Annotated in this window: 184 protein-coding genes and 1 pseudogene (2 of these 185 cut by a window edge); 95 read left to right on the top strand and 90 right to left on the bottom strand. The window is 49.7% G+C overall.

Going from position 1 to position 230,686, the window contains the following annotated elements; genetic code table 11:
* Positions 1 to 1,059, top strand: partial view of a hypothetical protein gene (locus GA520_RS20740; RefSeq protein ID WP_163337492.1) — the 3' portion only. It extends 495 nt beyond the left edge of the window; only the last 1,059 of its 1,554 coding nucleotides appear in the window; the start codon falls outside the window, past its left edge; it ends in the stop codon at positions 1,057 to 1,059.
* Between the two features lie 59 nt (positions 1,060 to 1,118).
* Here the strand turns inward: GA520_RS20740 and GA520_RS20735 are convergent, their stop codons facing one another.
* Positions 1,119 to 3,761, bottom strand: coding sequence for a response regulator (locus tag GA520_RS20735; protein WP_163337491.1), 2,643 nt, complete (start codon positions 3,759 to 3,761; stop codon positions 1,119 to 1,121).
* Between the two features lie 322 nt (positions 3,762 to 4,083).
* On the opposite strand from GA520_RS20735, the gene GA520_RS20730 reads away from it, so the two are divergent.
* Entirely contained in the window at positions 4,084 to 5,589 is a 1,506-nt protein-coding gene (locus tag GA520_RS20730; RefSeq protein ID WP_163337490.1) for a methylenetetrahydrofolate reductase C-terminal domain-containing protein, read from the top strand.
* 48 nt (positions 5,590 to 5,637) lie between these two features.
* Here the strand turns inward: GA520_RS20730 and GA520_RS20725 are convergent, their stop codons facing one another.
* Positions 5,638 to 7,347, bottom strand: coding sequence for a Na+/H+ antiporter (locus GA520_RS20725; RefSeq protein ID WP_163337489.1), 1,710 nt, complete (start codon positions 7,345 to 7,347; stop codon positions 5,638 to 5,640).
* Positions 7,348 to 7,599: 252 nt separating this feature from the next.
* Here GA520_RS20725 and GA520_RS20720 point away from each other — a divergent pair, with 252 nt between their 5' ends.
* The 4 genes from GA520_RS20720 to extKL all read left to right on the top strand — a co-directional run bounded on the left by GA520_RS20720 (position 7,600) and on the right by extKL (position 10,487).
* The gene (locus GA520_RS20720) at positions 7,600 to 8,001 is read left to right on the top strand and encodes a PadR family transcriptional regulator (protein ID WP_163337488.1); all 402 of its coding nucleotides are present in this window, start codon (positions 7,600 to 7,602) and stop codon (positions 7,999 to 8,001) included.
* Between the two features lie 68 nt (positions 8,002 to 8,069).
* A complete protein-coding gene (locus GA520_RS20715) occupies positions 8,070 to 8,309 on the top strand; it encodes a DUF5320 domain-containing protein (RefSeq protein WP_163337487.1) in 240 nt (79 codons plus the stop codon).
* A 96-nt stretch (positions 8,310 to 8,405) separates the two neighbouring features.
* On the top strand, positions 8,406 to 9,017 hold the full coding sequence (locus tag GA520_RS20710; protein ID WP_163337486.1) for a hypothetical protein: 612 nt from the start codon (positions 8,406 to 8,408) through the stop codon (positions 9,015 to 9,017).
* Positions 9,018 to 9,284: 267 nt separating this feature from the next.
* A complete protein-coding gene (gene extKL, locus GA520_RS20705) occupies positions 9,285 to 10,487 on the top strand; it encodes a multiheme c-type cytochrome (seleno)protein ExtKL (RefSeq protein ID WP_304511347.1) in 1,203 nt (400 codons plus the stop codon).
* Positions 10,488 to 10,550: 63 nt separating this feature from the next.
* On the opposite strand, the gene GA520_RS20700 is transcribed toward extKL, so the two are convergent.
* Complete coding sequence (locus tag GA520_RS20700; RefSeq protein ID WP_163337483.1) at positions 10,551 to 11,180, bottom strand: PA14 domain-containing protein; 630 nt, start codon at positions 11,178 to 11,180, stop codon at positions 10,551 to 10,553.
* Positions 11,181 to 11,436: 256 nt separating this feature from the next.
* On the opposite strand from GA520_RS20700, the gene GA520_RS20695 reads away from it, so the two are divergent.
* Both GA520_RS20695 and GA520_RS20690 read left to right on the top strand, forming a co-directional pair.
* Complete coding sequence (locus GA520_RS20695; protein WP_163337482.1) at positions 11,437 to 12,492, top strand: glycosyltransferase family 10 domain-containing protein; 1,056 nt, start codon at positions 11,437 to 11,439, stop codon at positions 12,490 to 12,492.
* Positions 12,493 to 12,510: 18 nt separating this feature from the next.
* Positions 12,511 to 13,554: a Gfo/Idh/MocA family oxidoreductase gene (locus tag GA520_RS20690; protein WP_163337481.1), complete on the top strand. Its 1,044-nt coding sequence runs from the start codon at positions 12,511 to 12,513 to the stop codon at positions 13,552 to 13,554.
* 14 nt (positions 13,555 to 13,568) lie between these two features.
* Here GA520_RS20690 and GA520_RS20685 read toward each other — a convergent pair whose 3' ends face one another.
* Positions 13,569 to 13,955, bottom strand: coding sequence for a hypothetical protein (locus GA520_RS20685; RefSeq protein WP_163337480.1), 387 nt, complete (start codon positions 13,953 to 13,955; stop codon positions 13,569 to 13,571).
* A 194-nt stretch (positions 13,956 to 14,149) separates the two neighbouring features.
* Here GA520_RS20685 and GA520_RS20680 point away from each other — a divergent pair, with 194 nt between their 5' ends.
* On the top strand, positions 14,150 to 14,704 hold the full coding sequence (locus GA520_RS20680; protein WP_163337594.1) for a zf-TFIIB domain-containing protein: 555 nt from the start codon (positions 14,150 to 14,152) through the stop codon (positions 14,702 to 14,704).
* A gap of 9 nt (positions 14,705 to 14,713) precedes the next feature.
* Here the strand turns inward: GA520_RS20680 and GA520_RS20675 are convergent, their stop codons facing one another.
* The 10 genes from GA520_RS20675 to nifH all read right to left on the bottom strand — a co-directional run bounded on the left by GA520_RS20675 (position 14,714) and on the right by nifH (position 22,237).
* Entirely contained in the window at positions 14,714 to 15,022 is a 309-nt protein-coding gene (locus GA520_RS20675; RefSeq protein WP_163337479.1) for a hypothetical protein, read from the bottom strand.
* A gap of 17 nt (positions 15,023 to 15,039) precedes the next feature.
* Positions 15,040 to 15,477, bottom strand: a complete 438-nt coding sequence (locus tag GA520_RS20670) for a HEPN domain-containing protein (protein ID WP_163337478.1) — start codon at positions 15,475 to 15,477, stop codon at positions 15,040 to 15,042.
* 9 nt (positions 15,478 to 15,486) lie between these two features.
* Positions 15,487 to 15,981: a GNAT family N-acetyltransferase gene (locus GA520_RS20665; RefSeq protein WP_163337477.1), complete on the bottom strand. Its 495-nt coding sequence runs from the start codon at positions 15,979 to 15,981 to the stop codon at positions 15,487 to 15,489.
* The gene (locus GA520_RS20660) at positions 15,947 to 16,249 is read right to left on the bottom strand and encodes a ferredoxin (RefSeq protein ID WP_163337476.1); all 303 of its coding nucleotides are present in this window, start codon (positions 16,247 to 16,249) and stop codon (positions 15,947 to 15,949) included. Before GA520_RS20660 ends, GA520_RS20665 begins: the two co-directional genes overlap by 35 nt.
* 16 nt (positions 16,250 to 16,265) lie before the next feature.
* Positions 16,266 to 17,426, bottom strand: a complete 1,161-nt coding sequence (locus GA520_RS20655; RefSeq protein WP_163337475.1) for a NifB/NifX family molybdenum-iron cluster-binding protein — start codon at positions 17,424 to 17,426, stop codon at positions 16,266 to 16,268.
* A 113-nt stretch (positions 17,427 to 17,539) separates the two neighbouring features.
* Positions 17,540 to 18,913 carry a nitrogenase molybdenum-iron protein subunit beta gene (gene nifK, locus GA520_RS20650; protein ID WP_163337474.1) on the bottom strand — a complete coding sequence of 458 codons (1,374 nt, stop codon included), beginning with the start codon at positions 18,911 to 18,913 and terminating at the stop codon, positions 17,540 to 17,542.
* Positions 18,914 to 18,939: 26 nt separating this feature from the next.
* Positions 18,940 to 20,574 carry a nitrogenase molybdenum-iron protein alpha chain gene (nifD, locus tag GA520_RS20645; protein ID WP_163337473.1) on the bottom strand — a complete coding sequence of 545 codons (1,635 nt, stop codon included), beginning with the start codon at positions 20,572 to 20,574 and terminating at the stop codon, positions 18,940 to 18,942.
* 90 nt (positions 20,575 to 20,664) lie between these two features.
* Positions 20,665 to 21,039, bottom strand: a complete 375-nt coding sequence (locus GA520_RS20640) for a P-II family nitrogen regulator (RefSeq protein ID WP_163337472.1) — start codon at positions 21,037 to 21,039, stop codon at positions 20,665 to 20,667.
* Entirely contained in the window at positions 21,036 to 21,383 is a 348-nt protein-coding gene (locus GA520_RS20635; protein ID WP_163337471.1) for a P-II family nitrogen regulator, read from the bottom strand. The genes GA520_RS20640 and GA520_RS20635 overlap by 4 nt, the downstream gene beginning before the upstream one ends.
* 26 nt (positions 21,384 to 21,409) lie before the next feature.
* Entirely contained in the window at positions 21,410 to 22,237 is an 828-nt protein-coding gene (nifH, locus tag GA520_RS20630) for a nitrogenase iron protein (RefSeq protein ID WP_163337470.1), read from the bottom strand.
* A 572-nt stretch (positions 22,238 to 22,809) separates the two neighbouring features.
* Here nifH and nifA point away from each other — a divergent pair.
* The 3 genes from nifA to GA520_RS20615 all read left to right on the top strand — a co-directional run bounded on the left by nifA (position 22,810) and on the right by GA520_RS20615 (position 26,608).
* On the top strand, positions 22,810 to 24,426 hold the full coding sequence (gene nifA / locus GA520_RS20625) for a nif-specific transcriptional activator NifA (protein WP_240910113.1): 1,617 nt from the start codon (positions 22,810 to 22,812) through the stop codon (positions 24,424 to 24,426).
* A 643-nt stretch (positions 24,427 to 25,069) separates the two neighbouring features.
* The gene (locus tag GA520_RS20620) at positions 25,070 to 26,254 is read left to right on the top strand and encodes an ammonium transporter (protein ID WP_370362809.1); all 1,185 of its coding nucleotides are present in this window, start codon (positions 25,070 to 25,072) and stop codon (positions 26,252 to 26,254) included.
* 15 nt (positions 26,255 to 26,269) lie between these two features.
* Complete coding sequence (locus GA520_RS20615; RefSeq protein WP_163337469.1) at positions 26,270 to 26,608, top strand: P-II family nitrogen regulator; 339 nt, start codon at positions 26,270 to 26,272, stop codon at positions 26,606 to 26,608.
* A gap of 116 nt (positions 26,609 to 26,724) precedes the next feature.
* On the opposite strand, the gene GA520_RS20610 is transcribed toward GA520_RS20615, so the two are convergent.
* Together GA520_RS20610 and GA520_RS20605 are read right to left on the bottom strand one after the other, a co-directional pair.
* Positions 26,725 to 27,360, bottom strand: a complete 636-nt coding sequence (locus GA520_RS20610) for a PocR ligand-binding domain-containing protein (RefSeq protein WP_163337468.1) — start codon at positions 27,358 to 27,360, stop codon at positions 26,725 to 26,727.
* Positions 27,361 to 27,423: 63 nt separating this feature from the next.
* A complete protein-coding gene (locus GA520_RS20605; protein ID WP_163337467.1) occupies positions 27,424 to 28,473 on the bottom strand; it encodes a hypothetical protein in 1,050 nt (349 codons plus the stop codon).
* A gap of 351 nt (positions 28,474 to 28,824) precedes the next feature.
* Here GA520_RS20605 and GA520_RS20600 point away from each other — a divergent pair, with 351 nt between their 5' ends.
* Positions 28,825 to 30,042, top strand: coding sequence for an ATP-binding protein (locus tag GA520_RS20600; RefSeq protein WP_163337466.1), 1,218 nt, complete (start codon positions 28,825 to 28,827; stop codon positions 30,040 to 30,042).
* Between the two features lie 5 nt (positions 30,043 to 30,047).
* On the opposite strand, the gene GA520_RS20595 is transcribed toward GA520_RS20600, so the two are convergent.
* Positions 30,048 to 30,206 (bottom strand): hypothetical protein, encoded by a 159-nt coding sequence (locus tag GA520_RS20595; RefSeq protein WP_163337465.1) that lies wholly within the window; start codon positions 30,204 to 30,206, stop codon positions 30,048 to 30,050.
* A 109-nt stretch (positions 30,207 to 30,315) separates the two neighbouring features.
* Here GA520_RS20595 and GA520_RS20590 point away from each other — a divergent pair, with 109 nt between their 5' ends.
* On the top strand, positions 30,316 to 30,519 hold the full coding sequence (locus GA520_RS20590; protein ID WP_163337464.1) for a hypothetical protein: 204 nt from the start codon (positions 30,316 to 30,318) through the stop codon (positions 30,517 to 30,519).
* A gap of 209 nt (positions 30,520 to 30,728) precedes the next feature.
* Here GA520_RS20590 and GA520_RS20585 read toward each other — a convergent pair whose 3' ends face one another.
* Positions 30,729 to 33,485: a PAS domain-containing sensor histidine kinase gene (locus tag GA520_RS20585; RefSeq protein ID WP_163337463.1), complete on the bottom strand. Its 2,757-nt coding sequence runs from the start codon at positions 33,483 to 33,485 to the stop codon at positions 30,729 to 30,731.
* A gap of 372 nt (positions 33,486 to 33,857) precedes the next feature.
* Entirely contained in the window at positions 33,858 to 34,316 is a 459-nt protein-coding gene (locus GA520_RS20580; protein WP_163337462.1) for a DUF1499 domain-containing protein, read from the bottom strand.
* Positions 34,317 to 34,694: 378 nt separating this feature from the next.
* Here GA520_RS20580 and GA520_RS20575 point away from each other — a divergent pair, with 378 nt between their 5' ends.
* Entirely contained in the window at positions 34,695 to 35,111 is a 417-nt protein-coding gene (locus tag GA520_RS20575) for a hypothetical protein (RefSeq protein WP_163337461.1), read from the top strand.
* Between the two features lie 112 nt (positions 35,112 to 35,223).
* Here the strand turns inward: GA520_RS20575 and GA520_RS20570 are convergent, their stop codons facing one another.
* From GA520_RS20570 to GA520_RS20550, 5 genes are all read right to left on the bottom strand, one after another.
* Entirely contained in the window at positions 35,224 to 36,573 is a 1,350-nt protein-coding gene (locus GA520_RS20570) for a sodium-dependent transporter (protein WP_163337460.1), read from the bottom strand.
* Between the two features lie 236 nt (positions 36,574 to 36,809).
* Positions 36,810 to 37,571 carry an ABC transporter substrate-binding protein gene (locus tag GA520_RS20565; RefSeq protein WP_163337459.1) on the bottom strand — a complete coding sequence of 254 codons (762 nt, stop codon included), beginning with the start codon at positions 37,569 to 37,571 and terminating at the stop codon, positions 36,810 to 36,812.
* Between the two features lie 248 nt (positions 37,572 to 37,819).
* Positions 37,820 to 38,434: a pentapeptide repeat-containing protein gene (locus tag GA520_RS20560; protein ID WP_205749235.1), complete on the bottom strand. Its 615-nt coding sequence runs from the start codon at positions 38,432 to 38,434 to the stop codon at positions 37,820 to 37,822.
* Positions 38,435 to 38,772: 338 nt separating this feature from the next.
* The gene (locus GA520_RS20555) at positions 38,773 to 40,233 is read right to left on the bottom strand and encodes a DUF3360 family protein (RefSeq protein ID WP_163337458.1); all 1,461 of its coding nucleotides are present in this window, start codon (positions 40,231 to 40,233) and stop codon (positions 38,773 to 38,775) included.
* A 681-nt stretch (positions 40,234 to 40,914) separates the two neighbouring features.
* On the bottom strand, positions 40,915 to 41,466 hold the full coding sequence (locus GA520_RS20550; RefSeq protein WP_163337457.1) for a cysteine hydrolase family protein: 552 nt from the start codon (positions 41,464 to 41,466) through the stop codon (positions 40,915 to 40,917).
* A 217-nt stretch (positions 41,467 to 41,683) separates the two neighbouring features.
* On the opposite strand from GA520_RS20550, the gene GA520_RS20545 reads away from it, so the two are divergent.
* Together GA520_RS20545 and GA520_RS20540 are read left to right on the top strand one after the other, a co-directional pair.
* Positions 41,684 to 42,655, top strand: a complete 972-nt coding sequence (locus GA520_RS20545) for a GlxA family transcriptional regulator (RefSeq protein ID WP_163337456.1) — start codon at positions 41,684 to 41,686, stop codon at positions 42,653 to 42,655.
* Between the two features lie 127 nt (positions 42,656 to 42,782).
* Positions 42,783 to 43,637, top strand: coding sequence for a DUF3108 domain-containing protein (locus tag GA520_RS20540; protein WP_163337455.1), 855 nt, complete (start codon positions 42,783 to 42,785; stop codon positions 43,635 to 43,637).
* An 83-nt stretch (positions 43,638 to 43,720) separates the two neighbouring features.
* Here the strand turns inward: GA520_RS20540 and GA520_RS20535 are convergent, their stop codons facing one another.
* Entirely contained in the window at positions 43,721 to 43,900 is a 180-nt protein-coding gene (locus GA520_RS20535) for a hypothetical protein (RefSeq protein ID WP_163337454.1), read from the bottom strand.
* Between the two features lie 764 nt (positions 43,901 to 44,664).
* Here GA520_RS20535 and GA520_RS20530 point away from each other — a divergent pair.
* Positions 44,665 to 44,859 carry a hypothetical protein gene (locus tag GA520_RS20530; RefSeq protein WP_163337303.1) on the top strand — a complete coding sequence of 65 codons (195 nt, stop codon included), beginning with the start codon at positions 44,665 to 44,667 and terminating at the stop codon, positions 44,857 to 44,859.
* Positions 44,860 to 45,045: 186 nt separating this feature from the next.
* Here the strand turns inward: GA520_RS20530 and GA520_RS20525 are convergent, their stop codons facing one another.
* Positions 45,046 to 45,936 carry a LysR family transcriptional regulator ArgP gene (locus tag GA520_RS20525; protein WP_163337453.1) on the bottom strand — a complete coding sequence of 297 codons (891 nt, stop codon included), beginning with the start codon at positions 45,934 to 45,936 and terminating at the stop codon, positions 45,046 to 45,048.
* 812 nt (positions 45,937 to 46,748) lie between these two features.
* Between GA520_RS20525 and GA520_RS20520 the strand changes: the two genes are divergently transcribed.
* The 5 genes and pseudogenes from GA520_RS20520 to GA520_RS20505 all read left to right on the top strand — a co-directional run bounded on the left by GA520_RS20520 (position 46,749) and on the right by GA520_RS20505 (position 51,780).
* Positions 46,749 to 49,310, top strand: coding sequence for a molybdopterin-dependent oxidoreductase (locus tag GA520_RS20520; protein WP_163337452.1), 2,562 nt, complete (start codon positions 46,749 to 46,751; stop codon positions 49,308 to 49,310).
* 19 nt (positions 49,311 to 49,329) lie between these two features.
* Positions 49,330 to 50,094, top strand: coding sequence for a 4Fe-4S dicluster domain-containing protein (locus tag GA520_RS20515; protein ID WP_163337451.1), 765 nt, complete (start codon positions 49,330 to 49,332; stop codon positions 50,092 to 50,094).
* An 88-nt stretch (positions 50,095 to 50,182) separates the two neighbouring features.
* Positions 50,183 to 50,827, top strand: a complete 645-nt coding sequence (locus tag GA520_RS20510; RefSeq protein WP_163337450.1) for a molecular chaperone — start codon at positions 50,183 to 50,185, stop codon at positions 50,825 to 50,827.
* 11 nt (positions 50,828 to 50,838) lie between these two features.
* Positions 50,839 to 51,042: pseudogene (locus GA520_RS27280) on the top strand (hypothetical protein); the annotation flags it as partial.
* A 24-nt stretch (positions 51,043 to 51,066) separates the two neighbouring features.
* Positions 51,067 to 51,780, top strand: a complete 714-nt coding sequence (locus GA520_RS20505) for an NADH-quinone oxidoreductase subunit I (protein WP_240910112.1) — start codon at positions 51,067 to 51,069, stop codon at positions 51,778 to 51,780.
* 130 nt (positions 51,781 to 51,910) lie between these two features.
* Here the strand turns inward: GA520_RS20505 and nhaA are convergent, their stop codons facing one another.
* Positions 51,911 to 53,296 carry a Na+/H+ antiporter NhaA gene (gene nhaA / locus GA520_RS20500; RefSeq protein ID WP_163337449.1) on the bottom strand — a complete coding sequence of 462 codons (1,386 nt, stop codon included), beginning with the start codon at positions 53,294 to 53,296 and terminating at the stop codon, positions 51,911 to 51,913.
* A gap of 405 nt (positions 53,297 to 53,701) precedes the next feature.
* Between nhaA and GA520_RS20495 the strand changes: the two genes are divergently transcribed.
* The 3 genes from GA520_RS20495 to cydB are packed head-to-tail and all read left to right on the top strand — an operon-like array spanning position 53,702 to position 56,612.
* The gene (locus GA520_RS20495) at positions 53,702 to 53,932 is read left to right on the top strand and encodes a DUF4492 domain-containing protein (RefSeq protein ID WP_163337448.1); all 231 of its coding nucleotides are present in this window, start codon (positions 53,702 to 53,704) and stop codon (positions 53,930 to 53,932) included.
* Positions 53,933 to 53,944: 12 nt separating this feature from the next.
* Positions 53,945 to 55,477: a cytochrome ubiquinol oxidase subunit I gene (locus GA520_RS20490; RefSeq protein ID WP_163337447.1), complete on the top strand. Its 1,533-nt coding sequence runs from the start codon at positions 53,945 to 53,947 to the stop codon at positions 55,475 to 55,477.
* A gap of 1 nt (position 55,478) precedes the next feature.
* On the top strand, positions 55,479 to 56,612 hold the full coding sequence (gene cydB / locus GA520_RS20485; RefSeq protein ID WP_163337446.1) for a cytochrome d ubiquinol oxidase subunit II: 1,134 nt from the start codon (positions 55,479 to 55,481) through the stop codon (positions 56,610 to 56,612).
* A 257-nt stretch (positions 56,613 to 56,869) separates the two neighbouring features.
* On the opposite strand, the gene GA520_RS20480 is transcribed toward cydB, so the two are convergent.
* The 3 genes from GA520_RS20480 to hutH form a co-directional block, all read right to left on the bottom strand.
* Positions 56,870 to 57,850, bottom strand: a complete 981-nt coding sequence (locus GA520_RS20480) for a hypothetical protein (protein ID WP_163337445.1) — start codon at positions 57,848 to 57,850, stop codon at positions 56,870 to 56,872.
* 208 nt (positions 57,851 to 58,058) lie between these two features.
* Positions 58,059 to 58,802 carry a histidine utilization repressor gene (gene hutC, locus GA520_RS20475; protein ID WP_163337444.1) on the bottom strand — a complete coding sequence of 248 codons (744 nt, stop codon included), beginning with the start codon at positions 58,800 to 58,802 and terminating at the stop codon, positions 58,059 to 58,061.
* A 6-nt stretch (positions 58,803 to 58,808) separates the two neighbouring features.
* Complete coding sequence (gene hutH / locus GA520_RS20470; protein ID WP_163337443.1) at positions 58,809 to 60,338, bottom strand: histidine ammonia-lyase; 1,530 nt, start codon at positions 60,336 to 60,338, stop codon at positions 58,809 to 58,811.
* A gap of 194 nt (positions 60,339 to 60,532) precedes the next feature.
* Here hutH and GA520_RS20465 point away from each other — a divergent pair, with 194 nt between their 5' ends.
* The 4 genes from GA520_RS20465 (at position 60,533) to GA520_RS20450 (ending at position 66,610) form a co-directional block, all read left to right on the top strand.
* The gene (locus GA520_RS20465; RefSeq protein ID WP_163337442.1) at positions 60,533 to 62,560 is read left to right on the top strand and encodes a urocanate hydratase; all 2,028 of its coding nucleotides are present in this window, start codon (positions 60,533 to 60,535) and stop codon (positions 62,558 to 62,560) included.
* A 21-nt stretch (positions 62,561 to 62,581) separates the two neighbouring features.
* Positions 62,582 to 63,862: an imidazolonepropionase gene (gene hutI / locus GA520_RS20460; protein ID WP_163337441.1), complete on the top strand. Its 1,281-nt coding sequence runs from the start codon at positions 62,582 to 62,584 to the stop codon at positions 63,860 to 63,862.
* On the top strand, positions 63,859 to 65,475 hold the full coding sequence (gene ftcD, locus GA520_RS20455) for a glutamate formimidoyltransferase (RefSeq protein WP_163337440.1): 1,617 nt from the start codon (positions 63,859 to 63,861) through the stop codon (positions 65,473 to 65,475). Before hutI ends, ftcD begins: the two co-directional genes overlap by 4 nt.
* Before the next feature lie 154 nt (positions 65,476 to 65,629).
* Positions 65,630 to 66,610 (top strand): cyclic nucleotide-binding domain-containing protein, encoded by a 981-nt coding sequence (locus GA520_RS20450; protein ID WP_163337439.1) that lies wholly within the window; start codon positions 65,630 to 65,632, stop codon positions 66,608 to 66,610.
* Positions 66,611 to 66,667: 57 nt separating this feature from the next.
* Here GA520_RS20450 and GA520_RS20445 read toward each other — a convergent pair whose 3' ends face one another.
* Positions 66,668 to 66,883 carry a hypothetical protein gene (locus GA520_RS20445; RefSeq protein WP_163337438.1) on the bottom strand — a complete coding sequence of 72 codons (216 nt, stop codon included), beginning with the start codon at positions 66,881 to 66,883 and terminating at the stop codon, positions 66,668 to 66,670.
* A 183-nt stretch (positions 66,884 to 67,066) separates the two neighbouring features.
* On the opposite strand from GA520_RS20445, the gene GA520_RS20440 reads away from it, so the two are divergent.
* Positions 67,067 to 68,257, top strand: a complete 1,191-nt coding sequence (locus tag GA520_RS20440; RefSeq protein ID WP_163337437.1) for a diguanylate cyclase — start codon at positions 67,067 to 67,069, stop codon at positions 68,255 to 68,257.
* Between the two features lie 94 nt (positions 68,258 to 68,351).
* On the opposite strand, the gene GA520_RS20435 is transcribed toward GA520_RS20440, so the two are convergent.
* The 3 genes from GA520_RS20435 to GA520_RS20425 all read right to left on the bottom strand — a co-directional run bounded on the left by GA520_RS20435 (position 68,352) and on the right by GA520_RS20425 (position 72,375).
* Positions 68,352 to 69,551: a sugar ABC transporter permease gene (locus GA520_RS20435; protein WP_163337436.1), complete on the bottom strand. Its 1,200-nt coding sequence runs from the start codon at positions 69,549 to 69,551 to the stop codon at positions 68,352 to 68,354.
* A gap of 25 nt (positions 69,552 to 69,576) precedes the next feature.
* Positions 69,577 to 71,100 (bottom strand): sugar ABC transporter ATP-binding protein, encoded by a 1,524-nt coding sequence (locus GA520_RS20430; protein WP_163337435.1) that lies wholly within the window; start codon positions 71,098 to 71,100, stop codon positions 69,577 to 69,579.
* Between the two features lie 213 nt (positions 71,101 to 71,313).
* The gene (locus GA520_RS20425) at positions 71,314 to 72,375 is read right to left on the bottom strand and encodes a substrate-binding domain-containing protein (protein WP_163337434.1); all 1,062 of its coding nucleotides are present in this window, start codon (positions 72,373 to 72,375) and stop codon (positions 71,314 to 71,316) included.
* A 381-nt stretch (positions 72,376 to 72,756) separates the two neighbouring features.
* Between GA520_RS20425 and GA520_RS20420 the strand changes: the two genes are divergently transcribed.
* The 4 genes from GA520_RS20420 to GA520_RS20405 all read left to right on the top strand — a co-directional run bounded on the left by GA520_RS20420 (position 72,757) and on the right by GA520_RS20405 (position 77,840).
* Complete coding sequence (locus tag GA520_RS20420; protein WP_163337433.1) at positions 72,757 to 73,983, top strand: ROK family transcriptional regulator; 1,227 nt, start codon at positions 72,757 to 72,759, stop codon at positions 73,981 to 73,983.
* Positions 73,984 to 74,004: 21 nt separating this feature from the next.
* Positions 74,005 to 75,318 (top strand): xylose isomerase, encoded by a 1,314-nt coding sequence (gene xylA, locus GA520_RS20415; protein WP_163337432.1) that lies wholly within the window; start codon positions 74,005 to 74,007, stop codon positions 75,316 to 75,318.
* A 14-nt stretch (positions 75,319 to 75,332) separates the two neighbouring features.
* Complete coding sequence (gene xylB, locus GA520_RS20410) at positions 75,333 to 76,835, top strand: xylulokinase (RefSeq protein WP_163337431.1); 1,503 nt, start codon at positions 75,333 to 75,335, stop codon at positions 76,833 to 76,835.
* A gap of 123 nt (positions 76,836 to 76,958) precedes the next feature.
* Positions 76,959 to 77,840 carry a PAS domain-containing protein gene (locus tag GA520_RS20405; protein ID WP_163337430.1) on the top strand — a complete coding sequence of 294 codons (882 nt, stop codon included), beginning with the start codon at positions 76,959 to 76,961 and terminating at the stop codon, positions 77,838 to 77,840.
* Here the strand turns inward: GA520_RS20405 and GA520_RS20400 are convergent.
* The 16 genes from GA520_RS20400 to def form a co-directional block, all read right to left on the bottom strand.
* Positions 77,837 to 78,514, bottom strand: a complete 678-nt coding sequence (locus GA520_RS20400; RefSeq protein ID WP_163337429.1) for a nitroreductase — start codon at positions 78,512 to 78,514, stop codon at positions 77,837 to 77,839. The genes GA520_RS20405 and GA520_RS20400 overlap by 4 nt on opposite strands.
* A gap of 28 nt (positions 78,515 to 78,542) precedes the next feature.
* Complete coding sequence (locus GA520_RS20395) at positions 78,543 to 79,886, bottom strand: nicotinate phosphoribosyltransferase (protein WP_163337428.1); 1,344 nt, start codon at positions 79,884 to 79,886, stop codon at positions 78,543 to 78,545.
* Positions 79,883 to 80,467, bottom strand: coding sequence for a nicotinamidase (locus tag GA520_RS20390; protein WP_163337427.1), 585 nt, complete (start codon positions 80,465 to 80,467; stop codon positions 79,883 to 79,885). Before GA520_RS20390 ends, GA520_RS20395 begins: the two co-directional genes overlap by 4 nt.
* Before the next feature lie 157 nt (positions 80,468 to 80,624).
* Positions 80,625 to 82,205 carry a 5'-nucleotidase C-terminal domain-containing protein gene (locus tag GA520_RS20385; RefSeq protein ID WP_205749234.1) on the bottom strand — a complete coding sequence of 527 codons (1,581 nt, stop codon included), beginning with the start codon at positions 82,203 to 82,205 and terminating at the stop codon, positions 80,625 to 80,627.
* 194 nt (positions 82,206 to 82,399) lie between these two features.
* Positions 82,400 to 83,590 (bottom strand): M20 family metallopeptidase, encoded by a 1,191-nt coding sequence (locus tag GA520_RS20380; RefSeq protein ID WP_163337426.1) that lies wholly within the window; start codon positions 83,588 to 83,590, stop codon positions 82,400 to 82,402.
* Positions 83,591 to 83,600: 10 nt separating this feature from the next.
* Entirely contained in the window at positions 83,601 to 85,178 is a 1,578-nt protein-coding gene (locus GA520_RS20375; RefSeq protein ID WP_163337425.1) for a KamA family radical SAM protein, read from the bottom strand.
* An 8-nt stretch (positions 85,179 to 85,186) separates the two neighbouring features.
* Entirely contained in the window at positions 85,187 to 86,644 is a 1,458-nt protein-coding gene (locus tag GA520_RS20370; RefSeq protein ID WP_163337424.1) for an ATP-grasp domain-containing protein, read from the bottom strand.
* 99 nt (positions 86,645 to 86,743) lie between these two features.
* The gene (locus GA520_RS20365; protein ID WP_163337423.1) at positions 86,744 to 87,391 is read right to left on the bottom strand and encodes a GntR family transcriptional regulator; all 648 of its coding nucleotides are present in this window, start codon (positions 87,389 to 87,391) and stop codon (positions 86,744 to 86,746) included.
* A 232-nt stretch (positions 87,392 to 87,623) separates the two neighbouring features.
* Positions 87,624 to 89,273, bottom strand: a complete 1,650-nt coding sequence (locus tag GA520_RS20360) for a fatty acid--CoA ligase (RefSeq protein WP_163337422.1) — start codon at positions 89,271 to 89,273, stop codon at positions 87,624 to 87,626.
* A 204-nt stretch (positions 89,274 to 89,477) separates the two neighbouring features.
* Complete coding sequence (locus GA520_RS20355) at positions 89,478 to 89,903, bottom strand: GNAT family acetyltransferase (RefSeq protein ID WP_163337421.1); 426 nt, start codon at positions 89,901 to 89,903, stop codon at positions 89,478 to 89,480.
* A 51-nt stretch (positions 89,904 to 89,954) separates the two neighbouring features.
* Positions 89,955 to 90,089 (bottom strand): hypothetical protein, encoded by a 135-nt coding sequence (locus tag GA520_RS20350; protein ID WP_255494335.1) that lies wholly within the window; start codon positions 90,087 to 90,089, stop codon positions 89,955 to 89,957.
* 207 nt (positions 90,090 to 90,296) lie between these two features.
* Complete coding sequence (locus GA520_RS20345; RefSeq protein WP_163337420.1) at positions 90,297 to 91,634, bottom strand: NAD-binding protein; 1,338 nt, start codon at positions 91,632 to 91,634, stop codon at positions 90,297 to 90,299.
* Positions 91,635 to 91,864: 230 nt separating this feature from the next.
* Complete coding sequence (locus GA520_RS20340) at positions 91,865 to 92,311, bottom strand: phosphatidylglycerophosphatase A (RefSeq protein WP_240910111.1); 447 nt, start codon at positions 92,309 to 92,311, stop codon at positions 91,865 to 91,867.
* 11 nt (positions 92,312 to 92,322) lie between these two features.
* Entirely contained in the window at positions 92,323 to 93,501 is a 1,179-nt protein-coding gene (larC, locus tag GA520_RS20335) for a nickel pincer cofactor biosynthesis protein LarC (RefSeq protein ID WP_163337418.1), read from the bottom strand.
* A gap of 14 nt (positions 93,502 to 93,515) precedes the next feature.
* Positions 93,516 to 94,478 carry a methionyl-tRNA formyltransferase gene (fmt, locus tag GA520_RS20330; protein WP_163337417.1) on the bottom strand — a complete coding sequence of 321 codons (963 nt, stop codon included), beginning with the start codon at positions 94,476 to 94,478 and terminating at the stop codon, positions 93,516 to 93,518.
* A 10-nt stretch (positions 94,479 to 94,488) separates the two neighbouring features.
* Positions 94,489 to 94,998, bottom strand: a complete 510-nt coding sequence (def, locus tag GA520_RS20325; protein WP_163337416.1) for a peptide deformylase — start codon at positions 94,996 to 94,998, stop codon at positions 94,489 to 94,491.
* A 399-nt stretch (positions 94,999 to 95,397) separates the two neighbouring features.
* On the opposite strand from def, the gene GA520_RS20320 reads away from it, so the two are divergent.
* The gene (locus GA520_RS20320) at positions 95,398 to 96,381 is read left to right on the top strand and encodes a TAXI family TRAP transporter solute-binding subunit (RefSeq protein WP_163337415.1); all 984 of its coding nucleotides are present in this window, start codon (positions 95,398 to 95,400) and stop codon (positions 96,379 to 96,381) included.
* Between the two features lie 20 nt (positions 96,382 to 96,401).
* Here GA520_RS20320 and GA520_RS20315 read toward each other — a convergent pair whose 3' ends face one another.
* Positions 96,402 to 96,641, bottom strand: a complete 240-nt coding sequence (locus GA520_RS20315; RefSeq protein WP_163337414.1) for a hypothetical protein — start codon at positions 96,639 to 96,641, stop codon at positions 96,402 to 96,404.
* Positions 96,642 to 96,741: 100 nt separating this feature from the next.
* Here GA520_RS20315 and GA520_RS20310 point away from each other — a divergent pair, with 100 nt between their 5' ends.
* Both GA520_RS20310 and GA520_RS20305 read left to right on the top strand, forming a co-directional pair.
* A complete protein-coding gene (locus tag GA520_RS20310) occupies positions 96,742 to 99,318 on the top strand; it encodes a TRAP transporter permease (protein ID WP_163337413.1) in 2,577 nt (858 codons plus the stop codon).
* Between the two features lie 33 nt (positions 99,319 to 99,351).
* A complete protein-coding gene (locus tag GA520_RS20305) occupies positions 99,352 to 99,855 on the top strand; it encodes a universal stress protein (RefSeq protein WP_163337412.1) in 504 nt (167 codons plus the stop codon).
* 82 nt (positions 99,856 to 99,937) lie between these two features.
* On the opposite strand, the gene GA520_RS20300 is transcribed toward GA520_RS20305, so the two are convergent.
* Positions 99,938 to 101,038: an HD domain-containing phosphohydrolase gene (locus tag GA520_RS20300; protein WP_205749233.1), complete on the bottom strand. Its 1,101-nt coding sequence runs from the start codon at positions 101,036 to 101,038 to the stop codon at positions 99,938 to 99,940.
* 283 nt (positions 101,039 to 101,321) lie between these two features.
* Here GA520_RS20300 and plsY point away from each other — a divergent pair, with 283 nt between their 5' ends.
* A complete protein-coding gene (gene plsY / locus GA520_RS20295; protein ID WP_205749232.1) occupies positions 101,322 to 101,921 on the top strand; it encodes a glycerol-3-phosphate 1-O-acyltransferase PlsY in 600 nt (199 codons plus the stop codon).
* Between the two features lies 1 nt (position 101,922).
* On the opposite strand, the gene GA520_RS20290 is transcribed toward plsY, so the two are convergent.
* Positions 101,923 to 102,069, bottom strand: a complete 147-nt coding sequence (locus GA520_RS20290; RefSeq protein WP_167528812.1) for a hypothetical protein — start codon at positions 102,067 to 102,069, stop codon at positions 101,923 to 101,925.
* Between the two features lie 138 nt (positions 102,070 to 102,207).
* On the opposite strand from GA520_RS20290, the gene GA520_RS20285 reads away from it, so the two are divergent.
* From GA520_RS20285 to GA520_RS20270, 4 genes are all read left to right on the top strand, one after another.
* Positions 102,208 to 103,158, top strand: a complete 951-nt coding sequence (locus GA520_RS20285; RefSeq protein WP_163337411.1) for an NADPH:quinone reductase — start codon at positions 102,208 to 102,210, stop codon at positions 103,156 to 103,158.
* Positions 103,159 to 103,406: 248 nt separating this feature from the next.
* On the top strand, positions 103,407 to 104,747 hold the full coding sequence (locus tag GA520_RS20280) for a TolC family outer membrane protein (RefSeq protein WP_163337410.1): 1,341 nt from the start codon (positions 103,407 to 103,409) through the stop codon (positions 104,745 to 104,747).
* A 97-nt stretch (positions 104,748 to 104,844) separates the two neighbouring features.
* Positions 104,845 to 105,519 carry a transglutaminase-like cysteine peptidase gene (locus GA520_RS20275; protein ID WP_163337409.1) on the top strand — a complete coding sequence of 225 codons (675 nt, stop codon included), beginning with the start codon at positions 104,845 to 104,847 and terminating at the stop codon, positions 105,517 to 105,519.
* Positions 105,520 to 105,537: 18 nt separating this feature from the next.
* Positions 105,538 to 107,499: an EAL domain-containing protein gene (locus tag GA520_RS20270; RefSeq protein WP_163337408.1), complete on the top strand. Its 1,962-nt coding sequence runs from the start codon at positions 105,538 to 105,540 to the stop codon at positions 107,497 to 107,499.
* 20 nt (positions 107,500 to 107,519) lie between these two features.
* Here GA520_RS20270 and GA520_RS20265 read toward each other — a convergent pair whose 3' ends face one another.
* Positions 107,520 to 107,846: a hypothetical protein gene (locus GA520_RS20265; protein ID WP_163337407.1), complete on the bottom strand. Its 327-nt coding sequence runs from the start codon at positions 107,844 to 107,846 to the stop codon at positions 107,520 to 107,522.
* A gap of 212 nt (positions 107,847 to 108,058) precedes the next feature.
* Between GA520_RS20265 and GA520_RS20260 the strand changes: the two genes are divergently transcribed.
* The 3 genes from GA520_RS20260 to GA520_RS20250 are packed head-to-tail and all read left to right on the top strand — an operon-like array spanning position 108,059 to position 112,278.
* Positions 108,059 to 110,230, top strand: a complete 2,172-nt coding sequence (locus GA520_RS20260; protein ID WP_163337406.1) for a type I secretion system permease/ATPase — start codon at positions 108,059 to 108,061, stop codon at positions 110,228 to 110,230.
* Positions 110,231 to 110,241: 11 nt separating this feature from the next.
* On the top strand, positions 110,242 to 111,636 hold the full coding sequence (locus GA520_RS20255) for an HlyD family type I secretion periplasmic adaptor subunit (RefSeq protein WP_163337405.1): 1,395 nt from the start codon (positions 110,242 to 110,244) through the stop codon (positions 111,634 to 111,636).
* Positions 111,637 to 111,639: 3 nt separating this feature from the next.
* Positions 111,640 to 112,278 (top strand): response regulator transcription factor, encoded by a 639-nt coding sequence (locus GA520_RS20250; RefSeq protein ID WP_163337404.1) that lies wholly within the window; start codon positions 111,640 to 111,642, stop codon positions 112,276 to 112,278.
* An 89-nt stretch (positions 112,279 to 112,367) separates the two neighbouring features.
* On the opposite strand, the gene GA520_RS20245 is transcribed toward GA520_RS20250, so the two are convergent.
* A complete protein-coding gene (locus tag GA520_RS20245) occupies positions 112,368 to 118,775 on the bottom strand; it encodes a retention module-containing protein (protein ID WP_163337403.1) in 6,408 nt (2,135 codons plus the stop codon).
* A 271-nt stretch (positions 118,776 to 119,046) separates the two neighbouring features.
* Positions 119,047 to 129,210, bottom strand: coding sequence for a retention module-containing protein (locus GA520_RS20240; protein WP_163337402.1), 10,164 nt, complete (start codon positions 129,208 to 129,210; stop codon positions 119,047 to 119,049).
* Positions 129,211 to 129,527: 317 nt separating this feature from the next.
* Here GA520_RS20240 and rbr point away from each other — a divergent pair, with 317 nt between their 5' ends.
* The 3 genes from rbr (at position 129,528) to GA520_RS20225 (ending at position 131,030) form a co-directional block, all read left to right on the top strand.
* On the top strand, positions 129,528 to 130,103 hold the full coding sequence (gene rbr, locus GA520_RS20235) for a rubrerythrin (RefSeq protein WP_163337401.1): 576 nt from the start codon (positions 129,528 to 129,530) through the stop codon (positions 130,101 to 130,103).
* 97 nt (positions 130,104 to 130,200) lie between these two features.
* A complete protein-coding gene (locus GA520_RS20230; RefSeq protein ID WP_163337400.1) occupies positions 130,201 to 130,386 on the top strand; it encodes a hypothetical protein in 186 nt (61 codons plus the stop codon).
* Positions 130,386 to 131,030: an isoprenylcysteine carboxylmethyltransferase family protein gene (locus GA520_RS20225; protein ID WP_163337399.1), complete on the top strand. Its 645-nt coding sequence runs from the start codon at positions 130,386 to 130,388 to the stop codon at positions 131,028 to 131,030. Before GA520_RS20230 ends, GA520_RS20225 begins: the two co-directional genes overlap by 1 nt.
* 51 nt (positions 131,031 to 131,081) lie before the next feature.
* Here GA520_RS20225 and GA520_RS20220 read toward each other — a convergent pair whose 3' ends face one another.
* The 4 genes from GA520_RS20220 to GA520_RS20205 all read right to left on the bottom strand — a co-directional run bounded on the left by GA520_RS20220 (position 131,082) and on the right by GA520_RS20205 (position 137,253).
* Positions 131,082 to 132,362: a (Fe-S)-binding protein gene (locus GA520_RS20220; protein WP_163337398.1), complete on the bottom strand. Its 1,281-nt coding sequence runs from the start codon at positions 132,360 to 132,362 to the stop codon at positions 131,082 to 131,084.
* A gap of 13 nt (positions 132,363 to 132,375) precedes the next feature.
* The gene (glpB, locus tag GA520_RS20215; RefSeq protein WP_163337397.1) at positions 132,376 to 133,668 is read right to left on the bottom strand and encodes a glycerol-3-phosphate dehydrogenase subunit GlpB; all 1,293 of its coding nucleotides are present in this window, start codon (positions 133,666 to 133,668) and stop codon (positions 132,376 to 132,378) included.
* A gap of 10 nt (positions 133,669 to 133,678) precedes the next feature.
* A complete protein-coding gene (gene glpA, locus GA520_RS20210; protein WP_163337396.1) occupies positions 133,679 to 135,295 on the bottom strand; it encodes an anaerobic glycerol-3-phosphate dehydrogenase subunit A in 1,617 nt (538 codons plus the stop codon).
* 263 nt (positions 135,296 to 135,558) lie between these two features.
* Positions 135,559 to 137,253 (bottom strand): L-lactate permease, encoded by a 1,695-nt coding sequence (locus GA520_RS20205; RefSeq protein ID WP_163337395.1) that lies wholly within the window; start codon positions 137,251 to 137,253, stop codon positions 135,559 to 135,561.
* 895 nt (positions 137,254 to 138,148) lie between these two features.
* Here GA520_RS20205 and GA520_RS20200 point away from each other — a divergent pair.
* Positions 138,149 to 138,565 carry an OsmC family protein gene (locus tag GA520_RS20200; RefSeq protein ID WP_163337394.1) on the top strand — a complete coding sequence of 139 codons (417 nt, stop codon included), beginning with the start codon at positions 138,149 to 138,151 and terminating at the stop codon, positions 138,563 to 138,565.
* Between the two features lie 326 nt (positions 138,566 to 138,891).
* On the opposite strand, the gene glpK is transcribed toward GA520_RS20200, so the two are convergent.
* From glpK to GA520_RS20155, 9 genes are all read right to left on the bottom strand, one after another.
* A complete protein-coding gene (glpK, locus tag GA520_RS20195; protein ID WP_163337393.1) occupies positions 138,892 to 140,379 on the bottom strand; it encodes a glycerol kinase GlpK in 1,488 nt (495 codons plus the stop codon).
* 152 nt (positions 140,380 to 140,531) lie between these two features.
* Complete coding sequence (locus GA520_RS20190) at positions 140,532 to 142,247, bottom strand: ABC transporter substrate-binding protein (protein WP_163337392.1); 1,716 nt, start codon at positions 142,245 to 142,247, stop codon at positions 140,532 to 140,534.
* A 96-nt stretch (positions 142,248 to 142,343) separates the two neighbouring features.
* On the bottom strand, positions 142,344 to 142,625 hold the full coding sequence (locus GA520_RS20185; protein WP_163337391.1) for a DUF2160 domain-containing protein: 282 nt from the start codon (positions 142,623 to 142,625) through the stop codon (positions 142,344 to 142,346).
* A gap of 14 nt (positions 142,626 to 142,639) precedes the next feature.
* Positions 142,640 to 143,437 carry a carbohydrate ABC transporter permease gene (locus GA520_RS20180; protein WP_163337390.1) on the bottom strand — a complete coding sequence of 266 codons (798 nt, stop codon included), beginning with the start codon at positions 143,435 to 143,437 and terminating at the stop codon, positions 142,640 to 142,642.
* A 1-nt stretch (position 143,438) separates the two neighbouring features.
* Entirely contained in the window at positions 143,439 to 144,284 is an 846-nt protein-coding gene (locus GA520_RS20175) for a carbohydrate ABC transporter permease (RefSeq protein WP_370362808.1), read from the bottom strand.
* A 32-nt stretch (positions 144,285 to 144,316) separates the two neighbouring features.
* Positions 144,317 to 145,402, bottom strand: coding sequence for an ABC transporter ATP-binding protein (locus tag GA520_RS20170; protein ID WP_163337389.1), 1,086 nt, complete (start codon positions 145,400 to 145,402; stop codon positions 144,317 to 144,319).
* Positions 145,403 to 145,414: 12 nt separating this feature from the next.
* Positions 145,415 to 146,503, bottom strand: a complete 1,089-nt coding sequence (locus GA520_RS20165) for an ABC transporter ATP-binding protein (RefSeq protein WP_163337388.1) — start codon at positions 146,501 to 146,503, stop codon at positions 145,415 to 145,417.
* A 25-nt stretch (positions 146,504 to 146,528) separates the two neighbouring features.
* The gene (glpD, locus tag GA520_RS20160) at positions 146,529 to 148,028 is read right to left on the bottom strand and encodes a glycerol-3-phosphate dehydrogenase (RefSeq protein ID WP_163337387.1); all 1,500 of its coding nucleotides are present in this window, start codon (positions 148,026 to 148,028) and stop codon (positions 146,529 to 146,531) included.
* Between the two features lie 313 nt (positions 148,029 to 148,341).
* The gene (locus GA520_RS20155) at positions 148,342 to 149,109 is read right to left on the bottom strand and encodes a DeoR/GlpR family DNA-binding transcription regulator (RefSeq protein WP_163337386.1); all 768 of its coding nucleotides are present in this window, start codon (positions 149,107 to 149,109) and stop codon (positions 148,342 to 148,344) included.
* Positions 149,110 to 149,402: 293 nt separating this feature from the next.
* Between GA520_RS20155 and GA520_RS20150 the strand changes: the two genes are divergently transcribed.
* The 12 genes from GA520_RS20150 to GA520_RS20095 all read left to right on the top strand — a co-directional run bounded on the left by GA520_RS20150 (position 149,403) and on the right by GA520_RS20095 (position 163,221).
* The gene (locus GA520_RS20150; protein ID WP_163337385.1) at positions 149,403 to 150,305 is read left to right on the top strand and encodes a DMT family transporter; all 903 of its coding nucleotides are present in this window, start codon (positions 149,403 to 149,405) and stop codon (positions 150,303 to 150,305) included.
* 236 nt (positions 150,306 to 150,541) lie between these two features.
* Positions 150,542 to 151,168: a uracil phosphoribosyltransferase gene (gene upp, locus GA520_RS20145; protein WP_163337384.1), complete on the top strand. Its 627-nt coding sequence runs from the start codon at positions 150,542 to 150,544 to the stop codon at positions 151,166 to 151,168.
* Between the two features lie 124 nt (positions 151,169 to 151,292).
* Positions 151,293 to 152,609, top strand: coding sequence for a uracil-xanthine permease family protein (locus GA520_RS20140; protein ID WP_163337383.1), 1,317 nt, complete (start codon positions 151,293 to 151,295; stop codon positions 152,607 to 152,609).
* Positions 152,610 to 152,910: 301 nt separating this feature from the next.
* Positions 152,911 to 154,509, top strand: coding sequence for an ABC transporter substrate-binding protein (locus GA520_RS20135; protein ID WP_163337382.1), 1,599 nt, complete (start codon positions 152,911 to 152,913; stop codon positions 154,507 to 154,509).
* Positions 154,510 to 154,617: 108 nt separating this feature from the next.
* Positions 154,618 to 155,628: an ABC transporter permease subunit gene (locus tag GA520_RS20130; protein WP_163337381.1), complete on the top strand. Its 1,011-nt coding sequence runs from the start codon at positions 154,618 to 154,620 to the stop codon at positions 155,626 to 155,628.
* Positions 155,629 to 155,630: 2 nt separating this feature from the next.
* A complete protein-coding gene (locus GA520_RS20125) occupies positions 155,631 to 156,542 on the top strand; it encodes an ABC transporter permease subunit (protein ID WP_163337380.1) in 912 nt (303 codons plus the stop codon).
* 4 nt (positions 156,543 to 156,546) lie between these two features.
* Positions 156,547 to 157,542, top strand: coding sequence for an ABC transporter ATP-binding protein (locus GA520_RS20120; RefSeq protein WP_163337379.1), 996 nt, complete (start codon positions 156,547 to 156,549; stop codon positions 157,540 to 157,542).
* A 3-nt stretch (positions 157,543 to 157,545) separates the two neighbouring features.
* Positions 157,546 to 158,511 carry a dipeptide ABC transporter ATP-binding protein gene (locus GA520_RS20115; protein WP_163337378.1) on the top strand — a complete coding sequence of 322 codons (966 nt, stop codon included), beginning with the start codon at positions 157,546 to 157,548 and terminating at the stop codon, positions 158,509 to 158,511.
* Between the two features lie 422 nt (positions 158,512 to 158,933).
* The gene (locus GA520_RS20110) at positions 158,934 to 159,707 is read left to right on the top strand and encodes an IclR family transcriptional regulator (RefSeq protein ID WP_163337377.1); all 774 of its coding nucleotides are present in this window, start codon (positions 158,934 to 158,936) and stop codon (positions 159,705 to 159,707) included.
* Between the two features lie 111 nt (positions 159,708 to 159,818).
* A complete protein-coding gene (locus GA520_RS20105) occupies positions 159,819 to 161,708 on the top strand; it encodes a transketolase C-terminal domain-containing protein (RefSeq protein ID WP_163337376.1) in 1,890 nt (629 codons plus the stop codon).
* 75 nt (positions 161,709 to 161,783) lie between these two features.
* Positions 161,784 to 162,410: a LysE family translocator gene (locus GA520_RS20100; protein WP_163337375.1), complete on the top strand. Its 627-nt coding sequence runs from the start codon at positions 161,784 to 161,786 to the stop codon at positions 162,408 to 162,410.
* A gap of 121 nt (positions 162,411 to 162,531) precedes the next feature.
* Complete coding sequence (locus GA520_RS20095) at positions 162,532 to 163,221, top strand: GDSL-type esterase/lipase family protein (RefSeq protein ID WP_163337374.1); 690 nt, start codon at positions 162,532 to 162,534, stop codon at positions 163,219 to 163,221.
* 52 nt (positions 163,222 to 163,273) lie between these two features.
* Here the strand turns inward: GA520_RS20095 and GA520_RS20090 are convergent, their stop codons facing one another.
* The 5 genes from GA520_RS20090 to GA520_RS20070 all read right to left on the bottom strand — a co-directional run bounded on the left by GA520_RS20090 (position 163,274) and on the right by GA520_RS20070 (position 166,710).
* Positions 163,274 to 163,831 (bottom strand): DJ-1 family glyoxalase III, encoded by a 558-nt coding sequence (locus tag GA520_RS20090; RefSeq protein ID WP_163337373.1) that lies wholly within the window; start codon positions 163,829 to 163,831, stop codon positions 163,274 to 163,276.
* Between the two features lie 19 nt (positions 163,832 to 163,850).
* Positions 163,851 to 164,819 (bottom strand): DUF2860 family protein, encoded by a 969-nt coding sequence (locus tag GA520_RS20085; protein WP_163337372.1) that lies wholly within the window; start codon positions 164,817 to 164,819, stop codon positions 163,851 to 163,853.
* Between the two features lie 39 nt (positions 164,820 to 164,858).
* Positions 164,859 to 165,491, bottom strand: coding sequence for a TetR/AcrR family transcriptional regulator (locus GA520_RS20080; RefSeq protein ID WP_163337371.1), 633 nt, complete (start codon positions 165,489 to 165,491; stop codon positions 164,859 to 164,861).
* Positions 165,476 to 165,679 (bottom strand): helix-turn-helix domain-containing protein, encoded by a 204-nt coding sequence (locus GA520_RS20075; RefSeq protein WP_163337370.1) that lies wholly within the window; start codon positions 165,677 to 165,679, stop codon positions 165,476 to 165,478. Before GA520_RS20075 ends, GA520_RS20080 begins: the two co-directional genes overlap by 16 nt.
* Positions 165,680 to 165,798: 119 nt before the next feature.
* The gene (locus GA520_RS20070; protein ID WP_163337369.1) at positions 165,799 to 166,710 is read right to left on the bottom strand and encodes a TIGR01212 family radical SAM protein; all 912 of its coding nucleotides are present in this window, start codon (positions 166,708 to 166,710) and stop codon (positions 165,799 to 165,801) included.
* A 384-nt stretch (positions 166,711 to 167,094) separates the two neighbouring features.
* On the opposite strand from GA520_RS20070, the gene GA520_RS20065 reads away from it, so the two are divergent.
* The 7 genes from GA520_RS20065 (at position 167,095) to GA520_RS20035 (ending at position 178,546) form a co-directional block, all read left to right on the top strand.
* Entirely contained in the window at positions 167,095 to 168,036 is a 942-nt protein-coding gene (locus tag GA520_RS20065) for an SPFH domain-containing protein (RefSeq protein WP_163337368.1), read from the top strand.
* Positions 168,037 to 168,054: 18 nt separating this feature from the next.
* On the top strand, positions 168,055 to 171,465 hold the full coding sequence (locus GA520_RS20060) for an AAA family ATPase (protein ID WP_163337367.1): 3,411 nt from the start codon (positions 168,055 to 168,057) through the stop codon (positions 171,463 to 171,465).
* Positions 171,466 to 171,561: 96 nt separating this feature from the next.
* A complete protein-coding gene (locus GA520_RS20055; RefSeq protein ID WP_163337366.1) occupies positions 171,562 to 174,201 on the top strand; it encodes an SNF2-related protein in 2,640 nt (879 codons plus the stop codon).
* A 16-nt stretch (positions 174,202 to 174,217) separates the two neighbouring features.
* A complete protein-coding gene (locus GA520_RS20050; protein ID WP_163337365.1) occupies positions 174,218 to 175,237 on the top strand; it encodes a tetratricopeptide repeat protein in 1,020 nt (339 codons plus the stop codon).
* Positions 175,238 to 175,513: 276 nt separating this feature from the next.
* Positions 175,514 to 176,053, top strand: coding sequence for an RNA polymerase sigma factor (locus GA520_RS20045; RefSeq protein WP_163337364.1), 540 nt, complete (start codon positions 175,514 to 175,516; stop codon positions 176,051 to 176,053).
* Between the two features lies 1 nt (position 176,054).
* Positions 176,055 to 177,245: a tetratricopeptide repeat protein gene (locus tag GA520_RS20040; protein WP_163337363.1), complete on the top strand. Its 1,191-nt coding sequence runs from the start codon at positions 176,055 to 176,057 to the stop codon at positions 177,243 to 177,245.
* 2 nt (positions 177,246 to 177,247) lie between these two features.
* Entirely contained in the window at positions 177,248 to 178,546 is a 1,299-nt protein-coding gene (locus GA520_RS20035; RefSeq protein ID WP_163337362.1) for a hypothetical protein, read from the top strand.
* A 298-nt stretch (positions 178,547 to 178,844) separates the two neighbouring features.
* Here the strand turns inward: GA520_RS20035 and GA520_RS20030 are convergent, their stop codons facing one another.
* The 3 genes from GA520_RS20030 to GA520_RS20020 form a co-directional block, all read right to left on the bottom strand.
* Positions 178,845 to 179,993, bottom strand: coding sequence for a PQQ-dependent sugar dehydrogenase (locus tag GA520_RS20030; protein ID WP_163337361.1), 1,149 nt, complete (start codon positions 179,991 to 179,993; stop codon positions 178,845 to 178,847).
* A gap of 299 nt (positions 179,994 to 180,292) precedes the next feature.
* The gene (locus GA520_RS20025; RefSeq protein ID WP_163337360.1) at positions 180,293 to 180,889 is read right to left on the bottom strand and encodes a YceI family protein; all 597 of its coding nucleotides are present in this window, start codon (positions 180,887 to 180,889) and stop codon (positions 180,293 to 180,295) included.
* Positions 180,890 to 180,960: 71 nt separating this feature from the next.
* Positions 180,961 to 181,602, bottom strand: a complete 642-nt coding sequence (locus GA520_RS20020) for a ferric reductase-like transmembrane domain-containing protein (RefSeq protein WP_163337359.1) — start codon at positions 181,600 to 181,602, stop codon at positions 180,961 to 180,963.
* A gap of 317 nt (positions 181,603 to 181,919) precedes the next feature.
* Between GA520_RS20020 and tpx the strand changes: the two genes are divergently transcribed.
* Positions 181,920 to 182,546 (top strand): thiol peroxidase, encoded by a 627-nt coding sequence (tpx, locus tag GA520_RS20015; RefSeq protein ID WP_163337358.1) that lies wholly within the window; start codon positions 181,920 to 181,922, stop codon positions 182,544 to 182,546.
* 25 nt (positions 182,547 to 182,571) lie between these two features.
* Here tpx and GA520_RS20010 read toward each other — a convergent pair whose 3' ends face one another.
* Together GA520_RS20010 and GA520_RS20005 are read right to left on the bottom strand one after the other, a co-directional pair.
* Complete coding sequence (locus tag GA520_RS20010; protein ID WP_163337357.1) at positions 182,572 to 183,594, bottom strand: DUF1214 domain-containing protein; 1,023 nt, start codon at positions 183,592 to 183,594, stop codon at positions 182,572 to 182,574.
* A 172-nt stretch (positions 183,595 to 183,766) separates the two neighbouring features.
* On the bottom strand, positions 183,767 to 184,831 hold the full coding sequence (locus tag GA520_RS20005) for an AI-2E family transporter (RefSeq protein ID WP_163337356.1): 1,065 nt from the start codon (positions 184,829 to 184,831) through the stop codon (positions 183,767 to 183,769).
* 953 nt (positions 184,832 to 185,784) lie between these two features.
* Between GA520_RS20005 and GA520_RS20000 the strand changes: the two genes are divergently transcribed.
* Together GA520_RS20000 and GA520_RS19995 are read left to right on the top strand one after the other, a co-directional pair.
* Positions 185,785 to 186,237 (top strand): YaiI/YqxD family protein, encoded by a 453-nt coding sequence (locus GA520_RS20000; RefSeq protein ID WP_163337355.1) that lies wholly within the window; start codon positions 185,785 to 185,787, stop codon positions 186,235 to 186,237.
* A 529-nt stretch (positions 186,238 to 186,766) separates the two neighbouring features.
* Positions 186,767 to 187,498 (top strand): ABC transporter substrate-binding protein, encoded by a 732-nt coding sequence (locus tag GA520_RS19995; RefSeq protein ID WP_163337354.1) that lies wholly within the window; start codon positions 186,767 to 186,769, stop codon positions 187,496 to 187,498.
* A 7-nt stretch (positions 187,499 to 187,505) separates the two neighbouring features.
* Here the strand turns inward: GA520_RS19995 and GA520_RS19990 are convergent, their stop codons facing one another.
* From GA520_RS19990 to GA520_RS19980, 3 genes are all read right to left on the bottom strand, one after another.
* Entirely contained in the window at positions 187,506 to 188,063 is a 558-nt protein-coding gene (locus GA520_RS19990) for a GNAT family N-acetyltransferase (RefSeq protein ID WP_163337353.1), read from the bottom strand.
* Positions 188,060 to 188,650, bottom strand: a complete 591-nt coding sequence (locus tag GA520_RS19985) for a DUF3786 domain-containing protein (protein ID WP_163337352.1) — start codon at positions 188,648 to 188,650, stop codon at positions 188,060 to 188,062. The genes GA520_RS19990 and GA520_RS19985 overlap by 4 nt, the downstream gene beginning before the upstream one ends.
* Before the next feature lie 134 nt (positions 188,651 to 188,784).
* Positions 188,785 to 189,786: a DMT family transporter gene (locus GA520_RS19980; RefSeq protein WP_163337351.1), complete on the bottom strand. Its 1,002-nt coding sequence runs from the start codon at positions 189,784 to 189,786 to the stop codon at positions 188,785 to 188,787.
* A gap of 242 nt (positions 189,787 to 190,028) precedes the next feature.
* Here GA520_RS19980 and GA520_RS19975 point away from each other — a divergent pair, with 242 nt between their 5' ends.
* The 12 genes from GA520_RS19975 to acs all read left to right on the top strand — a co-directional run bounded on the left by GA520_RS19975 (position 190,029) and on the right by acs (position 202,819).
* Entirely contained in the window at positions 190,029 to 190,826 is a 798-nt protein-coding gene (locus GA520_RS19975; RefSeq protein WP_163337350.1) for a transporter substrate-binding domain-containing protein, read from the top strand.
* A 78-nt stretch (positions 190,827 to 190,904) separates the two neighbouring features.
* Complete coding sequence (locus GA520_RS19970; protein WP_163337585.1) at positions 190,905 to 191,804, top strand: amino acid ABC transporter permease; 900 nt, start codon at positions 190,905 to 190,907, stop codon at positions 191,802 to 191,804.
* Positions 191,788 to 192,531: an amino acid ABC transporter ATP-binding protein gene (locus tag GA520_RS19965; protein ID WP_370362729.1), complete on the top strand. Its 744-nt coding sequence runs from the start codon at positions 191,788 to 191,790 to the stop codon at positions 192,529 to 192,531. Before GA520_RS19970 ends, GA520_RS19965 begins: the two co-directional genes overlap by 17 nt.
* 53 nt (positions 192,532 to 192,584) lie before the next feature.
* A complete protein-coding gene (locus tag GA520_RS19960) occupies positions 192,585 to 193,646 on the top strand; it encodes a BMP family ABC transporter substrate-binding protein (RefSeq protein WP_163337348.1) in 1,062 nt (353 codons plus the stop codon).
* A gap of 95 nt (positions 193,647 to 193,741) precedes the next feature.
* Positions 193,742 to 194,809, top strand: coding sequence for an ABC transporter permease (locus GA520_RS19955; RefSeq protein ID WP_163337347.1), 1,068 nt, complete (start codon positions 193,742 to 193,744; stop codon positions 194,807 to 194,809).
* The gene (locus tag GA520_RS19950) at positions 194,806 to 195,723 is read left to right on the top strand and encodes an ABC transporter permease (protein ID WP_163337346.1); all 918 of its coding nucleotides are present in this window, start codon (positions 194,806 to 194,808) and stop codon (positions 195,721 to 195,723) included. Before GA520_RS19955 ends, GA520_RS19950 begins: the two co-directional genes overlap by 4 nt.
* A gap of 56 nt (positions 195,724 to 195,779) precedes the next feature.
* Positions 195,780 to 196,259 carry a xanthine phosphoribosyltransferase gene (gpt, locus tag GA520_RS19945; RefSeq protein ID WP_163337584.1) on the top strand — a complete coding sequence of 160 codons (480 nt, stop codon included), beginning with the start codon at positions 195,780 to 195,782 and terminating at the stop codon, positions 196,257 to 196,259.
* Between the two features lies 1 nt (position 196,260).
* Positions 196,261 to 197,754 carry an ABC transporter ATP-binding protein gene (locus GA520_RS19940; protein WP_163337345.1) on the top strand — a complete coding sequence of 498 codons (1,494 nt, stop codon included), beginning with the start codon at positions 196,261 to 196,263 and terminating at the stop codon, positions 197,752 to 197,754.
* 56 nt (positions 197,755 to 197,810) lie between these two features.
* Positions 197,811 to 198,428 (top strand): HPP family protein, encoded by a 618-nt coding sequence (locus GA520_RS19935; RefSeq protein WP_163337344.1) that lies wholly within the window; start codon positions 197,811 to 197,813, stop codon positions 198,426 to 198,428.
* Positions 198,429 to 199,173: 745 nt separating this feature from the next.
* A complete protein-coding gene (locus GA520_RS19930) occupies positions 199,174 to 199,383 on the top strand; it encodes a hypothetical protein (RefSeq protein ID WP_163337343.1) in 210 nt (69 codons plus the stop codon).
* The gene (locus GA520_RS19925; RefSeq protein ID WP_163337342.1) at positions 199,376 to 200,713 is read left to right on the top strand and encodes an OFA family MFS transporter; all 1,338 of its coding nucleotides are present in this window, start codon (positions 199,376 to 199,378) and stop codon (positions 200,711 to 200,713) included. The genes GA520_RS19930 and GA520_RS19925 overlap by 8 nt, the downstream gene beginning before the upstream one ends.
* A 69-nt stretch (positions 200,714 to 200,782) precedes the next feature.
* Positions 200,783 to 202,819 carry an acetate--CoA ligase gene (gene acs, locus GA520_RS19920; RefSeq protein ID WP_163337341.1) on the top strand — a complete coding sequence of 679 codons (2,037 nt, stop codon included), beginning with the start codon at positions 200,783 to 200,785 and terminating at the stop codon, positions 202,817 to 202,819.
* A gap of 189 nt (positions 202,820 to 203,008) precedes the next feature.
* On the opposite strand, the gene GA520_RS19915 is transcribed toward acs, so the two are convergent.
* The 3 genes from GA520_RS19915 to GA520_RS19905 form a co-directional block, all read right to left on the bottom strand.
* Complete coding sequence (locus GA520_RS19915; RefSeq protein WP_163337340.1) at positions 203,009 to 204,313, bottom strand: (Fe-S)-binding protein; 1,305 nt, start codon at positions 204,311 to 204,313, stop codon at positions 203,009 to 203,011.
* Between the two features lie 20 nt (positions 204,314 to 204,333).
* Positions 204,334 to 205,725 carry an FAD-binding oxidoreductase gene (locus tag GA520_RS19910; RefSeq protein ID WP_163337339.1) on the bottom strand — a complete coding sequence of 464 codons (1,392 nt, stop codon included), beginning with the start codon at positions 205,723 to 205,725 and terminating at the stop codon, positions 204,334 to 204,336.
* A 460-nt stretch (positions 205,726 to 206,185) separates the two neighbouring features.
* Positions 206,186 to 207,046 carry a hypothetical protein gene (locus tag GA520_RS19905; RefSeq protein ID WP_163337338.1) on the bottom strand — a complete coding sequence of 287 codons (861 nt, stop codon included), beginning with the start codon at positions 207,044 to 207,046 and terminating at the stop codon, positions 206,186 to 206,188.
* A gap of 353 nt (positions 207,047 to 207,399) precedes the next feature.
* Between GA520_RS19905 and GA520_RS19900 the strand changes: the two genes are divergently transcribed.
* A complete protein-coding gene (locus tag GA520_RS19900; RefSeq protein ID WP_163337337.1) occupies positions 207,400 to 209,859 on the top strand; it encodes a bacteriohemerythrin in 2,460 nt (819 codons plus the stop codon).
* Between the two features lie 58 nt (positions 209,860 to 209,917).
* Here GA520_RS19900 and GA520_RS19895 read toward each other — a convergent pair whose 3' ends face one another.
* Entirely contained in the window at positions 209,918 to 210,472 is a 555-nt protein-coding gene (locus GA520_RS19895) for a hypothetical protein (protein WP_163337336.1), read from the bottom strand.
* A 142-nt stretch (positions 210,473 to 210,614) separates the two neighbouring features.
* On the opposite strand from GA520_RS19895, the gene GA520_RS19890 reads away from it, so the two are divergent.
* Together GA520_RS19890 and GA520_RS19885 are read left to right on the top strand one after the other, a co-directional pair.
* Complete coding sequence (locus GA520_RS19890; RefSeq protein WP_163337335.1) at positions 210,615 to 211,037, top strand: 4Fe-4S binding protein; 423 nt, start codon at positions 210,615 to 210,617, stop codon at positions 211,035 to 211,037.
* Positions 211,034 to 212,776 carry an aldehyde ferredoxin oxidoreductase C-terminal domain-containing protein gene (locus tag GA520_RS19885; protein ID WP_163337334.1) on the top strand — a complete coding sequence of 581 codons (1,743 nt, stop codon included), beginning with the start codon at positions 211,034 to 211,036 and terminating at the stop codon, positions 212,774 to 212,776. The genes GA520_RS19890 and GA520_RS19885 overlap by 4 nt, the downstream gene beginning before the upstream one ends.
* 78 nt (positions 212,777 to 212,854) lie before the next feature.
* Here GA520_RS19885 and GA520_RS19880 read toward each other — a convergent pair whose 3' ends face one another.
* Both GA520_RS19880 and GA520_RS19875 read right to left on the bottom strand, forming a co-directional pair.
* Positions 212,855 to 213,832, bottom strand: coding sequence for a malate dehydrogenase (locus GA520_RS19880; protein ID WP_163337333.1), 978 nt, complete (start codon positions 213,830 to 213,832; stop codon positions 212,855 to 212,857).
* Positions 213,833 to 214,164: 332 nt separating this feature from the next.
* Positions 214,165 to 217,782: a hydantoinase B/oxoprolinase family protein gene (locus GA520_RS19875; RefSeq protein ID WP_163337332.1), complete on the bottom strand. Its 3,618-nt coding sequence runs from the start codon at positions 217,780 to 217,782 to the stop codon at positions 214,165 to 214,167.
* Between the two features lie 276 nt (positions 217,783 to 218,058).
* Between GA520_RS19875 and GA520_RS19870 the strand changes: the two genes are divergently transcribed.
* From GA520_RS19870 to GA520_RS19855, 4 genes are all read left to right on the top strand, one after another.
* On the top strand, positions 218,059 to 219,030 hold the full coding sequence (locus GA520_RS19870; protein WP_370362807.1) for a TRAP transporter substrate-binding protein: 972 nt from the start codon (positions 218,059 to 218,061) through the stop codon (positions 219,028 to 219,030).
* A 17-nt stretch (positions 219,031 to 219,047) separates the two neighbouring features.
* A complete protein-coding gene (locus GA520_RS19865; protein ID WP_163337330.1) occupies positions 219,048 to 219,629 on the top strand; it encodes a TRAP transporter small permease in 582 nt (193 codons plus the stop codon).
* Positions 219,622 to 220,923 carry a TRAP transporter large permease gene (locus GA520_RS19860; protein ID WP_163337329.1) on the top strand — a complete coding sequence of 434 codons (1,302 nt, stop codon included), beginning with the start codon at positions 219,622 to 219,624 and terminating at the stop codon, positions 220,921 to 220,923. The genes GA520_RS19865 and GA520_RS19860 overlap by 8 nt, the downstream gene beginning before the upstream one ends.
* Before the next feature lie 151 nt (positions 220,924 to 221,074).
* Positions 221,075 to 224,224 (top strand): fibronectin type III domain-containing protein, encoded by a 3,150-nt coding sequence (locus GA520_RS19855; RefSeq protein WP_163337328.1) that lies wholly within the window; start codon positions 221,075 to 221,077, stop codon positions 224,222 to 224,224.
* Positions 224,225 to 224,271: 47 nt separating this feature from the next.
* On the opposite strand, the gene GA520_RS19850 is transcribed toward GA520_RS19855, so the two are convergent.
* Positions 224,272 to 224,799, bottom strand: coding sequence for a winged helix DNA-binding protein (locus GA520_RS19850; protein WP_163337327.1), 528 nt, complete (start codon positions 224,797 to 224,799; stop codon positions 224,272 to 224,274).
* Between the two features lie 21 nt (positions 224,800 to 224,820).
* Positions 224,821 to 226,416 (bottom strand): citramalate synthase, encoded by a 1,596-nt coding sequence (gene cimA, locus GA520_RS19845; RefSeq protein WP_163337326.1) that lies wholly within the window; start codon positions 226,414 to 226,416, stop codon positions 224,821 to 224,823.
* Positions 226,417 to 226,909: 493 nt separating this feature from the next.
* On the opposite strand from cimA, the gene GA520_RS19840 reads away from it, so the two are divergent.
* From GA520_RS19840 to GA520_RS19825, 4 genes are all read left to right on the top strand, one after another.
* The gene (locus tag GA520_RS19840) at positions 226,910 to 227,611 is read left to right on the top strand and encodes a FadR/GntR family transcriptional regulator (protein WP_163337325.1); all 702 of its coding nucleotides are present in this window, start codon (positions 226,910 to 226,912) and stop codon (positions 227,609 to 227,611) included.
* Between the two features lie 284 nt (positions 227,612 to 227,895).
* Positions 227,896 to 228,969, top strand: a complete 1,074-nt coding sequence (locus GA520_RS19835; RefSeq protein ID WP_163337324.1) for a TRAP transporter substrate-binding protein — start codon at positions 227,896 to 227,898, stop codon at positions 228,967 to 228,969.
* Positions 228,970 to 229,168: 199 nt separating this feature from the next.
* On the top strand, positions 229,169 to 229,717 hold the full coding sequence (locus GA520_RS19830; RefSeq protein WP_163337323.1) for a TRAP transporter small permease subunit: 549 nt from the start codon (positions 229,169 to 229,171) through the stop codon (positions 229,715 to 229,717).
* On the top strand, positions 229,717 to 230,686 hold the 5' portion of the coding sequence (locus GA520_RS19825; RefSeq protein WP_163337322.1) for a TRAP transporter large permease subunit. Its footprint extends 362 nt past the window's final position; 970 of the gene's 1,332 nt are visible here — the first part of the coding sequence; its start codon is at positions 229,717 to 229,719; the stop codon falls past the right edge of the window. The genes GA520_RS19830 and GA520_RS19825 overlap by 1 nt, the downstream gene beginning before the upstream one ends.

Below are 230,686 nucleotides of genomic sequence, written 5' to 3'. Positions count from 1 at the left end.
GGAAAACAAAAGTGGGTGATGGAGATCTTTCCCACCTATCTTGGCCAGAAGCTCCTGAAGGGGAAAATCAAGGAGCTGTTTGTTATTTCTGCAACTTCCGCGTCGCCTGATTTTTCAAGGCGTGAGGATGTGCTGTTTGGGACGGGTGAGCACCTGCTGTTTTCCAGGAATGTGCGGACCAATGCTATCAAGTCGCTGAGCCCGATGCGGTATTTCAATCATTTCCCGACCAACGTCAAGGTTATCCCGGATGGGGAGGGGAACTGGGTGCAGCTCATTTCCCTGGCCAGGTACCGGGGGCTTTTCTTTCCGCATATCGAATTTGCCGGTGTTCATATTATTCATCAGACCTCCTCAAAAGATACGGGTTTTCTCGCCACCTTGAAACGGGTGACGCTGGGCGTCGGAGAGTTTGTTCCGCGTAATGAGATCGGGCGGTATGATTACCTCAAGGGACAAAATCTCATCCCCTATCTTTCCTCTAGAAAGGTGGCGGAATCCTTTAAGTTTCAAAAAGGATTCCTGAGTCCCATACGGACCTATCATGAAGGTGATATCCGCATTCCGAAAATGGAGGGTAACAATAACGAAATGCCTTATGTACTCCTGTTTGATGGAGTCGGAGGCAAGAAGGGGTTGTACCATTATTTTGGGCTGGAACCGTTTGATGAGAAGAAGCATGGCCTATCCCTCTCTCTCTTCATCCCCGGCGATGGTATGGACCGCAACGTCTATATATATGATCATTCCAGTAAAAAAGAGAGCCTTACCGGTGCTTCTGCCATTGCAACCAAGGTGATGGAGAGCAAGAAAAACTACGACTGGTCCAAGAATCAACCGGTTGAAAACCGTCCGTACATAAAGGATGTGGCAGGAGAACGACGCTTTTTCTGGCTCACTACTGTGGCTACAGTCAATGACGAGGGCGGGCTTGCAGGCAGCATTCCGGAGATTGTGGTAACGGATGCCGCAACGAATTTCCCTACCTGGGTGGACAGTAAAAACCCACAGGGGTGGCTTGAGGTGATAACAGAGCAGATTAAGTATATTGGGGAATAGTATCGGCCGAGAGAGCTTCGTCGTGGACAAAGATGTTCCCGACTATCGTTTAGCTGTGTTTATTGAAGTGCTTCGTAAACAGCTTCACTGAGCAGGATGCTCCTGTAGGGTTTGCGGATAAAACTGTTCAGCCCTCTTTCTTTCATCTCCTTGAGATCCTGCTCCCTGGTAAAACCGGAAGAGAGAATGACCCGAACAGCCGGGTTGACGGTCTTGAGCGCGATAAAACAGTCCTTGCCGTTCATGACGGGCATGATCATGTCGAGGAGGACCAGGCTGAAACGTTCCGGATCCTGTTGGTAGATGTTTAACGCCCTTTCCCCGTTCTCTGCAAGCACGACTTCGTAACCGAGGTCTTCAAGGATTGCTTTTGCAGTGATACGCATGACCTCTTCGTCATCCACTACCAGGATGGTTCCCTCACCCTTCTGTAAAGTTTTTCCTTTTGGGGAGACTTGATGTTCCGTATCGGTGAGAGGCAACAGAATATTGAAGGTGGTTGCACTACCTGATTCACTATAGACGGAAATGGCACCGTCATGTTGCTTGATCGATCCGTAGGCCGCAGCCAACCCAAGTCCGGTCCCTTTATCAGGGTCCTTGGTCGTGAAAAATGGTTCGAAGATCTTGGTCAGGTTTTCTTTGGGAATACCGGTACCGGTATCGCGTACCTCGATCTCAATATATGGTCCTGGATTGAGGTCAAAAGTGGAGAGTTCGCAGAACATCTCATCAAGCTCGGTGTTGCGAGTAGAAATAGAAAGGTTCCCACCGTTCGGCATTGCATGTGACCCATTGATGCCGAGGTTTAAAATAACACTTTGCAATTGAGCATGGTCACCGACAACCCTGCTGTTTTCTGCGCCGAAATCGACTTCTACCGTGATGCGGCGATCAATGGTGTTCTCCAGAATAGTTGCCGACTCAGCTATGATTTCATGGAGGTCGACAGCTGATGATGCCTTGTTCGAGCTGCGGGAGAAGGTCAGGAGTTTACTGGTAAGATTGGCAGCCCGGTTTGCGGATTGGACGATAATCTGCTGTAACTGTCGAGCCTTGGGCTCGTCTGGTAAATGAAAAGAGAGTAGCTCGCTGGCCCCGAGTATGCCGCCTAGCATGTTGTTGAAGTCGTGCGCAATGCCACCTGCAAGCTGGCCGATGGCATCCATCTTTTGGGCTTGGTTAAGCTGGGAAAGCAATTCGCTTTTTTCTTTTTCTGCTGCTTTGATGGGGGTCAGGTCGATATCCATATTGAATATTTCTCTGCCAGCCTCCGTGACCTGCATCACATGGGAGGAGAAAACCGATACATTCTCCCCTGATTTGCTTGTCATCAGCATTTCCCTGGAGGGTATCCTGACTCCTTCTTCCAGCCATCTCGTTTGCAGGATTTTCTGTTCCCTTTGTTGGTCTTTGGGGACGATAAGGTCATCGATAGAAGCCCCTATCGCCTCCTCCTTGGTATAGCCGTACAATTCTTCACTCGCCGGGTTCCAGAAAGTAACGATCCTCTGCTCATTAAAGCTACAGATGGCTATGGCGGAGACATCTTCAATGAGTTCCCGGAATCGTTGTTCGCTTGTGCCGAGCCTTTTTAAGGCATCGTTTCGCTCATCCTCTCTTTGTCGAATGATGGTGACCATGTTGTCAAAAGCGCGGGCCAGCTCGCCGATTTCACCATCCTTGTAATCGATATCGGATGATACTTCCTTTTCTCCCCTGCTGAATCGAGTTGTTACACGGGACAGCTTGCCGATTCGACCGGCTATGCTTTTGTTGCCGAGAAACCAGGCGATGCCGAGGGCTAAAGTCAGTGATAGAAAAGAAATTATAAGGAGTCTGTAGAGGATCGCCTGTCCCTCTGCCTTAAGCAACTGATAATCGAATCCCATAAACATGTAGATGTACGGTGAAGCACCTTCCTTGAGCCTGATCGGCTCGAAAAGGATTACCCGTTCCCGGCCGTCGGAGGACTTCGTATGAATTGATCCCTTTTCCCCTTTATCAAGAGCCGTCTGGAAGACATCCGGTTTGATTGATAAACCTATTGGAGTCTTTTTGGAAGCCGGGTGACGGAAAAGTCTCGTACCATTGTGATCACAGAGCCCGATAAAGGTATCCTGCGGATAGTTGCCCTCCTCAAAAAGTTTGCCATAGTGGGCAAGGCTGACACCGATAATGAGAGCCCCGGCCGACGCGCCGTATTCATTAAGTACCGGCATGCCAAAAGGGAAGATCGGTTTCTGTGATGATTTTCCGATGGCGAATTCTCCTGACGAGAATTCTCTTTTCGAGATGGCATCCAGGAACTGCTTTCTGTCACCAAAATTAAACGATTTGGTCTTGTCGTTGTTTTTCCCGGCGGCAATGACGTCTCCACTATTATTTACCAGGATGACATTGGTATATATCGGATTTGTTTCAAGCAGGGTAGAGAGGACGATTCGTGATTGTTCCTCATCCATGTTGCGGATAGCGGGCATGGAAGCAACAGTCCGCAATAGTGTTTCAGTGGAGTTGGTGATTCTGTTTTGAAGTTCGGCAAAGCCGTTCAGGTAAAGGGCTGTATCTTTTTTGGCGAATGCCAGCTGCTGCTGGCTGCTTCTGAATTCTGTACCCAGGAGGACGAGAAACACCGGTAAGGTCGCAACAAAGACAAGTGCCACCAGCTTTTTGCGAATTGAACCGTGAAAAAATTTCATAAGGAATCTGCCCGAAGGCGTGATCGTGTTTTTAACTGTAACGACAATACGTGCAGCTCCAGACCGGAAGGGTAGTCTGCTGGACTGGTCATTGATTTGGTTTAAAAGGTTGTGGGGAGAATCCTATCAGGAAAATTCCAAGGGTACAACTCCTACCGATTTATTTAGTGAACAAAGAATATATAATCAGTTGGCTACGTTTGTTGCTTGACAAAGAGTAAAAGAAAAAACATGCAAAAAGTACCACGATGTGGTATGTGGAGTTCGTGTGTTTGGTGAAAATCAGAGAGTTGTTGCAGGTGTCTTTTAGAGGAGATGTGCGGTGAATCGTAATTTTAATGATGATATTTCAACCCCCGACAAGTTTGTCGTAACCCTCGAGCTGGTTCCCGGAAGGGATGTACACGGGACAGCAATTGACCAGTTAGTGGGTATCTCCCGGGATGCCTATGATGATGGGCGAATCACAGCGGTCTCTATAACGGATAACCCCGGGGGGAATCCGGCGCTCAGCCCTGATGCCCTCGGCAGTGAGCTTCTCGAATACGGGTTGGATGTCATTGTTCATTTCACCTGCAGGGATACGAATCGGGTCGGTATGGAGAGTCGGGCCCTGCAACTGGCGCGTATGGGCATGAAAAACATTCTGGCTCTGACGGGAGACTATTCCGGTACAGGGTTTGGCGGTCGGGGCACCCCGGTGTTTGATTTTGACTCGGTTGTGCTCACCTCAATGCTGAACGATCTGAACAGGCGTTTTCTTCGTACCAGTCATACCGATATTTTTGTTACCGGCTGTGCTGTATCACCTTTTAAGTATACTGAAGCCGAGACCTGGGTTCAGTATCGTAAGCTCCAGCTCAAAAGAGACGCCGGTGCTACTTTTGCCATTACCCAGCTCGGTTACGATATAGACAAGTATGAAGAACTTCTTTTGCATAACCGCGAGAACGGGATCGAAATGCCTGTCCTGGCCTCTCTTTACCACCTTACCAAAGGGGCGGCCGGCGTCATGCATAAAGGCCGGGTGCCCGGAGTGTACGTCCCCCGGCAGCTCTACAAGAATATAGTTGAAGAGTATGAGGTGCAAAAAAACGGTCCTGCCGCTGCAGAGGAACGTACAGCGCGACTCGGCGCAATCCTGAAGGGTATCGGCTATAACGGGATTCATCTGGGTGGTATCCACAAAAGCTTTGATACGGTTGGCAGAATTCTCGACAGGATTGAAGAGATCGGTGATGACTGGCGTCAATATGTCGAGGATTTTAAGGTGCGGGAGCCGAAAGATTTTTACCTCTATGGCAATAAGGAAAAAGAGCAACAGCCGAAACCGTCCAAAGAGGAGCTGAAGATCAGGTTTACCGAAGATTTTCACTATGTGTTCCTACGTACTGCCCATGACCTGTTTTTCGATAAGTCCGCATCTCTTGCGCCGTTTTATAAGAAAATTTCCACTTCACTCGATAAGAATAATGTCTCATGGATGTTGAAGTCTTTTCTGGAGGACCCATTCAAGAAGCTGTTGCTGTCCTGTCAAGGGTGCGGTGATTGCGGAATACAGCATGTTGGCTTTCTCTGTCCTGAATCCGGTTGTCCGAAACATACCAGGAACGGTGCCTGCGGTGGGAGCAGGCATGGTTACTGCGAGGTAAACACCGATAAATACTGCGTCTGGGTGCGGGCGTTCTACCGGATGAAAAAACATAATGAAGATGAAAAGCTCTCAGCAGAGTTCGTCCCCCCGCGTCTCTGGGAGTTGAAAAATACCTCTTCCTGGATCAATTTCCATCTTGATCGGGATCACCAGAGAAACCAGAAAGCGGCTTGACGCCTGCTGGTTTTCCCTTCCTTCTCCTGTCCCCCAGGCTCCATTCCGCTATCCGCCCTGGAAGGCGGATGGGGCTTCCTGTTCTGGAAAATGTTCGTTCTCATCAGTTCTGGCTCCATAGATACGTTCGAAAGCCTCCTGTAATTGTTCCTCACCGTCCTGTGCGGCGCTTTCGAGCTCATCCATCCTCTGATTGATGTCATTGAGCAACTCTGCGCAGGTCGTCGATGAAATCATCTCGGTAGACAGGGCATGGGAGAGGGCCTCCCGTTCTGTCATGGCCAGGGATTTGGCAGCATCCAGCAATTGTTTCGGCATTGCCAGGGTTTCACCGTATTCGGCAATCTCGGTGAGAGCCTTCTCGCGGGCGTCACTGTAATAGCTGAGCACTTTGCGGTAGCTTGTTTCATTAGGGATTCCGCGATCTATTTTTTTCTGTGCTTCATGGATTACTTCCCGGTAGGAGAGTGAGCGGGCACGAGCCAGCTCGTAATCCTTGTTCGTACTTCGTAAGTCAGGTGCCAGGCCGAGCCGTTTCATGAGCGGAGCCATGGTGAGCCCTTGCAGGAAAAGGGATACGGATACCACGCCGAAAACCAGATTGATAAGAAAGGATCGACCGGTAAAATCGGCAGGAAGACCAAGGATGAGTACCATCGAGAGCGATCCGCGCAGGCCGCCCCAGACCAGTATGTGCCTCCATGTACTTGGCAATGGGGTGGTGAAAAAATCAACAATCGGGATACCCGTATAGACAACAATTGCCCGGGCCAGGACAACAACCAGGAAAGCAAGCAGCACGGCAGGCAGGTTGCGGAGAAAGGCAGCCGGGTCAAGTTCAAGACCCACCAGTAGAAAAATAAAGGAGTTGGAGAGAAATCCCATGTACTGCCAGAAATCCTGAACGGCTACACGGGTGGAGGCGCTCATGCCGAAATTTTTACCGAACGATCCCATCAGGACTCCTGCTGTTACGGTCGACAGTACACCAGAGACGTGTAACTCCTCGGCTATCAGGAATGATCCCCAGGCCACAAGGGTGGTGAGTGTGATCTCTATCAGGTGGTCGTCCACCTGGCGGGTCATAAAGCTGGCAAGTCCGCCGATGCCGGCACCAACCAGAATGCCGCCGAGTGCTGTCTTGATAAAGGTGACACAGGCAAATGCCACTGTTTCCTGGAGGCCGTTTAATGGGGTTGCCGGCCCATGATTAGAGGGCAGGCCAACAACAGCGATAACAATGGCAAAGATGACAACAGCGACACCGTCGTTGATGAGTGATTCGCCTTCAACCACCTGGTAGAGACGTTTTGGGGCCCCCATTTCCTTAAACAGGGCAAGAACGCTGATCGGGTCTGTTGCCGAGACGACAGCTGCAAACAGGAAAGCATGAGCCCAGTTGAAGCTGCTGAAGAGGCCCAGGGTGTGAAAGACACCGAACGAACCGACGGCGGTGAGTGTGGTTGCGATGAGCACTCCTGCCAGGGCCAGGAACAGGATGTGCGCCCTGTTTTTCTTAAAATCCTCGAACGGGAGATGGTAAGCTGCCTCGAACAAAAGTGGCGGCAGGAACAGCAGCATCAACAGATCTGCTGTCAGGTTGACGCCACTGAGGGCCTCGAGTTTAACAAAGCTGAGCGCCAGACCCGCAAGGACTAACGCCAGGGTATACGGCAATCGTATCCGTTGGGCAAATATGCCGACCAGCGAGGCGATAAGAAGCAGGATGAGAACCTGTACTTCAACGTGGTGAATCATGTGAAACTCCAATATATTGTCGGCCTTTCCAAGGGCGTATGGCCTGTTTTCAGAGCGTTAATCTTCAGGAGGGTATATTCAACTGTCCGGTATGATTTGTGAATATTGCAATCGTACCCTGCTGTCATTATTACGTCAATAGAGCGGTGAGAGAAAGGGCACTTTGAATGATGAATTAGTGATATGATGACTATTGACATAGTATCTATAGATGACTAATCTGGAATTAAACAGGATCAAATGGGAGGTCTAATGCGAGGAAAAGGTTTAGCGCCTGGGCGAGGTCGCGGACGAGGTGGTCGAGGCAAAGGGAAAAGGAGAAGGATGTTAGGCTTCCTGCAGCCATGTATCTTGCTGCAGCTCAATGACCAGGATAAGCATGGTTATGAGTTGCTTCTGGGTCTGGGGCAATTTATGGAGGATGCGGAGGAGTATGACCCAAGTATAATCTACAGGTTGATGAAAGATATGGAAGTAAACGGCTTTGTCAATTCCTATGAGGGAGATACAAGCCGTGGTCCGAGACGGAAGATGTATCACCTGACAGAAGAAGGGCGGCTGCAGCTGGAGCGTTGGGTTGTGGATCTCAAACGCTCCAGGGAAGAGATCGACCGGCTTCTGGCGGCACATGACAAGCAGTCTCGGCAAAGATGACGCCTGGCAGTGAGGTACCAGCGCCGGACGGATAATTTAACAATCCCGAGTGGGATAAGGAGGCCGCAATGCCGAATCAAGACAAAACAGGACCCCAGGGACAAGGACCCGTAAAGGGAAGGGGTATGGGAAGGTGCGGACGAGATAGTCAGGAACGTGACGGAACCGAGACATCCACACCTTTACCGGACAGTATCGACCGGGGCCAAGGCCAGGGAAGGGGCTTACGCAGAGGTCAGGGAGCAAATGATGGGCGCTGTCGTGGCGGACGAGGTGGTCGAGGCGGAGGTGGCCGGGATAAGAGATAAGTGAAGGGGGAAACAAGGCGGGGTTGATATCAGGTACTACAGAATGTATTGTGGAAAGCACTGGCTTGAATACTTTTGTTTCCTGAGGATAAAATTATGAACCATCAACCCCGCCGTTTTTCTCTTTTTCTGTGCTTTTTATTTTGTCTCTTACTGCTGGCCGGGTGTGCCTCGAATCGTCTGGTCTCTTCATGGTCCGATCCTGCGGCAGGTACTGTCCAGGGGGATGTCCTGGTGGTCGCTGTCACCCATCAGGATACCGTCAGAAGGCTGTTTGAGGATTCGTATGTCACCCTGCTGCAAGGCGAAGGTTTGACAGCTGTTCCCGGATATACCGTGACTGAAGGTGGGAAGCCGGTAAGCTATGACGATGTTATCGCCGCCATAGGACTAACCGGTTCGAAAGCCCTGCTGGTGACCCGCTTGTCGGATGTCTCGGTAAAAACTTTCGAGCAGCTGGCGACAGGACGCAAATATGACACCCTGGATGTCCTTGAGGCGGATCCGATCTTTTTTAATCCTGTACTGAAACAGTCAACCACAAACACAACCAGGATGAAACTGGTTTCCTGGTTGTATGATGTGCAATCCGGAAAGCTTCTCTGGTCTGCCGTGACAGAATCGAAAGACCCTGTCATGACACGAGACTACATTAATAAGCTTGTCAGGATGATTGTTGCAGATATGAAGAAAAAGCAGCTCATGTAAAGTAACTCTCCACCACCTTCTGTGCTCTCAGGAGGTGGTCTCTTTGTTTTCAGGCGTTGTTCTCTGCTGGTATCGGTATTTCCTTTGAATTAACTTCTATTGGCCAGTTCGGTTGTGATACAATGTAACATTGGTTCTTCCCGGTATGCTATATTGCGTGTGGTGACAGGCTGTGTGCCTTCAAGGTGGATGGGTATGCAGAAAGATCAGTGTAACATTACAGACGGAGGGGATATGAAACGAAACAGGTTTATTGTGCCGTTGCTGATGGTACTGCTGTTCTCCGTGCCATTACAACTGTCGGCAGAGGAGAAGATGGCCGATTCCATTGATGAGCTGTTGACCATGTTCGATGAGTCCAGCTGTATGGAGTGTCATGAAGAGATCCACGCCCAGTGGGCCGATTCCTGGCACGCTAAATCAGTCGTTTCCTCATTGAAGGGGATGCACAACTTTATCGAAATCGGGCTGAAAAAAGAGTGGGAGACCCCCCTTACAAAAGGGCAGGTCTTGAAGTGTCTTGATTGCCATGCCCCGGTTGTCAACTATGCCTCGGAAAAACTTGCGGTTGAGATCGGTGAGATGATCGTTACAGCCTTCAAGGAGAAGGGGACGGCAGAGGGTGAGGCGGCCCAAGAGGAGCTTGGTAAGCTGAAGATTGGCTGTATAAGTTGTCACAACCTGAAGGCTGGTACGGTTGCTGATGGGTTCAATGGTCCTCCGGAAAAAGGCATGATGTATGGGCCAAACGGCGAAGATGCCGGGGATGCCCACGAGACACTGGAGCTGGCCGATATTACCCGGTCATCATTTTGCATGCAGTGTCATGGAATTTATAATGCACCTGACGGAGAGATGATTCAGTGTAATACCCTGTCAGGAAGCTACCAGAACAGCTATGTCGCCCAGGGCGGTGCGAAAACCTGTCAGGAGTGTCACATGAAAAAGGGGCATCTCTTCCCGGGCGGGCATGATCTTGAGACCGTGAAAGAAGGGCTTGGCTTTAACGTGGAAATTTCCGGTTATGGTCACTTGCCAGGCCAGCTTGAAGGCAAGAAAGATCCTTCAAAATGGGTACCCAGTGCTGTGGTAACTGCCTTTATTGAAAACAAGACGGGTCACCGTGTGCCGGATGGCTGACTGTGGTCAGGCAAAGTGGTCCTGGAAGTGACCGCCATTAATCCGGACGAGAAGGATGCTGAGAAACAAGTGCTTTTTACCACCAGGAAAAACTACTGGGAGATCGGTAAGGATCTCCAGCAGAGGATGCGCTATGGGGCCTGGCAGATCAAGGAGATCGTCGATCTGACCCTGCAGCCCTTGCAGACCCGGAAGGAACAGTACCTGATTCACTTTGATACCGATGTGGAGAAGGTGGAGATTGAGGCCACCCTCTCCTACTTTATCAGCGGCGGCAAGGGGGATGTGGTGTATTCGACCACAAAAATGCTCGAATACGAACTTGACTAGATTGAAGCGGCAACCGGGGTTGTCTTCCGGTCGCATGTATATCATGCGACCGGATGCACCCTCTTATTGGTGACCATAGGCTTTTGCGGGGACCGGTACCTGCTTGCCGTCGACCGGTGTTTGCCAGAACAGTTTCAGGGCTGCGGTGCCTTTACGCTGGAAATATTCCAGCTTCATTTTGTACCATCCTTCCTGGTCGATGGTGACATAGCCGACATTGGACATCCTGTCCGCATGCTGCTCCGGATCACTGATAACCAGCTTATCGTCTATGTAGAGGAATACCCCGTCATTGGAGAGGGCCTGCATTTCATAGACGCCTGTTGCATCAAAACGTATGAAACCCGTAAGGCGCATGCCCACACCCCGGTTGTAACCACTGTCGAACACCACCTTTTTGTCAAATTGATGATTGATCTGCAGGATCGGTTTACCCGGTTTGCCCGGCTCGCTCTCGGGCGGCAGGTGTCTGAGGTGCCGTTTAAAGAAGTCGAGATAATAAGTGGCGGCAAGTCCCGGCTGTAGTGTTGAACTGTCAACCGGTGCAGGAGTAAGCTCTTTTACGTAGACGGGAGCAAATTCAACAGGTGCCGAGAAGCCGGTTTTGGGCGACTGCTGGGTTGAACAACCCGCCAATAGCAGGGCGAACAGTATGGAAAGAAGAGTGTATGTATGTTTCATTCGGGGTTGCATGATGGCTCCTCAATAAGGGGAATAAGCTTTTCTTTCAAGCTTGCAGTAAATCTGGCGTCCTGTGAAGTCACCTTCATTGATGTAGGAAGCGGAGTAGTAATCATAACGTGTGTATCATAATAGTATACACGTGAAGAAAAAATGGGCAATTTCGTTTCCTGTTCTGTTGTTTCTTTTTTGGATTACGTGCTAGTATGTCCCTTTTGAAATGGGTTTGAGCAAGTCGCACTGAAGCAGTGCATTAAGACAATGGAGCGTGAGTGAAGTGAGCCATCAGGCAATTACGGTAAAATTTATGTCACGGGGGTTGCCGAAAGGGCGCGAACCCCACCTCTTCCTGCGTCAATTTCCCGGTTTACAGCCGAAGTGGGGGAATTGTCGTTTTGTCTTTGATGTGGATTGCCGTGATTACGACTGGCTTGTGGTGTACCACGATATTCCCAAAGACGGAAAATTCAGGGTTCAGCAACATCTGGATTGTCCGCGTCAGAAAACCATGCTGATCACCACGGAGCCTTCAACGGTTACCGTATACGGTTCTGATTACCTTCGTCAGTTCGGCACCATTGTTACCTTCCAGGAGCCGTGGGCAATGCCGCACCGAAATGTGGTGTTCAGGCCCCCGGGCCTGGTCTGGTATTACGGTTATGATTTCGAGCGGGCCTTGTACCGCAGCTATGACGAGATTGCGGCCGAATCTATCGAGAAAACTGATGATATTTCTACAGTTTGCTCAAGCAAGAAGGGCCGTATGACGCTTCATTCGCAACGGGTCGGTTTTACCATGCAATTAAAAGAAGATCTGCCGGAGATGGCGGTTTTCGGGCGTGGCGTACGTGAAATGGTGGATAAGGCAGAGTCGCTGCAACCCTATCGTTATCACGTGATCGTAGAAAACCATGTTGCACCGCATCACATAACCGAAAAACTTCCCGATGCCTTCCTTGGCTATACCCTGCCTTTTTATCATGGAGCACCGAACGCCGCGGATTATTATCCGAAAGAGAGCTTCGTGCCGATCGACATTAACGATTATGATGCAACTCTTGATATAATACGAAGTATACGGGCCAATAACGAATTTGAGGATCGCTTGCCGTACATTAAGGAAGCACGTCGACGCGTACTTGAAGAACATAATCTGTTTGCTGTTATTGACCGGGAGATAACCAGGCAGGATGAATTACTTCCGGCTGCGGCAGCAGGAGGAGTTGTCCTGAACCGCAGGACAATGCGCCTGGTCCGGCCGTTAGCCGGGCTGCGCAACGTTGCCGAACGAATTTATGTGAAAGGGCGTCATCTGTTACAGTGAACAGGACAGGAGAGTTCCATGACACAAATTAAAGCTGCGATACTCGGGTTCGGTCTTTCGGGTGCCATTTTCCATGCACCTTTTCTGGAAGCCGCAGACCGGTTTGAACTGGCTGTTATCCTGCAGAGAAAGGGGGAGAGTGCAGCCAGGGCCTACCCCCGGGCGCGGATTGCCGGAAACCTTGAGTCGGTGCTTGGCGATAAATCCATAGAACTGGTTGTTGTCGGGACCCCGAATGCACTGCATTTTGAGATGGCACGTCAGGCATTGCTGGCAGGAAAACATGTGATTGTCGATAAACCTTTTACCCCGACAGTTGCGGAGGCCCAAGAGTTGATTGGCCTCGCCCGGAAAAAGGGTCTGCACCTTTTTGTCTTTCATAACAGGCGGTGGGACGGTGACTTCATGACCCTCCGGATGATAATTGAAGAAGGTAAACTGGGAGAGATTGTCAGCTACGATGCATCGTATGATCGCTATGCACCTTCCCTGAACAGCAAGCCTTGGAAGGAAACTGCGGGACCGGGCATCTCGATCCTGCATGATCTCGGGACCCATATCATCGACCAGGCTGTATGCCTGTTTGGCAGGCCGGAGGCCGTTACCGGGCATCTGGTGACTCAACGCGAGGGCAGTTCCGTTAGTGATGGTTTTACGGTGCGACTCCACTATTCGGGATTGCACGCCACACTCCGGTCATCGCTTCTGGTCCTGGAAGAGGGACCGCGATACGTAATCCATGGACGCAACGGGTCGTTTGTGAAATATGGAGTAGACCCGCAAGAAGACGATATGCAGGCGGGGTGCCGCCCGCTTGATTCGGGTTGGGGGGAGGATGCAGAAGAGAAATGGGGAGTGCTGCACACCCGTGTTAATTCGGTGAGTAAGCGTGAGACGGTCCCGACCCTGCCCGGCAACTATATGCATTTTTACGATAACGTTGCTGCGGTAATCCGTGATGGTGCCCCAATAGCCATGACCGCTGAAGAGGCTCTCGTGACCGTTCGGATTATTGAAGCGGTACAGGAGAGCCACCGGGAAGGCAGAACGATTAAAATATAACCGTCTTGGAGAGTTTACCTCCAGGCTTCCCTGTCAACCTTGGCCAGGAAGACCTTGGTGCAGATCTCTACGTTGCGCGGTGTGTCGCCCGCCTGAATCCGCAGGAGGCCTTCGCGGATAATTATTTTTTTCAGTAACTCCCGTCCGTTGGATTCATTATAATAAATGTCAGAATCGAGGACGTCACGTACGTTATCTGCTTCCACTCTGTCGATAATCAGCTGCAGACCAAGATTCAGGAACGGATCCTCAAGATTTGATAATTCATTTTCAAGGGTCAGTAATCCCGATTTGGTCGCGACTTCTGCGAGTTCCTTGAGTTTCCTGACAATGGGGATTAGTGTTGCCTGATCTTCCTTGCTGCAGGCAGATTTTGCTGCCAGTGACAGGTCGCGTATCATTGTTTCTCCATGATATTGTTGTTATTTAGAATAGTCGAAGCTGATAGATCTGTGTTGGTAGAAGCGTCAGTTTCCCATATCGGCAGTAAAAATACCAGAAAAAGTGTTGAGGATCCTGAATCCTTCAGCCATTTGACCCAAGTTTTAACTGATGGGTCTTTGCAAATCATATCAATAGTGATGGGAGTGGAGCCATGTATTGTCCGAAATGCAAGGGTGTTGAACTGAGGCAAAATGATGAGAATTTACCTTTTACATGTCCCAAATGCGGCGGGTTGTGGCTTGAATCGCACGCTTTACCCAGGATGCAGGAGTTGGCAGACTTTTCTTCGGGAGGTCATCAAAACCCTGACCATGATCATAAAACCGGGCTTTGCCCTGGTGGACACGGGGTTCTGACTCGCACAAAAATTGAAGTGGAGCAGCCCTTTTACCTGGAAAAATGTGTTCAGTGTAATGGTATCTGGTTTGACAAAGGGGAGTGGCAGAAAGTATCAGAAAGCCAATTTGAAACCAACCTGCTGCAATTGTGGTCACGAGCATGGCAACGAGAGAAGCGCCGGGAGCATCAGGAGCAGGAGATTACCAGGTTGGATAAAGAGGCTCTGGGTGAAGAGCTGTATTATGAAATAATACAGCTGGCCGGGAAAATCAGTGCCCATCCCTGTAGATCCCGCGCAGTCGGGTTGTTTCAGGAGGAGCTGGCTAAAATGATGTCCCAGGTCCGCCGCCCAACCCATGCCGTGTAAGGATGACTCTTATTCCAGGAATTCGATCTGGAAGTTCTCTTCCCCTTCCTCATGGCTCAACCGAAAGAGTCCCTGCTCACTGATGACCAGGTTGAGTGGTGAAGCTGCGCGGGCAAGGCGTCCGATCAGTTCGGTTCGGGCCTGAGGGTTGGATTCGGTATTGAATCGTACGCCGACATCCTCGCCTTGTTCTCCCATCTGCAAAAGGAACGCATTGTGCTGTATAAAGACAAGGTCCTCATACACGTAGGTGACTTCAAGACCGATGGTATCGATCATCTCCTTGATAAGGCCAAGTGGTCTGTAGGGTATTGTCATGGTATTGCCGGTTGGTGTTATTCGTCGATAAGAAAGGGGGTGAGCAGGGCCTGTACCTCCTGCCCGGTATCGATGATTTTCCGGATCTCCTCTTTGGTAGGAATGGTGCACTGGTATTGATCCATATCACAGATTTCCTGGAAGGAGCCGAGGAACTCAAGCTTTTGCTCCAACTCTGCCGGCATGACCTTGAGATGGCGCTTCAGGGCTGCTGCCAGGTCGATCATGGTATGGTTCTCTGCCAGGTCCCCGTTTCTCATGAGAAAGGCCATGATGAATTTTTCAATGGCCATCGCTGTGATGTTATACAGGGACTCCTCGCTAAAAGCTTTTTTGCCTTTTTCAAAAGCGGAGGCTGCTGTCTTCAGAAATTTCTCACCGTCGTGCAGGTAGTCCTGCCAGTCGTCGATGGGGATGATGTTTTCTCTTGGCTGTATCTGGAGAGGGGGTATCATGGCATCAGTTTACAATAAGGTTTTCAGGCAGATAAGTTTGGTTGTGCCCCAATGGCGGCGCTGGTAGAAATCAAGAGCCTTTTTGTTGGTCTCGTCCGCCAGGAGTTGCATTCGTTTACACCCCTGGTTGCGTGCCCATCCGGCAAGGTTGTTGAGCAGGGCCGTGCCGATTCCCATGCCCTGTTCTTGAGCGTTAACAACCACGTCTTCGACCAATAAGGATTTCCCTCCCATGGCGGTTGAGACGTTTTGCTGGCCGCTGCACATGGCAATGACACGGTTCTCACGCACCGCCACAAGGACCCGGCTATTATCATCTTCAATCAGTATCTCCAGTCCCTTGTGGCAATGTTCCGGAATGAAATGAAAGTCGTCTTCATGGCTGAAGAGATACTGGAGCAGCCGGATCATCTCGTCGATGTCGCCCTTCCGGGCGACTCGTATAGAAAAATCGTTAGCTGACACTTGTTTATGAGAGCAGGTAGTCTGCGGCTGGCTCTCCATCTTCCAACCCGTCAAGTATGGCATCGATGGCTTCTTCGCTGTCTACGCCCTTGAACCACAAGTTTTCCGGCTGGATCACCATAACGGGGCCTTGTTCACATTGCTTGAGACAGCCGGTAGCTACAACCTGCATGTCCAGCCCGCGATCAAGGATCTCCTCTTCAATATATTGCAGAAAACCATCGGTCTGCTTGTGACAAATGCCTTTAGGATCTCCTTTCAGCCTGAAACTCTGACAAACGAGTATCTGTTTTTCTGGTGTTGCCATGTGCTTTTCCTCTTATTTAAACTGATGGCTGCTTTTGTTTACCGCAACCTTTTCCTTTTTTTCCACCACCGTAGAGTGCGTCTACGGTGCCTTCAATGTTATCATTGCTGATGATGACCTGAATATTGTGGTCACTCAGTATTTTCTTCGGTCTCTCGCCAGCGCTGGCAGTGAGCAGGGCGAAACAGTCCTGTATACGACTGGCGAGCAGGTCCCATCGCTCGCTCCCGGTACCCGGTTCCGGTGCCGGTCGACATTCCAGCAGACAGGCGAGGCCGTCTTCTCTTGGCCCATACACCAGTATCTGTGGAGCCTGACCGAGATGCAGGTCAATGTCCATTCCATTGGTGCTGACCACCGCCACATTCGGCCTGGCACTGCTCGGTTTAGGCATGGTATTGATGCCCCCTGAGGCAAGTGGTCCGATGGCAATGGGCCGTCCTTTGGTGGTTGGCAAAATGGTGTTCATTGATGCAACCAGTTTGTCCAGCTGTTCATTTTCCGGTGCAGGCAGAACGATATCTGCGCCTTCTTCCGGGCTATAAGGGTTGAGGACGATTTCGTCAGCTCCCAGTTCGGCCGCCCTTTTGGCGAGAATGACAAGGTGGTCGTCGTTAACAGTCGGGTAGAGGGTGGTGATAAGGCGAACTCGCAATCCGGCATCCTTAAAAGCCTGGATAGCCTTCATTTGTTCGCTGTGAAGAACCGCAACTCCTTCAGCGAGCTGCAGAGTCTTGAAACCGGGACGAACCCAGGCGTAAATCTTCTCCTGGATTGAGGTGTCCACACCATTAAGGATAAGTTCGATTTCCTTAATGCCAGCCTTCTGTAGCTTGTCTGTGTGTTTTAACCCATTGACCCCTAAAGTGCGTACGATGATGCCAAGTTCTGGGAAGCGTGCCTGTAACAGTTGAACCGTTTCAAGCGTTGAATCTATATCGGCGAGCGGGTCACCGGGGCCGTAAAGCAGGACAGTGTCGGTGGTGGAGCCGTGTGTGACAAGTTCTTCCACTTTTCTGACAGCCTCTGCCGGGAAAATATGCTGTTCTTTCTTTTCCGTCAGTGGTGCAAACCTGATTCGGTGGTTGACCCGGGGAGCGATCGGCAACCGGATCATGCCAGGATGATGGTCAGGGCCAATACAGCTGGTTTGGGTAGTGTTGCTGGATGTCTCCATATTGTTTTCGCTCCAGTCGATATTCAGAAAAACCCGGAATGGTAGCCGGGTTGCGGTCATGCCCTCTAGGATCTTGCGGGATGGCGGCAACCCGGATGTTTTACGATGCGGGTTTAGAAAACGAGTTCAAACTTCTCTTCCGGGTTATCCCGGTCAAGCCGATCAAGCAGGGCTGAGAGAATTTTCTCCAGCATTCTGAGTCCGCCCCTGTAACCGGTGGTTGAGAAATACTGGTGTCCCTGCCTGTCAAGAATCGGGAAGCCCCAGCGGATAAAGGGGATGTCTTCGTCACGGGCGATATACTTGCCGTAGCTGTTGCCGATCAACAGGTCTACCGGCTCGTTCTTGATCCACTGGTGCAGCAGGAACATGTCTCCCTTGGCTTTGACATTCACTTCGTAGGGTACGTCCGCTGTGATCTCCTTAATGCGTTTCTCAAATTTCTTACCAGGTGTTCCCGTGATAATATGCACAGGGCACATGTCAATGGAGACCAGGAATTCCGTCATGGCAATAAGCTGGTCAGGGTCACCGTAGATAGCTACTTTCTTGTGGTAGAAATATTGGTGCATGTCGGAGATGAGGTCGACAAGCTGGCCTCTCTCCAGGGACAGTTCATCGGAAACGGAGGTTCCTGCAACATGGCGCAGGGCATCAATAAATCTGTCCGTTGCCTGCAGGCCGAATGGCATGTCAAGGATGGAGCATGGTACCTTGCATTTGGTATCCAGCAAGCGGGCTGCATCTGCCGAACACCATTCACCGAGGGCCAGTGTGCCTATGGCATCACCACTGGCTTTGATATCGTCGATGGAGGTGCCGGCGTCCGGAAACATCTTGTATTCGCCGGTCAGGGGTCCGTTCAGGACACCCGAGGTGTCAGGGTACATGGTGATATTAACCCCCATCATGGCAGCGATGCGTTTAATCTCCTCCATATCCGAAGGCTCTACCCAGCCAGGGATGATGTTGACCTTGCCATTCTTGGTGCCGGTCTTTTCCGCCAGGGCAGCCATCGCCTTCACCATGTTGGAAAAACCGGTAACGTGGGAGCCTACATAGCTTGGAGTATTGGCACCGAGAACGGTTTTTCCCTCCGGTACTTTCTTGTCCTTTATCGCCTTGTCAAAGATCTGAGGCAGGTCATCGCCAATGGTCTCAGACAGGCAGGTGGTATGTACTGCTATTACCTCCGGCTCGTAGACCGTGAAGATGTTGTTAATGGCCTGGAGCAGGTTGGCCTGCCCGCCGAAAACGGAGGCTCCCTCTGTAAATGAACTGGTAGCTGCTGAAACCGGTTCCTTGTAATGCCGGGTAAGGGCGGATCTGTGGTAGGCACAACACCCCTGGGAACCATGGCTGTGAGGCAGACATCCTTTGATACCGAGGGCGGCGTACATGGCCCCGATCGGCTGGCAGGTCTTTGCCGGGTTGATCATCAGAGCTTTTCGCTCTGTTATTTCTGTTGGTGTATGTTTTAATAACATTTCGATACCTTTTGCGCAGAGTTAACTTATTCCCAGACGTAGGTTGCTGAAAGTTCAGGATTTTCCTGCCACGGTGCTTTCATGTAGCTCCACACCTTGCTATTGACCAGCCTGTCGATCTCTTGATAAAAATTGATGGCGCCCTGGAAACCTGCATAAGGGCCACCTGAGTCGTAACTGTGAAGCTGTTTCATCGGTACACCCAATTTCTGGATGGAAAACTTCTCCTTGATGCCGGCACAGAACAGGTCCGGTTTCATCAGTTCTACAAGTTTTTCCGCTTCGTACTGGTTAAGGTCGTCGATGATCAGGGTGTCCTTTTCCATCTGTGGGATCAGGCCGTCATAGTCCTTGAACGGGAATCCTGCTTCTTCAAGGGCCTTCATCTCTTCAACCGTTTTTCGGGGCTTGTAAAGATCCGGATCTGCTGTGACATCTATTTCCTCAATGTTCCGACTATCCGCGTCAACTTTGAGGTTGGGAATGACGTGGCGTCCTTCGTAGTCGTCGCGATGAGCAAATTCATATCCTGCAGACAGGGTCTTCATGCCCAGTTCCTGGAAGAGGTCCTGGTAATGATGGGCGCGGGAGCCGCCGACAAACAGCATAGCGGTTTTGCCCTCTGTTCGTGGGAGGACATCCTTAATCGCCGTTTCGACAGCAGGCATTTCTTCTGCTATAACCTCTTCAACCTTGTCGATAAGTTCCTGATCGCCGAAATAACTGGCGATTTTGCGTAACGATTTTGCTGTAGATTCGGCACCAATGAAGTTTACTTTGATCCAGGGAATGCCGTATTTTGTTTCCAGCATGTCCGCAACATAGTTGATGGAGCGGTGGCACATTACACAACTGAGATCAGCCTGGTTGGCTGAGGCAAACTGATCGTAGGTGGAGTTTCCTGAAAAGGTTGCGATGTTGCTGATTCCGCATTTCTTGAGTATGCGGTCAATTTCAAAACCGTCACCACCTATATTATATTCGCCCAGCAGGTTAATTTTGTATTTCTGGGTTTTTTCGGTTCCATTACCTACAAGATGCGTGAAAACCTGGTTGTTGGCGATATGGTGACCTGCCGACTGGGAGACACCTTTATAGCCCTCACAGCTAAATGCAAAAACATTACAGTCACCGAATTTTTCTTTCATCTTCCTGGCGACGGCGTGAATATCGTCACCTATAAGGCCGACCGGACAGGTGGCAAAAACTGCGATTCCTTTGGGGTGAAACAGGTCGTACGCTTCCTGGATGGCCGTTTCAAGTTTTTTCTCTCCGCCGAAGATGATGTCGGAGTCCTGCATGTCGGTGGACATACAGTAGTTGATGAAGTTCTCGTTGTTTTCTCCCTGGCAATCGGACTGGTTACGTCGTGTGAGCCAGGCGTAGAAGCTGCAACCGATAGGGCCGTGAACCAGGTTGACGATATCGCTGGTCGGTCCCATGATAACGCCCTTGCAGCCTGCATACGTACAGCCACGCATGGTGATTATGCCCGGTATGGTACGAACGTTGGCGGTGATCTCCGGGGTCGTGTTTTCCTGTGCCTCATTGATAAGAATCTGCTTTGACCGTTTCCGGGCTATTTTCGGCGGATACTTCTCAAGTAGCTTTTCTTTTATGTCAGTGGGATCCCACTGCACAGTTTTCTGTGCTTTTCCCATGTGTAATTCTCCTCCGGGGGCAGGTTGTAGAGTGCGAGTACCTGTCCCGTGCAAAGTTGTGGTGTGTGATATCGGGTGGTTGTGGCCTGGCTATGAGATAGATTTGACGCCTGTTTCCGCGGTACGGATACGAACCGCATCTCCAACCGGCAGCACAAAAATCTTTCCATCTCCCGGTTTCCCCGTCCGGTTTGCCTTGATTATGGCTTCTACGACATCTTCCACCTGATCATCTTCCATGACGGCTGTGATCATTCTTTTTGGGTAGAGCTTTCCTTTTTCACCAAGCAATGCTGCTGCTTCTTCGTAGCCCTGCTGAGCACCTTCCAGCAGATCGGTGTTTACAAAGCCCAACCCTCTGCCCTGGGCCTCGTGGGCAAAATATGCTGCAACGCCGGCGTCTGAAAGAGCTGCTTTGGTACGGTTCATCATATTCATACGAACAACAGCTATAACTTCTTTCATGCCGCTACCTCCTCGGCTTCTTCCTTTATGCCGGAGCTGATAGTGTAGACATCCTCGACTTCTGTTACAAAAATCTTACCGTCACCAAAAGCCCCCTTGTTTCCTGAGCGGGCAGAATCCATTATTGTCTCAATAACAAAGTCTTTATCCTGCTCCTTCACAACGCTGAGCAGCATGGTCTTGGGGATCTCGTCATAGGTAACTTCGCCGATCTTGATGCCTCGTTGTTTGCCGCGACCGGCAACAGAATATTTCGTCACAGCAGGGAAGCCCGCATCCATCAGTGAGGCGAGGACGTCGTCTGCTTTTTCCGGTCTGACAATGGCCCGAATCATAATCATCATAGTAATTCTCCTGTTTCAATTTTCGATTACGCTTCCATCAGACCGTAGTCGAGGAGCAGTTGTTCAAGTTCTTCAATCTCAAGTGGTTTGGGAATGACAAACATCTCATTATCGTCGATGGCCTTGGCGAGGCCGCGATACTCATTTGCCTGCGGTACTTCGGGGTTCCACTCGATAACGGTCTTCCTGTTAATTTCTGCACGCTGTACATCATTATCTCTAGGGACGAAGTAGATCATCTGGGTTCCCAGCTTAACAGCAAGTTCCTCAATCATTTCTTTTTCGTTATCCACGTTTCTCGAGTTACAGATCAATCCCCCAAGTCGTACACCTCCTGACTGGGCAAACTTCATAATACCTTTACAGATATTGTTAGCCGCATACATGGCCATCATTTCACCGGAACAGACAATGTAGATTTCTTCTGCCTTGCCGTCACGAATCGGCATGGCGAAACCACCGCAGACAACATCGCCGAGTACATCGTAAAAAGCGTAATCGAGGCCTTCACTTTCCTCATAGGCTCCCAGTGACTCAAGCATATTGATAGAGGTGATAATGCCTCGTCCTGCACAGCCAACACCCGGTTCTGGACCACCTGACTCAACGGCCCAGGTACCGGCATAGGCCGCTTTACGGATATCGTCAAGTTCGACGTCTTCACCTTCTTCACGCAGGGTGTCGAGAACAGATTTCTGAGCCAGACCACCAAGTAACAGGCGGGTTGAGTCCGCCTTCGGGTCACAGCCGACGACCATAACCTTGCGTCCCATCTCTGCCAGACCTGCTACGGTGTTCTGGGTTGTAGTTGATTTGCCGATTCCGCCTTTTCCATAAATAGCTACTTTTCTCATGGTTGTTCTCCTTTGAGGTTGTTGTCGAGTTTGCGTTCAATTCAACAATGCCCATGCTCATAGTCTGATGGTTCATATCTGGTATGGGATGTGTAAGCAGACTACATGGTTTCATGTCCAGTGTTTGTTGACTCTATCGCAAGGCCTGTGCCAGTTGGATTAATTCAAAATAAAAGACATAAAAACAGTAACATGCGAGGGTCTTGATGTTTCTGTGAGGTATTGAGATGTGGCGTGGGGGAGGTGCGTTTGCTGTAGCGGGGCTACAAGAATGTAGGGGAGTGACAAGTATGGTGGTTTTTGAAGGGGATGGAAGAATCTTACATGCTTGTCGGTGTTTCGAAAAATATTACGATAATGTCATAAGTGAAAGTATTCAAAGAGCTCTTATTTTTCATATGACAAAACTATATGGCAGTGATTAGGTGTTTTAATAATTTGATAATACAGTATTAAATGTGTTTAGAGGTGAGGCTGCCAAGGTGGTGGAGCGAAAATTGCATATATAGAAGTGTGAGAGTTTTACAATAATTTCAGAAAAGAGAATGCAAATAAAGGGCTTGGTGGATTTTATGGAAAACGGAAGCGGAGTTGTTATGGGCAATCCGGCAACGACACAGGGTATTGAGCTTCTGGCGTTGCACCGGATTACCAAACTAATAGGGAAGGCTGTTGACCTGGATACGACGCTTGCCAGTGTGATGCAGGTGCTCAACGATACGATGCGTATGGAGAGGGCAACTCTGCTTTTGCTTGATAAGGAGACTCAGCGGCTGGCTATCAAGGCGAGTTGTGGGTTGACGGCCGCAGAGGAGTTGCGTGGCATATATAAACCAAATGAAGGGGTCTGCGGAAAGATTTTTCAGACACGTGCACCTTTTGTGGTGCCGGACATACATGATGAGCCCTTGTTCTTAAATCGAACGGGGGCCCGGCCGGCAATGAAAGGGAAATTGTCGTTTATAGGTGTGCCTGTAGTTGTTCGGGGGGAGCCGGTGGGTGTGCTTAGCGTGGACAGGCTTTTCGGGCTGGATGTCTCGTCTGAGGAGGATGTCCGGTTTCTGACCGTTCTGGCAACGCTCATCGCCCAGTTTATCACTCTGCATGAGGAGATAAAACGGAAAGAGGCAAAGCTGCAGGAGGAGAACAGGTCTCTGAAAGCTAAACTGCACAGTCTTCACGACGGTCACTTTATTGTTGGCCATTCAAAACCGATGCGCGAAGTATACTCAATTATCGAGAAGATCGCCCCCAGTTCGGTAACGGTTCTTTTGCTTGGGGAATCCGGTACGGGTAAAGAGCTGGTTGCTCGTGCGGTTCATGATTCCGGCGGTAAAAAGGAGCGTCCATTCGTAAAAGTAAACTGTGCAGCGTTACCTGAAACGTTGCTTGAGAGTGAACTCTTTGGTCATGAGAAGGGGGCTTTTACCGGAGCGCATGCGACGAGGCCTGGCAGGTTTGAGCTGGCTAACCATGGAACCATATTCCTTGATGAAATTGGAGAGATGCCTCTTTCGTTGCAGGCCAAGATGCTCAGGGTGTTGCAGGAGAAGCAGTTTGAGAGGCTTGGCGGGAGCCGGACCTTTGATGTCGACGTGCGCATAGTTGCGGCGACCAATGTTGGGTTGGAGCAGGCCGTTGCCGAAGGTAAATTCAGGGCGGATCTCTATTACAGGCTCAACGTCGTGCCGATTGTGCTGCCGCCTCTCCGGGAGCGGCAGGAAGATATCCCTCTTCTGCTTAATCACTTCCTGAGTATGAGCAATCAGCGGAATAGTAAGGCGTTGATGCTTACGTCTGAGTTGCTCGACTTTTTGCTCGACTACCCCTGGCCCGGCAACGTTCGTGAGATGCAGAATATGGTTGAGCGCATGGTGATTCTTGCTGAAGGTGACCGGTTGACCCTTGCTGATCTTACTCCTGGCGTATTGAGCTGGCGGAGTGCAGAGCAGGGGGATTTGCATATTTCCCGTGAAGATCCGCCCGCTCATTCGGTGGTGCGCCAAAAGGTCGTACCGCTGGCGCGTAAATCGCTGCAGGATATTGAGCGGGATGAAGTCGAGGCGGCCCTGCGTCGACACGGCTGGGTGCAGGTGCGGGCAGCCGAGGAGTTGGGGCTTACCCAGCGCCAGATTGGCTACCGGATTAAGAAGTACGGGTTGTCGCGTATTGATTCATATCGGTTGTAGTTTGTTCCGGCTGCTTGTCGGTTGAAGGAGGGCGGTGCTGTGTGCACCGCCTTTTTTTTTCTTGTTGCCCCTGTTCTTCAGCTCTCTGTCCGGGGCAGTGTCTATCGTTTCAACGGGCCGTCATAAAGCCATCCGTAAGGCGCTTCAGTGCAGCCATCCAGGCTTTGTGAACGGTGAAGCGGGTGGTCCTGTATCGCCGCCGAACAGGAGGTTGGGGTGGAAGGGGAGGGTTCTTGTGTGGCGAGTGGCACGCGCAAAATATTACAAAGATGTAATAAACCATGTAAAAAAATCCCAAATGTGTAATAAAAGTTCTTCAAGCTGTCTGTAGCTTCGTACTGGCTGTTGATTGCTTTACAGTTTGATAATATTAAATAAAAACACAATTAAAAAGGTCTGGCACAACTCTTGTAGTAAACAATACAAATTTGTTGTTTATCTATTCTGCTTTCGAGAGAGCAGGTACTAACCACAAGGAGGAATAGTTGTGAAAATGAAATTGAGAATGAAGAAAAGAACGTACTGGGGAGGGGCAGCATTTCTTGCTTCTCTCGCACTGGCCGGACCCGCCGTTGCTGAGGATGCCAGTGTCAGCGATACCCTGATCCATCTGGCGTATTCGATCGATACGTTTTATTTCCTGATGTCCGGCGCGCTGGTCATGTGGATGGCAGCCGGATTTGCCATGCTCGAGGCCGGTCTGGTTCGGAGTAAGAACACAGTTGAAATTTTAACCAAGAATGTAGCGCTCTACTCGATTGCCTGTATCATGTATATGATCGTTGGGTACAATATTATGTACGGTGACGGTAACGGCGTCATCCCGGGCCTGAAGCTGTTTCTCGGTGCCGATAACACCGTCGATGCGGTGTTAAAGAGTGGCGGTGATACCTATTATTCCGGTATGTCCGACTTCTTCTTCCAGGTTGTGTTTGTGGCAACCGCAATGTCTATCGTTTCCGGTGCTGTAGCCGAACGTATGAAGCTTTGGGCATTCCTCGCCTTTGCAGTTGTTATGACCGGCTTTATCTACCCGGTACAGGGATACTGGAAGTGGGGCGGAGGTTTTCTTGACGGTCTTGGTTTCCTGGATTTCGCAGGTTCCGGTGTGGTTCATCTCTGCGGTGCTTCCGCGGCCCTGGCAGGTGTACTGCTTCTGGGCGCCCGTAAAGGTAAATATGTAAATGGTAAAATCCACGCAATCCCAGGTGCGAACCTGCCGATGGCAACCCTCGGTACGTTTATTCTCTGGCTCGGTTGGTTCGGTTTCAACGGTGGCTCAGAGCTCAAGATCAGTAATATTGAAGAAGCAAATGCAGTATCCATGGTTTTCGTAAACACCAACACCGCAGCAGCTGGTGGTCTCGTCGCAGCACTGCTCTTCTCCAGGGCCTGGTTCGGAAAGGCTGATCTTACCATGGCGCTTAATGGTGCCCTCGCAGGTTTGGTAGCAATTACTGCTGAACCGCTTACCCCCACACCTCTTGTGGCAACCATCGTCGGTGCAATCGGTGGTCTGATAGTGGTCGCAGCCATTGTCTTTATCGACAAGGCCAAGATTGATGATCCTGTTGGTGCCATCTCTGTCCACGGTGTTGTCGGAATATGGGGACTAATCGCTGTGGCCTTCACCAATCCTGAAGGTTCCCTGTTTGCCCAGCTTATCGGTATCGGCGTGATCTTCGCCTGGGTATTTGGTACCAGCTTCGTTGTATGGCTTGCCTTGAAAGCCGTGATGGGAATCCGTGTCTCTGAAGAGGAAGAGCTTGAAGGTTGTGACATCAGCGAGTGCGGTCTTGATGCATATCCGGAATTTACCAAAGATTGATAAGAGGACTGACGAATGAAAAAAATAGAAGCAATCATCAAGCCGTTCAAGCTTGAAAGTGTAAAAGAGGCCCTCACCGACCTCGGTATTACAGGAATGACGGTGTCTGAGGTAAAAGGATACGGGCGCCAGAAAGGTCATAAAGAAGTGTATCGGGGTGCTGAGTACAATGTAGAATTCAACCCCAAGACCAAATTGGAACTGGTCGTAGCTGAAGAGCTGGCCGACAAGATTGTCAATGCCATCCGTGAGTCGGCAAACTCAGGAAAAATTGGTGACGGAAAGATCTTTGTAACACCGGTTGATAATGTAATGCGAATCAGGACCGGCGAGCAAGGAAAGGAAGCAATCTAGCAGTACGCAGTATGTTGTAAAGAAGTAACTCCCCCAACCTTCTGCTGTACCCATAAAGCCCCTGTCTTTCGACAGGGGCTTTATGGCTTTTGTAATCGACAACAGCTGCAGTGTGGCTATTGTGATACTTCTTCTGAGAGTTGGAGAGGCAGGGTTATTCTGAACTCTGTCCCTTTTCCGGGTTCTGAAGTGACGTGTATCGTGCCCCCGTGCCCATCTATTATTGTCGTATAGGCCAAGGCGAGTCCCTGTCCTGTCCCCTTCCCCACAGTCTTGGTGGTGAAGAAAGGTTCAAATATCTTTTCTTTTACCTCTTCATTGACACCGATCTCACGCGAATACGAGCGAATACGTTGTTCGTCAACGCCCCGTACGTGATACTGGCCAATTAGCCAGTTGGCAATGTGTACACCATCAACGATAATGGGTGCTGCCGCATCAGTAATCCCAATGCTGAGACACATCTTGTGGTACGGCTCCATTCTTGCCGCCGCTTCCAGGCCAAGTTGCTTGCCGGAGCGCATGCAATTCTCTCGTCCTTTAGGCGAAGCCCGTATAATGCGGCATACTTCTGAATGGTTGCTGAAGTTGTTTATAGGGACACCGTTAATATCGGTGATGGTGGAAGCGATCTGGTTAGCCTCAGCGAAAGAATCCTGGATTTTTTGCAGTTTCTCAAGACGTACAAGTTCAGTAAGCTGCCACTGAGGGTTTGTTGTCTTTGACTGCATTCCACTGGTTTTATGACCCATAAATCGAGATATCTGTATTTCAATTTTCTGATTTTCTGAAGGCGAGAACCGCACACATTCCTGTCAGCTGTCGCTCTCGTCATCTGGCCCATAGTGCTTCTCAAGGCATGTATCGCAGATGCTATGGCTAAACAACGCTTCGGATCTCTGTTCTATAAATTCTTCAAGCTTATTCCAGGCACCTTTATCATCCCGGATATTCTTACAATGTGAGCATATAGGAATGAAACCGGCAAGTTTCTTGAAGTCACTCTCTACCTGTTTAAGTCTCGTAATGTCCTCAAGAATGATGACTGCTCCGTTGAATTTCCGGCTGACATCGAACATTTCCGAGAGTCTGACAACGAAGGTGTATTCCTTTTTATATATATCAACATGTTTGATAAACCGTGGTGTTTCCAGCTTGTTGGACATGAAAAGCTCCAGTTCCCGGGTGAGCCACGGCAGTATTTCTCCGATGGGCCTTTTCTGTTCAGCTGATTCGTGCGACTCCGTATCCGTTTCCCCGGTCTGCTGCTCGGAATGGCGATAATAATACCCACCGGAGGTAGACTCGGGGTTGAAATAACTGGTCGCCATGAGGTTCATATTGTCCAGAGAACCGTCGCTATTTACAAGAAATGCGGGGCTTGGCAGACTTTCAAATATGGTGAGATACTTGTTCTTCTCATTTGTCATCTGCCTGTTCATGACCTGGAGCTGTCTGAGGTTGGCATCCTCTTTTCGCCCCGACCACTCAACTGTAAAGGCGATTTCAATGATATCAAAGGTGCGATCGAGAAACGCGAGAGATGCATTCTTGTCGAGTTCAGTCGGTGCTTTCTCCAGGATGACATCCCGATAGGCCCGCCGGTAATATTTGAACAGGCTGAGAAACATAGCCAGGTCAATCCCTCTCTCACGATGCCGCTGTGCCTCAACAACCCCAAAGTGGGCAATTGGATTATCTTGAAAGTCAAAGTCCGGCGTAAGCTCAGGAGTTTCTTGAAGGACCTGTTTTGCGAGGACGATAGACGAGGTCAGCCCAGAGATCGATAACCGCCAGGCCTCCTTAAGAGTTGAGGTATATTCTGTAAATCCTGTAGTCCGGGCATAATTCAGAATTCGTCCCATCAACCATTCTTCCTCTGAGAGAAGAAATTCTTCCAATAACACTTGTCCGCTCATGTCGTTCGTTTATTTTTTTTCCATTTTTTCATTTCATTGCCAGAGCAGGCCAATGTTCGGTCCTGTCTTGTGTGTCATAAGGGTTCACAACCAACCCGGCGCCACTTTGTGTGTTCTCTCAGATAAGGAATGTTTACCTCATCCTTAATTGACTTTATCGCTTTGTAGTGCCGGATACAAGATGACTTTCGAAGATGCTCCGGGGGGAGGATTCATGGACTTTACCGTTGGATCAGATTTCCCAGGAAAAAACATCTGATCCAAGCATAATAAAAGTATTGGAGATCAAAGATATAGATGCAGGGCGGAACGTTGGGCTTCCATGACCACCGGTTTGGGCTACTCATTAATTCCCCGTTGCAGGAAATTCTAAACCAAAAAATTGCCAGACCATTTTCTATGCATGAAAAGATCCTGTTCGTTGACGATGAGGTTCATATACTGGACTCAATGAAACGTCAGCTCCGTAAACGTTTCGATGTGGTCACAGCAGAAAGCGGCAAACAGGGGCAGGAGGTTTACCGGGAAATGTGGTCGACCATAGGTAGTGGAAAGGTCTACCGTGGACCCCTTATTAACAGGAGAAAGGATGGGCAGGAATACATTGCAGAGGTAACCATCTCACCGATCTGGAATCAGTATAAGGAGATAACGCACTACGTCAGTGTGCAGCGCGATATAACCCAGGAAAAAGCGATGGAACGAGAGCTGCGACATGCGCAGAAACTCGAGGCCCTCGGCACCCTGGCAGGGGGTATTGCCCATGAAATAAATACCCCGGCCCAGTTCGTTACAAGTAATCTCTCCTTTGTTCATGAATCGTTTGGCGATATCCGTTCATATATTTCCGAGTCCCTGGAGTTGCTAACCTCTACTGACGATACGAAAGGTGTCTCGGTGTCTCGGGTGCGCTCAATTTGTGAGGAACATGATATTGAATACCTGGTCGAAGAGTTTCCCCTGGCGCTCAAGCAGTCAATTGATGGTATAAAGCAGATTACCAATATCGTCCTGTCGATGAAGCAATTTGCCCATCCGGGTGAAGACAAACAGGTTGCCGCAGATATTAATGAGGCCATCAGGAATTCCGTAACCGTCTGCCGGAATGAGTGGAAATATATTGCAGACATCAACTTTGAACTGGATGAGGAACTGCCTCATATAGAATGTCACATTTCGGATATCAACCAGGTCATACTCAACATCATTGTCAATGCAGCCCATGCGCTTGAGTCAGCCGGTTACGGTACGACAGAAAAAGGCTGGATAACTATTCGCTCCCGGCAGAAAAAAGGTGGAATCCTGATTGCCATAGAGGATAATGGTGGGGGAATACCGGAATCGATCAAGGCACGAATATTCGACCCATTTTTCACCACGAAGGAGGTGGGTAAAGGAACCGGCCAGGGGCTGGCTATTGCCTACTCCATCATTACGGAAAAACATGGAGGCAAGTTGTCGTTTACCTCAACGGATCAGGGTACAGTATTTTACATTCAATTGCCTGTCACCTGATAATACTATTGTTCCGTGCCAAACCCCTTGTGTAGCAGCTCAGGAGTACCCTTGTCGAGGGCGGTGCGCACTTGAAAAATGAGTGTCTTTCTGGCTATCGGTTTGTCGAGCAAACCCTGAATACCAATTGCAAGCGTGCCAAGGGATTCCATTTTTTGAGCCATTATGACCTCATAATAAAAAGGTAATATACATCTTTAAACCATAACCGCTTTAGTCTGATACTCAATCCGGTATACATGTTTTTTCGCATGAGTGAGGCTCCGGGGGAAGGTGGGTCGTAAAGTCCATGCCTTCTCCTTCTGGGCTGGTAACGCTTATTCTGCCGTGGTGTTTGCGATAAATGACAGCATGGCCGATGGCCTCCCCAACCCCTATTTCATTGGCTGGGCAGTGTATCTTCTCCAGCCCGCTTCCCGGGTCCAGGTCAACTTCTGCTCCATATTTCCTCTGTTTACATTCCAGGGGATGGGCTGAATTTGGTATACAAGAGAAAGCTTTCGATGATCCGGCGGGTATCTTCAAAAGGCTCGTCAAGGAGCTATCAACCATGTTTTTTATTTCGTGTTGATACCTTCTGTGACACTCTGTACTATTATTTAATTGAGCGGGAACCTTTTGTTGTGGTTTGGCTGTGAGGTTGATCAGGATAAGGTCCAGTACCTCGTGTTCTTCCCTGGCCAGGCCTACTGGGCACCATCCAGCACTGCTCTTACTGTTCGGGCTAAATCTGGTCTTGTAAATGGTTTGTATGTGAGAGCATTTATCTCAATCTGTCGGGCCTTCTCATCATTAATTATACTGCTATATCCAGTACAAAGAATAATTGGGATGTCCGGTCTGATTTTTCGAATTTCGAGAGCGAGTTCATCGCCGGTCATTAACGGCATTGTCACGTCGCTAATAACGATATCGAATGCTTCCGGCATTTCTTTAAACAACTCAAGGGTTTCAATGCTGTTTGTTTTAACCGTCACGTCATACCCCAGACTTTTTAGTATGCGATATCCCATTAGGGTGATTGGTGGTTCATCATCGACGAAAAGTATACGTTCCGTGCCCGAGGCAAGTGGTTCATCGCTCGTTTTTTCCCTTTTCTTTATACTCGTTGCAGAAGGTAACTGAATCGTGAATGCCGTCATTATACCCGGTTCACTTTTCACCTGGATATGACCGCCATAGCTTTCGATAATACCCTTCACCATCGCCAATCCCATGCCTGTACCTTCGCCGATATCCTTCGTAGTGAAATATGGCTCGAAGATCTTCTCAATAATTGTCGAATCGATACCCGGACCATTGTCCGTAATAATGAGTTCAATATACTCTTTGGCGGTATTTTTTCCTGATGCATGATCAGGGTTGTTTTCGAAGCTCCTCTTTTTCAAGTCGATGTGAATGGTTCCACCCTGCTCCTGAAGGGAATGAATGGCATTGGTGCAGAGGTTCATGACTACCTGGTGCAGCTGAGAGGTGTTGCCGATGACGGCAGGAGTCTCCTCAAGGTTGGCAACAATTTCAATGGTGCTCGGTGCTGAAGGACGCAGTAACTTCAGTGTTTGAGTGATAATATCGTTGATGTGAATGGGCTGTGACTTTTGATCAGATTGGCGGGCAAACGCGAGTATCTGCTGGACCAGCTCCTTGGCCCTCAGGCCGGCTGCGAGGACTTCTTCCAGGTCATCTTTCTGGGAGGAACCTTCCCTGGCATCAGCTAAAGCGAGTTCTGTGAAGCCGATTATCGAGGAAAGGATATTGTTAAAGTCATGAGCTATGCCCCCAGCGAGGTTACCGATAGACTCCATTTTTCGAGCCTGAAATAAGTCGTTCTCCAGCTGTCTTTTTTCGGTGATATCTTCACCGGCACTGAGATGGCCGGTTATGGTGTTGTTCGCATCCTTTAAAACAGTATTGTGCCAGGCTATCAGTCTTTCCTCGCCTGTTTTGGTGAGGATAGAGTTTTCTAAGTACTCCGCACCTTCAAGGTCTCCGTTGAGTAGTCGTTTGGATGTATGGATGACGTCTTGTTTGATTCGTTTTGGAATGAACGTTTCAAACCAATTGCCACCGATTATTTCATTCTGCGCATACCCTAGCACTTCGCAACCTTTTTGATTCACCAGGGTGACGACCCCTTTTGAGTTTATCGCCACAAAGATTACGCCTGCAAGGTTGAGGTACTGTTCTATTTTTTCTTTCTGTTTCGTCAGCTCTTTTTCAAACCTTTTTCTTTCAGTGATATCAACATGAGTTCCTACGACTCGTTTCGCTTTTCCTTCAGAATCAAATACAACATTGGCCCGTGATAATATATCAACCCAATGACCATCTTTATGCTGCATTTGGAATTCCAATTCAAACCGGGGCCGTTTACGGTCGATGACCTCATTGAGCATCAGCCATGACACCTTCACATCGTCTGGATGGGTAAGTCGCTCCCAGACAGAGAAATCATTTTCCAACTCGTCAGGCTCATACCCCAGCATTTTTTTCCAGCCGGCAGAGTACCATATTGTACCGTTTTCAAAATCCCAGTCATACAACCCATCATTGGTAAACTGCATCGCGAGGTTAAATCTATTCCGGCTTTCTAATAACTGTTGTTCGGCATGCCATTTTGAGGTGTTATCGGCAAGTGTCACCAACACGTTATCCATGGTTTTCTCATGGCCGGGCAATATCCTGAAACTGACTTGCACATAACGAAGTTCGTCATCAAGGGTTTTAACCACTCCGTCATGACTGTTTTGAGTTGTGCCTTGCCATAAGTCAACAATCTCTTTTCTGAAAACCTTGAAAGATTCATCCGTAAAGGTTTTGTCCAACCCCAGAAATAACTGCTCCTTGCACTCAGCTTTGTGAAGTTCGAGAGCGGCAAGGTTAACATCCTTGATTTGAATGGCTTGAGCGAATTTTTCTAACTGATCAGGGTGTTCATCAAGGTAGCTGTCGAGATCGGTAACACCCCTCTTATGAAGTCGTTCAAAATGTTTCTGTACCTCGGAGAAATCCTCAAGCCAGCAAGACAACGGGTTGTTGTCAAAAAAGGCCCTGAACTCCTCCTCGCTTTCCTGCAAATCCATAAGCCGTCGGTTTTGCTCTTCTTCCTCCATGGGAAGCCACCTTTTGAGCAGTAATACGATAATAATGACTGCAGCGATAACGTTTATGAGCTTTGGGATGATCACCACTTCAGGCTGTGTCAGGAATTCACCGATCTGTATTGATATAAGCCCTGAAAGAGAGGTGTACCAGAGGCCAAAGTAGAAGCTTTCAAAGAGGGTGCGAAAGGCGTCTATTGCAAGAACAAGAACAAGCACATGAAACAGCTGGTTCGTTTTGCTGCCCCACATCCTTTTGATATAAAAATAGAGGATAAAGGACCACAGAATTATCAGGATCCAGTAGGTAATTGGTGTAAGCAGCCGAAAGATTTCGCTCATGTGTGTTTTCTCGTGTACTGCGGTTATATTGAGACAAAATGATCATGCAAGCATTGTTTCACAATAGACCTGGGCAAGTCAAAAACTAAATGAGAAGAAATATTTAAAAATATAGAGGTCGTACAGTGTTGTAATGCTCATCACCTGAGTGTCTCCCAGATAGCCACCTCGTAACAGGGGAATCGATGTTCGCCGAACTCATACTCTGAACTTTTCTCTTCCCCCGACGTTTCTGTGACGATCCTGACCGAGTCAGATGGTCAGGAGAAGGGGCGGTGGAATTATACTTCTGAACATCATCGGCACATATGTACTATCAGGTCTACCTGGTAGTAGAGGTTGACGGTGTGAAGAGAATTATCAGGTAAATTATCATTCTTCGTCTGGTGGGTTTTGAAATTTTTTCCTTATCTTCTCCACTCGCTGTCGATTGGTACCGAAGTCTGAATATCCGATACGGGAGGCGGAACGAACGTGAATTACCTTGTTTCTGTCTTGATCTTCCTGGAAATAAAATTCCGTATCATCAGCAAAGCGGAACAGGGCAGAGGTGAACTGTACTCGAATATACTCCTGTTCTGAAATCATGATACTGGCACGTTTTGCGGATTTAAGGATATGTAAGAGTCTGAGTCGTGCTTCCTCTCGGTTGCCGGTGTAATGGAGAGGGGGAATTGAGTGTTTTTCATCTGTAGCCTGACTGTTTACACAGTTGGGAGTCTTGGGGCATGGATTCAACTGACCATCGTTGACCCCGAGTTCCGGCTTGGTTCCCGAGCATCCGGTGAGCGTAATGACGAATAGGAGAGCGAGGTGGGTTTGTCTGTTCATTATTTAAGGTCGTTAGAGTTCAAGTGCACCGAAAGCAGTAATGGGTCGATAGGTGCTTCCTGCAAAAGTTATACATCTTGGATGTATTGATAAATCCTCGAAAGTAGATTTTGCGTATTTCGAGACATTTTAGAAGATATCTCGCTGTTTCATGCCACATTTGGGGAATAATACCATATACAAGGCATATTGGGGGTATGACAATTGCGTGGATCCTGAATGAGTGGGGATCACTGTCGCTGCTTTTGTATGATGACCCTGGCGCTTAAAAAAGGGGGAGGGGCATGTGGATCATGCCATTTGGGCGAGGTTGGGGTGTGGTAAAGTTTGGTGCGGTTTCCATTGAGTGATCTGCATAAATTTATGAAAAGGAGAACGATGATGTCTTTAGTTAACCGACGATTAGTTCTGGGAGTAGTTCTTTTTATAACCGTTCTCATGGTCGTTGGTCCATGTCAGGCCCAGGATACCGCCTTTCTTTCTCCAGATTATCTGGCAATGCAGGGCCGCTGGGTTCGAACAGATGCACCCTATGTTATAGAGTTGAGATACGGTAAGAGTAACGCGCTGAAGGCGGCATACTTCAATCCACGTCCTATTCATGTCGAGAAGACCGAGACTGCACAAAAAAATGGGCTGCAATATGTAATGATACAATTACAAGACGTGAACTATGAAGGTTCTGTTTACCTGCTGAATTATAATCGAGACCAGGACGCACTCAAGGGGATTTACATTCATGGCCAATCCGGGCAGCGTTTTGAGGTGAGCTTTTCAAGGCAGGGATCTTTGTGACGAGGGAGGTGGTGGACTGTCCTTAAGGGGAGCTGATTATGTATGGTTTCCTGGTATGCAAAGCCAAAATTACGGGCAATACTATTTTTTAGGTATTGCCCGTAATTTGTAATTACGTTTTAATTATGCCAATCTTGGTTAGGAATACAATCAGAACCGCAATGGGTGCAATGTAGCGGATTGTGAAGTACCAGATAGTGAAGATGGTGAGGTAGCCAGCTCCGTTTTCTGTTATCTCCGCCCTGGATATTTTCTTATCCAGGATATGCCCGGTGTAGATCGCGATCAATAAGCCTCCGATCGGCAGCATGAAGTTACTGGTAATGTAATCAAGGGAGTCGAGTATTTCCATGCCTTTGAGCAGTTTTACGTTACCGAGAGTCGAGTAGCAGAGAGCTGATGGAATACCCGCAATGTACACCGCAACGGTCATACATATAGTTGCTTTCTTCCTGTCGTATTTTTTCTCATCTATCATGAATGCAGTGAGCACTTCCAGCAGGGATATGGCTGAAGAAAGTGCTGCAAATGCCAACAGGACAAAAAATAATGCAGAGAGGATATTGCCAAGGGGAATCGTGGCAAACACCTGTGGCAGGGTTTTAAAGATCAGTCCCGGTCCGCCGCCAGGTTCCATGCCAACAGAGAACACGATGGGGAAAATAGCAAGCCCTGCAATGATGGCAACCAGTGTATCAAGGAAAGCGATGCGGATAGCTACCGGATAAATTGCCTCTTTCTTATCCATATAGCTGGCGTATGTTATCATGGCCCCCATGGCCAGGCTCAAGGTGAAAAAAGAGTGGCCGATCGCCTCCAATACTCCGTTAATAGTAAGTTTTGAGAAGTCCGGGTAAAGCATGAACTTCAGCCCTTCCATGGCACCGCCGGTTGTCATGGCATAACCTGCCATAAATATCAGTATGGCAAACAGGGTAGGCATAAGTACCTTGTTCCACCGCTCAATCCCTTCCTTAATCCCACTGATAACCGCAAGTAAGCAAAGGCCCATGAAACCGGTAAGACAAATGAGCTGGCGGGCAGGATCGGTAACAAGGGCCCCAAACATACCGGAGATTTCTTCCGGTGTATGTCCACCAAATGCTCCGCTGAGGGATTTGAACAGATAATCGAGCGTCCAACCGGCAACAACGCCGTAATAGGACAAAATGATGAAAGCGGCTGCCAGATTCAACCAACCGATGCTTTTCCAGAAGCTGGACTGTGGTGTGAGCGCCTGGAAGGAACCAACTACATCTTTTTGGGCATGCCGGCCAATAAGAAATTCTGCCATCAGGATCGGCAGGCCGCAGAATAGAATTGCAACAAGATACACGAGGACGAAAGCACCACCACCGTTCATTCCAGTGATAAAAGGAAACTTCCATATATTTCCAAGTCCTACAGCCGAGCCAACAGCTGCAAGAATAAAACCAAATCTACTACTCCAATGGGTACGCATAAAAATTCTCCTTTTCCTTAAAAAAATACGAAACCCGACAATGTAGATTAAAAACAAACCATGTCAATAAGAATTCACGCAATAATTGCGGTTATTGTAAAAATGTGAGCAATATGTAGAGGTATGGCGCAATTTGTGAAAGTTTGATGAGGTTCACGGGACAAGGCGGTGTACTTTCAGCCCGGCGATGCCATGACCAAAATTCGTCGTCAGCAAATATTTATGTGAAATTCGAGTTAGTAGTGTAAGAACGACTTTTCGATGAGCCGCAGAAGGGAACCATCCTGACGGATGATTTTAAGGCCGGCATTAAAAGAAGCCAGGATTGCCTGAGCGTTAGGGTGGTTTTTGGAAATACAGAGGTAGAGTTGCTTTTGAGCGAGAGGAGGATCTATATAATCTACTTCCCCTGTCCTGTCAGAAAGGTATGTTCTCATAAGGTGAAAAACGACATACCTGTCTGCTACGATAAGGTCTACTCGATTACCAAGAAGCTTTCGCAGGTTTTGCAGATCATCGCTGGCTTCTTCTTTTGTTAGATATGTCGCCTCGTCAAATTCAGGCGTATTGACGTACCCCCTTACAACCCCAATTATGTAGGGGGTTAAGTCCTGCAGGCTGGAGTAGTTGATAGTATCATCCTTTCGTTTGAAGAAGGAGAGCTCTCCTCCCGGGAAAGGGTCGGAAAAAATGAAATCCTTTGCAACTTCTTCAGAATAGTACTCAGGCAAATAGCCGGCATACTCGTTTTCCCGGGCCATTTGAATTGTACGCGCCCACGGGAAAAAGGACAGCTTTACATCATACTCCGAGGTGGCAAAAGCCAGTTTGACGAGTTGAGCAACATATCCTTGTCCCCGGAGCTGTGCACCAATGTATGGCTCCCACTCAAGAGTGGTGAGTTTAAGCGGGGTTTGGCCTATGGAACTGGGTGGCAGGAAAAGGACACATGCTATAAAAACAACTATTCCTGAGAACAGAGAAAAAAAAGGTTTCATAATGCCGTACCGGGTGAGCAAGTTCCTGTCCAAAAACTATCCTGTAGTCCAATCTCAGCGTCGCGACTCAAATTTGTATCCTCAGAATAGCAACTTGTCGGGTGGGCACGTTTATTCAGCTTTGCATCTGATAGAGGTCTGCCTGTTGTCTCCTGATTGCTCAGTCTCCACTGAGAGTATGATAATCATACTCCCTTTGTAATAGAAGAAAAAGAGGAGCTTGAAAAGCAGTTTTCGCTGCCGGGGCCTTAATATATTTTAATATCATACTTGCCCAGGAGGCCAACGAGCCCGAACATGGAGAATTTTCCGTTTTTTATTTTATTTGCTTCGGGGTCAATCGAATAGTTCATTGATGTTCGAAAATCAACTTTTTCAAGGATCGTGTTGAAAAACTGTGCCCCATGGAGATCGCATTCATCAAAAACGGCTGCACTCAGGTTGCATTCTGTGAAATCAACATCCTGTAAGTTGGTCTTTTCGAATCTTGTCTTTCTCATATTTATGCCATAGAAAGACGAGTGTTTGAGGGAGCATCCGGAAAAAGAAACTGACAGAAGCAGGTCCTCACAGTTGTCAAAACGCACCCCGATTATCTTTGAGTTTCTAAAATCAATATCACGCAGGATGGTATTATTCAATGATACCAGACTGAGGTTGCATCCCTCAAACACGGACTCGATGAATGTGATATTGGCAAGATCACTTTTTGAGAAATCACAGTTTTTAAAGGTGCAATATTCGTACACCCCTGTCTTCAATGGTTTCTTCGTGAAGTCTATAGCCTCAAACTCTTTTTCTTCAATAAAGATAGTCGTCATATTCGCTAACGGTCCACCAATACCTGTAAATGAGAATTCCATGTCCATGTTGCCGCTGTGTCTGTGATGTTACGACCAGTGGAGGCTTCTGCTATGCCTGTATTTCTATAGCGACTATTTTGCCTGTCATGAGAAACTGGATTCTCAGCGGGAAAGAACCTTGATACCAACCGAGGGGTGGGTTTGTAAACAATTTGTTACAAACAAAGAAACTGATTACGCCTATATGTCAACCTCTTCTTTAAAGAGAGGCTGGGTTAATCGCAATGACTGTTCTAAACGATATCAAAAGGTGGTCTGGAGATAGTGGGACGGCGTTATGGTAACGAGGTGTGAGCAACCTAAAAGGGGACACGGTAAAACCGTGTCCCCTTTTAGGGTTAGCCGCCAACCATCGCTGGAATTCCTGGTATCATCCCGACAATCGCCATAGCCGAGGTACTGACCAGAAGGGCAAGTCCCGGTATGACGAGTCTGTCACTTAAAGTAAGAGTTGAGGGTCTCTTCTTATCCCCAATCAAACCATTGTTATCAAGAAACATAGTCAATGCCCAGCCAAACACAGGGTTAACAACAGCAGATGAGAAGATACAGATACCGGCGGACTGGGTGTCTTTACTATCCTGGACCATCTCCATACCCGCTTCAAGCAGTGGTAAGTAGACGCCAACCAGCAGGGCAATCCCAAGAACCGGGCGCCACACGGCAATATCCATAGGGAAACCCGCAACAGCAACAAAGATTGAGAGCACACCGGTTGCAATAGCACCTCCCGGAATCGGTCGTTTGGCGATGGCTGCAGGAATCATATATGTTCCCCAGGAAGAAGTGATACAGCCACTGCCGAAAAATGCTGAGGTTACCTGGCGGGCTGAGCAGCCAATCATGGTGTCATCCACATCCATCAGGACGTCTTTTGCACCGCTTGGATAGTTCATTTCCTGGAAAATTCGATGCCCGAGAAAGTCAGGGGACCACATGGCAACCGCCAGGATCGCGAATGGAACAGACGAAATGACGCTGGACATATCGGGCAAACCCAGTTTCCAGCCTGTGTTCTCGCCCCACCAGTACATCGGGTTGAAACTTGGCAAGCCCGGGCCCGTCGTAAACTCAAAAGGTGCACCGAATACGAGCGCAACCACTGCCGCCAGTGCCGAACAAACAGGAATGGCGAGCCATCGTTTTTTCATTCGGGCCAGCAGGGCATAGAGTCCGAGATTAGCAATAAGGACTGCAAAGCCGATATACCCGAGATGTATTCCGCTTGCCCATTTCTGAATCGCACCGACCTGCCCTATAGTACCTATCGCACCGAGATATACGAGAAGACCACCGGCAACACCTTTGTTGGTCATATTTACCAGTCGCGAGCCACTTTTCGTAATAGACATAATGACCCCGAAAATTGCGATGAGCCCGCCCAGTGCAAGTGGGTGTGTCCCGGAAACTGCCATCAGCGGGATAAGTGGCATCATTGGGCCGTGGATGCCGGGAAGGTTGGCCCGGGGATTAAATATCCCGGAAAAGAAGATGACAAAAAGTAGTGAGACAATGAGCATGTCGACGCGCACATTTTCTATCACAAAGGCACTGTCCAGACCGTAGGCTGACGCAAAGGCATTGGTCACGGCGGTGCACATGACGGTCAGTCCAATGGTTCCTGCAATTGCAGGGATGAGATCTTCCCATTCAAAACGAAAATCCCTGCCGGGAAGGTTTATTCCCCACCGTTTGGGCTTCATTGCAATCAACTCATGGTCGAGATACTCGGCACGGGTAGAAAAGCTGGCCCGGCTTTTTCGCCTTTTTTGATACGACTGTGATTCCACATTCTGCATACTCTTGTGCTCCTGAGAAAATGATAATTATACGCCGACAATTTCTGCCCGTTTCTGCACACTGAGGTCAATACAGGCTGACTTGCCAAACACTTGCCAACTATTTTCCAAAAATTATTAATGCCAGCAGATATTCATTTTCACTCAACAAGCATGCTCCCCATGGTGGCAGAGAACATAGTTCTCTGCTGGAGGACGGGGGACTCAAGGGGGGGATACACCCGTTACTCATAATCATTCTGCCAAGCAATTTGTGAATGTAAATATCGTGCTAAAACGAGGGCAATCAAATTTTACGAAGTTACCGATAATGGTGGGCTTCCCGAAGGAATGAAAGGAACTGTCGTACAAAATCACCACATTGTAGGGGTTCGAAAATAGAATATACAGGACAGCATGTCAATGAAAAAAGGAGCAAATGCGATACGATATACGATGTACGCATCTTTTTGAATGGTCTATTTATTAGTTTTCCCTTTCATAATAGACGTCTTGAGCAAGAAGCGTATCATAGTGGAAAGTTATTTTCATAATACTCTGCAGAAAAGGTTAAAAAATCCGGGAACAAGGTTTCAAAACGGACCATACTCACGTGGTGAGTTAGGCGTTGTCCGGTTGACCCTGTCCCGTCTGGTGTGTCAGAAATCTTACCTGTTCAGGTCGTATGATCTGATCAAAAAACTATTTCGTTTGGAGAAACGATGTTGTGTCGGTTACCTCTGCGTAAGTCATATTGAGTGCTGCCAGAAAAGCAGCGTGAACGTGAGCAGCGGGAACTGTTATACCGTTGAATTCTAATGAACGCGCGGCGCAGGCGTCATGGAGGACTGTCACTTCAAATCCGAGATCACTTGCTGCACGAGTAGTTGCGTCAATGCACATGAGTGTCATCATTCCTGTTATTACAACTCTTTCGATACTCTGAGAACGGAGTTCTTTTTCAAGTTCTGTTTCTCGAAAACTGTTTGGAAAATGTTTCAGGATAACTATCTCCCCGTCAACAGGTGCCACTGAACTGTGGATTTCCGCCCCTTGGGTACCCGGCAGGAAAAAACCTGCTCCTTCCTGCAAACTTTCATGGTGGATATGGATAACGGGCAGTGCCTGTTCTCTGAATGCAGTTAGAGCGTTTGATGCTTTTTCAGCAGCGGCATTGGCACCTTCCTGTTCAAAACGTCCGCCGGGGAAATAGTCGTTCTGGATGTCTACAATGATCAGTGCTGTTTTTTTCATGCTCAATCTCCTTTGGCTGAATCATCTGATTTGTTTATCACGCTACTGCTGTTCGTGCCGGCAGTAATGCATGAAACGGTTTTTGTATTTTACAGTCGATTGCGCTATCATCTGTTCTCAGGGTATACGCGAAGAATATATACAGTTCGCTTATGCGTGATAAGTGGCGAGTTGGACATAAAGCGGGCAAAATGCGACACCGGGTGGGAATGAAATAATGATTCAGGTAGGTGTGCTTGCCCTTTCGGGTTGTCTTGCATCAGCGGTGTATGGTGTAATCGAAATACTGGTGCTGGCAAATTCTCTTGCAGAGTCAGAGCTGTTCACGACCAGGGTTTTCACGGTGGACGGAGATCCGGTTGCAAGCTATACGGGTAGCACCATCGCATCGGAAGGTTCGCTTGATGATGCTCAACCGGATATAATGATTCTACCGCCTCTCATGGACTCTCTTGGGGAGGCCCTGAACATGAAGAAGATTGTTGAGTGGTTGGCTGATCACCACGGGTCTGGCGGACAGGTTGCTACTGTTTGTGCGGGTTCGTTTCTGCTTGCAGAGACTGGCATGCTGGATGGGCGAGAGGCTACGACGCACTGGAATCTTGCTGATATGTTCCGGCGTCGTTATCCGGCTGTGAACCTGCAGGTGCAGAGATTGCTCGTCGATTGCGGCGATTATATATGCTGTGGAGGGGTTTCTGCCTGGATGGATCTGGCCCTGTATCTGGTGACCCGCTATGCTGGAAGAGAGGTTTCCAGGACATGTGCAAAGATCCTGTTGATGGACCCCCACCGTGAACATCAGACCCCGTACGGTATGGGCGGGTTTCAGAAAAACCATAATGATACCGCTATACTTAAGGCACAGACAGTTATTGAAGAAAAATACAAGACCTCAATTGTCATTGGAGAAATAGCAAGCGAGGTCGGCCTTGGAGAGCGAACGTTCCAGAGACGTTTTCGTCTGGCAACAGGGACGTCACCAAGCTTATATGTGCAGCAGGTGAGAATGGAAGCAGCTCAAGTCCTGCTCGAAACCACAGACATGAGTGTTGAGTCTGTCGCGGAGAAAGTAGGGTACAATGACTACAGCGCTTTCAGGAAACTCTTTAAGCGGATTATGGGGAACACCCCATCTGCCTACAGGCAGAGGTTTGGCGTCAGAGGGCGACAACTGCAGGAAAGGTGATACTGCTTTCGATATGATTTTTGTTGTTACCACTTGATTTCAAGCCGCGATTACAATGAGGATAGCATAGTACCACCAACCAGAGAGCGCAGACGGAGGAGACATGTGCCACGGAAGAGGATCGACAATGAACACCGGTCAGAGGATATGTGTCCCTTCTGGCTTAAAAGTTGTTTTCTGCTCCTGCCTATTCCTTATTACCCTCATACTCCATTGCCTAGGCATTCCCACACTTGTTCATGCTGACTCTTCCACCAGATCGAGCACCGCAGATCTTTCACTCTTGCCAGAGTTTCAACCGGAACCTGGAGTGTACTACTATGATGTCTTCATTAACGGAATGCGGGTTGGAAAAGTTACTATCAAGACGGTACCTGATGGTGATACGTATACAATTGAAGTAAAAGGTAAAACCCGTAAAGCAATATCCTCCCTGTACAAGGTTCAATACAAGGGAGAGGTGAAAATGCAACCCGATCCTATACGACCACTCTCTGCAACCATTAAGCAACGTTCGGGGACGAAAATCAGGGATGTCTCTATGATGTTTCCCAGTGAGAAAAAAGTTATAGTTTCACAGCAGGATCTCAAAGCAGGTGAAGAGTCTACAGTAAAGGAGTATTCCCTGGAGTCTGACAGTTTCATCCTGGACCCGTTTTCCACGCTGTTTCTGGTTCGGGCCCTCGATTGGGAGGTTGGCATGGCCGAAATCTTCCATGTTTTCACCGGGAAAAAAACATACGAGCTGAAGTTGCTATGCAATGAAACATCCCGCTTGGCAACTGACGGTGTCAAGCGGGATGTGTGGGTTATTCGTCCCCAGGTGACAACGCTGACTGAACCCTTTGAGACAAGATTGGCCGGTTATGAAGTTTTGCTCTCCAGGGATGAGCGGCGGGAAATATTGATGATCAAAGGCAAGGCCAATGTGGGAAAGTTAGTGGCTCGTATGAGAAAATTCACTCCTTTACCCGGCCACTAGCTTTTCAGGTTTTGCGTGATCACTGAATGGCTTCAGTCTTGTCGTTCTTTTTTCGAAATGTTCCGGTCTGGTTACCTGATTGATTATACAATCCATAACGCGGTGACAAAAGCACAGCAAGCCAGCAGGCCGTCTGCCACATAAAAAACAGGTCGTGCCCGCCTGACAATCCTTCTGCTCAAGGCCAGCGTTGCAAAAAGATGTCCCAGCACCAGAATCGCTAATTTCCATTTTTCCACTATTACTTGTAATCGCTGTTTCATGTTTTCCTCCTGCCACCTTTAAGCTTGGATTGTCTGAGACAAGCTCCCCGGCACTTTTATAGAATGAGGGGAGGGGGAGGGAGTGCCGGGGAACCTGATTAAATACTTCATATGATGTGAAGCATTACGGATAAGGTAAATGACAAATGAGCAAGAAAGATGGAATGAATGTGGAAGAACTGTGGATACAAAAAAATATGGAATCTGTCCGGGGGCAGTCACTGCTTCAGAGAAGCGATTAAGGTGCACTGGGGCTTGATAGGTTTTGTCTTTTAACGAGTGAGTAATGGGTATATACTCGGATTAATTGTTAATTGTTCGGAAATTTAATGAATTACGTGCATAAAGTAGTGGGCAGACAGGATCATCCGGAATACGAGGTGATGAAAATAATGAGGGAAACCTCTCTTGCAATCCACTCTTTCAGTCAATATCTCTATGTATGTTTCCTGGGGAACTTGTATCTCAAGAATCAAATCATATAGTTCTATAAACGGAGCGATTAGTGCTTAACCAGTTCCCATCCTAAAACGAGGAGTTTCGCAGTCTACGCTTATCTGGTCAAGATTGAGGCCCGTGAAAGAATTTATTGCAGGCATATAATTGATATCTCGGAGTCTCATTCCTCACGTACCGGAGGATAAAATTTTGAGCATAACGAAGATATTGACCACAAGGACATTTTTAGGATGGGAACGAACCAGGTTTGAGGACTGCAACGGCTGATGTTGATGCTTAAATATCAATACTTAAATGGAGAAATCATGGCCGAAAACACACAGAAAAACGAAACCGTAAATATGGATCCGTTCTGGAAGTGCCTTGAATGCGGGAACACCATACAGGTTCCGAATCCACCCGATATCTGCCCGAGTTGCAAGGAGAAGTGTGCATTCAAGGATGTTTCCTGCTACACCCCGGATTGCGGGGGGCCGGGTAATATTGATCCAAACCTCTAACTGCTTTTTGTCAAAGATACAGAAGGGGCGGGTTGGCACCACCCCTTCCTGCCCCACACTAATCGCTGGTCGTTGATGGAAAAGTTGTAAAATCCAAGTAGTACTCATGACACGCCTCGTTCAAATCAAAGCCAGAAGACACTGTGCTGGTGGGGCAGGGTTGGCAACTCTTTTACAGACCTACGTTTATTCACCAAGTAATATCTTTGCCCGGGAGGTGAGTTGCCGGGTAAATTGGGTAAGCAGTTTTGATTTCAGGCTCCAGCAGTGCCAGTAGAGCTTCACCGGTACATGGCAGTCGGGCCTGAGGTCGATGAGCTGGCCATTGCGTATGAAGGGCGAACGTTGCTGGTCAGGCAGCATGCCGTAGGCAATACCCAGAGCGACAAACTCAGCATATCTCTCAACGGATGGAATAAAGTGACTCGGAAATGAAGCTGGTATTTCTTCAAGGGCTTTCATGAGGAATTTCTGATGCAAGTCATCTTTTCTATCAAAGATAAGAGCCGGGGCGCGGCGGACATTCTCGAGGGTCAGTCCGTCGGGGAACCATTGGGCTGCAAACTCAGGTGACGCCATCATATGGTAATTCATCTGCCCGAGATATTCGACATGGCACCCCTGCATAGGGTGTTCCTGGGTACTGATGCAACCCATAACCTCACCATCCTTCAGGAGGCGATGGGTTTGTTCCTGGTCGTCAACCCGCACATCAAGTAACACCTTGTTATCAAGTAAAAATGGGTGAATTGCATCCAGCAGCCACAGGGCGAGGCTGTCGGCGTTGATTCCAACCGCGATAGACGCAAATTCCTGGTTGTCTGTTCTGCCAACCTCACTTATCAGGTCGTCTTCAAGTCTCTTGACCTGGAGGTAGTGTTTGAGAAGTTTCCGACCTGCTGGTGTTACTCTGGGAGGTGTGGTACGCGCTATCAAGACCTGTCCCATCTGCTCTTCCAGCAATTTAATACGTTGGGAAACCGCAGACTGGGTGATAAATAATGTTTTGGCGGCCTTGTCGAACCTACCCTCCCTGGCAACCATGGCCAAGGCTTCAATGAGTTTGTAATCGAGCATGCTTCTAGTTTAGCAAAACTAATGCAGTATTAAAACGAGCAAATTTACTTCTTTTTGGTTTCACCTTATCTTGTTCTTATCGCTGACATTCTGCGTAAGAGGCGAATAATGATTCCGACACCTCTACAATAAGTAAATGGGGGAGGGGCGTGAGAGCTATCAGGCATTATGTGACTTGAAAAATAACCACCTCAAAAATGTATATATTGTGTCAAAATGTAGTGTAATTGCAGTGGTATGGGTTGATATTGAGGCAAGTGGTAACTTCAACGACAGGAGCCTCATATACGACAGATTGAAAAAGCAATAGATTGGGAAGTCTTTAGACCTATACTTGATAAAGCAAGGTAGAAGCCAAGAAAATCAAATGCTGGAGCGAAAGGTTTCGATGTCGTAATACTGTTCAAGATACTTCTTCTCCCCCTGGTGCTCAGCAATGAATCCGAGACCGTGACCACCCACTTCACGGGACACCATAAACCCGTACCTGGGAGCTTGACCGTGGCCGTCCAGGTTACAGGAACCTGTGAACCTGGCGCTTCCAACCTCTTCTGGCTGGCCAATGAACCTGAGATTCAGGGGGAATCAGGTTGAGTCTGTCTTTACCTCAACTCCTCAAAAAGTTTTGGCCTTTTTTTATATGGTGAGTTTTTGATATAATCCAGGATATCAGCATCATTGGCAAGCGTGCGCCATGGATGCATGATTGATAATGATATATAATATTGGTTCCGGTTATTTTTTGGTGCTATACTACAGCGTGGCAATTGGCTTTTTTATCGTCATTTATACCTTAAACTCATGGAGGGTGTATGAAGATTAAAAGAAGGGAATTTCTGAAATTGTCGGCAGTTGCAGGGGCATCTGTTGCACTAAACGGTTGCGCCAGCACTAAAGATCCAAGTATGAACGGTCTCGCCTCTAAAGCAACGGGCACCAAAATAGGTGAGCATGCTGGGGAGTGGAAACCGTCAACATGCCAGGGATGTACGACGTGGTGTCCTGTCGAGATTTTTGTGCAGGATGGTAGAGCGGTCAAGGTTCGGGGAAACCGTTATTCAAAACAAAACGAAGGCAGCGTCTGTCCCCGTGGTCACCTTTCATTACAGCAACTCTATGATCCGGATCGGATTAAAGTCCCAATGAAACGAACAAACCCCCAAAAGGGCAGGGGCGTTGACCCAAAGTTCGTGCCGATCAGCTGGGATGAAGCCCTGAATACAATTGCCGACAAGATGATGGAAATTCGCGAGGCTGGCGAACCTGAGAAATACTGTCTTATGCGCGGCCGCTATACCTACCTAAGGGATGTCATTTATGATGTTATGCCCAAGGTTTTCGGCTCTCCAAATAACATTTCCCATAGTTCTACTTGTGCGGAAGCAGAAAAATTTGGCGCTTACTATACAGAGGGCTACTGGGATTATAGGGACTACGATCTTGATAAGGCAAGATATATCCTCATCTGGGGCTGTGACCCTGTGGCCAGTAACAGGATGGTTCCGGCAGCTATTCAACGTCTCGGTGATGCCCTTGACCGGGCAACGGTTGCAGCCGTTGATCCCCGTCTTACCACCAGTGCAGCAAAAGCCAATGAGTGGTTACCCTTGCAACCGGGAAGCGATGGTGCTCTTGCTCTTGGGATTGCGCATGTGATCCTTTCTGAAGGGCTCTGGTATAAGGACTTTGTAGGTGATTTTAAGGATGGTGTTAACCGCTTTAAGCCAGGCAGGAAGGTTAGCGAAGCTGAGTTTATGGAGAAGGAGACCCACGGGGTTGTTAAATGGTGGAATGTGGCCGTTAAAGACATGACTCCGGCCCAAGCTGCCAAACTGAGTGGTGTCGATCAGGAGCAGATTGTCCGGGTTGCACGTGGAATGGCAAAAGCTGCCCCGAACGTCTGTGTCTGGATGGGGCCCGGCGCAGCCATGCATGTCCGAGGTGGCTATTCAGCGATGGCTGTACATGCGCTTGGCGGTCTGGTTGGCGGCATTGATAACGAAGGCGGTTCACTGCAGACCGCTAAAATACCCGTCAATAAATTAAACAAAGATATCCTGAAAAAACATCAGGATGATCTCGCCAAAAAACATACAAAGCTAGAGAAGATTGACCAGCGTGGGCGGCTTGAACTTCCTGTCATAGCAAAAGGTAAATCAGGCGGAGGCGTTTCAACCAACAATGCCGCTACCGGTATCCTCAACAAAGACCCCTATGACATAAAAGTGCTGGTCGGCTACATGAATAACTTCGTGTTCTCCTGTAACGGAACTGACCGTTGGGAGAAGGCTCTTGCCAGTGTCCCCTTTACGGTACATTTATCCACAAACGCTTCCGAGTTTTCCATGTTCGCAGATATCGTCCTGCCTTGTACTGTGAATAAATATGAGAGATACGGCTTCGTTAAAACTAAGGCAAATCGATACGCCACCTGTACGCTGCTGCAACCGGTTGTAGATCCGGTCTGGGACGTAATCGTTGATGAAACGGAATTCCCCTTCCTCATTGCTGAGAAGTTAAAGGATCGTGGTTTTTCAAACCTGTACGATTGTCTGGTTGAAATGTACTCCGATCCTGAAACCGGGAAGAAACCTGCTGATAGCAAGGAGTTCACCCTGTTTGCGTTGAAGTACTACACCAGCCCGCTATGGGATGGCAAAAAAGATAGCCATGGAGATAAAATCAATGGTTGGGACGAGATGCTGAAACGCGGGATGTGGAATTCCGAAGCGTATAAGTACAAGTCCCATTGGGGAGGAAAATTTAAAACAGCGAGCAAAAAGTTTGAATTCTATAGCGAAACCTTGAAAAAAGCCCTCAAATCACATGCGAAAAAGCATAATGTTGATGTGAATACGGTGCTTGAAAAGGCAAACTATACAGCAAAAGGAGAGCTGGCCTTTGTTCCTCACTATGAACCACCGCTCCGTCACGGAAGTGTCAAAGAGTATCCTCTTGTCTTTATCGACTATAAATCCAGATTGAATAGGGAAGGACGTAGTGCCAACTGTCCCTGGTATTACGAATTCAAGCATGTTGACCCCGGTGATGTCGGGGGGCAGGACACCCTTCGAATCAATCCACTCGATGCAGCTAAATATGGAATCAAAGATGGAGACAGGGTCCGTCTCTCATCTGTAGCTGCAAGTGGCGAGTGTGTTGCCAGGTTATGGGAAGGGGTACGTCCCGGAACCGTGAGTAAATCCTACGGCCAGGGGCATTGGGCCTATGGCAGAACAGCGACTGTTGATTTTGCCAAAGCTGAGCCTCGAGGCGTTAACAATAACTCCATAATTCCATGGGAACTGGAACGGCTATCCGGATCTAACGCACGAAACGGTGGGCATGCAGCAGTGCGTGTCGAGAAGATATAGCTCATAGGAGGATACAATAATGACGCAATATGCCATGGTAATAGATTTACGAAAATGTGTTGGTTGCGGAGCATGTGGTCTTGCCTGCAAGACGGAGAACAATACCGCCCTCAGGGAAAATGGTCAGACCCACAACTGGGCAGATTTTATTCATGAAACATCAGGTACCTTTCCGAATACGACCTACCGAACGCTGCCGGTTCTGTGTAATCATTGTAGCGATGCCCCGTGTGTTGAGGCCTGTCCGGTTGAGCCAAAGGCCATGTTTAAAACCCCGGAGGGCATCACTATGCATAATGACGAACGTTGTATTGGTTGTCGTGCATGCCAGCAAGCTTGTCCGTACAGTATGGAAGAGGTCCGTACGGACGGTTCTAAAGGGGAATACAGTGTTATCAGCTATAATGAAGAGGGGGAGGCGACTCACCCCTTCTACTCAGATAAAACAGCATTAATAAAAGGGTGTACAACATCTGCAGCCGAACAGGCACAACTTGCCGGTGCCACACCTCCACATGAGACACGCTATTCATATCCGGAGTACGAAAGTGTCAGAAGAGATAACATTGTTGAAAAATGTATTCTCTGTGCCCACCGGCTTGAGGTCAATAAACAACCCTTTTGCGTTGTCTCATGCCCTGCTGGCGCACGGGTCGTTGGGGATGTTGATAATCCTGAAAGTGAAGTGTACAAGCTGCTCAGGAAACATAAGGCCTTTGTCCTGAAAGAAGACGAAGGCACCTCTCCGAATGTTTACTATATTCGAGAGTATGGGGCCCGCTAACCACCATTTCTAGCAGAAGATGCGCTTTCTTTTATCTTGCTTTGACTTAAAAGAAAGCGCATTGTCGCTCATGGGAGAACAATCGGAAATGAAAGAAATTGAAGAAACGGTACAGCGGGGTGATTGCTTTAAGCTCTTGGCGGCCTGTTTTTATGAGCCAGATAAACAACTCTTTCTTGAAGAAGAACTAACGGAAAAGCTCGAGCATCTATTGCAACGACAATCGCCAGACGGTGTTGCAGCGGCCAGAGAAATGCAGAGTTCTCTCAAGACGTTGGGTCAGGAAAAATTGAGCGTTGACCACGCGGTGCTTTTTGTGGGGCCATTTGAGTTAACTGCTGCGCCGTATGGCTCTGTCTATATTGAGAAGAAGCGTACAGTTATGGGAGGCTCGACTATAAATGTGGCTCGGCTTTATCAAGATGCTGGCGTCTCAGTTGACATAAAAGAGCCGCCGGATCATATCGCCATTGAACTTGAATTCATGTATTACCTGTGTGCCAAGGAAGCAGCATCTGCAAGAGAAGGCAAGGATGAAGAGTCCTGCCTGTTTCGGGAGAAGCAGAAAGCTTTTTTCTTTAATGCCTTGATGCCATGGGCGGTAGATTTTTGTGAGGCAATCCGGCAGGGAACCGATAACGGATTCTATATACATTTATCAGCTTGTCTTGAGCAATTCCTTCGATCTTGCAAACAGCTATATAGCAAGGAATATGAAGGGAATCTCGTGTAGGAGAATGTTGTATGGGCCCACTCACATTCCTTAACAACTCTCTTTCAGAACCATCCGCTCAGCCAACATTTTTAGTTAAAAGATGTCTCCGGTCAAGACTCAATTCCAATCAATGCCAAAAGTGTGTGCAGAGTTGCCCCACTGGTGCAATGACTGTCATTGGCGCTAAAATTCATTGTAATGCATCTCAATGTACGGGTTGTATGTCCTGTGTTGCTGTTTGCCCACAGGATGCCCTAGTGGGTGATCATGACATAGAAGAACTGCTTGTGTCACTTCGGGCAGGTAAGGATGTTGTCATTTCCTGCATGCGTCAAAAACAGAGTTGTTCTGATGAAATTACCATTCCCTGTGTTGGCATTGTATCGAAGCAGCTCCTGACAGCTTTTGTTCTCAGCGGGTGTAGATCCATAACCTTTCGGTTGAGTGGCTGTAACGGATGCTGCAATGAAGATGTCTCAAAAGCCTTTAGGATCGAGTGTAAACAGCTTTTAGAAGCCCTTGAAGACCTCCGTCCTTCAGCAGTGATGTTAAGTGAAAAAAAGGAACAATTAGTACATCATGAAATGGATCGAAGGTCTTACCTGAAAAAATTACGGGAAATTGCCGTTGGCATTTCACAAGATACCTTCCCGTTCACTTCTGACCACCTTGGTGATGGACTGAAAAAGAGCCGCAGAATACCTTTTAAAACAGAATTGATACGAAAAATAGTTACCAACCTGGACAGGGATTCTCGGACAAAGATTATTCACTTATTCAGTAGCACGATTTCGCTCACCGAAGAATGCAACTGTTGCCCCTTGTGTAAAGGGATCTGCCCAACAGGGGCCATAAAAATTGAAGGCTCCGGTAAGGGTAAACGACTCAAATTTGAGATGTTGGATTGTAGTGGCTGTGGTTTATGTGTTGAATTTTGCAAGATTAACGCTATTTCGATGAGCCATCTGTAGTTTGAATTTTCCTCAGCTATTTATCTTGAAATCAAGATGATCATGGGATTGTCTTTGCAGGGCATGGAATATTGACCGGCACTGGATTTTCAGTTGCCGGTCGATTTGATAGGATCACTTCATCTCGTTTTCATACCGGCTTTGTTGTTTTCCTCAGCCAGAGATAGCCGCCGATTCCTGCAACAAGTGATGCCATGACAATACCAATCTTGGCGTTCAGGAGCAGTTCGGGTTGGTGGGCAAAGGCCAGTGAGCCGATAAAAATTGACATGGTGAAACCGATACCGGCCAGCATTGAGACACCAGCTACATGTTTGAGCTCCATACCGGCCGGTAGCTTGCTCATGCCGGTTGCCGTGACAGCCCAGGAGAAAAGGAAGATACCGACAGTCTTGCCGCCAATCAATCCCAGCATGATGCCCAGCGTTACCGGATGCTGCAGGATAGATCCTATTTCACCAAAGGCAATCGGGATTCCGGCATTTGCCAGGGCGAATATCGGTACGATCAAAAAAGAGACCCAGATATGGAGTCCTTCCTCCATGCGTTGCAGGGGACTTTCCATCTTGTGGATGGTATCCTCATAGGCGCTCAGGATCAGCTGTTTCTGGGAGTTTCTGAGGATGTTCAGCTCCGGGGTGGCCCTTTCCTCCAGGGAGATCTGGTCTATAAAGTCCCGGGTAAGCATGGTCATCCGTTCTGTGAATACGGTGGCATCACAGGTAGAGCTGGCGGGAATTGCAAGAGCGGTCAGTACACCTGCCAGGGTGGCGTGGACACCTGACTTCATCATGGCAATCCAGAGTAGGAAGCCTACTATTACATAAGGAAGGGGCCTTCGGCTGCCGGACATGTTCAGGGCGATGAGCAAAAAGACGCAGCCACCTGCCGCCATGAGTGCTCCCATATGGATCGTTTCTGTATAAAAAACGGCGATGATAAGCACCGCCCCGAGGTCGTCGACGATGGCTAAGGCGAGTAGAAACGGTATAACCGGTTGAGGTATCCGTTTACCGAGCAAAGCGATAACACCGAGGGCAAAAGCGATATCGGTTGCCATGGGTATCCCCCAACCACGAGCCGCATCCCCTGAGTTGTTCAGCATGAAATAGCAGAGCGCGGGAAGGAGCATTCCTCCTATGGCGGCACTGATCGGCAGCAGTGCCTGTCGAATATCCGAGAGCTCGCCAATGAGGATTTCGCGTTTCACCTCCAGCCCTACCACAAAAAAGAAGAGTACCATGAGCCCGTCATTGATCCAGTGGTGAAGGGAGTGTGACATGGAGAATGAGCCACCGCCGATGGTGACCTCGGTGTGCAGTATCCTGTCGTAGAGTGGAAACAGCGGGCTGTTGGCGATGACGATGGCCGCAACGGCACAGGCCATAAGCAGGATACCCGATGAGGTCTCCTTATGGACGAAGTCCTCGATAGGTGTGACAGCTCTCTTAAATGTCTTGGCGAGTGGATATTTATCGGGATTGATCTGACAACCCGGCTGCAGTTCTGTGCTCATCAAAAATGCTCCTCAAGGTGATACGAGAGTGGTGTGTCTGACTTTTGTATGGAGTGTGAAAGTAAACCTATCGAAAACGAATCGTCGGTGCAATACCTTTTGACACTCTTTATGGGGCTTTGTGGGCTTGTGAATTCACAAAGAACCTCATTTCATGGATATTGATCCTTCCCTTGTTAAAAAATAAACGATAAACTAGGACAAATTCTTTTTAATAACAACTTTGAATGACATCAAATACACGCTTACATGTGAATAATAATTATTATTGACAGAAGATGTGTATCATCCTATACTTGGCCATCCAGTTTGAGGTTGTTATTACCGTTGGGTAACGGTTTGGATCTATTTCGGGTACAAGAACGAGGGCACTGTTAGCAGGTGGTCCCTGACAGGAGGTGGCGTATGCTCCATACATATCCCGTACGAATTTACAGGTTTTATCTCGATGGTTTTAAACGAATGACCCTTGGCAAGACCCTATGGAAAATTATTTTGATTAAACTGTTGGTGATGTTCGGTATCTTCAAGCTGTTTTTTTTCCCGAATTACCTGAATACGAATTTTGAAACAGATGAACAGAGGGCCGATCACGTTATTGAACAGATAACCGGTTCTGCAGCAAACAATAATTAAGGAGGGAGGTTTATGTTTGAGGCTGATTTGGTCATGGTGAATTGGGCACGGGCGCAATTTGCACTGACTGCAATGTATCACTGGATCTTTGTCCCACTGACACTGGGACTTTCGTTTCTCTGTGCCTTTTTTGAGACGCTCTATGTGAAAACAGGCAGGGAAGAGTGGAAATCCATAACAAAATTCTGGATGACACTGTTTGGTATTAACTTTGCGATCGGAGTTGCCACTGGTATCATCCTGGAGTTTGAATTCGGAACCAACTGGTCCAATTACTCATGGATGGTCGGGGATATCTTCGGGGCACCACTGGCAATCGAGGGGATTGTAGCATTTTTTCTTGAAGCGACCTTCTTTGCAGTTATGTTTTTTGGTTGGGATCGTGTCTCGCAGGGTTTTCACCTCTTTTCCACCTGGATGGTTGCCATCGGCTCTAACCTCTCCGCTCTCTGGATTCTTGTTGCCAACGGCTGGATGAATTTCCCCACCGGCATGGCTTTCAATCCGGACAGTGCGCGCTTTGAGATGCAGAACTTCTGGGAAGTGCTTTTCTCGCCCGTGGCGATCTCAAAATTCACCCATGCTACAAGCTCCAGCTTTATGGTCGGCTCCCTTTTTGTCATCACCATCTCGTCGTGGTATCTGCTCAAAAGGCGGCATGTGGATATGGCCCGGAAGTCAATTATCGTGGCCTCCGTATTTGGTTTGCTGTCGACAGTATATGTGGCTTTCAACGGTGATGAATCCGCCTATACCAATGCCCATACCCAGCCGATGAAACTGGCTGCTTATGAGGGGCTGTGGGATGGCGAGAATAACGCCGGTATTGTTGCCTTCGGTGTTCTTAATAAGGATAAAAAACCTGGTGATGATCAGGAGCCGTTTATGTTTGAGTTCAAGATTCCTGGCATGCTCTCCTTGCTTGCCAATCGTTCATTCGGCTCCTTTGTACCTGGTATCAACGACCTGGTCTACGGTAACGAAGAACATGGGATCATGCCCGTAGCAGACAAGATGGAACTCGGCAAGCTTGCAGTGACTGACCTTGCAGCCTATAAAGAGGCAAAAAAGGCGAAGGATGATACTGCTGCTGCAGCTGCTCTTGAAAAATTCAGGATGAACCAGGAATATCTTGGTTACGGTTATCTGGAAAAACCTGAGGATACCGTGCCGCATGTCGGACTCACCTTTTACGCCTTTCATGTCATGGTATTTCTCGGAACCCTTTTTGGTGTGGTCTTTATCCTGAACCTCTACTATGGGATAAAAGGGACGCTTACGGAGAAAAAATGGTTGCTGGTTCTTGGGGTTCCCATGTTTTTCCTCGCTCTTGTTGCCTCCCAGGCTGGTTGGGTGGTTGCCGAGATGGGTCGACAGCCCTGGGCTATCCAGGACCTGCTACCCGTGCATGTTGCGACAACCAATATCGCCGCGAGTAATGTCCAGATCACTTTTTTCATGTTCCTGGCCGTTTTTACCCTGCTGCTGATCGCTGAGATCGGAATTATGCTGAAACAGATCAAAAAAGGACCGGAGGGCGTATAATATGATAGGTAGCCTTGACACTGCAATGTTGCAGCAGATATGGTGGATTCTGGCCTCTGTGGTCGGATCGCTCTTCCTCTTCCTTACCTTTGTCCAGGGTGGACAGACGCTTCTCTGGCAGGTGGCGAAGAACGAAACAGAAAAATCACTGGTCATTAACTCCCTGGGCATGAAATGGGAGCTCACCTTTACGACTTTGGTGCTCTTTGGTGGGGCGTTGTTCGCTGCGTTTCCCAAATTTTATGCCACCAGTTTTGGAGGGGCATACTGGGTATGGATGTTGATTCTTTTTACCTTTATCGTCCAGGCGGTCAGTTATGAATATCGCAAGAAACCGGGTAACTTCCTTGGTGCGCGGACGTACGAACTGTTCATGTTCATTAACGGGTCAGTAGGTATTCTGCTGATTGGTGCGGCGGTGGGAACATTTTTCTCCGGATCGAATTTCACCCTCAACGATTATAATCAGGTATCCTGGACGACACCGTATCGCGGTCTTGAAGCGGCGCTCTCCCTGTTCAATCTTTCCATGGGCCTCTTCCTGGTGTTCAATGCCAGGGTGCTGGGCTCCATGTACCTGATAAATAATGTCGATTTCAGTGGCCTTCCGGAGTTTGAGGCAAGAATGCGTAAGGCGTGTCTCACCAACCTGATCTGTGCCCTGCCATTTCTGCTTTATGTACTTGGAAGCCTGTTGTTGATGGACGGTTTCGGCGTGGATGCAGAAGGTACTGTTTCCATGGTCTCTGGTAAGTACCTGCAGAATTTGCTGGCTATGCCAATCGTGCTTGGTTTTCTGCTTGGCGGGTTGGTCCTTGTTGTGGGTGGTGTCGCACTGACAAGTTTCAAGGAATCGACCAAGGGTATCTGGTTCGGCGGTCTCGGGACCGTGTTGGTTGGACTGGCAGTTTTCTTCCTGGCCGCATTCAACAATACGTCGTTTTACCCGTCCAAGGTTGACCTGCAGTCGAGCCTGACGATCTACAACGCGTCTTCGAGCCATTTCACCCTGACCGTCATGACCTATGTGGCATTTTTTATCCCCCTGGTACTCGCTTACATCGTTTGGGTTTGGTGGGCAATGAATCGCCGTAAGGTGAGTGTTGCGGATGTGACAGGTGGGAAGGCGTACTAATAATTGCTTAAAGAGGTATTTGAAATGATAACATTTTTACTAATAGCATGGGTTGCCGTGATCATCTTTTCCCTGAAGTTCTCGCATAAAGCTCTCGAGAAGGCTGGGGAGTTGTAGGTTTTCCCAAAAAACATAATCAAGCTAAACTTTTAGGGGTTGCCGGCATATGCGGGCAACCCCTTTGCTGTTTGCAAACAACAGTTTAATCGGTGTTGTCTTGGTCAGTGTTTTGTCTGAAAACATGGGTGTACCATCTCTTATCCAGTCTTAATCCCCCATGAAAAAGTCACGCTCTCGCCAGAAGGGATGGTGATAAGCCCTTTCTTGTTGTTCAAGGCATTGGGGGCGCAGGTCATCGGTTCAATGGCGATCGACTTACGATGAGGAGGGGTGTAAACCTGCAGGTAATTGTATTTACCGGGGCCGGTTTCCTGCCAGAGTCTGAGGGTAAGGTTGATTCGGGTATTCTGTAGCAGAACAGTTGCGTGTCTATTCGTATCTTCCAGGAGAAAACAGCTATCGAGTCTTGTGTCGGCAACCGGGACGGGTGAACCAAAATTATCGTAGGGAAAAGTTCTGCCGGTGGGGATATTCACCTCGTTGACTTCCAGTATGTCATGGGCGGGAAAACTAAAGAGAAGTTCGTCTATTCGATCTGCTCCGGCGGTAAAATAGGGATGCCAACCGTGTCCGGCGGGCATGGGTGTTTTAGAGTTATTATTGATTCGGGTTCTACAGCAAAATCCTTCCTGCCAATCAAGGCTGTATTCGTGGCTGAGGGTATAGGAAAATGGAAAACCTTTATCCCTTCCGTTTGCCTCGAAGCTCACTGTGAGAGTGCATCGGCTGTCTTCCTCCTTGGTCTCTGTTACGGTGAACTGTTTGTTATAAACAAGTCCGTGAATAGCGTTGTTTTCATGGTGAAAGTTGACCGGAAGCTGAAGTGCTTGAGTATCCCATGTGTATTGGCCACCTGCAATCCGGTTTGGGAAAGGGAACAGGTTGCTGCCCTTAAACGATGACTCCAGCTTATCCAGTGCCTCTTTAGAAGAGGAATAGCCATCGATTGTTTCCACCAGTGAGGTGCCAGCCTGAACTCGTAGTGAGTTAATGGTTCCCCCTAAGAAAGGGAGGATAGAAACAGATTCCCCGGTTGTTGTATCTGTCAATTCATAACGCAGATGAGCGCCGAATGGGAGGGTGAGAACCTGAAATCTGGATTTGGTGGATCGTGACATGGTGTTAAGGTGTGGTGGAATGAGCGGCATAACCGAAAAAGGTGAAGATTCATTTTCGGTGGAACGTGAAATAGTTCAGCCTTGCACGATACCTGGCCAGGTGTGTGAATACAACATCCTTTTCGTGAATCAAGCCAGGACGTAGCTCCTGTCTGATGACGGTTAGAAAAAACTTCAGGCTTTCAGGAATGGGGGGAAATGCAGTCCATCAGCTTATATTGATCGTTGTCGCGCCCGAAGGGGTGAACCGGCTGCCCAGGGTGTAACGGGAACCCGGATAATAGAAGGTCGAATAGGTGGCGATCACCTCACCAACCCAAGTCTTTCGATAAAGGGCAAGGCATGGCTCGTGATGGTTGGTTTGAAGCAGGTCCCTGATCCACGCTTCCGGGATAAGAGCTTCTACCTCGTGCTCAACAGCCGATACGGGGGCCAGTTGCAGCAGGTAATCGCTTGGTGTTGTGCGGGTGAAATCCTGATTGAGGTAGTCCGGGGCAATGGTGGGATTGATAAATCTTGAGCCGAGCTGGATGGGGGTCCCTCCATCCTTGTGGACGATGACGGAATGAAAAACCGGTTCGTAAGGGGAAAGCCCCAAGAGCGATGCCAGCTCCGGTCGTACCTTTTCCTCTTGCAGCAAGTGGATGCTACAGGAGTAATCTCCGCCGTTGTCCCTTATTTCTTTGGCGATGGACTTGATCTCAAGAAGTGCCGCACGGCTTTTCTTTTCAGCAACAAAAGTGCCGAGTCCCTGCTTACGGGTGAGTCGGCCTTCGGCGGTCAGTTCGCGCAGTGCCCTGTTGACCGTCATCCGCGACGCCCCGGTAGCGGCAACCAGTTCCGCTTCAGAGTCGATTTTCATACCCGGCTGCCAGATCTTACTGTCAACCCGCTCCATGATGTACTGTTTTACTCGTTCATAGAGAGGTGTTCTTTCGCTCTGTTTTGTCATTGTGGCTCAGAAGCTTGGGAGCAATTCCGTGTGAAGCAGGCTGTTGAATACGCCTTGACGGATAATGGTGTAGATCTTTTCTATATCAGGTGCAAAGTAGCGGTCCTGGTCGTAAAAGGGAACCTGTTCCCGCACCAGCTGCTTGGCCTGTTCCAGTTTCGCTGAACTTTTCAGTGGGCTTCTGAAATCGACACCCTGGCAGGCAGCAAGTAACTCAATAGCCAGGATATTACCACTGTTCTCCGCCATATCGAGGAGTCTTCGAGCCGCGAATGTGGCCATGGAGACATGGTCTTCCTGGTTGGCCGAGGTGGGCAGGCTGTCGACGGAAGCGGGGTGTGCCAGGGATTTATTCTCACTGGCAAGGGCGGCGGAGGTGACCTGGGCGATCATGAAGCCGGAGTTGAGGCCTCCTTTTTCGACCAGGAAGGGAGGGAGTTTGCTCATGTGGGTGTCGATCAGAAGTGCCATCCGCCGCTCGGAGAGGGCGCCGATTTCGGCAAGGGCCAGTGCCAGATTGTCTGCAGCCATCGCAACTGGCTCTGCGTGGAAGTTTCCACCTGAGATGATGTCCTGCTCCTCGCTGAAAACCAGCGGGTTGTCAGAAACCGCATTGGCCTCTGTAAGCAAGGTTCGCGCACTATTGCGGATCTGCTCAAGACAGGCACCCATAACCTGCGGCTGGCATCTCAGTGAATATGGATCCTGTACCGCTTCGCAGCCTTTGTGGGAAGCCTCTATTTCGCTGTGGGCGAGCAGTTCGCGGTAGGCTGCTGCAACATCTATCTGGCATTCATGTCCCCGCACTTCGTGGATCAGGGCCTCGAAGGGACGACGGGAGCCCAGCGCTGCTTCTATGCTCAGGCTACCGGATACAATACCTGTAGCAAGAAGATCTTCGGCGGCAAACAGGCCGTTGAGTGCAAAAGCGGTTGAGGCCTGGGTGCCGTTGAGTAATGCCAGCCCTTCCTTGGGGCCGAGGGTGATCGGTTCAAGTCCGGCGAGAGCCAGTCCCTCTTTACCACTCAGTCGCTGTCCATCATGAAATACCTCGCCCTCCCCAAGCAGGACTGTGCTCATATGGGCCAGCGGTGCAAGGTCGCCTGAGGCGCCGACGGAGCCTTTTTGCGGGATACAGGGGTAGACCCGACTGTTGACCAGATCGATGAGGCTGTCGATTACTTCGTAGCGGATACCTGAATAGCCACGAGCCAGGCTGTTGATTTTGAGTACCATCATTAACCGTACCGTTGCCTCGTTCATAAACTCGCCGACACCGGCAGCATGCGAGAGTACGATAGAACGTTGGAGATGCTCAAGCTCCTCGTGGGGGATGACGGTATTGGCCAGCAGTCCGAATCCGGTATTGATCCCATATATGACACGCCCGTTGCCGATCAGTTCCCGAACCGTTTCAACGGAGGTGTCGATCTGTCTCCTGCTCTCTTTCGTGAGTTGGACACGAACATTTGTAGTTGTTATTTCACGAAGTTGTTGGAGTGTCAACTTGCCGGGATCCAAGAGTATCGTTTTCATGTTGTCTCGTAATTATTGTTATGTGATAAAGAATATTTCTTTAAATGTATATACAAGTGAAGCAGATATCAAGAAATATTTTGGTATATGGCGGATAAGAGAGGGTGTATAAGCTACTTGTATATACAAGCGGTAGTTGTTATTATGGTAGAAACGATATTTTTTTGAACCGTATAAAACAAGATGGTGAGAATATGACAACAGCTACTCATGATGATCACGGGATGAGAATTCTTTTAGATGCATACCTGCCCGCAAAAAAGCAATTTGCAGAAGGGATTCGCCGGGCTCCAGATCGGGGATTTCGCTTGACCAAATCACAGAGTGAGAAGGCGCTTCGGAATGCGCTCAGGTATATACCCGGGCAGCATCATGAAATACTGATACCTGAGTTTTTGGATGAACTTGCCACACGGGGCAGGATTTACGGATACCGGTTTCGCCCGGAAGGACGGATTAAGGCGAGACCAATTGAAGAGTACAAGGGGCATTGTCTGGCCGGCAAGGCGTTTCAGCTCATGATAGATAATAACCTGGACTTCGATGTTGCCCTCTATCCTTACGAATTGGTCACGTACGGGGAGACGGGCAGCGTCTGCCAGAACTGGATGCAGTATAACCTCATCAAGAAGTATCTGGAGCAACTGACGGAGGAGCAGACGCTGGTGATGCAGTCCGGACATCCCCTTGGCCTGTTTAAGTCGGACCCGGATCAGCCACGGGTTATTATCACTAATGGCTTGATGGTTGGCCAGTACGACAATCCCGATGACTGGGAGATCGCAGCCCAGATGGGGGTCTCGTCCTATGGCCAAATGACGGCGGGCGGTTGGATGTATATTGGACCGCAGGGCATTGTCCATGGGACCTATAACACCCTGCTTAATGCGGGTCGCAAAGTGTGTGGGGTGGCTCCGGACGGAGACCTTCGCGGACTGCTTTTTGTCTCTTCCGGCCTGGGGGGCATGAGTGGTGCCCAGCCGAAAGCAGCACGAATCGCTGGCGCTGTCTCCATTGTTGCCGAGGTGGACCAATCACGGATCATCACCAGGCATGAGCAGGGTTGGGTCGATAAGGTGTCAGGAGATATTGACGACGTATTATCGATGGCATCTGAGGCAGTTGAGAGAAAGGAGCGATGCTCCATCGCCTATCACGGCAATGTGGTCGACCTTCTTGAGGAGATGGCCAAGAGGAAATACAAGGTGGACCTGTTCTCGGATCAGACCTCCTGCCATGTGGTGTATGACGGTGGGTATTGTCCTGTCGGTATGAGCTTTGAAGAGCGGACCGCGATGCTGGCCGGTGACAGGGCGGAGTTCTGTAAACGGGTTGACGCCAGTTTGGTCCGGCATATTGCGGCTGTTCGGGCATTGAGTGATCAGGGGGCCTATTTTTTCGACTACGGGAATGCTTTTTTAAAAGCAGTGTTTGATGCCGGGGTTACGGACGTGGCCAGGAACGGGGTGGATGATCGGGACGGGTTTGTGTTTCCCTCCTATTTTGAGGATATCATGGGTCCGATCTTCGATTACGGCTATGGTCCTTTTCGCTGGGTATGTTTGAGTGGCAAACCTGAAGACCTGGCAAAGACTGATAAGGCTGCCATGTCCTGTATCGATCCCGGGCGAAGATCAGAGGATCGCGATAATTATGTCTGGATCCGGGATGCGGAAAAAAATCATATGGTTGTCGGCAGTCAGGCCCGTATTCTGTATTCGGATGCCGGAGGTCGAACCGCCATTGCCCTGAAATTCAATGAGATGGTCCGTGCCGGCGAAGTGGGACCGGTCATGCTGGGCCGGGACCATCACGATCCAGGTGGGACCGACTCCCCATTCCGGGAAACTGCAAATATCAAGGATGGCTCAAATGTCTGCGCCGATATGGCCACCCACTGCTTTGCCGGCAATGCAGCCCGGGGCATGTCGCTTGTGGCCCTGCATAACGGAGGCGGGACCGGGATCGGTAAAGCCATCAACGGGGGCTTTGGCATGGTGCTTGACGGCAGTGAGCGGGTGGATCATATCCTGCAATCCGCTATGTCCTGGGATGTTATGGGCGGTGTCGCCCGCCGTAACTGGGCGGGAAACCCCAATGCCATGGAGGTTGCAGCAACGTATAACCGGGATAATAGCAACGGAGATCAGATAACCGTCCCCTTTGGTTCCGATGAAAAGCGGGTTTCAGAGGCCGTTGCAGCCCTTTTTGAAAACAAATAAAGGCCTGTAGAAGGAGAGCTCATGTCGTATACACTTTTTACAAACGCCAATATCTATACTGCCCGGGACTACGGTTCACCGCTGTCCGGGGAGAATCAGGGGCATATCAGCCATATACCAGACGGTGCATTGCTGGTCCATGACGGCAGTATAGTGGCAATCGGTAACAAAGAGGAAGTAGCGCAGCACGTTCCCCACAATATATCACCAGAACTTGTGCAGTGCGGCGGACGATGCGTTATCCCTGGCTTTGTCGATCCCCATACTCACATGTGTTTTGGGGCCCGGCGGGAGTCTGAATTTACTAAACGTCTCCTGGGGACGCCTTATCTGGATATCCTGAAACAAGGCGGAGGAATCCTCTCCTCGGTACGGAGCGTGGCGGCCGCCTCGGAAGAAGACCTGTATGATATGACCCGGCGTCATGTCAGCTCTGCCTTAAAGAGTGGAACAACCAGCCTGGAGATCAAGTCCGGTTACGGGCTGGATACGGAAAACGAGTTGAAGATGCTGAGGGCCATAAGCCGCGTGGCGGATGTTGCCCCGCAGGATGTGGTTGCGACATTCCTCGGGGCCCATGCCATACCGCCGGCATATAAGGAAAATCCGGATGCGTTTATTGAGCTGCTTATAAACGAAATGCTTCCTGCTGTTTGGCAACAAGGTCTGGCCGATCAATGCGATATATTTTGTGAAGAAGGTGTTTTTTCGATCGAGCAAGGGCGTAGACTGCTGCTGGCGGCGAAAAGGCTTGGCATGCGGGTCAAACTTCATGCTGATGAGGTTCACGACCTTGGCGGAGGTGGCCTGGCGGCTGAACTCGGTGCTCTTTCAGCGGACCATCTCCTCGCGGTAAGTGATGAAAATATACAACGAATGGCTGAGGCCGGTGTCGTGGCAAACCTGTTGCCCGTAACCGCCTACAGCCTGAAGAAGCCTTATGCCCGTGCCCGGGACATGATTGCCCAAGGGGTGCCGGTGGCTCTTGCCACGGACTGCAATCCTGGTTCCAGTTACTGTGAATCGATGCCTTTTGTTATCGGCCTCGCTGTCATGAACATGGACATGAGTCCCGAGGAGGCGTTGGTGGGCGCAACCCTTAACAGTTCCTATGCTATTGGTCTGGCTGACAGGGTAGGTAGCCTTGAGGTGGGAAAACAAGCGGATATGCTCATCCTGGATGGGGAATCTCCCGCTATTCTTGCCTACCATGCGGGAGGGGATTCGGTTGCAGAGGTTTACAAGAACGGAAAGCTGGTTGCCAGGGCAGGCCAGGTTATTTACGAGCAGGAAAGGATATGAAGAAGATAATAGAGTGTGTACCTAATTTCTCAGAAGGGCGTGACAAGGCGATCATTGAGGCTATTGGTGAGGCGATCCGTAATACTGAGGGGTGTACGCTCATCGATGTCGACCCCGGCTATTCAACTCATCGAACAGTGTACACCTTCGTGGGGAGTCCGGAGGGTGTCGTCGAGGGTGCCCTGGCCGCTGCCCGTGTGGCCCGTGAGAAAATCGACATGCGTAAACATAGGGGTGAGCATCCGCGCTTCGGGGCTATGGACGTGTGTCCCTTTGTGCCGGTAGCCGGTGTGACCATGGAAGAGTGTGTCGAGGTATCGAAACAGTTTGCCAAGCGGGCCGCAGATGAGCTGAATATTCCTTTTTACCTCTACGAAGAGGCAGCCGACCGCGATTACCGTCGAAAACTTCCCGATATTCGGGAAGGGGAATACGAGGGCCTGGCCAAACGGTTGAAGGACGATAAATGGAGACCGGATTTCGGGCCGGTTGGGTTTGTCCCTGAATGGGGCATAACCGCAACCGGGGCCCGTAATTTCCTGATCGCTTATAACGTCAATATCCTGGGTTCTCCCAACCAGGCCCATCGCATTGCCCTGAATCTGCGTGAAGCTGGCCGCGGGGAAGGCGAGCCTGGTCGTTTGCGGGAAGTAAAAGGTATGGGGTGGTTTGTTGATGAGTACAATATGGCCCAGGTAACGGTCAATCTGACCGATTACCGGGTAACCCCTATCCACACCTTTTTTGAGGAAGTAAAAAAGGAAGCGGCCTTGTTGAACCTGGCCGTTGCCGGATCCGAGGTCGTCGGCGTAGTGCCACTTGCTGCCCTGCTGTTGGCAGCAGAGTATTACATCGAAAAAGAAGGGCTCTTTATTTACCAGGAGGAGCAGAAACTGCGCCTGGCGATCGAGAGAATGGGACTCAATTCCGTCGCACCTTTTAAGCCGGAAGAAAAGGTTATCGAATATATCGTAAAAGAAGAGCCCGATGAGCCGCTTGCTTCGCTGTCAGTCCGCAATTTTATTGAAGAGATTGGCGCGAGAACCTCGGCACCGGGCGGTGGGTCGGCGTCTGCAGCGATCGCCGCAATCGGGACAGGGCTCGGTTCGATGGTCTCTAAACTTACCTGGGGCGTGCGTAAGTTTGAAGAGGTGCAACCACATATGATTGAGGCTATTCCCGTGCTCCATAATCTTACGTCGCAGCTTATTCCAATGATCGATGCCGATACCTCAGCCTTTAATGAGTATATGGAAGGGTTGAGGATGCCGAGGGATTCAGACGAAGAGAAAGCCCTAAGACAAGCCAAGATGCAGAATGGTCTGAAAACGGCTATCAACGTGCCACTCACCACCATGCGCCTTGGTGACCAGGCCTGGGAGAGTCTGCTGATTGTGGCGCAGTATGGTAATCCCGCCTCAAAATCCGATACCCAGGTCGGGGCAATGGCACTCAAGACCGGTATCTGGGGGGCGTACCAGAATGTCCTTATCAATATGGAGGGCATTCACGACGAGCTTTTCAGAAAGGGGGGCCTGGCCGAAGCGGAGGCTATTATGCAAAGAGCAACAGAGAAGTGTGACGAGGTACTTGGTCTTTTGGAGGCGGTGTAGCGGTGTGACTGACTTCTACCCGGCATGGTCGCGGGCTGTTGATTTGCATCGTGTAATCCTATATGATACATTGAAGTGGTGGATTGATGTATGTATTTCATTAAGGAATAAAGAGCTGGTCTGTGGTGTGAGGTAACGAACCGGAGGAGGTAGTATGGCCCCTTCTGAAGTGCAGAAGCCGAAAGATGAGAGCCAGGAGCAGCTGATCGGCCGATTGTTTGATGAGATAACAGTCGCTGCCAAGGCGAAAGATTTCGAGCGGGCGGAAACCCTGCGCGAGGAGCTGCTCACGGTGGCCCCGATGGCACTCAGGGAAGTTATCGGCTCGGCAGAAATTATTGAGCAGGAGAAAACCTCAGGGGTGGACGCGGACCACCTGGCTATCTGGGATCATTTGTATTCGACCTTGACTGAGGAAGAAAAAAACGGCCTGTTCTATTCACTCAGGAAAAGTATTATTCCTCCAAAAAACATTATCCTTGCCCAGGGTGGTTACAATACCAGGCTTTTCTTTATAGATAAGGGCAGGGTTGCCATCTTGTCTCCCAAAAAGGAGAAAGGCAGGATGCTTGCCCAGATGGGCAAAGGAAACTTACTTGGGGAGTACAGTTTTACGTCGATCTCCCTCTGTTCCGCCACCGCTGTCAGTGTGACGGAGGTTGAGATGTATTGTCTCGACAATGCCGCAACCGACAGCTGGTACGAGAAATATCCGGGATTGTATGAGAGGCTGCTCGACTTTTGTGTGAAGCATGGAAATTTGGAGGAGATTTCACGCTGGAAGGCCCTGGAGAAAAAGGATAAGCCGCGCTACCCGGTGACAGGACCCTTAAAAGGTGTGCTGCTCTCAAAAGAGGGGAAAAAGACCAAGACCTACTTCAGGGGGGAGCTGGTGGATATCTCTCTTGAGGGGTGCGCGTTTGAGATTAAAATTTCAAAAAAGGCGACAGCCCGTGCGCTGCTGGCGAGGAACCTGCTGCTTCACTTTTCATTTAAAGTCGGTGATGAGTTGATCGAGTTCAGGCGGGTGGGCAAAATTGTAAAAGTCTCTTTTTACATGCATAATGAGTATTGTCTGCATATCAGGTTGGAGAAAGCAATAAAGAAAGAACTGCTTGAGAAAATATTGGCCTGATTGCCAGCAGTCAGCACTCAGTTTGATTACTCTGCCGGTATTGCTGAAAGAGGCAATTTACGATTTCAGCACCTTGAACTGATCATGCCAGGCGCACTTGTCACAAAATGTTTCAGTCTCCTCATCTACCTTGAGGTGACCCCCTTCAGCCTCTTCGCCGCTATAGATGATTTCTCCCTCTACCAGCTCAAATTCACTGATGTTGTACTGGTCGTCTGGGTCTTTTACATAAAAATGACAGCAACCGCAGTCCGGACATTTTTCGGTTGGCATGGTATCTCTCCTTGTGTGTTTCTGAAGATTTCTTATTCACTTACCACAGTATAGGTGTCGGGTGGCGGTCGGTCAAGTCACTGCATGTGTGCGACAATGTGGTGGCGTATCAGGCTTTTGCATAAATGAGGCAAGATGCTACAATGAAAACATCTATCAAAATAATGCAGGAACCCGCCATCCATGAAAGAATCGACCAAGGTTTTTATCACGACAATTATAATTACCGGGATCGTTGTGTTCCTGACTACAGCAGGTACTGTAATGTTCCTGTATCGGACCGCTGTGGAAGAACAGAAACAACGCCTGCTCGAGTTTGTGAAAAATCAGGCGAACTTCATAAGGGTTATTCATGCAGAGCAAACAACGCATAATAAACAGGAACGCCTGGGAGGGCATCTGGGATGCGGTGACGGATTGATTAATGTGTTCGAAAGGCTTTCCCGGTTACAGGTGACAGAGCAGGAACGATCAGATCAGAAAAATCCGGTCCTCAATCTTCTCATCGCTGAACGGACAGGGGAGCATGTCACTTTTCGTCTTGGCGGGAAGAATCTTACCGGCCAAACGGTTCTTTATGAAGAGTTGGGGCAAAATCCCATGGGGTTGGCACTGAGTGGGCAGACGGCTGTCCTGGAAACGGAGGACCACCTGGGGAACAGGATCTTGTCTGCCTTTACCAATGTGCAACCGTTGAAGTTGGGGCTTGTCGGGAAGATATTTCTCGACGACCTGCGGCGACCGTTTATCCGGATCTCCCTTATCGCTTTTGGTTGTGCCTGTGTGTTGCTGATTTTAAGCGGCCTGATAATGAGAAGGATGGTTTCGCCATTTGTCTCCGAGCTGGCAGAACAGAAAGTGACGCTTACTGAAAAAAATGTGGTTCTGGAGGAGCAGGCAATTACCGATGGCCTGACACAACTCTATAATCGCTCCTATTTCAATGAACAGTTGAACCATGAATTTACCCGCGTTGTTCAGGGAGGAGAAGGTCTTTCCATTATCATGTTTGATATTGATTACTTTAAAAAGGTAAACGACACTCTTGGGCACCTTGCGGGAGACAGTGTATTAAAAGAGTTATCAGAGCTGGTCCGGAAGAACATCCGGCATAATGATATTCTTGCTCGCTGGGGTGGAGAGGAGTTCGCCATTCTGATGTCCGGAACAGACAGGGACGGTGCTGAGGTGATCGCGTTAAAGCTCTGTGCTGCAGTTGCCAAATATCGGTTCAGTATTGGAAAAATGGTGACCTGCAGTTTTGGTGTTGCTGAATATCAGCCAGGAGGGAACACTATGGAACTTGTCAACCGGGCAGACAAGGCTCTTTACAGGGCCAAGGATTTGGGGCGGAATAGGGTCGAGTCGATATGATACATTTTTTGGTGTAATATTGGCAATATAAAGGGCAACCCGCCCCGGATGCAACAGGGCGGGTTGTCGATTCAAGCGGGGTGGGGAATTTTAATCAAACTTTCTTCTTCTTGGAAAGCACATCCACATAAACTGCCAGGATGAGGACCAGGCCGCGAATAATAAATTGCCAGAAGATCGGCATATTCATAACCGACATTCCATTTAATAGGCTGGCCATGATGAGTGAGCCGACAATTGCTCCGAAGATTTTTCCTTCGCCCCCCATCAGGCTCGTTCCGCCGATAACACAGGCGGCAATGGCCTCAAGTTCGTAATTCACCCCGCCCCCGGTAGTGCCGGCGGCAACATAGCCTGTCAGGACGATGCCGGAGACACCACAGAGCGCCCCCATCAGGACAAATATGGTGAAAACATTGCGCCGGATATTAATACCCGAGAGCCGTGTGGCCTCCTTGTTGCCGCCGAGTGCATAGGCATGGCGGCCCAGTTTGGTGTTGTTGGTTATGTAGGTGAAAATAAGTGCGACGACTGCCATGAGCAGAACCGGGTTGGGGATGCCCCGATAGTCATTCATGACCTTTACAAAATAGATCACCAGGCAACTGAAAAAGGTGGCGCGAAGAAAATCGACATACATGGGAGCCTGGTCGAAACCGTATTCCTTACGTTGTCTCCGGTTGTGGAAGATCATGAAAAAGATAACGAGGGCTGTGCCGACCCCAAGAGCCCAGCCAGCGGTGTTGGGAAGATATCCCTGGGCGATAAGCCGAAAAGAATCTTCGACGGGAACGATGGTTTTGCCCTGGGTGACACCAAGCACCCCGCCTCGAAAGATAAGCATGCCGCCAAGGGTTACGATAAAAGCGGGTACACCCAGATAGGCGACAATCCAGCCTTGCCAGACCCCTATAAGGATACCCACCAGTAGGCCGATGACGATGGTAATACCGGTGGAAACCAGACCGCGGACCAAAATATCGGCTCCCGGCAGCATCGATTCAAGCAGCGGCGGCAGCAGTATCGCTTGAAGATATGCGGTGACGGCGCTTACCAGTCCCACTACCGACCCCACAGACAGATCGATATTCCCGGTGACAATGATCAAGACCATGCCGATGGAGAGAAAAGAGACAATGGTCATCTGGCGGAACAGGTTTGACATGTTTCGCGGGGAGAAGAAAATCCAGTCGGTCATATATCCGAAAAACAGCCAGATCAGGGCCAGGGCCAGGATCATGGTGTAGGTTTTCATGTTCTGCCGGATCAGGTCGTTTATCTTTTGTGCAAGCATGATTCGCTTTCCTTGATGAAATCTCTCAATTGAGTCCAGTGGCCATGGCCATTATATTTTCCTGGGTCGCTTCCGATCGATCGATGATGCCGCCCAGCTTCCCTTCATGCATGACCATGATCCTGTCACTCATCCCAAGGATTTCAGGAAGTTCTGAGGAAACCATCAAAATGGAAATCCCCTGCGAAGTCAGGTCGTTCATGAGTTTATAGATCTCGAATTTAGCCCCGACGTCTATGCCCCGGGTCGGTTCATCCAGGATCAGGATTTTGGGGCTGGACATCAGCCATTTGGCAATGACCACCTTCTGCTGATTGCCGCCGGAGAGGCTGCTGACAAGTGCATGCAGGGTTGGTGTCTTGACTGCCATGTCCTTGGCAATCGTCTCACACTCCTGAATTTCGAGGTGTTTATTGATGGATAAAAAGGAGGCAAAACGGTCCAGGTTGGGCAGGGAGATGTTTTTCAGGATAGACTGTTCAACAACGAGTCCCATGCGTTTCCGGTCTTCCGGCACCAGGCTGATGCCATTTTTTATAGCCTCCCGTGCCGACCTGTTCTGAACCTGCCGACCTTCGATGGTGATGGAGCCTTCCCTGTTTTTACCGTATTCCCCGAAGAGGGAAAGGACCAGTTCGCTCCTGCCGGAGCCCATCAGGCCGGCGATGCCTAGTATCTCGCCTTTACGCAGGGAAAAACTTACATTATCCACCGCTTTCCAGCCGTGATGTTCAGTGGAGTCAACCGTCCAGTTGCGGACCTCCATCAGGGTCTCAGAAGGCATCCGGGTCGATGGCGGAAATCGTTCTGTCATCTCCCGTCCCACCATCATGGCAATGATCTTTTCGTTATCCACTTCACTGGTTGGTTTGGAGCCGACCACGGCGCCATCCCGGAAAACAGTAATGTCATCGGCGATCCGGAATACTTCTTCAAGCTTGTGGGAGATATAGATACAGGTTGTGCCCTGATTGCGGAGGTTGTCCAGTATCTCCATCAGAGTGTCAACTTCCGAGTCGGTCAGGGCCGAAGTCGGTTCGTCCAGGATCAGGACCTGGGCGTTTTCCGAAAGTACCTTGGCTATTTCTACCATTTGCTGTTTACCGACGCTCAGGTCTCCTGTAATGGCAGCGAACGGAATGTCGAGATTATGTTTTTCCAGCAGCAGCTTGGTGTCGTTGAAAAGTTTGTTCCAGTTAATGATTCCTTTTACCGCCGGTTCACGACCGAGGTAGATGTTCTCGCCCACGGTGATCTGCGGGATAAGGGCCAGTTCCTGGTGAACAATGGCGATACCTTTCTCGATGGCCTGTTGGATGGAGTCCACGGTAAAGTTGAGTTCTTCGCCATTGTAGTTGATAGAGCCGCTATAGCTCTCATGCGGATAGATGCCGGCCAGGACTTTCATCAGGGTGGATTTTCCCGCACCGTTCTCGCCGCATATGGCGTGTATGGTTCCCCTGCGAACCTTGAAGGATACGTCGTTCAAGGCAAGGACTCCGGGAAACTCCTTGGTGACGTTATTGAACTCCAGGATGTAATCAGACAAAACGAATCTCCACAGATGTGACAGGGACCGGAAACCTCTGCTTGCGGATCGGGCGTTTCCGGTAAAAACTGCGTATGTCTATGAGTAGCTGATGCGAATTGTTCATGAACTTTGTGTCGACTTCAGCATGTTCAGGATATCGCGACTTTGTACATGAGGGGTCAGGCCTGAGGCCTGACCCTTTAATAATAAGAATTTCAGGCTATACGTTTACTATGGACGGGGCGGACGTTTGTCTTCCGGGATGTCCTTGTATATATCGTCATACTTCTGGAAGGAGGATTTGACAATTTCGTCATAAACATTTGTTTTGTCCACGCCGACAACTTTCAGGAATTTGCAAGGTACGTTGCCTTTCAATTTGTCGTCGAGGGTCAGTTCCTTTAAAGAAAAATCTTTCAATCCTTCAACTTTTTCCCCTTGGGCAAGCTTGATAGCCATGTCGATTGCCATGGGGGAGAGCAGGCGTACATCTTTGTAGACGGTCATGGTCAATTCGTCTTCAACGATGGATTTACAGCCGGCAGCAGTAGCGTCCTGGCCTGAAATGGGCACCTTGCCCGCCAGTCCCTGAGCTTTCATGGCTTGCAGTGCACCGAGGGCGGTTCCGTCATTAGAGGCAACAACGGCATCAACCTTGTTTTGCTGTGCGGTCAGAATGTTTTCCATAATTTTGGTGGCGTTGGCAGGTGACCAGTTTTCAACCCACTGGTCGGCAACGATCTTGATCTGGCCTTTGTCCACCAGTGGCTGGATGATTTCCATCTGGCCTTTGCGGAACAGTACGGCGTTGTTGTCGGTGGGGGAGCCGCCGAGCATAACGAAGTTGCCCTTATCGGTCTTGTTCAATACACCGCGTGCCTGGGTGCGGCCAACTTCAACGTTGTCAAAAGAAATATATGCAGCGAGCTTGTCAGATTTTACCAAACGGTCGTAAGCTATGCAGGGGATTCCGTCACGGGCAGCGGATTCAACAGCGGAGGCGGCGGCAGCACCGTCTTCTGCGATAATGATGATAACATCGACCCCTTGCAGAACCATATTCTCAATCTGGTCGTTTTGCAGTTTTGCGTCATGGTTGGCGACCTGGGAGATGAGCTGTGCACCTTGCTCATGGGCCAGCTTGGTCATGATGGCCTGCTCAACCGGCCAGCGCTCAGTTTCAAAGTCGGAAATGGAGAGTCCGATCTTAATCTGTTTTTTTGCCAGTGCCGGGGATGCTGCTACGACGCATGCGGCACAGAGAGCAAGTACAACGGCTGCAATTCTTTTCATGTTCTGGCTCCTCCTTAAGTGAGTGTGGGTGATGGTATCGCCTCCGACCTCCTCATGCCGGCGAGGTGATTCCGTCATGTTGTTTGGTCCCGGTAACCGGGAGTCCCGAATGGTTCAATTCGTGTATTAACCACTTCCGCAACAAATATGCACCATGTCGGTATTAATAATTCAATAATTGAAATATTAGAATTCACTCATCGAATGCCATATATTGAAAAAGCTGTCAAGCAGTTTCTTGTAGTGTCAGAGTCTTTAAATACTGTAATTACGTTGTTGTAGAGTGCCGGCTCAGCTTTGAGTGTGAACAAAAAATGGTTGACATTTTCATTTGATCTCAATTAATTTAGAAACTGAATTAATTGAAAGGATTTTCAGAATATGGCCGAAACTCTCCCGAAAAAATCACCGACTACCCGTAGCTTCCAGCGGGCGATGCACCGCTCTAACATACTCAGCCGGATCCGGACCAGCGGGCTCATCTCCCGGACCGATCTTGCCAAAAAGACGGGTTTGAGCCAGGCTTCGGTCACCGGCATTACGGCTGAACTGATAGCAGAGGGATTGATAGAGGAGAAACAACCTGGTGCATACGAAGGGGGGCGAAGGCCTACCCTGCTTGCAATACGGGCTGATGGGGTGCACGTTATCGGGGTGAACATGGCCCTGGACCAGATCAGGGTGGTCATCGTTAATTTCCAGGCGGAATTGAAGGCATCCCATGTGGTAAAGCTTGAGAAGGAATCGTACGGCCCGGAGGAACTCGTTGACATTATGGCCCAGGCAATCCAGGCGTGTATGTGGGAGGCAAATTTCTCAAAAGATCAGATCTCCGGTGTCGGGGTGGGTATTCCAGGCCCGGTCGACTCGGTGGAGGGCATTATCCGTTTCCTGCCCAACTATGGCTGGGAGGAGGTACCGTTTCGGGAGATGCTGCATGAGAAGATCAACCATCCCGTGTTTATTGACAACAGCTCCAATAATCTGGCCATTGCGGAGTCCTGGTTTGGCAGTGGCAAGGGCGTGGACAATTTTCTGGTTATTACCCTCGAAAACGGTGTTGGGGCCGGTATGGTTATTAATGGTCAGGTGGTTCGCGGAACGCTCGGTATAGCCAGTGAATTCGGTCATCTCTGTGTATCAGAGGACGGACCGTTATGTCGATGTGGTCGTAAGGGGTGTATCGAGGCGTATGTCGGCAATAATGCCCTCATCAGGGATAGCAGGGATCTCGTTCGGAAAGGAATGTGGTCGGAAAAGGGTACCGATCCGGACACTCTCTGCTTTAATGACGTGATAGAGGAACTTGACCGGGGGAACGAAGCCCTTGAGGAGTTGTATCGTAAAGCCGGGGATGTTCTTGGAGTCGGCATTTACAACATGATCACTATGCTCAACCCGGAGTTGGTCATTATTACCGGCAAAGGTGTACGGGCAGGGGACAAACTGTTCGATTCCATGCAGGCGGCGATTGAAAGGCTGAAAAAAGGTAAATTCGGTTATGCCAGAACAGAACTCGTTATCCAGGACTGGACGGATGGTGACTGGGCCCGGGAGTCCGGAACGCTTGTCTTGAGGGAGATTTATAAATCACCTTTTTTTAAATAAATTGCGATGAAGGAGCAGCACATGACTATATATTTTCCCGAAGTTAAAGAGACCGTCATTTATGAAGGGCCGAAATCGAAAAATCCCCTGGCATTTCGATGGTATGATAAAGACAAAATGGTTCTCGGCAAGACCATGGAGGAACATTTGCGTTTTGCCGTTGCTTATTGGCATACCTTTAAAAGCGAAGGCGGTGACCCCTTTGGCAATGCAACAATGAGTCAGGCGTGGAAGACGTATGGTGATCCGATGGACAATGCCTTTGCCACCTGTGATGCCGCTTTTGAATTTTTCACCAAACTTTCCGTTCCCTTCTACTGCTTTCATGACCGGGATCTTGCTCCGGAAGGGGACACTTTCAGTCAATCGTGCAGCAATCTGGAAAAACTTGTTGCCCATGCCGGAAAACTCCAGAAACAAACCGGAGTGAAGCTGTTGTGGGGAACGGCCAACCTGTTTTCCCATCCGCGATACGCACATGGTGCCGGGACCAATCCCGATTTTCATGTTTTTGCCTATGGGGCAGCGCAGGTGAAGCAGGCGATAGCGGCCACCCAGGAGCTTGGTGGCCAGAACTATGTCTTCTGGGGTGGTCGTGAAGGGTATGAGACTCTTCTAAATACCCGCCTTAAGCAGGAGCAGGACCAGATGGCCGCATTCTTCCACATGTGTGTAGAGTATGCTCAAGAGATAGGTTTTACCGGCCAGTTTCTGATTGAGCCGAAACCAAAAGAACCGACCAAGCACCAGTACGATTTTGATACGGCAGCGGTGCTCAACTTCCTCCGTGCCTATGACCTGCTCGATCATTTCAAACTAAATATTGAAGCCAACCATGCAACGCTCGCCGGGCATAGCTTTGAGCATGAACTGGCCACAGCGGCCTCGGCAGGAAGGCTGGGCAGTGTTGATGTCAATCGGGGTGACAGTCTGCTCGGCTGGGATACAGACCAATTCCCAACGGACCTCTATTCAACAACATTTGCCATGCTTGAGATACTGGCTGCCGGTGGAATCGGCTCAGGCGGTCTCAACTTTGATGCCAAGGTTCGGCGTTCCTCTCATGAAACAGTTGACCTCTTTCACGGCCACATTGGCGGTATGGACACCTTTGCAAGAGGCCTGGCCATCGCCGCGGCCATAATTGAGGACGGAGTTTTAGCCGGGTTCAGGGAGAAACGGTATAGTTCATGGAATGAACCTGCCGCCGCAGCGGTCCTCGCAAAGGGCTCAAGCCTTGCTGCTTGTGAGGAGTTTGTCCTGGCCAACGGCGAGCCGACTATGAAGAGCGGTCGTCAGGAATATCTTGAGAATGTGATCAACACCTTCATCTAAGCTGGAGCTGGGACATGACGGATAGATTGTATCTTGGTATTGATAGCGGTACCCAGGGGACTAAATGTGTTGTTGTAAGTGAGAAGAAACAAACGGCCCTTGCTGAGAGTTATTGCGGATATGATCTTATAGAAAACGATCGGGGCGGCCGCGAGCAGCATCCGGCCAGTTGGCTTGATGCCTGCCGCAAGGTACTGAGAGAAGTATTGGCGGATCAGGCTGTTGATCCGTCCCTGGTCCGGGGCATAGGTGTTTCCGGGCAGCAGCATGGTATGGTACCTCTTGATAAAAAAGGAGAAGTCATACGCCCGGCAAAGCTATGGTGCGACACAGAAACGGTTCCGCAGTGTAAGACCATCACCAACAGGGTCGGCGGTGAAGAACAGGTGCTGGAGAAAATCGGCAATCAGGTCGCGGCGGGTTTTACTGCTTCCAAGATCCTCTGGCTGCAGCAAAACGAACCCGCAAACTATGAGCGGCTGGCAACGGTACTGTTGCCCCATGACTATATTAATTACTGGCTGACCGGAGAAAAGAAAACTGAAAGTGGTGATGGTTCCGGGACCGCCTATTTCGATGTGGTTAACCGCTGCTGGTCCAGGCAGCTGTTATCTGCCATCGACCCCTCCGGCAAGTTAGAGTATTGCCTGCCGGAACTCATCCCATCTGAGGCACCCCACGGAGTCGTCACTCCTGCCCGGGCGGCCGAACTCGGTCTTCCGGCAGGAGTGCTCGTTTCATCGGGTGGGGGCGATAATATGATGGCGGCTATCGGTACCGGTAACGTGAGCCCCGGTGTGGTGACAGCAAGTCTCGGCACCTCCGGTACGATTTACGCCTATTCGGATTCTCCCGTGGTTGATGCTCAAGGGGAGTTGGCCGCGTTCTGTTCATCTTCCGGTGGCTGGTTGCCACTTGTCTGTACCATGAACGTGACGGTGACGACCGAACTGATGCGTCAGATGTTTGGCCTTGAGCTTGCAGAAATGAACGACCAGGCAGCCGCAGTGGAGCCCGGTGCCGGTGGCTTGATTCTGCTGCCATATTTTAATGGTGAGAGAACTCCCGCCCTGCCTGATGCCCGTGCCACCCTGACCGGTATGACCAGTAGGAACATGCGGTCCGATATGTTTTGCAGGGCAGCCATGGAAGGCGCTGTTTTTGGGCTGCGCTATGGTCTTGAAGTGCTGAAGAGAAACGGTATTGATCCACAGGAGATCCGTCTCACCGGCGGCGGTGCCAAAAGCCATCTGTGGCGGCAGATTGTCGCCGACATTTTCGGTTGTGAGGTGGTCTGCCTTCAGGAGGAAGAGGCTGGCGCAACCGGTGCGGCCCTGCAGGCTCTCTGGTGCGATGAGAAAGAGCGCGGAGCTGGCAGGTCCCTGCAGGATATTACCTCCTGTTTTGTCCATCTGGATGAGCATAGCCGGGTCTCGCCGATCTTCCCCAATATGATTTCATATGAGACGGTCTATAAAAGCTACCTGCAGCTTAATGGCTGTATGGCAAAGTTCTGATATCTGCCTTGATGACGACACAATCGAGTTGTTGTTCTTTCTGTTCTTGTGATAAGATAGTTTGACTGTAAAAGGAAATGTTGCTTACAGTACATATCAATGGGCAAATAACAACAATCTATTGTGAAAATCCACCTTCCTGTTTTCCTGTTTTCTGTTTTCCTCGGCCTGCTGCTGCTTATGGCGGATGTGGTTGTCGATGAATTCTTTTTAAAGGATTCCCTGGTAACGCTCCCGGTTGTTGGCATGGTCTCTGCCAATGAGCTGGTCATGCGGTTTCTTATCCTCTCCCTCTTTGTCATATTCGGATTACTCTGTGGCAGGTTGCTTTTTCGATATCAAAAAGCCGAGGTTGAAAAGTCAACAACAGCGACTTTTCTTAACCAGTTGCTGGAGGCTGTGCCCATACCTGTTTTTTACAAGGATGCGGACAATGTATATCTGGGTTGTAATGAGAAGTTTGCAGAGTTCCTGAAAATGGATCGCAGTAAGATAATCGGCAAGGGTGTATACGATATAGCCCCTGCCTACCTTGCTGATAAGTACCATCAAATGGATATGGAGCTTTTTGCCAATCCAGGGGTACAGGTCTACGAGGCAGAGGTGGCAGATGAAGATAATAAGATCAGTACGGTACTCTTTCATAAGGCAACCTATTGCGACACGCATGGCCGGGTTGCAGGAATGATCGGCTTGATATTTGATGTCTCGGAGTTGCGACAGGTTGAGCGCGAGAGAGAGCAGGTCGTCAGCGAGTTGCAGGACGCACTGGCCCAGGTGAAAACCCTCGGTGGTTTTTTACCTATTTGTGCATCCTGTAAGAAGATCCGCGATGATTCAGGGTATTGGCAGAAGCTTGAGACGTACCTCAAGAAGAGTACTGATGTGGATTTCAGCCACTCGATATGTCCCTCTTGCTCTGAAAAACTGTTTGAGGAGTATGCAGATGAGAGCAGGGAACAATCTGAAGAAGTCGATGGTGGCTCCCTGCCTTCCGGGAACTAATCATCCAGGAAGAATCGGGTGAAAGAGGTTACCTCCTCTCTTGGCGTCCTGTAGCTGTTGACGGGGGCCTGCTTGTCTTCATATCCAAGTGACATGCCGCAGAGCAGCAGGCAGTTCTCCGGATAATGAAGGAATTCACGGACAAGTTGTGGGTATTCGGCAAGCGCCGCCTGTGGGCAGGTGGCAAGGCCTTCTTCTTCAGCGGCCAGCATAAGCGATTGCAAAAACATTCCGTAATCGAGATAGGATCCGGTGGCAAGACTTTTATCGATAAAAAAAAGCAGCATGACCGGGGCGTCAAAAGCCCTGTAATTGGCTATCCACTGATCCATTCGTCTTTCCCTGTCCTGTCGGTCTATCCCCAGGGCATCATAAAGCTGTTTGCCGCAGGATGTGCGCCTGCCTTTATAGGGCGGCTGCCAGTCCTGGGGGTAGTAATCGTAATCCTTTTCTCCTTTGTTTCCTGCCCTGAAACTCTTTTCCATTAACTCCTGCAGCTGTGCTTTTTTTCTCCCGGCCAATACGGCGACCTGCCATGGTTGTGTATTGGCCCCGGAGGGGGCGTGGCGGGCTGTATCCAGAACCCGGGTAAGAATATCTTTTGCCACTGGTTGATCAGTAAAAGCACGGACTGATTTGCGTCGGCGGATACAGGCTGCAACGGGAGTCGTCATGGGCATATCCTTTGTGGGGCGAAGTTTGTTATCGGTTGCGTTCTTCCAGTTCTTTTGTTACCTGCCTCGCATACTCTTCAAGTTTTTCTGATGGGGTAACCGGATACCGGTATGCGGACCTGTCAATGTCAGCAGGGAGTTGCCGCATCTGTTCCATGGCAAAGGCTCTTGCCTCCTCCAGTGGTGGCAGGGGGGTGATTGTTTTTCCATTTTTCATGTAGTGGTGAATGAGGGATGTGCTGCCATGCTGTTCATCTGTCAGGCCGAGGATGTCCCCCGCAAACTTTGAAAATTTGGAGAAGGAACGAAATACCTGTTTCCTGCCGGGCCATGTGGATTTGCTCTCAGCAAGCTTCCTTCTTCCTCTTCCCTTAAACTCTACCAGTTTATAGGCGCAGTCAAAATAGGGGTGGTCGGCGGAAGTTGTGAGTTTTGAACCTATCCCAAATCCGTCCACGGGGGCATTATTGTCGACAAATTTCTGCAGACTGTACTCATCCATATCGCCGCTGGCGAAAATGAGTATTTCCTGGAGACCGTTTTCATCGAGGACAGTGCGGACTTTTTTGGAGAGTTGCACCATATCGCCGCTGTCGAGTCGTACCCCCTTGATCGTGATATCCTGTTGCTTTAGTTTCCGGCTTAGTGTCACTACCCTCTCAACTGCCCTTTCGGTGTTATAGGTGTCGAGCAGGAGCACGCAGTTTTCAGGATGACTGGTGGCAAAGTCGTAAAATGCCTCCTCTTCCGAGTCGTGTGCCTGGATAAAAGAATGGGCCATGGTTCCGTAGGTGGGAATGTTAAACATTTTGCCCGCCAGTACCGTAGCTGTGCCTGCAAAGCCTCCGCAGTATGCACCTCGGGCGGCCATGACCCCTGCTTCTGCTCCGTGGGATCGACGCAGTCCGTAATCGATCAACAACGTATCCGGGAGCAAACGGGTCATTCGAGCCGCTTTGGAGGCAATCATGGTCTGAAACTGCAGGATGTTGATAAGCCGCGTCTCGACCAGTTGCGCCTGGGGCAACGGTGCCGTCACCCTCAGGATGGGTTCGTGAGAAAAAAAGATGGTTCCCTCGGCCATGGCATGGATATCGCCGGTAAAGGAGAATTCCCGCAGTTGGTTGAGGAACGTGTCGTGAAACCTGCCGTCCCGCCTGAGGTAGTCGATATCCTCATCGCTAAACTGTATACTTTCCAGGTACTGCAGGGCCTGCTGCAAGCCACAGGCAATCAGGAAACGCCTGTTATCCGGGAAGTCGCGAAAGAAGAACTCAAAGACCGCTTCCTCCTGCATACCCTTGTCATAATAGGCCTGCATCATGGTCAGTTGGTAAAGGTCGGTCAGCAGGGGAGAATGTTCTTGTATCATTTTTCCAGTTCTTCCAGGGTCAGTTTAACAGCGCCTTTCGCCAGCATTTCCTTTATAGCTTTGTCACTGTCCCCAGGCGTAAGGTTTACGCCTTTTATGGCATCGACCAGCAGTATGACCTCAAAATCAGCCTGAAGCAGGCCGCGGACTGAGGCCAGTACACAATAATCGGTGGCAAGGCCGCAGACAAAAACCCTTTTGACTTGCTGCTGTTTGAGCTCATTGTTTAATCCGGTTGCTTCAAGGGCCGAGTAGGCGTCGCGATCCTGTTCGGTTGCTTTTGAAATAATCGAGACATCTTCCGGCAGGTTGAGTCCTGCTGCAAAGTCCGCTCCTCTAGTTCCTGCAACGCAGTGGGAGGGCCAACTCCCTCCCTGCTCTGCAAAGGAACAGTGGTCTGCCGGGTGGTAATCGCGGCTGGCAAAAACGTGAAGTTTCGCGTTTGTGAACAGGGAGATGTAGCTGTTGATGACAGGTACAATCTGATCACCCTCCGGTACACCAAGATTGCCGCCGGGCAGGAAATCGTTCTGGACGTCTACAATAAGAAGAGCATCGTTGTCATACAGGGATATTTTCATTATCTTGAACCTGGATCGATAATAGATGGAAGCCTTGCGCAACCATTACCATATCAACCGGGAAAATGCATGATGGAATGAGGTTTGGAGATACTATTGTGGAGACAACATAAAAACCCTTGAGAAGTTGTTTTGCTCCTCAAGGGTCGTATGATTCCTATTTCACGATGGTGATCCGGCCTTCCACTTTCGGGTCGACCTGGTTCCGGTTTTGAATAAATTCCATGGTCGCTTCCGCATCAACATAGCCGGTATCGTACTTCGCCAGAGGCTTGAGCATTTTGTAACCGTCTCCACCGGCGGCAACAAAGTTGTTGGTTACAACCTTGTAAGTCTTCTCCAGATCGATAGGTTGCTTACCGACCATAACCTTTTCTGCTTTTCCTGCCTGTTGGTTATAGGTGACTGTCAGGCCTGAGAGGTGTAGAAACCCGCCACTTTCGACTTGGGTTGCCGCCAGGTCAAGGACTTCAACCACCTGGGCGCCAGTCAACTGCAACTCGACCAGGGTGTTGCCAAAAGGCTGGACGGTGAGCACATCACGATAGGTAATGGTGCCTGGTGCTATCCCGGCCCGGATGCCGCCACCATTTTGCATGGCGATGTCCGCCCCGGTCTTGGCCCGCATACTGTCTGTGATCAGGTTGCCAAGGTTGGTCTCCTGGGAGCGGCTGATACTTTTACCGCCGACCAGTTCGGTCGTAGCGGTACCGACAGGTTTATTAAGTAGCTTGTCCGCACCTTCAAGATACGGTTTCATAGCTTCCAGGATCTCCTGGTCTTCGACAAATCCGGTGCCGACATAGCTGTAATATTTCTTGCCGTTGTATTTGACCCGTTTTTTTCCGTTCACAGGCATCAGCTCGTAGCTGTGTGCCACCAACTGGTCTTTTTCACTATCAACAGTTAGGTTCAGCCGCCCGACTTTTTCAGAATATCCGTCAGCCTGCACAATCAGGGTCGTGCCAACCACAACTGGCTCATCCAGGGTGGTGTGGGTGTGGCCGCCGACAATAACATCGATGCCAGGAACCGCTTCGGCCAGCTGTACATCACCTGTTTTTCCGGATTCCGGCTTGTAGTAGCCGATATGGGTCAGGGCAATGACCAGGTCCGCCTGTTTTTTGAGCTCCGGCACATATTTTCTGGCCGTTTCAATAACATTAAGAAATTGAAGATCCTTGACGTTGTCGGGGAGCACCAGAGTAGGGACTTTTTCGGTAGTGAGTCCCAGAATGGCCACCTTTAATCCATCGATTTCCTTGATGGTATAAGGTTCTACCAGCAATTCACCTGACTCCTTGCTGACGATATTTGCCGACAGGAAGGGAAAGGATGCCCACCCCTTTTGTTTTTGCAGGACCTCCCGGGGATTGTCAAATTCATGATTGCCAAGTGTCATGGCATCATAACCGATCATGTTCATCATCTTGAAATCTGGTTCCGCATCAAGCAGGTCGGATTCCGGTACACCGGTATTTACATCACCGGCCGAGAGCAACAGGACATGGCCACCCGCTTTTTCCACCTCTGCGCGTACGACATTGACCAGCGTTGATTGTGCTGCAAGCCCGCCCACATCCTGTACCGGATAGGGCGCGAATTTCTGGAAGTGACCGTGATGATCATTGGTATGCAGAATGGTGAGCTGGTATTCCTTGGCCAGGGCGACACCATTTGTCAACAACAGTACACAGGCTGCAAGTGCCAGGTTACGAAAGATTCTCAGACGCATCATGAACAACCCTCCAACGGTTATGGTTAAAGAAATGGAAGATATGGAATTGGTGCTTTGGAAACAATAAATTCATACCTCAATTCCTGATAATATGGAATGATTTTTCAGGAGAATAGAGACAAACGGGAAAAAGGGTGAGCCCACATTTTCAGGGTAAAAAACATGGGCTCGGTGGAGAAAGTAAAGAAAACAAGTCAATTTCGAAGGGCAGCTGAAAAGGAGAGGTTGCCTTGCTGGAGCTGTTGCCAGCCAGTTGCAATTACCCGGGCGGCAAGCAGTGTTTTTTCGGGCAGACTGTCACGAATCATGTATTCCCGGTCGCTATGGTCGCAGTCACCTCTCGGGCCCATGCCATCAACGACTGGGAGCCCGGCAGAGGCCATGGTGTTGGCATCTGATACGCCACTTCTCAGTTCAGCAAGGACTTTCTGGCCGAGTCGTTTGGACTCCGCTTCAATGAGTCGGAATAGTATATCATTGCCAGCCGATTGTTCCATGGGGAGTCGGCCACCGGTATATATGAGTTCTCCGGATGTCCCAGGGATGGTACAGTTTGTGGTGATACGGGTGAGAGCTTCTATACATTCCTGTCCATCGAGCTGGCTGAGGAACCGGGTGTCTATACTGGCGGAGGCGCTATCCGGTACCGTATTCGGACCGAGGCCACCTTTAACAGTTCCGACATTGACGACCAGCTGGCGTCGTGAATTGTTCAGTTTTTCGATGGCGATAATCTTATGGGCCATTTCCAGAATGGCACTGGCCTTCTCTACTCCGGAAAAGGCAGCGTGACCGGCGCGTCCGCTTACTGTCAGGTTAAATCCGTTTTTTCCTTTCCGGCCGGTAACGATTTCCCCTGAGAGTCCACCGCACTCAAAGACAAGACCGAAGAGCGCTTTTTGAGCTTCTTTGGTGATCATCTCTTTGGAAGTGGGCGAACCGATCTCTTCGTCTGAATTACAGAGCAGGGTGATGGGGATGGTGTCCAGTAAACCTTGATGGTGTAGTGCCTTGAGGGCGAAGACGGCAGCAACAAGTCCGCCTTTCATATCTATGACACCAGGGCCGAAAACTTTACCGTCCTTTTCCCGGTAGCTGTCAAAGCCACTGTCCCGTGGAAAGACCGTATCCATATGGCCGACCAGCAGGATTGAACCGTGCTGGTTGTCACAGGCGGGGGAGCGAAACAGGAGATGATTACCTGTCTCATCCTGACGGACAACCTCTGTCCGCATTGGCAGCATGTCAAGCTCTTTGGCTATTATTGCTCCGGCATTATCAACATCCTGTTTGCTGCCGGAGTAACTCGGTTGCAGGACCAGCTCGCGTAAAAAACGGAGCTGCTCCTGCTCCTGCCCGGCAAGATATGTTTTGAGTTGATTCATGGGGGAATCATCATCTCCTGAAAGCGAATGCCTCGTTTGCATAAACTTCCGGGTCAACATCCGGATAGCTGACCTCTTCACCGCTCCACGGTTTCCTCAATGTAATCTCAGAGTTGTCCAGGGAGACTACATTGGTACGGTGCAATGGGATCTTTCCGCCTGCGGTAGCAATGTAGCGGGGTATGGCGTCACCCGGGATATTGCCGTACATTGATTCCACCAGGTCCTGGCCAACGTTTATCGGAACCCTGAAATGTTTGAATTGCGGGTTGCGGTAGCTGCAGTTAAACAGGTAATAGGGGCGGACATAGGATTCGTGAACCGTCTCGCACAATTTCCACATTTTCACCCGGGTGTCATTGATGCCCTTCAGCAGCACCGCCTGGTTGAGCACGGTGAAGGTTCTTTTGGATATCTGTCTGAAGGCGTCCTGGGAGACGGGAGTGATTTCCTGCGGGGTATTAATCTGGGTGACGACACGTATCGGTTTCTTGTCATTGCTGGCTTCCAGAATATCGAGCAGTTCATTGTCGATCCGCATCGGGGCAGTAACCGGGATTCGTGTTCCCAATCGCTTGGTCTTTAGGTGGTCGATTGCGTCGAGCTCACCCAACAGCCACTCGAGCAGAGAGTTCGGCAGGACAAAGGCGTCACCACCGGTGATCAGTACGTCGCGCACCCGCTTGTTGTTCCGGATATAATCGAGTGCTTCACCATAGGCATCTTTGGAGTAGACCTTGTCTTTCCTGCCGATATGGGCCAGACGCAGACAATGGGTGCAGTACATGGCGCACATATTGGTTGCTTTTATGGTCAGGACCCGAGGATAAAACTGGTCGATAAGGCGAGCCGGGGAATGGTCTGCTGCCACCGGCGGGATCTCTATACCACCGTTATCGATCATTTCACCGGTGGGTACCGACTGCAGCATCACAGGATCGTTCAGGACACCCGGCATTATAAGACTGGTGTAATAGGGGGTGAGGCGCATCCGGTACGATTTGGTCACATCGGCGATCGACGCAAGGACATCAGCAGGCAGATCGATCAGTTTGGCAAGGGTGTCTACAGAATCGACGGCGTTACGGATCTGCCCGGAAAATGAGTTCCAGTCATCGTCGCTCATTTTCAGTTCGCGCTTGATCCGACTTATGTTTTCCTGTATTTGCTCCCACTGTTCGATGCCACTGGGGGCCTCGGTATCTTTCCTGGCCAGATACTCCTCGACACGCGCGTTGGCGGTGCTTGCTATAGGCAATGCCTGAGAGACCCTGCCTCCTATCGAAACCATGTGTTCGTCGATCTGTTCATGTTTGACAGCCAGTTGAACCAGGTCGTCCCGTGAGATGTTAAAAGCCGCTGGTGTCAGCGATGCTGCCTGCTGTGCTTCCAGCAGTGCCTGATAGAGTGCAACGATCGGACCCGTCAGGGATGATTCCATAGCCTTTGCATGGAGCGTTACGATAGTATCGACGAGGTGTTTGTCATCACTTGTGTCATTGTTGCTGTCTGCAAAAAGTTCGTTCAGGAGATCTTCAGTATAGTTGTCCAGCTTGGTTTCTTCTGTTGTCTGTCGGGGTGCGTTCATGGTTCGCGTTAAGCCTCAGTGATAGTTTGTTTTATAAATCCGACGCCCTGGCAAAGGCCCTCGGAGACGTCTTCAGCACAGCGTGCAACTGATACCACCCGGGCCAGAAAAGTTCCGGGTTGCACCAGGAAATTGGTGCCCAGGTGTTCGAGGATGGCAAAGTCCTTGATGAGCTCCTTATGGGCAATCTTCTTGAAGGTTTCCCGTTCATATGGGTTCTGTGGGATGTAGCCGGTGGTGAGTTGTTTGGAGGTGAGTTTGTAATTGTAGGTACCCCAATGGATGGAACGGTGGTTTCCGTTCATCTCAACGGTATTTGGTGGAAACCTGTTTTCGGTTACAGCGTAATATTCCAATTCCGGCAACATGGGCGATCCCTCGGGCAGGGTTTGTTCCATGGTGAAACAAAACTCCAGGGTAGTCCCCTGTTTGCGGGCATTGATCTCGAGGAACCGGATCTCGCCCTTTTTATCGATCAGGTAGTCACAGCCAAAGATTCCCCTGTATCCTGCCTTACCAAGCTCCTGGCCTACTGCGATTGTGTAGTCGCGAAGTTGCTTTTGTTGCTCTTTGGTGGCGACTGTCGGAAAGGTGGAACCGACGAACCGGTTACCATCCTGAATGACCTGGTCGGCTATCCCGGCGATAAACACTTCGTTTTCGTTAGCGACAACGCCTAGTACGGTCGGGTCGAGATCATGCGGAAGATACTTTGTGACCAGGTAATCACAATATTCGTCGGTGAATTTAGTCTCGACCTCTTGCTGGCAATGGGTGACAGCAGAGTTGGCTCCTCCGGCAGAGTAGGCGCTGCTGACAAAAACGCCGTCTTTCCAGGTGTCCCATAGGGTTGCGGTTGTTTGCAGGAGCTCCTTACGATTTCGGCAGCAGTAGCCCTCAATGAGGGGTACGATGTGAGAGAGGTTGTTTCTCTGAAAAACCTTGTCGTTAAACTGTTTGGCTATATTTTTGTCTGGGCCGAGGACAGATACGCCATCGATAGAATCCAGGGTCATCTCAACCAGGCTTTCGTAGAGGTTGACGTACAACTGGTTCTGGTGTTGGAGGATGGTCTCGATCAGCAGACGTATGGTTTGACTCTTTGAGACAGCGCTCATAAAGGTGGAAGATTTTAACCTGCAGCTCATCCTCGGCGGTGTCGTCAACCCACTGAAGGTGTGGTTAGTGATCATGTCTTCGGTCGCTACCGGATTGATGACAAGAATATTAGCGTAATTGTACTGAACACAGACATCGGGAACGATGGCTATAAACTGCACATTGTTCTTGTTCAGCCTCCTGGCCAGGGTCTCCCGGACAAAGTAGTTCAGGCTGTAATTTTTCAGATCCCCGACATAGAGGAAGTAGTAGGTGTCCGGGTTGTAACTGAAATTGGAATACAGGATATCGCTGGTTTCTTTTGTTGTTACACTTGTGTCCGGTGACAGCAGGGTAGGTATAAACATTTTGTCAAATGTCTCCTGTGGAATGTAGAACGTCTATTGTCGACAATGTGCATTGTGAGTGATTTCCGCTGACAATCATCTTTTCCTTCTATTTCCTCGCTACCCTTTTTGCAGGGCCGCTATTTTGGTTCCGGTTTCGGTGTAGTGTTCGCGGATGACGTTTTCGACCCGAAAGGCATCGCCTGATGTAAGGGCATCAACTATCCGCTGGTGACGGTTACCAATCTCTTCCTGACTGTACAGTTTAGACCAGTGCTTATAAAAGAGAATGTGCAGTTTGAGACTCAATCGTTGGGTGTATTCAATGAGCTGGATGTTATTATTCTTACTGATAAGGAGGCTGTGGAAATCGTCACCAACCTGGACGACCATTTTTCGATTGTCCTTCCGGGCATATTTTTCCATCATCCTGGCCATACCGCTTAGCTCGTCGATCTCTTCCTCATTAAACTGGTCGTGGGTGGTTCCTATCGCATATCCTTCCAGGACTCCGCGGGTAATGTAAGCGTCGACGATTTCTTTTGGGGAGAGCTGGGTGATGAAGTTGCCGACTTGCGGACGGTATTCGATGATTCCATTGCTGATAAGATCTTTGAGGCCTTCACGGATGGGCGCCCTGCTTATGCCCATTTCTGTAGAAAGAGAGCTTTCCTTTACCTGATCACCGGCAGTGAGGGTTCCCTCGAGTATCAGATTGTACAGATATTCAACGACCTGATCCTTATAGGTGCGCTTTACGATGACCATTCTTTTTGTCCTGTTCAAACATTTCGTTCTGCGATCTTAGTCGATTGTCGACATTTACTTCCTGATACATCTTTTACATTTTGAAGGCAAGAAAAAAAATACTTTCCGAATATTTTACAGAACGAGTCATATGCTCGTCGTGGTTGCAGTCAGTCAGGTAGGGCTGGAGATAGCCCTTTGTTCCCTGCTCTTAAGAGAGGGAAAACAAAGGGCCATGGGGGAGAGAATTTGATCAAACAATCAAGTTTTCACGCATTGCCTTTTTGTTGAGTTTGCCCACACTGGTTTTGGGGAGTTCTTTAATGATACGAATTGTATCCGGGACACCATATTTGGGGAAGGCACCATTTGCCGCTTCTTCTTTCATAAATGCGCGTAGACCATCCTCGTCAATACTTCCTTCCTGTTCGGGCTTGAGGGTGACCAGCAGCATGGGTCGTTCTCCCCATTTTGCATCGGGAACGCCGATCGCGGCAGATTCCAGAACGGCGGGGTGACGGCTGATACAGTTTTCCAGGTCCAGTGAAGAGATCCATTCCCCACCGGTTTTTATTACATCCTTGATGCGGTCGGTGACCTGTAGATAGCCGTCCTCGTCAATATGGCCGACGTCACCGCTGTAGAGCCAGCCGTTACGCCATAATTCACGACTCTTATCCGGTGCCTTAAAGTAGTCCATGGTCAACCACGGGGCGCGAAATACGATTTCCCCCACGGACGCCCCGTCATGGGGTTGTGGGTTGCCGTCGGTATCGACAACTTCAAACTCCACCAGAGGAATTGGTAAACCGGTCTTCACAACGAGATTGAGCATATCGTCATCGGAGAGATCGTCCAGCATACTGGTTTTCGGGGTCGCAAGACTGATAACCGGGCAGGTTTCTGACATGCCATAGCCGGTGTAGACTGTAATGCCAAGCTTTTGCGCTGCAGCAGCCAGGCCTGCAGAGAGCTTGGAGCCACCGATGATGACCTTCCAGTTTGACATATCCAGTTCCTTAACCACCGGACTTGTTACCAGCATCTGCAAAATGGTCGGTACGCAGTGTGATGAGGTAACCTTTTCCGTGGTGATGAGCTTGAGCAGCATCGCCGGCTCGTATTTACCTGGATACACCTGTTTGGTGCCAAGCATGGTCGCTACATACGGGATGCCCCAGGCATGGACATGGAACATAGGGGTCAACGGCATATACACATCGTCTGAACGGAAACGGCCAATGGTCTCGTATGCGCCCAGGGCAAGTGCTAGCGACATGGTGTGCAGAACGAGTTGCCGGTGGGTGAAGTGGACACCTTTAGGTTTCCCTGTGGTTCCGGTTGTATAAAATGTGGTGGCCTTGGTGTTTTCGTCCAGGTCTTCAAAAGGATAGCTGTCAGAACTGTCGGCCAGCAATGCCTCATAATCAGCAAGAACCTCAAGTTCAGTTTCAACATTGTCATCACTTTCCTGGATGACAATGATGTTTTCAACCTGGGTGAGTTGCTCACGAATCGGTTCAAGCAGCGGCAGGAAGTCCGAATTTATCAGGATGATTTTTGCATCAGCATGGTTGATGGTGTAGATAATCTGTTCCGAGGAGAGCCGCCAGTTGACCATTTGCATTACAGCACCCATCATGGGAACCGCGAAAAAACATTCAAGAAACCTGTTTGAGTCGTAATCGAATACCGCGACAGTATCACCTTTATCTACTCCCGCAGATTGGAGGCCGGAAGCGAGACGATTGATGCGATGTGCAAGTTCACGATAGGTAAAACGAGCTTTGTCCCGGTATACGATCTCCTGATCCGGGGCCTGGGTTAGTGCAATGTTGAGAATCTTCTTGATTATGAGAGGGTAATTGTAATATTCACCGTTTTGATAGAGCTTTTCTGTCATGTATATCCTCCTCATTGTACGGATGGGTTGTCATCTCGGCTCGCCCGAAGTGTGATAAGTTATAATGAAAGTCCTCGAAATATCTTAGCACTAAAGTATCCCGCGGAGGTCATTTACAACGTATAGTAGCCAAACTCCAAAAACAATACAACGACTTTTACGTAAAGGTGAGGATTGGTCGTTGTTACGGAACCGCTTCATAGGTTAGTCTTTATCAAGTCTCTTGCCGAGACAGAGTACTTCGGAATCAACATACCCGAGCGAAGTATAAAAATTGAGAACAGCAGTATTGGTGGTTCGAACCATCAGGTTCACCTTGGGACAGCCTTTTTGTCTCAAACGTTTCTCGATTTCAAAAACAAGCTGTTTGCCATATCCGCGTTTTCGGAAATCGGGGGCAATTGCCAGATAGTAGATCCAGCCCCGGTGCCCTTCATACCCCCCCATGACGCTACCGATAATTGCAGACTGTGTTTCCAGCACCAGGAAAAGATCGGGGTCAACCAGCAATTTACGGTCAATATCGCGATCCGGGTTGTTCCAGGGGACGGTAATGTTGCAGGTCTGCCAGAGGTTAATGGTGTTTTTACGGTCCCGTTCTTCAAAAGGTCTGATCATTGGTTTGGCCATTGAGGATGTCCTGCTATTTTTTCTTTACATAGAGTTTCTTGATAACTCGTGCTACGGTTTTGTTTTCTGATTCACACTTTTCAGGTGGAAGTCGGTGGCCAGCTTACCGGTACCGGGACGCAGGAATTCAATGGTTGCAGATTGGTCCCATGCCAGGTAATCGGGGTCCAGTAACTGCATATGCATCAGAGCCAGATTGGGGGGCAATCATTGAATATATAGAGCCGTCGAAATGAACTTCCATGGCGTTGCGATTGTACCACCTGAGCTTCATAGAAACCAGTATGAGGTGCCAATCTAGAGCTTTCTCTTCGATTTTTACACCAGCACCGAGGTAGGGGCCATAAATAGTAAGGAGGAATTTGAATATACGGGGTGAAGAGTACATGAAAATTATGAGTGCAGTTGTTTGCTGACGGTATTTACAATTTCCTTGGCCTCGGGACTCTTGATAACCACAGTGTCAACTCCTGAATCTATTGCCTGTTGCCGTGTAACAATATCATCGTGGGAGGTAAAGAGAAAAATCCTGGTTGAATCAAACTGTGGATCCTGGCGCATCCGTACACAGATATCGAGCCCGTTCATGTCCGGCAGTTCATAATCGATGATGGCTCCGTCCGGTTTCTCGGTTAGGATCAGGTTGTATCCTTCATCACCCGTTGCGGCGGTCAGGAGATGGAAACCTGCCTTCTGGAACAGTCGGGTATAAAGTCGTCGAATGACAGGGTTGTCATCTATGAGGACTATTTTCTTGATGTCCGGACCGTGGGACTGTTCAGGGTTTTCTATGTCATGAAGCAAAATGAGCAATTCGTCATCGAGCAGGATGTTTTCATCCTGTGCTGGTAGCAGGAGATCGACGCCATCCCTTCTGATGCCGAGAATCGACCCGTGAAGAAATTCTGCCGCCGTTTCAACGACATGTCCGGCCAGGTCTGAATGTTCGTCAACAGGGAGCAGTTGCGGCTCATGGACAGATGCTTGCCTGGCCGGCTGGATACTTTGGTAAACATCGGTACACATCACTTTTTCAGCCACACTCCTGCCGGCGGTCGCATGGGGCGATATAATGGAGTCGGCTCCGGCTCGTAACATCCTGGACTCGGATGTGGCAACTTCTGTACGGGCAATTATCTGCAGGGTCGGGTTCAGCTCACGGGCGGTCAGGACTGTGAAAAGATTGTCCGGGTCAGAGTCAAGCAAAGCCAGGAGGGCCGATGCTTTCTTGATGCCAGCCGCCTGAAGCATGTGTTCACGAGTGGCATCGCCCTCGAGGAAGGCAAAGCCGGCTGCCTCGAGGGCTTTGATCTGCTCGGGCGCCGATTCTATAACGACAAAGTCCTGGCCAACCGAATTAAAGTGTTCAGCGGTAGCCTCGCCGACCCTGCCATACCCGCAGATGATCACGTGGTTGGCAAGCTGTTGGATTTTTTTCTGCATGGTTTTTTTCCCGATATTTGGGCTTGTTGCCCTTTCAATGATGGCCTCTGTAAAGGAATGGGCCAGGAAACCGATTGCACCAAAGCCGAAAAGAATGAGGAAGATAGTAAAAACCCTGCCTGACTCAGAGAGAGGCATTACTTCCCCAAAGCCGACGGTGGTGATGGTGATGACCGTCATGTAAAAGGCATCGAGTGGGGTATAGTCTTCAATAAAGGTATAACCGAAGGTCCCGATCATCAGGAACAATATGGTTGCGAACAGACCTACAGCTATCTTATTAAGCATAGACGTCCTTCGAGCCGGGTTCGGTGAATTTGCAGGGAAAAAATCAAATCTTTTATATATGTATATCAGAAAGATAGCAGAAAGAAAAGACGATGAGCATGGTAAACCATCTGCCTTCTTTGCCGCAGTCTGCATGGCTGCGGCAAAGAACCTGTGAATGGGTTAATGGCGACCCGTTGAAACGAGTGGTCCTGCTCAGGAGAGGCAGGGCGGGCAGATAAGTATCAGGGCTAGAATAGTTTCCCGACGAAAAACCAGATCAGCTGCAGGGCGCAGAAGGCATAGAGGCCGGCAATGACATCATCCATCATAATGCCGATGCCGCCGTGGATACGCTGATCAAACCAGGAGACGGGGAAAGGCTTGGTGATATCGAAAATACGAAAGAGGATAAAACCGAGAATCCAGGCAACAGGGTGGTTCGGTGCCAGGGTGAGGGTGATGAACATGCCGAGGATCTCATCGATAACGATGGGGCCCGCATCCGGTAAGTCCAGAATTTTTTCGGCAGAACCGGCGGTAAAAAAGCCGAGAATGAAAACCGCCACAAGGATGACCAGATAAATGGGCAGGGATAGGCCCTTGATGGCAAACCAGGGCAGAAAAGCAAAAAGCGACCCCCAGGTGCCGGGGGCTTTGGGCAGCATGCCGACCCAGCAGCCTGTGGCTATACCCATGATAAGTGACCTCACAGCTTTTCCCCCATACCATAAATGATCCTGTAAACCTTATCGAGAGGGATATTCTGCTGATCAGCTATTTTCTTGCACTCTTCATACTCGGGATAGAGGATGTCCCCACCTGGTGCGGAGACCTGTTTTGCCGTGACTGGCCCCCACTCAGTTTCAATTATTACCTGTTTGCGTGGCAGGGTTCTTCTTTTTTCATTTCTGTAGCGAAGGCCGATGGCACTGGTTTCCTGGAAAACAAGATCCTGCAGCGCCACCCGTGCGTGTTCCGGACAGATGATCTGCAAGGTGTATCCGGGACGCCCTTTTTTGCCGTGGCAGGGACAAAGGCTGACATCGAGAGCACCATGTTCCAGGAGGCGTTGGCAGATATGGGGGAAACCTTCTGTGTTCCAGTCGTCCAGGCGGGTTTCGATAACGGTGACGGATTGAGATTCGGTGACTGTTTCCTCTGATCCAACGAAGAACCGTAACAGGTTCGGTTGCTTGTCAGGAAGGGTGTGGCTGCCGCCACCATAGCCGGTGGCATGAATCGTCATCGGAATCATCGGGCCAAAATCGTCGGCCAAAACTTTAATCAGGGCAGCACCGGTTGGCGTGACCAGTTCCAGGGGAATATCGACACCGTAGGTCGGGATATCCCTCAACAACTCACATACAGCAGGAGCCGGCAGGGGTAGTTTACCATGATCGCATTGTACAAAACCCCTGCCAAGGGGAAGCGGTGAGCAGGCGAGCCTGGAAATGCCTAAATGATGCAACCCGGAGACAACACCTACGATATCAGCGATAGTATCCAGCGCACCAATTTCATGAAAGTGAACCCGGTCCGGGCTCATTTCATGGACTTTTGCTTCCGCCTCGGCCAGTGCCTGAAACACCTGGATGCAGGAATGAACAATTGTCGGTTCCAGTCCGGATTCTTCCAGTATGGGCAGGATGACAGGCAGGGTCCTGAGAGGTTGTTGGTTCCCGCCGCTGAAGCGCACCTTCCTGCAACCTATGGATTGAGATTTGGCCTCTTCAATTTCCATATGCAGGTCGGCTATACCGAGTTTAGCAATCTCTGCACGCAGAAAATCCTCCTCTAACCCGGCGTGGACCAGGGCACCGAGCAGCATGTCTCCGCTGACCCCGGAGAAACAATCGAGATAACCTACTGTAGCTGTGGGACTCATGATTTTATAAGAGATTAAGAATGGCCTTGTCTGGAAGCAAAGTCTGCGCCCGGTGAGAGGGTGGATCCGCACAGGAAAGATTCGACACTCATCCTCTTCTTGCCTTCCGGTTGTATTTCCCTGATCAGCAAACAGTCTGTACCTGTTGCAAAGAGCAACCCTCGTTTGTCGGCCTGCAGCAAGGTTCCGGGGCGTTCGTTGTTTTGCCGGTGAACAACTTCAGGCCCAAAGAGCCGCATCCGTTTTCCTTCATAAAAGCAGTAAGCGGTAGGCCAGGGATCAAGTCCCCTGATGAGGCAATGGATTTCCTTGGCACTTTTGTTCCAGTCGATAATCCCGTCCTCCTTTTTCAACATCGGGGCTGAGGTCGCAAGGGATTCATCCTGTCTCTCTGGCTGAAGTTTGCCTTGCCTGAGTAAATCGAGTGCTTCAATGATTGCTTCTCCACCCAGGGCCGCAAGTTTATGGAAAATTGATCCCGCCGTATCTGTATCCTTCAGCGGGATAACTGATTTCAGCAGCATGTCGCCGGTGTCCATCCCCTCGTCCATCTGTATGATGGTGATACCGGTCTCTGTGTCGCCGTTCATCACTGCCCACTGGATGGGGGCGGCGCCCCGGTGCGCGGGCAACAGCGAACCATGAATGTTCAGGCAGCCACAGGGGGCGAGTTCCAGTAGTGATTTGGGCAGGATTCGGCCGTAGGCGGCAACGACCATAACATCAGGTTCATAGGCCAGCAGTTCTTCCCTGAACTCGTCCGTCTTTATTTTGGTCGGTTGCAGAACCGGGATTCCTGCTTCTTCGGCCAACACTTTTACCGGTGGTGGGCTCAGCTTTTTGCCACGCCCCTTTGGGCGGTCCGGTTGAGTGACAACGGCAACGACCTGGTCAGGCCCTGTCAGTAAAGACTTGAGCGCCTCAGCGGCAAAGTCGGGAGTCCCCATGAAAATTATACGTAAGACTGTTTTGGACATGTCGGCTTCCTTACTTGTCGGCCAGCAGTTTCTTTACTTTTTTCTTGTAAAGATTGCGTTTGAGAGAACTGAGATGGTCAATAAAGAGGACGCCGTTGAGATGGTCGATCTCGTGTTGCAATACAACGGCAAATCTGTCTTCTGTTTCCATCTCATGGTGGTTTCCTTCAAGGTCCTGGTAGGCGATGGTGACCTTTCTATATCTCTTCACCTTGGCCGTCAGCTCCGGTACACTCAGGCAGCCTTCCTCATCTATCTGGTTCCCTTCGTGGGCGACGATTTCAGGATTTACCATAGTGAGGAACACTTTTTTTTCCTCCGGGTCTTTCGAGGTGTCGACAACAATCAATTTCAGCGACTTACCAATCTGGGGGGCGGCCAGTCCTATGCCAGGTGCGTCGTACATCGTCTCGGCCATGTCCTGGGCCAGTTCTTTGAGGGGCTCATCGAATGTGTCAACCGGTTTGGTTTCTGCCCGTAATACTTTTTCGGGATATTGATATATTTTTAATATACTCATCTGGTCTTCAAATCATTTGTTTGGGGTAAGAATGAATAAACCGCAAACTTTACCATAAAGTGCGGAAATTAACACACAAGAAGAAGATAAACATCGTCTTGAAAAAAAATAGCTGTAAACAGTACCCATATACATCGGTGCTGACATATCTGTGTTTCAGGGTCGGCCCTGGAAAGTCCTTGAACACACCAAAAGGGCTTGACTTCTGGGGCAAAGTATTGTGAGTTAGTAGGAGCAGTTTTCTTTTTGAAAACCACAGCCTGTGCTGCCTTGGGGGAGAGTATTGCCAGGCTCGCCCTTCCAGGGATGCTCAGGCCGGAAGTAGTGTTTGTCGTTTATCTTCACGGAAAGGTTCATTTCTGTGGGGAAATCAAAAAAAGTAATGAGAGGAGAATTCGAATGAAAAGGAAAGTTTCTTTACTTGCAGCTTTAGCATTTGGTTGTGTCACCACTTTCACTGCAATGACCGGAACCGCAGCAGCCGCTGACCAGCAGTTCGTTACCATCGGAACCGGTGGAGTTACAGGTGTGTATTATCCTACTGGTGGTGCAATTGCCCGTCTTGTCAACAAAGGCAAGAAAGAGCATGGAATTCGTGCCTCTGTAGAGAGTACCGGCGGTTCAATTTATAATCTGAATGCAATTGCTGCCGGTGAGCTTGATATGGGTGTTGCCCAGTCAGATTGGCAGTATCATGCCTATCATGGTACCTCTAAATTCAAGGATGCAGGACCAAACAAAGATCTACGCGCTGTCTTTTCTGTACATCCAGAGCCTTTCACCGTTGTTGCCCGCACTGATTCCGGTATCAAAAACTTCATGGATCTGAAAGACAAGCGAGTAAATATTGGTAACCCGGGTTCCGGGCAACGTGGTACTGTTGAAGTTCTGATGAATGCAATTGGTTGGAAGATGGATGCATTCAAACTTGCTTCCGAGTTGAAAGCTGCCGAACAGTCCAAAGCCCTTTGTGATAACAAGGTTGACGCCATTATTTACACTGTCGGTCATCCAAACGGATCAATTAAAGAAGCGACCACCTCCTGCGATTCGGTGATTGTAACTGTTGACGGACCGGCAGTAGACAAACTGGTTGCCGAGAAAGACTACTATCGTACCGCAGTTATCCCGGGTGGCATGTATCGCGGAACCGATGCAGACACTATGACTTTTGGTGTTGGTGCAACCTTTGTATCTTCTGCCAAGGTACCGGAAGAGGTGATCTATCAAGTTGTTAAAGCGGTATTCGAGAACTTTGATCAGTTCAAGAAGCTGCATCCCGCATTCAACAACCTGAAGAAAGAAGAGATGATCAAAGATGGTCTCTCTGCTCCGTTGCATGACGGCGCTGTCAAGTATTACAAAGAAGCAGGCCTGATGTAAATTAGAGGTTCATGACCGGGTCATTGCCGCTTGTATGGTAAGGACCCGGTCTTTTTTCTGTGCTGTGAATCCGTATATGGCGCAACCGCTGTAAACCCCACCTGCTGTCCTGCATGGGAGAAACGCGGATTATCCTCAATCCGCTCTGCCCTCACCGGGTACCATAATTGCCCGGGTTGTCCGTTTGCCAGCCGGTGTGCTGTTTCTAATGCTGCTTTTGCAATTATGGCCGGGGATTGTTTTCTATCACTAGATTTCATTCCGGCAGTTGCTCTACCCTACACATATTCCAGGCTGATGTACCGTATGTGAGATGGGAAGGTGGTACTCAAATCCATCTGTTGAGGAGGAGTCGTCCGTATGACCAAGCCGACTGAAAAACCGTTATCCGATGACAAGATTCATGATCTGGTTGCCAAGGCGGATACGGGAGCACGAAATCCTGAGGGAGGTATATCGAAAAAGGTCCTGTTTTTTATTCCACTCGCCTGGACCCTTTTTCAATTGTGGTATGCATCTCCGCTACCCTTCATTTTTAATTTATTTGTCATTAATGACACCGAGGCTCGGGCGATTCATCTTGCCTTTGCCATGTTTCTATCCTACACGGCTTTTCCGACACTCAAATCGTCTCCAAAGGATCGGATTCCCATCCAGGATTGGGTGGTTGCCGGAATTGCCGCATTTTGTTCAGCCTATATATACATTTTTTATGCACAGTTAGCCGATCGTCCGGGCAACCCCATAATGATTGACCTGGTTGTTTCTGTTGCCGGTATTATCTTCCTGCTGGAAGCAACACGGCGAGCACTCGGACCTCCTCTGATGGTAGTTGCTTCAGTCTTTATCTTTTACACCTTCGCTGGTCCTTATATGCCGGATGTGATTGCCCATAAAGGGGCATCTATTGTAAAAGGTATGAGTCACTACTGGCTGACTACGGAAGGTGTCTTTGGTGTAGCCCTTGGTGTATCAACCGGCATGGTGTTTATGTTTGTCCTGTTCGGATCACTTCTGGAAACTGCAGGCGCAGGCAACTATTTTATCCGGGCGGCTTTTGCCGGACTCGGCCACATGCGTGGCGGGCCTGCCAAGGCGGCGGTTGTCTCTTCCGCTATGACCGGTTTGGTTTCAGGGTCCTCTATCGCCAACGTCGTGACCACCGGTACCTTCACTATTCCCCTTATGAAAAAGGTTGGATTTCCTGCAGAGAAGGCTGGTGCCGTTGAGGTTGCCTCTTCGACTAACGGCCAGCTTACTCCCCCGGTTATGGGTGCCGCGGCCTTCCTGATGGTTGAATATGTGGGGATTAGTTACATTGAGGTTATTAAACACGCTTTCTTACCAGCGATAATATCCTATATTGCTCTTGTCTATATTGTTCATCTTGAGGCTTGCAAAATGAACCTGGAGGGGTTGCCCAAAAGGCGTACCAAGACTCTGCCGCAATCGATAATCAGCTTTGTTTTTACAGTGCTGAGTCTCATCATTATTGGCGGAGTGACCTATTATGGCCTTGGCTGGATTAAGACGGTTTCCGGTGAGGCGACTATCTGGATCGTCTGTATACTGCTCTTTATCGCTTACGTCTCCCTGTTGTATGTGGCCTGCAAGGTTCCGGAACTGGAGTTAACCCAGGAGATAACCGAATTGCCGGAGCTTGGGTCCACCATTCAGGCTGGGCTCTACTTCCTGTTGCCGATCGTCGTGTTGATGTGGTGCCTGACTGTTGAGAGACTGTCACCTTCGTTGTCTGCTTTCTGGGCGACGGTTCTGCTTATTTTTATCGTTGTAACCCAGCGCCCGCTTAAAGGTCTTTTCAGGAGGGCTACTGGTGCTGATTTTTCAGTTAACAGGGGCTTCGAAGACCTGATCGAAGGTATGGTTGCCGGAGCCAGGAACATGATCGGTATTGGTGTTGCTACCGCTGCTGCGGGTCTTGTTGTCGGTACGGTTACATTAACGGGTATCGGTCTTGTCATGACCGAGTTCGTCGAGTTTATTTCCGGTGGTAATCTGATGCTGATACTGGTGTTTACTGCCGTTATCAGCCTGATTCTCGGAATGGGCTTGCCGACCACCGCAAACTATATCGTTGTTTCGACCCTTATGGCACCGGTTATTGTCAATCTTGGTGCCCAGAACGGTCTCATCGTACCTCTCATTGCCGTCCACCTTTTTGTCTTTTATTTTGGTATATTGGCAGATGATACTCCACCGGTAGGGCTAGCCGCCTTTGCTGCGGCAGGTATTTCGGGTGGCGACCCGATACGCACGGGTATACAAGGGTTTACCTATGATATCCGTACAGCAATTCTCCCCTTTATTTTTATTTTTAATACCGAACTGCTGATGATCGGTATTGGCAGTCCGCTTCACTTTGTGGTGGTGGTTTCGGCGTCTGTTGTGGCAATGCTGGTTTTTGCCGCAGGTACACAAGGGTATTTCCTCACCAAGTGCAAGCTCTGGGAAACTGCAGCGCTCCTGCTTGTAGCATTTACGTTGTTCAGGCCCGGTTTCTTCTGGGATAAGGTGTTCCCTGAATTTACTGAGACTTCACCTGTAAACCTGGTTCAGGTGGTAGAGAAGATGCCGGCTAAATCGCAGCTTGTCATGCGGGTGAAGGGTGAGTCGATAAGTGGAGATGAATATACTTCAACTGTTATGCTGAGTGTGGGCCCGGAGCCAACCGGTCTTGAGAAAATGGCCGCAATTGGTTTTGAGACACGCGAGGATGACGGTAAAATTATAGTTGATAATGTGGCATTTGGTAGTTTGGCTGAAAAAGCGACACTTGATTTCGATCAGGAGATTTTAAGCGTTCAGGAGCTGAACGATCGTCCGCCGAAGCAGTTGATGTTTCTTCCAGCTATGCTGTTACTTTCTTTAATCTGGTTTGGGCAGAAAAAGAGGGTGCAGAAGGAGCAAGCGGTTTAATCTGATATCTCGATTTTAAATCTGGAGCCGAACATGCGAAAAAAAATCCTCGTTCCCATTGCTTTTTCTGAATACTCGCAGGGAATTGTTAGTTACGCTGCATCCATCGCTGAGCCGATGGGAGCGGAAATGTTGATTGTAAATGTTATCAACGAGAGGGATCTTGAGGCCGTCGAGCGTATTTCATCGTTCGGGTACAAGGTGGATGGCGAGCACTATGTACACGTCATCCAGGAGGAACGGCGGGAGGTCTTAAAGGGACTGACCGATAAACTGACTTTGCCGGATGATCAGGTCTCATTTTCTTTTCTTGTGGGCGATCCTGCCAATGAACTTCTCAAGATGGTTGTTGAGGAAGAGATCGATATGGTGGTGATGGGTGTTAAGACAAAAGATATCCGCCATCTTTTTACCGGTTCGGTTGCCGAGAGACTGTTTCGTCGATGCCCGTGCACGGTAATTTCATATCGTGATACCAGGACGCGGGAAAGGTTGAAAAAGAGGGTCGTAAAAAACCTGCATCTTGAGAGAAAATAGCCTGCTGGGGCTAGCTTTCACAAAAAAAAAGCCGGTGAAGTTCTTCTTCACCGGCTCTTTTTTGTTCTATAGCTCTATAAGGTTAGTCCATCCAATTTTTGCGAATATCTTTTATTTGTTCGATCTTATCAAAGAATGCTTCTACGACCTTCGGATCGAAGTGGTTGCCAATTCCTTCGCGTATTATCGCCTGGCATTTTTCTTCGGGGAATGCTTTCTTATATGGTCGTTCACTGCCGAGGGCGTCATATACATCAATGACCGCAACAATCCTGCCAACCAGGGGAATGTCTTCGCCTGAAAGCTGGATAGGGTAGCCGTTTCCTTCCCACTTCTCGTGGTGACAAAGTGTAATAGCCATAGCCATTTCGAGCAGTGCCATCTCTTCACCGGATTGGGCCTTTTTGATGACCTGTTTGTAAAGATCTTCGTTACTTTGTTGTAAGGAAGAGTAATGTCTGAGAATGTCGCAGCCGATCTGGCAGTGTCCCTGCATGAGTGTCCATTCTTCACTGGTCAGTTTGCCGGGTTTTAGTAAGATAGTGTCTGAGATACCTATCTTGCCGATATCATGCAGTGGTGCTGCTTCTTTAAGGGAACGTGCGGCACTTTCTTCCATGCCCATTTCCTGGCCGATCAGCCCACACATCTCTCCGACCCTGATGACATGTCTGCCGGTTTCGTTATCTCTGTATTCCGAGGCCTTGCCAAGGCTGAAAAGCAGTTGGCGCTTGATCTCTTCCAGCTCCATCGTTCGCTTCTCAACCATTATCTCAAGGTTGTGCTGGTAGTTCCGGTTCTGGCGAACGAGCTCGGCTGATTCGAGGGCCTTGTCGATGGTGTTCTTGACCAGCGAGAAGGACTCTATCGGTTTAGTGATGAAATCGTGGGCACCAAGACGTAACGCATCGACAGCGAGGTCGACTGCATCAATACCTGAAACTATTACGATGGGCAGGTCCGGCCAGCGCTGGACTGCCTGTTTGATAAAACCGTGGCCGTCAAGCACCGGCATATTCAAATCCACGGTAACCAGATCAGCAGGCCATTGTTCGAGCATGAAGAGGCCATCCTGACCGTTCACTGCGGTCTTGGTTTCATAACCAAGGCTGTTGAGGAAGCTGGAGAGAAGGTCTCTCAGTTCGGGTTGGTCGTCTATAACAAGGATTTTATTGCCTATCACTATTTCCTGACTCCGTTCATGCTAGACCTGAATCCAGCGGGTACTAAGTAAAGTACAAGTTAGTATACCCCAGCTGTTTGTTGAAATTAAGGAAAAAATTCAAGAGAGTTGTTTTGCCTTGTTGTTGGTTGTTCCTGTAGTCTGGATGAAAGTGGTGTGTAACCGTGAAAACAGTAGGTACCATGACTCCAGTATGTCTTGAATCTCTTGTTTTTGCTTGGGAACTAAAGTAATCTTGCCATGGATTTTGTTTCACTTCAAGACTCTAAGGATGGAGTATGCCATGTTGAGTATTTTTCTTGTTACAGCCAGTTATCTTGTCGGTGCTGTACCGTTTGGTCTTTTGGTCGGTAAAATTGCCGGTGTGGATGTGCGCAATGCGGGCAGCAAGAATATTGGCGCCACCAACGTTAACAGGCTGCTTGGCAAGAAGTTTGGTAGTATCACACTCCTGTGTGACTGTTTGAAGGGATACCTGCCAATGCTCGTTGCTTCGTGGGCTGTCGGTGATAGTGCCGGTGGGAGTGTTGTCGTTTTGGGCTGTGGGGTGAGTGCCGTTGTTGGCCACATGTTCCCGATTTATTTAGGTTTTGATGGTGGGAAAGGGGTCGCAACAGGACTAGGTGTATTTCTCTTTCTCTCGCCGAGTGCCATCCTGATCAGTCTGGTGGTTTTTGTGGTAACAGTTGCAATCAGTGGATTTGTTTCCGCAGGCTCTCTTCTGGCCTCAGGTCTGATCCCGCTCTGGTTGTTTTTTCTCGATGCAACACCGGCAACTGTTACTACCGCCGCCATTGTGGCAGGTCTCATTTGGGTCAAACACCATGAAAACATTGGTCGCCTTTTGAAAGGGCAGGAAAAAAGCTGGAAAACAAAAAAGTAGCTTATTGCTTTTGACCTTCTTTTTCAGATTGCCCTGTTGTGCTGAAATTTTCTCGATATTCGTCTATAAGTTGTTTTCGCTCGGCTGGTGCCAAGGTAAAATAGACCGGGCTTTCCATGAGTATTCGTATTGCCTGTTCCTTTGTCATACTGCCTCCCGGATGGCGCTCTGCGTCCCACCCTTTCTTTTCGTATCGGTATTTTTCGTCCCACCCTTTACCTGATGAACACCCGTACTTAGTCTTTTTATTACGTATTCAAAAATACAAACAAAAAAAGGGGTGAATATGAGAGTAATAGAGGTGTCCTCTTTCGGTGATCCTGAGGTGATGCAGATACAGGACAGGGAAATTCCTGCTGCTTTACCAGGGACGGTTGTTGTTCGATTACATGCCATTGGGGTAAATCCGGTTGAGACATATATCCGGGCGGGGACGTACCCTGTTCTGCCTGACCTGCCTTATATTCCTGGGAGTAATGGTGCTGGCATTGTTCACGATATTGGTGAGGATGTTGATCTGTTCCGGCCTGGACAGCGAGTGTATGTCGCGGCCAGGTCAGGCACCTATGCGGAGTATTGCTGCTGTGCAGTACGTGATATACATCCCTTGCCTGATAATATCTCTTTTGAAGAAGGTGCCGCTCTCGGGGTACCTGCGGCAACCGCCTATCGTGCACTGTTTATGCGGGGCGCCGGACGAAAAGGGGAGAAGGTTCTCATTCACGGGGCAAGTGGTTCTGTAGGACTTTGTGCAATACAACTTGGCGTTGCGGCAGGGATGGAAATTGTTGGTACAGCTGGCAGCGACAAAGGAATGCGACTGGTCCGGGAACATGGGGCATATCCGATAACTCATAATGGACATACTATAAAACAACTGCATGAGGCCGCCCCGGACGGGTATGATCTTATCCTGGAGATGCTGGCAAATAAGAATCTTGAAACTGATCTTGAGGTTATTGCTCCACGTGGGCGCATTGTGATTATCGGGAGTCGGGGTCGTATTGAGATAGACCCCCGTGCAACTATGGGTCGGGAAGTTGATATTCGCGGTCTGGCCCTGGCAAACAGCACCCCTGGTGAATTGCAGCAGATCCATGAAGGGTTGTCCAAGGCGCTGGCTGCAGGATCCCTTAAACCAGTTATCAGTGAGACTATGAGGCTGGAAGAAGCTCCCCGGGCTCACCACAAAGTGATGGCACCGGGTAATTGCGGGAAGATTGTATTGATTCCGTAACCTTTAACTAATAGTGTTACGAGAAATAAGGTCTTTTTCAACGTGTTGAGATAATATGTTTTTTAGGAAATGGGGGGCTGGTGTCAGTGATTATAAATATGAAATCTGCGGTAGATACTGTTTTCCTTGTTTTTTTTTCAACATATTGAGAGAATGGAAGTGGATTATGATCTAATAATCTGACTTATCAAGTGTTATTTTTACCATCCTTGTTTGTAACACAGCAAACATTTAACAGGAGATCACGTATGAAGTGGTTAAAGCGATCAGGTTGTATTGTATTGGGGGGCGCCTACTTGCTTGCCGGAAGCCTTGTTCAGGGTGAAACATTGCCTGAAGCAGTGGGGGAAGTTATTCAATCAAATCCACAAATTCGAAGTCAGGCATATAACAGACTGGCACGGGATGAGGAAGTGACGCAGGCAAAGGCGGCGTATTGGCCAAAACTTGATTTTGTAGCCGGCGCCGGTGTTGAAGATATTCAGAAACCGGAAGATGAGGACTTTGATCCTGTTGAGCTTCGACTTAGTCTGAGGTGGAATTTATTTACTGGTTTCGCTACCATGAATGAGGTTGATCGGCAGAATGCACGAGTACGATCTGCAGCCTACAGGCTACAGGGGATCAGTGAGAATATCGCACTGGAGACAGCTCGTGTCTATCTGGATGTATTACGCCGGGAGGAGCTGAAAAATCTTGCCGAAGAGAACCTCCTGACACATTTGAGGATCTCAGACCAGATTAAACTGCGCAGTGATTCCGGTGTGGGAAGTCAGGCGGATGCAGAGCAGGTTGCCGGCCGTGTGTCGCTTGCCCAGTCAAATGTAGTGGTAACCGAAACCAATCTATTGGATGCTAAAACAAACTATCTTGCTGTTGTTGGGCATATGCCGGGTGACTTGATGAAGCCTGCGGAGCCTAAGGATATGATGCCTGCTTCCATTGATGAGGCGGAGAGCCAGGCTGTGGAGGGTCATCCCACCCTGAAGTCTGCAATGGCCGATCTGGAGGCACGTGAAGAGCAGAATGCGGTTGCAGAGAGCCCTTACTGGCCTAAAGTCGATCTGGAAGTAGACCAGAACTGGGATGAGGATGTCGATGGTGTAGAGGGTGAGCAGGAAAGTACCCTGGCAATGGTCAGGCTGCGTTACAATCTCTTTAATGGTTTCGGCGATGAGGCAAGAAGGGTCGAGACCAAGCAACTGGTTGAGGAGGCCCGGGAAATAAAGAACAATACCCACCGGCAGGTTATTGAGTCGGTTCGGCTATCCTGGATGGCCTACCAGTCTGTACTCGACAGGATCAAATATCTTGAAGACCATGTCGCTTCAAGTACGTCAACTTCTGAATCCTATGTCAAGCAGTTTGATCTCGGTAAGCGTACACTGCTTGATGTGCTTGATACTGAAGCGGAGGTTATCGAGGCAAAGAGGGATCTGATTGAGGCGACCTATGATGGTCTTTTCAGTCAGTACCGGATTCTCGGAGGAATGGGGAAACTGGTTATGTCTCTTGATCAGCAATGGCCGGAAGAAAGTGTTGTTGAAAATGAGAATGAGGAACGTGAAGAGGAGACTACCGGCTCCTGATAACGTTTTATTGTTCAAAACAAAGAGCCGACGACACCTTTCCAGGTGTCGTCGGCTCTTTTTTTGAATATCTGGCGGAGTTACGATATAGTTCTGCATGGTGCGATCATTCACTAAAAAATCATTTTTCCGCAGGATAACCTTTTTCCTGCTGTGTTGTTTTTGTCTGACCGCGGTTGCGGAGACCAAGCGCCCTTTTACTCTTTCTCCCAAGCTCATTACCGCTGTTGAGAAAAAGTATGGTGAATATGCCAAGCGCCGCCTGCTCTCCTGGCAGAAATTAATCCGTGATGAAGCAAAGGGAACCGACGATGAGTTGCTGGAAAAGGTAAATGTATTTTTTAACCGGATGGAGTTTATTGACGATATCATCCATTGGCAGAAGAAAGATTACTGGGCAACCCCGGTTGAATTCCTCATGACCGGCGGCGGTGATTGTGAAGATTTTTCTCTGGCAAAATACTTCACCTTGAAGGCTATGGGAATTGACGAGGAAAAACTCAATCTCACCTATGTCAAGGCGGTCCGGTTGAATCAGGCGCATATGGTTCTGACGTATCACCGAACACCGGAGGCCGAGCCCCTGGTCCTGGACAACCTGATAGCTGATATACGTCCGGCCTCCAAACGAAATGATTTGCTGCCCGTATACAGTTTTAACGGTACCGGCTTATGGCTCGCCAAAGCGCGTGGCAGGGGACAGAAGGTTGGCGGAAGTGATAGGCTGAAACGGTGGCGCGAACTGCTGGCGCGTATGCCGGAAGGGTTATAAGTACACGAGGATGGAATAATGACACTCTATAGACAACTGCTGTTTTCCACATTGGTTCTCTTTGGGCTGCTTTTCGGAGTGGTCTGGTTTGAGAAGCTGCAGTCGACACGCACATTTCTGGTTAACCAACTCGAATCACATGCCCAGGATACAGCCACCTCGCTGGGGCTTTCCCTTTCACCAGCAATGCAGGCAAACGATATTCCTACAGCGGAGACCATGATCAATGCAGTTTTTGACCGTGGTTATTACCGGGTCATCCGGTTAGAAAAAATGGATGGTACAATCCTGGTTGAGAAAATGCTGGAGGTCAAGAGCAGTGGGGTTCCCGGGTGGTTTGTTCAGCTGGTTCCTTTGGAGACACCGGTTTCTGAGTCTTTGGTTATGGCAGGATGGAAACAGGCAGGGCGTCTCTTTGTCGACGCCCATCCTGGATATGCGTATACAACATTGTGGCGGACAGTGGTGCAGATTTCCATCTATTTCCTGTTGACGGGCGCGGCTGTTCTGATGGTTGGAGGTGCTGTTCTCAGCCTGCTGCTCAGGCCGCTTAAACGAGTGGAACAGCAGGCTGAAGCCATTTGTCGGCGTGAGTATCGATTACAGGAGAAATTGCCAAAAACCAGGGAGCTAAGGCAAGTTGTCGAGTCGATGAACCGGATGGTGGGTAAGGTCCGGGAGATGTTCCGTGAACAGTCGCAGCTGGCGGAAAGTCTACGGGCCAATGCGTACATTGATCAACTGACAGGACTTGGAAACAGAAGATACATTACCGGACAGGTCGATGCAGGTCTGGATGTAACCGAGGGTACCGGCAAAGGGGCATTATTACTGCTCCAGGTGAATGATTTGCAACAGATAAATGATGAGCGCGGCTATATAGACGGTGACGAATTGCTTAAACGAGTGGCTGCCGTTGTAAAAAAGGAGGCGGAGGGGGTTGGCAATGCAGCACTTGCCCGATTGACGGGTGGTTCTTTTGTAGTGTACCTGCCGGAAATAAATCCCGACGATGTAGATGATCTGGCGGAACGCCTCAGTACGATGATGGCGCGACTTGCAGTGGAAGATGTGGGTTGTTCTGAAAATATTGCACATATTGGCGGGGTTGTCTACGGTGTCCGCACGACGACCTCAAAACTGTTGGCTGAAGCGGACAATGCCCTCCGGATGGCCCAACAGCAGGGGCCAAACCGTTGGGTTGTCAGTAGCCTCTTTGATGAAGACACAAGTCAGGTAAAGGGTCGGAGTTGGTGGAAGGAGACCCTAGAGCAGGTACTGGATAGAAAGGGTATCATTTTGTATTCCCAGGATATCGTGAGCAGTTCAGATACGAGTACTCTTCTGCATGTTGAGATTTTATCTCGGATCGCTCTTGCACCTGGTGAAATAGTCAGTGCGGGGGTCTTTGTGCCGCTGGCCGAACGTCTTAAGATGATTTCACGGCTGGATCGTATTGTACTCGAAAAGGTTTTTCTCCTTTCGGGAAACCAGACCGAGGCGGAGTCCATTGCGGTGAATGTCAGCCCTTCGTCGCTGAACGATCCCGGGTTTTATGCGTGGGTGATGGATAATTTGCGTGATCTGCCTTCGGAGGGTCCTCGGTTCATTTTTGAGTTTGCAGAGTTTAGTGCTGTCCTGTACATGGATGTGATGCGTCGCTTTTCGGCCGATATTCGAAAGCATGGTCATCACATCGGTCTTGATCATTTCGGTCGGAGTTTTTCCAATTTCGGTTATCTCAAATCGTTACAGCCTGAATATGTAAAGATTGACAGAGCGTATACTACAGAGTTGAAACAGGCGCATGGCGGTGACAGTCACTTCTTTATCGGTGCTCTCTGCGGGGTGGCGCACAGCCTGGATATCCGCGTCGTTGCAGAAGGAGTGGAAACCGAGGAGCAGGCAGAGATGTTCAGGGAACTGAATGTTGATGCGCTACAGGGATTCCTGATCTCGAGACCGCACCGGTTGCAATAGAGAAGCAACGGAGAAGGTGGCTAAAGGATGTCGTCCACCATGAGCTGAATTTCATCCCGCATTTTTTGCCTGATGCGTTTCCTGTCCCCTATTTTCTTGCGGGCATCTTCCGGCAGATCGGTAAAACGGATAATGTTCTTATCCACTAACACATCGATAAGATCGTCCAGAACACGGACGATCCTGGTGTCCATCAGGGTGAGCAGGGTCTGGTATGAGGCGATGTCCCCTGATTGGCTTAAAAAAGCAACAAGCTCATCGTCGGTTAGCTGATCTTGTCCAGGCTCAACGGGGCTGGTACGTATGGCTGTTATTTCTCCTTGTTCGTTACGTTCGGCATACAGCATATTTTCACCTTTTGGGATTGTCTGCTTTCATTTGTCTTTGCAGTACCTATTGTTACATAATATAGAACCTGATTTTCATGTAGCCCTTGCATTGACTTCGTTCTCAATATTATGATTTACTGTATTATAAGTACTGTCAGATAGATAGAGAAGATCACGATCTCCAGGCAGGGAAACGGTAGCTTCTTCGGATATTGTAATACTATTTGTTTATGAAAACAAAGATCACGACTAAAAATAAGGACAACTGGAAACTCAGCGGCGACAGTGATGTCATTGATGACCCGTTAACTGATTGCCTGGTAATACTGGCAAAAATTCAAGATAGACCGGTTTCCAGGACCACTGTTCGGGCCGGTTTGCCTCTTGTCAACAACCGGCTCACGGTCAAGTTGTTTTCCCGTGCGGCTTTGCGGGCAGGGCTGATATCGCGTGTGTTGCAGCGACCACTTTCCAGGATGAATAATCTGGAGCTGCCATGCATCCTGCTGTTACAGGAAAATCGTGCGGTGGTCCTGACAAAGGTAGATAAGGTAAACAAAACAGCGACTATACTTCTGCCGGAAGCGGATGGTGCACGTGAAGTTGTGGATTTGGAGGAACTTTCTCCGGAATACACCGGTTATGCCATCTTTGCTCATCCCGAGTATAGAAAAGAAGAACAGAGTGCGTCGGAGATGGCGGGCCGGAAAAAGCACTGGTTTTGGGGGACGCTTTTTAGTTCGTGGCGAATCTACCGGGACGTGCTGCTTGCCTCCTTTCTGATAAATGTTTTTGGCTTGCTGACGCCTTTTTTTATCCTCAACGTTTATGACAGGGTTATCCCGAATAACGCTTTTGAGACGTTGTGGGTCTTGGCGATAGGTATCGGTATCGTCTATATCTTCTCGCTTCTTATGCGTGGGCTGCGCGGCTATTTTATTGATGAGGCGGGTAAAAAGGCAAGTCTTGAGATATCGTCGGTGATTTTTGAAAAGGTCCTGGGCCTCAAGATGTCCTCGCGCCCTGATTCCATCGGATCGTTTGCCAATAAAATCCAGCAATTCGACAGTGTACGTGACTTTATTACGTCACTCTCCATTACAGCGTTGGTAGACCTGCCTTTTGTATTTCTCGGTCTCTTTGCCATCTGGTATCTGGCAGGAAACGTAGTGGTCATACATGTTTCAGCCATTGTTATTCTGCTTGTTTATGCGCTGTTTATCCAGATGCCCCTCAAAAAATCGGTTGAAGAGACATTTCATGCCTCTGCTCGAAAAAATGCGGTATTGGTTGAGGGGCTTAATGGTTTGGAAACACTTAAAATACTAGGTGCTGAAAGTAAGATTCAGAATACCTGGGAAGAGGCTGTTGGCCATATCTCGACCCATAGCGCCCGGTCCCGTTTTCTCTCCACTTCGGTTAATCATCTGGCCAATTTCGTCCAGAGCCTTACGGTTGTGGCGGTTGTTATTGCCGGAGTGTATGTGATCTCGAAAGGGGAGATGTCCCAGGGTGGGTTGATAGCTATCGTGATTCTTACCCGGCAGGCTATTGCCCCGATTGCCCAGGTAGTTGGGCTGACCACCCGTTATCATCGGGCTAAGACAGCTCTCGAGACCCTGCAGCAGGTGATGGAAATGCCGGTTGAGCGCCCCCTGAACAAAACATTCCTGCACCGTTCAGAACTAAAGGGAGCAATAGAGTTTAAGGATGTTTGCTTCACCTATCCGGATCAGAACGTAAAAGCCTTAAAGGATGTATCGTTGACTATTGGGCCGGGAGAGAGAGTGGGTATTATCGGCACTGTCGGTTCGGGTAAAACCACTATGGGCAAGATGATGCTTGGCCTGTATGAACCGGAGAGTGGAATTGTGGCGATAGATGGAACGGATATTCACCAGATCGATCCTGGAGAACTGCGCCGGTTTATCGGCTGTGTACCTCAGGATGTAACTCTTTTCAGGGGGAGTGTGCGGGACAATATTGTACTTGGTTGCGATTTGGCCCGGGATGCTGATATACTTCGTGCGGCAGAGCTTTCCGGGGTTTCGGAGATTATAAAACGACACCCCATGGGTTTTGACATGCCGGTGGGAGAGCAGGGGAGGGTCCTCTCCGGCGGACAGCGGCAGATCGTGGCTATGGCCCGGGCATTGCTCCTGGATCCCCAGGTCATGATTCTGGATGAACCATCCAGCCATATGGACGCCAAGACCGAAGGGATGTTGCGAGGAAAACTCAGTGAGATACTGCCAGGTAAAACCCTGGTGCTGATCACTCACCGGGCATCGCTTTTAGCCATGGTTGAAAGAGTAATTGTGCTGGATCAGGGAGTTGTCCGTGCCGACGGACCTAAAGAACATATTCTCGAAGCCCTGAAAAACGGGCAGCTTAATATATAACGGGTAGAAACGTGACCGAAAAAAAGAATCAACCACCTGCAGCGCCTAAAGTTACCAGCGAGAATAAGTCGACGCAGCTCTATGCCCACGCCAGGGAGGTGAGGGATCCTGATTTAATCTCAGATGTGCGGACAACTATCCTGATTCAGTCTCCCAAGGGAGGCCGGGCCATCGTCTGGTTGACCTTGCTGTTGTTTATTCTCGTGGTGGCCTGGATGTATACCTCCGAGATTGAGGAAGTAACAAGAGGCATGGGGAAAGTGATCCCGTCGAGCCAGATTCAGGTGGTGCAGAACCTTGAGGGTGGAATACTCGAGGAACTTCATGTGCGGGTCGGCGATATTGTAAAAAAAGGGCAGCTGTTGATGCGGCTGGATGAGACCAGGTTCTCTGCCCCGTATCAGGAATCGAGACTCAAATATCTGGCTTTACAGGCCAGGGCTGCACGTCTTCGTGCGGAGACAGCAGGCAAGGAAATGGAGATTCCCAAGCTCATTTTTGAAAAAAGACCCGAAATTGCCTCACGGGAAATCCAGCTCTATCTTTCTCGTAAGGGGGAGCTTGACGCCACTATTGATGTGCTTGAGGAGCAGGTAATACAGCGGAAACAGGAGCTTACTGAACTAAAAGAAGAAAACCGGGAGTTGAACAGGACATACAGGCTGCTCAAGAGGGAAATTGACCTTACCAAGCCACTGGTGGAGCAGGGGGCAGTCTCCGAAGTTGAGGTGCTGCGTCTTGAGCGGGAAGCGTCTTCCATGCTCGGGGATATTGCGGCAACCAGGCTGGCTATTCCGAGGGTCGAATCAAAACTGAACGAGGCAAAGAAGGTTATCCGCGAGGAGCGGTTAAAGTTCACCAACGCTGCCAAGAGAGAATTGAATGAAGTGGAGGTTGAACTGGAGGCGATGTCTGCAGTGGAGACGGCGTTAGCCGACAGGCTGGATAGAACTGCGGTTCGATCACCAGTATATGGCACGGTCAAACAGGTGTTGGTCAATACGGTGGGAGGCGTAGTGCAGCCAGGTATGAATCTTGTCGAAATTGTGCCGCTGGAAGATACCCTGCTGGTGGAAACACAGATCAAACCTTCTGATATCGCGTTCTTGAGACCCAAGCAAAAGGCCATGGTCAAGTTCACTGCCTATGACTTTACCATCTACGGCGGGTTGGAAGCCGAACTTGAGCAGATCAGTGCCGACTCTATTGCAGACGAGAAGGGGAACAGTTTTTATATTGTCAGGGTCAGGACAAACAAGAATTTTTTGGATGGCAAGGATGGCCCGATGCCGATCATCCCTGGAATGGTCACAACCGTCGACATCCTCACCGGCAAAAAAACAATCTTGTCGTATCTCTTAAAGCCCGTCCTGCGGGCCAGACATATGGCACTTCGTGAGAGATGAGATATGGCAATTCTGTTATGTAGTAGAAACGATACGGTTCGAAATAAGTGGTTTGAGGCCCTCCATCCGGATTGGCAGGTCCACCAGGCTGACTCTGTGGAGCAGATGTACTCGGTTCTGAAACAGTTTCGGGTTGAGATGATCCTCATCCATCGTAACATGATAGATATGGGGCAGCTCAAAGAATTGGCGGGACGTGTCGCTGGCGTGAAGTTGTTTGTGCTGGCAGATCGGCCGGATGATCAGGAGGGGGCCGGCTGTCTTTACCTTGGCTGCGTGGGGTATGCAAATACGTATATTGCGAAACCCCGCCTGCGGGCAGCAGTCGAAGCGGTGGAATCGGGTCTGGCGTGGGTGGGCAGTTCACTGATGCAGTACTTGATAAAAAGTGTTCCTGCCGGAGCAGGGAAGGTGGGAGAAGGTGGAGAGGATATTCAGGACAACCAGGCATTGTCCGGGCTCTCCAAGAGGGAGTATCAGATTGCTGTACTTATCGCGGATGGGCTTTCTAATGGTGAAATAGCGGCTCAGTTAGAAATTACCGAGAGAACCGTGAAATCACACTTAAGTTCTATTTACAGTAAAACTCAGACAAAAGGGCGGCTGAATCTGGCGTTGTTAATGAGAAAGGGAACTGGATAGTACACTGCAAAAGCTCATATAGAATCAGAACGAGCCGTTCCGGGATCTCCCGGAACGGCTCGTTCTTGTTAAAGGTTTAGTTATTGAAATTAGACAATATCAGGTGGGGGAATGAGGGTGTCGATATCAAGATCGTCTTCGACCCCGAAATCGATATCGGTTGATCCAGATGTGTCTGTCGCATCGGCTCCTGCATCTGCTGTTCCGGTGTCAACAGTGTCATCTCCACCGTACACGGTATCATCATCGCCATCATCGATAATGGAGTTACCGGTATCATCGAAAATGATCTCATCGCCTACCAGGTCGTCATTACCCGCATTTCCTTCCAGGGTGTCCTCACCGTATCCGCCTATGAGTTGATCATCACCGCTATCGCCGATGAGTATGTCGTTTCCTTCATCGCCATAAAGTGCGTCACTTCCGGTTCCACCATCGATAATGTCGTTTCCAATGCCACCTTCCAGGTTGTCATTACCTTCGCCACCGCTGATTATATCGTCTCCACCGCCGCCATTGACGGTGTCATCGTAATCCGTCCCAATAATGATATCCGAATCACTGCTGCCGGAGATGACCATGCCCTCTGTGGAGAGGTCGCCATCCGCCATATCCGCTTCCTTTGCGTCGATAGCTCCGGTACCGTCAAAAGTAATGCTGAAAGTGTCTTCGACAGTATCCCCGTCGCCGTCTGTAACCTCAAACGGAATAATTATGGTCTGGTCGAATCCGTCGACATCTTCATTGATTTCAACGGCAACTACACGATAATTACTGCCGGTCTCAAAGCGAATCTCATCAAATTCCAGATTGGGGTTTGATGCATCGGCCACAACATCATCTGAGGAGAATGTTACAGCAAGGTCGATGGACGAACTGCCTCCACCCGTTTTGGCCTCAGTGGTTGTCGGCGAGTAGGAAAGCTCACCGGATACCTGAACACCACTTTTCCAGAGAGAGAAGTATGCCGTATCGTCATATCCGATGTGATCCAGGAGAACCGTGGCGGAAGTGATGGCCATGGTTGTTCCTGTGACGTAATCCCCTTTGTGGCCTGTTTCGACCTCAACTTGAGAGAGGAATTTAAGCGAAAGGATTTCTGAAGGACGACCTGCCTCATCACCGATATCATCGATTTTTGCACCTCCGCCGACACCGATTCCCTGGTTAGAGTAGTTGATAGTTGTATCCTTGTCGGAGTCAGTACCGAAGGTATCCGTTCCACTGTATGGGGTGGCATCTCCACCAAAATCGCCTGCGAGATCCTGCGAGCCTTGCGCCAAAAGGAATATACTGTTGCCATAGGTGACGGTGGTCGCGGTTGTAGCTATTTCATCACCATCACCGAATACAGCGAGATCCGGGTTTCCTCCGTTCAGGTTATCTCCGAAATTGATGATGGTTGTTCCGCCTGTTCCTTCGAGTTCCAGAAATAGTTGGACGGAATAGGTTCCATTGGCTTCATTGACACTCACGGTGAATGCCTTGGCTCCCCAATCGGTTACTGCCGACCATGTGTCAGCACTCTCCTGGTGCCAGATGAGTGCTCCATCCTGCAGAACATGGATTTGCTGCATGTCACCGTCGACCTTGGCCATGACCTTAGCGCCTTCCACCAGATTTAGCTCAATACCGCCCGGTCCATCTGCGCCGTAGTCGACGGAAAGATCCGCTGTAAGCTCATTGATAGGCACGAGGGCATCATTATGGGCTGCGACTGCCAAAGTCGGTACCCCTTGAGGTATCGGCTCGATGAGATAGGTACTTGCCATCACCGAGTCCTGAGGAGTTCCTATTTGCGGACCATCGTCGTTAATGTTGACGATAAAGTCCGTATCTACAAAGTCTCCGTCCTTGTCCGTTGCCGTTATTGCAAAGACATCCTGCACTTGGTCTGCGGCGTACCGATCATAGTCACCATCATGTTTATCTACACTGCCCTTGTCATTATCCGGATGGATGAGGGTATTGTCGATGAGAGTGTATTGCCAGTCTCCGTTCTCCCATATTTCAAGGGTACCCGCGTCACTGTTAATAAGCTGGGAACTACCTTTGAGGCCTCCATTAATGATATCAATTTCAACATTGGTGTCATTAGGATCATTTATGTCAACGAACTCCTCAGGAGTGAATATCCCCTGACTGCTGATATTGAGAGTCAAGGGTTCATCTGCTCCGGTCATGAACTGGATTCCGGCCAGGGATGCGGCAAAGAAGTTGCCGTTTACCACCGTAGTGGAATAAGGATCTTTTTTCGTTCCTCCATCCTCAGGGTTCGAGGTGGTGGTGTCAAGGTGAGATTCACTGACAACCGGGCCTTTCTCAATACGTAAGACCGTGTCGTCGAAATCGTGATCGCCGAAATTCAGGTCCTCTATTCTTACCTCTCCACCATATTCCGGTACTTCATTGATAAACTCGCCTGCATATGGTCCTGGGCCAAAGGTTACCGCCCACTGGTCGGTAAAGTGGTTGAGGTCATCGGGGGCGGGCCCTCGGCCCCAATAGTCGGGAGCAGGAGAATCGAACTCAGCATCCATGAGGTAGACTCCCTGAACATTTGTCAAGGTAGTTACGTCGACCCAAGTTCCGTTTACCAATGATTGGAGTACTCCGTCATCAAACCTGAGTTCTGATTCTCCATCAAGACTGTGGCCTCCATTGGCGACTATGAAAATTTTGGTTCCTCCCTCATACGAACCCAGATCGACTCCCGGGGTGTAGTGGTAAGGTCCGCTATTAGCTTCACCGCTCAGATCAAACGAATAGGGGTTTACCGGTCCGGGATTGTCAAGATCTCCGGTACCTGCCTGTGCCCAGTTAGCTACTGCATTGGTTTGAGGGAGTATGAGTTTGACAAATTCCGGGTTGCCGTCGTCATCCAGCACATATGTGCCAATGGTGTTGTTGTATCCGGCGTATTCTGAAACGTAAAAGTACTGGGCTGTTTCAATAACTTCAGGAACATCATTTTCGACATAAATATTCAGCAGTCCTTCAAAATTAACCGATGCCTTGTCACCATCACCGTCGGTAACTTCATATTCAATGAACTGTCCCAGGTCATCTATGGTTAATGTTGCCTCGTCCCGATCGGCAGGATTAAGGTTTGGGCTATGATCCATCTGGTCATTGAGGTTGAACGTTACCTCACCTGAGGTTGTCGAAAGCTCAGCCGTGAAAATTAAGTTACCTGAAGGATCTGGATCACCAGGGGTACCCGATGTTCTTGCTTCAATTGTATTTCCCACCTTGAAATACCAGATCTGCATATGACTTGAAGTGTGTGTGGAAAGGTACGGGCTACTTTCGTCAATTCCAACAATGCTGAACTGTGAGCTGCCAAAACCGTCGGCACCGTAATCCACGGCACTTGCGGGAACAAGGCTGCCAAGATTGATAGTTGTAGTGTCGGTTTCCTGGCTGGTTCCTGGCGGATCGTCATCGTCAAGGTTTCCTGTTGAACTGTCAGGATCATTATTATTCGCCGGGTTGGCTGTGGTGTTTCCCAGCGCATCTTCCTGAACCTCACCTGAAAGAGGTCGAACTTCCCCGATTTCAATTTTGGGTCCGTCATCAAGGACCTTCACGTCGAAGTCGAGTTTTACGGAGTCACCATCGTAGTCTGTGACCCATATGTTGAAGGAGTCCAACTTGGTATCCGCGTATCCCCTGTCGCCATCACCATCACTACCGATAATCGTATCATCATGTTCGGTAGTATTATCGATAAGTCTGTATTCCCAACTCCCATCGGAGCTTATGGTAAGCTGGCCCGCTTTGCCTGATATATGATCTCCGGCACCGCTGAGATCCCCGTATACAGTGATGGAGCCGGGTGTAGTTGTGCCGAGGAGTAGAGACTCGCCGTTGACCGATATCTCGACGAGGCCGTTAGCAAATTCATCCGAGCCCGCTATGATATTGCCATCAGTAAGAAAGTTTCCTGTGAGGACTGGCCCGATTAGCGGAGCATCTCCGGTCCCTGTATCATCACCGGTAGCCACATCGATTTCTTCAAGTGCCGATTCAGAAACTTCTAGACAACGCGGATCGCAGACTTTTGGAATATCGTCTTCAATTACCAGGACAAACTTGCCTGGAACTGCACCGACGATGGTATCTCCATCAAAGTCTGTGGCGGTAAGGATTGAAGAAAAATCCAGTCCTGAGATTCCTATTGTTTCCTCGGCGTTGTCTCCTACACGCAACATTTTGTTTTCCCAGGCGGCCGCCCATGTCTGATCAACATGGTCCAACTGGTCGTCAAGGTCAAAATACCAACTCCCGTCAGTATGAACTGTCAGGGTGAAGACAACACGATCTTCTGTTCCATTGACGATTTCCTGAGAAACCGTTTCCAGTCCCCCCTCAGCAGGCTCCGGTTCTTCACCGGGCACATAAGCGACAAGGGTATTGCCTACGACTTTATATTCGACCTGTTCACCTTGTGACCAGAGTTGGGGGAGTTCCTCAAGAAGGTCGGGATCGGAACTAATCCCGTATTCTGCTTCAGCAGGTGCCTGTTCGCGCTGTTGGTTAAACTCATCGGCACCCACTTTAAATAATGAAGCTATGGAATTGCCATCCCATATCTCATCTTCAGAATTGTCATCCCATGGACTCTTAGCACCAGTGGAAAGGTCGGGATCAGAGACTAACGGAGGAGAGGTGTCTGGATCCCAATACTGATTACCTTCATCTGATTGTCCCATCTGCATGCCATCTTCTTCGACTTTCCCCCATATACCACCACAGTTATTCGTTGCAACAGGGATATCATCAATAGACTGGATGGTAAAAGATCCCGGTGGGAAGAGTTGGGCGCCATTGAGAAGAAGGTTCTGGGAAAAATCGATCGTATTTACCCAGGAAGTTGGCGGGTCATCTCCGTTATAGATGACCATTTCCAGGTTTTCTTCGGCAAGTGGTGCATCCGGATCCTTCTCAGTTAATATTGTTCCTCCTGGGCCGACATATCCAGGAGAAACATTGTCCAGTTGATCGTACAGGGTAAAGGTGTAGTCACCGCTTGCAACCACTTCAAATGTGAATACAACACGATACCCGGATTCTCCCCCGTCAGTCATGCCATAATCATATGCCCGGGCTTCGATCATGTTCGGATTTGTGCTGTTGGGGAAATATACGATTGGTGTCCCCTGGGATACCAGGTTCGGTAAGGCTCCGGCCATGGTGATAGACCAGGTACCGGTAGCACCCGTCAGGCCGTCATTGAGGTTTCCGGAGACTACGGCAGAATCAGGTTGCAGATCATCAGATATGATATCGTCCTGATCGGGGTTTCCATCAGATACAGATGGAATAGTTCCGGAATTGTATTGATCGGGCATGCTTGTAATATAGCCGCCGTCTGGAATCTGGGTGATTGTGATCTCTCCTGTAATGCGAATTTGATATGGTCCGGTGTCATAGGAACCATCCCAATACTGATCAGCTATTTTCAGCACATACTCACCAGGGTCCAGCACATCCCCAAAAGCGGGATCGGCCCATGATGTAGAGGTGTCTATCCCCCCAGGACCGTATGGGTTCGAGCCGAAGCTGACATTCACAGGGATAGTGAAGCTCCCGGAACCGTCATCTTTCCAGAGGGTGAGGAAGCTGTTGAGATTTTCCTGCCCCGGATCACCATCAAGATGGTCACTGTTCAGATCCTGCCATTCTGACTGCCATGGGAAGCTGTGCTCTGTCAAAATGTTAAACGAAACAGGTTTGCTGCCACCCTCCACAGTAAAAAACCATTCGTCGACGGTTGATTCGCCGGTTCCCTCAATTTCAAAAATTGTTGCGAAATACTGTACTCCTTCATCCATGGCCTCTTCCTCGACAACCCTGTTTATATCAAGGGTGACAACTGGAGGCGGGGGAGGCGGAGGCGGAGGTATTAGCTCCGGAATATCTGGTGTCGGTTCTGCTGGCGGGGCTGCAAACGCAGTTATAATCGGTGTGGGTTCTAGGTCCAGAACAGGTGGGTCTGGATCAAGGAAGTTGTAGCCGATGCCAATGGTTTCGGCTCCTGATTCAGGAGTGACCTCTTCAGCTGTCAGGAAAAATCGAACCGACGAGATGCCGCCACCGTCACTTGCTGCACCAGCAGCAGGACCCGCAGCCGTGGCTTCCAGGTCCTGGGTAGGATCGAACTCACCTTCAAGCAAGGCTTGCTGGATCTGTTCCACCTCCATGGCAGCCTCAGCGATATCTACCGGCATATCTCCCGGGAAGACGTCCTCGTCGATGGTCATGTCGGACATCCTGCCCAGATCGAGCTGGGTCCTGGCTGCATCCCCAAAGACGATGGAGATCATGCCGTCGCTACCGGTGGTTATCCGGTCATTTGGAAAAATAGGACTGTTGGGCTGCAGGGTGCGGGTAATGCCCTGCACTGATTCAGCTTTGACAGTTCCATACACTATCATAGCGGTTCCGATAGGTTGGACTGCGCTGCCTTGGCTGTTCACTTGAGTAGCGACCATGGTTTCCCCCCCCTTGGTTGAGCTGTCGGTGAATGTGTGCCTGCGTGCGAACACAACTTCATGTTATTTTAGAGTATATCCTCTAACATAAAGAAGGCCTATTGTACAGAGGTACCACTATGTGTTTAATATTCAAAGTGGCAGTGTATGGATGTTTTAAGGAGTTGGCGTGAAGAAAAGGAAAAGAAAGCCGGCACAGAATGGGCCGGCTTTTTTTAAAGGATAAAGATGGACAAAGCGAAGATTCTTTTTTGCTCTGTCCGTTAACGCATCATACAGCATCCGGGGGAGGAATCAGGGTGTCTATATCTTCTTCGACAACCTCGACAGTACCGGTAGAAGGATCCCCGACGTTGTCATTATTACCATCGTCGACCTCGTCGTTCAATCCGATGTCTCCCGCAGTATCAGTATCTGCACCACCGATAATGATGTCCTCATCATTGTCCTCAATGATGTCACTATCGGCAAGATCGGTGAAATCCACCATATCCCCTATCAGGATGTCGTCATCTGCGCCACCGTCAAGTTGGTCACTGCCGTCACCACCAATGAGCTGGTCTTCACCAGTGCCACCTTCCAGGGTGTCCTCTCCCGCGTCACCAAAAATGATATCATTGCCGTCACCACCGACAAGGATGTCATTTCCACCTCCGCCCTCGATGATATCAGATCCATCATTACCATAAATGGTATCATCATAATCCGTGCCGGAGATGACGTCACCATCATTGGAACCGGAGATGACCATGCCGCTGGTGGAAACGTCACCGTCAGCAGCATCAGCTTCTTCAGCGTCCAGATCGCCCTGGCCGTCAAAGGTGATGGAAAAGTCGCTCTGATCGCTGTCACCATCCGAATCGGTGATCTCAAACGGGATGACTACGGTCTGATCTTGGCCCTCGACGCTTGAGCCGATATCGACCGAAACGACCCTGTATTCACCTGCGTCGTCGGTAAGATCCGAGCCGCTTTCAAAGCGTATTTCATCAAACGAGCCTGATGTCGTCATCGTTGCGGCGTCGAAGGTAAAGGACACGTCATCACTGGCATTACCGCCGGCAGTGCCAACCTCTATAGCATCGGTTGCATCAGGAGTATTGTTATCCTGAAGTGTCTGGAAAACAATTTCATCACTCACCTGTTTACCGTTCAGCCAGAGACTGAAATAGGCCGTTTCTTCATAGCCAAGATGGTCCATGACTATTGAGGCTGAGGTGACAGCCAGACTGGTTGTGTTGGTTATGGAACGATCAGCCTCGACAGTTGCCTGCGAGACAATTTTCAGGGACAGTATTTCAGAATCTCTGGTGCCGCCGTCACTCCCTTCTCCGGCAATCTTCTGGGCGGTACCAGTACCTATTCCGGCTGCCGAATAATTGACGTCCAGTGGGTTGGTGCCGAAGGTGTCGACATCCGGGGTGGGGTCGGTATTGTCCTTCCACCCGAAAGCATCATCGAGATCATTGGAGCCAGAGGCATAGAGGAACAGGCCGTTGGTGAAAGTCGTGCTGCCATCACCATTATCGGTTTCATCTCCGTTGCCGAACAGTGCCTGAGGCTGCTTGCCGCCGTTCAGCGCATCACCGAAGGATATGGTGGTGTTGGAGCCGGTACCATCCAGAATGCCGTCCTGAACTACAGAGTAGGTGCCATTGTCTTCATCGATACTCACGGTAAAAACACTGTCTCCGCCGGAGGTCACTGCAGACCAACTGCCGTCACCGTTATCCTGCCACTCCAGATCCCCATCATTGCTGGTCATGGTGGTGCCGTCGGTTGTCATGACAGGGGCACCATCGGTCAAGGTGAGTTCGGCCGTGACAGGTTCATCTGAACCGGACTCGAAATCGAGGCTGGCAGTGAGGCTATTACCCTGTTCGTTACCGAGCAGGCTGTCCTGCGGGTTACCTATCACCGGCACGTCATCCTGAACAGAGATTACGAAAGCGCCTTCTGCTGCAGGTATTTGGTCATTGTCAGCATCAGTTGCAAGAATAATGGTTGAGAGGTCAATGCCGCTCACCTCTTCAGTGCCATCAACGCCTGATCGCAGCTCAAAATTCTCGCCGTCTCCGGCAACATGGTCGAGACTGCCATCAAGATCAAACTTCCATGAGCCGTCGGCGAATACCTCGAAAGTGAAAATGGTTTCCCCATCAGCACTTGCAGTCAGTACGTTGCCGTTCACCTCATAGCTGACCGGATTATTTCCAGAATAGAGACTCGGCAGTCCAACCGTAGAGGCAGAAAGGCCAAAAGTTAAAATCTCATCCGCGCCTGCTATGAACAAGTTGCTTATGTTGCTGGCATCGGTAGAGACTGTGGAGCCAATCGCCTCGTCAGCATTTGAAGAACCATCTTCGTTGTCGCCGGTACGGTTGTCGTCATCGGTTCCATCATTTTCATCGAGATCATCTTCCTCTACAGTGGCAGAGATGATTGGAGCGGAGACTTCAAGCAGCTCAGGCAGGATTGCCAACAGCTGGTCGCCGGTGGTGATGTTTACTGCATCGCCGGTGAGGTCCAGAGTGTCAAGCCGGTCGTCCTGATCGTTATTATTATCAACTCCGTCATCAGAGACGTTCAGGCCAATGGCTCGGACGTTATCAGCCCAGTCGCCAATTTGCTCTATTTCGTTGGAACCGTCTGTGCCTGTTAGCTCGCCAAGTGCTGTTGTAGCATTTGAGGTCTGGGCAACAGGTCCACCTGGTTCATCCATATCCGGGTCGTTATACCTGTTCGGGTCGCCGTCGGAGATAAACAGAACCTCGTTTACCAGGTTACCGGTTACATCTGAGTCGGTCAGCGGATCGCTACTGTTGATCCATTGCAAAGCCTGCTGATAGCCTGCTTCATAATTAGTGTATTGATCACCGGCACCAGGAGATGTCATCAAGGCAAGAGAATCAATTGCAGCCTGGGCGGAACCAACATCCCCACCGGTGATGGTAAAGGTGCCAAGGGCCGCGGAGTCCGTATTGTATTCTACCAGATGCACTTGATAGGTAGAGCCGGCAACACTTGTAGTCGCAAGACTGGTAAGCAGTGCAGTCACCGAGGCTTTCAGGGCATCAGCCCGACTGACGGTGCCGCCATTAAAGCTAATGTCATTGCCGTACATCGATCCTGAGTTGTCCAGGATCAGCACCAGGTTCATGGAGCTTGGTACCTGCACAGGGCTTACGGCTTCAGGAATGTCATCGGCAACTTCAATTGTGAGGCCATCCTGATTATCACCGCCAACCACTGGAACATCACCGAAGTTCACAGTATCACCGTCTGCGTCTTCTGCTTCTATTGCAGAGCCGAGGTTCAAAGTCAGGCTATTTTCTACTGCAGTGCCTGGCGCTGGAGGATCATGATCGAGTTGATCAAGAAGCTCAAAGTCATAGTCTCCGGTATCCTCGTCCAGTTGCAGTGTGAAGACTGTTCGGCCATCAGCTTCTGCAATCAGGGTGTTGGTGGTTGTGTCAACTCTGTAAGTTACAGCCGCCTCTTGGGATGTGAGATCCGGGTTGGCGTCTGCAAGTGCTGTCTGGACGTCGTCAACAAAGCTATAGGTTAAGTCTTCATCAGCCCCTGAGCTGACAATGGTGGAAAGTGAACCCGTTGCTGATGTCAGGTTGGGATCACCGTCAAACTCTGTATCGCCAGTTTCATCTTCATTACCTTCTGATCCCTCAACGCCTGGGCCAACGTAACCAGGATCAAAGTTGTGTAAACCTTCTTCTTCCACTTGGTGGCTAATGGGTTGTCCGGTGAGTACCGGAATGTCATCTTGGATTTTGACAATAAAAGAACCGCTTGCTGCAGAGGTTGTATCGGTAGCCTCATCGCTGTCAAAATCCTCGCCGGTAACCGTGGCCTTGAGGATGGAGGAGAAGTCGATTCCGACCACGCCGGTGGTGTCGGTTGGGCTTGTTTTGAGGAAGTATCCTTCCGTATTGCCATCTTCCACATGGTCAAGCTGGTCGTCGAGATCAAAGGACCAGGTCCCGTCTTCCTCAACCTTGAGGGTGAAGACGGTGCCGTTAGAGGTAGTGGCTGTGAGCGTATCACCATCGTCGTTGACATCGTAGCTGACTTGCTCCCCTTTGGAATAGAGATCCGTCAAGCCGGAAGTGTCATCAGCGAGCCAGGTGGTAACCACCGGAGTGGTGCCCTCCTCGTCGGCTCCGATGGGTGCGTAATCTGCGGTAAAGAGGGTGTGCAGGTTGGCGGTTTTGGCATCGCCAGTTTCATCATCGGCGTTGGTGTCGCCGGCCTGCTTGTTGCCTTCAGACTTATCTCCGGCATCACCGGTGGCTTCAGACATCCCGTCTTCCTCGACCATGCCAACGACAGAAGCCTGGGCTTTCGGTTCGATGTCGATAAATGGCACGTCATCCTGTACCTTGACGACAAAGGAACCATCGGCAGCGGTTGTGGTATCGGTCGCCTCATCGCTGTCATAATCCTCGCCGGTAACCGTAGCCTTGAGGATGGATGAGAAGTCGATTCCGACCACGCCCGTGGTGTCGGTTGGGCTTGTTTTGAGGAAGTATCCTTCCGTATCGCCATCCTCGACATGGTCAAGCTGGTCGTCGAGATCAAAGGACCAGGTACCATCTTCCTCAACCTTGAGGGTGAAGACGGTGCCGTTAGAGGTCGTGGCTGTGAGCGTATCACCCTCGTCGTTGACATCGTAGCTGACTTGCTCCCCTTTGGAATAAAGATCCGTCAAGCCGGAAGTGTCATCAGCGAGCCAGGTGGTGACCACCGGAGTGGTGCCCTCCTCGTCGGCTCCGATGGGTGCGTAATCTGCGGTAAAGAGGGTGTGCAGGTTGGCGGTTTTGGCATCGCCAGTTTCATCATCGGCGTTGGTGTCGCCGGCCTGCTTGTTGCCTTCAGACTTATCTCCGGCATCACCGGTGGCTTCAGACATGCCGTCCTCTTCGACCATGCCGATAATTTTCACCTGTGTATTTGGGTTGATCTGAATGTCGGGAGTGTCGTCTTGTATATTTATTAGAAACAAGTCCAGGCTTGCTGTTGCTGTTGCCTCGTCACCATCATAATCTTCACCGGTGACAGTCGCCCGGATGATTGGAGCCAGATCAATTCCGTTAACGCCTGTTGTGTCATCAGGGCTGGTTTTAAGCTGAAAACCTTCCGTATTGCCATCTTCCACATGGTCGAGCTGATCATCGAGATCAAAGCTTAAGCTGCCATCCTGATTGACGACAAATGTGAAAACAGTGCCGTATGAAGTGGATGCGGTCAGCGTGTCGCCGTCATCATTGACATCGTATTGGAGTTTTTCGCCTCTTGAATAGAGGTCTGTCAGGCCAGAGGTGTCATCTGCCAACCAGGTGGTTACGTTGAGAGCATCACCCGGTTCGTCTGCACCAATAGGGTTATAATTTGTAGTGAATAGGCCTGTTAAAGTTCCGGTAGGAGCAGAAACTTCATCTCTTGAGTTAGTGTCTCCAGGCTCCTTGTTACCTTCGGACTTATCGCCATCATCACCGCTGGAAATCGACATTCCATCTTCCTGAACGGAACCAAATACACGATAAATAGAATCGATAGTCACCTCCGGCACGTCATCCTGTACCTTGACCACAAAGGAACCATCAGCAGCGGTCGTCGTATCGGTCGCTGCATCACTGTCAAAGTCTTCACCGGTTACCGTACCCTGCAGTATCGAGGAGAAGTCGATACCTTCAACACCGGTGGTGTCGGTAGGGCTGGTCTTGAGATAGTATCCTTCCGTATTGCCATCTTCCACATGGTCAAGCTGGTCGTCGAGATCAAAGGACCAGGTCCCGTCTTCCTCAACCTTGAGGGTGAAGACGGTGCCGTTAGAGGTAGTGGCTGTGAGCGTATCACCATCGTCGTTGACATCGTAGCTGACTTGCTCCCCTTTGGAATAGAGATCCGTCAAGCCGGAAGTGTCATCAGCGAGCCAGGTGGTGACCACCGGAGTGGTGCCCTCCTCGTCGGCTCCGATGGGTGCGTAATCTGCGGTAAAGAGGGTGTGCAGGTTGGCGGTTTTGGCATCGCCAGTTTCATCATCGGCGTTGGTGTCGCCGGCCTGCTTGTTGCCTTCAGACTTATCTCCGGCATCACCGGTGGCTTCAGACATCCCGTCTTCCTCGACCATGCCAACGACAGAAGCCTGGGCTTTCGGTTCGATGTCGATAAAAGGCACGTCATCCTGTACCTTGACGACAAAGGAGCCATCGGCAGCGGTTGTGGTATCGGTCGCCTCATCGCTGTCATAATCCTCGCCGGTAACCGTAGCCTTGAGGATGGATGAGAAGTCGATTCCGACCACGCCCGTGGTGTCGGTTGGGCTTGTTTTGAGGAAGTATCCTTCCGTATCGCCATCCTCGACATGGTCAAGCTGGTCGTCGAGATCAAAGGACCAGGTACCATCTTCCTCAACCTTGAGGGTGAAGACGGTGCCGTTAGAGGTCGTGGCTGTGAGCGTATCACCCTCGTCGTTGACATCGTAGCTGACTTGCTCCCCTTTGGAATAAAGATCCGTCAAGCCGGAAGTGTCATCAGCGAGCCAGGTGGTGACCACCGGAGTGGTGCCCTCCTCGTCGGCTCCGATGGGTGCGTAATCTGCGGTAAAGAGGGTGTGCAGGTTGGCGGTTTTGGCATCGCCAGTTTCATCATCGGCGTTGGTGTCGCCGGCCTGCTTGTTGCCTTCAGACTTATCTCCGGCATCACCGGTGGCTTCAGACATCCCGTCTTCCTCGACCATGCCAACGACAGAAGCCTGGGCTTTCGGTTCGATGTCGATAAATGGCACGTCATCCTGTACCTTGACGACAAAGGAGCCATCGACAGCGGTTGTGGTGTCGGTCGCCTCATCGCTGTCAAAATCCTCGCCGGTAACCGTGGCCTTGAGGATGGATGAGAAGTCGATTCCGACCACGCCGGTGGTGTCGGTTGGGCTTGTTTTGAGGAAGTATCCTTCCGTATCACCATCTTCCACATGGTCAAGCTGGTCGTCGAGATCAAAGGACCAGGTCCCGTCTTCCTCAACCTTGAGGGTGAAGACGGTGCCGTTAGAGGTAGTGGCTGTGAGCGTATCACCATCGTCGTTGACATCGTAGCTGACTTTCTCGCCTTGTGAGTAGAGATCCGTCAAGCCGGAAGTGTCATCGGCGAGCCAGGTGGTGACCACCGGAGTGGTGCCCTCCTCGTCGGCTCCGATGGGTGCGTAATCTGCGGTAAAGAGGGTGTGCAGGTTGGCGGTTTTGGCATCGCCAGTTTCATCATCGGCGTTGGTGTCGCCGGCCTGCTTGTTGCCTTCAGACTTATCTCCGGCATCACCGGTGGCTTCAGACATCCCATCTTCCTCGACCATACCGACAACAGAAGCCTGGGCTTTCGGTTCGATGTCGATAAATGGCACGTCATCCTGGACTTTGACGACAAAGGAGCCATCGGCCGCCATTGTGGTGTCGGTCGCCTCATCGCTGTCATAATCCTCGCCGGTTACTGTCGCCTTGAGGATGGAGGAAAAGTCAATACCTTCAACACCGGTGGTATCAGTGGGGCTGGTCTTAAGATAGTATCCTTCCGTATCACCATCTTCCACATGGTCAAGCTGGTCGTCGAGATCAAAGGACCAGGTCCCGTCTTCCTCAACCTTGAGGGTGAAGACAGTACCGTTAGAGGTAGTGGCTGTGAGCGTATCACCGTCATCGTTGACATCGTAGCTGACTTTCTCGCCTTGTGAGTAGAGATCCGTTAAGCCGGAAGTGTCATCGGCGAGCCAGGTGGTGACCACCGGAGTGGTGCCCTCCTCGTCGGCTCCGATGGGTGCGTAATCTGCGGTAAAGAGGGTGTGCAGGTTGGCGGTTTTGGTATCGCCAGTTTCATCATCGGCGTTGGTGTCGCCGGCCTGCTTGTTGCCTTCAGACTTATCTCCGGCATCACCGGTGGCTTCAGACATCCCGTCTTCCTCGACCATACCGACAACTTTGGCTTCTACAGCTGGAGTGATTTTTACGTCAGGAATATCATCTTGTACACGTATTACAAAAGAACCTGTTGCTGCACCGGTTGCGGTATCCTGATCATAGTCCGTTACCATCAGCACTGATGACAGATCGATGCCATTTACACCTGTGGTGTCGGTGGGGCTGGTTTTAAGATTGAATCCTTCCGTATTGCCATCTTCTATATGATCAAGCTGGTCATCAAGGTCAAAGGACCAAGTCCCGTCTTCATTGACAGTAAGGGTGAAAACCGTGCCAAAGGACGTTGTTGCAGTCAGGGTCGTCCCATCAGCGCTGACATCGTAAATTACTTTTTCCCCATGGGAGTAAAGATCGGTCAACTTGCTGGTATCTGCAGACACACCAAACTGGAAAGTGCCGTTTTCGAACTCATCTGATCCAACAAACAGGTCGGTGATTGAACCGGTAGTTGTTGGAGAAGTGTCGGAGGCCTCATCGTCCGTCGTCGTCTCCCCGCTCTCTCTATTGCCTTCGGAGTTATCATCCGGGTCTTCGATTGTTTGCCTGGAGAGGCCGTCTTCCTTAACCAGTGAGAGGACAGACTGTGGTCTTAATACAGCAGCTGGAACGTCATCTTCTATTGTGATTTGAAATCCGCTCTCCAGGTCGACAAAATCATTGTCGAAATCCCACGCTCTGAGAAGAGGAGCAAACTCAATGCTGAAAGAATTTTCACCATGACCCGGGTCATGGTCTATCTGGTCGTTGAGGCGAAAATTGTAATTGCCATTTTCAAAGACCTGCAGGGTAAATACTTCCCTGCCGTCTGCAGAGGCAGTGAGGGTGTTGCCAACCACATTATACTCGATTGTATCTCCCTGGGATTTGAGATTCAGGCTGTCAAGGCCGCTGGTTTCATTAAGGAGTTCAAACCGTGCTCCACTCGGAGAGAGAAAGCCTAATCCTTCTGGGAATTCAGGTGAATCATCAAAGTATATCGGGTATTCATCGGCGCCCACATTCACAAGACTTTGCAGGTTCCCGTTTACAGAATCATTGAAAACCGAGCCGTCTTCATCAAATCCCTGGGACAGGTTAGGAGGAATGGTCATGTCATCCTCTTCCACCTTGCCTGATACGGTTTCGTCAGAAAGTTCAGGAACGTCATCAACGACGATGAAGCCAAAGAGGCCGTCCGCAAATGTTATTGTTGTGCCGCCCTGAACAGCTTGCAGAGATCCTGAAAAATCTATTGAGCCAATTGCTCCTGAGTCTGATCGCAGTTCGATGTTCTCATCACTTTGGGGAGGGTCGGTCGTAAGCGGGGTGTGGTCAAGCTGATCGTACTGGATGTAGCGATAGTCCCCGTCGGGTGTGACCTCAAGACTGAAGACAGGTCGCCAAAATTGTTCCACATCACTCTCTTGTTGAGCATCAGCCGCGAATGCTGCGGGGCCAAACGATGGTACGTATGCCAGGATAAACGTTCCATCAGGGGTCGTGCCCAGGTAGTACTGTACCTGTTGGTCCTGAGAGTAGAGCGTTGGCAGGTTGGAGGTGTCTACCAGGCTGAACGTGGCAGGCCCATCAGTGAGAGCTCCGACCAGGCTGCCTCCGTCTGCGTTAGTGATGATCGCAGAGTCAGGTTGAAAACTGTCTTCTGGATTATCGGGGGAAGAGGTGTCGGGGGCATCAATTTCGTCCGGATTCCCATTCGAATAGAAACTTGGGGGATAGGTGCCGGATGCCCAGCCGCCAGGACCAAGTGGCCAGTCGGACTCGTTGCCGAAGAGGAAATTGTTGTTCATTGCCTCTTCTTCTACAACCCTGATAATGGGAGTGGGGGTAAAAGGTGTAGGGGGAGGAGGCGGTGGAGGAATAATTGGTTCATCCACTGGTTCAGGTGCAGGCTCTGCAGTAAAAGTTGCAATGACAGGCTCTGGTGCGGTCGGTTCTTCTTCCAGAACCGGCGGCTCGGGATCAAGGAAATCTCTTTCGATACCCCTTGTCTCAGCACCTGATTCCGGTGTAACCTCCTGTGCTGTTAAATCAAACCTGGCAGCGGAGATACCACCGCCGTCACTGGCTACTGCTGCGGTCGGTCCGGCTGCAGGTGCTTCAAGATCCTGGGTCGGGTCAAATTCACCAGTCAGTAACGCTTCCTGGATCTCTTCAATCTCAGTAGCGACTTCGCTTATGTCGCTGGGGATTTCACCGGGGAAAATATCATCATCAATAAGTGTGTTGGACATCCGGCCGATATCGATCTGGGTATTCGCTGCGTCCCCGAATACAATGGAGATCATGCCATCGGCACCCGTTATTATCCTGTCATTCAGGAAGATCGGGCTATCTTGCTCAATTACGCGTACTGTACCGTCTGCAGCTTGGGCCTGAACCTGCCCGTATACTATAGTCGCACTACCCACCTGTTGGGTGGGTGTTGATTGGGTATTGTCTGTTGTCGCCATAACTTCCTCCTGGGTGTGATTGGTGCCACATTGTAGTAATATAATATGACCACAACAAAGTTAGGGTAACTGTACTTAGGTACTAGTAAATAACATCAATGAGGCCATGCTATATAAGACACTGTAATGTAAGCTTTAAATGTTATGGCTTCGTGACATATTAAATTATGTGAAGATGTATCAGAAAAATTGATAAGTTGATATGGATGGCCTCCTGTGTATACTACATTTTTGACGGTTGATTCTCTGAAGCAGTGTGATACAATGGCTTCGTTGCTGTTATCACATAAAGAACGATCTCAGAGAGGACGGAAATCATGGCGAACCTGAAAGGTACACAGACAGAAAAGAATATCCTCACAGCGTTTATCGGGGAATCACAGGCACGTAACCGTTACACATATTATGCGTCGCAGGCCAAGAAAGACGGGTATGTGCAGATACAGCATGTCTTTGCTGAGACTGCTGAGCAGGAGAAAGAACATGCCAAGCGCCTGTTCAAGCTCCTTGAGGGTGGGGAAGTGGAGGTGGCCGGGACGTTTCCTGCCGGTGTCATTGGAACAACGGCTGAAAATCTTACCGAGGCTGCAACCGGTGAGAATTATGAGCACACCACTATGTATCCTGAATTTGCAGCCACTGCGCGGGAAGAAGGGTTTGGTAATATAGCCGATATCTTCCTGGCAATAGGTGTAGCCGAAAAGCAGCATGAGAAGCGATATAAGGATTTGTTGGCCAATATCGAGGCGGGCAGGGTTTTTAAGAGAGATGAGAAGGTGACATGGCGCTGTCGCAACTGTGGCTATCTGCACGAAGGTGAAGAGGCCCTTGAGGTGTGTCCCGCCTGTGCTCATGGCAAGGCTCATTTTGAGTTGCTGGCTGAAAACTGGTAGGGCTAACCTGGTTGGGCTGAGAAAATTGGCTCAAGAGGAAAAATGACCTTCAGTGGGTATCCAGTTGGAGGTCATTTCTGGGGAGGCACGATCGCTCATGAAGAAATATCCATGTACCACATGCCGTTTTCGGGCAAAGTATGATGCGGCCCCCACATCTCTTCTGGGGCGTATCTGGCGATGGCACGCGGGCTGGTGTCCAGGGTTTAACGGCTATCTCAAGTCACTTCCTGAATCTGAGAGAGAAGAACTTCTTGCCCTGTACAAATTGAAAGGAAGGTAATGGTGGCCGATCCATTACTGCCTGGGGCAGTATTCTACACCGCGAGCTGGTGTTTCCTGCACAGTCTGCTTCTTTCTGACGGTTTTGCCCGTCTCGTGCGGCCTCTTGTCGGTGACAGATGGAGATGGCACAGGATTGTTTATAACCTCGTTGCCGCAGCTACTCTGTTGCCACTCCTCGTCTATCTGCATCTCATCAGTGAACCACCCCTCTTTAAATGGCAGGGCTGGCTCTCCTGTATTCGATATTTCCTTTTGCTAACTGGTATCCTGCTTTTTATCAGTGGGAGCAGGGTCTACGATTTTCAGCGTTTCACAGGCCTGAGCCAACTCCGCTCCGGCGAACACTCTGTCCTGCTTTCAGGGGAAGGGGATACTCCGTTTCAGCAGTATGGCATTCTCGGTGTGACCCGTCATCCATGGTATGGGGGCGGTATCCTGCTTATTTGGTCTATGAGAGCGGAGTATGGTGTATCTGTCTGTATCATTTATACCCTCTTCACCGTTTATCTCATTATTGGCGCGTTTCTTGAAGAGAAGAGACTTGCGGCGGTTTTCAGGGAGGAGTACAGCAGATACAGGGGAGAGGTGTCTATGTTTTTTCCCTTTAAGTGGCTCATGAAATGTTTGTCTGGGAAAAGGTAACGGGTGGTACTTTCAACAGGAGCACCACCCGTATTGTCATATATAAAAGTATTAAAGGCCGAGAGAAGCCAGTTCGGGTCCAAGATAGGTACGCTCATTTTCGCCGAGGATTCCAAGCGAGAGGCAGATCAGTGTCCAGAAATGGACAACATGGTAGTGACCACCATAATATTGACCGACATCCTCCATCTGTGAGTGGCAGTTGTGGCAGGGCGTTAACACGTAGTCAGCCTGGGTGGCCATGATCTGGTCGAACTTTCGCTTACCATAGGCCCTTCGGTGTTCGGTCATTCCCGCCTGCAGGAAACCGCCACCACCACCGCAGCAATAATTTGCGCTGCGGTTGGGCTGCATGTCGATAAAATTGTCTTCACCCACCAGCGTTTTGGCCACAAATCTCAGGTCGTCAGCAATGGAGTCACCGTATGCTTTCCGTACAATCTGGCACGGATCCTGTACCGTGAACTTAATATTCTTGGTGTTCCAGTCAGAGGTGACAGGCAGTTTGCCTTCCCTGATCCATTGAGCGTAGTATGTGACCAGGCTTTCGATTCTGAAGTTGGCTTCCATGCCGAATTTGTGAACAGCGTTCCACATGGTGTAGTAGGAGTGTCCGCATTCGGTGTTGAGCCAGACTTCGCATTCCAGCTCGTTTACCGCGTCCACTCGTTTCTTGATAACTTCATACCACGCTTCCTCGTCGCCGGAAAACATGCAGAAGTTCTCTGCCGCCCAGCCTTTTGAGCTGTAGGTCCAATCTGCACCGACGAGATCAAAAATCTTCCACAACGGCACCATCTCATCGGGCTCACTCATTGGTTCGCGTGAATTCTGGTTCACGAAAAAATGAGCGCCTTTCTTGTCAATGGGAGCGACCATGTCCTTGAATCGTGGCTGTTGTTCGCGAACCTCTTCAAGCACGTCATCCACGACGAAGACAAAGTCATCAGGCGGCAAACCCATGGCGCTGGTGGAGTCGGTGGAGCGTGCCAGCTCGCACGAGCGGGTAATACCTCGTGGTTTCTTGTCATGCGGCCAGTTGGAACGAGCAATAAATACCAGTTGCGAGATATCGATATTCATCGGGCAGACATGTTGGCAACGCTTGCATTGAGTGCAGAGCCACACCCATGGTGAGGTTGAGAGCTCCTCATCCATGCCGAGCATGGCCATACGGATAAATTTGCGTGGGTCCATATTTTCCAGGCCGGAGGCCGGACAACCGGATGAACAGAGACCGCAGGTGAGGCAGGCGTCGAAACTGGCTCCTTCCGGAAGCAATTCGAGCGCTCTTTCCTTGAAGTTGATGATAGGTGTTTTCGTGTCAGACATTTATCGGTCCCTGTTATTTTCGATCTTCGATTACTTTGCGGGCTCCCTGCACTGCCTTGAAGGCTGTGGCAATGGCCACTCCGGCACCACAACGGCCACGGATCCAGTCCTGGTGCGCGAGCACTATTCCGGCTGCGAAAAGTCTGGGATCGACGATGTTGCCATCAGCAGTTAACGGTCGGAACTGATCATCCACCTCAATACCGCTATAATGGATATCGTGACCTCTGGAGTCCATGTACTGTTCTCTGTACCAGTCATTGCGGGTCTCGGGTTGGCTTACATGCAACCCAAGCAAGGGTTCACTTATTCCTTCAATTTTCGCCTCCAGGCCACCGCTTAGGAACCGGCCGCTGGCGAGTATTACCGTCTGGCTCGAGATCCTGATCGGGCCGTAATTGTCGGTAAGGTGCAGCTCGACTGTATCGATATCGAACTCAACCTTTTTCACTTTTTGCTGGGGGATGAGGGTGATACCCTTTTGGGGAAATACCTGTTCGAACATCTCGCGCAGTCGGATGCCGGGTACCGAAGGCGGCATGGTCGGTATCTCAAAGAGCGGTTTCCCAATCAGGGCTGATAACCGGTTCATAACCTCGTCCGGATTATGCATGCCCATGATAGCTGGCATGCCAACGACCTCTGCGTCACCGAGTATCTCTTTGACAGTTTCTGCAAGCCGTTCCTGGACGGCGGGAACCTCAAGAGCCCGGGCCATAACTTCCGGATAAATCTCACCGCTTTCCATGTCGGGAAAGGAAACCCTGGCTGCGCTAAGCGATGGCCAGTCGTTTTGCAGGTTGGCGACAACCTCGCGGCTGCTGAAGCCGCGTAATCCTTTAAAGTCTATGATGATACATTTTGATTTGGACTTAAACGCTTTTACCCCGGCAAGCATGGTTCCTGGAACGGAATAGGTCGGTTTACTGGTTCCGGCCGGGGTGATGGCTGTTTTATTGGTGCCATCCGGTTTTGTGTAGATAATTCCTGCTTTACTTATAAATGAGACAACCTGGTCAAAGGCTTCGGTTACTTCTTCTTTGGAAAGCCGGCAAAGCGGGTTCTGGGGATATTGCTCCTGCAGCTTTTCAATACCCTCCCAGGGGCTGTCCAGTTTTGTAGGCGTTTCTCCCGGCAGGTTGCCGAGGAGGTCGAGGTAGCCGGTGGTGTAGGCTATGGCCCCTGTATTTCCAGTCTGTGCTGTTGAAATACCCTGGTTTAATGCAAAAATAGAGGCGGAACAGCCGGCAAGACCGGAACCGATCACCGTGAGCTCCGAGGTAAAGTGACGTGTCTGTTGCTTCATGCTGGCTCCGTTATTCTTCGTTGTTGTGTTGTGAGGATTTCTCAGCTGGGAGTTGATCCAGTCCGAGCAGGCCGCAGTGCAGAGCTTCTGCCAACTCCATCTGAGCCATCTGCTGACCCCATATAACGGTACGAAGACCTTTGAATCGTTCGTTAAAGAAATCACGCATATGGGTCAGGCCCGTCTGGTCTTTATAATATCCTCGATCATAAAGGTAGGAACCTATGCGGATACCGCAAAAAGATCCCTGGCATGGCCCTTTCCCTGCACGGGATCGGAGAGCAATGGCCTCAAGTGTCATCTCCTTTTCAGCGCCCGGCGCACATTGGACAATCTGGTCTATGGCCGATTGCGGAACCATTTCACATTCGCAAAGGATCATGTCGTCGGCATTGTTTGCCTTGTACCAGTACCGGGGAGAGGCCCCGGGCTCTGTCCAGCGGCAGGCATCTCCGCTGGTTAGTGGTTCTGTTCGAGTCGCGCAGGGGGTGGTATTGCCGAGTCGTTTTGCGACAAGGTCCACTGTTTTTTCCGCCATGAGCCTGAAGGTTGTAAGTTTGCCGCCGGTTATGGTGCAGAAGTTGACCAGTCCCTGATCCTCATGGTCCATGAGGGAAAAGGAACGGGCTACACTGCGGTCGTCACCAGCCTCGCCACTCATCACAAGCGGGCGAACCCTGGAGAATGCCCTTATGTACCGGGCAGTAGCGAGAGAGGGAATCATCGCGATACCCTCTTTAACATTCATATCCACCTCTTCGATGGTCGGCTTGGTATTTTCCAGTATCTCGGTGCGGACAGAAGTTGTTCCAAGCACCGAGACCGTTCCGCCAGGTACCAGGATGTCACCGTCAGAAGGTGGGCGCAGCCGGTTAATAACCATCTTGGTCAGCCGGTCATGGCTGATAAGCAGGGTCCCCTTTGAGTAGAGCAGGTTCACGTCCTGACAGTCAGCCAATCGGGCAATATCCATGGCCCAGGCACCACCGGCATTTATGTACTGCTTGGCTACAATGCGGATTTTCTGGTGTGTCTGGTTGTCGATACAGATAGCTGCTGCAATTGTATCACCGGATTTTTCAAATTCACAGACGGCCGTATGCGGATAATAGACTGAATCATTAATTACCCTTGCGTGGTTTACGTTTTCAAGCGCCAGCCGAAACGGGTCTATAGTTGCATCAGGCACCTTGTAGGCAGCGATCAGTTCTTCAGAGAGGTGAGGTTCCAGCTCCCGGGCCTGTTCAGGATCAATCTGTTCACACTCAATTGCTGCTTTTTTACAGAGCTCGGGAAACTTCTTGATGAAGGATTCATCATCCCCTTTTACAGCCACAAAAAGCCCACCTGTATCTTCAATACATTGGGGGGCGAGTCGTTTAAGTATTGCACCTTCCTCTCGGCATTCAATAGCCGAGTGGGGATCACTTAGGACGTAGCGGGCCCCGGAGTGCAGCAGGCCGTGATTGCCTCCGGAAGCACCTGCGCAGAGATCCTGTTTATCTATAAGGACAGCGTGAATTCCCCGGAGGGCCAGGTCGCGCATGATGCCTGTTCCGGTGGCACCGCCACCTATTACCAGAACATCTGTGGTTACAGTCTGAAGATCGAGGTCGGAAGACGTCATTGTGGATGCCTTTTACCGTTGGAGTGGAGGCCGCCGTAAGATTGTTGTCGCAATAAGAAACAGCAGCCGGTTATTGCGTATTTTTTTTCATATCCGTATTATTTATACTGCTTTCAATCTAAGTTCAAGTGAAATCGGAAATATCGTCAAATGAAACTTCCCTGGGTGGAATGTGAAACATGCTGGCATGAAAAAAGCCCCCTGGGCGCTCAGGCGCCAAGGGGGCTTTTGAAGGATGAACTTCTTTCCCGGACTATGGGTTATCAGCCAGCAACGAGAGGATCAACGATACCCATTGCGTAGATGGCAACCAGTCCGAGTACGCCGGCAAACAGAACGTAGTAGACAGTCGGGATAATGGTCATACGGAGGGTCTTGCCTTCCTGGCCGAGAAGGCCAACGGTTGCAGATGCTGCAACAACGTTATGGATGGCAATCATGTTTCCGGCAGCAGCACCGATTGCCTGAAGGGCTACCATAATGGCACCGGAAATCGCAAGCTGGTTCGCTACTTCAAACTGGAACTGGCTCAGCATCATGTTTGATACGGTGTTTGAACCAGCGATGAATGCACCGAGGGCACCGACGGTCGGGGCAAAAATCGGGTAGATGGAACCAAATGTTTCTGAAACGAAGCTTGCCATCGCAACCGGCATGGAAACCATATCTGCAGCGTTGACACCTGAGTTGATCAGGATACGAACCATCGGTATTGTAAAGACAAGAACGAAACCTGCGCCAATCAGGGTTTTGCCAGCGTCGGTCGCTGCAGACACGAACTGATTTGGTTTCATCTTGTGGAGGAATACTGTAACGATGGAAACAAACAGCAGGATGCCACCAGGCAGGTAGAGGGGCTTGATCATGTAGCCCATGCCGCTCACGCCGAGAATATCCTTTAAGCCAAAGGCAACGCTGGCGAGCATGCCCTTTAAATCAGGAGAGACACGGCTGGCCACAAGAATGGCTGCGACAAGGAGGTACGGGAACCATGCCATTGGCAAGGAAATTTTTTTCTCATCAGCGCTCGGAACTTTCGGTTTGATGGTGCCAAACCAGCCTTTTGGCCACTCTTCTTCGGCCGGGAAATCCCAGGTGGTCTTTGGCAGGAGGAAACCGACTTTGGCAGCGGGTACAACGATAGCCATACCGACCAGTGCACCGACGAGGGACGGGAACTCGGGACCGAGGAAAACACCGGTAAGAGCATAGGGGATGGTGAATGCAGCACCGGTAAACAGGGCAAACGGGAACATGGCGAAGCCTTCAGCCCAACTCTTGTTCTTACCAAAGAAACGGGTCAGCATGATGACCATCAGAAAAGGCATCAGGGTGCCGACAATGGCATGACCGACAGCAACCTCAGAGGTTATAAGTTGGAGAAAAGCTTCCCAGCTGGAACCGAGATCTGTCAGCCGTGCACCGAGGGCCTGGTTGTCGAGACCGTTGGTGACACCGATTACGATCGGGGTGCCGACTGCACCGAATGAGACCGGAGTAGACTGGATCATCATGCCGATCATAACTGCTCCCAGGGCAGGAAAGCCAATGGCGACCATCAGCGGTGCGGCGATAGCGGCAGGTGTGCCGAAGCCAGATGCACCTTCAATAAAGCAACCAAAGAGCCAGGCAATAATCAATGCCTGGACACGGCGGTCGGGGCTGATGTTGACAAATCCTGCGCGGATGGTGGTGATGGCTCCTGAGTTCTGAAGCGTGTTTAATAAGAGAATGGCACCAAAGATAATCCAGAGAACGGCAATGGTGATCAGTACGCCCTGGATGGTTGACGCCATAACGCGGGTGACGCTCATCTCCCAGAAGGCAAGAGCAATGCCGGCTGCGGTTAAATAAACCACAGGCATTGCACGGCGGGCCGGCCAGTTAAGACCGACGAGCAGCACAGCTGCTACGATAATTGGTGTTGCGGCCAGTAAGGCTTGAATCGCTGTTGACATGAAACGACCTCTCTAAAATGGTTGTTGCGAGTGGATGCAAAGTGCACCACCATTTATCGTAGAAATGAAAAGGTCGGATGTGTAGCCTGGTGCAGAGTGACCGTCTGAATCGGATCGTCTATGGAAAAGAAGTGACAGGTAAGGAAAGACAGGGGATTTCAGCTGTTATGCATAGGACATTATCTGCTGAAAGCGTATCTTGGAAACCGGTACACCGTCTTTTAGGCGGATGAGCCGATGCAGAGCCTGCGGAAACGAACCGACAGACATTTCTACATTCTTGAATCCTCAAAACTCTTTTGTGCAGGGGTTGCCTCTGGCATAGCAGCTCGCTGCAACATCAGATCATGCAATAACAACTCAGGTTACATCACAGGGAGCCTTGGTCATTTTATGGTAAGGGAAATGACTTCTGGTTCACTGGTCTGACAAGCGTCCTGATGTTGGGTGGGGGATACTGCAAAACCAACATTCAGGAGTAAAGGTATTATATGAGACCTGTTCTTGTCAAGTAAATTTGTTTTATAGTATTCGCTTAAAAAGCTTGTGAGAAAGAGATTGCATGATTAGCAATGGTCTATCATCTTGATTTTTGTTGCGAAGAAAGATAAAGGTATTACAAAAGTACCAGTAGTCTCTATGTGAAAAATATATCCGGAGTATGGTTTTTCTGGTCTGTTTGTCGGTTGGATAGAAATTCGGTTTCAAAATTGGCAGTAATACTCTTCCCCAGAATAAGGGGAAGACGTGGAATTGTTTACTTGAAAACGTGTCGTTCCCCAAAATATGAAACCATTGTTTCAAGCTTGCGACCGGCTATAAGCAGTCTTACCGTTCATAGGGTACAATGGGTAATAACTACTGAAACCTGAAAAACAAAATTGAGGAGTACAAGATGAAAGCATCGATAGAAACAAGTTGGAAGCAGAATCTGGCTTTTGATTCAATGGTGGGTGAGCATAGTGTCATTACAGATGCGCCCAGTGAGTTTGGTGGTGATGACAGCGGCGCCAGTCCCAAGAAACTGATGATGGCGTCGCTTGCGGGCTGTACCGGTATAGACGTAGTCTCCATCTTGAAAAAGATGAGGGTGGACATCGATGATTTGAGAATCAGGGTTGATGCTGAGCTGACAGATGAAGAGCCGTCGCTCTACTCCTCAATGCACCTTACTTATATGTTCAAAGGTGATAATCTTGATATGGCCAAGTTGGAGAAGGCGGTAAGGCTGTCTGAAGAAAAATACTGTGGTGTCAGTATGATGTACAAGAAGATGATGGATATTACCTGGGAGATCAAGATTCAGGAGTAGCTCTGGCCTGAGTCGTAATACTCTAACCCTGAATTTCCCGTCATTTCAGGCGGGGACGGATTTAGAGTTTTTTGGACGTAGATAATAGCAGGCTATATCTAGTATTAAAATACTGTCGAAGACGGTGCCTTATAGGCTGACCTGTGGTGAACATTGTGTCGATTCAGTAGCTGACAATGCAGTGCTGAATCCCTGGTAATGATTGATTTAAAACAAGATAAACACAGTGGTCATGAGGCAGCCGGGTTAAAGATTTGAGCTTAGAACACCAAGAAGCCCCGAAACGTCTGAAGGTTACGGCGCTTCTTGGTAGTATCGATTTGAGATTATCTGCTGCTCAGGGTGCGCTGTACCGCATCTTTCCAGCCCGCATATTTCCGATCACGCACATCCTCTTCAAGCGTCGGTGCAAAACGGCATTCCCGTCGCCAGCTCTCTGAGAATTTTTTCGGTTCCGGATAGAATCCTTCATAAAGGCCTGCCAGATAAGCGGCCCCAACAGCGGTGGTTTCCAGGATCTCAGGTCTGTCCACAGGTGCATCGAGAATATCTGCCAGGAACTGCATGGTCCAGTTGGAGGCCACCATGCCGCCATCTACTCGAAGGATGGTATCACCCATGGAAGCCCAGTCGCCCCGCATGGCATCCAGTAGGTCTTTGGTCTGGTAGCATACCGATTCAAGAGCTGCCCGCGAGAGTTCTGCAGGCCCAGTAGCTCGGGTAATACCGAAGATTGCGCCTCGTGCGTCGGGGTCCCAGTGTGGGGCGCCAAGACCGGTAAAGGCGGGTACCAGATACACATCCTGGTTTATGTCAGCCTTGCGGGCCAGTTTGCCGGTCTCGTTTGCGGCCTCGATGAGGCCCATGGCATCCCGCATCCACTGAACAGCGGCACCGGCCACAAATATCGAACCTTCAAGAGCGTAGGTGTTTTTCCCATTTAATCGGTAACCGATGGTGGTCAGGAGCCGGTTGTTGGAGGTGACCGCTTCGTCGCCTGTATTGAGAACCACAAAACAACCTGTGCCGTAGGTGGACTTGATCATGCCCGGTTCAAAACAGGCCTGGCCGACGAGTGCCGCCTGCTGGTCCCCGGCTACTCCCCGTAGCGGAATAGCACCACCAAACAGCTCGGCTTCGGTCATGCCGAAATCATCGGAGGAATCCTTGACTTCAGGCAGGATTGAGGCGGGTATGTTTAGCATTTCAAGCAATTCGTCATCCCAGCAGTTATCGTGGATGTTGTACACCATGGTGCGTGAGGCGTTGGTCGCATCGGTTGCGTGAATTTTTCCACCTGTTAGGCGCCAAAGCAGAAAAGTGTCGACGGTACCGAAAGCCAGTTTGCCAGCCTCCGCTTTTTCACGTGCACCTTCGACGTTATCGAGCATCCAGGCTATCTTGGTGCCGGAGAAATAGGCGTCGAGAAGCAAACCGGTTTTCTCAGTTATTATTGAACCGTGGCCGCTATCATCAAGTTTTGAGCAGTAGTCAGCAGTTCGCCGGTCCTGCCAGACGATGGCTTTATGAATCGGTTCACCGGTTTCACGATCCCAGATTATGGTAGTTTCACGCTGGTTCGTGATGCCAATGGCCGTGATTTTCTCTGCAGCGATACAGGTGTCTTTCAATACCTGTCTGCAGGTTGAGAGCGTACTCTGCCAGATATCCTCAGGTTCGTGCTCCACCCAGCCGGACTGGGGAAAGTACTGTTTGAATTCCTGTTGGGCAACACCCACTATTTCAAAGGACTTGTTAAAGATGATTGCACGGCTCGAGGTCGTGCCCTGATCAATTGCGAGTATATAGGCCATGGGATTCTCCTTCGGCAAACGAACTCTGGAAATAAAAGGTTATTGAAACAAAAACAGGCTGAAAGGTCGCAACCTCCAGCCTGTTATTTATAAGACAACATTACAGGTTATGCGTTCTTAAGCAAACCCGATAACCTGTAACTGATAGAGCATTACTTCTTGGCGGCATCTGCCCAGCTTTTTACGAGCTCGTCGTAATCAACTGTCATACCCTGCGGCTTCTCATTGGCCAGTTTGGCTTTCGGGGAACCTGGCAGGTTGAGCCAGTAGGTTGCATCCTGCTTCTTGTTCAGTTTTGGACCGCACTCACCCTGAACGCCTGCCCGCTCCAGACGCTGGAGAACCTTATCCTGCTGGGTTGCGAGGGAATCCATAGCTTCCTGTGGGGTCTTGTCGCCGGTTACTGCATCAGCTACGTTCTGCCACCAGAGTTGGGCCAGTTTCGGGTAATCAGGAACGTTGGTTCCGGTCGGGGTCCACTGTACACGGGCCGGGCTACGGTAGAATTCAACAAGACCACCAAGTTTCGGTGCACGCTCGGTAAAGGACTCATGCCAGATATCACTGTTGCGGATCGGGGTGAGACCTTCGTGTGTTTTTTTCAGGCTGACGGTTTTGGAAATTACAAACTGTGCGTAAAGCCATGCCGCCTTGCGACGGTCAACAGGTGTTGATTGCATCAGGGTCCAGGAACCTGCATCCTGATAACCGAGTTTCATGCCTTCTGTCCAGTAAGGGCCATGTGGGGACGGAGCCATACGCCATTTAGGGTTGTCATTCTCGTCCATAACCGGGGTACCTGGCTTCGCTGCATCAGCGGTGAAGGCGGTATACCAGAAAATCTGCTGAGCAATGGCGCCTTGTGCCGGAACCGGACCGGCTTCGCTGAAAGTCATGCCGGAGGCCTCTGGTGGAGCATATTTTTTCAGCCAGTCAATGTACTTGGTGAGTGCATATACAGCAGGGGGTGCGTTGGTAGCACCACCACGCTCAACACTGGAGCCAACAGGATTGCAACCATCAACCCTGATTCCCCACTCATCTACAGGCAGACCGTTTGGAATACCTTCATCACCTCCACCAGCCATGGAGAACCATGCATCGGTGAAGCGCCAGCCAAGAGACGGGTCTTTCTTGCCGTAATCCATATGGCCGTAGACGCGCTTGCCGTCGATTTCTTTTACTTTATCGGTGAAAAATTCAGCAATATCTTCATAGGCGGACCAGTTTACAGGGACACCAAGCTCATAACCATAGATTTCCTTGAATTTTGCCTGCAGTTCAGGACGTTTGAACCAGTCATAGCGGAACCAGTAGAGGTTGGCGAACTGCTGATCTGGAATCTGATACAGTTTGCCGTCCGGGCCGGTGGTAAAGGAAAGTCCCATGAAGTCATCGAGATCAAGGCCAGGATTTGTTACCTGCTGGCCATCACCTGCCATCCAGTCGGTGAGGTTAACCGCCTGCTGATAACGGAAATGGGTTCCGATAAGGTCGGAGTCATTAATGTATGCATCGTAGATATTCTTGCCGGACTGCATCTGGGTCTGCAGTTTCTCAATAACATCACCCTCACCGATCAGGTCATGGGTGATGTTGATGCCGGTAATCTCGGTAAATGCTTTGGCGAGAGTCTTGGACTCATACTCATGAGTTGTGATGGTCTCGGAGACAACGTTAATCTCCATACCCTTGAATGGTTCGGCGGCCTTGATGAACCATTCCATCTCTTTCATCTGTTCTTCTTTGGACAGGGTTGATGGCTGAAATTCACCATCCACCCATTTCTTTGCCGCGTCCATGTCTGCCGCTGCCGGGCCAGCCAGGAAGGCAACTACTGCTGCTGCTGTCGCAAACTTTTTGATCATTACGATTCTCCTCTATTGTTTTGCAGGTTACCTGCTGCCGTCTCCTCCCGGCAGCAGGACATTCAACAACTTATGTTTTGTACAACAGGGGTACATCTATACAAACATGAAAACACAAAGAGCGTAAATAAGGGCTACACAAAATGCCCCCCAGAGGGTGACGCTTGTTACGGCGATCCACAGGATGTGGATAAAAGCTGAACCGAGCAGCGAAATAAAAAGTCTGTCGCCTCTGGTTGTTTCAAAACCGAATATACCTTTACGGGGTGCTCCACCAGGCTTTCTGATTTCCCAAATAATCATGGTAATAAGGAAGCAGAGTATGGAGATAAAAAATATTGCAGTGGGTTTGGTCCACGCCATCCAGCTGAGATCCATGATAATCGCCTCCTTTAAACTCGCCCAAGGGCGAATCCCTTGGCGATGTGATTACGAACAAACCAGATGACCAATGCACCGGGAACAATTGTCAGGACGCCGGCTGCCGCAAGCACACCCCAGTCAAGGCCGGACGCAGAAACCGTCCTGGTCATGATGGCTGAAATAGGTTTGGCGTTAACGGATGTCAGTGTTCGTGCCAGGAGTAATTCAACCCAGGAGAACATGAAGCAGAAGAACGCTGTAACACCAATTCCGGAAGCGATGTTCGGTATGAAGATCTTAATAAAAAATTTGGGCCATGAGTAGCCATCAATGAAAGCTGTCTCATCTATTTCTTTAGGGATGCCGGACATGAAACCTTCAAGAATCCAGACAGCCAGGGGCAGGTTGAACAAACAGTGGGCCAGGGCTACGGCTATATGGGTGTCGAACAGGCCAACAGAAGAATAGAGCTGGAAGAAGGGCAAGGCAAAAACGGCGGGCGGTGCCATTCTGTTAGTCAACAACCAGAAAAAGAGGTGTTTATCACCCATGAAGCTGTAGCGGGAAAAGGCGTATGCTGCCGGTAGGGCACATGAAACAGAGATGACCACGTTAATTGAGACATAGATCATCGAGTTAATATAGCCGGTATACCAGGACGCATCGTTGAAAATGACGCGATAATTATCAAGCGTCAGGTTTTGTGGCCAGAGACTGAAAATAGAGAGGATTTCCTCATTGGTTTTCAGGCTCATATTGATGAGCCAGTAAATCGGCAACAACAAAAAGATTATGTAGAGTGTTGGTACTATCCACTTGGAGCGCATTTTAGTTTCCTCCCTTGCTTTCTGCGCCGACGTTGCTCATCACGGTGTAGAATACCCATGAAAGGAGCAGGATGACGAGGAAGTAAATTATGGACATAGCAGCCGCAGGTCCGAGATCGAATTGGCCGATAGCCATTTTTACCAGGTCGATGGAGAGAAATGTCGTAGAGTTACCCGGGCCACCACCCGTAATGACGAAGGGCTCGGTATAGATCATGAATGAGTCCATAAAACGAAGGAGTACACCGATCAGGAGAACACGCTGCATCTTCGGCAGCTGGATAAAGCGAAAAACAGCCCAGCGGGAGGCACCGTCAATTTTTGCAGCCTGGTAGTAGGCATCCGGGATGGAACAGAGGCCTGCATAGCAGAGCAGCACCACGAGGGATGTCCAGTGCCAGACGTCCATGACGACGACTGTGATCCATGCAGCAATTGGATCCTGGGTATAGTTGTAGTCAATGCCTAATGACGCCAGAGTGTGTCCCAGTAGGCCAATGTCAACCCTGCCGAAGATCTGCCAGATAGTACCTACAACGTTCCAGGGAATAAGCAGAGGCAGGGACATGGAAACCAGGCAGATGGGTACTCCCCAGCCTTTCTTCGGCATTGCCAGGGCAACACAGATTCCCAGAGGAATTTCGATGGCCAGGATGATTCCGGAAAAACAAATCTGGCGTATAAATGAATCGTGGAATCGCTCCGAGTGAATAATATCCCTGAACCAGTCGACCCCGACCCAGAAGAACTGGTTGTTGCCGAAGGTGTCCTGGAAGGCATAATTGACCATGGTCATTGTTGGGATGATGGCGGAAAACGCGACCAGCACAAAGACCGGCAGGACCATGAACCATGCTTTTTGATTTTCCTGTTTCTGAATCACTTGGCACCTCCTGTCACACGCTTTTCATCAACATATATATTGGTGTGTTCGGGGGCGACGACCAGGGTGGCCTGATCTGCCGTCATCCCTTGCATCTCCGGCATAATGACATTGAGTTCGTGGCCATTCAGGGCCACACGGACCACCTTGTGGCGGCCAATGTCATCCACCCGCAGGATTTTGACCTGCAGTCCGTCTCCACCCGGTGCTGTCAGTGAAAGATGTTCGGGCCGGATGCCCAGTTTGACATTTTTTGATGCCGGGGGGGCGTAGACCTGGTCGAGCTGTATGGGGTGGCTGTGAATGAGGGCCTTATCGCCTTGCAGGTCACACTCGAGCACATTCATGCCCGGTGAACCAATAAAGTAGCCGACAAAGGTGTGCTCCGGTCTTTCGAAGAGAACCTCCGGCGTTCCTACCTGTACGATCTTGCCTTCATACATGACCACAACCTCGTCGGCGAATGTCAGCGCTTCGGTCTGGTCGTGGGTGACATAAATCATGGTAAAGCCGAATTGTTTATGCAGGTGTTTGAGCTGGGAACGCAATTCCCATTTCAGCTGGGGATCTATAACGGTGAGCGGTTCATCAAACAGGATGGCATTGACACTCTGCCGAATCAGTCCGCGCCCAAGCGATATCTTCTGCTTGGCATCGGCTGTGAGATGCTGGGCCTTGGTGCGCAGGTTTTTCTCTAACCCAAGCATTTTTGCCAGTTCAACGACTCTTGGCTCGATCTCCTTTTTAGAGCGGCCCCTGTTTTTCAGTGGGAACGCCAGGTTGTCGAACACTGTCATGGTATCGTAAATAACGGGGAACTGGAATATCTGAGCTATATTTCGCTGCTCGGGAGGTAACCCGGTGACGTCTTGATCATTGAACAGGACCTGGCCCCTGGTGGGGGTGAGCAGGCCGGAGATGATATTCAATAGAGTTGTCTTGCCACAGCCGGAAGAGCCGAGTAGAGCGTAGGCGCCACCGTCGCGCCAGGTAAGATCCAGCCGTTTCAGGGCAAAATCTTCCGGATTATCAGACTCCCCGGTATAGGAGTGGGCGATTTCTTTTAAGGTTATATTGGCCATGTGCTGTTCCTCTTAGGCTGTTTCCAGGGATTCCGGGGTGACGACAAGCTGGTCGGTTTTATCGAAAACGTAGAATTTCGACGGGTCCAGGAATACTTCGATGGTGGTGTCGATGTCGATATTGCGGATGGCGGGGGCGAGGACAACCCAGCGCAAACCGGCGACATCTACATGGATATAGCTCTCGGAACCGGTAATCTCGGTTACCGCCACTTTCGCTTTTACCCCGATGCCTCCGCTTGGCGGCGGCTCCAGGTAGAGGTGGTTCGGCCTGAAGGCGATGGTGTAATCTGCATCGGGCAGATCCGGCAGCTTGCCGATCAGTGGGACGTTGACCTGGCTCTTGAACAGCATGGTGTTGTTGAGCTTGGTTACCGGCAGCAGGTTCATTGGCGGATCTGAAAAGATCTGGGCGGAAATGAGGTTTTCCGGCCGTTTGAAGACATCTATGGTCGGTCCGAACTGGGTAACCATCCCTTCATGCAGAGGGGCGGTTTTGCCGCCGAGCAGTAACGCCTCGGATGGTTCGGTGGTGGCGTAAACAAAAATAGCACCGGTGGCGGCAAAAATCTTCGGGAACTCCTCACGCAGTTCTTCGCGCAGTTTATAATCCAGATTGGCCAGCGGCTCATCAAGAAGTACCAGATCAGCACCTTTTACCAGGGCCCTGGCCAATGCTGTCCTTTGTTGCTGGCCGCCGGATAATTCCTGGGGAGTGCGTTCCAGCATCGGGACGAGTTTAAGCAATTCAGCTATTTCCCTTACCCTCTCCTCAATCTCCCCCTTGGGCCTGCCCGCGATACGTAACGGGGAGGCGATGTTCTCAAAAACGGTCAGGTTCGGGTAGTTAATGAACTGCTGGTAAACCATTGCCGCATTGCGCTTTTGCACCGGGACGGCCGAGACGTCCTGGCCATCGACCAGGACCTTGCCGGAAGTTGGTTTATCTAATCCGATCATGAGCCGCATCAGGGATGTTTTTCCTGATAGTGTCGGTCCAAGCAGGATATTGAGGGTTCCGGCCTCCAGTGTCAGGGAGACGTCACGAATATGAAATTCGTCCCCGACCTTTCTGCAGACGTCTTGTAACTCAAGCTGCATTATTTCTCCTTTTTGGTGTGGGCGGTTATGGTTGTTGCTGATCGAGCCAATCCTGCAGTGACGCAGCTTCTGCATCGCTAACGGTCAGGCCGAGACAGGTCCGGCGCCAGAGAATGTCTTCAGCGCTTCGGGCCCATTCATTTTGTATCAAGTGGCGTACTTCAAACTCATACAGGTCGCTGCCGAAATGTTTACCAAGATCATCGGTTGAGCGGATAGCCGTGCACATTTCGTGGGCAACGGTACCATAGAGTCGTATCAATCTTGTGGCAAGCCCTTCAGGTAGGAGTGGATGGTTTTTCTGCAGCGCTTCTACTTCATCCTCAAAAGCAGTGCAGTCAAAGTCTCCTCCTGGCAGATGGGCGTTGGCAGTCCATTCGCCCCCCATCTTCGGGAGAAAGTCACTGAGTTTCTCCAGTACCGATTCAGAAAGCTTTCTATAAGTGGTGATCTTGCCCCCGTAGATAGAGAGCAGGGGGGCACGGTTACTCTCGTCGAGTTTTAATACATAGTCGCGCGTTGCCGCCTTGGCGTCGCTCTTACCATCATCAAAAAGCGGGCGAATCCCTGAAAAGTTGGCGACAACATCAGCTTTTGTTATCGCCGGTGAGAAGTATTCGCTTGCCGCCTCGCAGAGGTAATCAATTTCGTTCTCAGAGATGGCAACCTCTCCCGGTTCACCGGAAAAGTCCACATCAGTTGTGCCGATCAGGGTAAATTTTGTTTCATAGGGGATGGCGAAAATAATTCTGCCGTCCGCATTTTGAAATATATAAGCTCTGGGATGGTCGAACAGTCTGTTTACAATGATGTGACTGCCCTTCACCATCCTGATATGTTCCTTGCTCTCTTTATGCTCGATGGTCGAGAGGGTGTTGTCGAGCCAGGGGCCACTTGCATTAACGAGTACTTTTGAGTGAATTGTCTCCGTTTCACCGGTGAGGCTGTCTTCTATGACTATATTCCAAATACTGCCTTCTCTCGTGGCCGAGATGCACTTGGAGCGTGTTCTGATTTCGGCTCCACGCTTTTTGGCATCGATGGCATTCAATGCGACCAGCCGTGCATCCATAACCCAGCAGTCAGAGTATTCAAACCCCTTGGTATAATCACCTTTCAGGCATGTGCCTGCCTCATCGGTTCGAAGGTTGACGACGGATGTTCCCGGCAGCAGTTTCCTGCCTCCAAGGTGGTCGTACAGAAAAAGGCCGATCCTGATCAGCCAGCCGGGACGAAGTCCTTTGTGGTGGGGGAGGACAAAGCGCAACGGCCAGATGATGTGCGGTGCAGCCTTTAGAAGGACTTCCCGCTCAGTGAGCGCTTCGCGGACAAGACGGAATTCGTAATATTCGAGATAACGAAGTCCGCCGTGGATGAGTTTTGTCGAAGCCGAAGATGTGCCGCTTGCAAGATCATGCTGTTCGCAAAGGAACACTGAAAGACCACGGCCTGCAGCATCTCTGGCAATGCCGCAACCGTTAATACCGCCACCGATAATGGCGAGATCATAAACGGGAGCTTTCACGTCGTATCCCTCCGCTGATTCGAGCCCGGCAGGTGTGTTGACCGTTCATGGATAGCTGCTGCCTGTGCGTTCTATCCATCCTGTCGGGCTATGGAACTCTCGCTATTGAGAGTGTTTCGTCTTTGACAATTTTAGGTTTCGAATCAAAGCCTATTTGATACTTAATCGAAAATGAATATTCAATCAAGTGAAAATAAGCATCAATAATAATTTTACTGTATCCTTTGACGACATGTTAAAAAGTGCGCATCGTCAACATGATCTGCTCCCATGTGGATGCTGTTTTGTCATGAATTTTTTCTGTGATCTTGGGTCAGGGTTTTGCTATTACAATTTCGACACCATGGTCCTGGCAAACATCCCGGAGTTTCCTGGGCATCTTACCGTCTGTTACTATGGTGTTGATTTGTGAAACATGGCCGAGGCGCACCGGTGCATTGCGTTCAAGTTTTAAAACATCTGCCACCAGAATGACATGGCGGGCATTTTTGATGATCGCCTGGGCCACACGAACCTCACGGAAATCGTAGTCCAGCAGCGAGCCATCCTCATCAATGGCGGAGACACCGATGACCGCGTAGTCCACCTTAAACTGATTGATAAAATCCACCGCCGCCTCACCAACGATACCACCATCAGATCTGCGCACGAGCCCACCTGCTATGATGAGCTCTATACCCAGGAAATTCTTCATTATACCTACAGCGTTCACATTATTGGTGATAACCAGCAGGCCATGGTGTTGTTTCAGGGAATGGGCGACCTGTTCCGTCGTTGTCCCTATATTTATGAGGAGCGAACTGTTGTCCGGGATAAGCTGGGCGGCTGTGGAACCGATGAGTTGTTTGCTTTTCGGAGCCAGCAGGCGTCGCGCCTCGTAGCTGACGTTTTCGATACCTGAGCCGACAATAGCTCCGCCATGAATCCTTTGCAGGATCTGCTTTTCACAAAGATCGTTTAAGTCTTTTCGGATGGTCTGTGGGGAAACCTTGAAGGAACGCGACAATTCATCTACATCAACACGCCCCTGTTCCCGAGCTAAGCTCAGGATTTTGTTCTGTCTGGTGGAAAGATGATCCATGACTTCATTCCCTCTGAAGGATTAGATAAGAAATCTTTATGAGAAGACCATTATGTTGTTATTTCGAAACAATGTCAATTTTAATTTCAAATGAAACCGTAATACGGCTCGAGTGAAGGTCGTTTTCCATGAAGTGATATGCCGAAACATCTGAAACAGGAGGTCCTTTTTTCTCAGTTTGTCTGGTCTTGTAAAAAAAATATGAGAATGTATACTGGCGACCGCACAATGAACGCCCCAAACCATACTGGTCAGAAAGGCGATTGATTATTGTTACATTTTAAGGGGATTCAATGAGTCGTCTTCGAGCAAACCTGGTACTGTTGCTGGCTGCCATGATCTGGGGCAGCGCTTTTGTCGCCCAGCAGACTGGTACGGGTAACCTGGGAACCATCAGTTTCACCGGGGCGAGGTTCCTGGTGGGGGGACTCGTGGTACTCCCCTTTGCCCTGCGCCAGTTCCGTCGTGTCCATCCCAATGAATATCGTTTTCAAAGCACCGATTGGTTACTTCTTGTTCTCACCGGCTCTGTCCTGTTTACCGCAGCCTGCCTGCAGCAATATGGCATTTTACATACCACTGTCACAAATGCGGGTTTTTTAACCGCACTTTATGTACCCATGGTGCCGATCATCGGCCTGCTGCTGCTAAAGCGAAAGGTGCACTGGGTTGTCTGGCCCGCCTCCATTGGTTGTTTTATGGGCACTTATATTATGAGCGGGGCCCATGATGTGCAACTGCAGATGGGCGATCTCTGGGTCATTGGTTCTACCCTGTTCTGGGCTGGCCATGTCCTTTTGGTTGGTTATATCGCTTCACGGACACGGGCGCCGCTGGTGGTTGCAACCTTCCAGTTTTTCGTGTGCGGTCTTCTGGGGCTTGGACTAGGGCTTTTTATCGAAAATCCGTCGATTGCCGATTTTGGCGGGGCACTGTTTGGCATCGGTTATGTCGGTGTCTTCTCGGTGGGTATGGCCTTCACACTGCAAGTTGTTGGCCAGCGATATACACAGGCTGCAGATGCGGCAATCATCCTGAGCTCGGAAACCATCTTTGCGGCGCTGGCCGGCTTTCTCATTTTGGGAGAGCGGGTAACTCTTTTTCAGCTTTCGGGCGGGCTTTTGATCCTGGCAGGAATTATGGCTGTTGAGCTTGTTCCGATAAGCCCGATTGGTAAGCCGAGAACTCTGGGGTAAGCAATGACTCCATCCTGTGAAGACAGGAAAAACCTTGCTTTTTTCCCCTGTTTTTTTATAAGAAGACAGGTATATTCGGGGGCCGTACAAGGGCGAATAACCCGTCCAATTACACGTGAAAATTCCAGTTTCTGACCATTTTTTCTGCAATTTTAAGCAGTTGCTGATGGCGTGTGCCCACAGAATGGACACCTGTTCCATGGGACACATACACAATCAATTTCGGGGAGAAAATTATGACCGTAAATGTAGCGGATCATCCACTCATCAAACATAAACTCGGACTGATGCGTCAGCACGATATTTCTACCAAGGATTTTCGGGATCTTTCATCCGAGGTCGCTCGATTACTGACATATGAGGCTGCCAAGGATCTGCCGACCCAGAAGAAAACAATCCAGGGTTGGGCCGGGGATGTAGAGGTTGAGGAGATCAAAGGGAAGAAAATTACCATTGTGCCGATCCTGAGGGCCGGACTTGGGATGATGAACGGGGTTATCGATCTTATCCCCTCTGCCAAGGTAAGTGTTGTCGGTTATTATCGCAATGAGGAGACGCTGCTTCCTGTTGAATATTACGTGAAGACAACCTCTGAGATGGAAGAGCGGACCGCTCTCATCCTCGACCCCATGCTGGCAACCGGCGGTACGCTGATAGCCACTATCGAGACGCTGAAGAAATCGGGCTGCAAAAGGATTAAAGGGCTGTTCCTTGTAGCCGCACCTGAGGGTATAGAAAAAGTGACGGCCCTGCATCCGGACGTTGAGATATACGTGGCGGCGATAGACGAGAAGCTCAATGAGGTAGGCTACATTTTACCGGGCTTAGGAGACGCCGGGGATAAGATCTTCGGTACAAAGTAACCAGCAAAGTCATTACAGATTCTGTAATGACTTTTTTTTTGTCTGAAAACAGCTGGCAGATATAGTCAGTATTCTGTTTTCAGAATGTCTTTCATGAGTTCAATCTGTAAAGGAGGAGAGGTTTATGGCAAGCGGAGCATCCGGAACCGAATACAGCTTTCGGTTCAGTGACTGTCTTTTAGGGGCCCAGATGTTGTTTGTGGCATTCGGTGCTTTGGTCCTGGTCCCCATTCTGACCGGCCTGGATCCGAACGTGGCCCTGTTTACCGCAGGTGCCGGCACCCTGGTTTTCCAGGTAGTAACGAAAGGTAAGGTTCCTGTCTTCCTGGCCTCTTCGTTTGCCTTTATCGCCCCTATAATATATGGGGTACAGACCTGGGGAATCCCGGCCACTATGTGCGGTCTTACCGCTGCCGGTGTGTTCTATATTATCCTGAGCTTTCTTGTGCGTTTTTTCGGTTCCGGCGTGTTGCACAGATTGCTGCCGCCTGTTGTTACCGGACCGGTCATCATGGTTATCGGCCTGGTACTGGCCCCTGTTGCCGTACATATGGCAATGGGGCGAACCGGCGACGGATCGGGCTGGCTGGTGCCGGAGAAAACGGCTATTATTATAGCAGGTGTCTCTCTTGTAACCACTGTTGTGGTGTCGCTTCTTGCACGAGGCTGGTTGAAACTCATCCCTATTCTTTGCGGTATTATTGCCGGATATGTAACATCGGTTTGTCTCGACATGTTCGGCATAAGCGCAGCTTTGCAGGCCTCGTTTGATCCGGGTGCATTGCCGAACTGGACCAGTGCGCAGCTTATATCGCTGACACCTATTGCTGACAAGGCATGGCTGGCCATGCCCGCCTTTGTGATGCCTGAGTGGAAGTGGGAAGCTATTCTGTTTATTGTACCGGTGGCCATTGCCCCGGCAATTGAACACTTTGGTGATGTGCTGGCGGTGAGTTCGATTACCGGTAAAGATTACATTGAAGAGCCGGGTATCAAGAACACCTTATTGGGTGATGGCTTGGCTACCTCTCTTGCCTCCATGCTCGGTGGTCCCCCGAACACGACCTATTCAGAGGTGAGTGGCGCTGTGGCCCTGACCAGGGCTTTTAATCCGGCCATCATGACCTGGGCGGCGCTCACTGCCATCCTGCTCTCATTTGTCGGGAAGATCGGTGCCCTGCTGGCAACGATCCCGACGCCGGTGATGGGTGGCATTATGATCCTGTTATTTGGTATGATTACTGTTGTCGGCATCAACACTCTGGTTAAGTCTGGTAAGGATCTGACAACACCTAGAAACCTCATTATCGTTGCCGTTATCCTGGTTTGCGGTATCGGTGGTATGAAGTTTTCTGCGGGTGGATTCGCGATCGAGAAAATCGGTCTTGCCGGTATCCTCGGGTTGCTGTTGAATCTGATTCTGCCTGCCGAGGAAGAGTAGGAGTACTGAATTTTAAAATCCGGGATCAGACCTCAGGTCTGATCCCGCCAGTTGCCGAACGGAACTATCTCTTTGTATTATTGCAGAAACAAGCTTTCAAATACGAAACCGGTTCTCGGTGAAATGTTTTTTAAGAGTAAAAAAAGTTATCAATCTACTTGACCTGCACGTGATATACATTATAGCTCTTGTTTGAAGCTGTAATTATGGATACAGGCTGGGTCACACCCGTTTGAAATGTTCGGGGCCATGACCATGCAATGCAAAGAAGTACAAAACCCATCTAGAGGAGAGGACACACATGAGTAGACGATCAAAACTGTTTGCAGCGTTCTGCGGTGTATCACTGTTGACCATGACTGCGTTCGGTGCCCAGGCGAAGACACTTGTCTATTGCTCTGAAGGTAGTCCGGAAGGTTTCAACCCTTCACTGTATACTGCCGGAACAACCTTTGACGCTTCTTCAAGGCAGGTGTTCAACAAGCTTGTTGAATTCGAGCGCGGATCCACCACCATCATTCCCGGGCTGGCTGAAAGCTGGGATATTTCCGAGGACGGTATGAACTACACCTTTCACCTGAGAAAAGGTGTGAAGTTCCATACCACCAAGAAGTTCACCCCGGGCCGTGATTTCAATGCGGATGACGTTGTGTTCAGCTTCATGCGTCAGTATGACAAAGAGCATCCATACCATAAGATATCCGGTGGCTCTTACGAGTATTTTGACGGAATGGGGATGCCTTCTCTGATCAAGGAAATCAAGAAAGTGGACGACTACACTGTCCAGTTTGTCCTGACCAAGCCGGAAGCCCCAATGCTGGCCAACCTGGCTATGGATTTTGCATCTATCGTTTCTGCAGAATATGCCGATCAGATGATGAAAGCAGGAACTCCTGATGCATTTGACCAGGAAATCGTCGGTACCGGACCTTTTCAGTTGGTTGCATACCAGAAGGATGCTGTTATCCGCTACAAGGCTCACCCCGATTACTGGGCTGGAAAAGCAGCAATCGATAACCTCGTTTTTGCCATCACCCCGGATCCTTCTGTTCGTTATCAGAAGCTGAAGGCTGGTGAGTGCCACGTTATGCCGTACCCGAATCCGGCAGATCTCGAAGCAATGTCCAAAGATCCTGCAATCAACCTGATGCAGAAAGAGGGTCTCAACGTTGGCTACCTGGCTTACAACACCAAAATGGCTCCATTCGACAAACCTGAAGTTCGGAAGGCGTTGAATAAGGCGATCAACAAGGAAGCTATCCTGGATGCCGTTTTCCAGGGTGCCGGTAAAGTTGCCAAAAACCCGATTCCTCCAACCATCTGGTCTTATAACGATGCAGTACAGGATGACACCTACGATCCGGCAGCTGCCAAGAAGATGTTGGAAGATGCGGGTGTAAAAGATTTGACCACCAAGATCTGGGCAATGCCTGTACAGCGTCCGTACAACCCGAACGCCCGTCGTATGGCTGAACTGATCCAGGCAGACTGGGCAGCTGTCGGCGTCAAGGCTGATGTTGTTTCCTACGAATGGGGTGAGTACCTTAAGCGCAGCAAGGACGAAAATCGCGATGGTGCCGTATTGCTCGGTTGGACCGGTGATAACGGTGATCCAGATAACTTCCTGGCAGTTCTCCTTGGTTGCGATGCCGTTGGTGGTGCAAACCGCGCCCAGTGGTGCTACAAGCCGTTTGAGGATCTGATCCAGAAAGCAAAAGTGACCTCCGATCCTGCAGAGCGCACCAAGCTCTATGAAGAGGCACAGGTTGTCTTCAAAGAGCAGGCTCCCTGGGGAACCATCGCTCACTCTGTTGTATTTGAGCCGGTTCGCAAGGAAGTTGTCGATTACAAAATCGATCCTTTCGGCGGCCATATCTTTTATGGTGTTGACCTGAAGTAATTGCCTCAGGCTCTTCAGGCCGGATGACCTTATAAGGTCATCCGGCCTTTTTACGTATTTTCACATGTATCCTCTAGTTGGATCTCATCCGAAACGAAGTAAATTCCGATGCTGACATATCTATTACGTAAACTGGGCATACTCCTGCCGACTTTTTTTGGGGTAACGCTGGTGGCGTTCACCTTTATCAGGATGCTGCCCGGTGACCCTGTGTTGCTGATGGCTGGTGAGCGCGGCATGTCTGAGGAACGGCACGCCGAGATGATGAAGCAGTTTGGCTTTGATCGGCCCATATGGGAGCAATACGGCGATTATGTCGTGGATCTTCTCCATGGCGATCTAGGCAATTCCATCATCACAAAGAAACCGGTTGTTGATGAGTTTTTCACTCTCTTCCCGGCAACGATGGAGCTTTCTTTTTGCGCCATTATCATTGCTGTGTTTCTCGGTCTTCCCGCAGGCATGATTGCGGCTACGAGGCGGGGGTCGGTTTTTGATCACACGGTGATGACTGGGGCATTGACAGGGTATTCCATGCCGATCTTCTGGTGGGGGCTTCTGCTTATCATTTTGTTTTCAGGTATCCTGGGGTGGACACCGGTTTCCGGTCGTATCTCCCTGCTCTATTTCTTTGAGCCGGTTACCGGATTCATGTTGATCGACAGCCTGCTGTCCGGTGAAGCGGGGGCTTTCAGGTCCGCACTTTCCCACCTGATCCTGCCATCTGTTGTGCTGGCAACGATTCCGCTTGCTGTTATCGCCCGCCAGACCAGGTCCGCCATGCTTGAGGTATTGAGTGAGGATTATGTCCGGACCGCAAGGGCGAAGGGGCTCGGTACCGGTCGCGTTATCGGTCTGCACGCCCTGCGAAACGCCATGATTCCGGTAATTACCGTTATTGGTCTGCAGGTGGGTGTGTTGTTTGCCGGTGCGATCCTGACCGAGACGATCTTTTCCTGGCCGGGAATCGGCAAGTGGATGGTTGATTCCATCTTCCGGCGCGATTACCCCTCTGTCCAGGGCGGCCTGTTGCTTATTGCCGCGATCGTAATGATTGTCAATCTCCTGGTCGACCTGATGTACGGCCTGATCAACCCACAAATTCGACACACGGATTAGATATGTCAGAAGCATCAATCATTCAGGATATGGATACCAGACAGACTGGCCGTATGGCCCTGCTTACCGAGTTCTGGTACTATTTCAGTGAAAACAGGGGAGCGGTCATTGGTTTGGTATTTTTTGTCTTCATCGTGCTGATTGCGGTGTTTGCCAATGTCATTGCCCCCCATGCCCCGAACGAGCAGTTCCGGGATGCCTTTTTACAACCACCGTTCTGGCAGGACGGTGGATCGACCAAATTCCTGCTCGGTACCGATGCCGTGGGCCGGGATATGTTGTCACGTTTGATTCATGGCTCGAGATACTCCCTCTTTATCGGTTGCATCGTGGTCTCGGTTTCCCTTTTCGTCGGTATCTTTCTCGGTCTCTGTGCTGGTTTTTTTCGTGGCCGGGTCGATACGATTATAATGCGACTCATGGATGTGGTCCTCGCTTTTCCCAGTCTGTTGCTGGCATTGGTGCTGGTGGCTCTATTGGGGCCGAGTCTTATCAATGCCATGATCGCCATCGCTATCGTCCAGCAGCCACATTACGTGCGACTGACCAGAGCGGCGGTCATGGGTGAAATGACAAAAGATTACGTTACGGCGGCACAGGTAATCGGGGTGAGGCGATTACGCCTCATGTTTGTGACGGTGCTGCCAAACTGTATGGCCCCACTGATTGTTCAGGCCGCACTGAGCTTTTCCACAGCAATTCTCGATGCAGCAGCTCTTGGATTCCTGGGTATGGGGGCACAACCTCCGACTCCTGAGTGGGGCACGATGCTTGCCGAGGCCCGGGAATTTATCCTGCGAGCCTGGTGGGTGGTGACTTTCCCAGGTATTTCGATATTGTTGACAGTGCTGGCTATCAACCTGATGGGCGACGGGCTTCGTGATGCCTTGGATCCGAAATTAAAACGGTCGTAATAAGATGTCATTACTAGAAATTGATAATTTGTGCGTAACCTTCCAGACCGGGGGCGGAATGCTGAAGGCCGTGGACGGGGTTACCTTAAATGTTGAACCGGCTGACATTGTTTCCATAGTGGGTGAATCCGGATCCGGGAAATCGGTTGCCATGCTGGCGCTTATGGGTTTGTTGCCATGGACGGCCACCATTACTGCGGATGTGCTCCGGTTCGATAACCGGGACATGCTGACCATGAGTAAAAAGGAACGCCGATCAATCATCGGTTCCGAGATTACCATGATTTTCCAGGAACCGATGACCAGTCTCAATCCCTGCTTTACCGTCGGGTTCCAGCTGACGGAATCATTGAAGGTGCATATGGGAATGGGACGCCGAGAACGGAACCAGCGGGCACTTGAATTGCTGGAGCTGGTGGGCATTCCTGAGCCGAAAAAACGTTTATCCGCATTTCCTCACCAGCTCTCCGGCGGTATGAGCCAGAGGGTCATGATTGCCATGGCCATCAGCTGCAATCCCCGGCTTCTTATCGCCGATGAGCCGACAACGGCACTTGATGTGACAATCCAGGCCCAGATTCTTGATTTGCTCCTTAAACTGCAGCAGGAAAAGGATATGGCGCTTATCCTTATTACCCACGATATGGGTGTTGTGGCAGAGACGGCGGAACGGGTCGTAGTCCAGTACGCGGGGCAGCAGGTGGAAAAACAGGACGTGAAAGGATTGTTTACCAATCCCCATCATCCGTACACCGATGCATTGCTCGCTTCGCTTCCCGAGCGTTCCGGATCGCGCCTGTTACCCTCTATTCCAGGTGTTGTTCCAGGGCAGTTTGACCGGCCCGATGGATGTCTTTTTTCCCCTCGATGCAAGTTTGCGACTTCCCGGTGCAGGGATATAGAGCCACGTCCCGCCTCCATGGATATGGGCAGGGCTCTCTGCCACTATCCTTTACTGCAAGGAAGGCCAACCGGATATCCCGAGGATCAGGAGGTGTAACAGATGAAGCCAGAAATTGTACTCGAAGCAGAAGATTTGACCCGCCACTATGAGGTGAGCCGCGGCACCTTTAAATCCCCGGCGGTGGTAAAGGCGCTTGATGGTGCAACCTTTACTCTCGAAAAAGGGAAGACACTTGCGGTGGTTGGTGAATCCGGTTGCGGCAAGTCAACTTTAGCGCGCCTGGTGACATTGATTGAGGAGCCAACCTCCGGCCTGCTGAAAATTAAGGGACAGGATCTGTCTACCACGGATCACAATATCCGCAGGCAATTTCATTCCAAGGTGCAGATTGTTTTTCAGGATCCGTATGGGTCCCTTAATCCACGGCAGAAAATTGGCCATGCCCTGGAAGAGCCGCTACTGGTGAATACCGACCAGTCAAAGGCCGAGAGGGAAAAAGCGGCCAGGGACATACTTGATCTGGTGGGACTGCGTCCTGAGCATTACGACCGTTATCCGCACATGTTTTCAGGTGGTCAGCGTCAGCGTATTGCAGTTGCCCGTGCACTTATGCTGGAGCCTGAAATACTGGTGCTCGACGAGCCTGTGTCTGCACTCGATGTCTCCATTCAGGCCCAGATTCTCAACCTCCTGGCCGAACTGCAGGAGCGGCTGAACCTGGCCTATCTTTTTATCAGCCACGACCTCTCGGTCGTCCACCATATTGCCGATGAGGTTATGGTTATGTATTTGGGTGTGCCGGTTGAGTCCGGAAGCAGGGATACCCTCTTCAGCACCCCGAGGCACCCATATACCCAGGCGCTGCTCTCTGCCACACCGGTGGCCGATCCCTTTAAGGAAAAACAGCGTATCGTCCTGCGTGGAGAACTTCCCTCCCCGATGAATCCTCCTTCCGGCTGCACTTTTCATCCGCGTTGCCCCTGGGTTATAGATACCTGTAAGCAGACTTCGCCGATGATTCGCCTCATAGGCGAGAGCCATGTTGCTTGTCATGTTGCTCAATAGCAACCGGAGCCGAATCACTTTTTTCCACATTTCCCATACAGTAAATAGGAATAAGAGGTATGGGAAATGTGGGTTAAACACAAAGTAACCTTCTTTTAACTTCGACTTCTCTCTTTTCGGCCCGGGGCGTTTCACCGGAAAAGTGCGTCGTATCGTAAAAAATGGTCGGATTTATATTGACAACCACTATAAGATTGAGCATTTTCTACCCATGGTTTCTTAGCTGAAACCGTTATACTCCTCCTGCAGGGTTGTTCGCATCCATTCTGGTGGCTTACATTCAGTAATAGTGAGTGAGAGGGCACGTCGATATGTGTCTCTCTTGATCGGGTAGGGCTGAACTGCCTCAACTGAAGGGGGAAACCGCAGATGTCACTATCGGTATCCGTGGAACATTCAAAGCAATAATGATGATGTGAGTTATGCCAAAGAAATTTTATGCCGTTTCGGCACTTATTAAAGCAAACGAGATCCTGGAACTCCTCCTGCAGCGAGGCGAGGCTTCGTTTACAGAGATTCACACAACCTTGGGGCATCCCAAGAGCAGTACTTACAAGACGATTTCTACTCTGGAATCCCTCGGTTTTATCCGGGAAATAGGTGATAGTGCCAAATACACCCTGGGCCTGCGATTGATTGAACTTGGCTCGAAGGCTGCGGGCCAGATAGATCTTACCACGGAGGCCCGACCGCTTGTCAAACAGCTCTCCACGGCCACGGAACGTACGGTTCATCTGGGTATTCTGGATGGTTCGGAGGTTATTTATCTCCTCAAGGAAAATGTCCACGGATCGATATCTATTGACACCTGGGCTGGAAAACGTGTGGGAGTTCATTCAACTGCCATGGGTAAGGTCCTCCTTGCATGGAAGAATGATCGCGATATCGATAGCATCCTCAAAAAGGTTGATTTAGTAAAACTGACTCCCAATACCCGTGTTAATCCTGAAGATGTGAAGACAAGCCTCGAAGAGGTACGGAAACGCGGCTGGGCAACTGATGATGAGGAAAACTGGAAAATGGTTCGCTGTGTTGCGGCTCCGGTTCGGGACAATGCGGGTAAGGTGTGTGCGGCCTTAAGTGTTTCAACCCTCACCGATCTTGACTCCTATGAGCAGATGCTTGGCATTACCAATAAGGTAATCGACATGGCCCAGGAGCTTTCCCACAGACTTGGTGCACCCGAAAAGCTATAATAGTCTCAAAATTATTTAATTGATATGAGAGGGTATCGGTATCCCGTAGGGACGATACCCTTATTATTTGTAGTAACTACATAATACCTGCACAATTTTCCGGAGGAAAAAATGCAATTCCCAATTGATCTGAGCGGTTACACCCCGCTGAAGTTTGAACTCAACCAGTCGCAGATGAGTGAAGAACAACGCGACACCTTACAGGAAAACATCAGGATTGTACGAGACAGCCTGGTATTTTTTACGGCGCTGGCCAACGTCAAAGGACTTGGCGGACATACCGGTGGTGCCTACGATATCGTACCGGAGTTGCTGATTGCGGACGGTTTCATGAAGGGGAGTGAAAAGGTTCATCCGGTCTATTTCGATGAGGCAGGGCATCGGGTTGCCATCCAGTATATGATGGCTGTCCTGAACGGTTACCAGCAGGAAGACTCTCTGCTTCATTACCGTGAATTCGGCAAAGGCTACTACGGGCATCCGGAGCGCGAAGATGAGGCAGGGGTGTTTTTCTCATCCGGCCGGCTCGGTCACATGTGGAGTTATGTTAATGGTGTTGCCGAAGCGGATCGGGAGAAAATTGTAGTCATGTTTGGCTCCGACGGTTCCCAGATGGAGGGTGACGATTCCGAAGCTGCCCGTTATGCAGCGGCCAGAAATCTTAATGTGAAGCTCCTTCTTGACGACAATGATGTCACTATCGCCGGACATCCGACTGAGTATATGAAAGGGTATGATCTGGTGAAAACCCTTGAGGGACATGCGATTCCCACCAACAGCGGCGATGGAGAAAACCTTGATGAACTCTTTGGCAGGATACAAAAGGCGTTTGCTGCTGATGGACCTGTTGCACTTGTGAACCGCCGTAAGATGGCTATAGGTGTTCCCGGAATCGAAGGACTGCCCAAAGGACATGACGTTATTCCGGTGGACCTGGCTGTCTCTTACTTAAAAGACAAAGGCTACAAAGAGGCGGTAGAAGTGCTGGAAACCTTCAAGGTCGAGAAAACCAAACCGACCTACCTGGGGTCCACTCCGGAGATGGGGAAATGCCGTGACGATTTTGGCAAGGTGGTCTGTGACATTCTTGATGGAATGCAGGAGAAGGAGAAAAAGGTCCTGGTGGTTGACTCCGACCTGGAAGGTTCCTGCGGCCTGCATCACATCCGTAAGAATCATCCGGAAGTATACGTGACTGCCGGAATAATGGAGCGCAATAATTACTCTGTTGCAGCGGGATTTGGTTCTGAGCCCGGTCGTCAGGGTATTTTTGGTACATTTGCCGCCTTTCAGGAGATGGTGATCTCTGAAGTGACCATGGCCCGCCTCAATAAGGCTAATGTTATTGCGCATTTCTCGCACTCCGGTGTCGATGATATGGCGGACAATACTTGCCATTTTGGTATCAATAATTTCTTTGCCGATAATGCCCTGGCCGAAGGAGACGATACCCGACTCTATTTCCCTGCCGATACGGCTCAACTCAGGGCGATCCTGCACACTGTTTTCAATGATCAGGGATTGCGCTTTGTGTATTCAACTCGTTCTGCCACACCATGGATTCTTGGAACCGATGGTGAGAAGATGTTTGAAGGCGGATACACCTTTATTCCCGGCAAGGATGAAGTCGTTCGTGAAGGGACGGCCGGCTATATCGTAAGTTACGGTGAGATGCTCTATCGTTGTCTTGATGTTGTCGAACAGCTGAAAGCCGAGGGTATTGATGTCGGTCTCATCAATAAGCCGACCTTAAACGTTGTCGATGAGGAGATGATGGCCAGGATCGGTGGTTCACCTTTTGTCCTGACCGTTGAGACCCAGAATTCCAAAACCGGTCTCGGTGTTCGTTTTGGTACCTGGCTGCTCGAGCGTGGTTTTACCCCGAAATTTGGTTTGATGGGTTCCAGCAAACCTGGCCAGGGTGGACTGGGTGAGCAGATTCCTTTCCAAGGTATGGGCGCTGATGATATCAAAGCGAAGGTACGTTCCCTGATTGGCTGAAGGTTCAATTATTGTTTTTGAGATATAAGGCGGCCCGGATGATTCCGTGCCGCCTTTTTTGGTGGAGTATTCGTTATGTTGCCCCTTGACGTCGTCATTCTCTTTTTCACAACATCAATCCTGCTTGCCCTTGCTCCCGGCCCTGATAACCTCTTTGTGTTGGCTCAGTCCGCTCAGCATGGCAGCCGCGCTGGGCTGGTTGTTACTGCAGGTCTTTGCACAGGAGTCATAGTACATACAGCAGCTGTCAGTTTTGGGGTTGCCGCCATTTTTCAGAGCTCGATTGTGGCCTTTACTGTTCTCAAATATATAGGTGCCGCGTATCTTCTTTATCTCGCCTGGATGTCCTTTAAGGCGGGAGGTGAAGCGGGAAGCAGCTCGAAAGTTAACAGGTTGAGCATGGGACAACTCTACAGGCGTGGAGTGATAATGAATGTGACCAACCCGAAAGTATCTATATTCTTCCTTGCCTTCCTGCCCCAGTTTGTTGATCCGGCCAATGGACCCATAATTCCCCAGATGCTGGCACTCGGGTTGATATTTATTGTTTCAGCTGTCCTGATTTTCGGGGCTATCAGCATGCTTGCCGGAACATTTGGAGAGATTCTGGCTAAATCCGAGAAAGCCAGTAAAGTCCTGAACTGTCTTGCCGGAACTGTATTTGCGACCCTTGCGCTGAAACTGGTTATGTCACAAAGATAAGGCGAGGGGACAAAAAAACGAGTGTTGCAACAGAAGTTTTACCCTCGATATTTTTCGGTTGGGCACCAGGTAGGTTCGTCGGTTTCATCCTGACTGATTTGAACGGCAGGAAACGATTTATATGGAGAACAGTACTATCATTTATGCAGTAACTTTTGTTTCTTTTGTTGTCATGACAACCGGGCTTGCTCTTGCTATTTGGAAAATATACCGCTACAGAAAAAGGGTACATGCATCCATTGATAATGAGCGTTGGGAACAAACTCTATCCCGGGAAAAGATCTATAAAGATAATCTGATAGTTTTCTTTGGCGATTCACAAATTGGTTTGTGGCGTATGGCACCATCTTTTGGCCTGCTGCCCATTGTCAATAAAGGGGTCTATGGTGAATTTGCCTCAAAAGCGTTCGACCGTTTTCAACAGGATGTGTTGTCGTTAAACCCCAGGCTGCTTGTCATGCTCATTGGCATAAATGATCTGGGTAGCGGCCAATCCGTTGAAGCAATAGTGAAAAATATTCAGATCATGGCGGATATGGCTTCAAACCGGGATGTCAGTTTGATCCTTTGCAGTTTATTGCCGGTCAGGGGGAAGTATATACATAATCATTCCCTGAAAGATATTGTGCAGATCAATACTAAGTTGAAAATCCTTTCAGACCAATATGATGCGGACTATGTGGATTTTCATTCCCAGTTGATCGACAATCATGGATTGTTTAAATCTGAATTCACCTTTGATGGACTGCATCCCAGCGAAGCAGGGTATGTGAAGATGACAAATATTATTTTTCCCTATCTTGTAAGGTGATCTGGCAATGAAACCAGAGGGTCCCCCCCCTGGTTTCAATGACTAGAGCTTCTCAGGCAGGGTCCATCGCCAGTCCCCTGGCAACTTCCTTTTTCTTTTCCTCGCCCATGACCAAACCCAGCAATTCCAGAGAAAAGTCGATAGCAGTACCTGCTCCACGGCTGGTAACGCAGTTTTGATCGAGCACAACGCTCATGCCGCTGCATTCATCGCTGCTGAGGTCAGCAACGAAAAGAGGATGGCAGGTCGCTTTTTTGCCTTCGAGTAATCCGTGGGGTTCAAGCACGACCGCTGGGGATGCGCAGATAGCACCATACAACTTGTTGGCACTGTTTTGCCTATGCAGTATTTTTATGAGGGTGTCGCAGTTTTTCAAGTTTTCTGCGCCAGGTATGCCGCCTGGTATGGCTACCAGGTCATATTCTTCATCAACACATTCATCGATCAGTTTATCCGCCTCAATTCGAACGTTATGGGATGAGGTGGTTACTTTTTCGCCGACGGAGGCAAGGTCGACGTGGGCGCCGGCCCGTCTGAACACATCGACGATGCTCAGGGCCTCGATCATTTCAGTACCGTCAGCAATGGGAACGAGAATTTTCTTTTCCATGGTTTTTTACCTGTCCGGGTTAGAAGTGGTAGTTGAGAAAGCCACCGACTGTGATTGCCTCGGTGTCGTAGAAGTTAATAGTACTCTCCCCGCGGCTATAACTCAAGAGGCCCATGACGGACCAGTCCTGCAGGTTGAAAGGGGCCATGTAATTAGTCATCAAGCTGATGCCGTAACCGTCGGTTTCCCGTATCCTGTTAAAAATGGGGTGTACTTCATCATATTCTGAGTAGCTGTAATAGGCCCGAGGGATAAGCATTACCTTGCCAAGCATGAGCCGTGCTTCGAGTTCTATTTTATACTTCGTAAACGAGTTGGCGTTACCGTCGTAATCCCCTTTGCGGATACTGACACGGGGGCGTATTTCAACTGTTTTAGAGGGGTAGTACGAGTAGTTCACATTGAGTGAATACACACCTCCGTCCCTGGCCAGTTCCGGTGTGCTTCTGCCTATTACATCGTTGTCCACATCATCGTTCATATAGACGAGGTTGACGCGCAGGCCGCTGCCCATAATCCTGTTCAGGCCGATCTTGACCCCATATTTCGAGGTGTCTGTCTCAACCCGGTCAACTCCTGTTACATATGGATCTTCCCAGACTTCTTCGAAGGGAGTGAAAAAAGCTGCGGTATCAAGATTCCCCACGCCTTCTATAGTATTTGTTGCACCAAGGGTGAAGGCGAACCCTCCAACTTCATCTATAGGTGGTTCTGTCTCGAAATAGAGTTTTACACCACCCTTTTGACCGATATCCCAGGTTGCCATCGGCAGGATTATAGCGATACCCGTTGTTTCACGGTCCGGTTCGGATTGAAGACTTTCCAGGCGCCTTTCTGAGCCATTTGGATTCAGGTTGTTGGCACTGTCGATAACGATGCCGCCAATGCCAACTGTTCCCGTAACTGCCCTGGGTTCTTCGGCGACAGCAGGTGATAAAAGAAACAGGAGCCCGGCTACCGTAATGATTTTTAATGTTTTGGTTTTCATTTTCGCTCTCGTTGGTCTTGTGGGTTGTTGGTATCTGTTCTAAAGTTCAATTTCATGGAGGAAGGAAAATGATCCCTGAGGTGCCTGCAGGAGCGATTCTATAATGGCGGGGAAAGCCTTCCATCTTCTCTGCAGCTGTTCCTGGCTCCAGGAATAGACACCAAGGTCGACGAGAAATTGTACTCCGGCCAGGATGAATTCGGCGCATTCGAGAGGGGAGTCGGTTTGAAATGTTCCTTCCTCAGAACCCTGCACTATCAGCTCTGCATAAAGGGGAGCCTGTATCGTCAATATCTTGGCAAGTAAGCGGATATGCATTCCTGCATTTGATGTCTGGTGCAGATGTTCGATAAGGTCGTGATGTCCGTCACCACCGCTATTCTTGGAACCTTCTATTACCAGATGTTTAAATCTTTCCAGAACCGTTCCTTCAGTTTGTTCGGCTATCAGCTGCAGTCTTTGCCATTCTTCTTCGGCCACCTTGTCGATAACCGCCTCGAGCAGTTCGTCTTTTGAGGCAAAATAATGGTAAATGGTCCCCTTAGCGATATTAAGCCTTACCATCACATCTTTCATGGTGGTGTTGTCATACCCCTTGGTAAAAAAGAGTTCGCCTGCCGCTGCGACGATCTCTTCCTTTCTCTCTTTTGGATCTTTTACAATTCTGACCATACAATTTCTAGTAGTTCATCGAGTGATTTAAAATATGCGCAAAATAAGGAGTCGCTGATGTCCAGCCGATCAACCAGGTCATGAACGGTTGTATTATCGAAACCTTGCGAGTCGAACAACTCTCTTGCGGTCTGTACTATGATACAGCGCAGGTTTGAATTCTTCGGGCTGTCAATTTCTTTCATCATGCCTTTCTCCCCGGGATCCTCCCTTTGACATGAGAAGGCAAGATAATGCAAGACCGACCGTCGGTCAATTCAAAAATTGTTATATTTCTATTTATATTGTCAAGCTGTTGGTGGGGATGTCATTGTTTGATAAAAGTGGAGCCCTGCCAAATATTACGGTTTTTCATTAATTCCTGCAGTTCACGGCTGAGGTGAGTGGCCAGGATGTTCCATTTAGGGGCAACAAGCAGATCAGGGTGTGAAGAGGTCCACAACCTGTGAATAACCACGTCTGGAGGAATAAGTGGCAGGGCTTCAAGGAGGAATTCAAGGTACTTTTCCTTACTGAAAAGGGTAATGGTGCCACGTTTGAAAAGGGTGTGCAGCCTGGTGTCGTGAATCACCTGTAAATGATGAAGCTTAAGGTGTTGGACGCCAAGATCAGTCACGAATTGCAGGGTATCCAGCATATTTTGCCGGTTTTCTCCAGGGATGCCGAAAAGAAGATGCGCTCCCGTTGAAAACACCTTGTATTCCCTGATCCTCTTGATACAGCGAGTGAAATCGTCAACGGTGTGATTGCGGTTAAGAAACTGCAGGCTTGTATCATGGGCCGACTGTAAACCGAGTTCCCAAAGACAGTCCTTGCCACTTTCACGGACAATCCCGGAGATCTCTTTCAGGAGTTCGTTTGCTATTGAGTCGGGCCTCGTTGAGAGAATGAGCCCAACACAATCCTTGTCCTTGAGTACTGTACCTATCCGGTCGAGTAATATAGCCGGTGATGCAGCCGTGCAGGTTTCCTGCTGAAAATAGGCAAAATACAAACGAAACCTGTTTCGTAAAATTCTCTTCTTTCCTTTTTCGATCTGCAGACTGATGTCGTCGTTGCTGGCCAGATAACCGGGGGTGAAACTTGCAGGAAGGCAAAAGATGCAACCGCCTTCTTCCCTGTTCGGACAGGTCACACCGATGTCGAGGGGGATCTTGCCCACCGGTTCCCCGTGTTGTTCCCGGTAATGAGAGCTGAATGTGTGAATTGTCGGTTGCATGTCTTGGTGAATATTTCTTCTGTTGAGTAGGGTCTGAATGTAGCACTGAAAGGAAAGAATGTCGATTGTTCCGTCGAGTAGTTTCCAACCCAAAACTGTAACTTCGCCGTGACCCAGCTCCGGAACCTGTATATTTAGTTTCGAAATATCAGTTCAATGCATGCAGCAAGATGATCGTATGTGCCTTGATCCTGAACGAAATCCCAGACCATTAAATGAAAATTAGATAAATAATATTTAAAATAAACTACAATCATGATGATGATTGACAAGGGTGTTGTTTTTCCTATACTCTTTTTGGAGATACACAGATGTATGACGAAATTTCATGAATAACCATGTTGTCAATCAGATTGATCTCATTTGTCTTTAAGAGGAGTAATTATGTCTGAGAAGCAGGTATCGAGCATGTTTCAGCGATCCTTTGTCATTCGGATCGGCCGTTCCCTCCTCATGCTGATTCTTATTATTGTTGTTGTCTACAGTCTGGTGGCAACATTGTATGCCACCAAGACCATTTTCAAGGTAAAGATGAATTATGCGGTGGTCCTGGAAAAGCTTGGTGGGAAACGGCAGGCGGTCACTGAAGTGGGCTGGCATCTACGTTTGCCTCTGTTTACCCGTATCGAGCAGGAAATGACGTTGATGAACCAGACCATGGATTTAGGGGGCACCAGTGAGCCCATGCGTATTATCACCAGTGAAAATGTAGCACTCTGGACTTCGGCGGCACTCACCTTCAGGATAAGGAGCCTGGATACATGGGCCATTGAGAATCAGAATCCGATGTTGTTATTGCAGGGAGATTATGACGGATTGGTTAAAGACGAGCTGCAGGCTGAAACGGTTGCCAACCTCATCCGGGATCGTCATCTTGTCCGTGAGAAGATCTTCACGACACTCAAGACCCGCCCTATCAATCAGGGGGGCCCTACCCTGGAGGAAAAATACGGTATTGAAGTTATCAGTTTTGTCCTCAAGGAAACTCGTTTTGGTGATAAACTTGTTGCTGCTTCTGAAGAAAAAAAGCGCAGAGAACTCATAGCCGAGGCGGAGAACTACGCAGCAGATCAGGAAGCGAGCCGGATTCGCAAGCTCTATACAGCTTATCTGGATGGTATCAGCAGGTTGCAAGAGGTGGTTGGCAGGGCGGACGGAACGACCGACCGGGCACTGCTTCAGTTCCTTGTCCAGCAAAAATGGGCGTCGGCCTACGAGAAGAACCAGACCGGACAGAACACGGTGGTTATCCAGAATACGGATAAAGTGCCGTCTGTCACCCTGCCCGCACCGGTTGCTTCCCCACCGGCTGCTGAGAACGAATAATAGTTTTCCGGAGAGCTCATGCCCCGTAGACTGACCAAGAAAATTCAGCATATCTGCCTGCCGGAAGAACGCATTCACGAGATTGAGGAAATTGTTGCCTCCTGGACCTTTGAAACCAAGGAGTTCATGAGGGCCCGGCTGAATCAGTATAAACCACCGTCTGATACAATCCGTAAACTCAATAGCAGACTGCGATGGATGTTTTTTGTCGGCAAGAAAGAAACGTTTACTATCCTGAAAGATCCTGAAATTATAACTGATTGGCAGAAAAGATTTGAACTCTCCGGTCAGGCATCGCCGCGCAAGGCCTGGAACGCCATCCTTGAAAAGGAGTTGTCCGGCAGCGATCACGCGTATATGTTGGCGCTCCTTAACCGGGAGATGTCGGGAGTGCATCTGCCGACAGAGTTAGCCGAGATTTTCGAGAAGGTCTACCGCGCCCATATCAGGAAAGAATATATTTCAGATCCGGATGTCCCCCAGGCCCCCCTGATACTTTTTATCGGTACAAGTGGCTCTGGAAAGACAGCGACAGCGGTTAAAGCTATCGAACAGGTTTTTTTCGGCGATGAGGTGCGTCCGGAGATCGACCTGGCAAAGGAAAAGGCGAGGGTGATGGGGAATATTCCGTTCTGGAAATCCCTGGAAGATGTCGCCCCTGGACTGGTGGAGGAAATTGAACGACGGAAGCGGCTGAAATGGTACCAGAGACTGTCGAGGATCCCACTCATCAGTTTCATTTTCAAGAAACGTATAGCACGAAACCTCAACGACCTCGAAGAACAGAGTTTACAGGTCGATTTTGCCAAGATCACCCCGAATGATTTCCAGACATCGCTTGCCGGGGAGCCGGGGAACTATCTTAAGCGCGCCTTCGGCAATCCCATGAAGAGTTCCATTCGTCATCTTGAAGAAGCCCATAGTGCTTTTGCCCGTAAGGAGACAACGGCAGCCGGAGGCGGTGGAGTGGAGCGGCAGCAAGGGACCCTGGTCGATACCTCTAATATTATCCTGGACGAGATCATCAACGGTAGCCGTGATTGCGTTTTGATTGCCACGTCCGATCAGCCTGAGGTGTTCGACACCGCGTTATACCGCCGTTTTGCCGAGAAAGGGTTGATAATCGACGTCTCCGATTATTGGCAAAACAAAACGAACATGGCTGAAATTATCCGTATTGAGTTGATACGGCATAATATCCGGGTTGCTCCGGAGGAGGAGCAGACAGAGCTGCCAAATATCTCCTGGATTACCCAGGAAGACCTGATGATCAGTGTGGGCAAGGTGTATCGGGTATTTGCAGATCGTGCGCTGCACGTTACTCCCGCCTATGTCCGAAAGCTGGTCAGTTATATAGTGGCTATCAAGGGTGGTTTTACTTCGGTTTATATGGATGATGGGTTGTTGGTCCGTAATGCCTTTGAGATGGTGGCCCGCAATGCTTTTGGTGATCTTTTCAAAAAGGTTGTGAACCGTATAGACCGTACCGCCCACTGGGAGGACTATGTTGGTGATATAAAAAATGTGTTTTCAGAGATGGCCAACAACTGCCTCCATTACGGCATCAGCGAGGAGAAAGGTGTTGTATTGAATGGCCCGCCGGGTAGCGGTAAGACCTTTCTGGTGCGAAGCTGGCTCAGTGAAAACAAGAATATCCATGATATCAGTGCCAGCCCTTCAACCCTGCACAACCCCTCGAACCCCATCGACGGTACGGTGGAAAATTTGGTGAAGGTATATGATATTGCCAAGATGATTGCCCCGGCTGTGGTCTTTTTTGACGAAGGTGATGCGCTGGCTCCCAGAAGAAGTGCCACCGGTGGTGCACCGTCTGACAGGTTGACCAACAAGTTCCTCTCAATTATCGATGGAGAGATACCCCTCTCCAAGGTTTTAACGGTGCTCACCACCAACAGGCTCGACCTGCTTGATCCTGCACTTATTCGATCTAAGCGGTTGAAGGTGCTTGAGGTGTCCGGTCAGTTAGGTCAGCGTGATATCAGCGGGATTGTCGATGCCGCCCTGGAAGGGATTCCGGTCGAGAAAGGGCTCTCTTCAAAAGAAGTTATTGATGGAGCCAAGGGGATCTGCCATACTCCGGCAGATTTCTCGGCTTTTGTGGAAAAGGCCCTGTCGCTCAGGGAGACGGAGATGACAGTCTTGAAAAAATTCAGGTCGATTTCATCCCTGTCAAAAGAAGACCAGGAGAATTTCCTCAAATTCAATGTAAAGACGCTCTCCGGAATTTTTCAGGCCCTTGGTGATACCAGCGGGCTCAAGGATATCCTCAAGGAATCCCCCGAGCTGTTCCTGAAAAAATATGACGAGGCAATGGCCAGGTTTGCGGTGATCCATGATGATAAGGATTATCCCCTTTGTCTCTCCCATCTGTGGAATGCGAGATCTGAATTATCCCAGAGCCCGACAAGAAAAGGTAAGGTTGAACTGGATGACTTTCTCGAAGCCGAACTCAGCAGGGAACCTCAGAAGGGTTTCATTGTTGGTGTAGGTGCCAATGAAACGGAAGGCGTACTCCTCCCGATCGCCACCAGTCTCACCTATTCTCTGTCGCCGGAAAAAGTCCTGGTGACGGGGGCTGTTTCCGCCTCCGGCGGTGAAGGCGCGCAGATGGAAATGGCTGTACAAATGACCCAGCAATCAGCGCAGGAGGCGTTGACACTCGTAAAAAACTATTTCCAGGCCCTGTTGCCAGAAGTCAGCATGGTGAAATTGCTTGGGGAATTTCTGGCGAAGTACACCATCCACCACCAGTTGCTGTCGGCATCTTATAACGTGGGGGGGCCGTCTGCCGGGTATGCCCTGGCGCTGAACACGTTGTCGGCCATACTGCATATCCCGATTTATAATGATTTCGGAATTACCGGCGCGCCCTGGACCAAGGGTGTGACCAAAGACGAGATCGGCGGTTCCGTGATAATCGGCGGTCATAAAATGAAAACTGAAAAGGTCCTGCAATACCTGCGCAGGATGTATATGCCCCGGCAGAATTATAAGAGTCTCGAAAACGATTTTCTTATCGGCTACTGGAGTCAGAATAAGGATGTTCTAGGGGTTTCATATTTTGGTGATCTGGTCCCTGAAACCATCTGGCTTGGAGACGAGTACGAGAAAACCCTGCTGGAATTGATCGAGCTGCGTATTTCCTATAAATTGAAAAAATACCAGAACAACGAACGTGATGAGGCCGCCAAGGAAAAGATTATCCGTCACAAGGCATTGCTCAGAAAACGTGCTGAAGACGAGATCATACGAAAACTGGAGGCGGTCCGTCACTATATTTCCAATCCGGACAACGATCCGCTCAGTTCCCTCGATATCATCTTCCAGGATAAAGGGAACCGTGGGGTCAAGAAAGTTCTGACCATTTTTGACCCGATCAAACAGCGGTTCAGGTGGACATCTAAATAACCCGCTTTACTCCACATTCCCTCTCTGTTATCCTTGCCTGCTGTGAGTATATCCTTTTTGCGTCCTTTTTCTCTTGGTTGATTCAATTGAGGTTCCATGAAATCGCTTACTGTTGAGAACATTGTTGCCATTGCCGAAAGTCCATCTATCTACACTAAGGGGGAAAGCCTCTTCCGTAAGGGGGCTTTCAGGCTTCTTGAGGCGGATGAGGCCAAGGGGGTATACCGGTACGAGGTGGAAGGGAGTTACGGTGATTACCAGACGATCATCCAGCTCGGTGATCCCTTTGATGTGACTTGTGACTGCCCCTATCCCGGTGCCGGATGCAAGCACGTCATAGCGGCCCTGCACCACCGGTTTGAGCAACAGCAGATGGACACCGTGAATGTATCGGTCGGCGAGGAATCTTTCTTGACCGGCGGTGAGATCCGGACCCAGGCCCTGGAAGATCGCAGGAAACGGGCTGCGAGAGAGGAGTTTCGGGTGAAAACCGGAGACATGTTCAAGGGTGATCACCTTATTGAAACCCCAAAAGGGAGGCAGTACCAGGTGACCTTGCATGATCCGGGCCTTGGTGCCGGCCACTGCTCATGCCCTGATTACCAGGTCAACCGGTTGGGGACGTGCAAACACATACTCTACCTTGTGGACTATCTGAAAGAAAAGAAATGGTATGAGCAACAGCTAGCCCGGGAGCGTTTTCCTTATATCGATATTTTCTGGGACGGTTCGGCTTCCCGTCCCCGGCTTTTTCATGAACGACCTGCATCGGTTAATAACAGGCTGCGGACGATTTTTGAGGAACTGTTTGATGAACATGGTTTTCTGCGTGATCCGGATCTGATTCATTTTGTTCCGTATCTTGAAAAGCTTGAGAACGAGAAGTTTGTCCGCATCCAGGAATCGGTGATGCGCAAAGTCGAACAGGCGGTGCTGGACAGCGAACTGCTGCAGGCTGAGCAGGAGCCGCTTCCCGACCTGTCTCATCTGCTCAAACTGCAACCGTATCACTATCAGGAAGAGGGTGTACGTTTCTGTCTCTACAAGAAGGGCAGCCTGATCGGCGATGAAATGGGGCTTGGAAAAACCCTGCAGGCAATCATACTTGCGATTCTGAAAAAGGAGATATTCGGTTTTAACAAGGTGCTGATAGTGACGCTGGCCTCCCTGAAGGATCAATGGAAACGCGAGATAGAGCGGTTCAGCTATGAACAGGCTCATATCATAAGCGGCAACTCGGAGAACCGGGAGCAAGGGTATGAGAATGCCGAATCACTTTTTAAAATCAGTAATTACGAGGCGGTGCTCCGTGATGTTGAGATCATCTCCCGATATAAGCCGGATCTCGTTATCCTTGATGAGGCCCAGCGTATAAAGAATTTTGAAACCAAGACGGCGGATGCCGTCAAGAGGCTGCCGCGCCAGCATGCCCTGGTGCTTACAGGTACGCCGCTTGAGAACAAACTTGAAGACGTCTATTCCATCGTCCAGTTTCTTGACCCGGAGCTGCTGAGTCCGCTCTGGCAGTTTGCAGCCAATCATTTCCTGCTGAGCCGCACCAAAAAGAATAAAATCCTTGGGTACAGGCAGCTCGACAAACTGCGCGAGAAATTACGACCCATTGTGGTGCGCAGGCGTAAGGAAGAGGTGCTTGATGAGCTGCCCGAGCAGGTCCGAAACGATTATTTTATCGATATGCATCCGGAGCAGGCACTGATCCATGCTGACTATAGTCGATCGCTTCTGCCGCTGATGAATAAGAAATTCCTCACTCCGATGGACCTTCGCCATATCCAGATGCTGCTCTTGAAAATGCGCCAGGTCTGCGATTCAACCCACCTTATCGATCGCGAAACCGATATCTCCCCAAAGCTGAATGAGCTTGCCAGCATCCTCGATGAGCTGGTTGTGGAAAACAAGCGCAAGGTTGTTATTTTCAGCGAGTGGCGGACGATGACGGCCCTGATAGGCAAGCACCTCTCCAGGGTTGGTATACCGTTTGTTGAACTATCCGGTAAGGTGCCGGTTGCCAAACGGCAATTATTGATCGATGAATTCAGTGAAAATCCAGACTGTAAGGTTTTTCTTTCAACCGATGCCGGAGGGACAGGGCTGAATTTGCAGGCTGCGGATTCTGTGATTAACTTTGAGATCCCCTGGAGTCCTGCCCGCTTGAACCAAAGGATTGGCAGGGTAAACCGGCTGGGACAGAAATCGGGATGTATCAATATAATCAACCTCATTTCCAGGAACTCTATCGAGGAACGTATTCTGGCAGGGAACCGACTCAAGAGTGAATTATTTGATTCCGTATTCGACGGAGGTTCCTCCGAGGTGATCTTTGATCGTGGGAAACGACAGGAGATGGTCGGCAAGCTGAGAGAGGTGATAGAAGCCGAGCTGCAATCTACGCCTGTCGAGGCAGAACCGGCGGCTGAACTCACAGACGATATGCCTCACTTCCTGAATAAAAAGGCACTGGAAAATGAACCTTTGGTTGATGATTACTTTGGTGAAGAGGAGGACGTGCCAGCTGCGGCAGGAACACAGGAACTTCCCAGGTCTGCAGAGCAGATGGAGGAAGTGTTAAACCAGGGTATGACGTTTTTGAGCGGTCTGCTGGAAGTGGCGACGGGAAAGAAGATGGAATCTACAGATGCATCCGGTAAAATGATCAGCCTCGACAAGAATACGGGTGAGGTGACCATGAAATTCAAACTGCCGGGTTTTGAATAAAATGAAGGGAATGATTATGGAATTGAAGAAGAGGGAAAAGCTGATGAACAATAGACTATCATTGTCGATAGTGGTGTTGGTCACCGCCGTTTTACTGGGCGGATGTGTGGTGAAAGATATCAGTCGGACGGTGGGGCATACGGTCAAGGGGGATTATTATCTCGATGCCGAGAAATACAGTGAGGGACGACAGAGCTTTGAGAAAGCCGTGCACCAAGATCCTGAGAGTGCATCTGCCAACTACTATTACGGCCGGTTCCTTTTGTATGATAAAAATTATGTAAAGGCCAAGGGGTACCTGGTTAAAGCAAGGGATAAGGAGCCGGACAATGCAGACTACCAGTTCTGGGCTGGTATCGGGTATGCAGGATTAAAAGACAGGAAAAGGGAAGAGGAGTGTTACCGCAACGCACTCAAGATCGATCCGAACCACCTGCAGTCACTTGTGTATCTCGGGCACAACCAACTCGAGAAAAAGCGATATCACGATGCCTTTAAGTATTACCAGAAGGCCTTGGATATCTGGCCGGGCAGCCCGTCGGCCCTTTATAACCGTGCGCTTATCCTGAAGAGGCTGGGACGAACACCCGAGGAAAAAATCGGCTGGTTGGAGTACCTCGATTATTACCCTTCGGGCCATATGGCCAGACGCGCCGTAGATCACCTTAACTATCTTGGCGATTTCTCATATCGGAACCACCGGTTGGGACCGCGCACTGTAACCCTTGAGAAGATATATTTTGAGCCGTTCAGTGATCGGTTGAGCGGAAATTCAGTTGAATCACTTAATCTGGTAGGTGGTATTGCTGAAAAGATGAAAAAGGGCAAGTTGCAGATTCTGGTTTACCAGAAAAATAACAAGAAGCTGGCCAAGGCGCGCGCCACGGCTATCCGGCAGTACCTTATCGAGGAGTTTCCTGGCCTTCCCCTCAAACGGATTGGTATCAGCTGGTTTGATAGTCCGCAGTCATTCAAGATTAAAAAGAAAAAAATGAAAATCGAGGAGTCCGTTTCGTTTTTTATCTCGGAAAAATGATGCTGGCCCTCACCCGAACTTCTCATCAGTCAAGGCGGCGTCCGGTTCAAGGTTTGTAGCAGTGAACCATAGTTGGCTATGTTTTTTGCTAAAATTCTGAATTGACACAATGTTCATGAGAAATACGGGCTAATCCTGGCATTTCTATTTGCGTACCGGTGTAATGGAGCCCCTTCCTTTTTTAGAAACCGAGGTGATCGGTACTTTTTTTGAAAGTGTGTTTTTTCTTGTGACGTAACAGGAGGCCGATCGTTTATTAGCTTAAAAGATATCGATATGGACCTTTCCGACAATCAGATTGTAACCGCCGTCCGAGACGGTGAAAAAGAGAGTTTCGCTGTTCTGGTGGAGCGATATGACACGGTTGTTTACAACCTGATGCGCCGTTATAGCCACTCGTCGGATGATGCGGCTGATATGACCCGGGAAGTGTTCTGCAGGGTGTATGAAAAACTGGGGCGATATCGAAAGCAGACCAGCTTTTTTGCCTGGTTGTATACCCTGGCACTCAATTATGCCAGGGATTGGAAAAAAAAAGAGTACTCGCAACAGCGTAAACTGGCTCGTTATGCAGAAGAAGTAAAAATGGAGTCGCCGGAGATACGACATGATCCGGAACGCCGTCAGGAGACCCAGCGGATGATGCTGGCCTTGGAAGGGCTTGAAGAGGACCGCCGGGAACTGCTTATCCTGCGCTATCGTCATGAGAGAAGTATCCGGGAACTTGCGGAGATTTTCAAGGTCTCCGAGAGTGCCGTAAAAATGAGAATACAACGGAGTCTGGGAGAGCTTCAGAACCTCCTCGGCGAGAAGTGATATGGACGTGGAAAGGAATACTGGAGAAAACAGGGAACTGATAGATTCGTTGAAGAGGCTTGACCTCGAGGATGTTCCTGACGGCCTGACTCAGGATATAATGGATCGTATCGATTCAGGTTCCGGTAGGGGGATAATGGCATGGTTACGGGAATTTTTTGTAAAATCCAGGCCGGTGGCATTTTCCTTTCGTCCCGTTTATGTGTGTGCTGTCCTGATTTTGGTGTGCGCCTCTTTCCTGGCAGGTCGTGTCAGTGTCGAGCCACAGCGTGAGGTCGCGTTGGCTCCGACACCTCAGACGTCCCGGGTGTTGTCTCCCACTCCGCATCAGACTTCACCTCTGGCCATCCCTGAGGATGTTGAGGGTTCCTACCAGGCGTACCTGATGGGCAGGGCGTTGCTTGAGTCTGAAAAAAATGTGCAGGCGATGCGCATGTTCAGGAAAGCATCGATCCTGGAACCCGATAATCCGGAATATGCTTATTGGGAGGGAGTTGGCTACTGGCGGCTGGGTTATCCGGAAAAAGAGAGACTAAGCTACCTTCGGGGGCTTGAGTCCGATCCCCGCTCCGTCCCTTTGCTTATTAATCTGGCCCACAATTACCTGAGCCAGCAAGAGTACGAAAAGGCCCTTGAGGCATATAGTGCGGTGTTGACGGTTTCTCCCGATGAGCCGGCTGCCCTTTATAACATTGGTCTGATTGCAAGGCAGCTTGGCCGGATAGATGATGAAACCGCTGCCTGGAAAGCGTACCTGGATGTCATCCGGGTTGGGAAATTTGCTTACAGGGCGGTGGAGAGGCTGAATGCATATGGAGATTACAGTTATCGTCTGTATCAGGTCGGCGTGAGAAAGGTGATCCTGGCAGCCAACGTACTGGCAGGAGAAGTATTTACAGAGGCTGATGTTCGGCGGGAGTTGGCTCCACTCGCAACAATTCTGGATAGTGATCGCCGCATTCAATTGGACGTCGTCGTCTTCAAGGCAAATGATAGCGTATATGCTTATAACAGGGCGCAAGATTTAAAAAAGATACTGGTTGATATGGCTGCAAGTGGTGGCGCGGAACGTATTAAACTCAGCTGGTTCGATGAACCAGAGGTTGTTGAGCGCGAGAATATGCAGCCGGTTGAACTGAATGAGAGCCTGCTGATTTTCAGCAGTGTTATCGAGGATAAACAGGAGGTGTAGGTTTGAAAAAGGAACTTTTAAAATATTGTGTGGCGGCCATTTTAAGTGCGCTTCTAGCTCTTTCCAGTCTTGCCTGGGCGGATGACGTACCGGGCGAAAATTCAACGGATGAATTTGATGCACCGAGTGATCTCTATGGAGATGGTGACCTGGGGGGAGACGATGCGGTTGGTGATCCGGCCGGTGATGACAGTGCTGATGATCCAACAGGTGGTGAAGAACCCAGTTATAAAAATGCGGCCCAGGCACATCATGCGGCAAACCTTCAGCAACAGGCGCTGGCCAACGACCCCGAATTGAACGAGGAAGCGGATAAGGTCGCAGAGGCGGAGAGTAAGCAGGATGCAGCCAGCAAGGAGCTGCAGGATGCACTTGCAGAAAAGGAAAGCTATTTCGATGAACTGGAGGAAGCAGAGAAAAAGGTTGCCGAAGCCCAGAAAGCGTATGAAGAGGCCTTGGCTTCCGGTGATCCTGATGCCACTCAGAAGGCACTGGATAACCTGAATGCCGCTAAACAGGGTGAGCTTGATGCACAGAACGATTATGACGGCGCGGTAAGTGCCTACGAAGGATTCGAAAAAGCCTACCAGAATGCCCTGCAGGAGACGGAGACTGCCCAGGAAAGATATGCTGAAATGCTCGGCGAGCGCACAGGTGTGCTGGCCGAAGAGATTGCGGATATGAGGCAGGTCCAGAAGATGGGCTGGGGTGAGATTGCTCATTTCCTTGGTGTTGAACCGAAATATCTGGGTCGTAAACTTGGCCATGCGAAGAACTGGAAAAGTCAGACAGGGGTCCAGGATCCGATTGAGACCGATGATTTGATTCCTGAAGAGCCGACGACTCTCGAGCAGGAGCTGGCTGAAGTGACCAAACGCAATGTCAAGAACGGCTGGAGCAGCAGCCACGGGATGAAATCAAGCAGCGCCAATAGTGCCAAGGACGGCATCGGCCTGGCGAAGTCGAGCGGCAAGGCCGTTGCCGATGCCAAGGGGAATAAAGGAAATAGCGGTAATAACGGTAATAAGAGCGGCTCCTTATCTTTAGCACAATCAGGTTCATCCGGCAAAAGTCAGAAGGGTGGTGTTTCCTCCCAGGGCAGCAGTAACAACAGCAGCAAGGATAAAAGTCCGGGTAACAGTAGCAGTAATAACAGTAGCGGTAACAACGGCAAGAGCGGCAATAGCGGCAATAGCGGCAATAGCGGCAATAACGGTAATAACGGTAATAACGGTAAAAGTGGTGATAACAACGGTAAAAGTGGTGATAACAACGGTAAAGGAGGGGGCAAGAAAAAATAGTCTCTTTGGTACAACCTGACTACCACTTTATATAGAACCCCAGTCGGGCGGTAGAGGAACAGTAGTTCCCCGATCCCCACCTCTATCGCCCGGCACCTTTTCATCCTCCCTTTACGTCTCCTGTATCAGGAAAAGCAACTTTTCAATTTTGCTCAATTCTGGATCGTAATCGTTCGGTAAAAACACAAACATCTTCCGCCTTCATATTGGGAAAAATAACCATAAATTCTTCCTGAATAGCATCATGACGCGGTCAAGGCGGAGAGTGGTTGGGGGGGACGTATTCATATTATAGAGCTTAACGGTCCTTTGTTAATTTCAACAGACGCCCGCCTTTTTTATCCTCTAAAACCCAGATTGCACCATCGGGCCCCTGCTCGACTTCGCGGATTCGCTTGCCCATTGCGAAACGTTCTGCTTCCCACGCTTTATCACCTGATATCTCGATTCGTACCAATGACCTTGAAGCCAGGCCTCCTAAAAATGCATCACCCTTCCATTCCGGAAAAAGGGAGCCACTGTAGATAATTAAGCCGGCAGGTGCAACGGTTGGTACCCAGTACACCGCTGGAGCATGAAAATCGGGACGGGTATTGTGGTCAGGTATGTCTACGCCTGAATATTGGTTTCCCCAGGATACAACTGGCCAACCGTAATTGTCGCCAGCCTTAATCAGGTTGAACTCATCTCCGTGTTTCGGACCCATTTCATGGGTCCACAGCCGATCACTTTGATCAAAGGCAATTCCGAGCATATTGCGGTGTCCGAGTGACCAGAAGGTTTTTGCCAGCTCGCCCTGGTCCTGGATTGGATTGTCGGCAGGTACGGTACCATCATCATTTATTCGGATAATTTTACCGAGATTTTGGGTCAAATCCTGGGCTGGTTTTTGTTTTTGCCGTTCGCCGGAAGTAATAAACAGTTTTCCGTCAGCGCTGAAAGCCAGTCGATGTGAATAATGCCCATATCCTTTGACCTTGGGTTCCTGTCGCCAGATGACTGTAGCATTTCGTAATTCTGCCCGTCCTTGGCTGGTTTCAAGAGAGGCCATAACAACTGCGGCACCTCGAGTACCGTTTTCGCCTTCTTCTGCATACGAGAGATATATGCGATGATTGGTTTTATAGTGAGGGTGAAGTACCACATCACCAAGCCCCCCCTGGCCGCCATAGGCTACCCTGGGAACTCCGGTGACGGATATCCTTGATGCTCCGTCCGCACTGACCAGAAAAAGATTCCCCGACTTTTCTGTAATCAGCAGCCGCCTGTCAGGCAGGAAGGTCATTGCCCAGGGCTCATTGAATGATGCGTACTCCTTGACCAATAGGACTGAACCCGCAGAACCTTTTACTTTTGCAGATACAGAGTCGGCATTGGCCAAGTTAACCGACATGAAGAGCAACATGAAAACCGAAACGAGACATCTGACGCGTTGATAAGTGTTCATAGTTCTGACCTTTTGTACACTACCTGAACTGAAGAGGAATTCGGGTGAGGAAATACAGCCCCCCATGCCCATGAGTATCCTCTGTGCTAATGCATTAGCACAGACAGCTCCAGGTAATACAATATCTACCAGGGCCTGTTTATAGATGCTGTCCCATGGGATAACCGAGTAAGAGGGATTGATGGAGCTGTTTCCTCAGCACGTATATCAGCGTTTCATTCTTAATCTTATCTCCGAACCTGTAAAAGGAGTGAGTTACCTTCTTTACAATTTAAAGGCCCGGAGAGTGAGGAAATTGACTATTTTGTACTGAGAACCTCAAGAGTGACCAGAATTTCAACGTCTTTTCCTACTACACCGTACTCAAAAAACTTCCCGGAGCCGATACCGTAGGCAAGCCTGTCTATGGTGATCTTTCCATTAAAACCGGCGACCTCTTTCCCTTTCTCCATGGGATGATCCTTAATTCCTTCCAGGGTTAAAGGTAATACGAGGTCGTACTTTTTCCCTTTGACCGTGAAAACCCCATGTACATCGAAGGTGTTTTCACCTGAACTCAAAATCTTATTGCTGGTGAAAACAAGCTTCGGGTGTTTGGCGGCGTCAAAGAAATCAGCCGAGAGAAGATGTTTGTCTCTTTTGGCAATGGCTGTGTTGATTGATTTTACATCAATCTCGAAGACCATTTTGCTCTCTGCAAGGTTTTTCGGATCAAAATGAACCTCTCCTGAGTAGTCGCCGAAAAAACCATGTACTTTGGAAAAAATATGATCAACGCTGAAGTAAAAATTTGAATGAGCCTTGTCGATGTCCCAGGCCCGGGCTCCTGCCTGGCTTTGAGTCGCGAAAAGAAGTGAAACACAAAAAGCAGTTAGTATAGCTTTTATTTTACTCATAATATCCTCCAGGGGGAAAAGGTTGTATCTCTTGTAGCCATTTCAATTTGCCCAGGGAAACGATCTGTTCTTCATTTTCTCTGTTTCCATTTCCCATATGAATAAGTCAGTAATACTGAAATGAAGAGAATCAAGATGTAAATACGCGGGGCAGTCTGCCTGAAAGCGTCAGAAACAAAAACGATATGTGCCCCGACACCCAAACAAGCTGTGAGACCAAGAAGTCTATGCGTGGTTTTCCATTGTGGATAAGGGATCGCCAATTTCAACCGGAGCCAGTTGCTAACAGCGAGCAAGAGAAGAAGCAGGAAAGCGAGAAAGCCCAGCATTTCAGGCCAGAACTTCCATCCAACCGGCAGGTTTGCTAGTCCTTCAGGAACGAGAATGAGCAGAACATGCGCCATGACTGCAACCGGTATCATCTTGCCGATAAAGCGGTGTGTGCTGCTGAGTGATGCCACCCCGAAAATTTTTGTAAGAAATGGCGGACGGGCAATTAATACGAGTTGGCACCATACCAGGCAGACAGAATACAAACCGACAAGCTGGCCAGCGATCAGGAGAGTCCTGTCAGTGCCGATTTTATACCAAAGAGTCTGGGTCTGGTGAGAAAAAGGAAACAGGGTTACCAGGATAAAGAAAATGATCAGGAACCCTATGACAGCAAGCTTTGAAATAGAAGAACCGATAGGGCCTTTTTCGCTGGGTTGCATAAGGTGGTAAATGTCAGGTTGATATATTTATGATTGAGTCCAGAAAGAGGACTGTCTTGAGGACAGGATAAGACAAAAACGGGATTGTACCAGCTTCAGTTGGACAGAAATGGATACTGCCTGAGTCGCATATGCTCTTAGAGTAGCAAAACAGCAGATTCTCCCCGCTGCCCTTTGGGGCTATTGCTCAAAGAACCCAATATCGCTGCGGTGTGATGGTTTGACAGCTGTCCATAGGGTATTATCCTGTCAGTATGCGGTATTTGTAACTGTCCAGTTGCAAATACAAAAATATTTATAGAATTGGGAGATTAATTATGATGAATAAATTGATCTTAAAAGCATTATTGTTGGTTTTAGTACTATTGCTGGTCTCATGCGCACCGAAACAGAAATCGATAACAGTTGATTTTGGGAGTGTTTCACCTGGTACCTCTGTTGAAAAGCAAGGGAAAAAACTGACCCTCACCGGTACTGGTATAGAGGTCGGACAGCGGCTACCGGAAACGGCTCTTGTCGATGCGGTTTCCATGCAGCCAATAAACCTTCAGGAGTTCAAAGGACAGGTATTGCTGCTGAGTATCGTCCCCTCAATTGATACTAAGGTGTGCGAGGCGCAGACGCACTATCTGGGAGAAGAAGGTGATACTTTGCCGTCAACTGTTACACGTATCACTATCAGTCGCGATACACCATTTGCCCAATTGCGCTTTGCAGAGGAAGCAAACCTTACAGATATTCAATATCTGTCGGATTACAAAGAAGGCTCTTTCGGCCGCTCTGTGGGGCTGCTGCTCGACGGACCCCGTTTACTTGCGAGATCCGTCGTTATTGTAGATAAGCAGGGAATAGTCCGGTATATCCAGGTAGTGCCTGACATCACCCATTTGCCTGATATGGAAAAAGCCTTTTTGAAGGCGGTTGAATTTGCCAGGGAGCCATGAACTATTCATGTTTTTTCTCCTGGCCTTACTTTACGGGTTCGATACGAGGGAACGTCCAGGAGCCATCGAGGATTTCCTTTCGCGGCTGGTACATGCGGACGGCGTAATTCCAGCCTTCGGTAATGGGTAAGTAGTTCAAACCTTTGGGGTCGCCGCCGAAATGGATCGTATACGAACCGTCCGCGTTGGGTTTGGCGGAAAAGTTGTTGTAGCTGTTTCTGCCGAGATCGTTTGCTTCGAGATATCCATCTGCGTTGTAGACTGTAATAGACCAGAACGCATCTACCGGTACGTCTTTCACGGTTACCGCGTACGGTGTTTTACCATCGTTTTTGTCGACGCTGTCCATTACGTACATGGCGGCAGAGCGCGGCATTCCGCCCCAGCCGGCCGCAGCGCCAACCAGATAGTCGATCGGGCGGACGTTTTCTTTTTGGCCGAAGGCATAGGACGCGTCGAAGCCAAGGGCGGCAAGATCACTGAGTGCCTTACGCGCAACAGTGAGGTTTTTTGTGTCCCAGTTTGGTGCCTCGAAAGGACCGTTTCCACCACCGCTGATCTCGATCTTGTCCTGAGCCGCATGGGCATTATCGAGGTCGGCGGGATCACCGGCATTGTAAAAGGTTCGGACGGTCACAAGCGCAAAACGCGTGCCCACTTGATCTTCGGTCAGTTCGTAGACTCCCGGTTTCGATTTCACGAACATGTAGTGGTCCTGGTTGACCACGTGCATTGACATGTAGCGGCCGTCGACCTCAGGCAGCGTGATCTTTACCGGCTTGGACAGGTCCAGAACCGCTCCGGAGTAGAGGGTATCCTGGTTCATGCGGATGACGGGCTGATTGTCGGGCGTTGTGGGCTCTCGCAGATGCGCGAATTGTCCGAGGCTGACGTCGAATGCCTTCATGTTGGCACGAATCATGTGGTCCGATTCAGCACGCACGAAGTTGGAAAGGTTTACGCTGACCGTCTGCTCACTCTTGTCTGCGAGAACCGATGAAGCGAACAGGGCAGTCGCCAGGATGATCAGTGGGGTGATTACTTTCATGTTTATTCCTTTCTTTTGAGGTTTATTGTCTCGAGTTATTCTGCCTGTTCCTTTTTGGGACTTTTCAGGTTTCTTGTATAAAAGCGCCAAAACCAAACTGATCGAAAAGAACATGGTTGTGTGTTTAAAAACAAATTCCTTCGAGCAGGTCTGACTGTAGTACCGGGAACGTTTATCCCCCTTTGTTCTTGTCACTGAGTAACTGCTGAGAGTAAGATAAGATATCCTTGTTTGACCCGAGCAGTATTGAAATCCATTGGGTCGACTCATATTCTGATAAGGCTATTTTCAGGGCCATAGTCAGAGGCACCGACAGCAGCATCCCCACCGGTCCAAGAATCCAGCCCCAGAAGAGCAGCGAGAGAAATACCACAAGCGATGAAAGGCCCACACCTTGTCCCATAACTTTTGGTTCGATGAGGGAACCAATAACTGTGTTTATTGTCAAAAAGCCAACTGCTGTGACAATAGCCTGAGGAGGGCCGAACTGAATTAATGCCAGAAGGACCGGAGGGACAGCAGCAATCAGGGAGCCGATATTGGGGATAAAGTTGAGAATGAAGGCGAGAAGGCCCCAGAGAACGGGGAAGTCAACTCCTTGAAACCTGAGAAGAAGGTAAACTATTGTGCCGGTTGCCAGGCTTGTAAGGGCCTTGATGGCCAGGTATCGGTTTACGCCTTGTGTAATAGCAGAGTAACTGTTGAGCGCTCCTTTTTTGTCGTGGCTGACGGCTTGTATTTTCAGTGGCAGAACGGTCGCTTCAAACACCAGGAAAATATACATGAGGAGAATGAGAAAGGCGTTTTTCATTAAACCTCCGAGGCCATTCAAGGTGCTTGTTACAAGCCTCATGATTCTGGTCGGGTCGAAAATATCTTCAAGCATCGCTCTGTCTATAGTGATTCCGTAACCATCAAGCCATGACCAGGCATCGCCGATGATTGTTCGGAGACGATCCTGATAGAAGGGGACACTCTTGGTGAAATCTCCAAGTGCTGACCCTATGAGTATAACGAGCAGAAACCATACTCCAACTGCAATAATAAGAATAATCAGAAGGCTGGCGAGTTCCGGTATCCCCCTTTTTTCCAGCAATATGAGGAGCGGAAGGCTGACGATCGTGAGAAAGATAGCAAGCAGAAATGGTACGATTAATGCTGCGGCGGCTTTCATGCCGGCAACCACAACCACGAATGCTGCCATGTTGATTAAGGCATTTCTGGAACTTCTGGACATGTGATTAATTCCTTGCCAGATAAACAATCGGCGACTGAACCAAGGATAAAAAAGATATGGCAGCAGTTTTAATTTCAATTAAAGAATCGGTCAGATATAATTATCTGATTATAATCAAAAAAAAACTCCAAAACAATTCATCTCTCCATGTTGGCATGTGTAAGGAAAAATGCCAACATGCTGAGTAGCCCGATTATGCGTCTTCAAATAGAATAAGGAAATTGAATTTCTGTAAATTGACGTGTTATTGGCAACAGTTATGGTGCCGTTCTGCTTCTTTTCTCGTGCTTGATGCTGTCGTTTTCATCGCCTGGGCCGGATGACCTCTTAACCTTCAGGGCTGAATATATCTCCTCCTGTTGAACGTACCAGAAAGCATGAAATGACCTTTTGGCAATATCCGGATGATGTGGTAAATCCTAATAAGGTTTGCAGCATGATGCTGCAAGCCTTTTTTGTCTTGCGGATGCTTTAATTCAAAGCAAGCCGATTGTTGATTGATGTAATCCAGGGTAACTTAGTTAGTTCCCATCCTAAAACTCATCATTCTGTTCAATATCGAGACATGCGAAAAATTTTACCACAGGCATATAATGGATATCTCGGAGTCTCGTCCCTCACTTGCCGTGGGATAAAATTTTGAGCATAACGAAGATATTGACCCAAAGGGCTGTTTTAGGATGGGAACGAGTTTATTAACAAGTCGAGATGGTACCCGCAGCAGCGGCTGTCATATTCACAGGCCCATCCCTGACTGACATTACGTTATCCACAAACCCCACGCTGGTCTGGGACAGTTGGATGAGCAGTATAAGGCCGATCTGTTAGAGAAGCAGTACCGTTTTTTTTAGATGGGAGGTAGTTAATGACAGTAGAAGTCAGCATCTCGTCAGGAGGAAAAGCATCCTGTTCGCTTAAAAAGAGTCGGTTTACAGAACCAGGTTTGAGAATATATGAAAATATGGGTAGATGCGGATGCCTGTCCGGTCGTTATAAAAGAGATCCTGTACAAGGCGTCTGAACGCAGGCGAATAGAAACGACGTTTGTTGCCAATCGAGCTTTACGTGTGCCACGATCGCTACATATAAAAACGTTGCAGGTGCCACAAGGGTTTGACGTTGCCGATAATGAAATCGTAAAGAAGCTTGAGGGAGGAGATCTTGTTATCACTGCGGATATCCCTCTTGCCGCTCAGGTTATCGAAAAGGGCGGGTTCGCCCTGAGTCCTCGAGGGGAATTGTTTACAGAAGACACCATACAGTCACGGTTGAGCATACGGGACTTCATGGATGACCTTCGGGCTACTGGTGTGGATACCGGAGGGCCGGCAGCGTTAAACAGGAGTGATCGGCAGCAATTTGCCAATAAACTTGATATGCTGCTGGCCAGGTACGGACAGAATTAGCGTGGATGTTTCTGGGAATAGCATTGTTACTTTTCCCCCATCAAGCGAGCCATAAATATCAAAGCATTATTGCGTTGATATGGTTCGGTCCCACGGCATGTGGGGCAGTATCTATTTAGGTGCCAGTTCCCCAGCCATAGACAATGTTTACCCTCGGTTTCCACTCAATGCCAACTTGTGTAGTGTGTTGACGGTGGCAGAGGTTATCTAAGGTGCACGCCAGGAAATTCGAGGACGTCACCGCCCGAGCCTGTGAGCAATTCCAGTTCGCCGGGTACATCTTTTTGACCCGGGAGGTAATAGTGTGATAGGATTCTGGTGACTGTCCTGGGCTTCGGTTGTTGAACTTGTTTCGTGTAAATAGTTCCCAGCCTACAACTCAGCATTCTGTTCAATATCGAGGCGTGGCCTAATTATTTACCGCACGCATATGTACGATATTCGGAGGATAAATAATTTAACCGGAATGCTGAGATTGGGAGAAGGCTCGTTTTAGGACGGGAACTAAATAGTGGAGTAGTAAAGTGTCATGAAAAGAAAATTGAATCACTGGTTGCTAAGAGTGTCTGTTTTCCTGATTTGTTTCCTGACTTTTGGTGTGAATTTCTCGACAGCGGAAGAAACGGTTTACGTCCTCAGCTACAGTCCCGGAACCCTTTTTCATCAGTTAGTCAAAAAACGAGTAAAGGATGTCTATGAAAGAGCCGGTTTCAAAGTGAGGTTTGAGGCGCTGCCGCATCTTCGCTCACTGGAAAGTGCAAATTCAGGGAAGGTTGACGGTGATGTCGGACGAATTTCAGCTATTGAAAGCAAATATCCTCATTTGAGGCGAGTTGACGTTAAATTGATGGACCTGAATGGTGCCGCATATACCCTTCATGATGATATCAATTCGTATAGTGAAGATATAATCCAGAAGTACAGGATAGGTTCAGTGCTGGGAGTTCGTTGGACAAAGAGAATGATGCAAGGGTTGCAGGTGACAACGGTAAAAGATTATTCAGCACTCTTTCAGGTGCTTCTGTATGACAGGGTGGATGTTGTCCTGGCAACAGAAGCAAGTGCCGACGCCGTACTGCAGGAATTAGGTGGTCAGGCAGATGGGATTCGTAAACTGAAGCCTTTTATCCTCTCTGCACCAATTTACCATTATGTATACCAGAAAAATGAGGCAATTATTCCCTCTCTTGAAAAAGCGATAACAGAACTGGTCCAGGAAGGGTTTTGGGATGAATTCGGCAAGGGGAATCTGAAACCGTGATTCTTCTCTAAGAGGCTGTCTGAGAATGCCCTTCCCCCACCCAGCTCTCTCTCCTGAGGTGATAGGTTGCATCATCACACAATTCGCCCCGGATACATGTTGCCTTCGGTGAGAGTGAGGTGAGAGTGAATGCTAGTCGTTGAAGCAGGGAGATGGAAGGTCTGTTGCCTGGATCAGTCACTGCCTTTATTGAATGGAGCGGGAGCTGGTCAAAAAGAAAGGTGATGAGGGTTTTGACGCAGTCTGTGCCGTGGCCTCTTCCCTGCAACGTAGGCATTATAGTGTAGCCGATCTCTGCCTCACCCTCTGAGCAGAGGCAGAAACCGCAATCACCGATAAGCTGTCCGGAAGGTGTTTCAATAACGGCAAACTGATTCCAGCGATCTCGTATCGCTTGTCTGTCAAAGCCGTAGGACTCGATAAATGAGAGTGCATCGGCGACCGACTCGGGTAACCATTGTTGATATCTATAGACTTCGGGCAGAGACCGGTAGGAGAACAGGACTGCGGTATCAGCAACGTCCAGTGGTCGCAAATTGATTTTATGGCCCTTGATCGTCGTCACGATGTAAAATAATTGCAGATGGAGACCATCAGCGCATACACGCCATCGAGTTCAAGATGCTCGGTGATTGTGCGGTCGTAGAGTATCTTGGCCTCAGCTGGAAAATCCTCGTCTCCAACCCAGTAGAGAATCGCAACGGGGACCCTGTCGGTGATGGTAAAGCTGTACGCCGCATCTCCCATTCCAAGAGGCGTTCCGCCAAAAGATTCACACATTTTTCTAAAAAGATCGAGGTCGTCGCCAACAACACCTGTTATCAACTCTGTGGGCACTGCGTGGGGGCCGCGAAAGAATGTGGCACCGCCGGGCATGTCCTTTTCGGAAATCCATTCTCCTGTTGGTTCCAGCGCCTGGGCTCCGAGCAGGTGGTGAATCAGGAAGAGATCAAAATATCCGTGAAGGCTCTTCTTATTATCAACAGTAACAATTGTTTCGTTTGCCGGGTCTATGCAATATTGCCTGCCCCACGCATGCAGGGAATATTTGCCCGATTCGTTATCATAGCTGCATAATGAGCGGGTGCAGACATCACCCGGCTCTGCATCGAGAAGATCCTTAAAATGGGAAGGGCTGACGGTGGACGACATTGTTGTTTATATCCGTGTTGAGTTTAAGGTGACATCCTGCAATTCAATGAGCAGTATTGCGACTACCAAGCCTGTGTGTCCGTTTGCATCTTTGCCAGGATTATACCTGACAATATCAACACCTACAAGTTTCGTCAGGTGGAGGCTGCGCTTGGGCCTGAGTGATTAGCGAGGTAAACGGCAAACAGGACAACCGCACCGCCGATAAACTGGACCATGGTGAGTGTTTCCCCCAGGAGTAGCCAGGCCCCGAAGGCGGTGACCACAGGGATGGCATTGATAAAGACAGCTGCCCGGGCTGCGGGAATTTGGGTGAGTGCATAATTATAGCAGAGGAATGCGGCAATGGTGGCAAAGACGGTGAGTCCGATCACGGCAATGATAGAGTCTGTGGTGACTTCCTGCCACTGCAGGGCAGGGAGGTCGTAGAGGAACAGGGGCAGGAATATCAGCGCACCGAAAATGGCCTGCACACCTGTTATCTGAACGGGTGTAATGGTCTGGCCAAGGCTACGAGCCATGAGCATATAAATTGCGGCCGACAGGACAGCTCCGCCTATGAGCAGGTCCCCAAACAGCATCCCGCTGGCGACGCCCTCAGGCTGCCCCCCAAAGACCAGCAGGGAGACTCCGGCCAGTGAAATGCAGATACCTGCAATATTAATGGGACGTATTCTTTCCTTTAAAAACAGGACCGACATGACCACCACTACAAGCGGGATAGTGGCGATTATCAGAGAGGTCTTGGTGGCGGTGGTGTATTGCAGGCCGATTGTCTCAAAGGTGAAGTAGAGACCTGGTTGGAAGATAGCGAGTAGAGCCAGGTTTTTCAGGTTTTTTCTGGTAAGCGGTGGGAAGCCGGTACGCGAGAGAAGCAGGAGGAAAAAGACAGACGCACAGCTAAAGCGCAGAAAGATCAGACAAAATGGGCTGAAACTCTGCAAGGCTATCTTGGTCGCAATAAAGGAGCCACCCCAGAAAATGATTGAAAGGGCAAGGGTGAGATAGGTGAAAGCCACGTTTTTTTCAGACATAAAAGAGGATTTTTGTAAGAGCTGGTTCCGGCGTCCGCCAGCAAATATTGCAATTTTGTTAAAGAGCGATTGAGAATACAGGGTATCCTGTTTGGTTGTCACCTCCTTTCTTGGGTTGCTGGCAGAATATCCCAAACATGTAGTACCCAGCGGTCGCTCTCACTTATTTGTAAAGGAGTTGTTTTTCTGCAGCGCTTATGAAAACACGGTTGTCGAGGCGGTTGTCCTGTGTTAATAAATCTGATTGGGGAAAATCTTTTAATTTCCCACCATTTTTACTAGTGAAAGAGCTTGTGGTGGGTTCTTTCATACGAAAATTTCAGAAAGAAAGAGAGGAGAGAAGAATGAAAAGATTTCTGATGTGTGTTGCAGTGGTAACTGCGATGGCGCTGAGTGCAGGTTCCGTAATGGCAGGAGCTCTTGATGAGATCCAGAAGCGCGGTAAACTGCGTGTTGGTATGGAACCCGGTTACATGCCGTTTGAGCTCACCAACCAGAAAGGTGAGATTATCGGTTTTGACGTGGATATGGTCAAGCGCATGGCAAAAGCCATGGGCGTTGAGCTTGAACTGGTTTCCACCGCCTGGGACGGTATTATCCCGGCACTTCTCACCGACAAGTTCGATATTATCGCTTCCGGTATGACCCTGACCCAGCAACGGAACCTTTCCATCAATTTTGCTACTCCTTATATCGAGATCGGCCAGTCCGTTATCCTCAGTAATAAGGTTGCAGGCGAGGTTAAATCCTACAAAGACCTGAACGATGCGAAATACACCGTTGCCTCCAAACTCGGCACTACCGGTGAGCAGGCGACCAAGCGACTGATCCCGAATGCTAAGTACGTCTCTTTTGAGACCGAGCAGGAAGGTGTACTCGAAGTTGTGAACGGGAAGATCGATGCATTTATCTATGACATGCCTTTCAATACAGTTGCCGTTGCCCAGCGTGGTGCAGGCAAGGTAACCCATCTTGATACCGCATTCACCTTTGAGCCGCTGGCATGGGCTGTACGAAAAGGCGATCCTGATTTCCTGAACTGGCTGAACAATTTCATGTATCAGGTCAGGCACGATGGAACCTACGACAAGATCTATAAAAAATGGTTCCAGGATGATGCCTGGATTAAAGAGATCCAGTAACCAAAGGACATCATTCACGTGGACGCCACTGAAAAATTGTGGCCCTGGAAAATCTTGCTGGCGGTCATCCTTATTGTGATGGCCGCCGCAATTTATGGGTCAATAAAACAGATTGATTATCCATGGCGGTGGAATAGGGTTCCGCAGTATTTCCTCTATAAAGGGGAAGAGGCCCACAAGATACCTTTTGACGGAGTTGTAACAACAATTAAACAGGATGGCGGCTCGTCGACCCTCACCCTGACATCCGAATCCGGAGATGTAGAAACGGTCCTTGTTGATACGGACTCTCTAAAGGTCGCTGAAGGAGAGGACCTCTTTGAAGGCGATACTGTCGGTTTCACTGTAAAATGGCACATGGGTCCGCTCATGACCGGGCTGTGGACAACCATCTGGCTGTCAGCTATTTCTTCTGTGCTGGCCCTCATTTTAGGACTTTGTACCGGCCTTGCCAGGATCTCCAAGAATTATACGATTAACATGCTGGCGGCAATTTATATCGAGATTATTCGCGGTACTCCTCTGTTGGTCCAGATTTTTATTGCCTATTTCTTTATCGGCACGGTTTTCGACCTCAGCCGAAATGTTGCTGGTATCGGTGCCTTGTCGCTTTTTGCCGGAGCGTATGTGGCTGAGATTGTTCGGGCGGGCATACAGGCTATCCCGAAAGGGCAGATGGAAGCGGCCCGCTCTCTTGGTATGACTATCCCTCAGGCGATGATTGATATTATCCTGCCCCAGGCCTTTAAACGTATCCTGCCACCGCTCTCTGGTCAGTTTATCAGCCTTATCAAGGATTCATCCCTCGTTTCTGTTATTGCTATTACCGACCTGACGAAGTCAGGCCGCGAAATCATTACCAGTACCTTTGCAACATTTGAGGTATGGCTGGTAGTTGCTGCCATGTACCTGATAATCACCTCGGTGTTGAGTCAGCTCGTTTATTACATGGAACGGAGGTTTGCGATCAGTGATTAAAGCCAAGAATGTAACAAAGATTTTCACCGGCCGGGGCATTACCGTACGTGCGGTAGATGACGTTTCGGCCGAGGTCGCCCCAGGGGAAGTGGTTGTTGTTATTGGTCCTTCCGGTTCCGGTAAATCGACCTTCCTGCGTTGTATCAACTGTCTTGAACAATATAACAGTGGACACATTATAATCGACGGGGTTGATCTTTCGGACAGGAAAACCAACATTAACAAGATCCGGGCAGAAGTGGGTATGGTCTTCCAGCAGTTCAACCTCTTTCCGCATAAAAGTGTACTTGAGAATCTGACATTAGCCCAGATGCGTGTACGCAAGCGGAGTCGAAAAGAGGCTGAGGAAAAGGCCAGAGCGCTGCTCAAAAAAGTTGGTATCGGCGAGAAGGCAAACGAATACCCGATCCGTCTCTCAGGTGGGCAGCAGCAGCGCGTTGCGATTGCAAGGGCGCTCGCCATGGATCCCAAAGTCATGCTGTTTGACGAACCGACCTCAGCCCTTGACCCGGAAATGGTGGGCGAGGTACTCGATGTTATGAAGCAGCTTGCCCGGGAAGGAATGACCATGGTTGTGGTTACCCACGAAATGGGTTTCGCCCGTGAGGTTGCCGATCGTGTCATCTTTATGGATGAGGGAAAGGTGGTGGAAGTGGGTACGCCCGAACATTTCTTTACCGCTCCACAGGAAGAACGAGCCAAATTGTTTTTAAAGCAGGTGTTGTAAGTTTTACAATAATTATTGCATATAAAGTTTATTCTCACATTGAGGAGGGGTGTATGAAATTTCTTAAATCTATGTTTGCATTGGCAGCCGGTGTTGCCCTTTGCGCTTCAACCGCTTCGGCGAAAGATATGAATGTCGGTTTTGTCTACGTGTCACCTATCGGGGATGCGGGCTGGTCCTATGCTCATGACGTAGGACGCCAGGCCATTGACAAGATGGACGGTGTAAAGACCTCCTATGTGGAAGCCGTGGCGGAAGGTCCCGATTCGGAGCGGGTTATGCTGAATATGGCCAGGAAAGGATACGACATCATTTTTGCCACCAGCTTTGGCTATATGGACCCGATGCTGAAAGTTGCCAAACAGTTCCCGGATACAACTTTTATGCATTGCTCGGGTTTTAAAATGGCAGACAACATGGGCAATTACTTTGGTCGGATCTACCAGGCCCGTTATCTTTCCGGTATCGTCGCTGGCGGCATGACAAAGTCCAATACCATCGGTTATGTTGCGGCTTTTCCAATTCCTGAAGTTATTCGTGGCATCAACGCTTTTACCCTTGGAGTCCAGTCTGTAAACCCGGATGCAACGGTTCGTGTTGTCTGGACCAAGACCTGGTATGATCCTGCTACTGAAAAAGAGGCTGCAAAATCTCTGCTCGATGTGGGTGCCGATGTCATCGCCCAGCATCAGGACAGCCCCGGTCCTCAGGAAGCTGCCCAGGAGAAAGGTGTTTACTCTGTTGGCTACAACACCGATATGTCCACCTTTGCACCCAAGGCGCATCTCACCGCTCCGATCTGGAATTGGGGACCATATTACACAAAGATTGTTGAGAGTGTAAAAAACGGTACCTGGAAAGCTGAGTCAGCATGGCCCGGACTTGCCGACGGTATCGTCGATCTGGCACCGTTTGGTCCAATGGTCCCGAAAGAGCTGCAGGATAAGGTTGCTGCCGCCAAGGCCGATATTGCTGCCGGCAAGATGAAGGTCTTCACCGGACCGATCAAGAACCAGAAAGGTGAGGTCAAGATTGCCGACGGTGCTTCAGCCCCGGACGGAGATCTGCTCGGCATGACCTGGTTTATTGAAGGCGTTGTAGGTACTACCGAGTAAACAAGAGTCATTTGATAACACGATTCCGGCGTATACCCCGGGATCGTGTACATATGGTACTTTAAAATTATATTACAATACGATTGACGCGTTCCATGATCCGTCTACGGATAGTTAAAAGACAGGAGCCGCTCGGGTGGCGCTCCTGTCTTGTTTTATTTGCGGCCATTGCCTTTTCGCTGGTGCTGAGCGGTATTTTGCTTGCTCTGCGGGGGACTTCTCCTGTTGAAGGGGTTTTGACCCTGTTCCAGGGGGCATTCGGATCCCGCTGGGCCATTGAGGACAGCCTGATAAAGGGTATTCCTATTTTTCTCTGCTCGCTCGGTGTTGCTATCGCCTTTCGGTTGCAGGTGTGGAATATTGGGGCAGAAGGACAATTTGCTTTCGGTGCAATGGGGGCTACCTGGGCTGCACTCTCGTTTCCGGAATGGCCTGCATGGTTACTGATGCCTGCCATGATTATTATGGCGGTGGCAGCAGGTGGTGCCTGGGGCATGATCCCCGCTCTTCTCAGGCAGAAGTTGAAAACCAACGAGATCATCGTTACCCTGATGATGAACTACATCGCCATCCTCTTTCTTGACTACCTGGTTTTCGGGGTGTGGAAGGATCCGACCAGTTTCGGCTTTCCCATGACCCCAACCTTTCCCGAAGCAGCCATTGTCGGTAAAATCGGCTCCACCAGTGTAAACTGGGGATTGCTGCACTGTGTTGTTCTTGGTTTGCTGGTCTGGGTATTTTTCCGTTTTACCACCGTTGGTTTTGAATTAAAGGCCAGTGGGGATTCGGTTCGTGCTGCAAGGTATGCCGGGCTCCCTTATGATAAACTGGTGGTATTAGTGATGGTGTTGAGCGGCGGGCTGGCAGGCTGGGCAGGTTTCCTTGAGGCCTCTGCCACCATCAACCGGCTGCAACCTTCTATCATGGTCGGGTATGGCTATACTGCCATCGTCGTGGCCTGGCTCGCCAGGCTTAACCCTCTGTCTATCGGTATTGCATCTTTCCTACTTGCCGGATTGCGGGTCGGGGTGGAAAATTTACAACTCGACCTCCAGGTCCCGGCCGCATTTGGCGGCATAATCGAGGGGTTGATTTTGCTCAGTGTACTGGCTGGCGGCTTGTTTACTGTTTATAGAGTTGAAAAGGTGAGGACTTTGTCATGATCGAGATTCTCATTCCTCTTCTTGCCGCCGCTGTTCAATCGGGTACCCCAATTCTGTATGCGACACTGGGAGAGATTTTTACCGAAAAGTCGGGGGTGCTCAATCTTGGGGTGGAAGGCGCGATGATAGTCGGCGCGCTCACAGGCTTTGTGGTTGCAAAGGTTACCGGCAACCCGTCTGTCGCTTTCGTTGTGGCTGGGCTTTCCGGCACGCTTGCGGTTTCAATTCATGGAATTGTCTGTCTCTGGTTTCAGGGCAACCAGGTCGTATCAGGGCTGGCCCTCACTATTCTCGGTACGGGTCTTGCCAACTATCTGGGGACGTCCCTGGTGGGACAATCTGCGCCGGGTTTTGGTCCCATGCCTTTTCCCGTGCTCTCAGAAATTCCTGTGGTGGGTCCGGTGTTTTTCAACCAGGATCCACTGGTGTATATCACCTATATTATTCCTCCGCTCATGTGGTACTTTTTTAACAATACCCGATATGGCCTCGGCTTGCGTGCGGCAGGGGAGTACCCTGAGGCTGCAACTGCTGCTGGATTAAATGTTCAGGCCTACCGTTGGGTGGGTATCCTGGTCGGTGGTTTTTTCATGGGTTTGGGCGGGGCGTATCTTTCACTTGCCTATACCCACCTCTGGACGAACAGCCTGACTGGTGGCCGCGGCTGGATTGCTGTGGCGCTGGTTATTTTTGCCTTCTGGAGACCCGGCCGTGCTGTTTTCGGGGCCTATCTTTTTGGAGGCATCATGGCTATGCAGTTGCGGATGCAGGCTTCGGGCACCGCACTTCCGTCTTCACTGCTGTTGATGCTGCCCTATACTCTGACTATAATTGTATTAGTATTCTCTTCATGGTGGAAGGGGGCGACGGAAGAACCTGCGGCGCTCGGTGTTAATGTGGAACCAACTGAATAGTCTGGAAAAGTGGCTCGCCGATCCGGCTGGGCCGTTATGGACGAGGACTCTTTATGATGAACGAACAGTATAAAAAGACCTATCCCATATCATGGGAGCAGCTTCACCGTGATTCAAAGGCCCTGGCCTGGCGGTTACTAGGGCATGATTATTTCAAGGGGATAATCGCCATCACCCGTGGTGGGATGGTGCCCGCTGCCATCATTGCCCGGGAACTCGATATCCACCTGGTTGATACTATCTGTATCTCCAGTTACGACTGGAAAGACAAGAAGGGGGATGCGGAGATGCTCAAACAGTTCGACGGCAACGGTGAGGGGTGGCTGCTGATAGATGACCTCGTGGATACCGGTCGGACCGCCAAAATCGTTCGTGAAATGGTACCCCAGGCCCATTTCGCCACGGTTTATGCAAAACCGGCAGGCAGACCTCTGGTGGATACCTACATTACCGAGGTAAGCCAGGATACCTGGATACTTTTTCCATGGGATACCGAGTCAACGTTCGTGACTCCCATTGCTGGCAGGGAGCGGTAGCATGGAGCAGCCCGGACTTGCGCAGATTCGACTTGAGAAAATATCCAAGTCGTTTGGCGATGTGCAGGCCAATAAGGATGTGAGCCTTTCGATTGTGCCGGGTAAGGTGCTCGCGCTGCTAGGTGAAAACGGAGCCGGAAAGTCTACGCTTATGTCGATACTGGCCGGACAGCTCCAACCCACCTCCGGTGCCATCTATATTGGTAAGACAAAGACGGTATTTGGATCGACAGAACAGGCTATAATGGCTGGAATTGGCATGGTTTACCAGCATTTCAAGCTGGTGGAGGCCATGACCGTTGCCGAGAATGTCTTTCTTGGGCAAAAGGGTAGCTTCTTCTTGAAAGCCGCAGCAGTGCAACAACAGGTCCGGGAACTGGCAGAGAAGTACAATATGCAGATAGACCCTGCCGCGAAAATCCGTGAGCTGTCGATGGGCGAGAAGCAGCAAGTTGAAATCCTGAAACTACTGCACAGGAAATCCAATTTTCTGATTTTCGATGAACCGACAGCAGTGCTGACTCCGGCTGAGGCGCAAACCCTCTTTGCCACCATGCGTCTTATGGTGAAAGAGGGCAAGTCCATAGTCTTTATCAGCCATAAACTTGAAGAGGTTATGGCGGTAGCGGATTCAATCGCCATATTACGTCGTGGTGAGGTTATCGACCAGGTTTCCACCTCCGAGGTGTCCTCCACCGTTGAGCTTGCCGAACGGATGGTTGGCAGGCAGGTGTTACTTGAGGTGGATCGACAGCCGATGGAACCACGCCAGATTGTCCTTAAAATTGAGAGACTGAGTGAAAAACGGTTGAAATCTGTTGACCTGGAGTTGCGGCAGGGGGAAATCCTTGGCCTGGTCGGGGTGGCAGGAAATGGTCAGAAGCCGTTGGTTGAATCGGTCTGCGGTCTACATAAACCACCCAAGGGGACAGTAAAAATTCTTGGCCTTGAATGGCGGAAATTTTTTAGATCCCGAACCTGGAATCTGGCGCTTAGCTACATTCCAGAGGACAGGCAGGGGCTTGCAACCTGCCAGGGGCTCGACTTGCTTGATAATTTCCTTTTAACGACCAGGGGCGGTTTTACCAAAGGGCCTTGGTTGCAGAAAGAGGCTGCCAGGATGAAGGCCGAATACCTTATCAATGAATTTGATATACGTCCGCCCAACCTGGATGCGTTAGCCTGGCAATTGTCCGGTGGCAACCTCCAGAAAATGGTCCTGGCCCGTGAATTCTACCGGCGCCCCAGACTCATTGTGGCCGAACAGCCGACTCAGGGGCTTGATATCTCAGCGGCTGAAGATGTGTGGAACCTGTTATTGAAAGCACGCGAACAGGCTGGTATCTTATTGGTAACAGGAGATCTTTCCGAGGCCCTTGCTCTTTCAGACAGGATAGGTGTGATGTTCGGAGGCCGGCTGGTGGATTGCTTCTCACGGAATGATCAGGATAAAGTCGCTGCTATTCCTGGTATGATGGCGGGTCTGGAAGTCTGATACTACTCTACTCTTGTACCTTTTATATCCGGGTACTCTAAGCCGGGGAGGTAACTATGTTCTACATCTACGATCTTGACGGACAGCGTTTCAAGGGACCGATGGAAGCCCTTGAAAAGCAGAAGAGAGTGGATCGTCGTTCTCCGGTAACTCCCATTATGGAAGGGGAAGAGCCTTTTCCGTTTCCTGAGAACAGACAACCTCCTGAGGGGATTGCTGCCTACCGGCAGGCCATAGAGAAGAAGAGCATGCTCGAGCCACTGGTGCATATCTACCAGATTATGGGTTCACCGGCGGCCACCATTCGCAGCGATGCTCCCCTCATGGAGGCCTGGCTACGGTTGAAAGAAGAAGGAATTCGACAACTTGTCGTTGTTTCTGACAGGCAGGAGGTTGCAGGCTTACTGGCAGACCGTGACATTCTCAGGAGAATAAAGGTTGTTGATGATGTAGTAGACATGGATGCCGGGATGACTGTCGCTGAAGTCGTACCGAAAGAGACGATCACCACCGATTCCAGGAGCGATATTAGGCGAGTTGCCCATGTTATGGCCTACTATCATGTAGATGCAATGCCCGTGCTCAGAGACGATACCCGTTTGGTCGGTGTCGTTACCAGAGGCGATATACTTCGGGGGTTTGCCGAAAATCCTCGGTTGAATCTCTGGGGATGATGGAAAATCATTTTTTTTGATACTTTTCAGATTGTCCGGTTATTACCATAGGTTGCACATTGTAGTACATTGGAGACGGGAAGAGGTTTTGCTCATTCGGTAACAGTGTTAATCATGTCACTTCAAAATGTTATTATGGTTTTAAGAGGTTTTACTACATCTTTGTTTCTCCTTTAGTCATGCCCTCCATGTAACTTTCAATCGTTTTAGTTGTCATAAATTTCTAACAAACGGAAAACAGTATAGAAACCAGGTTTCCAAAAAGAAGATAATTGTGTTATTTTAGTAAGATGATAAGCATTCTCAGATATGAAAAGGCAAAAATGCACAAAATTTTTACTTGAATTATCGTGATTCATTTGTTAAATAAAATTGATGCTAGCGAAATAGAGACGCTGACTCAAATTCGCAAAAGTGTATTTCACGTTGCGATGGGGGCTGAATTGGAAATGTTTTCAAGGAGCGTATGTTGACAAAAATACATGTTTCTGTGAAGGGTTTTCGATTAAATCTTATTACTTCCAATAAATGTAAAACACTGCATAACGAGATTGATATGCAGCAGATCTGGTTGCCAGGTTTGAAAGAAGAAGTCACTTCAAGCAAGAAATAGAGAGGCGAATAGGTGAGCTGATGGAGAACTGTGGTTTATCAGTAGAAACCGAGTTTCTAAAACGTGATGGCGGCTGGTGAAAGAAGAGTAAAATCAGGAAGAGAAAGCTAAAAGCGAAGTCAGGTGTGCTGAGTGCAGAAGAAAAGCCTTGGTAAAACATGTGGCGATGCGGCGAATGAGTGGTGCATCGCAGCTAATCTTAACGACAAGGGAGGAAAGAACGGGAGCAGTACCTGTGGGCGCGTGGCGGAAGGAAGGCAGGCCGCAAACATAAATACTATTCGGCAGATTAAGCGGATCAAAGTACGCAAATATTCACTCATAGGAGATCCAGATGACTGAATCGATACAAAAAGAGCCTACCCAAGCGTGGGTCACTACATTTGCAGGAACCTCTATAAATCTATGTCTGGGTATACTCTATGCCTGGAGTATCTGGAAATCAGCACTTGTTAATGTCGATAAAGCAGGTCAAATGTTTCCGGCAGATTCGATGAATGCCGGCTGGACCTATTTGACCAACGCACAGGCGGCAACGCCATTTACCCTGTGTGTTATCATTTTCGCCGTATTTATGATCCCCGGCGGTAAAATTCAGGATAAAATCAGCCCGAAGTTCGGTGCAACGGTCGGTGGTCTGTTACTGGCTGTCGGCTGTATTATTGCTGGCTTGATGAAAAGCTACACTGGCCTGCTGATTGGTTTCGGTATCCTCGGTGGTATGGGTATGGGTATCGGCTATGCTGCTCCGACACCTGCGGCACTCAAATGGTTTGGCCCGAAAAAACGTGGGCTCGTTGCCGGTCTGGTAGTTGGTGGTTACGGTGGTGCTGCGCTTTATATTGGTTATCTGGGCCAGTTCCTCATTGATAAGTATGGTGTAACCGGAAGTTTTATAGGTCTGGGATCATTTTTCTGTGTCGTAGTACTTATAGCTGGTCAGCTGTTGAAGACTCCGGAAGAAGGTTATGTACCTCCGGGAACCGTGGCTACAGCAGCAGAAATAAAAGCGGGTACAGGTCCGGTGAAAGTCAACAACTGGGAAACAGGTATGATGATGAAAACCTGGCAGTGTTGGGCACTGGTATTCATGTTCATTCTCACCACCCAGTCAGGTCTTCTGATCATTAGTTCTGCAAAAGGTATTCTTTCAGTGACAGCAAAGGACATTCCGTTCTTCTTTGCTAACGCCTGGATCCTCGTCTGTTTCGGCGGGCTTGTAAATGCCACGGGCCGTGTCGGTACCGGTTTCTACTCAGATAAGATTGGTAGAACCAATGCATACATGCTGAATTGCAGTGTCTCTGCTCTGTGTATGTTTTCACTGCCGATGGTTATCGCCAGTAAAAACGTAGCCCTGCTGTTCCTCGTGGTAGGAATCGCATACTGGCAGTACGGTGGTGGTCTGGCCCTTATGCCTTCTTTCGTAGGCGACTTTTTCGGGCCGAAGAACCTTGGTATGAATTATGGTATCGTCTTTATGGGTTGGGGTTTTGGTGTGTTTGTAGCCAGGCTCGGCGGTTGGATTCAGGATGTAACCGGTAGTCTGAACAATGCGTTCTATCTCTCTGGTGCACTACTCATTGCAGGCGTTATCCTGGCTAAAATCCTTACAAAGCCAAGTTACTCTCAATATCACAGTGATCCGGAAGTTGAGCGTGTGAATGTGTAGGTCATAATGATTTCCCATTTTGGGGTGGGGTAAGTACTCTAATATTATCTCTGAAAAAGGAGCTACTTGATGAGCGACGAAACAAAAGTAGTAGAAACTTCTGAAGCGCAAATTGCCGTCCATTGGAAAGAAGAAGAGTTGTATCATCCGTCGGAAGAGTTTATTGCCCAGGCAAACCTTACGGATAAATCTATCTTTGAAAGATTTTCACTTGATAATTTTCCTGACTACTACACAGAGTTTGCAGATCTGTTGACCTGGTACAAGAAATGGGATGAAGTACTTGACACCAGTGATGCACCGAGTTTCAAGTGGTTTAAAGGCGGTAAGCTGAATGCCAGTTATAATTGTATCGACCGTCATCTTGATAAGAACAAGAATAAAACCGCCATTCATTTTGTTGCTGAGCCGGAAGGTGAGAGAGTTTCTCATATCACCTATCAAGAACTCTACGTCCGTGTTAACGAATTTGCTGCACTGTTGCGTGATACCGCAAAATTAAAGCGTGGCGACAGGGTTACCATCCATATGCCAATGTCAGCAGAACTGCCGATTACCATGCTGGCCTGTGCCCGCATTGGAGTCATTCATTCGGTTGTTTTTGGTGGATTTTCGGCAAGTGCCTGTGCAGACAGGGTTGTAGATTCTAATAGCCGCGTCCTGATCACCATGGATTCGTACTACAGGGCAGGAAATCTGCTGGATCATAAGGCAGTAGACGATGAAGCGTGTCAACTGGCCAAAGACGCCGGTCAGGAAGTTGATACCTTACTAGTATGGCAGCGCTATCCCGGTAAGATGTCAAGCCCTTCAGCACTGGTAGAAGGCCGCGACGTCGTGGTAAACGATGAACTCAAGAAGTATTATGGTGCCCGGGTAGAGCCGGAAGAGATGCTGGCTGAAGAGGGACTGTTCATGATGTACACAAGTGGTACAACAGGCAAACCCAAGGGTTGTCTGCACGGTACCGGTGGTTATCTGTCGTATGTAACCGCAATGTCCAAGTATATTCAGGATATTCATCCTGAGGATGTATACTGGTGTATGGCGGATATTGGCTGGATTACCGGTCACTCCTTTATCGTTTACGGACCGCTTGCGTTGTGTGCTTCCTCTGTAATCTATGAAGGTGTACCTACCTATCCGGATGCTGGACGTTCATGGAGGATTGCCCAGGAACTCGATGTAAATATCTTCCATACGGCACCGACTGCAATTCGTGCCTTGCGTAAAGTCGGGCCGGATGAGCCAGCTAAGTACAACTACAAGTTCAAGCATATGACCACAGTTGGTGAGCCGATTGAGCCTGAGGTCTGGAAGTGGTATTACAACGTCGTTGGTCAAGGACAGGCGGCCATTGTCGATACCTACTGGCAGACAGAGACGGGTGGTTTCCTCTGTAGTACCGTGCCGGGTATGCAACCCATGAAGCCGGGTAGTGCCGGGCCGGGTGTGCCTGGAATCCATCCGGTGGTGTTTGATGAGGAAGGTGCGGTTCTTGAACCGGGTTGTGGTAAGGCAGGAAACATTTGTATCGCGAACCCGTGGCCGGGCATGATGATGACGGTATGGGGCGACAGGGAGCGCTTTGTTGAAAGCTATTTCGGTATGTACAATAAGAATCGTGAGTCGAAAGACTGGCGTGACTGGCCGTACATGACAGGTGATGCTGCTGTTCTCGCTGAGGATGGCTATGTACGTGTCCTCGGTCGTATCGATGACGTCATCAATGTTTCAGGGCATCGTCTCGGAACAAAGGAGATTGAGTCGGCGGCACTTACGGTACCTGAGGTGGCGGAAGCCGCAGTTGTACCGGTTAACCATGAAATTAAAGGTAAGGAGCCGGAGCTCTATGTATCCCTTAAACCGGGTTACGAATCATCACCGGAGCTGCAGCAGAAGGTTGCTGATGCCATTACCTTCCAGATCGGTAAGATCGCCAAATGTAAAAATGTCTGGATCGTTCCGGATATGCCGAAGACCCGCTCAGGTAAATTGATGAGAAGGGTGCTCGGTGCAATCTCCAATAATGGTGATGTGGGTAACGTGATGACGCTCGCGAATCCGGAGATTGTAGAAGAAATTCAGAAGATGGTACAAGGATAATTAGGCCGTCCACCCTAATTAACTAACCACTGAAAACAGGAAAGCGGATGCCCACGTGGGTATCCGCTTTTCTGTTTTTATGTAAAACCGGGGGGGCATTGAGCGCTCCCGCCGATGAAGAAGTGTTGTACTGATTTTTCCGGGGTCAGACCTTAGGTCTGACCCCATTTCTTGTATGGAAAACGAGGGTTATATTGTTTTGGCAGCCCGCAGGGAATCCGCCAGCAGTTCAACAACGAATTTTACATTTTCTTTTGAATCATGCTGGGCCAGATTGTCTGAGATATGCATGACACAGGTCGGGCAACCGGTGGCAACCATGTCGACATTGGCATCTTGTATATCCTTGATTTTGTGATCATTTATTTTGATCGAGGTCTCATAATGGGTGATACAGTAACTTCCGGCGGAGCCGCAGCAGGTGTCTGCGTTTTTCATCTCGGTAAATTCCACACCGGGAATCATCTTAAGCAGCTCTCTAGGTTGGTCCTTGATACCCTGTCCACGAACCATGTGACATGGGTCGTGATAGGTTACCTTGTACGGCAGACGACCAAGCTGTTCCGGCTTGATCTCAAGATTCTGTTCAATAAATTCATTAATATCGTATACCTTGCCGGTGAATTCCTGCAATTCCGGGCTGTCATCGATAAAGACCTTGATCTCTTTTTTCAGTGACATGCCGCATGATGAGCAGGCCACTACGATGGCGTCCAGATCGTACTGACGGAACAGGTCGAAGTTATGCTGCATCAATCGTCTGGCACCTTCATAGTCACCGTTGGACAGAACAGGGGTGCCGTTACATTTCTGCTTTTTTGGTATAACAACCTCATGCCCGTAAGCGGTGAGTACATCCACCACAGATTTGGCAACGTTGGTGTAGATAAGATTACCCGCACAACCGGTGAAATAGCCGATACGCATTTTACGTGGACCATTTTTGGCTGGGTTCACTTCCGGGAGTATAGACTGGGCGCTGCGCAGGGCAAGCTGCGGAAAGTTACGCCGTTTGGCAAAACCGAAAAGCGGGAAGAGATAACGAACCGGGTTTTTGGGGCCGATACCGAACAGTACTCTTTGAGCCAGGGCCACGATTGAGCAGCCAAGGGTGATAGGCCACTTGCGCCAAAGCAGCTGGCGGAAGATAAGTGCCTTAAAGAAGTGAAGACCCTTCTGGGTTGTAATGTACCAGCGTAAACGGAGTACCACGTGTTCCGGGCTTACGCCGGCCGGGCAGTTAGTAGAACAGGTTTTACAGTTAAGGCATTCGTTTATGGCGCTCTCTACTTTCTTGGTGATCTGTAAATCACCGGAAACCAGTTTTTCAGCGAGCTTGTTCTTGCCGCGGGCTACGTACAGTTCGTTTCCGAATTCCTTGAAAACAGGGCAGACACTGCGGCATTTACCACACTGCATACATTTCTGGAACTCTTTTGCCGCTTCAAGCAGATGCTGTTCTGCGAGTTCTTTCTGTGATATATGTGCATTCATAGGTAATCTTCAACTCCTTCTCAGGCTGACTCAGCAGGCATGTCGAACATCTTGCCCGGATTGAGAAGGTTTTTAGGATCGAACATCCGTTTGAGGTCCTGTAGCAGTTTAATTCCAGAAGCACCGATCTGGTTTTCAAGGTACGGCTTTTTCTCAAGGCCGATTCCATGCTCACCGGAAATGGTGCCATCCAGGTCGATAGCCAGTTGGAACAGTTCATCTACAGCCTTGTGACAGCGTGCCATCTCTTCCTTGTCTGCCTGGTCGATAAGGAAGGTCGGGTGCAGGTTGCCGTCTCCGGCGTGACCGAAGATACCAACCTGTATATCATGCTTCTTGGCGATAGCAATGATACCGCGGACCATCTCAGGGAGAACGGAACGTTTTACAGTTGCATCTTCAAGGATCAGGTTTGGCTTGACGGAAGCGAGTGCGTTGAGGGCGACACGACGTCCTGCAAACAGGGCATCACGTTCATCGGTTGTGGTCGCCAGTTGGAATTCACGCAAGTCATTTTTGGCAACCTGCTCCTGGACGATCTTCATTTCCGCCTTGGAGGAGTTTTCTTCCCCGTCGGTTTCGATCAGTAGTACGGCTTCTGCATCACGCGGAAGACCACAATCCTTGAAGTCCTGAACAGCGTTGATGGTGGCATTATCCATGAATTCCATGGTAGAAGGGGTTACACCGGCAGCAATAATATCGGAAACGGCCTGGGCAGCGCCATCGAGGCTGTTGAAAATGGCCAGTGCGGACTCACGATGCTGAGGGATCGGCAGCAGGGCAAGGGTTACCTCAGTCATGACGCCAAGCAGTCCTTCGCTCCCCACAAACATTAACTCTGAGTTGAATCCGGCAACGTGTTTAACGCATTTAGAGCCGAGAGTGACGATATCGCCTTGCGGCATGACAACTTTCAACATCTTGACATAATCTTTTGTTACACCATACTTGAGACCACGCAGTCCACCTGCATTCTCAGCAACATTTCCACCGATGGTGGAAAATGCGACGGAGCCTGGATCCGGCGGATAGAAGAGATTGGCTTCTGAAACAATGGGGTCGATATCGGCAGTGGTAAGGCCAGCTTCAACAGTGATGAGTCTGTTGGCCGGATCGAATTCGATCACGTTATTCATGCGATCCATGCAGAGTACGATCCCCTGTTTCAGCGGAATGGATCCGCCGGAAAGGCCACTTCCCTGTCCCCTCGGGGTAACCGGAATTTCTTCACGGTAGGCCAGTTTCATCAACTGGCTAACCTGTTCGGTAGTGGTTGGAAAAACGACAGCTTCCGGTTCGATTTCCACCGGTGCGGCGTCGTAGCTGTAGGCGATCATGTCCTCGCGATCTGTAAGGACGTTCTCCTGGCCGAAGATTGAGACCAACTCGTCGATAATGCTCTTTTTCATTGCTGTTTTCACTCCATTGGCTGAAATAGTCGGTGATGGAAGCCATCAACTCACGTGGTATTTCACTTATAGCCTGCCAAGCTCTAGTTATTTGTGGGAGAACTGTCGCGATGCGACCGTGCAGACATTTTAGAAACTTGATTTCTTTTTACTACTGCAAAAACATGATGCAACCCTTAAAAGGTCGTACCAATATTAGGAGATACCAATTGTGTTGTCAATGAAAAATGTGTTGGGAAATTTTCCTGGTTGAATAGCAACACCCTTTTTATCTGTGATTATAATAGTATTGAACGTGTAGATTAAGATGGCGGGTGAATGGTTTCTTAATTGGTACTACCAATGTTACTGGTAGGGCATGCTGACAAAAACATCAAAGCAAAGGGGCGATGGGGGGGGATAGAAGGGGAATAGAGGGGGAATGGGCGCACCCATTATGATAAATAGGAGTTTAGAGCTGTCACTTCCTGGCGTGCATCTGGGCAATAATCTGCTCGGCACCTTTCTTCTTCTTTTTAAAGATCCTGGCTAACTCTTCTGCGGTGGAGGGGAGTTCCCCCTCTCCTTCATAAATATCCATCAGCTCATTGTAATAACGGTAGAAGAAAAAGAAGAGGTCCTGATAACAGTCTTCGGTAAAGGAGTTGATGATAATTTTGGTCAATTTACCTTCTTTATCCGCCACGACCTTGGTGAGCTGGAACGGTTCGATGGTATCCTGGAAAATTTTTGTAACATGCTCTACATCACGGGTTTTCTGAAGTTGTTCGAACTCATCCTGGAAACGTGAGATGGTCGAACAGACAAATCGGGTAATCTTGTTCTGGTCAATAACCTTATCCGCTTTCTGCAGGGCGCTCTCAAACAGTCCCTTACTCGTGGTGGCACTCAGTTTGACTTTCTTTTCGGCCTCGGCAACCTTTTCCTTGATGATAGCTTCAAGCTCGGCTTCCTTGTTTTGCAGGATTTCTTCACGGATCCGAACCTGTTCCAGTTTATCTTCAATTTCTTCAAAAGAATCGGGAAAGGCCTGTCGGAAGACGGTCTTGTCAAAAAAATCCTCAAGTTCCTGACCAAGAGAAGAAATGTCCTGAATTTCTTCGACCAGGGAGACGCCAAGTTGGTCCGTGAGAACGCCGTCCAGGTAATCGGTGGTATCGGATATATTTTCCCGGTCCTGTTGAACTGTCTGGATGGCGTGTGTCGCTGCCGCCTGAACTGCTGAAGCAATTTTACCAACAGCCTGTTTGACAAAGGGATTATCTGTAGAAAGATATTTGTTAATAGTTTTAGTTTGAACTAATATCTTCTTATCATTCATAAAAAGGTCCGCTGTAATGTTATCACCAAGTCAGTTTTGGGGGCAGAGGTAACCTTCTAAAATAACCGATTACGGTTAAAGAGACTACAGTATATTTCGATTATTCGTGTAAGTGCCCTTAAAGAATAGATTTACAGGAAACAGGAAGCAAATGTGAGATGGTACAGGAGGGTGTTTTAAGGCTTTTTTTGGGGGGGAAGTGTATTCGCTTATTAATTGTAATGACGAGAAATTGCACTACTAACCTTGAACCTATATAGATCTTGCGATACTCTTTTTGACAGAGGGGGGAGAAATGAGGCCTAGGCAGGTGTGGCTTTTTTCGTATTATCAACTTTTGCCGAATGAATGAAATGTTACGATTCTTTGAAAAGCGACTCAGTGCTAAAATGTTGGTTGTCTTGGTTGGTATCATGTTGATTTCCTTTGCGGTGCTTGGATATTCCATACTTGATAAACAGGGTGGACTCCTTGAGGAAATGGGACAAAACGTTCATGCGCAGTTGAAAGAATCCGGCCAAAGCATCCAGGGACAGTTCAACTCCCTTGAAGGGAGCGTCAGTGAACAAATGACGGGGCTGGGTAAGGCCACCGGTGAAAGTTTGACAAAAGTGACCACCCAGTCTCTGTCGGCTGAAGGAGAGAAGGTACGCGGTGGCATGGAAAAGTTGCTGGTGTCCAGTGCTGAAGTGATCACAGCGGTTTTGGCGGAAGTGGCCCAGGAAGGTATTATGGCCAAGAACTACGACCAGCTTGTTGACTACAGCCGACTTGTTTCCCAGACCAAAGATATTGTTTTCCTATTCTTCCTCGACCAGGATAAGAAGATTCTTCCCAGTTATGTCAATATTATAGACGATCAGGTTCTTGGATATCTGGAAAAAAGCGGTGCAGAAGACCTGGAGGTAGAGGAGCAGGCTGCAGCTGTACTGCAATCTGGTAAAAACGACCCTCGGGTTATGATCTATGAGAGTGTCGTTGAATACTATAACCTGCCAATCGGTACCATTGTAGTCGGTGTTTCAAAAAATGCTGTGGCTCGTGAAATCGAGGCGTTGGATGCCCGCTTTGAAAGTCTAAAGCAGAATAATGAAGAATCGGTACGCAAAATTATCGGTGCGGAGTCTGAGAAGGTCCTTGGCCTGATGAAAAAGGACCTGACCACGGTGGTGGAGCAGAATCAGGGAGCCATGGATGAAACTGCTAAGATTCTGGCGGAATCGGCTTTAAAGGTGAAATCAGGGACCAGTTTGGTAGTTCTGATAGTAGGTGTCATCTGTTGCGTGGGTGTGATTATTGCTGTCGCGCTCATGCTCAGGATCATGGTGATTCGACCCATTCTGAATATTACGAACGAATTGCGAGATACCGCCGAGGGTGAAGGCGATCTGACCAGACGGCTTAATCTCAAAAGAATTGATGAAATCGGTATGTTGGCGAAGTGGTTCGATACTTTTGTCGCCAAACTTAATGATATTATTGTGGACATCGGATCCAATTCGGAAACAGTGACCTCTTCATCTTTTGAGGTCCTGTCTGCGTCAGAGCAGATGCAGGATGAATCAGAGGATCTTAAAGCAAAAGCAACGGCGGTCAATAAGGCCAGTGAGGATATGAATATGAGCATGTCCTCAGTGGCGGCAGCCAGTGAACAGGCCTCTACGAATATTGGATTTGTGGCCCAGGCGGCAGCGAGCATGAGAGAGGCGCTCGATGATGTTGTTGCCGAGTGCGACCGGGCACAGGGGGTCTCACACTCGGCCACGGATCAGGTGCGAATGGCCACTGAAAAAGTAAGTCAACTAGGTGAGGCAGCGCGGGAGATATCCAATGTCAGTGAAGTCATTACGGAGATTGCAGATCAGACAAACCTGCTCGCTTTAAATGCCACGATTGAGGCTGCACGGGCAGGAGATGCGGGCAAAGGCTTTGCGGTTGTTGCCGGTGAGATCAAGGAATTGGCTCACCAGACCCAACAGGCTACACAGCAGATAAAGGGCAGGATTGAAGGTATTCAGCAATCAACCGATGATACGGTTAATGAGGTTGGGCTTATTGCCAAGGTGATTGAAGATGTCGACTCAATTATGTCATCGATTGCCTCCTCCATGACCGAACAGTCCAATCAAGCCACTGAAGTGGCTCAGAATATCGAGCAGGCTTCCCACGGTATTTCTGAGGTAAATGAGAATGTTGCCCAGAGCTCGAATGTTTCATCCCACATCGCGGAAGAGATCCAGGTGGTGGCCGGGGTTGCCAACGATATGTCGGAACATAGTGCCTCCATGCGTCAAAGCGCGGAAAGCCTTTCTGATCTGTCATCCCAGTTGAAATCGATGATATCTGTTTTTAAGGTGTCGGTTAAAAATAGCCGGGGCGGCCAGACGGTTGTAGATGACCGGAATATACGTGAACTTTTTCCCTGGAACTCGCGCCTTGAGACTGGTTTAGATCAAATCGATGAACAGCATAAAGAACTGGTACGGTTGATAAATGAGTTGCACCGGGCGATGAAGCAGAAAAAGGGGGCGGCGGAATCGGGCAGGATACTTGACGAGTTAGCCAGGTACACCGAATATCATTTCGGTTTTGAAGAGGAACTCTTTGATCGCTACAAATATCCGGAAACCGGCGCGCACAAGAAAATTCATGTGGATCTGGTTCATAAAGTAAATGCGTTCCGTGATGATTTCAAGAGCGGTCGCGCAGGTCTGTCCATGGATCTGATGGGTTTTCTGGCAGATTGGCTCAAGAATCATATTATGAAGAAGGATAAAGAATATGTCTCCTTTTTCAAGGATAAACAGTTGTAGCGGAAAACGGCTGTAAGCGTTTTGAGGGGCCGTCAGGGATGCTGTTACCCGGCGGCCTTTAGTTTTTTAGAATCTGGATATAGCGGTGATAAGCCTCCTTGTGGTAATTGACGGATAGTTTGTTCATGAACCCGTGATGGTAGTCAGTTTGGTGGCATTGTAGGTTTGGGGTTCGCAGAAGCTTCTTCATTATTGTGTTCACCTCAAATGCAGGTTCATTTTCTGGGAAATACAGGTCGATTTTGAGCCGAGGTTGAACCTTTAAAAAATTTCGGATCTGGGAGCTGTAGAAACAGGTTGCCCTTGTGTTTTCATGAAAATTCAACATCTCGGACACGAGCCAGATAGCTGAGGCACCAATGCTGAAACCGAGGAGATGGAATTCCGTATGTTCTGTATTCTGAAGATAGCCAAGGAGTATGTCCCGGTACTTGGCCAACCCGATGTTGACCTGGAAATAGGCGTATGCCTCCTGTTCATTTCGAAAATCGAGACGGGCACCTCCGTAAGGATCAAGCAGATCGGTGCATTCATACGTACTGGTTAGACATTCAACCAGATTTTCAAGATGGCGTGTTCTGCCAAAAATGTCGGATACGGCAAGTAATCGCATGGTGATAGTTGGTCTGAGTCGTTTTGTTTATCGGGAATAATATCTCTTGAGGGGAAAAAAATATATTCATTAAAATGGTTACATAAGATATTCATGTCAGCTATGAAACTATTATTTATAACTTCAATATAAAGGGGGTTGTATGAAGCAGCTAACAACACCGCGAATGGATCAGTGTATCGGCTGCCATTCCTGTTCCATGGCCTGTGCCCGGCTTGTCCAGCGGAGGTTGTCGTGGAATACGGCAGGTATCCGCATAAAATCTTCGGGAGGATTGTCCACTGGCTTTGTGGCCGTTCGCTGTCTGGCCTGTGATCCGGCGCCCTGTGCAGCGGCCTGCCCGACCGGTGCGATGCGACAGCGTCAGGGAGGCGGGGTGGTGATGCGCAGGAAGATGTGTATCCGTTGTGGTGAGTGTGTCGGTGCATGTCCGGTACATGCCATCGTGCAGGGGGAAAGCGGAGGGGCTTATGTCTGCATACATTGCGGGAGGTGTGTTCCATTCTGCCCTCAGGATTGTCTTGAGATGAGGGAAAGCAAGGATATTAAGGAGGTGCTGTTATGATCCGCAATCAGTTTCGGGTGCTTGTTTTCGACCTGTCCTCTGCGACCGGTGAAATCGTAATGCACCAAGGGCGCAATGAACTGGCCGGGGGCAGTGGTCTCGCCGCCGACCTTTATCTGCGCTATGGTGCCCCTGAAAAACCTTGGGATGATGAGTCCCAGCCGCTGATTTTTGCCATCGGTCCTCTTACCGGTTATTTCCCCTTGATGAGTAAGACCGTCTGCAGTTTTAAATCGTCTTATCACGGAGAGTACACCGAAAGCCACGGTGGAGGGCGAATGGCTCTGGCCATGAAGTTCAGTGATTTGGATGCAGTCGTTATTACCGGCAAGGCCGGGAGGCTTTCCTGTCTCAATATTGGCTATCGGCATCTTGAGCTAAAAGACGTTTCCTTTATGCGAGGGATGAATGTCGATAACAGCGGCAAGATACTGCGGCGCATTTTTAAGGGAGGATCAGGGCATCGCTCTATTCTGCGTATCGGTCCTTCGGGCGAGATCGGTTCGTCCATGGCCTGCATCAATGTCGATACATACAGGCATTTTGGCAGGATGGGCGGTGGGGCTACTATGGGGGTGAAAAATCTCAAGGGAATCGTGGTCTGCGGTGAGGCGGATTTCGATTTGCCCACAGGGCGTGCATATGACCGTGTCTATAAGGAGGTGTATGCGAAGGTCACGGCCACCGATATGATGAAGAAATATCACAATCTCGGCACCGCCGTGAACCTGCAGGGACTCAATGATATAGAATCCCTGCCGTGGAATAACCTGCAGAGTACATCAGATCCACGTATCAGTGCTATTACCGGAAGCTCTTTTGCCGATGAGACTCTACTCCGGAACGGCGCGTGCGGAGGCTGCCCGGTGGGCTGTATACACATTGGGTATATCCGGGAAAAAATGGAACAGGACAACCGCTATCATTACCATCAGGTGGCCTATGACTATGAACCGATATTTGCCGCAGGCACAATGCTGGGGGTGACCGATACTTTCGGGGTGCTGCGAATTCTTGACGAGATCGAAAAAGTGGGGCTTGATGCCATGTCTGCCGGTGTTGCCTTAGCTTGGGCCACTGAGGCTTTTGAAAGAGGGCTTGTCAGCGAAGAACAGACAATTGTACCCCTGGCGTTCGGCAATGTGCTTCAGTTCCAGCAGGCTGTCGAGTATCTGGGGCGTGGCGCAAATGACTTTTACAGGGTGCTTGGTAAGGGGACCCTCAAGGCTGCAGAGGTTTGGGGGGGGAGTGATTTTGCCTGTGTACTTGGTCAGGAGATGGCGGGGTATGCAACCGGCGAACTCTATTTTGCCGCCCAGACCCTTGGTTTCAGACATTCGCATCTTGATACCGGGGCGTACAGCTACGACCAGAAACATGCAGAAAAGGATGTTGACTCCGCTGTTGATTTCCTGATCAATGATGAGCCGGGAAGGGTTTTCCTTACCTCTATGGTTTCCTGCCTGTTTGCCCGTTCAGTCTACAATGACGAGCAACTGGCAGAATGTCTGGCAAGTGTGGGGTATGATGAGCTGGCTGGGAGTATCGGGCAGGTGGCAGAGAATATCCGTAAACTGCGTTGGCAGGTTCGGGCGCGAACCGGTTTTACGCCGGATAATTTCTCTATCCCCAGGAGATTTTATTCCGTAAAGACCTGGAAGGGGCCGGTCGATTCCAGCTATCTTAATAGCCTGAAACAGCAATACGGTGAGAGGATTGAGGCCTTGATCAAGGCGTAGGGAAGTGTGCAGGCACAAAAAAAAACGGAGACCGTAAAAGTCTCCGTTTTTCTGATGGGGTGGTGCTATATACTAATTCTATAACATGCTGGCGATGGCATCGCGCTCGCCGACAAGTTCTTCTTCTGTTTTCTTCATCATCTCACGGCTGAAATCGGAGACTTCAAGGCCTGTAATTTCTTTCCAGTCGCCGCCTTCACAGACGATAGGACGGGAGTAGACGATGTCTTCGTCAATGCCGTATGAGTTGCCTTTAGAGTAAACACCCATGGAGACCCATTGGCCATCCGTGCCAAGTGCCCAGTCTCGCATATGGTCGACTGCTGCCGAGGCTGCAGAAGCCGCACTTGAAGCGCCGCGTGCCTTGATGATCGCCGCACCACGTTGCTGGACGGTGGGGATGAAGTATTCCACGTACCAGTCGTTATCAACCTTATCCTTTACGGCTTCACCCTTAACGGTGGCATAACTGATATCAGGGTACTGGGTTGCCGAGTGGTTGCCCCATACGACCATATTTTCGATATCGGTGGTGGCACAGTCAACTTTCTCCGCAATCTGCGAAAGTGAACGGTTGTGGTCCAGGCGCATCATGGCGGTGATGTTGCGCGGATCCAGATCCGGTGCATTCTTAAGGGTAATGAGAGCGTTGGTGTTAGCCGGGTTGCCCACAACCAGGACTTTTACGTCTTTTGAAGCGTTGTCATTTAAGGCCTTGCCCTGTACAGAGAAGATCTGGGCGTTGGCCTCGAGCAGATCAGCACGTTCCATGCCGGGACCACGGGGGCGGGCTCCAACGAGAACGGCATAGTCGGTGTCCTTGAAGGCGACATTGGGATCGTCTGTAGCGACGATTCCTGCTACCAGTGGGAAGGCGCAGTCATTCAATTCCATAACGACACCCTCAAGGGCGCCCATGGCAGGTGGAATCTCCAGCAGCTGCATGATAACAGGCTGGTCCTTGCCCAGCATATCGCCTGCTGCAATACGGAAAATAATGGAATAACTAATCTGTCCTGCTGCACCGGTAATCGCAACACGTACGGGTGTTTTCATCTGCTCGCTCCTCCGTGAAATGAGGGACACTGTTTGGTTGGGACACCTGGTTCGGCCAGGGTGTCGGTAAAATGGAACTACAGTGTCCTTACGTTGTTGGTACTCAGTTGTAATCCTGTTGTCAGGTCCTTTGGATGACAGCAGGAATAATGTTGTTACCCTGTGGTTATGAAACTGAGTTTACAGGTTCGACAAGAGACCATACCATGTTGTGCACAGAGAATCCAGTCCGAAGCGGGCTTCGGACTGTTAAAAAATATGAATAGCTAATGGCAGCTGTATTGATTATAGAAGTCAATATGTTGCTAATATTTTGACTTTATATATAATTATCAGGTTTGTTTTGATCCATACCCACCGCCGCCAGGAGTCTTGATAATAAAAAGATCACCTGGGTTCATGGTAATCTCATCGTTTCCGGCCACCTCGACTGTTGTGCCGTCATGTCGAGTAACGCTGTTTTTTCCACGTGACCCGTCTTCTCCTCCTGCTAATCCGTATGGTGCTACTTCGCGGTGGGATGAGAGGATTGTGGCCGTCATCTGTTCAAGAAAGCGGATGGTACGCACCGAGCCATCACCACCCTTGAATTTGCCATCTCCACCGGACCCTTTGCGGATAGAGAACTCTTCGATACGCACGGGGAAGCGCCACTCTACAACCTCCGGATCTGTCATCCTGGTATTGGTCATATGGCTGTGAACAGCACTGGTGCCGTTATGGTTGGGTCCCGCCCCGGTGCCGCCGCAAATGGTTTCGTAATTCTGGTGCGTCTCGTTGCCGTAGACAAAATTGTTCATGGTTCCCTGTGAAGAGGCGAGGATATCAAGTGCGCCATACAGGGCGTCGGTGATTGCCTGGGAAACCTCAGTGTTCCCGGAAATAACGGCTGCGGGATAGGTCGGGCTGATCATGGAGTTTTCCGGGATCCTGATATCAAGAGGTTTGAGGCAGCCTTCATTTAAGGGGATATTATCATCAACCAGGGTTCTGAATACATACAAAACAGCCGCCTTGCAGACGGAGGCCGGAGCATTGTAGTTCCCCTTATTCTGGGGGGACGTACCGGTGAAGTCGATGACCGCCTTTCGCTCTTTGCGATCAACGGAAATTGCTACCCTGATTTCGGCCCCGCCGTCCATCGGATACACAAACGAACCGTCCTGTAAGGCACCGAGTACTCGCCTGACAGACTCCTCGGCATTGTCCTGCACATGCTGCATGTAGGCGTGTACAACCTTAAGGCCGAAGTGGTTGATCATTTTACGCAATTCACGAACGCCTGTTTCGTTTGCAGCTACCTGGGCAGAGAGGTCCGCCATGTTCTGGTTGATGTTGCGGCAGGGATATCTGCCAGAACCCAGCAGCTCCCGTGTTTCCTGTTCTCGCAACAGGTTGTTTTCTACAAGCAGGAAGTTGTCAATAAGTACTCCTTCTTCCTCAATATGCGTGCTGTCCGGCGGTGAGGAGCCTGGAGTCCGGCCACCTATGTCTGCATGGTGTCCACGGGAGCCGACGTAAAACAGAATATTTCCTTTATCTTCAGCAAATACCGGAGTTATCACTGTCACATCCGGCAGGTGGGTGCCGCCGTTGTAGGGGGCGTTCAGCATATACACATTGCCGGGCTTCATGGTGGTGCTGTTTTCCCTGATGATAGTTTTGACCGATTCTCCCATGGATCCGAGATGGACAGGGACGTGGGGTGCATTGGCCACCAGGTTTCCCCTGGCATCGAAGATGGCGCAGGAGAAATCCAGCCGCTCCTTGATATTTACGGAATAGGAAGTGTTGGCAAGGGTCGCTCCCATCTGCTCGGCGATAGACATAAACAGGTTATTGAACACTTCCAGCATCACCGGATCCACGCTGGTGCCGATCGCTTCCACCTTATCCCGCTCCTTGTATCGGGATAACAACAGGTGCTGGCGTGAATTGATTTCGGCCCGCCAGCCTTCCTCAACAATCACCGTTCCTGTTTTTTCCACGATGATAGCAGGGCCGGTCACACTGTGGCCTGGGGCCATTTCGTCACGGAGATAGAGGGGGGCATCCCGTTCTTTTCCACCGCTGTAGATGGTGGTGGACTCAATCTGCAGTATTGGCTTGACTGTTTTTACGCTTTGTTCGGGATCAATAAGCGGTTCACTGATGCCGACTGCTTCGACAGAAACAGCTTCTATCACCAGGTTCCTGTCTTCAGCGATAAACCCGAATCTTTTTTTGTGGGCCGCTTCAAAAGCGTGGCGCATGGCGCTGACGGTCCCCGTTTCCACCAGCAGGGGGCTGTCGGTTCCTTCGTAACGAAGATGCGCTTTGGTCAGTATGCAGATATTTTTTTTCTCTACCCCCTGGGAGGCAACCTCTTCTCTGGTTTCAGTAATAAGTTGTTTGCTGTTTGTCAGGAGCAGTTCCGGAGCATTATCATCAAAAGGCTGCTCAATCTGTTTTTCACGCATGGCTCTGATATCGGCCAACCCCATACCATAGGCAGACAATACTCCCGCATACGGGTGCAGGAATACCTTCTGCATGCCAAGGGCATCTGCTACCAGGCAGGCATGTTGGCCACCGGCCCCGCCAAAACAGTTGAGTGTATATTCGGTTACGTCATAACCACGCTGTACGGAGATTTTCTTGATGGCATTGGCCATATTCTCAACAGCGATACGCAAAAATCCTTCTGCTACCTGTTCCGGTTGTTGTACCTCTCCGCCTGTTGATTGGGCGATTCTGTCGGCAAGTTCTGTAAACGCCGTGCAAACGACATCTTTATCAAGTGGCTGGTCGGCGTTAGGGCCGAAGACCTTCGGAAAATGATCCGGCTGGATTTTGCCGAGCATTACGTTACAGTCGGTAACGGTCAACGGACCACCCCGTCTGTAACTGGCAGGGCCTGGATTGGCACCGGCGGATTCAGGGCCGACCCGGTAGCGTGATCCGTCAAAATTGAGGATGGAACCTCCGCCTGCAGCGACAGTATGTATGTGCATCATGGGGGCGCGCATCCGGACACCGGCTACAAGTGTTTCAAAGCTGCGTTCGTATTCTCCGTCGTAATGCGCCACATCGGTGGAGGTACCGCCCATGTCGAAGCCGATAAGTTTTGTCAGACCGCTCATGGCAGCGGTCTTGGTCATGCCGACTACTCCCCCGGCCGGACCCGAAAGGATGGCATCCTTTCCCTGGAAATAGCCGGCATCGGTGAGTCCGCCGTTCGATTGCATAAACATCAGCCTGGGGCCTGTCCCTTGTTTGGCCTCGAGTTTTTCGGCGACCTGATTGACATAGCGGCGCAGGATTGGGGAGAGGTAGGCGTCAACTACAGTGGTGTCTCCCCTGGATACCAGTTTCATGAGCGGACTGACCTTGTGGCTGACAGAGATTTGTTCAAAACCAATTTCCGCTGCTATCTCCGCCACCTTTTCCTCGTTTTTGGTAAAGCGATAACCGTGCATGAAGACAATGGCAATTGAACGAATCCCGGAGTCGTATCCTTTTTTTAGGTTGCGATAAGCCTGTTCCTCGTTCAGTTCAATTATCTGTTCTCCGTGGGCACCGACTCGTTCTTCTATCTCGGCTACCTGCTCATAGAGGAGTTCCGGCAGGACGATATGACGTGCGAAAAGATCAGGACGTGATTGGTAACCTATCCGTAACGCATCTTTGAAACCTTTCGTTATGGCCAGCAAGGTGCGTTCGCCTTTTCTTTCAAGCAAAGCATTGGTCGCAACGGTGGTACCCATCTTCACATGTTCTATACAGTTCTCGGGAAGAGGGGCGTTCGGGGATAGCTTAAGCAGGTTACGGATCCCCTGAATGGCCGCATCTTTGTAATTCTCTGGGTTTTCCGAGAGGAGTTTGTGGCTGGTGAGGGTGCCGTCAGGACGTTTTGCTACGATATCGGTAAAGGTGCCTCCCCGGTCAATCCATATCTGCCATTTTTTCATTGCTATTCCCCTTGTGAATAGATTAGATCCGTAAATATTTGAAAATCTATTGAAAATAGTAAAAACAATTACAACATTGTCGTTTAAAAATATTTTTTATCGACAAAATGTCAATAATATGAAAGAATGGCAAGTACACATTGAAAAGTCAATGCAAATCTTGCATTATTGTAATTTCAAGATGTCAAAGAGGAAGATCGTAGAAGAGGGAGTAACTAAAAGGCAGACAGGATCAAAAATCTTGTCTGCCGCTACCTGGAGGAGAGAACAATGAAAATGTCGCAGAAAGTGATGTCGGCCCTGGTTGGTACAGTCCTGACCATAGGTGTGGCCAGTAATGCACAGGCTACAACCTGGGATATGCCTACCCCTTACCCGGATAAAACGTTCCACACCCAGAATATCAGTCAGTTTGCCGCTGATGTGGATGCAGCCACCAAAGGTGCACTGAAGATCAAAATCCATTCAGCAGGCTCCCTGTTCAAACATCCGGAGATCAAGAACGCGGTCCGTGGCGGGCAGGTGCCTATCGGTGAGTTTTTCCTGTCACGTCTCTCCAATGAGCATGCTGTTTTTGGCGCCGATTCCCAGCCGTTTCTGGCAACCAACTACGATGATGCAGCAAAACTCTGGGCAGCGCAGAAAGAAGTTGTAGCCAAACTGCTCGACAAGCAGGGCTTGATGCCGTTGTTTTCAGTACCATGGCCACCCCAGGGGCTCTATACCAAGAAAGAGATCAATACTGTGGATGACCTGAAAGGCATTAAGTTCAGGGCCTATAATGCGACCCTGGAAACTTTTGCCAATAATGTCGGTGCTGCGCCGACCCAGGTTGAGGTGCCTGATATCCCTCAAGCATTTGCCACCGGTCGTGTAGAGGCGATGATCACCTCTCCTTCAACCGGTGCTAACTCAAAGGCATGGGATTTCGTGACTCATTACACCGATATCCAGGCCTGGCTCCCGAAGAATATTGTCGTGGTTTCCAAGAAGGCGTTTCGTAAGCTCGATAAACCCGTACAGGATGCCCTGCTGAAAGCGGCCGCCGATGCTGAGGCGCGTGGTTGGGATATGAGTAAAAAAGAGACCGCCGAAAAAACCAAGATCATGGCTGATAATGGGGTTATTATCGTTACCCCGGCTGCCGAGTTGATGACAGGTCTGCAGGCTGTCGGCGAGAAGATGCTGGGAGACTGGAAGAAGGCTGCCGGTGCTGAGGGTGAAGCGCTTCTTTCCAATTATAAATAGAGGTTGAGATTTCTGGAATGGTGAGAAAGATACTCGACAGGTTATATCTCGTGAGCGGCTGGGTCGGGGCAGGATTTATTGCCCTTATCTGTCTGCTGGTCGTGATGCAGGTGACACTGAACCTGGTAGATCGGCTCAGTACAGTCCTGACTGGCTCAGCCATCGGGCTCACCATTCCCTCTTACGCCGATTTCACAGGTTTTTTTCTGGCTTCGGCTTCTTTCTTGGCCCTGGCCTATACTCTGCGAGAGGGTGGTCATATCCGGGTGACACTGGTTATCGGCAACCTTCCTGAGGGAATACGGCGGTTGTTTGAAGTATGGTGCGTTGGGTTGGCTACGTTTATCGCAGGTTATTTCGTCTGGTATACGGCACGGCTGGTCCATGAGTCCTATGTCTATAACGACCTTTCGGCCGGCATGATCGCCGTACCCATCTGGATTCCGCAGTCGGGTATGCTTATCGGGTTGATTGTGTTGCTTATCTCCCTCCTGGATGAATTTGTTCGCGTTGTAGCAGGCAGGCCACCCAGTTACTTCGATAAGGGTGAGAAGTTGCTCAAGGTGGAAGGGGACGCGCAGGAGGAGAGTGATGTCTGAATTATCCATGACCATTGTTCTGCTGCTCATGCTGTTTGCCCTGCTGGGCAGCGGCGTCTGGGTCGCTTTCTCCCTGTTTGCGGTCGGGATGGCGGGGATGGCTCTTTTTACCGAGGCCCCGCTCGGCGACGTGCTGGCAACTACAGTCTGGGGAGCCAGTAACGGTTGGGCCCTTGCGGCCTTACCTCTTTTTATCTGGATGGGAGAGATCCTTTTTCGCTCTCGCCTCTCAGAAGATATGTTTACCGGTCTGTCGCCCTGGCTTACTCATCTGCCGGGGCGTTTACTGCATGTCAATATCCTTGGTTGCGGTATCTTTGCGGCGGTTTCAGGCTCCTCGGCCGCAACGGCGGCCACTATCGGCAAGATGTCGATCCCTGAACTTGCCCGTCGCGGCTATCCGGAAAATATGATGATCGGCACCCTGGCGGGTTCCGCCACCCTGGGCCTGCTCATCCCGCCTTCAATAATCCTGATTGTCTATGGGGTTGCCACAGAACAATCCATTGCCCGGCTTTTTATTGCAGGAGTGTTGCCGGGCATGCTGCTGGTCACCATGTTTATCGGTTATGTGGTTATCTGGTCGCTGCTAAACCACAAGGCGATTCCGAAAGGGGAAGCGAGCCTGCCTCTCTCTGAGAAACTTCGGCGATCCCGTGGGTTGATTCCCGTTGTGTTACTTATCGGTGGTGTGATCGGTTCTATCTATTCTGGTATCGCCTCACCAACAGATGCGGCTGCTGTAGGGGTGGTCCTAGCCCTGGTGCTTTCCAGGTATACGGGAACCCTGAATCGTACGACGTTTATTGAAGGGTTGCTTGGTGCCACAAAAACTTCCTGCATGATCGCCTTCATCCTGGCAGGTGCCGCATTTCTCACCGTTGCCATGGGCTTTACCGGTATTCCGAAATTGCTCGCTGCCTGGATATCGACCATGCAGCTTTCACCTTATGCTTTGCTTGGGGCACTCACCCTGTTTTTTATCGTTTTGGGCTGTTTTCTGGACGGCATCTCTGTTGTTGTTCTGACGACTTCGGTCATTATGCCGATGGTGGAGCAGGCAGGGATCGATCCGCTCTGGTTCGGCATCTTTGTGGTTATTGTCGTGGAGATGTCGCAGATAACACCGCCGGTTGGTTTCAACCTCTTTGTCATTCAGGGGCTTACCGGTATGAACATCCTGCGGGTGGCCTGGGCGGCGATCCCTTTCTTTCTTCTTTTGCTGCTGGCGCTTGCTATTATCGTTGCGGTTCCACAAATTGTTACAATCCTGCCAACAATGATGGGAGCCTGAGTATCATTCGTTTATTCATATAACAAACTTGCAGCAGTCAGCTTCAAGGGCGGTGCCTCTCGTATTTATTGTTGAGCAACTGGTTGAATTGTAATACAATTTGTTCAACAACCCAGAGAGCAATGACCTGTGTCATCTACGTGGATCCGCCATGAAAAGATTACGACTGTTCCAAACTGCATCCCTTTCCCTCTACTTTTTATTTTGCTCCACCACCGCTATGGGCTGGATGGATGCCGGTGACACCGGTGTTGATGAAGTCCTTGCCATACGTGATAACCAGTTTGCCTTCTATAATGGTCCGTCAGGACAGAGCGAGTGGCTGTATAACAATGGTGCAAAATCTGTCATTCGGATCAAAGGATATGATGACCCATTGGCTCTTGGCTGGGATCTGACATCCTATGCTGGCAGGGTTGTTGAGGAAGCTGAGCTGCACCTTTGTCTCTACGGCGGTTCCATTGTGAACAGTCTGGTAGTCTCCACCATCAACAGTGAATGGGAGGAAGGTGGTCAGCAGAATTCAGCCGCTGCAACGGGGGATTCCTGCTGGCGTTGGAAAAGCTATCCCGATGTGGAGTGGTCGTATCCCGGGAGTGATTTTTCAACTGTAACGTTCGGCAATTTCGGGACATTGGTTGATTTCGGTTATAAGCAGAGCGACAGATTCAGAAAATATGAAAAGGATGGTGAAACCTGGGTAGCCATGAAACTTGATCCAGCCATTGTCTATGCCATGATACTGGATAATCCCGGTCTTGTGGTAACCGATCCGAGGTTTGGCTTCGATAACGGAAATCCGGCAATTTACTCGTCAGAGGCAGCAACTTCCCGGCGGCCGAGGCTTTTGATGAGGAGCTTAGCTGCAACGGACTCAACGCCGCCGGAAGATGTTGGTGGGGTTGCTGCGGAGCCAGGTGAATGGACTGGTGAAATGGTTGTCTCTTTTACTGCCCCGTCAAACCCGGATGGCAGCAGGGTCTTTGGATACAATGTCCGGTACGGGACGGATGGTGACTTTACGGCGGCCACGGAGGTGGAGAGGTGGAGGATTCCGCGTCCTGGGCAACCCGGGAGTGTGGACCGGCTGTTGCTGGAAAACCTGACTCCGCAAGGTACCTATTCGGTATGGGTACAGGCCTATGACGAGCTGGGTAATACCTCGACTCCAGTCGCTGCAACTGTGGAGCTTCCGGCGGAGGCAACGAGCCCGGTATTTTTGAGTTCCGGCTACATTACACCTGATGCGTCAGGTAAAGCAATTTCCGGCCATCCTGGTGTATTGAATTACTGGGCCTGCTCCGAACTCGCCAAGGTTAATCCCGTGACCGGCAATCGAATGGCTGATGGTTATACCGGCTCGGGAGACGATGATTACAAAAAAGCGAACCCGGTATGGGATTCGGCAGCAAATACTATTTACCTGCGGGCTGTTCGCAACCAGGTTATTGGTTTTCAGGTTATCATTCAAAAACTGGCCGCTGAGCTTACAGGAGTGTCGGTCACTCCATCTGATCTGATAGGTCCTGGTGACGAAATTATTCCGGCTTCCAGGAACATTGAGCTTTTTCGGCTGCATTATACTGATGGAGCCGTCTCCTATCCTGATCCTGCCATCCCGCTTTCTGCTCCCTTTGCCACCGAGTTTGATTTTGGCTCATTCCCGAACTTGACATACCGGGGTGTCTGGGCCGATGTGTATGTCCCGCGCGAGCTTTCTCCCGGTACGTACACTGGTACGCTTCAGCTTGATGCAGATCAGCTGGCTGCTTCTCTGACCATTGCCCTGCAAGTTGATGTGGCTTCAACGGTTCTGCCCGATACCCCGACTTTTTTTCTCGATCTGAACGGATATGGTAACAAATGGAACAGTGAGGGATCGCGCTATCAGGTTTTCCAGACAGCCCATAAACACCGGATGGTTCCCAATACTCTGCCTTACGGCTGGAGTGAATCATGGAGTGCGGACAGGGCGCCTGCTCTCACCGGTAACGGTACAACCAGGACAATAAGCAACTGGGCGGAATTTGCCGACAGGTACGGTCCGTTTTTTGACGGATCTGCATTTTCCCCGGAACATCCGGATTATCCGTATCACGGGCCGGGGGAAAACACGCCCATTGCTAACTTCTATACCACAGGTTTTGAGGGCTGGCCCATGAGCTTGTCTGATCCTGACCACGGATATGACGCTGCCGGTTCAGGATATTCTTATTGGAAAGGGTTGCTGGATGCCGGTGGCAGTTCCCGGCAGACGTTTATGCAGGAAGCGCCTGATGTGATGAAGGCATTTCCGACATCATTTGCCGTTGGTAGTAAGAACGTCTGGCGACAGTTTGCCGAATATGCTCAGGCCAACGGCTGGAAAACCGCTTTTCAGTTATATCTCAATAATAAGTGGGATTATAGCAACACCCATTCCCTCTGGACCCTGGAAGAACAGTATGTTGCCGACGATTTTCGTGCTGATGCCCTGTTTATGGGGTTGGCCCGCGCAGGCTGGGATGAGGCGGACGCGCCCGATACAACACTGCATCTGCGGATCGACACCAGTTCAAGGTGGCAACAGAATTGGGGGCAATTGAAAACTATTGCCAACGTGCGGGCCCAGGGTGATGGCCGGAGCTGGGATTACCGGCATGACCGGTACCGCCATTACCTGGAGCAGGAGCCTGAACAGAGGTGGTGGTATGGGACGGGACCAAAACGAACCGATGCCCTCAAGGATCATAGTGCGCAGATATTAATGCACTGGTCGCACGGTATGACCGGCGGTTTGCCTTACTGGGATTCCTTCCGGACGGATTGGGGCTCGGCAGATAGTTATGATGCGAACCTGTCTCTCTTTCTGTCAGGAGATAGCGTGCCCGGCCACGGCAGTTTCGACGGCAGGATCGCCACCATCAGGATGAAGGCTATGCGCTATGGCCAGCAACTCTGTGAGCTGCTCAACCTGCTGTCTCAACAGGATGGTTGGAACCAGACAAGAGTCCGTCGTGCGCTGAGCAATGGTTTTGGCAATAAGTCAGGAGATGGGTATGATGCGTTTGGCGGTGATGAGTACAGCTCACTGTCCATTGATGATTATTATCGACTTTCCGGCGACCTGGTGGCAACCATTGAAAAAGTGTCTTTAGCAGGGGATGTGGATGGTAACGGCAAGGTCGGTGTCGCCGATGCGGTGGCAATCCTTCAGCTACTCACGGAGAGCTATAGCGGATCTGTCGGCCCCAATGCCGATAGTGACGGCGACAGCAGGTTGACCTTGCAGGACGCGATACGCATTCTCGGTAAATTCTGAGATGTCCCTTTTGTATAAGAAGATGGGCGGCCAGGTATGATGGATATCTACAGTGAAGAAGCAGCCCTCGAGGCCTGATCATAAATCCCGGACATCAATCGCAGCAAGGCTGCAGCATTGCGCATCTCATCACTCTCCTGGTCCATGGCGCGATAGGTGGAGGTGAGGCATTTCTCCCTGATTTCACGGTATTCCTGGCAGGCGGTTCTACCTTTTTCCGTAGCGAAGTAAAAAATCTCTTTGCCTCGTTTTTCCCGACCTACAAGTTCTGCCTTGACCAGTTTTTTCAACGAGTAATTAACGGTGTGCTGGTCTTCGACATGTAGTACGAAGCAGATGTCGATTAATCGCTTTTCTCTCTGCCGGTGGTTGACGTTATGCAGTACGAGGATATCCAGTGGGCTGAAATCGACATGCCCGGCCGCCCCCATGCAGCGGATCATCCAACGCGAGAAGGCGTTGTACGCGATAATCATGCCATATTCGAATTCACTGAGTTGCCAACTGTCAGGTGATGCGAGATGTTCCGATGAAACGATGGGGGTTATATCATCCGATCGGTTATTCTCATTCATGGGGAGCCTCGTTTGTTGGGGTTACTTCTTTTTGTTCTCTTCCTTCATTAACTTGTAGTTGATACTGTCGACTAAGGCCTGCCAACTGGCTTCAATAATATTGACGGAGACGCCGACTGTCCCCCATCTGCACACTTTATCCTTGCTTTCCACAAGAACCCGGACCCTGGCTTCGGTGCCGTGCTCGCCGGAGAGAACCCTGACCTTGTAGTCGGCCAGTTCCATTTCTTCAAGGCAGGGGTAAAAGCGAACCAGGGCTTTACGCATGGCCTTGTCCAGGGCGTTGACAGGGCCGTCTCCCATGGAGGCGGTATGGACTTCGGAGCCGCCAACGTATAACCGTATTGTTGCTTCGGTGAGTGGCGGTTTGTCCATCCTGTACTTGTGGTTCATCACTCTGAATGTCTCGAACTTGAAATAATTGCGCTGCAGTCCCATTGCCCGGCGCATCAGGTTTTCAAAACTCGCCTCAGCACCTTCGTACATATAGCCAAGGTTTTCCTTTTCTTTCAATTCGCTGATGATGGTCGCCAGTACCGGATCGCCTGCATCAAGCTTGATGCCCCACTGTTTCGCCTTGTGCAATATGTTGGCGCGCCCCGACTGGTCGGAGATGAGAACCCGCCTGATGTTGCCCACCTTGTCCGGCTCGATATGCTCATAGGTGAGGGGGTTCCGTTTGACGGCGCTGACATGAATGCCTCCCTTATGGGCAAAGGCCGACTCACCGACATATGGTTGGTAGCGGTTGTGGGGGAGGTTCGCCAACTCGTTCACCAGTCTTGAGGTGGTGTAGAGTTTGTCAATATTTTCACGCACGGTACATGCCAGTCCCATCTTGAAGACCAGGGCAGGTATAATTGAGGTCAGATTGGCATTGCCGCAGCGTTCCCCGAAACCATTGATGGTTCCCTGGACGTGATCTGCCCCGGCAGATATGGCCAGCAGGGCGTTTGCGACGGCCGATTCCGAATCGTTGTGCGGGTGAATGCCAAGTTTCACATCGGCCCCGTTTTCCCTGAGGTATTTTAGAACATGCTCAATAATCGGGCCTATCTCAAAAGGCAAGGTGCCACCGTTTGTGTCGCAGAGGACAATAGTTTCTGCACCGCCTGCAGCGGCTCGAGCCAATGTTTCCAGGGCGTATTCCTGATTATTTTTATAGCCGTCAAAAAAATGTTCGGCATCGTAGATCAGGTGTTCAACGTGGGGCCTGAGATAAGCCAGGGTGTCCTCAATGATCAACAAGTTATCATCAAGTTCGATATGGAGTGCTTCCGTTACATGTATATCCCAGCTTTTGCCAAAAATGGTGATGGTCTGGGGAGTGGCGTCCAGGAGGGCCTGCAGGTTCGGGTCGTCTTCAGGCTGATTCTTGAAGTGCCTGGTGGAGCCGAAAGCGGCTAGTTTTGCATGTTTGAGCCTGATCCCTCGCATCTTGCGGAAATATTCTACGGAAATGGGGTTTGACCCGGGCCAACCGCCTTCAATAAAATCTATGCCAAATTCGTCCAGGGCTTTGGTGATTCGTATCTTGTCCTCGACGGAAAGATTAAAGTTTTCGGCCTGTGTGCCATCACGAAGTGTGGTGTCGTAGATTTCTATTGATCTCCCCATAACTGCTCTTATGTCCTTCACTGAATATTTAGAATTGGGATGGAGGGTTGATGTTGGTGGATTGTGGAACCTCCCATAGTATAAAAAAAATGCAAAAATGCAAATAAATATGTTTTCTACTGTAGAAAGCAGACCCCAAAACAGATTATGGGTATATTTTTACAACCATTGAACTCGTTGAAATATGGCAAAATGGTAGTACCAATAAGGGTGGTGCGGAGCATTTCCTTATGTTAAAAAGAGTAAGAGTGTTGAAAGTTTTGCTGAAGTACGGCATAATAGTCCTTTCGGTGATACTGCTTCACCCTGAGTCGTTGAGAACTGGTTGTTGATAATGGTAGTACCAATTGGCAAGGCATTTTGTTTTTCAATGGTCGTTACTTTATCAGTCTCATCAATATCTTGATATAACAATAAAAATATGGGTATGCAGAACAGACCGTGATTTTCGGAAAAAATTCGCTGCCTCTTTAATTCTCTACAGAAGAACGACATGAAGTTAAAACCTATTAAACCAAAGCGGATATCGGATCAGGTTTTTGAGCAGATCCGGGAACTTATATATAAAGGTGAATTTAAGCCGGGCCAACAGATCCTGCCCGAGCGTGAATTAGCCGTTTCGATGGCAGTGAGCCGGACATCTGTCCGTAATGCGATTAACAAGCTCGTGACCATGGGCCTGCTCGAACATCGGCAGGGACAGGGTACCTTTGTCAGCTCACCGGATAGTCGAAAGGGCAATCCGTTGGCTGCCGCAATGGCCACTGAAGACGCTACCCTGGATGATTTACTTGAAGTGCGTATGGGGCTCGAGTGCAACGCCGCCATGCTGGCAGCCCTGCGGGCAACCGAGAGTGATATTCTCTCACTTGAGCGCAGCCTCGAAGAGATGGAGGAGGCGTTGGAGGCGACGGATAAGATCAGTACAGAGGCCGATGCCGCCTTTCATATGGCTGTTGCATTTGCCTCGAAAAATCCTGTGCTCATCCATCTGATGCGGAATTTTTACGATTTCCTGTTTATCGGCATCAAAAAGAACCTGACACATATGTATCAGGAAACATCGACCCTTCATGATGTAATCGATCATCATAGGGAGGTGTATAATTCTATCCGGGATCACGAGCCGGAACGTGCTGATGTGGCAATGCGCACCCATATTAAGTATGTGCAGAAGTATTTCCGTCTGCGTTAGTCTTGCTGGACTCATAACCGCTTGACCTATAAACCCGGCCTGTATGGTAAAAGGCCGGGCTTTCTTTTTCCTCACTTGTTGCAACGGTGCTTGCCATTTTGCACAAGCTATTGCCCTTGTCATACTTTTCTTGATGTAAACCTTGTTTCTCAACTTGCGATCTTTCCTTGATCATATTAGATATGTCGTGTCGGCAGAAGATTGTGAGGTGTGTCTGGGTAGACAGGTTCATTATATTTTCTCCGAAATGGTATATACGTAATAATCAAGTAACAGGAGGAGAAATGAAAAAATTTGTAAAGATTGCTGCAGTGTTTGCCACTTGCATGATGGTTGCCTCACCTGCAATGGCAGCAAAGAAAATCCGCTGGAAATTAGCCACCACATGGTCCAGCACCCTGACCCCGCTTGCCTCACCGGCACCTAAGCTTGCCAAAATGGTAAGTGAAATGACCGGCGGTAATTTTGAAATCCGCGTTGAAGGTTCCGAAAAACACAAGGCGCCCCTCGGGATTCTCGATATGGTCAAGGGCGGTCAGTTCGAAATGGGCCATACCGCTTCATATTACTGGAAAGGCAAGAATATCTCTTCAGTCTTTTTCACCACGGTTCCCTTTGGTATGACTGCCCAGGAACAGTATGCCTGGTTGTACTATGATAAGGGCATGGAACTGCAGCAGAAGCTGTACGATAAGTTTAATGTTTTATCGTATCCGGGGGGTAATACCGGTGTTCAGATGGGTGGTTGGTTTAGAAAAGAGATCAAGTCTCTTGATGACCTGAAGGGGCTGAAGATGCGTATCCCCGGTCTGGCCGGAGAGGTTTTCGCGAAGCTTGGAGTTAACGTAACCAATATTCCACCTGGAGAACTCTACACCTCGCTTGATCGTGGTACCATCGACGCCCTGGAATGGGTTGGGCCCGGTATGGATATCAAGATGGGTTTCCATAAGGTCGCTCCATTTTATTACACAGGTTGGCATGAGCCTGCCTCTGAAATGCAGTTCCTGATTAACAAGAAGGAAATGGAAAAACTGCCGGCGGAATACCAGGCTGTCTTAAAGACCGCAATGCAGGCTGTTACCCATGATATGTACAGTGAGAACTTCGATGCCAGTGCCAAGGCCTGGGCTGAGATGAAGACCGCCTTCCCGAACATCAAGGTAATGACCTTCCCGAAAGAAGTACTGCAGGCCATGAAAAAAGCCACCGACGAAGTGATGGAAGGGTATGCCGCCCAGGATGCAGACTTCAAGGAAATCTACGAATCCCAGAAGGAATACATGGGTATGGCCCGTACCTGGACGAAAATGTCCGACTACTACTATATCCAGACATCAGAGATGGTTGAGGAATAAATCATCTTTGTTTGATGGCTGAGAAACCGTCCATTCTCCGTAATGGGGAATGGACGGTTTTTTTTATCGCTTATGAAAATTTATTTTTTTGTGGTAAGTTCCAGTAGTAGCGCAGATAATCTGTGACTCATCGGGGAAGGATAATGATTGGATCAAAGCACCCGCACGTTGCTAAACGGGTGTCGGCAGGAGCGTAACTATGTTGATCAGGATAGAAGAGTTTTACGACAGGTTGAACAGGATAGGTGGGAAGATACTCTCTTTCCTGCTTGTCCTGATGACCTTAAACGTCTTTTTTGACGTTATCATGAGGTATTTTTTTCACAACAGTTCCGTGGGGATGCAGGAGATGGAATGGCATCTCTTTGCGGTCATCATACTTTTCGGTGTATCAGTCGGCCTGCTCGACGAAGGTCATGTTCGCGTTGATTTTTTGTATGACCGATATAAGCCGAAGACCAAGGCAATAATCAATATCATCGGCACCATATTTTTCCTGTTGCCCCTGGCCCTGCTTATTTTTTTCGGATCGTTCGATTTTGTGTACGACGCCTATTCCACTGGTGAGATTTCAGAAGATCCCGGCGGTTTGCCATATCGATGGATCATTAAGGGAATGGTTCCCCTGGCGTTTGGTTGTCTCGTTTTTTCTTCTGTCGGTTATACCATCAAGAATATTAATCTGTATCGGAAGTACAAAGCCGGTGAAGGGCTGGATGAGGCTTCGAGCCTGGGTGAGGTGAAATAATGGTTGGAGTAATAATGTTTTTTGCCGCCCTGCTGATGCTGTCTATCGGTTATCCTGTGGCTTTCACCTTTGGCTCGGTGTCTATCTTTTTCGGTATCCTGGCTGCGATTGTCGAGCTTGCTCCTGATCTAACCTTTGTCCTGGTGGTGGAAGAGTTCCTGCAGATGTTCTCAATGATGCCGTTTCGTATCTACTCCATCATGAACAATACGATCCTGATGGCGATTCCACTTTTTATTTTCATGGGCATCATCCTGCAGAAATCGGATCTGGCGGAACGACTCCTGGAGGCCATGGGGACCTTGTTTGGCAAAATCCGGGGTGGGGTTGCGGTCAGTACGGTTATTGTGGGAACATTGCTTGCGGCGTCTACCGGAGTGGTGGGAGCCTCAGTTGTGGCTATGGGTGTTATCTCACTCCCCGTAATGCTTAAATACGGCTATTCCAAAAAACTGGCCACCGGAACTATCTGTGCGGCGGGAACCCTGGGGCAGATTATTCCACCGTCCATCGTGCTTATCATTTTAGGCGACGTGTTTCAGCAACCTGTCGGTGATCTTTTCCAGGCGGCGATTGCTCCCGGTCTCATCCTGGTGGTCTGCTATACTGCGTATATCCTGGTCTGGTCTTTTCTGAATAAAGAAGTGGCACCGCCTATACCGGTTCAGGAAGGGAGTCGTCTGGGCAATGTGAAGAGGGCGATTATCGCAATTTTCCCGCCACTGACTCTTATCGTGATGGTTTTGGGTTCCATCTTCGCCGGGATCGCTACACCCACGGAGTCCGCCTCAGTTGGTAGTGTTGGTGCACTTGTCCTGGCAGCCATGTATAAGAAACTGAGCCTGCGGATTGTCGAGGAAGCAGCGCTGGAAACGGTCAAGATAACCGCCATGGTCTTTGCCATCCTCATCGGTGCGACGGCCTTTTCCATGGTCTTCGTATATAGTGGTGCGGATTACCTGGTTGAGG

This window comes from Desulfopila sp. IMCC35008, assembly GCF_010646885.2.
Lineage (GTDB): Bacteria > Desulfobacterota > Desulfobulbia > Desulfobulbales > Desulfocapsaceae > Desulfopila.
Note: the sequence above shows the minus strand (reverse complement) of the source record. Positions and strands in the feature narration are given on the sequence as shown.

Bases quoted from the DNA above. Each gene is read 5' to 3' on its own strand.
- GA520_RS20735 (WP_163337491.1), bottom strand. From the start codon at position 3,761: ATGAAATTTTTTCACGGTTCAATTCGCAAAAAGCTGGTGGCACTTGTC.
- GA520_RS20725 (WP_163337489.1), bottom strand. From the start codon at position 7,347: ATGATTCACCACGTTGAAGTACAGGTTCTCATCCTGCTTCTTATCGCC.
- GA520_RS20720 (WP_163337488.1), top strand. From the start codon at position 7,600: ATGCGAGGAAAAGGTTTAGCGCCTGGGCGAGGTCGCGGACGAGGTGGT.
- GA520_RS20715 (WP_163337487.1), top strand. From the start codon at position 8,070: ATGCCGAATCAAGACAAAACAGGACCCCAGGGACAAGGACCCGTAAAG.
- GA520_RS20710 (WP_163337486.1), top strand. From the start codon at position 8,406: ATGAACCATCAACCCCGCCGTTTTTCTCTTTTTCTGTGCTTTTTATTT.
- GA520_RS20700 (WP_163337483.1), bottom strand. From the start codon at position 11,180: ATGCAACCCCGAATGAAACATACATACACTCTTCTTTCCATACTGTTC.
- GA520_RS20690 (WP_163337481.1), top strand. From the start codon at position 12,511: ATGACACAAATTAAAGCTGCGATACTCGGGTTCGGTCTTTCGGGTGCC.
- GA520_RS20685 (WP_163337480.1), bottom strand. From the start codon at position 13,955: ATGATACGCGACCTGTCACTGGCAGCAAAATCTGCCTGCAGCAAGGAA.
- GA520_RS20680 (WP_163337594.1), top strand. From the start codon at position 14,150: ATGTATTGTCCGAAATGCAAGGGTGTTGAACTGAGGCAAAATGATGAG.
- GA520_RS20675 (WP_163337479.1), bottom strand. From the start codon at position 15,022: ATGACAATACCCTACAGACCACTTGGCCTTATCAAGGAGATGATCGAT.
- GA520_RS20670 (WP_163337478.1), bottom strand. From the start codon at position 15,477: ATGATACCCCCTCTCCAGATACAGCCAAGAGAAAACATCATCCCCATC.
- GA520_RS20665 (WP_163337477.1), bottom strand. From the start codon at position 15,981: ATGGAGAGCCAGCCGCAGACTACCTGCTCTCATAAACAAGTGTCAGCT.
- GA520_RS20660 (WP_163337476.1), bottom strand. From the start codon at position 16,249: ATGGCAACACCAGAAAAACAGATACTCGTTTGTCAGAGTTTCAGGCTG.
- GA520_RS20655 (WP_163337475.1), bottom strand. From the start codon at position 17,426: ATGGAGACATCCAGCAACACTACCCAAACCAGCTGTATTGGCCCTGAC.
- nifK (WP_163337474.1), bottom strand. From the start codon at position 18,913: ATGTTATTAAAACATACACCAACAGAAATAACAGAGCGAAAAGCTCTG.
- nifD (WP_163337473.1), bottom strand. From the start codon at position 20,574: ATGGGAAAAGCACAGAAAACTGTGCAGTGGGATCCCACTGACATAAAA.
- GA520_RS20640 (WP_163337472.1), bottom strand. From the start codon at position 21,039: ATGAAAGAAGTTATAGCTGTTGTTCGTATGAATATGATGAACCGTACC.
- GA520_RS20635 (WP_163337471.1), bottom strand. From the start codon at position 21,383: ATGATGATTATGATTCGGGCCATTGTCAGACCGGAAAAAGCAGACGAC.
- nifH (WP_163337470.1), bottom strand. From the start codon at position 22,237: ATGAGAAAAGTAGCTATTTATGGAAAAGGCGGAATCGGCAAATCAACT.
- nifA (WP_240910113.1), top strand. From the start codon at position 22,810: ATGGAAAACGGAAGCGGAGTTGTTATGGGCAATCCGGCAACGACACAG.
- GA520_RS20620 (WP_370362809.1), top strand. From the start codon at position 25,070: ATGTCCGGCGCGCTGGTCATGTGGATGGCAGCCGGATTTGCCATGCTC.
- GA520_RS20615 (WP_163337469.1), top strand. From the start codon at position 26,270: ATGAAAAAAATAGAAGCAATCATCAAGCCGTTCAAGCTTGAAAGTGTA.
- GA520_RS20610 (WP_163337468.1), bottom strand. From the start codon at position 27,360: ATGGGTCATAAAACCAGTGGAATGCAGTCAAAGACAACAAACCCTCAG.
- GA520_RS20605 (WP_163337467.1), bottom strand. From the start codon at position 28,473: ATGGGACGAATTCTGAATTATGCCCGGACTACAGGATTTACAGAATAT.
- GA520_RS20600 (WP_163337466.1), top strand. From the start codon at position 28,825: ATGCAGGGCGGAACGTTGGGCTTCCATGACCACCGGTTTGGGCTACTC.
- GA520_RS20595 (WP_163337465.1), bottom strand. From the start codon at position 30,206: ATGGCTCAAAAAATGGAATCCCTTGGCACGCTTGCAATTGGTATTCAG.
- GA520_RS20585 (WP_163337463.1), bottom strand. From the start codon at position 33,485: ATGAGCGAAATCTTTCGGCTGCTTACACCAATTACCTACTGGATCCTG.
- GA520_RS20580 (WP_163337462.1), bottom strand. From the start codon at position 34,316: ATGAACAGACAAACCCACCTCGCTCTCCTATTCGTCATTACGCTCACC.
- GA520_RS20575 (WP_163337461.1), top strand. From the start codon at position 34,695: ATGATGTCTTTAGTTAACCGACGATTAGTTCTGGGAGTAGTTCTTTTT.
- GA520_RS20570 (WP_163337460.1), bottom strand. From the start codon at position 36,573: ATGCGTACCCATTGGAGTAGTAGATTTGGTTTTATTCTTGCAGCTGTT.
- GA520_RS20565 (WP_163337459.1), bottom strand. From the start codon at position 37,571: ATGAAACCTTTTTTTTCTCTGTTCTCAGGAATAGTTGTTTTTATAGCA.
- GA520_RS20560 (WP_205749235.1), bottom strand. From the start codon at position 38,434: ATGGAATTCTCATTTACAGGTATTGGTGGACCGTTAGCGAATATGACG.
- GA520_RS20555 (WP_163337458.1), bottom strand. From the start codon at position 40,233: ATGCAGAATGTGGAATCACAGTCGTATCAAAAAAGGCGAAAAAGCCGG.
- GA520_RS20550 (WP_163337457.1), bottom strand. From the start codon at position 41,466: ATGAAAAAAACAGCACTGATCATTGTAGACATCCAGAACGACTATTTC.
- GA520_RS20545 (WP_163337456.1), top strand. From the start codon at position 41,684: ATGATTCAGGTAGGTGTGCTTGCCCTTTCGGGTTGTCTTGCATCAGCG.
- GA520_RS20540 (WP_163337455.1), top strand. From the start codon at position 42,783: ATGAACACCGGTCAGAGGATATGTGTCCCTTCTGGCTTAAAAGTTGTT.
- GA520_RS20535 (WP_163337454.1), bottom strand. From the start codon at position 43,900: ATGAAACAGCGATTACAAGTAATAGTGGAAAAATGGAAATTAGCGATT.
- GA520_RS20530 (WP_163337303.1), top strand. From the start codon at position 44,665: ATGGCCGAAAACACACAGAAAAACGAAACCGTAAATATGGATCCGTTC.
- GA520_RS20525 (WP_163337453.1), bottom strand. From the start codon at position 45,936: ATGCTCGATTACAAACTCATTGAAGCCTTGGCCATGGTTGCCAGGGAG.
- GA520_RS20520 (WP_163337452.1), top strand. From the start codon at position 46,749: ATGAAGATTAAAAGAAGGGAATTTCTGAAATTGTCGGCAGTTGCAGGG.
- GA520_RS20515 (WP_163337451.1), top strand. From the start codon at position 49,330: ATGACGCAATATGCCATGGTAATAGATTTACGAAAATGTGTTGGTTGC.
- GA520_RS20510 (WP_163337450.1), top strand. From the start codon at position 50,183: ATGAAAGAAATTGAAGAAACGGTACAGCGGGGTGATTGCTTTAAGCTC.
- nhaA (WP_163337449.1), bottom strand. From the start codon at position 53,296: ATGAGCACAGAACTGCAGCCGGGTTGTCAGATCAATCCCGATAAATAT.
- GA520_RS20495 (WP_163337448.1), top strand. From the start codon at position 53,702: ATGCTCCATACATATCCCGTACGAATTTACAGGTTTTATCTCGATGGT.
- GA520_RS20490 (WP_163337447.1), top strand. From the start codon at position 53,945: ATGTTTGAGGCTGATTTGGTCATGGTGAATTGGGCACGGGCGCAATTT.
- cydB (WP_163337446.1), top strand. From the start codon at position 55,479: ATGATAGGTAGCCTTGACACTGCAATGTTGCAGCAGATATGGTGGATT.
- GA520_RS20480 (WP_163337445.1), bottom strand. From the start codon at position 57,850: ATGTCACGATCCACCAAATCCAGATTTCAGGTTCTCACCCTCCCATTC.
- hutC (WP_163337444.1), bottom strand. From the start codon at position 58,802: ATGACAAAACAGAGCGAAAGAACACCTCTCTATGAACGAGTAAAACAG.
- hutH (WP_163337443.1), bottom strand. From the start codon at position 60,338: ATGAAAACGATACTCTTGGATCCCGGCAAGTTGACACTCCAACAACTT.
- GA520_RS20465 (WP_163337442.1), top strand. From the start codon at position 60,533: ATGACAACAGCTACTCATGATGATCACGGGATGAGAATTCTTTTAGAT.
- hutI (WP_163337441.1), top strand. From the start codon at position 62,582: ATGTCGTATACACTTTTTACAAACGCCAATATCTATACTGCCCGGGAC.
- ftcD (WP_163337440.1), top strand. From the start codon at position 63,859: ATGAAGAAGATAATAGAGTGTGTACCTAATTTCTCAGAAGGGCGTGAC.
- GA520_RS20450 (WP_163337439.1), top strand. From the start codon at position 65,630: ATGGCCCCTTCTGAAGTGCAGAAGCCGAAAGATGAGAGCCAGGAGCAG.
- GA520_RS20445 (WP_163337438.1), bottom strand. From the start codon at position 66,883: ATGCCAACCGAAAAATGTCCGGACTGCGGTTGCTGTCATTTTTATGTA.
- GA520_RS20440 (WP_163337437.1), top strand. From the start codon at position 67,067: ATGAAAGAATCGACCAAGGTTTTTATCACGACAATTATAATTACCGGG.
- GA520_RS20435 (WP_163337436.1), bottom strand. From the start codon at position 69,551: ATGCTTGCACAAAAGATAAACGACCTGATCCGGCAGAACATGAAAACC.
- GA520_RS20425 (WP_163337434.1), bottom strand. From the start codon at position 72,375: ATGAAAAGAATTGCAGCCGTTGTACTTGCTCTCTGTGCCGCATGCGTC.
- GA520_RS20420 (WP_163337433.1), top strand. From the start codon at position 72,757: ATGGCCGAAACTCTCCCGAAAAAATCACCGACTACCCGTAGCTTCCAG.
- xylA (WP_163337432.1), top strand. From the start codon at position 74,005: ATGACTATATATTTTCCCGAAGTTAAAGAGACCGTCATTTATGAAGGG.
- xylB (WP_163337431.1), top strand. From the start codon at position 75,333: ATGACGGATAGATTGTATCTTGGTATTGATAGCGGTACCCAGGGGACT.
- GA520_RS20400 (WP_163337429.1), bottom strand. From the start codon at position 78,514: ATGACGACTCCCGTTGCAGCCTGTATCCGCCGACGCAAATCAGTCCGT.
- GA520_RS20395 (WP_163337428.1), bottom strand. From the start codon at position 79,886: ATGATACAAGAACATTCTCCCCTGCTGACCGACCTTTACCAACTGACC.
- GA520_RS20390 (WP_163337427.1), bottom strand. From the start codon at position 80,467: ATGAAAATATCCCTGTATGACAACGATGCTCTTCTTATTGTAGACGTC.
- GA520_RS20385 (WP_205749234.1), bottom strand. From the start codon at position 82,205: ATGATGCGTCTGAGAATCTTTCGTAACCTGGCACTTGCAGCCTGTGTA.
- GA520_RS20380 (WP_163337426.1), bottom strand. From the start codon at position 83,590: ATGAATCAACTCAAAACATATCTTGCCGGGCAGGAGCAGGAGCAGCTC.
- GA520_RS20375 (WP_163337425.1), bottom strand. From the start codon at position 85,178: ATGAACGCACCCCGACAGACAACAGAAGAAACCAAGCTGGACAACTAT.
- GA520_RS20370 (WP_163337424.1), bottom strand. From the start codon at position 86,644: ATGTTTATACCTACCCTGCTGTCACCGGACACAAGTGTAACAACAAAA.
- GA520_RS20365 (WP_163337423.1), bottom strand. From the start codon at position 87,391: ATGGTCATCGTAAAGCGCACCTATAAGGATCAGGTCGTTGAATATCTG.
- GA520_RS20360 (WP_163337422.1), bottom strand. From the start codon at position 89,273: ATGACAGAAAAGCTCTATCAAAACGGTGAATATTACAATTACCCTCTC.
- GA520_RS20355 (WP_163337421.1), bottom strand. From the start codon at position 89,903: ATGGCCAAACCAATGATCAGACCTTTTGAAGAACGGGACCGTAAAAAC.
- GA520_RS20350 (WP_255494335.1), bottom strand. From the start codon at position 90,089: ATGCATATGCAGTTACTGGACCCCGATTACCTGGCATGGGACCAATCT.
- GA520_RS20345 (WP_163337420.1), bottom strand. From the start codon at position 91,634: ATGCTTAATAAGATAGCTGTAGGTCTGTTCGCAACCATATTGTTCCTG.
- GA520_RS20340 (WP_240910111.1), bottom strand. From the start codon at position 92,311: ATGGGTATAGCCACAGGCTGCTGGGTCGGCATGCTGCCCAAAGCCCCC.
- larC (WP_163337418.1), bottom strand. From the start codon at position 93,501: ATGAGTCCCACAGCTACAGTAGGTTATCTCGATTGTTTCTCCGGGGTC.
- fmt (WP_163337417.1), bottom strand. From the start codon at position 94,478: ATGTCCAAAACAGTCTTACGTATAATTTTCATGGGGACTCCCGACTTT.
- def (WP_163337416.1), bottom strand. From the start codon at position 94,998: ATGAGTATATTAAAAATATATCAATATCCCGAAAAAGTATTACGGGCA.
- GA520_RS20320 (WP_163337415.1), top strand. From the start codon at position 95,398: ATGAAAAGGAAAGTTTCTTTACTTGCAGCTTTAGCATTTGGTTGTGTC.
- GA520_RS20315 (WP_163337414.1), bottom strand. From the start codon at position 96,641: ATGAAATCTAGTGATAGAAAACAATCCCCGGCCATAATTGCAAAAGCA.
- GA520_RS20310 (WP_163337413.1), top strand. From the start codon at position 96,742: ATGACCAAGCCGACTGAAAAACCGTTATCCGATGACAAGATTCATGAT.
- GA520_RS20305 (WP_163337412.1), top strand. From the start codon at position 99,352: ATGCGAAAAAAAATCCTCGTTCCCATTGCTTTTTCTGAATACTCGCAG.
- plsY (WP_205749232.1), top strand. From the start codon at position 101,322: ATGTTGAGTATTTTTCTTGTTACAGCCAGTTATCTTGTCGGTGCTGTA.
- GA520_RS20290 (WP_167528812.1), bottom strand. From the start codon at position 102,069: ATGACAAAGGAACAGGCAATACGAATACTCATGGAAAGCCCGGTCTAT.
- GA520_RS20285 (WP_163337411.1), top strand. From the start codon at position 102,208: ATGAGAGTAATAGAGGTGTCCTCTTTCGGTGATCCTGAGGTGATGCAG.
- GA520_RS20280 (WP_163337410.1), top strand. From the start codon at position 103,407: ATGAAGTGGTTAAAGCGATCAGGTTGTATTGTATTGGGGGGCGCCTAC.
- GA520_RS20275 (WP_163337409.1), top strand. From the start codon at position 104,845: ATGGTGCGATCATTCACTAAAAAATCATTTTTCCGCAGGATAACCTTT.
- GA520_RS20270 (WP_163337408.1), top strand. From the start codon at position 105,538: ATGACACTCTATAGACAACTGCTGTTTTCCACATTGGTTCTCTTTGGG.
- GA520_RS20265 (WP_163337407.1), bottom strand. From the start codon at position 107,846: ATGCTGTATGCCGAACGTAACGAACAAGGAGAAATAACAGCCATACGT.
- GA520_RS20260 (WP_163337406.1), top strand. From the start codon at position 108,059: ATGAAAACAAAGATCACGACTAAAAATAAGGACAACTGGAAACTCAGC.
- GA520_RS20250 (WP_163337404.1), top strand. From the start codon at position 111,640: ATGGCAATTCTGTTATGTAGTAGAAACGATACGGTTCGAAATAAGTGG.
- GA520_RS20245 (WP_163337403.1), bottom strand. From the start codon at position 118,775: ATGGTCGCTACTCAAGTGAACAGCCAAGGCAGCGCAGTCCAACCTATC.
- GA520_RS20240 (WP_163337402.1), bottom strand. From the start codon at position 129,210: ATGGCGACAACAGACAATACCCAATCAACACCCACCCAACAGGTGGGT.
- rbr (WP_163337401.1), top strand. From the start codon at position 129,528: ATGGCGAACCTGAAAGGTACACAGACAGAAAAGAATATCCTCACAGCG.
- GA520_RS20230 (WP_163337400.1), top strand. From the start codon at position 130,201: ATGAAGAAATATCCATGTACCACATGCCGTTTTCGGGCAAAGTATGAT.
- GA520_RS20225 (WP_163337399.1), top strand. From the start codon at position 130,386: ATGGTGGCCGATCCATTACTGCCTGGGGCAGTATTCTACACCGCGAGC.
- GA520_RS20220 (WP_163337398.1), bottom strand. From the start codon at position 132,362: ATGTCTGACACGAAAACACCTATCATCAACTTCAAGGAAAGAGCGCTC.
- glpB (WP_163337397.1), bottom strand. From the start codon at position 133,668: ATGAAGCAACAGACACGTCACTTTACCTCGGAGCTCACGGTGATCGGT.
- glpA (WP_163337396.1), bottom strand. From the start codon at position 135,295: ATGACGTCTTCCGACCTCGATCTTCAGACTGTAACCACAGATGTTCTG.
- GA520_RS20205 (WP_163337395.1), bottom strand. From the start codon at position 137,253: ATGTCAACAGCGATTCAAGCCTTACTGGCCGCAACACCAATTATCGTA.
- GA520_RS20200 (WP_163337394.1), top strand. From the start codon at position 138,149: ATGAAAGCATCGATAGAAACAAGTTGGAAGCAGAATCTGGCTTTTGAT.
- glpK (WP_163337393.1), bottom strand. From the start codon at position 140,379: ATGGCCTATATACTCGCAATTGATCAGGGCACGACCTCGAGCCGTGCA.
- GA520_RS20190 (WP_163337392.1), bottom strand. From the start codon at position 142,247: ATGATCAAAAAGTTTGCGACAGCAGCAGCAGTAGTTGCCTTCCTGGCT.
- GA520_RS20185 (WP_163337391.1), bottom strand. From the start codon at position 142,625: ATGGATCTCAGCTGGATGGCGTGGACCAAACCCACTGCAATATTTTTT.
- GA520_RS20180 (WP_163337390.1), bottom strand. From the start codon at position 143,437: ATGCGCTCCAAGTGGATAGTACCAACACTCTACATAATCTTTTTGTTG.
- GA520_RS20175 (WP_370362808.1), bottom strand. From the start codon at position 144,284: ATGGTCCTGCCGGTCTTTGTGCTGGTCGCGTTTTCCGCCATCATCCCA.
- GA520_RS20170 (WP_163337389.1), bottom strand. From the start codon at position 145,402: ATGGCCAATATAACCTTAAAAGAAATCGCCCACTCCTATACCGGGGAG.
- GA520_RS20165 (WP_163337388.1), bottom strand. From the start codon at position 146,503: ATGCAGCTTGAGTTACAAGACGTCTGCAGAAAGGTCGGGGACGAATTT.
- GA520_RS20155 (WP_163337386.1), bottom strand. From the start codon at position 149,109: ATGGATCATCTTTCCACCAGACAGAACAAAATCCTGAGCTTAGCTCGG.
- GA520_RS20150 (WP_163337385.1), top strand. From the start codon at position 149,403: ATGAGTCGTCTTCGAGCAAACCTGGTACTGTTGCTGGCTGCCATGATC.
- upp (WP_163337384.1), top strand. From the start codon at position 150,542: ATGACCGTAAATGTAGCGGATCATCCACTCATCAAACATAAACTCGGA.
- GA520_RS20140 (WP_163337383.1), top strand. From the start codon at position 151,293: ATGGCAAGCGGAGCATCCGGAACCGAATACAGCTTTCGGTTCAGTGAC.
- GA520_RS20135 (WP_163337382.1), top strand. From the start codon at position 152,911: ATGAGTAGACGATCAAAACTGTTTGCAGCGTTCTGCGGTGTATCACTG.
- GA520_RS20130 (WP_163337381.1), top strand. From the start codon at position 154,618: ATGCTGACATATCTATTACGTAAACTGGGCATACTCCTGCCGACTTTT.
- GA520_RS20125 (WP_163337380.1), top strand. From the start codon at position 155,631: ATGTCAGAAGCATCAATCATTCAGGATATGGATACCAGACAGACTGGC.
- GA520_RS20120 (WP_163337379.1), top strand. From the start codon at position 156,547: ATGTCATTACTAGAAATTGATAATTTGTGCGTAACCTTCCAGACCGGG.
- GA520_RS20115 (WP_163337378.1), top strand. From the start codon at position 157,546: ATGAAGCCAGAAATTGTACTCGAAGCAGAAGATTTGACCCGCCACTAT.
- GA520_RS20110 (WP_163337377.1), top strand. From the start codon at position 158,934: ATGCCAAAGAAATTTTATGCCGTTTCGGCACTTATTAAAGCAAACGAG.
- GA520_RS20105 (WP_163337376.1), top strand. From the start codon at position 159,819: ATGCAATTCCCAATTGATCTGAGCGGTTACACCCCGCTGAAGTTTGAA.
- GA520_RS20100 (WP_163337375.1), top strand. From the start codon at position 161,784: ATGTTGCCCCTTGACGTCGTCATTCTCTTTTTCACAACATCAATCCTG.
- GA520_RS20095 (WP_163337374.1), top strand. From the start codon at position 162,532: ATGGAGAACAGTACTATCATTTATGCAGTAACTTTTGTTTCTTTTGTT.
- GA520_RS20090 (WP_163337373.1), bottom strand. From the start codon at position 163,831: ATGGAAAAGAAAATTCTCGTTCCCATTGCTGACGGTACTGAAATGATC.
- GA520_RS20085 (WP_163337372.1), bottom strand. From the start codon at position 164,819: ATGAAAACCAAAACATTAAAAATCATTACGGTAGCCGGGCTCCTGTTT.
- GA520_RS20080 (WP_163337371.1), bottom strand. From the start codon at position 165,491: ATGGTCAGAATTGTAAAAGATCCAAAAGAGAGAAAGGAAGAGATCGTC.
- GA520_RS20075 (WP_163337370.1), bottom strand. From the start codon at position 165,679: ATGATGAAAGAAATTGACAGCCCGAAGAATTCAAACCTGCGCTGTATC.
- GA520_RS20070 (WP_163337369.1), bottom strand. From the start codon at position 166,710: ATGCAACCGACAATTCACACATTCAGCTCTCATTACCGGGAACAACAC.
- GA520_RS20065 (WP_163337368.1), top strand. From the start codon at position 167,095: ATGTCTGAGAAGCAGGTATCGAGCATGTTTCAGCGATCCTTTGTCATT.
- GA520_RS20060 (WP_163337367.1), top strand. From the start codon at position 168,055: ATGCCCCGTAGACTGACCAAGAAAATTCAGCATATCTGCCTGCCGGAA.
- GA520_RS20055 (WP_163337366.1), top strand. From the start codon at position 171,562: ATGAAATCGCTTACTGTTGAGAACATTGTTGCCATTGCCGAAAGTCCA.
- GA520_RS20050 (WP_163337365.1), top strand. From the start codon at position 174,218: ATGGAATTGAAGAAGAGGGAAAAGCTGATGAACAATAGACTATCATTG.
- GA520_RS20045 (WP_163337364.1), top strand. From the start codon at position 175,514: ATGGACCTTTCCGACAATCAGATTGTAACCGCCGTCCGAGACGGTGAA.
- GA520_RS20040 (WP_163337363.1), top strand. From the start codon at position 176,055: ATGGACGTGGAAAGGAATACTGGAGAAAACAGGGAACTGATAGATTCG.
- GA520_RS20030 (WP_163337361.1), bottom strand. From the start codon at position 179,993: ATGAACACTTATCAACGCGTCAGATGTCTCGTTTCGGTTTTCATGTTG.
- GA520_RS20025 (WP_163337360.1), bottom strand. From the start codon at position 180,889: ATGAGTAAAATAAAAGCTATACTAACTGCTTTTTGTGTTTCACTTCTT.
- GA520_RS20020 (WP_163337359.1), bottom strand. From the start codon at position 181,602: ATGCAACCCAGCGAAAAAGGCCCTATCGGTTCTTCTATTTCAAAGCTT.
- tpx (WP_163337358.1), top strand. From the start codon at position 181,920: ATGATGAATAAATTGATCTTAAAAGCATTATTGTTGGTTTTAGTACTA.
- GA520_RS20010 (WP_163337357.1), bottom strand. From the start codon at position 183,594: ATGAAAGTAATCACCCCACTGATCATCCTGGCGACTGCCCTGTTCGCT.
- GA520_RS20005 (WP_163337356.1), bottom strand. From the start codon at position 184,831: ATGTCCAGAAGTTCCAGAAATGCCTTAATCAACATGGCAGCATTCGTG.
- GA520_RS20000 (WP_163337355.1), top strand. From the start codon at position 185,785: ATGAAAATATGGGTAGATGCGGATGCCTGTCCGGTCGTTATAAAAGAG.
- GA520_RS19995 (WP_163337354.1), top strand. From the start codon at position 186,767: ATGAAAAGAAAATTGAATCACTGGTTGCTAAGAGTGTCTGTTTTCCTG.
- GA520_RS19985 (WP_163337352.1), bottom strand. From the start codon at position 188,650: ATGTCGTCCACCGTCAGCCCTTCCCATTTTAAGGATCTTCTCGATGCA.
- GA520_RS19975 (WP_163337350.1), top strand. From the start codon at position 190,029: ATGAAAAGATTTCTGATGTGTGTTGCAGTGGTAACTGCGATGGCGCTG.
- GA520_RS19970 (WP_163337585.1), top strand. From the start codon at position 190,905: ATGGCCGCCGCAATTTATGGGTCAATAAAACAGATTGATTATCCATGG.
- GA520_RS19960 (WP_163337348.1), top strand. From the start codon at position 192,585: ATGAAATTTCTTAAATCTATGTTTGCATTGGCAGCCGGTGTTGCCCTT.
- GA520_RS19955 (WP_163337347.1), top strand. From the start codon at position 193,742: ATGATCCGTCTACGGATAGTTAAAAGACAGGAGCCGCTCGGGTGGCGC.
- GA520_RS19950 (WP_163337346.1), top strand. From the start codon at position 194,806: ATGATCGAGATTCTCATTCCTCTTCTTGCCGCCGCTGTTCAATCGGGT.
- gpt (WP_163337584.1), top strand. From the start codon at position 195,780: ATGAACGAACAGTATAAAAAGACCTATCCCATATCATGGGAGCAGCTT.
- GA520_RS19940 (WP_163337345.1), top strand. From the start codon at position 196,261: ATGGAGCAGCCCGGACTTGCGCAGATTCGACTTGAGAAAATATCCAAG.
- GA520_RS19935 (WP_163337344.1), top strand. From the start codon at position 197,811: ATGTTCTACATCTACGATCTTGACGGACAGCGTTTCAAGGGACCGATG.
- GA520_RS19925 (WP_163337342.1), top strand. From the start codon at position 199,376: ATGACTGAATCGATACAAAAAGAGCCTACCCAAGCGTGGGTCACTACA.
- acs (WP_163337341.1), top strand. From the start codon at position 200,783: ATGAGCGACGAAACAAAAGTAGTAGAAACTTCTGAAGCGCAAATTGCC.
- GA520_RS19915 (WP_163337340.1), bottom strand. From the start codon at position 204,313: ATGAATGCACATATATCACAGAAAGAACTCGCAGAACAGCATCTGCTT.
- GA520_RS19910 (WP_163337339.1), bottom strand. From the start codon at position 205,725: ATGAAAAAGAGCATTATCGACGAGTTGGTCTCAATCTTCGGCCAGGAG.
- GA520_RS19905 (WP_163337338.1), bottom strand. From the start codon at position 207,046: ATGAATGATAAGAAGATATTAGTTCAAACTAAAACTATTAACAAATAT.
- GA520_RS19900 (WP_163337337.1), top strand. From the start codon at position 207,400: ATGTTACGATTCTTTGAAAAGCGACTCAGTGCTAAAATGTTGGTTGTC.
- GA520_RS19895 (WP_163337336.1), bottom strand. From the start codon at position 210,472: ATGCGATTACTTGCCGTATCCGACATTTTTGGCAGAACACGCCATCTT.
- GA520_RS19890 (WP_163337335.1), top strand. From the start codon at position 210,615: ATGAAGCAGCTAACAACACCGCGAATGGATCAGTGTATCGGCTGCCAT.
- GA520_RS19885 (WP_163337334.1), top strand. From the start codon at position 211,034: ATGATCCGCAATCAGTTTCGGGTGCTTGTTTTCGACCTGTCCTCTGCG.
- GA520_RS19880 (WP_163337333.1), bottom strand. From the start codon at position 213,832: ATGAAAACACCCGTACGTGTTGCGATTACCGGTGCAGCAGGACAGATT.
- GA520_RS19875 (WP_163337332.1), bottom strand. From the start codon at position 217,782: ATGAAAAAATGGCAGATATGGATTGACCGGGGAGGCACCTTTACCGAT.
- GA520_RS19870 (WP_370362807.1), top strand. From the start codon at position 218,059: ATGTCGCAGAAAGTGATGTCGGCCCTGGTTGGTACAGTCCTGACCATA.
- GA520_RS19865 (WP_163337330.1), top strand. From the start codon at position 219,048: ATGGTGAGAAAGATACTCGACAGGTTATATCTCGTGAGCGGCTGGGTC.
- GA520_RS19860 (WP_163337329.1), top strand. From the start codon at position 219,622: ATGTCTGAATTATCCATGACCATTGTTCTGCTGCTCATGCTGTTTGCC.
- GA520_RS19855 (WP_163337328.1), top strand. From the start codon at position 221,075: ATGAAAAGATTACGACTGTTCCAAACTGCATCCCTTTCCCTCTACTTT.
- GA520_RS19850 (WP_163337327.1), bottom strand. From the start codon at position 224,799: ATGAATGAGAATAACCGATCGGATGATATAACCCCCATCGTTTCATCG.
- cimA (WP_163337326.1), bottom strand. From the start codon at position 226,416: ATGGGGAGATCAATAGAAATCTACGACACCACACTTCGTGATGGCACA.
- GA520_RS19840 (WP_163337325.1), top strand. From the start codon at position 226,910: ATGAAGTTAAAACCTATTAAACCAAAGCGGATATCGGATCAGGTTTTT.
- GA520_RS19835 (WP_163337324.1), top strand. From the start codon at position 227,896: ATGAAAAAATTTGTAAAGATTGCTGCAGTGTTTGCCACTTGCATGATG.
- GA520_RS19830 (WP_163337323.1), top strand. From the start codon at position 229,169: ATGTTGATCAGGATAGAAGAGTTTTACGACAGGTTGAACAGGATAGGT.